The sequence below is a fragment of the Apibacter sp. ESL0404 genome, assembly GCF_019469245.1.
GTDB lineage: Bacteria > Bacteroidota > Bacteroidia > Flavobacteriales > Weeksellaceae > Apibacter.
In genome coordinates this window covers 1,903,154-2,133,839 of sequence record NZ_CP048267.1, presented here as the reverse complement: position 1 = coordinate 2,133,839, position 230,686 = coordinate 1,903,154, and the positions used below count along the sequence as shown (strand labels likewise).

General features: G+C 31.2%; 206 protein-coding genes, 11 tRNA genes, 3 rRNA genes, 2 pseudogenes and 1 riboswitch (2 of these 223 cut by a window edge). Of the genes and pseudogenes, 124 read left to right on the top strand and 98 right to left on the bottom strand.

What is annotated here, in order from left to right:
* From GYM72_RS09190 to GYM72_RS09180, 3 genes are all read left to right on the top strand, one after another.
* Positions 1-864, top strand: the 3' portion of a protein-coding gene (locus tag GYM72_RS09190) for an LTA synthase family protein (protein WP_220264187.1). Its footprint begins 375 nt before the window's first position; 864 of the gene's 1,239 nt are visible here — the last part of the coding sequence; its start codon lies off the left edge, out of view; it ends in the stop codon at positions 862-864.
* Between the two features lie 238 nt (positions 865-1,102).
* Positions 1,103-1,675 carry a 5'-nucleotidase gene (locus GYM72_RS09185; protein ID WP_220264186.1) on the top strand — a complete coding sequence of 191 codons (573 nt, stop codon included), beginning with the start codon at positions 1,103-1,105 and terminating at the stop codon, positions 1,673-1,675.
* Positions 1,676-1,686: 11 nt separating this feature from the next.
* The gene (locus GYM72_RS09180) at positions 1,687-2,619 is read left to right on the top strand and encodes a bifunctional UDP-sugar hydrolase/5'-nucleotidase (RefSeq protein WP_220264185.1); all 933 of its coding nucleotides are present in this window, start codon (positions 1,687-1,689) and stop codon (positions 2,617-2,619) included.
* Here the strand turns inward: GYM72_RS09180 and GYM72_RS09175 are convergent.
* Both GYM72_RS09175 and GYM72_RS09170 read right to left on the bottom strand, forming a co-directional pair.
* Entirely contained in the window at positions 2,607-3,266 is a 660-nt protein-coding gene (locus GYM72_RS09175) for a YggS family pyridoxal phosphate-dependent enzyme (RefSeq protein WP_220264184.1), read from the bottom strand. The genes GYM72_RS09180 and GYM72_RS09175 overlap by 13 nt on opposite strands.
* A 150-nt stretch (positions 3,267-3,416) precedes the next feature.
* Positions 3,417-5,903 carry a glycoside hydrolase family 3 protein gene (locus GYM72_RS09170; RefSeq protein WP_220264183.1) on the bottom strand — a complete coding sequence of 829 codons (2,487 nt, stop codon included), beginning with the start codon at positions 5,901-5,903 and terminating at the stop codon, positions 3,417-3,419.
* A 261-nt stretch (positions 5,904-6,164) separates the two neighbouring features.
* Here GYM72_RS09170 and GYM72_RS09165 point away from each other — a divergent pair, with 261 nt between their 5' ends.
* Complete coding sequence (locus tag GYM72_RS09165) at positions 6,165-6,464, top strand: DUF3817 domain-containing protein (protein ID WP_160542867.1); 300 nt, start codon at positions 6,165-6,167, stop codon at positions 6,462-6,464.
* A 158-nt stretch (positions 6,465-6,622) separates the two neighbouring features.
* On the opposite strand, the gene GYM72_RS09160 is transcribed toward GYM72_RS09165, so the two are convergent.
* A complete protein-coding gene (locus GYM72_RS09160) occupies positions 6,623-7,366 on the bottom strand; it encodes a YebC/PmpR family DNA-binding transcriptional regulator (RefSeq protein WP_220264182.1) in 744 nt (247 codons plus the stop codon).
* A 192-nt stretch (positions 7,367-7,558) separates the two neighbouring features.
* Positions 7,559-8,347, bottom strand: coding sequence for an NAD(+) synthase (nadE, locus tag GYM72_RS09155; protein ID WP_220264181.1), 789 nt, complete (start codon positions 8,345-8,347; stop codon positions 7,559-7,561).
* Between the two features lie 54 nt (positions 8,348-8,401).
* On the opposite strand from nadE, the gene GYM72_RS09150 reads away from it, so the two are divergent.
* From GYM72_RS09150 to hemB, 3 genes are all read left to right on the top strand, one after another.
* Positions 8,402-9,418, top strand: coding sequence for a gliding motility protein GldB (locus GYM72_RS09150; protein WP_220264180.1), 1,017 nt, complete (start codon positions 8,402-8,404; stop codon positions 9,416-9,418).
* 42 nt (positions 9,419-9,460) lie between these two features.
* Positions 9,461-9,787, top strand: a complete 327-nt coding sequence (gene gldC, locus GYM72_RS09145) for a gliding motility protein GldC (protein WP_160542863.1) — start codon at positions 9,461-9,463, stop codon at positions 9,785-9,787.
* A gap of 104 nt (positions 9,788-9,891) precedes the next feature.
* Positions 9,892-10,869 carry a porphobilinogen synthase gene (gene hemB / locus GYM72_RS09140; protein ID WP_160542862.1) on the top strand — a complete coding sequence of 326 codons (978 nt, stop codon included), beginning with the start codon at positions 9,892-9,894 and terminating at the stop codon, positions 10,867-10,869.
* 168 nt (positions 10,870-11,037) lie between these two features.
* Here hemB and GYM72_RS09135 read toward each other — a convergent pair whose 3' ends face one another.
* From GYM72_RS09135 to recJ, 7 genes are all read right to left on the bottom strand, one after another.
* Positions 11,038-13,212 carry a SurA N-terminal domain-containing protein gene (locus GYM72_RS09135; protein WP_220264179.1) on the bottom strand — a complete coding sequence of 725 codons (2,175 nt, stop codon included), beginning with the start codon at positions 13,210-13,212 and terminating at the stop codon, positions 11,038-11,040.
* A gap of 153 nt (positions 13,213-13,365) precedes the next feature.
* Complete coding sequence (locus GYM72_RS09130) at positions 13,366-13,623, bottom strand: hypothetical protein (protein WP_220264178.1); 258 nt, start codon at positions 13,621-13,623, stop codon at positions 13,366-13,368.
* Positions 13,604-13,918 carry a co-chaperone YbbN gene (locus tag GYM72_RS09125; protein WP_105296559.1) on the bottom strand — a complete coding sequence of 105 codons (315 nt, stop codon included), beginning with the start codon at positions 13,916-13,918 and terminating at the stop codon, positions 13,604-13,606. Before GYM72_RS09125 ends, GYM72_RS09130 begins: the two co-directional genes overlap by 20 nt.
* A 23-nt stretch (positions 13,919-13,941) precedes the next feature.
* On the bottom strand, positions 13,942-14,580 hold the full coding sequence (locus GYM72_RS09120; protein WP_220264177.1) for a peroxiredoxin: 639 nt from the start codon (positions 14,578-14,580) through the stop codon (positions 13,942-13,944).
* Positions 14,581-14,952: 372 nt separating this feature from the next.
* Entirely contained in the window at positions 14,953-15,582 is a 630-nt protein-coding gene (locus GYM72_RS09115; protein WP_220264176.1) for a 7-carboxy-7-deazaguanine synthase QueE, read from the bottom strand.
* A 51-nt stretch (positions 15,583-15,633) separates the two neighbouring features.
* Positions 15,634-16,209 carry a nicotinate (nicotinamide) nucleotide adenylyltransferase gene (nadD, locus tag GYM72_RS09110; protein WP_220264175.1) on the bottom strand — a complete coding sequence of 192 codons (576 nt, stop codon included), beginning with the start codon at positions 16,207-16,209 and terminating at the stop codon, positions 15,634-15,636.
* A 9-nt stretch (positions 16,210-16,218) separates the two neighbouring features.
* Positions 16,219-17,931 (bottom strand): single-stranded-DNA-specific exonuclease RecJ, encoded by a 1,713-nt coding sequence (recJ, locus tag GYM72_RS09105; protein ID WP_220264174.1) that lies wholly within the window; start codon positions 17,929-17,931, stop codon positions 16,219-16,221.
* Positions 17,932-18,052: 121 nt separating this feature from the next.
* Here recJ and GYM72_RS09100 point away from each other — a divergent pair, with 121 nt between their 5' ends.
* From GYM72_RS09100 to GYM72_RS09085, 4 genes are all read left to right on the top strand, one after another.
* Positions 18,053-18,544: a hypothetical protein gene (locus tag GYM72_RS09100; RefSeq protein ID WP_160566366.1), complete on the top strand. Its 492-nt coding sequence runs from the start codon at positions 18,053-18,055 to the stop codon at positions 18,542-18,544.
* A gap of 121 nt (positions 18,545-18,665) precedes the next feature.
* A complete protein-coding gene (pyrF, locus tag GYM72_RS09095; RefSeq protein ID WP_220264173.1) occupies positions 18,666-20,024 on the top strand; it encodes an orotidine-5'-phosphate decarboxylase in 1,359 nt (452 codons plus the stop codon).
* Positions 20,025-20,041: 17 nt separating this feature from the next.
* Complete coding sequence (gene ruvC / locus GYM72_RS09090) at positions 20,042-20,608, top strand: crossover junction endodeoxyribonuclease RuvC (RefSeq protein WP_160542990.1); 567 nt, start codon at positions 20,042-20,044, stop codon at positions 20,606-20,608.
* Between the two features lie 12 nt (positions 20,609-20,620).
* Positions 20,621-21,454, top strand: a complete 834-nt coding sequence (locus GYM72_RS09085) for a hypothetical protein (protein WP_220264172.1) — start codon at positions 20,621-20,623, stop codon at positions 21,452-21,454.
* Here GYM72_RS09085 and GYM72_RS09080 read toward each other — a convergent pair.
* Positions 21,451-21,834 (bottom strand): DUF4293 family protein, encoded by a 384-nt coding sequence (locus tag GYM72_RS09080; RefSeq protein WP_220264171.1) that lies wholly within the window; start codon positions 21,832-21,834, stop codon positions 21,451-21,453. The genes GYM72_RS09085 and GYM72_RS09080 overlap by 4 nt on opposite strands.
* 195 nt (positions 21,835-22,029) lie before the next feature.
* On the opposite strand from GYM72_RS09080, the gene rho reads away from it, so the two are divergent.
* Complete coding sequence (gene rho / locus GYM72_RS09075; RefSeq protein ID WP_220264170.1) at positions 22,030-23,703, top strand: transcription termination factor Rho; 1,674 nt, start codon at positions 22,030-22,032, stop codon at positions 23,701-23,703.
* 145 nt (positions 23,704-23,848) lie between these two features.
* Here the strand turns inward: rho and GYM72_RS09070 are convergent, their stop codons facing one another.
* From GYM72_RS09070 to GYM72_RS09060, 3 genes are all read right to left on the bottom strand, one after another.
* Positions 23,849-24,421, bottom strand: coding sequence for a DUF2892 domain-containing protein (locus tag GYM72_RS09070; protein WP_160566377.1), 573 nt, complete (start codon positions 24,419-24,421; stop codon positions 23,849-23,851).
* Positions 24,422-24,552: 131 nt separating this feature from the next.
* Positions 24,553-25,443, bottom strand: a complete 891-nt coding sequence (gene era / locus GYM72_RS09065; RefSeq protein ID WP_220264169.1) for a GTPase Era — start codon at positions 25,441-25,443, stop codon at positions 24,553-24,555.
* 29 nt (positions 25,444-25,472) lie between these two features.
* Positions 25,473-26,396, bottom strand: coding sequence for an N-acetylmuramoyl-L-alanine amidase (locus tag GYM72_RS09060; protein WP_220264168.1), 924 nt, complete (start codon positions 26,394-26,396; stop codon positions 25,473-25,475).
* Between the two features lie 135 nt (positions 26,397-26,531).
* On the opposite strand from GYM72_RS09060, the gene GYM72_RS09055 reads away from it, so the two are divergent.
* The 8 genes from GYM72_RS09055 to GYM72_RS09020 all read left to right on the top strand — a co-directional run bounded on the left by GYM72_RS09055 (position 26,532) and on the right by GYM72_RS09020 (position 29,643).
* Positions 26,532-26,616: transfer RNA gene (locus tag GYM72_RS09055), tRNA-Ser, on the top strand.
* A 21-nt stretch (positions 26,617-26,637) separates the two neighbouring features.
* Positions 26,638-26,710 (top strand) — tRNA-Pro (locus GYM72_RS09050).
* An 18-nt stretch (positions 26,711-26,728) separates the two neighbouring features.
* Positions 26,729-26,802, top strand: a tRNA-Arg gene (locus GYM72_RS09045).
* A gap of 139 nt (positions 26,803-26,941) precedes the next feature.
* Positions 26,942-27,145 carry a hypothetical protein gene (locus tag GYM72_RS09040; RefSeq protein WP_220264167.1) on the top strand — a complete coding sequence of 68 codons (204 nt, stop codon included), beginning with the start codon at positions 26,942-26,944 and terminating at the stop codon, positions 27,143-27,145.
* A 318-nt stretch (positions 27,146-27,463) separates the two neighbouring features.
* A complete protein-coding gene (locus GYM72_RS09035; RefSeq protein WP_220264166.1) occupies positions 27,464-27,850 on the top strand; it encodes a hypothetical protein in 387 nt (128 codons plus the stop codon).
* Between the two features lie 133 nt (positions 27,851-27,983).
* Positions 27,984-28,187, top strand: a complete 204-nt coding sequence (locus GYM72_RS09030; protein WP_369682265.1) for an excisionase family DNA-binding protein — start codon at positions 27,984-27,986, stop codon at positions 28,185-28,187.
* Positions 28,188-28,275: 88 nt separating this feature from the next.
* A complete protein-coding gene (locus tag GYM72_RS09025; protein WP_220264164.1) occupies positions 28,276-29,100 on the top strand; it encodes a hypothetical protein in 825 nt (274 codons plus the stop codon).
* A gap of 6 nt (positions 29,101-29,106) precedes the next feature.
* The gene (locus GYM72_RS09020) at positions 29,107-29,643 is read left to right on the top strand and encodes a hypothetical protein (protein ID WP_220264163.1); all 537 of its coding nucleotides are present in this window, start codon (positions 29,107-29,109) and stop codon (positions 29,641-29,643) included.
* Between the two features lie 155 nt (positions 29,644-29,798).
* Here GYM72_RS09020 and GYM72_RS09015 read toward each other — a convergent pair whose 3' ends face one another.
* Together GYM72_RS09015 and GYM72_RS09010 are read right to left on the bottom strand one after the other, a co-directional pair.
* Positions 29,799-30,137 carry a hypothetical protein gene (locus GYM72_RS09015; protein WP_220264162.1) on the bottom strand — a complete coding sequence of 113 codons (339 nt, stop codon included), beginning with the start codon at positions 30,135-30,137 and terminating at the stop codon, positions 29,799-29,801.
* A 66-nt stretch (positions 30,138-30,203) separates the two neighbouring features.
* Positions 30,204-30,893 (bottom strand): hypothetical protein, encoded by a 690-nt coding sequence (locus tag GYM72_RS09010; protein WP_220264161.1) that lies wholly within the window; start codon positions 30,891-30,893, stop codon positions 30,204-30,206.
* A gap of 95 nt (positions 30,894-30,988) precedes the next feature.
* Between GYM72_RS09010 and GYM72_RS09005 the strand changes: the two genes are divergently transcribed.
* On the top strand, positions 30,989-31,222 hold the full coding sequence (locus tag GYM72_RS09005; protein WP_220264160.1) for a helix-turn-helix domain-containing protein: 234 nt from the start codon (positions 30,989-30,991) through the stop codon (positions 31,220-31,222).
* Between the two features lie 471 nt (positions 31,223-31,693).
* Here the strand turns inward: GYM72_RS09005 and GYM72_RS09000 are convergent, their stop codons facing one another.
* The 7 genes from GYM72_RS09000 to GYM72_RS08970 all read right to left on the bottom strand — a co-directional run bounded on the left by GYM72_RS09000 (position 31,694) and on the right by GYM72_RS08970 (position 37,682).
* Positions 31,694-32,131: a JAB domain-containing protein gene (locus tag GYM72_RS09000; protein ID WP_220264159.1), complete on the bottom strand. Its 438-nt coding sequence runs from the start codon at positions 32,129-32,131 to the stop codon at positions 31,694-31,696.
* Positions 32,132-32,217: 86 nt separating this feature from the next.
* Positions 32,218-32,628 carry a hypothetical protein gene (locus GYM72_RS08995; protein WP_220264158.1) on the bottom strand — a complete coding sequence of 137 codons (411 nt, stop codon included), beginning with the start codon at positions 32,626-32,628 and terminating at the stop codon, positions 32,218-32,220.
* A gap of 323 nt (positions 32,629-32,951) precedes the next feature.
* Complete coding sequence (locus GYM72_RS08990) at positions 32,952-33,608, bottom strand: hypothetical protein (protein WP_220264157.1); 657 nt, start codon at positions 33,606-33,608, stop codon at positions 32,952-32,954.
* Positions 33,609-33,840: 232 nt separating this feature from the next.
* Positions 33,841-34,437, bottom strand: a complete 597-nt coding sequence (locus GYM72_RS08985; RefSeq protein WP_220264156.1) for a hypothetical protein — start codon at positions 34,435-34,437, stop codon at positions 33,841-33,843.
* On the bottom strand, positions 34,434-36,071 hold the full coding sequence (locus tag GYM72_RS08980) for a hypothetical protein (RefSeq protein ID WP_220264155.1): 1,638 nt from the start codon (positions 36,069-36,071) through the stop codon (positions 34,434-34,436). Before GYM72_RS08980 ends, GYM72_RS08985 begins: the two co-directional genes overlap by 4 nt.
* A 4-nt stretch (positions 36,072-36,075) precedes the next feature.
* Positions 36,076-36,573 (bottom strand): DUF4280 domain-containing protein, encoded by a 498-nt coding sequence (locus GYM72_RS08975; RefSeq protein ID WP_220264154.1) that lies wholly within the window; start codon positions 36,571-36,573, stop codon positions 36,076-36,078.
* A 17-nt stretch (positions 36,574-36,590) separates the two neighbouring features.
* Positions 36,591-37,682, bottom strand: a complete 1,092-nt coding sequence (locus tag GYM72_RS08970; protein ID WP_220264153.1) for a LysM domain-containing protein — start codon at positions 37,680-37,682, stop codon at positions 36,591-36,593.
* A 313-nt stretch (positions 37,683-37,995) separates the two neighbouring features.
* Between GYM72_RS08970 and GYM72_RS08965 the strand changes: the two genes are divergently transcribed.
* Positions 37,996-41,091: an N-6 DNA methylase gene (locus GYM72_RS08965; RefSeq protein WP_220264152.1), complete on the top strand. Its 3,096-nt coding sequence runs from the start codon at positions 37,996-37,998 to the stop codon at positions 41,089-41,091.
* Positions 41,092-41,095: 4 nt separating this feature from the next.
* Entirely contained in the window at positions 41,096-41,725 is a 630-nt protein-coding gene (locus GYM72_RS08960; RefSeq protein WP_220264151.1) for a hypothetical protein, read from the top strand.
* A gap of 19 nt (positions 41,726-41,744) precedes the next feature.
* Here GYM72_RS08960 and GYM72_RS08955 read toward each other — a convergent pair.
* From GYM72_RS08955 to GYM72_RS08945, 3 genes and pseudogenes are all read right to left on the bottom strand, one after another.
* A pseudogene (locus GYM72_RS08955) lies at positions 41,745-42,713 on the bottom strand (DUF3871 family protein).
* Between the two features lie 124 nt (positions 42,714-42,837).
* Positions 42,838-43,715 (bottom strand): annotated as a pseudogene (locus GYM72_RS09995) (ATP-binding protein).
* A gap of 199 nt (positions 43,716-43,914) precedes the next feature.
* A complete protein-coding gene (locus GYM72_RS08945) occupies positions 43,915-44,610 on the bottom strand; it encodes a phage integrase SAM-like domain-containing protein (RefSeq protein WP_255571606.1) in 696 nt (231 codons plus the stop codon).
* Positions 44,611-45,016: 406 nt separating this feature from the next.
* Here GYM72_RS08945 and GYM72_RS08940 point away from each other — a divergent pair, with 406 nt between their 5' ends.
* Positions 45,017-45,784: a DUF5131 family protein gene (locus tag GYM72_RS08940; RefSeq protein ID WP_220264149.1), complete on the top strand. Its 768-nt coding sequence runs from the start codon at positions 45,017-45,019 to the stop codon at positions 45,782-45,784.
* A gap of 429 nt (positions 45,785-46,213) precedes the next feature.
* Complete coding sequence (locus GYM72_RS08935; RefSeq protein ID WP_220264148.1) at positions 46,214-46,912, top strand: OmpA family protein; 699 nt, start codon at positions 46,214-46,216, stop codon at positions 46,910-46,912.
* A 27-nt stretch (positions 46,913-46,939) separates the two neighbouring features.
* On the opposite strand, the gene GYM72_RS08930 is transcribed toward GYM72_RS08935, so the two are convergent.
* Positions 46,940-49,111: a helix-turn-helix domain-containing protein gene (locus GYM72_RS08930; protein ID WP_220264147.1), complete on the bottom strand. Its 2,172-nt coding sequence runs from the start codon at positions 49,109-49,111 to the stop codon at positions 46,940-46,942.
* Between the two features lie 302 nt (positions 49,112-49,413).
* Here GYM72_RS08930 and GYM72_RS08925 point away from each other — a divergent pair, with 302 nt between their 5' ends.
* The 11 genes from GYM72_RS08925 (at position 49,414) to hemL (ending at position 63,392) form a co-directional block, all read left to right on the top strand.
* A complete protein-coding gene (locus GYM72_RS08925) occupies positions 49,414-50,745 on the top strand; it encodes a hydroxymethylglutaryl-CoA reductase, degradative (RefSeq protein ID WP_220264146.1) in 1,332 nt (443 codons plus the stop codon).
* Positions 50,746-51,283: 538 nt separating this feature from the next.
* Positions 51,284-52,805, top strand: a 16S ribosomal RNA gene (locus GYM72_RS08920).
* Between the two features lie 203 nt (positions 52,806-53,008).
* Positions 53,009-53,082, top strand: a tRNA-Ile gene (locus GYM72_RS08915).
* Between the two features lie 13 nt (positions 53,083-53,095).
* Positions 53,096-53,169, top strand: a tRNA-Ala gene (locus tag GYM72_RS08910).
* 118 nt (positions 53,170-53,287) lie between these two features.
* Positions 53,288-56,110, top strand: a 23S ribosomal RNA gene (locus GYM72_RS08905).
* A gap of 71 nt (positions 56,111-56,181) precedes the next feature.
* Positions 56,182-56,289, top strand: a 5S ribosomal RNA gene (gene rrf / locus GYM72_RS08900).
* The 16S, 23S and 5S rRNA genes sit together here with 2 tRNA genes alongside, the layout of an rRNA operon.
* A gap of 750 nt (positions 56,290-57,039) precedes the next feature.
* On the top strand, positions 57,040-58,542 hold the full coding sequence (locus tag GYM72_RS08895; RefSeq protein ID WP_220264145.1) for a peptide MFS transporter: 1,503 nt from the start codon (positions 57,040-57,042) through the stop codon (positions 58,540-58,542).
* A 33-nt stretch (positions 58,543-58,575) separates the two neighbouring features.
* Positions 58,576-59,964 (top strand): peptide MFS transporter, encoded by a 1,389-nt coding sequence (locus tag GYM72_RS08890; protein ID WP_220264144.1) that lies wholly within the window; start codon positions 58,576-58,578, stop codon positions 59,962-59,964.
* 139 nt (positions 59,965-60,103) lie between these two features.
* On the top strand, positions 60,104-61,009 hold the full coding sequence (locus GYM72_RS08885) for a 1-aminocyclopropane-1-carboxylate deaminase/D-cysteine desulfhydrase (RefSeq protein WP_220264143.1): 906 nt from the start codon (positions 60,104-60,106) through the stop codon (positions 61,007-61,009).
* The gene (locus GYM72_RS08880; RefSeq protein WP_220264142.1) at positions 61,006-62,091 is read left to right on the top strand and encodes a glucosaminidase domain-containing protein; all 1,086 of its coding nucleotides are present in this window, start codon (positions 61,006-61,008) and stop codon (positions 62,089-62,091) included. The genes GYM72_RS08885 and GYM72_RS08880 overlap by 4 nt, the downstream gene beginning before the upstream one ends.
* 14 nt (positions 62,092-62,105) lie before the next feature.
* The gene (gene hemL, locus GYM72_RS08875) at positions 62,106-63,392 is read left to right on the top strand and encodes a glutamate-1-semialdehyde 2,1-aminomutase (RefSeq protein ID WP_220264141.1); all 1,287 of its coding nucleotides are present in this window, start codon (positions 62,106-62,108) and stop codon (positions 63,390-63,392) included.
* 61 nt (positions 63,393-63,453) lie between these two features.
* On the opposite strand, the gene GYM72_RS08870 is transcribed toward hemL, so the two are convergent.
* Positions 63,454-63,771 (bottom strand): DUF4286 family protein, encoded by a 318-nt coding sequence (locus GYM72_RS08870; protein WP_220264140.1) that lies wholly within the window; start codon positions 63,769-63,771, stop codon positions 63,454-63,456.
* Positions 63,772-63,783: 12 nt separating this feature from the next.
* On the bottom strand, positions 63,784-65,211 hold the full coding sequence (locus GYM72_RS08865; RefSeq protein ID WP_220264139.1) for a TonB-dependent receptor: 1,428 nt from the start codon (positions 65,209-65,211) through the stop codon (positions 63,784-63,786).
* Between the two features lie 34 nt (positions 65,212-65,245).
* Here GYM72_RS08865 and GYM72_RS08860 point away from each other — a divergent pair, with 34 nt between their 5' ends.
* Both GYM72_RS08860 and pta read left to right on the top strand, forming a co-directional pair.
* Positions 65,246-66,019 (top strand): MBL fold metallo-hydrolase, encoded by a 774-nt coding sequence (locus tag GYM72_RS08860; RefSeq protein ID WP_220264138.1) that lies wholly within the window; start codon positions 65,246-65,248, stop codon positions 66,017-66,019.
* Between the two features lie 141 nt (positions 66,020-66,160).
* A complete protein-coding gene (pta, locus tag GYM72_RS08855) occupies positions 66,161-68,254 on the top strand; it encodes a phosphate acetyltransferase (protein ID WP_105296874.1) in 2,094 nt (697 codons plus the stop codon).
* A 59-nt stretch (positions 68,255-68,313) separates the two neighbouring features.
* Here the strand turns inward: pta and GYM72_RS08850 are convergent, their stop codons facing one another.
* Together GYM72_RS08850 and GYM72_RS08845 are read right to left on the bottom strand one after the other, a co-directional pair.
* Positions 68,314-69,174, bottom strand: a complete 861-nt coding sequence (locus GYM72_RS08850; RefSeq protein ID WP_220264137.1) for an MBL fold metallo-hydrolase — start codon at positions 69,172-69,174, stop codon at positions 68,314-68,316.
* 40 nt (positions 69,175-69,214) lie between these two features.
* The gene (locus tag GYM72_RS08845) at positions 69,215-69,715 is read right to left on the bottom strand and encodes a DUF456 domain-containing protein (RefSeq protein ID WP_220264136.1); all 501 of its coding nucleotides are present in this window, start codon (positions 69,713-69,715) and stop codon (positions 69,215-69,217) included.
* A gap of 95 nt (positions 69,716-69,810) precedes the next feature.
* Here GYM72_RS08845 and GYM72_RS08840 point away from each other — a divergent pair, with 95 nt between their 5' ends.
* A complete protein-coding gene (locus tag GYM72_RS08840) occupies positions 69,811-71,022 on the top strand; it encodes a mechanosensitive ion channel family protein (protein ID WP_220264135.1) in 1,212 nt (403 codons plus the stop codon).
* On the opposite strand, the gene GYM72_RS08835 is transcribed toward GYM72_RS08840, so the two are convergent.
* Together GYM72_RS08835 and GYM72_RS08830 are read right to left on the bottom strand one after the other, a co-directional pair.
* Positions 71,019-71,627, bottom strand: a complete 609-nt coding sequence (locus tag GYM72_RS08835) for a TetR/AcrR family transcriptional regulator (protein WP_105296870.1) — start codon at positions 71,625-71,627, stop codon at positions 71,019-71,021. The two genes, GYM72_RS08840 and GYM72_RS08835, sit on opposite strands and share 4 nt — an antisense overlap.
* Before the next feature lie 188 nt (positions 71,628-71,815).
* The gene (locus GYM72_RS08830; protein ID WP_220264134.1) at positions 71,816-74,278 is read right to left on the bottom strand and encodes a TonB-dependent receptor; all 2,463 of its coding nucleotides are present in this window, start codon (positions 74,276-74,278) and stop codon (positions 71,816-71,818) included.
* A gap of 161 nt (positions 74,279-74,439) precedes the next feature.
* Between GYM72_RS08830 and GYM72_RS08825 the strand changes: the two genes are divergently transcribed.
* Positions 74,440-76,434, top strand: a complete 1,995-nt coding sequence (locus GYM72_RS08825; protein WP_220264133.1) for a ComEC/Rec2 family competence protein — start codon at positions 74,440-74,442, stop codon at positions 76,432-76,434.
* Here the strand turns inward: GYM72_RS08825 and GYM72_RS08820 are convergent.
* The 12 genes from GYM72_RS08820 to metN form a co-directional block, all read right to left on the bottom strand.
* On the bottom strand, positions 76,421-76,918 hold the full coding sequence (locus tag GYM72_RS08820) for a DUF255 domain-containing protein (protein ID WP_220264132.1): 498 nt from the start codon (positions 76,916-76,918) through the stop codon (positions 76,421-76,423). The genes GYM72_RS08825 and GYM72_RS08820 overlap by 14 nt on opposite strands.
* A gap of 89 nt (positions 76,919-77,007) precedes the next feature.
* Positions 77,008-79,146 carry a TonB-dependent receptor gene (locus tag GYM72_RS08815; RefSeq protein ID WP_220264131.1) on the bottom strand — a complete coding sequence of 713 codons (2,139 nt, stop codon included), beginning with the start codon at positions 79,144-79,146 and terminating at the stop codon, positions 77,008-77,010.
* Between the two features lie 58 nt (positions 79,147-79,204).
* Positions 79,205-79,299: riboswitch (TPP riboswitch) on the bottom strand.
* An 11-nt stretch (positions 79,300-79,310) separates the two neighbouring features.
* On the bottom strand, positions 79,311-80,021 hold the full coding sequence (locus GYM72_RS08810) for a C40 family peptidase (protein ID WP_220264130.1): 711 nt from the start codon (positions 80,019-80,021) through the stop codon (positions 79,311-79,313).
* A 216-nt stretch (positions 80,022-80,237) separates the two neighbouring features.
* Positions 80,238-80,621 carry a DUF3276 family protein gene (locus GYM72_RS08805; protein ID WP_105296864.1) on the bottom strand — a complete coding sequence of 128 codons (384 nt, stop codon included), beginning with the start codon at positions 80,619-80,621 and terminating at the stop codon, positions 80,238-80,240.
* Between the two features lie 120 nt (positions 80,622-80,741).
* The gene (locus GYM72_RS08800) at positions 80,742-82,499 is read right to left on the bottom strand and encodes an ABC transporter ATP-binding protein (RefSeq protein WP_160541633.1); all 1,758 of its coding nucleotides are present in this window, start codon (positions 82,497-82,499) and stop codon (positions 80,742-80,744) included.
* Positions 82,500-82,606: 107 nt separating this feature from the next.
* Complete coding sequence (locus GYM72_RS08795; protein ID WP_160541634.1) at positions 82,607-83,614, bottom strand: aspartate-semialdehyde dehydrogenase; 1,008 nt, start codon at positions 83,612-83,614, stop codon at positions 82,607-82,609.
* Between the two features lie 36 nt (positions 83,615-83,650).
* Positions 83,651-84,043, bottom strand: a complete 393-nt coding sequence (locus GYM72_RS08790; RefSeq protein WP_160568785.1) for a hypothetical protein — start codon at positions 84,041-84,043, stop codon at positions 83,651-83,653.
* A gap of 152 nt (positions 84,044-84,195) precedes the next feature.
* Entirely contained in the window at positions 84,196-85,440 is a 1,245-nt protein-coding gene (locus GYM72_RS08785) for a type IX secretion system plug protein domain-containing protein (RefSeq protein ID WP_220264129.1), read from the bottom strand.
* A 26-nt stretch (positions 85,441-85,466) separates the two neighbouring features.
* On the bottom strand, positions 85,467-86,126 hold the full coding sequence (mtgA, locus tag GYM72_RS08780; RefSeq protein WP_220264128.1) for a monofunctional biosynthetic peptidoglycan transglycosylase: 660 nt from the start codon (positions 86,124-86,126) through the stop codon (positions 85,467-85,469).
* Positions 86,127-86,155: 29 nt separating this feature from the next.
* Positions 86,156-86,959, bottom strand: coding sequence for a methionine ABC transporter substrate-binding lipoprotein MetQ (metQ, locus tag GYM72_RS08775; RefSeq protein WP_220264127.1), 804 nt, complete (start codon positions 86,957-86,959; stop codon positions 86,156-86,158).
* Between the two features lie 31 nt (positions 86,960-86,990).
* Positions 86,991-87,644 (bottom strand): methionine ABC transporter permease MetI, encoded by a 654-nt coding sequence (metI, locus tag GYM72_RS08770; protein ID WP_220264126.1) that lies wholly within the window; start codon positions 87,642-87,644, stop codon positions 86,991-86,993.
* Positions 87,637-88,668: a methionine ABC transporter ATP-binding protein MetN gene (gene metN, locus GYM72_RS08765; RefSeq protein WP_105296856.1), complete on the bottom strand. Its 1,032-nt coding sequence runs from the start codon at positions 88,666-88,668 to the stop codon at positions 87,637-87,639. The genes metI and metN overlap by 8 nt, the downstream gene beginning before the upstream one ends.
* A 263-nt stretch (positions 88,669-88,931) precedes the next feature.
* Between metN and GYM72_RS08760 the strand changes: the two genes are divergently transcribed.
* The 4 genes from GYM72_RS08760 to GYM72_RS08745 all read left to right on the top strand — a co-directional run bounded on the left by GYM72_RS08760 (position 88,932) and on the right by GYM72_RS08745 (position 93,499).
* Positions 88,932-89,429 carry a MarR family winged helix-turn-helix transcriptional regulator gene (locus GYM72_RS08760; protein WP_220264125.1) on the top strand — a complete coding sequence of 166 codons (498 nt, stop codon included), beginning with the start codon at positions 88,932-88,934 and terminating at the stop codon, positions 89,427-89,429.
* A gap of 20 nt (positions 89,430-89,449) precedes the next feature.
* On the top strand, positions 89,450-90,085 hold the full coding sequence (locus GYM72_RS08755) for an NAD(P)H-dependent oxidoreductase (protein WP_220264124.1): 636 nt from the start codon (positions 89,450-89,452) through the stop codon (positions 90,083-90,085).
* A gap of 446 nt (positions 90,086-90,531) precedes the next feature.
* A complete protein-coding gene (locus tag GYM72_RS08750) occupies positions 90,532-92,343 on the top strand; it encodes an AAA family ATPase (protein ID WP_220264123.1) in 1,812 nt (603 codons plus the stop codon).
* On the top strand, positions 92,336-93,499 hold the full coding sequence (locus tag GYM72_RS08745) for an HNH endonuclease (RefSeq protein WP_220264122.1): 1,164 nt from the start codon (positions 92,336-92,338) through the stop codon (positions 93,497-93,499). The genes GYM72_RS08750 and GYM72_RS08745 overlap by 8 nt, the downstream gene beginning before the upstream one ends.
* A gap of 168 nt (positions 93,500-93,667) precedes the next feature.
* Here GYM72_RS08745 and GYM72_RS08740 read toward each other — a convergent pair.
* Positions 93,668-93,751 (bottom strand) — tRNA-Leu (locus tag GYM72_RS08740).
* 97 nt (positions 93,752-93,848) lie between these two features.
* On the opposite strand from GYM72_RS08740, the gene aroQ reads away from it, so the two are divergent.
* The 4 genes from aroQ to GYM72_RS08720 are packed head-to-tail and all read left to right on the top strand — an operon-like array spanning position 93,849 to position 96,529.
* The gene (aroQ, locus tag GYM72_RS08735) at positions 93,849-94,277 is read left to right on the top strand and encodes a type II 3-dehydroquinate dehydratase (protein ID WP_105296851.1); all 429 of its coding nucleotides are present in this window, start codon (positions 93,849-93,851) and stop codon (positions 94,275-94,277) included.
* Positions 94,278-94,313: 36 nt separating this feature from the next.
* On the top strand, positions 94,314-95,330 hold the full coding sequence (locus GYM72_RS08730) for an AI-2E family transporter (protein ID WP_166007568.1): 1,017 nt from the start codon (positions 94,314-94,316) through the stop codon (positions 95,328-95,330).
* 42 nt (positions 95,331-95,372) lie between these two features.
* A complete protein-coding gene (msrB, locus tag GYM72_RS08725; protein ID WP_166004804.1) occupies positions 95,373-95,873 on the top strand; it encodes a peptide-methionine (R)-S-oxide reductase MsrB in 501 nt (166 codons plus the stop codon).
* Positions 95,874-95,905: 32 nt separating this feature from the next.
* Positions 95,906-96,529, top strand: a complete 624-nt coding sequence (locus GYM72_RS08720; RefSeq protein WP_160564722.1) for an L-threonylcarbamoyladenylate synthase — start codon at positions 95,906-95,908, stop codon at positions 96,527-96,529.
* A 157-nt stretch (positions 96,530-96,686) separates the two neighbouring features.
* Here GYM72_RS08720 and GYM72_RS08715 read toward each other — a convergent pair whose 3' ends face one another.
* The gene (locus tag GYM72_RS08715; protein ID WP_220264121.1) at positions 96,687-99,602 is read right to left on the bottom strand and encodes a pitrilysin family protein; all 2,916 of its coding nucleotides are present in this window, start codon (positions 99,600-99,602) and stop codon (positions 96,687-96,689) included.
* A gap of 43 nt (positions 99,603-99,645) precedes the next feature.
* On the bottom strand, positions 99,646-100,833 hold the full coding sequence (gene nhaA, locus GYM72_RS08710) for a Na+/H+ antiporter NhaA (protein WP_220264120.1): 1,188 nt from the start codon (positions 100,831-100,833) through the stop codon (positions 99,646-99,648).
* Positions 100,834-101,107: 274 nt separating this feature from the next.
* On the opposite strand from nhaA, the gene GYM72_RS08705 reads away from it, so the two are divergent.
* The 6 genes from GYM72_RS08705 (at position 101,108) to GYM72_RS08680 (ending at position 103,916) form a co-directional block, all read left to right on the top strand.
* Positions 101,108-101,869: a class I SAM-dependent methyltransferase gene (locus GYM72_RS08705; protein ID WP_220264119.1), complete on the top strand. Its 762-nt coding sequence runs from the start codon at positions 101,108-101,110 to the stop codon at positions 101,867-101,869.
* Between the two features lie 101 nt (positions 101,870-101,970).
* Positions 101,971-103,194: a folylpolyglutamate synthase/dihydrofolate synthase family protein gene (locus GYM72_RS08700; RefSeq protein WP_220264118.1), complete on the top strand. Its 1,224-nt coding sequence runs from the start codon at positions 101,971-101,973 to the stop codon at positions 103,192-103,194.
* Positions 103,195-103,290: 96 nt separating this feature from the next.
* Positions 103,291-103,365: transfer RNA gene (locus GYM72_RS08695), tRNA-Val, on the top strand.
* 49 nt (positions 103,366-103,414) lie between these two features.
* A tRNA-Gln gene (locus tag GYM72_RS08690) sits at positions 103,415-103,485 on the top strand.
* 89 nt (positions 103,486-103,574) lie between these two features.
* Positions 103,575-103,829 (top strand): 30S ribosomal protein S20, encoded by a 255-nt coding sequence (gene rpsT / locus GYM72_RS08685; RefSeq protein WP_105296844.1) that lies wholly within the window; start codon positions 103,575-103,577, stop codon positions 103,827-103,829.
* Between the two features lie 15 nt (positions 103,830-103,844).
* Positions 103,845-103,916 (top strand) — tRNA-Glu (locus GYM72_RS08680).
* Between the two features lie 267 nt (positions 103,917-104,183).
* Here the strand turns inward: GYM72_RS08680 and GYM72_RS08675 are convergent.
* Together GYM72_RS08675 and GYM72_RS08670 are read right to left on the bottom strand one after the other, a co-directional pair.
* A complete protein-coding gene (locus tag GYM72_RS08675) occupies positions 104,184-104,537 on the bottom strand; it encodes a DUF1493 family protein (protein ID WP_220264117.1) in 354 nt (117 codons plus the stop codon).
* Between the two features lie 728 nt (positions 104,538-105,265).
* Positions 105,266-105,871, bottom strand: coding sequence for a 2,3-diphosphoglycerate-dependent phosphoglycerate mutase (locus GYM72_RS08670; protein WP_220264116.1), 606 nt, complete (start codon positions 105,869-105,871; stop codon positions 105,266-105,268).
* Positions 105,872-106,039: 168 nt separating this feature from the next.
* On the opposite strand from GYM72_RS08670, the gene GYM72_RS08665 reads away from it, so the two are divergent.
* From GYM72_RS08665 to sucC, 4 genes are all read left to right on the top strand, one after another.
* Positions 106,040-108,007 (top strand): S9 family peptidase, encoded by a 1,968-nt coding sequence (locus GYM72_RS08665; RefSeq protein ID WP_255571494.1) that lies wholly within the window; start codon positions 106,040-106,042, stop codon positions 108,005-108,007.
* A 325-nt stretch (positions 108,008-108,332) separates the two neighbouring features.
* Positions 108,333-110,513 carry a thiol protease/hemagglutinin PrtT gene (locus GYM72_RS08660; protein ID WP_220264115.1) on the top strand — a complete coding sequence of 727 codons (2,181 nt, stop codon included), beginning with the start codon at positions 108,333-108,335 and terminating at the stop codon, positions 110,511-110,513.
* A 207-nt stretch (positions 110,514-110,720) separates the two neighbouring features.
* On the top strand, positions 110,721-112,889 hold the full coding sequence (locus GYM72_RS08655) for a thiol protease/hemagglutinin PrtT (protein ID WP_220264114.1): 2,169 nt from the start codon (positions 110,721-110,723) through the stop codon (positions 112,887-112,889).
* Positions 112,890-113,146: 257 nt separating this feature from the next.
* Entirely contained in the window at positions 113,147-114,340 is a 1,194-nt protein-coding gene (sucC, locus tag GYM72_RS08650; RefSeq protein ID WP_220264113.1) for an ADP-forming succinate--CoA ligase subunit beta, read from the top strand.
* Positions 114,341-114,391: 51 nt separating this feature from the next.
* On the opposite strand, the gene GYM72_RS08645 is transcribed toward sucC, so the two are convergent.
* Positions 114,392-115,351, bottom strand: coding sequence for an MBL fold metallo-hydrolase (locus GYM72_RS08645; RefSeq protein ID WP_220264112.1), 960 nt, complete (start codon positions 115,349-115,351; stop codon positions 114,392-114,394).
* A gap of 24 nt (positions 115,352-115,375) precedes the next feature.
* A complete protein-coding gene (locus GYM72_RS08640; RefSeq protein WP_160564702.1) occupies positions 115,376-115,894 on the bottom strand; it encodes a mechanosensitive ion channel family protein in 519 nt (172 codons plus the stop codon).
* A gap of 434 nt (positions 115,895-116,328) precedes the next feature.
* Between GYM72_RS08640 and prfB the strand changes: the two genes are divergently transcribed.
* Together prfB and GYM72_RS08630 are read left to right on the top strand one after the other, a co-directional pair.
* A complete protein-coding gene (gene prfB / locus GYM72_RS08635) occupies positions 116,329-117,447 on the top strand; it encodes a peptide chain release factor 2 (protein ID WP_220264111.1) in 1,119 nt (372 codons plus the stop codon).
* 62 nt (positions 117,448-117,509) lie between these two features.
* On the top strand, positions 117,510-118,421 hold the full coding sequence (locus GYM72_RS08630) for an SPFH domain-containing protein (protein ID WP_220264110.1): 912 nt from the start codon (positions 117,510-117,512) through the stop codon (positions 118,419-118,421).
* 91 nt (positions 118,422-118,512) lie between these two features.
* Here GYM72_RS08630 and GYM72_RS08625 read toward each other — a convergent pair whose 3' ends face one another.
* The 3 genes from GYM72_RS08625 to GYM72_RS08615 form a co-directional block, all read right to left on the bottom strand.
* Positions 118,513-118,872: a hypothetical protein gene (locus GYM72_RS08625; protein ID WP_220264109.1), complete on the bottom strand. Its 360-nt coding sequence runs from the start codon at positions 118,870-118,872 to the stop codon at positions 118,513-118,515.
* A gap of 43 nt (positions 118,873-118,915) precedes the next feature.
* Positions 118,916-119,077 (bottom strand): hypothetical protein, encoded by a 162-nt coding sequence (locus tag GYM72_RS08620; protein WP_220264108.1) that lies wholly within the window; start codon positions 119,075-119,077, stop codon positions 118,916-118,918.
* Positions 119,078-119,290: 213 nt separating this feature from the next.
* Entirely contained in the window at positions 119,291-119,536 is a 246-nt protein-coding gene (locus GYM72_RS08615; protein ID WP_220264107.1) for a hypothetical protein, read from the bottom strand.
* A gap of 164 nt (positions 119,537-119,700) precedes the next feature.
* On the opposite strand from GYM72_RS08615, the gene GYM72_RS08610 reads away from it, so the two are divergent.
* Complete coding sequence (locus GYM72_RS08610) at positions 119,701-120,828, top strand: hypothetical protein (protein ID WP_220264106.1); 1,128 nt, start codon at positions 119,701-119,703, stop codon at positions 120,826-120,828.
* The gene (locus tag GYM72_RS08605; RefSeq protein WP_160541661.1) at positions 120,818-121,384 is read left to right on the top strand and encodes a hypothetical protein; all 567 of its coding nucleotides are present in this window, start codon (positions 120,818-120,820) and stop codon (positions 121,382-121,384) included. Before GYM72_RS08610 ends, GYM72_RS08605 begins: the two co-directional genes overlap by 11 nt.
* Here GYM72_RS08605 and GYM72_RS08600 read toward each other — a convergent pair.
* From GYM72_RS08600 to GYM72_RS08590, 3 genes are read right to left on the bottom strand one after another with little or no spacing between them, the layout of a single operon-like run.
* Positions 121,351-121,920 carry a 5-formyltetrahydrofolate cyclo-ligase gene (locus tag GYM72_RS08600; protein ID WP_220264105.1) on the bottom strand — a complete coding sequence of 190 codons (570 nt, stop codon included), beginning with the start codon at positions 121,918-121,920 and terminating at the stop codon, positions 121,351-121,353. The two genes, GYM72_RS08605 and GYM72_RS08600, sit on opposite strands and share 34 nt — an antisense overlap.
* Positions 121,921-121,923: 3 nt before the next feature.
* Positions 121,924-122,154, bottom strand: a complete 231-nt coding sequence (locus GYM72_RS08595; protein ID WP_220264104.1) for a ferredoxin — start codon at positions 122,152-122,154, stop codon at positions 121,924-121,926.
* Between the two features lie 24 nt (positions 122,155-122,178).
* A complete protein-coding gene (locus GYM72_RS08590; RefSeq protein WP_220264103.1) occupies positions 122,179-123,420 on the bottom strand; it encodes a U32 family peptidase in 1,242 nt (413 codons plus the stop codon).
* A gap of 184 nt (positions 123,421-123,604) precedes the next feature.
* Here GYM72_RS08590 and yidD point away from each other — a divergent pair, with 184 nt between their 5' ends.
* The 3 genes from yidD to GYM72_RS08575 are packed head-to-tail and all read left to right on the top strand — an operon-like array spanning position 123,605 to position 125,741.
* Positions 123,605-123,844, top strand: coding sequence for a membrane protein insertion efficiency factor YidD (gene yidD, locus GYM72_RS08585; protein WP_160541664.1), 240 nt, complete (start codon positions 123,605-123,607; stop codon positions 123,842-123,844).
* A 6-nt stretch (positions 123,845-123,850) separates the two neighbouring features.
* Positions 123,851-124,705 (top strand): prolipoprotein diacylglyceryl transferase, encoded by an 855-nt coding sequence (gene lgt, locus GYM72_RS08580; RefSeq protein ID WP_220264102.1) that lies wholly within the window; start codon positions 123,851-123,853, stop codon positions 124,703-124,705.
* A gap of 1 nt (position 124,706) precedes the next feature.
* Entirely contained in the window at positions 124,707-125,741 is a 1,035-nt protein-coding gene (locus GYM72_RS08575; protein WP_220264101.1) for a glutaminyl-peptide cyclotransferase, read from the top strand.
* Positions 125,742-125,840: 99 nt separating this feature from the next.
* Here GYM72_RS08575 and lipA read toward each other — a convergent pair whose 3' ends face one another.
* Entirely contained in the window at positions 125,841-126,698 is an 858-nt protein-coding gene (gene lipA, locus GYM72_RS08570; RefSeq protein WP_220264100.1) for a lipoyl synthase, read from the bottom strand.
* Between the two features lie 200 nt (positions 126,699-126,898).
* On the opposite strand from lipA, the gene GYM72_RS08565 reads away from it, so the two are divergent.
* The 8 genes from GYM72_RS08565 (at position 126,899) to GYM72_RS08530 (ending at position 135,049) form a co-directional block, all read left to right on the top strand.
* A complete protein-coding gene (locus tag GYM72_RS08565; protein ID WP_220264099.1) occupies positions 126,899-127,903 on the top strand; it encodes a MoxR family ATPase in 1,005 nt (334 codons plus the stop codon).
* Between the two features lie 20 nt (positions 127,904-127,923).
* Positions 127,924-128,790, top strand: a complete 867-nt coding sequence (locus GYM72_RS08560) for a DUF58 domain-containing protein (protein WP_220264098.1) — start codon at positions 127,924-127,926, stop codon at positions 128,788-128,790.
* Between the two features lie 2 nt (positions 128,791-128,792).
* The gene (locus tag GYM72_RS08555) at positions 128,793-129,707 is read left to right on the top strand and encodes a BatD family protein (RefSeq protein WP_220264097.1); all 915 of its coding nucleotides are present in this window, start codon (positions 128,793-128,795) and stop codon (positions 129,705-129,707) included.
* Positions 129,697-130,698 carry a VWA domain-containing protein gene (locus GYM72_RS08550; RefSeq protein ID WP_160556906.1) on the top strand — a complete coding sequence of 334 codons (1,002 nt, stop codon included), beginning with the start codon at positions 129,697-129,699 and terminating at the stop codon, positions 130,696-130,698. The genes GYM72_RS08555 and GYM72_RS08550 overlap by 11 nt, the downstream gene beginning before the upstream one ends.
* A 9-nt stretch (positions 130,699-130,707) precedes the next feature.
* Complete coding sequence (locus GYM72_RS08545; protein WP_220233591.1) at positions 130,708-131,721, top strand: VWA domain-containing protein; 1,014 nt, start codon at positions 130,708-130,710, stop codon at positions 131,719-131,721.
* A gap of 130 nt (positions 131,722-131,851) precedes the next feature.
* On the top strand, positions 131,852-132,568 hold the full coding sequence (locus tag GYM72_RS08540) for a tetratricopeptide repeat protein (RefSeq protein WP_220264096.1): 717 nt from the start codon (positions 131,852-131,854) through the stop codon (positions 132,566-132,568).
* Positions 132,568-134,394, top strand: a complete 1,827-nt coding sequence (locus GYM72_RS08535; protein ID WP_220264095.1) for a BatD family protein — start codon at positions 132,568-132,570, stop codon at positions 134,392-134,394. The genes GYM72_RS08540 and GYM72_RS08535 overlap by 1 nt, the downstream gene beginning before the upstream one ends.
* Positions 134,395-134,455: 61 nt before the next feature.
* Entirely contained in the window at positions 134,456-135,049 is a 594-nt protein-coding gene (locus GYM72_RS08530; RefSeq protein ID WP_105296814.1) for a MarC family protein, read from the top strand.
* 236 nt (positions 135,050-135,285) lie between these two features.
* Here the strand turns inward: GYM72_RS08530 and rnpA are convergent, their stop codons facing one another.
* A complete protein-coding gene (rnpA, locus tag GYM72_RS08525) occupies positions 135,286-135,657 on the bottom strand; it encodes a ribonuclease P protein component (RefSeq protein WP_166004719.1) in 372 nt (123 codons plus the stop codon).
* Between the two features lie 156 nt (positions 135,658-135,813).
* Between rnpA and GYM72_RS08520 the strand changes: the two genes are divergently transcribed.
* From GYM72_RS08520 to GYM72_RS08510, 3 genes are all read left to right on the top strand, one after another.
* Positions 135,814-136,227 carry a BrxA/BrxB family bacilliredoxin gene (locus tag GYM72_RS08520; RefSeq protein WP_160541676.1) on the top strand — a complete coding sequence of 138 codons (414 nt, stop codon included), beginning with the start codon at positions 135,814-135,816 and terminating at the stop codon, positions 136,225-136,227.
* Between the two features lies 1 nt (position 136,228).
* A complete protein-coding gene (locus tag GYM72_RS08515; protein WP_160556911.1) occupies positions 136,229-136,555 on the top strand; it encodes a DUF59 domain-containing protein in 327 nt (108 codons plus the stop codon).
* A gap of 266 nt (positions 136,556-136,821) precedes the next feature.
* Positions 136,822-137,523: a 16S rRNA (uracil(1498)-N(3))-methyltransferase gene (locus tag GYM72_RS08510; RefSeq protein ID WP_220264094.1), complete on the top strand. Its 702-nt coding sequence runs from the start codon at positions 136,822-136,824 to the stop codon at positions 137,521-137,523.
* 87 nt (positions 137,524-137,610) lie between these two features.
* Here GYM72_RS08510 and GYM72_RS08505 read toward each other — a convergent pair whose 3' ends face one another.
* Both GYM72_RS08505 and proS read right to left on the bottom strand, forming a co-directional pair.
* Positions 137,611-138,858, bottom strand: a complete 1,248-nt coding sequence (locus GYM72_RS08505; RefSeq protein ID WP_255571493.1) for a 3-deoxy-D-manno-octulosonic acid transferase — start codon at positions 138,856-138,858, stop codon at positions 137,611-137,613.
* Positions 138,859-139,026: 168 nt separating this feature from the next.
* Positions 139,027-140,499: a proline--tRNA ligase gene (gene proS, locus GYM72_RS08500; RefSeq protein WP_370626042.1), complete on the bottom strand. Its 1,473-nt coding sequence runs from the start codon at positions 140,497-140,499 to the stop codon at positions 139,027-139,029.
* 177 nt (positions 140,500-140,676) lie between these two features.
* On the opposite strand from proS, the gene GYM72_RS08495 reads away from it, so the two are divergent.
* The gene (locus tag GYM72_RS08495; RefSeq protein WP_166004712.1) at positions 140,677-142,047 is read left to right on the top strand and encodes a hypothetical protein; all 1,371 of its coding nucleotides are present in this window, start codon (positions 140,677-140,679) and stop codon (positions 142,045-142,047) included.
* 23 nt (positions 142,048-142,070) lie between these two features.
* Positions 142,071-143,507, top strand: a complete 1,437-nt coding sequence (locus GYM72_RS08490; protein ID WP_220264093.1) for an OmpP1/FadL family transporter — start codon at positions 142,071-142,073, stop codon at positions 143,505-143,507.
* Positions 143,508-143,552: 45 nt separating this feature from the next.
* Here the strand turns inward: GYM72_RS08490 and mscL are convergent, their stop codons facing one another.
* Positions 143,553-143,945 (bottom strand): large-conductance mechanosensitive channel protein MscL, encoded by a 393-nt coding sequence (gene mscL / locus GYM72_RS08485; RefSeq protein WP_160541680.1) that lies wholly within the window; start codon positions 143,943-143,945, stop codon positions 143,553-143,555.
* Between the two features lie 70 nt (positions 143,946-144,015).
* Positions 144,016-146,112, bottom strand: a complete 2,097-nt coding sequence (locus tag GYM72_RS08480) for a type IA DNA topoisomerase (RefSeq protein ID WP_220264092.1) — start codon at positions 146,110-146,112, stop codon at positions 144,016-144,018.
* A gap of 309 nt (positions 146,113-146,421) precedes the next feature.
* Between GYM72_RS08480 and GYM72_RS08475 the strand changes: the two genes are divergently transcribed.
* The 4 genes from GYM72_RS08475 (at position 146,422) to GYM72_RS08460 (ending at position 150,500) form a co-directional block, all read left to right on the top strand.
* Positions 146,422-147,405 carry an ABC transporter ATP-binding protein gene (locus GYM72_RS08475; protein ID WP_220264091.1) on the top strand — a complete coding sequence of 328 codons (984 nt, stop codon included), beginning with the start codon at positions 146,422-146,424 and terminating at the stop codon, positions 147,403-147,405.
* Positions 147,406-147,657: 252 nt separating this feature from the next.
* Entirely contained in the window at positions 147,658-148,311 is a 654-nt protein-coding gene (locus GYM72_RS08470; RefSeq protein WP_160541683.1) for a uroporphyrinogen-III synthase, read from the top strand.
* Complete coding sequence (gene hemE / locus GYM72_RS08465) at positions 148,304-149,329, top strand: uroporphyrinogen decarboxylase (RefSeq protein ID WP_220264090.1); 1,026 nt, start codon at positions 148,304-148,306, stop codon at positions 149,327-149,329. The genes GYM72_RS08470 and hemE overlap by 8 nt, the downstream gene beginning before the upstream one ends.
* Positions 149,330-149,633: 304 nt before the next feature.
* Positions 149,634-150,500, top strand: a complete 867-nt coding sequence (locus GYM72_RS08460) for a hypothetical protein (RefSeq protein ID WP_160556917.1) — start codon at positions 149,634-149,636, stop codon at positions 150,498-150,500.
* A 182-nt stretch (positions 150,501-150,682) separates the two neighbouring features.
* Here the strand turns inward: GYM72_RS08460 and GYM72_RS08455 are convergent, their stop codons facing one another.
* The 9 genes from GYM72_RS08455 to GYM72_RS08415 all read right to left on the bottom strand — a co-directional run bounded on the left by GYM72_RS08455 (position 150,683) and on the right by GYM72_RS08415 (position 162,638).
* Entirely contained in the window at positions 150,683-151,462 is a 780-nt protein-coding gene (locus GYM72_RS08455) for a type III pantothenate kinase (RefSeq protein ID WP_160541686.1), read from the bottom strand.
* A 9-nt stretch (positions 151,463-151,471) separates the two neighbouring features.
* Positions 151,472-153,316, bottom strand: coding sequence for a M1 family metallopeptidase (locus tag GYM72_RS08450; protein ID WP_220264089.1), 1,845 nt, complete (start codon positions 153,314-153,316; stop codon positions 151,472-151,474).
* 400 nt (positions 153,317-153,716) lie between these two features.
* Entirely contained in the window at positions 153,717-154,052 is a 336-nt protein-coding gene (locus tag GYM72_RS08445; RefSeq protein ID WP_220264088.1) for a cupin domain-containing protein, read from the bottom strand.
* Positions 154,053-154,138: 86 nt separating this feature from the next.
* Complete coding sequence (locus GYM72_RS08440; protein WP_220264087.1) at positions 154,139-154,708, bottom strand: Crp/Fnr family transcriptional regulator; 570 nt, start codon at positions 154,706-154,708, stop codon at positions 154,139-154,141.
* Positions 154,709-155,075: 367 nt separating this feature from the next.
* Positions 155,076-157,523 (bottom strand): TonB-dependent receptor domain-containing protein, encoded by a 2,448-nt coding sequence (locus tag GYM72_RS08435; RefSeq protein WP_220264086.1) that lies wholly within the window; start codon positions 157,521-157,523, stop codon positions 155,076-155,078.
* Between the two features lie 83 nt (positions 157,524-157,606).
* Positions 157,607-158,284 (bottom strand): LysE family translocator, encoded by a 678-nt coding sequence (locus tag GYM72_RS08430; RefSeq protein ID WP_105296795.1) that lies wholly within the window; start codon positions 158,282-158,284, stop codon positions 157,607-157,609.
* Positions 158,285-158,509: 225 nt separating this feature from the next.
* Complete coding sequence (locus GYM72_RS08425) at positions 158,510-160,915, bottom strand: penicillin-binding protein 1A (protein WP_220264085.1); 2,406 nt, start codon at positions 160,913-160,915, stop codon at positions 158,510-158,512.
* Positions 160,916-160,936: 21 nt separating this feature from the next.
* Positions 160,937-161,389: a gliding motility lipoprotein GldH gene (locus GYM72_RS08420; protein WP_220264084.1), complete on the bottom strand. Its 453-nt coding sequence runs from the start codon at positions 161,387-161,389 to the stop codon at positions 160,937-160,939.
* A gap of 19 nt (positions 161,390-161,408) precedes the next feature.
* Positions 161,409-162,638, bottom strand: a complete 1,230-nt coding sequence (locus GYM72_RS08415; RefSeq protein ID WP_220264083.1) for a regulatory iron-sulfur-containing complex subunit RicT — start codon at positions 162,636-162,638, stop codon at positions 161,409-161,411.
* A 168-nt stretch (positions 162,639-162,806) separates the two neighbouring features.
* Between GYM72_RS08415 and GYM72_RS08410 the strand changes: the two genes are divergently transcribed.
* Entirely contained in the window at positions 162,807-163,421 is a 615-nt protein-coding gene (locus GYM72_RS08410) for a SprT-like domain-containing protein (protein WP_220264082.1), read from the top strand.
* Complete coding sequence (locus GYM72_RS08405; RefSeq protein WP_220264081.1) at positions 163,418-164,515, top strand: mannose-1-phosphate guanylyltransferase; 1,098 nt, start codon at positions 163,418-163,420, stop codon at positions 164,513-164,515. Before GYM72_RS08410 ends, GYM72_RS08405 begins: the two co-directional genes overlap by 4 nt.
* A 14-nt stretch (positions 164,516-164,529) precedes the next feature.
* Here GYM72_RS08405 and GYM72_RS08400 read toward each other — a convergent pair whose 3' ends face one another.
* From GYM72_RS08400 to GYM72_RS08360, 9 genes are all read right to left on the bottom strand, one after another.
* Positions 164,530-165,306 carry an ABC transporter ATP-binding protein gene (locus GYM72_RS08400; RefSeq protein WP_105296789.1) on the bottom strand — a complete coding sequence of 259 codons (777 nt, stop codon included), beginning with the start codon at positions 165,304-165,306 and terminating at the stop codon, positions 164,530-164,532.
* Positions 165,307-165,309: 3 nt separating this feature from the next.
* Positions 165,310-166,056, bottom strand: coding sequence for an ABC transporter permease (locus tag GYM72_RS08395; RefSeq protein WP_166004694.1), 747 nt, complete (start codon positions 166,054-166,056; stop codon positions 165,310-165,312).
* A 65-nt stretch (positions 166,057-166,121) separates the two neighbouring features.
* A complete protein-coding gene (locus tag GYM72_RS08390) occupies positions 166,122-166,853 on the bottom strand; it encodes a sulfite exporter TauE/SafE family protein (protein WP_160541696.1) in 732 nt (243 codons plus the stop codon).
* On the bottom strand, positions 166,844-167,305 hold the full coding sequence (locus tag GYM72_RS08385) for a FixH family protein (protein WP_220264080.1): 462 nt from the start codon (positions 167,303-167,305) through the stop codon (positions 166,844-166,846). Before GYM72_RS08385 ends, GYM72_RS08390 begins: the two co-directional genes overlap by 10 nt.
* Before the next feature lie 2 nt (positions 167,306-167,307).
* Entirely contained in the window at positions 167,308-168,768 is a 1,461-nt protein-coding gene (gene ccoG / locus GYM72_RS08380) for a cytochrome c oxidase accessory protein CcoG (RefSeq protein ID WP_220264079.1), read from the bottom strand.
* A 158-nt stretch (positions 168,769-168,926) separates the two neighbouring features.
* The gene (locus GYM72_RS08375; RefSeq protein WP_220264078.1) at positions 168,927-169,931 is read right to left on the bottom strand and encodes a cbb3-type cytochrome c oxidase N-terminal domain-containing protein; all 1,005 of its coding nucleotides are present in this window, start codon (positions 169,929-169,931) and stop codon (positions 168,927-168,929) included.
* A 209-nt stretch (positions 169,932-170,140) separates the two neighbouring features.
* Complete coding sequence (gene ccoN, locus GYM72_RS08370) at positions 170,141-172,372, bottom strand: cytochrome-c oxidase, cbb3-type subunit I (RefSeq protein ID WP_220264077.1); 2,232 nt, start codon at positions 172,370-172,372, stop codon at positions 170,141-170,143.
* Between the two features lie 21 nt (positions 172,373-172,393).
* Positions 172,394-172,576, bottom strand: a complete 183-nt coding sequence (gene ccoS / locus GYM72_RS08365; RefSeq protein WP_105296782.1) for a cbb3-type cytochrome oxidase assembly protein CcoS — start codon at positions 172,574-172,576, stop codon at positions 172,394-172,396.
* Positions 172,577-172,719: 143 nt separating this feature from the next.
* Entirely contained in the window at positions 172,720-175,104 is a 2,385-nt protein-coding gene (locus GYM72_RS08360) for a heavy metal translocating P-type ATPase metal-binding domain-containing protein (RefSeq protein WP_220264076.1), read from the bottom strand.
* A gap of 85 nt (positions 175,105-175,189) precedes the next feature.
* On the opposite strand from GYM72_RS08360, the gene GYM72_RS08355 reads away from it, so the two are divergent.
* A complete protein-coding gene (locus GYM72_RS08355) occupies positions 175,190-175,903 on the top strand; it encodes a Crp/Fnr family transcriptional regulator (protein WP_255448154.1) in 714 nt (237 codons plus the stop codon).
* Positions 175,904-175,921: 18 nt separating this feature from the next.
* Here the strand turns inward: GYM72_RS08355 and GYM72_RS08350 are convergent, their stop codons facing one another.
* The 3 genes from GYM72_RS08350 to GYM72_RS08340 all read right to left on the bottom strand — a co-directional run bounded on the left by GYM72_RS08350 (position 175,922) and on the right by GYM72_RS08340 (position 178,889).
* Positions 175,922-177,805: an ABC-F family ATP-binding cassette domain-containing protein gene (locus GYM72_RS08350; RefSeq protein WP_220264075.1), complete on the bottom strand. Its 1,884-nt coding sequence runs from the start codon at positions 177,803-177,805 to the stop codon at positions 175,922-175,924.
* Between the two features lie 64 nt (positions 177,806-177,869).
* Positions 177,870-178,133: a hypothetical protein gene (locus GYM72_RS08345; RefSeq protein ID WP_146105549.1), complete on the bottom strand. Its 264-nt coding sequence runs from the start codon at positions 178,131-178,133 to the stop codon at positions 177,870-177,872.
* A gap of 683 nt (positions 178,134-178,816) precedes the next feature.
* Positions 178,817-178,889, bottom strand: a tRNA-Phe gene (locus tag GYM72_RS08340).
* A 170-nt stretch (positions 178,890-179,059) separates the two neighbouring features.
* Here GYM72_RS08340 and GYM72_RS08335 point away from each other — a divergent pair.
* From GYM72_RS08335 to GYM72_RS08325, 3 genes are all read left to right on the top strand, one after another.
* Positions 179,060-180,331, top strand: coding sequence for an OmpP1/FadL family transporter (locus tag GYM72_RS08335; protein ID WP_220264074.1), 1,272 nt, complete (start codon positions 179,060-179,062; stop codon positions 180,329-180,331).
* Positions 180,332-180,364: 33 nt separating this feature from the next.
* Positions 180,365-180,943 (top strand): LPS export ABC transporter periplasmic protein LptC, encoded by a 579-nt coding sequence (gene lptC, locus GYM72_RS08330; RefSeq protein ID WP_220264073.1) that lies wholly within the window; start codon positions 180,365-180,367, stop codon positions 180,941-180,943.
* A gap of 116 nt (positions 180,944-181,059) precedes the next feature.
* Complete coding sequence (locus tag GYM72_RS08325; protein WP_220264072.1) at positions 181,060-182,109, top strand: hypothetical protein; 1,050 nt, start codon at positions 181,060-181,062, stop codon at positions 182,107-182,109.
* A 39-nt stretch (positions 182,110-182,148) separates the two neighbouring features.
* Here the strand turns inward: GYM72_RS08325 and GYM72_RS08320 are convergent, their stop codons facing one another.
* Positions 182,149-182,808 (bottom strand): uracil-DNA glycosylase, encoded by a 660-nt coding sequence (locus tag GYM72_RS08320; RefSeq protein WP_160556937.1) that lies wholly within the window; start codon positions 182,806-182,808, stop codon positions 182,149-182,151.
* Between the two features lie 49 nt (positions 182,809-182,857).
* On the bottom strand, positions 182,858-184,738 hold the full coding sequence (locus tag GYM72_RS08315; RefSeq protein ID WP_220264071.1) for an ATP-dependent DNA helicase RecQ: 1,881 nt from the start codon (positions 184,736-184,738) through the stop codon (positions 182,858-182,860).
* A gap of 224 nt (positions 184,739-184,962) precedes the next feature.
* On the opposite strand from GYM72_RS08315, the gene GYM72_RS08310 reads away from it, so the two are divergent.
* From GYM72_RS08310 to GYM72_RS08295, 4 genes are all read left to right on the top strand, one after another.
* Complete coding sequence (locus GYM72_RS08310) at positions 184,963-186,075, top strand: efflux RND transporter periplasmic adaptor subunit (protein ID WP_220264070.1); 1,113 nt, start codon at positions 184,963-184,965, stop codon at positions 186,073-186,075.
* Positions 186,076-186,337: 262 nt separating this feature from the next.
* Entirely contained in the window at positions 186,338-188,272 is a 1,935-nt protein-coding gene (gene dnaG / locus GYM72_RS08305; protein WP_220264069.1) for a DNA primase, read from the top strand.
* A 68-nt stretch (positions 188,273-188,340) separates the two neighbouring features.
* On the top strand, positions 188,341-188,982 hold the full coding sequence (locus GYM72_RS08300; RefSeq protein ID WP_105296771.1) for a DUF47 domain-containing protein: 642 nt from the start codon (positions 188,341-188,343) through the stop codon (positions 188,980-188,982).
* A 9-nt stretch (positions 188,983-188,991) separates the two neighbouring features.
* Positions 188,992-190,056 carry an inorganic phosphate transporter gene (locus GYM72_RS08295; protein ID WP_160556941.1) on the top strand — a complete coding sequence of 355 codons (1,065 nt, stop codon included), beginning with the start codon at positions 188,992-188,994 and terminating at the stop codon, positions 190,054-190,056.
* A gap of 11 nt (positions 190,057-190,067) precedes the next feature.
* Here the strand turns inward: GYM72_RS08295 and GYM72_RS08290 are convergent, their stop codons facing one another.
* Both GYM72_RS08290 and GYM72_RS08285 read right to left on the bottom strand, forming a co-directional pair.
* A complete protein-coding gene (locus GYM72_RS08290; protein ID WP_160541712.1) occupies positions 190,068-190,499 on the bottom strand; it encodes a nucleoside deaminase in 432 nt (143 codons plus the stop codon).
* 21 nt (positions 190,500-190,520) lie between these two features.
* Complete coding sequence (locus GYM72_RS08285) at positions 190,521-191,426, bottom strand: ion transporter (protein ID WP_255571491.1); 906 nt, start codon at positions 191,424-191,426, stop codon at positions 190,521-190,523.
* 228 nt (positions 191,427-191,654) lie between these two features.
* On the opposite strand from GYM72_RS08285, the gene GYM72_RS08280 reads away from it, so the two are divergent.
* From GYM72_RS08280 to GYM72_RS08255, 6 genes are all read left to right on the top strand, one after another.
* The gene (locus GYM72_RS08280) at positions 191,655-192,131 is read left to right on the top strand and encodes an Lrp/AsnC family transcriptional regulator (protein ID WP_105296768.1); all 477 of its coding nucleotides are present in this window, start codon (positions 191,655-191,657) and stop codon (positions 192,129-192,131) included.
* 5 nt (positions 192,132-192,136) lie between these two features.
* Positions 192,137-192,832, top strand: coding sequence for an NUDIX hydrolase (locus GYM72_RS08275; RefSeq protein WP_160541713.1), 696 nt, complete (start codon positions 192,137-192,139; stop codon positions 192,830-192,832).
* Between the two features lie 114 nt (positions 192,833-192,946).
* Positions 192,947-193,348: a hypothetical protein gene (locus GYM72_RS08270; protein WP_160568918.1), complete on the top strand. Its 402-nt coding sequence runs from the start codon at positions 192,947-192,949 to the stop codon at positions 193,346-193,348.
* A gap of 91 nt (positions 193,349-193,439) precedes the next feature.
* On the top strand, positions 193,440-193,631 hold the full coding sequence (locus tag GYM72_RS08265) for a hypothetical protein (protein WP_220264068.1): 192 nt from the start codon (positions 193,440-193,442) through the stop codon (positions 193,629-193,631).
* A 276-nt stretch (positions 193,632-193,907) separates the two neighbouring features.
* Entirely contained in the window at positions 193,908-194,588 is a 681-nt protein-coding gene (trmD, locus tag GYM72_RS08260) for a tRNA (guanosine(37)-N1)-methyltransferase TrmD (RefSeq protein WP_220264067.1), read from the top strand.
* 21 nt (positions 194,589-194,609) lie between these two features.
* A complete protein-coding gene (locus GYM72_RS08255) occupies positions 194,610-195,119 on the top strand; it encodes a DUF2480 family protein (protein ID WP_220264066.1) in 510 nt (169 codons plus the stop codon).
* A 159-nt stretch (positions 195,120-195,278) separates the two neighbouring features.
* On the opposite strand, the gene GYM72_RS08250 is transcribed toward GYM72_RS08255, so the two are convergent.
* The 6 genes from GYM72_RS08250 to thrA form a co-directional block, all read right to left on the bottom strand.
* Entirely contained in the window at positions 195,279-196,133 is an 855-nt protein-coding gene (locus tag GYM72_RS08250; RefSeq protein ID WP_220264065.1) for a prephenate dehydrogenase, read from the bottom strand.
* A gap of 79 nt (positions 196,134-196,212) precedes the next feature.
* Complete coding sequence (frr, locus tag GYM72_RS08245; protein WP_160541719.1) at positions 196,213-196,767, bottom strand: ribosome recycling factor; 555 nt, start codon at positions 196,765-196,767, stop codon at positions 196,213-196,215.
* 43 nt (positions 196,768-196,810) lie between these two features.
* A complete protein-coding gene (pyrH, locus tag GYM72_RS08240; RefSeq protein ID WP_105296761.1) occupies positions 196,811-197,518 on the bottom strand; it encodes a UMP kinase in 708 nt (235 codons plus the stop codon).
* A 250-nt stretch (positions 197,519-197,768) separates the two neighbouring features.
* On the bottom strand, positions 197,769-199,064 hold the full coding sequence (thrC, locus tag GYM72_RS08235) for a threonine synthase (protein WP_220264064.1): 1,296 nt from the start codon (positions 199,062-199,064) through the stop codon (positions 197,769-197,771).
* 24 nt (positions 199,065-199,088) lie between these two features.
* Positions 199,089-200,030, bottom strand: a complete 942-nt coding sequence (locus GYM72_RS08230) for a homoserine kinase (protein WP_220264063.1) — start codon at positions 200,028-200,030, stop codon at positions 199,089-199,091.
* Between the two features lie 262 nt (positions 200,031-200,292).
* Positions 200,293-202,740: a bifunctional aspartate kinase/homoserine dehydrogenase I gene (gene thrA / locus GYM72_RS08225; RefSeq protein WP_220264062.1), complete on the bottom strand. Its 2,448-nt coding sequence runs from the start codon at positions 202,738-202,740 to the stop codon at positions 200,293-200,295.
* A gap of 324 nt (positions 202,741-203,064) precedes the next feature.
* On the opposite strand from thrA, the gene GYM72_RS08220 reads away from it, so the two are divergent.
* From GYM72_RS08220 to GYM72_RS08205, 4 genes are all read left to right on the top strand, one after another.
* Entirely contained in the window at positions 203,065-203,394 is a 330-nt protein-coding gene (locus GYM72_RS08220) for a multidrug efflux SMR transporter (protein WP_160541723.1), read from the top strand.
* 406 nt (positions 203,395-203,800) lie between these two features.
* Complete coding sequence (locus GYM72_RS08215) at positions 203,801-204,013, top strand: hypothetical protein (protein ID WP_160568931.1); 213 nt, start codon at positions 203,801-203,803, stop codon at positions 204,011-204,013.
* A gap of 126 nt (positions 204,014-204,139) precedes the next feature.
* Positions 204,140-204,880, top strand: a complete 741-nt coding sequence (locus tag GYM72_RS08210; protein ID WP_220264061.1) for a type II CAAX prenyl endopeptidase Rce1 family protein — start codon at positions 204,140-204,142, stop codon at positions 204,878-204,880.
* 235 nt (positions 204,881-205,115) lie between these two features.
* Positions 205,116-205,346, top strand: coding sequence for a lantibiotic dehydratase family protein (locus tag GYM72_RS08205; protein ID WP_220264060.1), 231 nt, complete (start codon positions 205,116-205,118; stop codon positions 205,344-205,346).
* A 254-nt stretch (positions 205,347-205,600) separates the two neighbouring features.
* Here GYM72_RS08205 and GYM72_RS08200 read toward each other — a convergent pair.
* A tRNA-Leu gene (locus GYM72_RS08200) sits at positions 205,601-205,682 on the bottom strand.
* A gap of 410 nt (positions 205,683-206,092) precedes the next feature.
* On the opposite strand from GYM72_RS08200, the gene nuoE reads away from it, so the two are divergent.
* The 19 genes from nuoE (at position 206,093) to rplT (ending at position 224,630) form a co-directional block, all read left to right on the top strand.
* Positions 206,093-206,623 carry an NADH-quinone oxidoreductase subunit NuoE gene (nuoE, locus tag GYM72_RS08195; protein WP_220264059.1) on the top strand — a complete coding sequence of 177 codons (531 nt, stop codon included), beginning with the start codon at positions 206,093-206,095 and terminating at the stop codon, positions 206,621-206,623.
* A gap of 31 nt (positions 206,624-206,654) precedes the next feature.
* Complete coding sequence (gene nuoF, locus GYM72_RS08190; protein WP_220264058.1) at positions 206,655-207,986, top strand: NADH-quinone oxidoreductase subunit NuoF; 1,332 nt, start codon at positions 206,655-206,657, stop codon at positions 207,984-207,986.
* A gap of 13 nt (positions 207,987-207,999) precedes the next feature.
* Positions 208,000-208,803: a hypothetical protein gene (locus tag GYM72_RS08185; RefSeq protein WP_160550006.1), complete on the top strand. Its 804-nt coding sequence runs from the start codon at positions 208,000-208,002 to the stop codon at positions 208,801-208,803.
* A gap of 24 nt (positions 208,804-208,827) precedes the next feature.
* Positions 208,828-209,820, top strand: a complete 993-nt coding sequence (locus GYM72_RS08180; protein ID WP_160564608.1) for a 2Fe-2S iron-sulfur cluster-binding protein — start codon at positions 208,828-208,830, stop codon at positions 209,818-209,820.
* Between the two features lie 10 nt (positions 209,821-209,830).
* Positions 209,831-210,880, top strand: coding sequence for an NADH-quinone oxidoreductase subunit NuoH (gene nuoH / locus GYM72_RS08175; protein ID WP_160541730.1), 1,050 nt, complete (start codon positions 209,831-209,833; stop codon positions 210,878-210,880).
* Positions 210,881-210,959: 79 nt separating this feature from the next.
* Positions 210,960-211,457, top strand: a complete 498-nt coding sequence (locus GYM72_RS08170) for an NADH-quinone oxidoreductase subunit I (RefSeq protein WP_105296887.1) — start codon at positions 210,960-210,962, stop codon at positions 211,455-211,457.
* 5 nt (positions 211,458-211,462) lie between these two features.
* Positions 211,463-211,957, top strand: a complete 495-nt coding sequence (locus GYM72_RS08165) for an NADH-quinone oxidoreductase subunit J (RefSeq protein WP_105296750.1) — start codon at positions 211,463-211,465, stop codon at positions 211,955-211,957.
* 32 nt (positions 211,958-211,989) lie between these two features.
* A complete protein-coding gene (nuoK, locus tag GYM72_RS08160; RefSeq protein WP_105296749.1) occupies positions 211,990-212,313 on the top strand; it encodes an NADH-quinone oxidoreductase subunit NuoK in 324 nt (107 codons plus the stop codon).
* A gap of 3 nt (positions 212,314-212,316) precedes the next feature.
* Positions 212,317-214,209, top strand: coding sequence for an NADH-quinone oxidoreductase subunit L (gene nuoL / locus GYM72_RS08155; RefSeq protein ID WP_220264057.1), 1,893 nt, complete (start codon positions 212,317-212,319; stop codon positions 214,207-214,209).
* A 27-nt stretch (positions 214,210-214,236) separates the two neighbouring features.
* Entirely contained in the window at positions 214,237-215,709 is a 1,473-nt protein-coding gene (locus GYM72_RS08150; RefSeq protein ID WP_220264056.1) for a NuoM family protein, read from the top strand.
* A gap of 415 nt (positions 215,710-216,124) precedes the next feature.
* Positions 216,125-217,150, top strand: coding sequence for a Holliday junction branch migration DNA helicase RuvB (gene ruvB, locus GYM72_RS08145; RefSeq protein ID WP_160541733.1), 1,026 nt, complete (start codon positions 216,125-216,127; stop codon positions 217,148-217,150).
* Position 217,151: 1 nt separating this feature from the next.
* Positions 217,152-217,484, top strand: coding sequence for a multidrug efflux SMR transporter (locus tag GYM72_RS08140; protein ID WP_105296745.1), 333 nt, complete (start codon positions 217,152-217,154; stop codon positions 217,482-217,484).
* A gap of 21 nt (positions 217,485-217,505) precedes the next feature.
* Positions 217,506-218,840, top strand: coding sequence for a dihydroorotase (locus GYM72_RS08135; protein WP_220264055.1), 1,335 nt, complete (start codon positions 217,506-217,508; stop codon positions 218,838-218,840).
* Positions 218,841-218,887: 47 nt separating this feature from the next.
* On the top strand, positions 218,888-219,370 hold the full coding sequence (gene ybaK, locus GYM72_RS08130; RefSeq protein ID WP_220264054.1) for a Cys-tRNA(Pro) deacylase: 483 nt from the start codon (positions 218,888-218,890) through the stop codon (positions 219,368-219,370).
* A 185-nt stretch (positions 219,371-219,555) separates the two neighbouring features.
* Positions 219,556-221,478: a threonine--tRNA ligase gene (gene thrS / locus GYM72_RS08125; protein WP_220264053.1), complete on the top strand. Its 1,923-nt coding sequence runs from the start codon at positions 219,556-219,558 to the stop codon at positions 221,476-221,478.
* A gap of 48 nt (positions 221,479-221,526) precedes the next feature.
* Positions 221,527-222,045, top strand: a complete 519-nt coding sequence (infC, locus tag GYM72_RS08120; protein ID WP_255410571.1) for a translation initiation factor IF-3 — start codon at positions 221,527-221,529, stop codon at positions 222,043-222,045.
* Between the two features lie 44 nt (positions 222,046-222,089).
* Positions 222,090-223,898, top strand: a complete 1,809-nt coding sequence (locus GYM72_RS08115; protein ID WP_220264048.1) for a hypothetical protein — start codon at positions 222,090-222,092, stop codon at positions 223,896-223,898.
* A 64-nt stretch (positions 223,899-223,962) separates the two neighbouring features.
* Positions 223,963-224,160 carry a 50S ribosomal protein L35 gene (gene rpmI / locus GYM72_RS08110; protein WP_105296740.1) on the top strand — a complete coding sequence of 66 codons (198 nt, stop codon included), beginning with the start codon at positions 223,963-223,965 and terminating at the stop codon, positions 224,158-224,160.
* Positions 224,161-224,282: 122 nt separating this feature from the next.
* Positions 224,283-224,630 carry a 50S ribosomal protein L20 gene (gene rplT, locus GYM72_RS08105; RefSeq protein WP_220264047.1) on the top strand — a complete coding sequence of 116 codons (348 nt, stop codon included), beginning with the start codon at positions 224,283-224,285 and terminating at the stop codon, positions 224,628-224,630.
* 124 nt (positions 224,631-224,754) lie between these two features.
* Here the strand turns inward: rplT and dnaB are convergent, their stop codons facing one another.
* Complete coding sequence (gene dnaB / locus GYM72_RS08100; RefSeq protein ID WP_160541738.1) at positions 224,755-226,311, bottom strand: replicative DNA helicase; 1,557 nt, start codon at positions 226,309-226,311, stop codon at positions 224,755-224,757.
* Between the two features lie 320 nt (positions 226,312-226,631).
* Here dnaB and GYM72_RS08095 point away from each other — a divergent pair, with 320 nt between their 5' ends.
* From GYM72_RS08095 to GYM72_RS08085, 3 genes are all read left to right on the top strand, one after another.
* Positions 226,632-227,762: a DNA polymerase III subunit delta' gene (locus GYM72_RS08095; protein ID WP_220264044.1), complete on the top strand. Its 1,131-nt coding sequence runs from the start codon at positions 226,632-226,634 to the stop codon at positions 227,760-227,762.
* A 259-nt stretch (positions 227,763-228,021) separates the two neighbouring features.
* Complete coding sequence (locus GYM72_RS08090) at positions 228,022-229,344, top strand: c-type cytochrome (RefSeq protein ID WP_166004643.1); 1,323 nt, start codon at positions 228,022-228,024, stop codon at positions 229,342-229,344.
* Positions 229,345-229,370: 26 nt separating this feature from the next.
* A protein-coding gene (locus GYM72_RS08085; RefSeq protein WP_220264043.1) for a TAT-variant-translocated molybdopterin oxidoreductase crosses the window boundary here: on the top strand, positions 229,371-230,686 show its beginning. 1,876 nt of this gene lie beyond the right edge of the window; only the first 1,316 of its 3,192 coding nucleotides appear in the window; its start codon is at positions 229,371-229,373; the stop codon falls past the right edge of the window.

Sequence of the window (230,686 nt, the reverse complement as noted above, 5' to 3'; positions counted from 1 at the left end):
GTTAGTTTTACTGGATGGACTATAGCCGCTATGGTTTCATCAAATTCAGGTCTCCCTTTAAAAATTCCATTGAAGGGCAATGATATATCTACATATGAATCTTTTTTGCCAGGAGTAATTACCTTAGGAGATATACTTGAAAAGAATGGATATACTCAATTATTAATTCAAGGATCAGATTCGAATTATTCAGGCATGAAAAAATTTTTTCAATTTCATGGAAATTTTAAAATAGTAGACTATATCTATTTTAAAGAAAAACAAATGATTCCGAAAGATTATTTTGTATGGTGGGGAATAGAAGATTCAAAATTATTTGAGTTCTCAAAACATGAAATAAATCGATTATCTCAGAAAAAAAAGCCATTTAGTGTTATTATTAACACCCTAAACACCCATTTTTCAAATGGGTATTTAGAGTCAGAAGCTAAGATTTTATATAAAGAACAATATGCCAATGTAATATCTTATTCAAGCAAACAAATATATGATTTTATAAAGTGGATTCAAGCACAGCCCTTTTATGAAAATACCACTATAGTCTTGTTAGGAGACCACTTGTCTATGGATGAAAAATTTTTTAATAAAATTAAATGTCCAAGATACCCCTATAATTGTATTATTAATTCGAGAAAAAAACCTATTCAATCTAAGAATAGAAAATTTACAACCTATGATTGGTTTCCAACAATTATTGAAAGTATAGGAGGAGAAATAAAAGCTAAAGGTCTAGGGTTTGGAAGATCACTTTATAATGATCAGAAAACTCTAATAGAAATAATGGGGAAAGATAGCTTAGAAGCAGAATTAAATAAAAATTCAAATTTATATGAATCCTTTTGGTCTAAAAATAATTTCTATTAAAAAATTGTGCATCTAATGGATTTTATATAATTTTAAATCAATAGATTATAATATTATGAAATTAATTTGTAAGGTGATTTTTTTAAATTTCCTTTTATTGTTATTGATACATTGTAAAACAAATAAGGTAAAAGAAGTATACCAAATACATCTTAATAAAAAGATTACTGATTCAATTAAATCGGATTCACAAATTATAAATTTCATTTATCCATATAAAAAACAATTAGATTCAATAATGAATCAACCCATTAGTTATGCCAATGTAGACTTCACCAAAGCAGGATACTCCAGCAACGAAGGAAATCTATTAGCAGACTTAGTGTTGGAATATGCTAAAAAGTATGCTAAAACAAACAATAAACCTAAACCCGATTTTTGTTTGTTAAACAGCGGTGGAATCAGAACCATAATCCCTAAAGGAGTAGTTACTGTTGAAAACATATTTGAAGTATCGCCCTTTGAAAATGAAATGGTTCTTTTACAATTGGATGAATTTCAAATGAAAGAAATGTTTGATTATTTAAGAATTGAAAAAAAAGGACATCCATTGGCAGGAATAAAATTAGTATATAAGAAAGATAAATTGATTTCTGCACAAATTGAAGGTAAAGATTTTGATCCGACAAAAAAATATTGGGTAGTTACCATAGATTATCTAATGAATGGCGGAGATAGAATGAATTTTTTTATGAAATCTGATGCCCAAGAAATCACTCATTTAAAATTACGAGACATTCTACTAGAGCAGGTAAAAAATTACAAAGTATTGCCGGACATTAAAGATCAAAGATTAGTATTTGAAGATTAAAAAAAATTCAAATGAAAAGAAGAGATTTTATCAAAACAGCTACTTTAGCCGGAGGAGCTTTAAGTTTTCCCTCCCTATCATTTGCTTCCCGTATATTACATTCAGACAAAAAAATAACCATAGTACACACCAATGATCAACACAGTAGAATAGACCCTTTTCCGGCGACTTATACCAAAAATCCCAATCAAGGAGGTTTTGCCAGAAGAGCAACTTTAATAGATGCTATACGAAAACAGGAATCACATGTATTATTATTAGATTCGGGTGATGTTTTTCAAGGAACTCCTTATTTCAATTTTTTTGGAGGTGAATTGGAGTTTAAATTAATGTCAACCATGGGATATGAAGCTTCAACTATGGGAAATCATGAATTTGATAATGGATTAGAGGGATTTAAAAAACAACTGCCACACGCTAAATTTGACTTTCTTTGTTCAAACTATGATTTTAGCAATACGCTGTTGGAAGGATTAACCAAAGATTATAAAATCATAAAAAAAGGAGGCATTAAAATAGGATTATTTGGATTAGGCGTTGAATTAGCCGGATTGGTAGAAAAAAAGAATTATTTAGAAACTAAATATCTGGATCCTATAGAAATTGCACAAGATCGAGCAAGAATGCTAAAAAAAGAAAAAAGGTGCGATTTAGTAATTTGCCTTTCCCACATAGGATATAAATATCCTAATTTTCCCGATAAAATTTGCGATGTAAAATTGTGTCAGCAAACAACGAATATAGATTTAATACTTGGAGGCCATACTCATACCTTTTTTAAAGAACCGGAAAAATATCTAAACAAAGAAGGCAAAGTAGTATTGCTCAATCAAGTGGGATGGGCCGGTTTATTATTAGGCAGAATTGATTTTCTCTTTACCCAAGATAATACGTTAAAAGAAATAGCTTATCAAACAATTCCCGTAAAAAATTACACCGTATAATTTCGCTTTCCAAATAATTTAGATCCAATTCTAACCATATTACTTCCGCACTTTATGGCAATTAGATAATCATCCGACATGCCCATGGATAAAATCGATAGATTATATTCATTTTGATGAGTTATATAAAAATCATGAAGAGAAGAAAATTCTTTTTCAATTTGAGCTGTGTTATCAGTAAATGAAGCCATACCCATAAGACCAAGAATAGTAACATGTGGAAACATTCCATCCTTTTTAAGCTTAAGTATTTCAAGAGCCGACTCGAAAGTTAATCCATATTTAGATTCTTCTTGAGCTATTTTTATTTGTAATAAAACAGAAATCGGGCGATTGTTTTTTACCGCCTCTTTTTCAATAGTATCAAGCAATTCCAAACGATCCACAGAATGTATCAGATGAACAAAAGGAGCAATATATTTTACTTTATTCTTTTGTAAATGCCCAATTTGATGCCAGCGAATATTTTTAGGCAATTGATTATATTTTTCAACCAATTCTTGAACTTTATTCTCACCGAAATCGATTTGTCCACACTGATACATTTCTTCAATTTCCTTTGCAGGATGAGTTTTTGAAACGGCTATTAATTGAACATTAGAGGGTAAAGTTTCTAAAGTTGTTTGTAATGAATCTTTTATAGACATGGGTTGAAAATGTATTTTTACAAAGGTTAAAAGTACTAATAAATTTTTTGATAAAATAATGGGAGAAATATAGTATATAAAAAAGAGCGGAAAATATTTTATTTTCCGCTCTGTTAAATTAATATGACTTTAAAAATAATGGATTTTGATTTATCTATTTGATTTTAAATCTTGAAAATTAAGATCATTATTTAACACATTGTTTACTTTTTCAACAATTAACTTATTTGGTAATGTAAAATTAGATACTTGCTTAGTGTTAGTAAGAGACGAGTTAAACTCAATTTTATAGATTCCTGCATCGGCAATCCATGCAGAAGCCAGAGGATTAAAAGAAGCTAAGTCTTTGGGTTGAAGTTCAAAAAATACCACTTGAGTTTCTCCCGGTTTCAATACTCTGGTTTTAGCAAATCCCTTTAATTCTTTTGATGGTTTATCTATATTCCCTTTAGGAGTTGAAAGATACAATTGAACAACTTCTTTACCTTCAACACTTCCGGTATTTTTAACTTTAAGAGAGATCAAAAGTTTTTGATTAAATTCAGCGGAACTCAATACAGGTTCAGAATAGTCGAACTTTGTATAAGAAAGGCCATACCCAAATTCATAAGATGGAATAACATTAAAGGTGTTAAAATATCTGTATCCCACATATATGCCTTCCTTATAGGATACGTCAGTTGGTTTTTCTGCCGGAACTCCGTCAAAATTAGAAGAAGAAGAAACATCTGTATATTTAACAGGTAGGGTTTGAGTTAATTTTCCGGATGGATTCACAGCTCCTGAAAGTACATCGGTTATAGCATAGCCACCTTCCTGACCGGGAAGACTTGCCCAAACTATAGCATCTACTTTATCTTTCCAACTGGAAGTTTCAATAGCACTTCCTGAATTTATAATCACAACCACTTTTTTATTTTGTTGATGAAATGCTTTTGATACTTCAGAAATTAAATTTTGTTCTTTTTCGGAAAGATCAAAATCATCAGGAATTTTTCTGTCTCCGGATTCACCCGCTTCTCTTCCAATAGTAATGATTGCAATATCATTTTCTTTAGCACTGTTTTGGATCGCTTTTTCCTTAATGGTCGGCTGAGTTAAAGTTGGTAAGATAGCGAGTAATTTTTTCTTTAATTCCTCAGTTTTAGCTAATTCCTCCTTAACAAATTGAGAATAGGTTTGATTTAAATTTTTATCAATCACATAACCGTTATCTTCCAATCCTTTAGGTAAAGAAATTACATACGCTTTATTTACATTTCCACTTCCTGTTCCTCCTGCTATAATATTATATGAACCACTTCCAAATAAGGCTATTTTACTTCCTTTATTTAAAGGTAAAGCCCCTTGCTCATTTTTTAATAAAACCATACCTTCTGAAGCTGCTTTTCTGCTTAAAAGTGCATGGGATTTCAAATCCGGATTATTAGTTGGTACATAACCGGCTACCCGTGGAGATTTATAGATCATTTCCAATACATTTCTCAAGCAATTATTTACATCTTCTATAGAAAGACGTTTAGTTTCAATGTATTTTTTAAGGGTTTCAAATTGTACTTGTGTACCCGGCATTAATAAATCATTTCCTGCATGTAATTGCTTTGCAAATATATCTTCATCATAAGAATCTTTACTTATTCCATCATGGCTGGTATCACTTATAGCTGATACATCGGCATATCCGCCAAACCAGTCTGTAATTACTGCTCCTTTGAAGCCCCATTCGTGACGTAAAATGGTAGTTAATAAGTCATAACTTGCCGAAGTGTAAGTCCCGTTAATTTTATTGTAAGAAGACATAATGGTTGCTGGATTAGATTCTTTAACAGCAATTTCAAATCCGCGTAGGTAAATTTCTCGTAACGCTCTTTGAGATAGATGAACATCTAAGTCCATTCGATTGTTTTCACTATTGTTTGCGGCAAAATGTTTTAAAGAAACACCCACACCGTTTTTTTGAATTCCTTGTGTGATCGCTGAAGCGAATTTACCTGCTATTAAAGGATCTTCTGAGAAATACTCGAAATTACGCCCACACAAAGGGTTGCGAATGATGTTTAACGCCGGAGCCAATTGAATATCCGAGCCATATTTTAAGGCTTCATCTCCAATAGCATTTCCTACTTCTTTAGCTAATTCTGTATCCCAAGTGGTCGAAATAAGGGCCCCTACAGGAAAACCTGTGGCATAATAAGTTCTTGTTTCTCCTTTTCTTTTATAAGAAATGCGGACACCTGCAGGACCATCGGTAAATATTACTGCAGGAACGCCCCATTTGTCAATGGGTGTAGTTGAACCTGCTGACCCGGGAATAAGGTAGCTTGGTATTGTGACTCCTTTAGGGTCTATAGCTTCAAACCCTTTCAACATTTCAAATCCAACCATTCCCGTACCCAAGAGTAAATGTATTTTATCATCAACAGATAAACGAGAAATTAAATCATTAATTCTTTCATAATCCGACAGTCGAGTATCTTCATAAGGTTGTAGTTTTCCATCTTTGTTCCAATCAGAAAATCTTTGATTATTAACAACGATTTGAGGATAGGTTTGCGCCTTACTAAGGTTAAATGCGCAAAAACCGGCTAATGCATATAATACAAATCTTTTTTTCATCATATTATTTTTTTTTCTCATAAGGTACAAATTATTTATTATATATTAACATAGACATGATATAAATTAGGTGTTAAGTGTCTTGCTATTGCTATATAATATTCAATAATTGATATACAATAAGATATATATTCTGATTTTATATAATAAAAAAAGATGAAATTGATCTAAAGATGTATTCACATACAGTGGTATCTAAATAAAAAGATAATACGAACCATTTATGTAAATGCGAAAATTATCTTGATAATTGATTATTTTTGTACAAGTAAAGGTAAGCAAATGAATAAAAAAAAGGTAGAAAAATATTTTAATTTAGCTTGTTATGCAGAATGCATAAGTTGTTTCTTACTTTTTTTAGTAGCCATGCCCTTAAAATATTTTTTTCATTATACCTTATTTATGATTCCGACGGGTATGATACACGGTTTATTTTTTACCGCATATATTATATTGGCAATTTTAGTTAGAAAGCATTATAAATGGGATGATGAAGATTTTGTATTTGTATTAATGTCAGCCTTTTTCCCGTTCGCAACGCTATGGGTCGAAAAAAAATTAGCTAAGATCAATCGAACATAAATTAACCAATTTTAGATTTCCGGTTGTAGAAATCAACTAATAATTTAAAATTGTTTAAATTATTATCAATGATTTAACAGGAATACAATAGATATAAAAAAATAAAAAGCTTCTTATAAGCATAAGAAACTTTCTATTTTTTATATATGTAAAAAATTCTAATTTACAGCTTTTTGCAATTCTTCAGTAATTTCCATATTATGAAATACTTGTTGAACATCATCATCGTCTTCAAATTTTTCAAGCATTTTCAAAATAGTTTGTGACTGTTCTAACGGAAGAGCTTTTGTATTGTTTGGCAACCTTTGTAATTCCGCACTCTTAGGCTCTATACCCAATTCTTCAAATTTGTGGTTTATAGAACCAAAATCTTCAAAAGAAGAGGTTATAATCACTTCATTTTCATCTTCTTCAATTTCTTCGGCTCCTGCGTCAATCATTTCTAATTCAAAACTGTCCCAATCCATAGTAAGATTTGACTTATCTAAGGTAAAAATCCCCTTTCGATCAAAAATAAATGTAAGTTCTCCATTTTTTCCCAGATTTCCTTCAAATTTGTTAAATATAGCACGAACATTGGCTACAGTCCGGGTAGGATTATTAGTAGTACATTCTAAAAAAATGGCAATTCCTCCCGGTCCATATCCTTCATAGGTTATTTCATCGTATTGTTCTGCATCTGCCCCTGAAGCCTTTTTAATCGCTCTTTCTACATTGTCTTTTGGCATGTTTACACCTTTAGCATTAAGTAAACAACGACGAAGTGCCGGGTTAGATTCAGGGTTAGGACCACCGGCTTTAACAGCTATTGCAATTTCTTTACCAATACGGCTGAACTGTTTTGCCATTTTGTCCCATCTGGCTAATTTTGAAGCTTTTCTATATTCAAATGCGCGTCCCATAATCAAGTTTAATTTCTAAAACAAAAATAATAATTGAATGAGTTTTAGAAAAATAAAATATTAATTTTTAAATCTTTTTTACATGTTTAACTATTTGATGGTTTGTTCTCTTTTTACAACTAATGCATAGATAAAACTAAGAACAATCAATAGTATAGTAAACTTGTAGTAAAATAGTATCCTTTACAAAGGTTAATCAAGTAATTCTTTAGGAATTTGACAAACTGGAATAGGATTAATTTTATGTTGAGCAAGTCTGTTTAATCGATCATAAATTTCGAAAACTTCACGTTCTCTTCCTGTAAAATCAGAAGCCTTATGATTTTCATGAACATTCATTGCCCACTCCAATTCCGGATAGGAAGCTCCAATTTGGTCTTCATCAGATCGGTCATCAGTCCAAAGACCATCGGTAGGTTTCGCCTTCTGTATAGACTCGGAAACATGTAATTCTTTGGCTATTTCAAATACCTGGCTTTTTAAAAGGTCGGCAATAGGGCTTATATCAACTCCACCATCTCCATATTTAGTAAAAAAGCCGATACCAAAATCCTCTATTTTATTACCTGTTCCACAAACCAAGAAATTGTTGAGTCCTGCATAATAATATAAGGCAGTCATACGAAGACGAGACCGAGTATTGGCTAAAGATAAATTGTTTTTTTCATGAGATTCATCCGCTTCTAAATCAGATTTTAAAGCCTCAAAAGTGTTGGTGAGATTTATAGTTTTTCCGGTAACATTTGTATAGTGTTCAGTGAGATATTTTATATGTTCTCTGGCTCGCGTAACTTGATCTTCCGGTTGATGAATAGGCATTTCTAAAACTAAAACGGGTTTACCGGTTTGTGCAGCTAATGTAGAAACTACAGCGGAATCTATTCCTCCGGATACTCCTACAACAAATCCTTTTGCCCCACTATTTTTGAGATAATCGTTTAACCAATTAACAATATAGGAAATTACTCTGGTTGTTTTCATAATATTGTATCTTTGCGCGTAATATTATATATTTAAAAATCAAGTGTAAAGATAATGAAGATTATTAAATATCTTACAGTATTGTTACTAGTAATAAGCTGCACTCATAAAAGCAGTAAAGATGATTTGAATAAGAGGTGGAAAGTAGAGGTTAGCGAGATACAAGAACCTATTGAAATTCATGATATAGCAAAAGATTTTTACAATTTAGATATTTCAATACCGGATTTTAGAAAAAAATATCCTTTTTATTTAAGTCAAAATACCCCGGATTCCCGATTTGAAAAAGATCGAAGGGATAGTACAGAACTCAATATTTATTCTGAAATAAAGAAAAAAGTTTCTAACGATAGAATTAAAACAGAATTAGAGAACCTATTTAAGCATATCAAGTATTATTATCCGGAATTTAAATCTCCCGAAGTATATTTATATTCATCATTTACCTCAGATTATTTGAATCCGATTACTTATATTCCACAAAATAATTTTTTACTTATTGCTACAGATTGCTTTTTAGGCTTTGGTAATAAATACTATAATATGATGAATATAGATAAATATATCCAGAGAACAATGAGCATGGAATATTTTTCATCAAAAACGGCAAAAGAAATAATTAAAGGAATGGCAATAGTTCCGCGAGAGACGAACAGCCAATCTTTTGTTTCACAAATGATTTATCAAGGTAAAATTTTGGTTTTGGAAGATGCCTTTCTGCCTGAAGTAAAAGATTGTTATAAAATAGGATATACCCAAGACCAGATAAATTGGGCGAAAACTAACGAATATGAAATATGGAATTTCTTTATTGAAAGTAATTATGTGTTTAGTGATGATATTTCTTTATCTGATCGGTTTTTATCGTTAGCGCCTTTTTCTAAATTTTATACGGAGGTAGACTCTCAAAGTCCGGGAAGAATAGGTTGTTGGACCGGATGGCAAATTTGTAGAAAGTACTTACTTGAAAATCCTCAAGTAAGCCTACAAGACTTTATTAAAAATCCTAACCACGAGCAAATATTTGCCAAGTCCAAATATAAGCCCCATCCTGAGATAGATTCACACTAATATTTAAAGATACAAAACAACGTAATATTTTAATAGGAGCTAATGAAAGAAACTGAAATAAATTTTAATGTACAATTAGATGAAAACCATATACCCGAAAAAATTGTATGGGCAGCCCCAGACGGAGGAGTAATTGGAGCAGAAAGTAAAGCCATTTTATTATCCGTTTGGGATGATAAAGTTAAAGAAGCTTTAAGGATTGATTTGTGGACCAAAGAAATGCCTGTTGATGATATGAAGCGGTTCTTTCATCAAGTATTGCATTCTTTAGGAGATTCTTATCAGAGAGCCACAGATGAGGAAGAAATAGCAGAAGAAATAAGAAAATTTGCAGAATATTTTGCAGATAGGAGTGGTATAAAAATGTAATATTATTTTTAAACTGAATAAGATTTTATTTATCTTATTGGTTTTTACCAAATTCTTTTAAATTATACCTTTTAAGGTCAACTATTAACACGAAATAACAAAAAATGATACTATATAATAGAAATAGAAGATTAAGATCAACTCAAGCCGTAAGAGATTTAGTAAGAGAAACGATTTTAACTACCGATGATTTTATCATGCCGATATTTATTGCAGAAGGAGAAAATATAAAAGAAGAAATTTCTTCTATGCCGGGAATATATCGACAATCATTGGATTTAACAATTAAAGAGGTTAAAGAATTATGGTCTTTAGGAGTTAAAGCGGTGAATATTTATGTAAAAATCAATGAAAATTTAAAAGATAATACAGGCAAAGAAGCATGGAATAAAAACGGCTTAATGCAAAAATCAATCAAAGCTATTAAAGATGCTGTACCCGAAATGGTAATTATGCCGGACGTCGCTCTTGATCCTTATTCAATTTACGGACATGACGGAATTGTTGAAAACGGTAAAATTGTAAATGATGCAACCGTGGATGCTTTGGTAAAAATGAGTTTAAGCCATGCAGAAGCAGGAGCAGATTTTATTGCTCCAAGCGATATGATGGATGGAAGAGTTGCAGCAATTAGAGAAGCATTAGAAGAAAATGGATTTGATGAAGTAGGTATTATGAGTTATGCAGCGAAATATGCCAGTTCGTATTACGGTCCTTTTAGAGATGCTCTGGACAGTGCTCCCGGATTTGGAGATAAAAAAACCTACCAAATGGATTACGGTAACAGTAAAGAAGCCATCAATGAAGCATTGAAAGATATTGAAGAAGGCGCAGATATTGTTATGGTAAAGCCGGGTCTTCCTTATTTAGATATAGTCTCTAAATTAAATGAAATAGTAGATGTGCCTATTTCGGTATTTCAGGTTAGTGGTGAATATGCCATGATTAAAGCGGCTGCAAAAAATGGATGGTTAGATAATGATAAAATTATTATTGAAAGCTTAACATGTATAAAAAGAGCAGGTGCCGGTCTTATTTCTACCTATTTTGCTAAAGAAGCTGCTAAACTATTGAATCGATAAATTGTAAGTAATAAATATTTTATAAGAAGCCTCTTTTATTTCGATAAGAGAGGTTTTTTATTTACAATAATAAAATAATTAATTCGAAAATTGTTAGAGGAAGTATCACTAAAAACAAAAAAGCATACTTAGTTATAAGTATGCTTTTTTTAATATTTATTGTCTAAATTATTTTTGTTGTTGATTTAACAAGATACCTCTATAATCGGTAATATCTGACTCTTGAACTAATGATCTTAAAAGTAAAGAAGGCATTTGTTGAGCATATTGACTCATTAAAGAGGTTTTAAGCTGTTTTTTGTCTCCAACTTGTCCTTTAGTAATCGATTTAGTTACAATTACATAAACTCCGCTTTTTCCTTCAATTGCTTTTGAGGTAATTCCTTGTTTTAACCCAAATGCAGCACCACCCACCTTAGGCTCAAATTCTCCGTTCACTGATGGATTATCAAAACTTATTGAAGCATTGCTTTTTGTAGTTTTAAATTCAGTTGCTAAGTTGTCAAGTGATTTGTTTCCTGAATTTACTTTTTCAGCAATTACCTTACCCAGCTTTTCATTCCTTACCTCAGTTTCAATTTCATCTCTAACTAAAGAAGGATCTGCTAACCCTTTACTAAATAAAGATGAAACTCTGGCTACAATATAACTTTGGTCACCCGTAGTGAATACTTCAGTATCACCAAGTTTTCTTTTAGAATCAAAAGCCCAAGCAATAATATCAGAATCTTTATCTGTGTGTAATCCGTTCAACATAGAACCAAAACGTACTATACCTCGTTGCTGTTGTGGTTTATAGTTAGATTTTTTAGCGAAATCAATAAATTCTCTTGATGACTTTCCTTGAATGGATTGTATGAAATTGGTTGATTGTTTACGGGCAGTCTCGATAGTTTCCTCAGAAGGTTTAATTTCTTTCGCAAGATCTGCTAGTTTATAAACAATTTCATCCGGTTTCCTTTGAGATATCATTAATACCAAATATCCCTGAGGAGTTTCAATAACTTCTGCTTTATTTGTAGGAGAAGTTTCTAAAAAACGTTGTAATTTTTTATAAGGAGCAGGAAAATCTTGAGCAGTTGTTAACTTCATTTCACCATTATTCGAGGAAGCCGTCGGATCGTCTGAATATTGAGAAGCTAATTTTGCAAAATCACTAGGATTAGCATTTAATTTTGCCGCAAGTTCATCCGCTTGTTTTTTTGCCTGATCCTTGTTTCTGGCAGTTTTAGGCTGTATTTGCTGAGCTCCGGTGTAACTTATTAATATATTTTTAGCAGTTACAGAATCCGTATTTTTTTTAGCTATTAATTTAGATAATACATAGTAACCATTATCTTTATAAGCATTAGAAATTTGTCCGATAGAAGCATTTTTTACCCAATTTTGTATGTTTTGAGGTAATTGCTTTTCGCTTCTGTATTGAGAGATAAAAGGTTTATCTGCAATTTGTGCGGTATTTAATTCGCTGATATATAGTGAATCATTTTTAACGGAACCAAATGCTTGAATGGTATCCCCTTCAATAATGGATTGAGACAATAAGGCATTTAAAGAGTGTAATGTGTGATTTTCATCGGAAGGAGTAGGTTTTGCAGAGAAATATACAAAATCTAGCGTTCTGTTTTCATCAATTTTAAATAAAGATTTATGTTTTTCAATATAAGCTTTTAAATCTTCATCTGTGACTTTAACAGGGTTTGATTTCTGATATGTATTATAATCGATTTTAACGTATTCAATATCTGCAATATTGGATTGATTTTGTGCTAAAAGTTCAATTTCCTTGTTATTGGTTAACATTCCGGAACCATAAGTCCCTAAATATTGTTTACCCATTGCTTGATAACCAAAATTCTTTTTTAAAGTCATCATAGTTTGGAAATATTCTCTGTATTGCGGAGAGGCATTTTGGCTTTCTTCCATTTTTTGAAATTCATCCTGAATCAATTTGGTATTAATATTTCCACTTTTATCTTTGAATTGAGGATTGTTAAATAAAGGAGAGGATTTGGCCATATTCCAAATCATTTTATCAGTTAAAATTAATCCTGAGGCATTAAATTTTTGCTCAATTAATTTTTGTTCAATTAACGAATTCCAAACTTGTCCTTCAAGTAAATTTTCCGGATATTGCCCTTGGTACTGAGAAGAAAGAAGACTAAGTTGACTATAATATTCCTGGCGTGAGATCGCTTCTTTGTTTACTTTTCCCAAAACATTGGGATCTTTCTTGCCAATTCTGCTCCAATCAATTCCACCTAATAAAAATAATAATAATGCTACAGCAACAAAACCTATTAATAACCCGTTTCTTTTTCTTATTTGTCCAAGAATAGCCATTTATTCGTAATTTAATTTATTTTAATTTACGAAATTACGGTTTCGACATGAAATATGAAAATAATATTTACCTTAATAGTCATTTTTAAAAATAAAAAAACCTCACAAGAAAAATCTTGCAAGGCTTTTAAAAATTAAATTTAAAAGTATAGACTATTTATCAATTGATCCGAGGACACGTTTCATAAATGCATTTAAAGCATTTTTTTCATCCATACCCTCTCTCATTAGCTTATTAACTTCAATAGCTCCGTACATATTAGAAAGCACTTCTCCTAAAACATCTAATTCTTCATCTTTAAAACCCGGAGCTTCCGTTAAGTTCTCTAAGGTTTCAATCGTTTCATTGATATAATCTTCATCATTATTTTCAATGAATTGAGTTAAATGTTTAATTATGGGTAACTTCATTTACTAATTCTTGTAAAGGTTCTATTTTATTTGTTTGTATTTGATTAACCAGCTTTCCGTCTTTAAAAGAAGCAAAAGTCGGCAAGTTGGTCACATTTGCTAATTTTCTGGATTCAGGAAATTTTTCTGCATCGACAATTAAAAAAGGAATGGTGCTGTTTTCTTCGCCAATTTTTTTAAATTTCGGCTTCATAATTTTACAGTTTCCACACCATGAAGCAGCATACTGAACGAGAACAATCGGAGATTCTTTGATAATTTCGCTTAAATTATCTTCTTGTAATTCTTGTACCATTTTTTTGTTTTTTTAAATTATGATTAATGAGAAGATAAATATTCCGATACTCCTTTACGATTGGCATTCATCGCATCTTTTCCTTCTTCCCAGTTAGCAGGACATACTTCACCGAATTTTTGAACATGAGTATAGGCATCTATAAGGCGTAAATATTCTTGAACATTTCTTCCTAATGGCATGTCATTAATACTTTCATGGAAAACTTTTCCCTCTTCATCGATTAAAAAAGTTGCTCTGTATGCAACATTGGATCCTTTTAATACCACAGTTTCATAATCTTCATCATATTCGGAAGATTCAATATCTAAAATTCCTAAAATATTAGAAAGATTACGTGTTGTATCTGCTAAGATTGGATAAGTAACTCCTTCTATACCGCCATTGTCTTTAGGGGTATTTAACCAGGCAAAGTGTACTTCGTTAGTATCACATGAAGCTCCTAAAACTATAGTATTTCTTTTTTCAAATTCAGGTAGTGCTTGTTGAAAAGCATGAAGTTCCGTGGGACAAACGAAAGTAAAATCTTTAGGATACCAAAATAATAAAACCTTTTTATTTTTTTTAGTTGCCTCCTCAAAAATATTGATCTTTAAATCATCCCCCATGTGATCCATGGCATCTATTGAAATGTTTGGAAATTTTTTACCTACTATTGACATAATTTTATTGTTTTGTTTATCAAAATATTATTTCATTTTTTACATTTCAAAATTAGTCAATAAAACAAAGTCCCTACGTTGTGTAAGCATAATTCTTTTTTATTGAAGAATAAAAAAAAACTATATACATAAAAAAATTTCACGATAACTTCCCGAATTTTTTATTAAGATAGTAAAAAAAAATAATTTATCCTATTAAATGATATAAACTCAAAAGGATGAATTATTAAAAGATATTGAAATCTGATAGTAATCGTTTATAAAGGCATGATTCTGCTAATTCAAATAAAGATTAAAGGCATTAAAATCTAAAAAATGAAGTGCAGAAGGGTTTTTTAATGATATAGGATTAGACTTTATCAATTGCTGTTATTAAGGAATGTTTAAATATTTATGAGTTTGTAAAGAAACTTGCCATTTAGGGTTTTTCATCACATAATCAATGATTTTTGGAGTAACTTTATTCCTATTACTCCATTCAGGTTGTAAATATAAAATGGCATTATCATTTACTTTAGAAGCCTGTTCTTCCGCAAAAATAAAGTCATGATTATTATAAACAATTACTTTTAATTCATTTGCTTTTGCGTACACACTTTCGAGAGGAAGGGCTGTTTTTTTAGGAGACAGACAGATCCAATCAATATGTCCCGATAGAGGATAAGCTCCCGAAGTTTCGATATGTATTCGGCAGCCCAAATTTTTTAGTCTGGACGTTAAGGGCTCTAAATTCCACATTAAAGGTTCCCCTCCGGTTAAAACAATGGTTTTCGATTGGGAAGCAGCTGTTTCGGCAATTTTATCTACAAAACTAACCGGATGAATAGAAGGATTCCAACTTTCTTTTACATCACACCAATGACATCCTACATCACAACCGCCTATTCTTATAAAATATGCAGCCGTACCGGTATATCTACCTTCTCCTTGAATGGTGTAAAAATGCTCCATAATAGGTAATGATAGACCGGATTCTAAATCCATAGTTATACTATCTTCCATTTATTTATAATTTTTTAGCAAAAAACAACTTGCAAAATTACAAAAAAGTAATTATTTATAAAGATTGCTTCCATCAATATAATTGAAGACTTCCGGAGGAAGCATGGGACGAACATTTTTATGTTCTTTAATCATGGAGCGTATTAAGGTAGAAGAAATTTCAATGATGGGAGCGGAAATTTTATGAATACGAGGATGGTCCATAGTTTGTTCCTTCTGAATACTGTTAATTCGAGGATAAACAAATAAGGAATGATATTTTAAAATTTGTTCATAATTTTTCCATTTATGAAATGAATTCAAATTATCTTCTCCCATTAGTAAAACAAAATCATAGGATGGATATTTTTCTTTTAGTACAACCAACGTATCAATGGTATAGGAAGGTTTGGGTAAAGCAAATTCAACTGAAGAAGATCTGAAATGAGGGTATTTTTCAATGGCAAGGTTTACCATTTCCAATCTGTGATGATCTTTTAACAGAGTAGATTTATTTTTGAAAGGGTTTTGCGGAGTTACAACAAACCAGATTTGAGTAAGGCCTGAATTTTCAATGATATAATTAGCAATGATTAAATGTCCTATATGAATAGGATTAAATGATCCGAAAAATAAACCAACTTTCATTCAACAAAGTTACAAATCCTCATAAAATTTAACATCTTTAATTTGAAGTTGATAAAAAGTTTTGCCTTGCCAATAATTTTCATATAAAGTGAAAACCATATCAAAAGGATATTTTTCAAATTTAGGCAAAAGATGACCCATTTTAAAGGCGATAGCTTCAAATGAATTTTTAATGGAATCTTGGAAAACAATAATTTTTAAATGGGAACGATCTTTACCCATAAGCGTATAATCGCCTCCAAAATAAACATTTCTGGCTAAAAATACCGGGCGCAAATTAGCCGGACCAAATGGAGCAAAATAACTGATAAGTTTGAAAAAACGTTTATTTATTACGGATAGAGATATTTCTTCGTCTATTTCAATAGTAGGCGTCCTTTGGCTTTCCTTAATCGTTTCTTTAACAACAGATTCAAATTTTTCTTTAAAGGGTAAAAAATTCTCTTTTTTTATCGAGAGCCCTGCAGCATACATATGACCTCCAAATTGTTCCAAATACTCAGAGGTTTTTTCCAAAGTTTTATAAATATCAAAACCGGTAACACTTCGAGCAGAAGCAACCAGGTCTTTATTTTTTCCTTCTGTAAAGACTAAAGTAGGCCTGTAATATTCTTCAATTAATCGGGAAGCTACAATTCCAATGACCCCTTTGTGCCATTTGCGATTAAAAACAATGGTGGAATAAGTGCTGGTTTGACCTGTTTTTATAATTTCTTGAATGGCTTCGGAAGTGATATAGGCATCAAGCTCTCGACGTTCGTTATTAAGCTCATTAATTTGAGTATAGATCTTTCGAGCTTCAATGTCATTAGTTGTAATAAGTAGCTTTACAGCATTGCTTGCATGGCTGATTCTTCCTGCAGCATTTATTTTAGGAGCTATTCCAAATACAATATTATTAATTGAAAAAGCTTCACGAGTTTCTTTGGGTAAAAAAACCTTTAAACCTACTCTGGGTTTTTCCAACAATTGTTTCAAACCAAATGCAGCTAAAATTCGATTTTCACCGGTTATCGGTACAATATCGGCAGCGATACTGATAGCTACTAAGTCTAAGTAGGGAAATATATCTTCCTGTGGAATTTGTTTTTGGGAGGACAAAGCTTGTATAAGTTTAAAGCCAACTCCACATCCACTTAAAAATTTATAGGGATACTTGCAATCTGATCTTTGCGGATCTAAAATAGCAACCGCTTCCGGAAGAACTTCATCCGGAAAATGATGATCGCATACGATAAAATCAATGTTTTTATCTTTTGCATAAGAAATCTTATCTTTTTCTTTAATTCCGCAATCTAATGCAATTATTAAGGAAAAACCATTAGCAGCGGCAAAATCGATGCCCTGATAAGAGATGCCATACCCTTCTTCATATCTATCCGGTATATAATAATCGATATGTTTATAAAAAGAATTAAGAAATAGATACATCATTGCCACAGAAGTAGTACCATCCACATCGTAATCTCCATAAATAAGTATTTTTTCATTAGTATTTATGGCTTTTTCGATTCTTTCTACAGCAATGTTCATGTCTTTTAGAAGAAAAGGGTCATGAAGTTGATCAAGCGAAGGTTTAAAAAAAGTTTTAGTTTCATCAAATGTAGAAACACCTCGTTTTAAAAGAAGGCTGGTAATTTCCACAGGGAATCCCAGTTCTTCAGCTAGTTTTTGGGCTTTATTTGGATCAGGTTGAGGTAAAATTAACCAACGATTTCGCATAGTTTACAAATGTATATAATTTTAGTAAATATGAGTACTTTGATTTTATCTTTTATAATTATAGAAGATTGGCTAAAAAAAGATTGAATGTTTTTATATATTTGATTAAAAATAAAATATAATGGAAAAATTAAGAATTTTATTCTTTTATGTATGGCTGTTTAGCTTATACTCTTGTAATCCGGGACCCGGAAAATTTAATGACAATTTAATGGAAAATTTAAATAGAGCAGACAGGGAATATACCACCTTTTATGCTTTGGTTGAACAGCACCCTGATACCGGTGACTTTGTTTCCGTCACCAAAAAAGGAAAAGTTGCTTCTGAAGAATTAGAAAAATTGATCAACAAAATTAACGGCTATGAAGTACCCAAAGATGGGGAAGATTTAAAAAACTTATGTGAAGAGTATATCCATAATATGATTACGTCGATAAAAGGATTTACTTCAAAAGAAAAATTAACAAAAGATCAATTTGAAAAAGCTCTGGAAGACATGGATGTAAATGAAGTTAAATTAAATGAAATTGACGGTAAAATTGTAGAAGCCCAAAAATCATTTGCCAACAAAAGAGGGTTTGAGCTAAAAGATTCATCATCAAATAAAAGATAAATATGGATAAATTTTATTATTGTTACCAAAGTGTTAAATAGTTAAGGAATTTAATTTCTCTTAGTTTTTTACAAACACTTAAATTTATTAATTTATTACCTTTGCTTAAATCAAAAGAAAGATGATTAACAAAGAAAAATTTTTACTCAAATCTTATGAACTGGGAATAATAAAATTTGGTGAATTCACTTTAAAAAGTGGGATTCTTTCTCCTTTTTACGTTGATTTACGACCATTAGCCTCCAGTCCGGAATTACTAAGCGAATTGTCACAACTTTTATTGGCTATGCTAAAAGATTGTAGGCACGAACTTATTTGCGGTGTTCCCTATGCGGCTTTACCTATGGCTACGGCGATGTCTTTAGAATCTAAAGTGCCATTAATTATAAAAAGAAAAGAGAGTAAAAATTACGGGACGAAAAAAATGTTGGAAGGGATCTTTAAAGAAGGACAACGTTGCGTACTCGTGGAAGATGTAATAACAAGTGGGAAAAGTTTGCTTGAAACGATAGAAGAGGTAGAAAAAGAAGGACTAAAAGTAAAAGATATTGTTGTAGTGTTAGATAGGCAACAAGGGGGTAAAGAATTATTGGAAAGCAAAGGATATCATGTTCACACTTTATTCAGTATTGAAAATGTAATTGATATTCTGTACAATCATGAATTTTTAAATCAATCACAAGTTGTTAAAATTAAAGACTTTCTTAAAGAAAAACCAACGGTACAATTAAGTGCTCCTCGATTAACCTATGAGGAAAAATTAAAATTACAGAATCATTCGGTTTCTAAGAAGCTGATCGAAATTGCATTATCAAAAAAAACCAATTTAATAGCTTCCTTAGATACCCATAAATCTGCAGAAATTTTAAAATTAGCCCATCAAATAGGGGATTCCATTGTGGCTGTTAAATTACATTCAGACATAATTTCAGACTTTACTGAAAATTTTATACACGAATTGAAAGAGATTGCTGCAGCTAAAAACTTTTTATTATTCGAGGACAGAAAATTCGGAGATATAGGTAATACACAACATATGCAGTTTACCGGAGGAATTTATAAAATTTCAGAATGGGCAGATTTAATAACCTCTCATGTTATAGCCGGAGAAGAAAGCTTACAAGTATTTGGTGAAAAAACCGGAGTAGTGACTATTGCAGAAATGTCGTCAAAAGGAACTTTAACAGATGAAAATTATAAGTCGAAAGCTATCGAAATTTCAAGTAAAGTATCCAATGTAATAGGATGTGTTGCCCAATCCAAACTACCTTCTGCTTTATTGTTATTCACTCCGGGGGTGAATTTAACTGAATCAGGAGATTCCAAAGGTCAGCAATTCAATACCCCTGAAAAAGTATTCTCCGACTATCATACAGATTTTATTATTGTCGGCAGAGGCATTTACGGAGCTAAGAATCCGGAAGAAGCTGCCAAGAAATATAAAGAAGAAGGCTGGAAAGCATATTTAAAGAATTGTTAAGATTACATTATTAAAAAATTTTGACGGAAAGAATTATAATAGGAATCGATCCCGGAACGAATGTTATGGGATTTGGGATTATTAGTGTAGTGGGTAATAAAATGAAGCTTTTGTGCATTGATGAGCTAATTCTTAAAAAGGTTGAATCCCATGCATTAAAGCTTAAAAAAATATTTGATAAAACCTTGTCGCTGATTGATACCTATCATCCGGATGAATTGGCAATTGAAGAACCCTTTTACGCTAAAAATGTTCAGTCTATGTTAAAATTAGGCAGAGCGCAAGGTGTGGCTATGGCTGCCGGCTTACTAAGAGAAATTCCTATTACAGAATATTTTCCTAAAAAAGTTAAAATGTCAATAACAGGAAACGGTAATGCATCCAAAGAACAAGTTGCAGGAATGTTAAAAACTTTATTGAATTTAAAAGATTTTCCTACTCAATATTTGGATGCTTCCGATGGACTGGCTCTGGCAGTATGCCACTTTTTAAACAGTAGAACTCCCTCATCGGCAAATACTTCAAAATCATATTCGGGGTGGGATTCCTTTGTAAAAAATAATCCAAAAAGAGTGGGCAGTTGATAAGGCCGTGAAATGAAAAAATCGATTGAAAGGTTTTTAATTAAAACTCAATTGTGGGTTTCTTTCATGATTTCTTTATTATGTCTATTTTTTGGAAGTTTAAACCACTCCGTAAATTACAACAGAATTGCAATAATTTTTTTTTCTGCCTTAGCTGCTTATAATTTTATTTGCTTTCAAAATACTTGGTCGCGAAATATCTTAAAAAAACTTTCTTTTCATATTTCAATCATCAGTTTAATACTTGTGGCTTTTATAATATGTAAGGAAAAAGATTTACTACAATTTTTTCATATTGCATTTATTGGAAGTATTGTAATCATGTATAATTCGGACTTTATAAAGATTCCATTTAGAAACATTCCTTTATTAAAAATTTTTATTATATCATTTGCATGGGCCTATGCGATTCTATATATAGGAAATACGGGTAATCGTAATACTCTCTCAGAATTTTTAATTCTGTATTTTTTTATCATAGGTATAACCCTGCCTTTTGATATTTGCGACATGAAAAAAGATGTTATTTGTACAATACCCAACTATTTAGGAATACGAAAAAGCAAAGGTATTGCTTGTATATGTTTATTTCTATCTGCACTAGTTTTTGCTTTGACTTTTTATAAGCAAAGCGATTTAATCTATGTGACAGCATGGGAAGTGGTGTGTATAATCAGTATGGGTATGGTAGTATTTATGGGAAAAACACATCAATTTTTTTACACCCGTTTTTGGATGGAAGCTTGTTCTGCCTTACCCATAATTATTATATGGTTGCAAAAAATAAGAGTCGTTTTATTTTATAAAACGACTCTTGCACTCATTAAAAGTTGTTATGAGTTTTAACGGAATCTATCTACAGATTTTATGAGCTTTTCATCCTTATTGATGTACTTATTTGCCATGGCAAGCAGAATAATCAGCAGGACCGGGACGAGTAGCTCAACACCTTTCTCAGGAAGTGTAGTGCTTCCTCCAGATGAATTTAGCAAATCATAAACCATAAAACCGATCAACAATACGTTTATAATTATATTTATATAATTAATTTTTTTTTGAACATTTCTGCTTTTAAAGCAGAATAGGGAAATAAAAGCTAACAATCCGATGAGGAACAAAAGGAACATATCTGTTAAATCATTAGGAATGAAATCGGTTATATAACCGACAGCAAATCCTAGTATACCGGCTAATGATAGATAAATACTTTGAATTCTTTGGATCAAAATTTCGCTTTTTTGAACAGCAAATGTATAAAAAATTAGCGTTTTAATAAAATATTTTGTAATATTGCTGAATAATCTACTAAAGATTAGTGCATTATTTTTCATAAAGTTACCACTTTATTCTTTTATAAAATAATCAAAATCAATATTTTACGTAATTTTCGAGTAATTTTAAAATCATACTAAACATAACTTATGTTTGAGGAACAAAAGCTTAAAGCAATGAAAGTGGCTGATTTGCAGTCTATTGCTAATGAATTAAAAATTAAAAGTTCAGGATTAAAAAAATCAGAATTAATTGAATTAATTTTAGCTCATCAAAACAAACAAACACACCACAATGAGTCGGGAAAATCAACCGATGAAGAGCCTATAGTAACGGAAAAAAGACAAAGAAAAAGAATACCTGCTAAACAACAGCAGAGAGATACTTTATTTTCTAAAGAAGAAGTGGTTGAAAATAAAAGTTCCCAAGATGATGACTCACTAATAGATGATGACGTTCAAAAAGAAGTTTCGGAAAATGATGAAGATTTTAAAATTGATATCCCGGTTTACAGAAAGCCGCAAGTTATATTAAGAAAAAGTGCAGATAGCACTCATTTTCAAAAAACTACAGTTTCTAAGGATGATAAAAAGCTTTTTGATGAAGAGCCTAAAACCAATTATCAAAGCCCGAAGAAAAACAATACTAAGGAATATGCTAACAGGCCGCATACCAATGGTAATAAATATCGTTCCTCCGATTATGAATTTGAGGGTATTATAAAAACAGAAGGAGTTTTAGAGATCACTCAGGACGGATATGGTTTTTTACGTTCTTCTGATTTTAATTACCTCTCATCTCCCGATGATGTATATGTTTCTCCTTCCCAAATTAAGCTTTTCGGACTTAAGACCGGAGATACTGTTACCGGAGAAGTTCGTCCACCGAAAGAAGGTGAAAAATTTTTCCCTTTAGTTAAGATTATCGAAATAAACGGGAGAGATCCTTTATTTGTTAGAGATCGAGTATCATTCGAGCATTTAACTCCCTTATTTCCTGAAGAAAAATTTAAATTAGCAGGTAAAGGAGCTACTTTGTCAACTCGTGTGGTAGATTTATTCTCACCTATTGGAAAAGGACAAAGAGGGATGATCGTTGCTCAACCTAAAACAGGTAAAACAATTTTACTGAAAGATATTGCCAATGTAATTTCCATAAATCATCCGGAAGTTTACATGATTGTATTATTGATTGACGAGCGTCCGGAAGAGGTAACCGACATGCAAAGAAGCGTCAAAGGAGAAGTAATTGCTTCAACTTTTGATGAATCAGCCGAAAAACATGTAAAAGTTGCCAATATTGTTCTGTCTAAAGCACAAAGAATGGTGGAATGTGGACACGATGTAGTAATATTGTTAGATTCCATTACCCGTTTGGCACGTGCTTATAATACGGTTTCACCGGCATCCGGTAAAGTACTTTCCGGAGGGGTGGATGCCAATGCACTTCATAAACCTAAACGTTTCTTTGGAGCAGCAAGAAATATTGAAGGAGGAGGTTCTCTTACCATTATTGCAACGGCATTAATAGATACCGGATCTAAAATGGATGAGGTAATTTTTGAAGAATTTAAAGGTACCGGTAATATGGAGCTTCAACTGGATAGAAAAATTGCTAATAAACGTATTTATCCGGCTATTGATTTGGTTTCGTCTTCTACCCGTCGTGACGATTTATTATTAGATCCGGTTTCTCAACAAAGAATGTGGATATTAAGGAATCATTTAGCAGATATGAACCCATTGGAAGCTATGGAGTTCTTAAAAATGAGATTAGACCGATCTCTTTCCAATGAAGAATTCTTATTAACGATGAATCAATAAAAATAGCTAATAAAAAATATAAAATATAGAAGATAAAAAGGCTGTTAATTTAACAGCCTTTTTTATTAATAAAAATCTAAAACTAGGATAGTTATATTTGAAATTTGAAAAAGTTTTTTATATAACAAATATAAGCTAAAATTAATTATTTCATAAATTTAGAACGACTTCTCATTTGAGGGTTGATCATATTGCTTCTCGAAACATTTACTCTTTTCATTTGTTCTTTCATCATTTTAATTTGATCTCCCAGCATGTTGGAAGTATCTAATTTTTTAGCTTCACTTAAAAAACGTTCTGCCTCATTTTTATTGCCTCTCATCATAGCTCCTGCCGCCAAATTTAGTGTAGCCAATGCGCGATCGTGTTTAAAGCTTAAACCGTAATCCAAAGCTGTTTTCATATACGATTCGGCCTTAGCAGCATTGCCTTGAGCCTCAGTAATCCCCATAAGATAGTTATAATATCCGTATTGTTTTCTTACTAATTGACTTTTCACATTAGTAATTTTGTCCAACCAGGAACGAGCACCTACAAGATCTTGTTTTCTCAGTTTCCAAAAAGCCAATAAAATATATTCGTTTCTGAAAAATAATAAAATAGGCACGGCAGAAAGAATAACCAATAGAATTCCTAATCCTATTTGACGATTAAACATCAGATAAATGCCCAATCCGATTATGAGGGCTGCAATAACAAGTTTTATATATTTATTCATGGTAAAGTCTTCAAATTTCGACAAAGGTAACAATAAGTGTTGAAAAAATAAGGATTAATAAGAAGGTGAAAAGTACTTTTAATGAAAATAGCACAAAAAAATAAGTTAACCTATCAACCAGTTATTTAATCTTATTTATTTGTATATCCGAAATTTTTTAAATCCCGATCATTGGATCTCCAATCTTTTTTTACTTTGACATAAAGGTTGAGGAAAATCTTTTTATTAAAAAATTTTTCTAAGTCTAGCCGAGCTTCCGTCCCTACCTTTTGAATTTTTTGTCCTTTATGACCGATAAGAATGCCTTTTTGTGTATTTCTTTCTACATAAATAGTCGATTCAATACGGATAATATGATCTTCTTCTTTAAAGCTTTCGGTAACGACTTCTACAGAATAAGGAATCTCTTTTTGATAATTGAGCAATATTTTTTCCCGAACGGTCTCATTCACAAAAAAACGTTCCGATAAGGTGGTAAATTGTTCTTTATCATAATAAGGAGGCATTTCCGGCAATAAGCTTTTAATTTTTGGAAGAATTAATTCGGTATTGAGAGAATGTAAGGCAGATATAGGAAGAATTTCTGCATTTGGTAATTGGTTATGCCAAAATGCAACGCTTTCTGAAATAGTTGAAGCATCTTTAGCTTTATCAACTTTATTTAGTAATACAATAACAGGTATTTTTGCCGAATTTAATTTTTTAACTAAAAATTCAGAAGGATTTTTTTCTTCGCCAAATTCTGTGATAAATAAAATCAAATCAGCATCTTCAAAAGACTCTTTTACAAAATCATTCATTTTTTCCTGCAACTCATAAGCAGGATTTTGTATGATTCCGGGGGTGTCGGAAAATATAATTTGTGTATTTTCATCGTTCCAAATTCCATATACTCGATGACGGGTAGTTTGTACTTTTGGAGTTACAATAGATAGCTTTTCTCCTATTAATTGATTTATCAAAGTGGATTTTCCTACATTGGGTTTACCTACAATGCTGACAAATCCTGATTGGTGTGACATGAAATTAATTTTTTGATAAAATTATAAAGTTATTTAGTATTGGAACGATATTTTTTATTCAAGGCTTGTAAAATAGCCCAAGTTTCAGCATCTACATTGCCATCAGCCTTTTCAGGTCTGAAATGCCATTGAAATGCACGGATAGTTAGAAATGTATTTTTGTCCCATTCTCCGGTTAAATCTATTTTATAACCGTATTTTTTAAGTGCTTTCTGAAATTCCAATGGAGAACTGTAAGGGTAGGTATCCGGAATATATTGTGTCAAATAATACTCTTTGTCATACTCCTCATACCAAGCTCCAATTCCATACTGAGTATATAACTCTTTCCAAGGAAACATAGGCCCGGGATCTTGTTTTCTTAACGGGGCTATGTCACTGTGCCCCACAACATTCACAGGGTCAATCTCGTAACGATTAATAATGTTCTTGGATAAAGTCGCAACTTTCTTAATCTGATATTTTGGAAAATAAGTAAATACCAAAGAATCTTTTATTTTGGTATATCCTTTATTTACGATTTCAATACCTACGGAAGTATCATTTAAATTTTCTGTACCGTTCCATGAGCTCACTCCCGCATGCCAGGCTCTTTTGTCCTCACTAACTAAGATATCAATGGTATCGTTCGGCTGGTCTGTGATTAAATAATGAGCGCTGACTTGCCCTTTTTTAGCCAATATCTTAACAGAGGTTGGATAATCTGAAACTGTATAGTGTAAGACTAAAAATTTAATTCTTTCATTAAATGCGACGGAAGGGAAATTTTTTTGAGAAATAACATATTCCGGAAGGTTGGCTTGGGTAATAATATGATATTTAGGATTAGCATGGGTTATATATACAGTATCTCTAATAACCTTGCTATCAACGATAATCTTTTTTTGTGATCCACAGCTTACTAAGAAGAAGAGTGTACAGCACAAAATGTTGAATTTTATTATTTGTATCATTTATTTTATTATATAATAACAAAGTTAAAAAACAGTAAAATAATTATAAGTCAAAAATTTTAAAAAAATACTTGCATATGTAAAATCTTACATTTACTTTTGCACTCCAAATTAGTTGGAATTCAGACTAAATTTGGAGAGTTGCCGGAGTGGTTAACGGAGCAGTTTGCTAAACTGTCGACAGGAAACTGTCGCGTGGGTTCGAATCCCACACTCTCCGCATTAACACACAAGGTATATTCGGGGTGTAGCGCAGGTGGTAGCGCATCTGGTTTGGGACCAGAGGGTCGCAGGTTCGAGTCCTGTCACCCCGACTTGATAAATCAGAAAGGGGTCGCGTAGCTCAGCTGGATAGAGCATCTGCCTTCTAAGCAGACGGTCAAAGGTTCGAATCCTTTCGCGATCACAATATAACTATAAAGACTTTCAATTTTTTGAAAGTCTTTTTTATTTTCTACAAAGTAAAGCATAGGTACAACAATTTTATAAAAACTATTTTTCTTTTCTATACTTTCCTATTCTGTCTTTTTCTTAACTTTGGGTATATGGAAAGTACCATAGAACAACCAGTAGTGTTTTTTGAATCTTTTATTTTAAATGGAGGATTAGAACTTTTCAAAGAAAACTATATTCAGGATATTTTATCTAATTCAGGATATTATTTTACAGGGATAGACAATAGTGTGGGGGTAATCACTTTTTTAGATGTAGATAAAAAGGGAAATACTATTGAGCAATCTTACAGTTAAAGCAGAGAATTAGAAACTATTTTACATAAAGAGTTTATTCAGTCTAAACTTCTTATTAATAGAGCAGCTGTACAATTTAATTTTGCTTTAGAGCCAGATAAAGAATCAAATTACTTTCTATTAATTCAGAAGTCTATCCAATATATTTTAGATAGAGGAAAAAAACAAATAGAAAAATTTACTGTTATATTAAAACCACTTAAGGGTATTATAGATTATTGTAATAATAAATATTTAAAAGGGAATAAGTTAATTATTAATATTCCTCATTTAGAATTCTCAACAAATAATAGACAAGCAGTCCCTAATACTAATACTATGTTTGATATTTTAGGTTATTTACAAGGAGAAAATGATAAGAAGGAGAAAATAATGTCTAATGGACAGTATGACTTAATAATTACCCATGTACAATCCTATATTAAAACTAATCAGATACCCGAAATTCCTGTAAAAATAGAACCTCTTAATATTTCTAAAAATTTACTATGTTTTACTTTTTACGTTCTTCATCAAAAAATATGTCCTACTTTTCCTAAAAATGAATTTGTATGTTTTCTAAAGAATCTATTTAAAGAATTTGAAGCAGGAAAAATAGATACTCTCTTCAAAAAATTTGCTTCTACAGATAAAGTTACTATTTATGGAGTAAAATTTATTCCTGAAATCATTAAAAAAGAAGTGAGAAATAAAAGAGAGAAATAAGTATCACTACTTTTTTTTATTATCACCCCTAATCCTCCCTTAATCACCCTTTTTCTACTTTCATAACTCCCTGGAAATTTGTCCCAGAAAGAATAGGGCTAATCTATTCTCTTAAAAAATTAAATTTATTTTAATGATGGAAGAAAAAATATTCCGGGAAATTAAAGAACTGAAAGACCAAATAGAGTCTTTAAGTCTCTCCACAAAAGAGATTTTAACTTTGGAGGAGGCAGTTATCTACTTGCAAGTAAGCAAGTCTTATCTCTACAAACTTACATTTAAGAAGGAGATCCCTTTTTATAAGCCTTCGGGAAAACTGATTTATTTCAAAAGGTAGGATTTAGTGAATTGGATTCTGAACAATAAGCAGATGTATAATCAAGAAGTAGAAAATGACATATTTAATTCTTTAAAAAGAGGTAGGAATGGAAAATAAAGTGGAGGATGTTCAATTTTGGATTGAGATAGAAGATGAAAAGGGAAACATAACTATTATTATTGAAAAATCAAAATTTATTGAATTTTTAGAAAAACGAAACTATAGAAAATTGGTTCAAAACAAAGATTTTCAATTGATTAAAATTACTGAAAGTTCAATTATAGCAATTGTAAAAGAGCACACCATAAGGGAGGAGGTAAAGAAACATTTGTATGAAATAGATAAACAGATTGTCTGGGAAGAGTTTTTACGGTCAGATTATTTATCAAAAAAATTTATTGAAGGTATAGACAGTATAACAATCGATTTTGATTATGGAACACGAGATATAGCTGTTTTCTTTTATAATAATGGTGTATTGAATGTAACAGCTAATAATATCCATATAATTCCCTATGCAGATTATAAAGGATATGTATGGGAAGATCAAATATTGAAAAGAGATTTTATTTCCCAAGGATTTGAGGATTGTGAATTTAAACAATTTTGCTGGAATGTTGCGGGTCAAAAAGAAGATAGAATTATACCATTAGAGACTATAATATGGTATTTATTGCATACTGATAAAGACCCTGCCTTTACTAAAGCTATTATTTTGATAGATGAGATTATTGATTTGGAAAATAATAAATCAGAAGGAGGAACAGGAAAAAGTTTAATTGCTGGATCTATAGGGGAAATTATACCCACTCTGAGAAAGAATGAAAAACTGTTAAAAACAAATGATAGATTTTTTTTCTCGGATGTAGACCCTCAAGATAAGTTAGTTGTGTTTGATGATGTGATGAGGGATTTTGATTTTGAATCTTAATATTCTATGATTACAGGGGATATGCCTATTGAAAAGAAATATAAAAATCCTGTAGTAATTGATTTTAAAGATGTTCCTAAGGTAATGATTACTTCAAATTATGTAGTGAGTGGTACTGGAGGTAATTCAGAAGCCAGAAGAAAGGTAGTGTTTGAAGTAAATTCTTATTATAGGAGAAATCCTTCAATTATAGAAGAATTTGGGCATAGGTTTTTTGATGATTGGGATAGAGAAGAATGGTTGAAATTTGATAATTATATGATGTTCTGTGTACAACAATTTTTAACTTATAATCTTATTGAAGCTCCTTCAATAAATGAGAGTAAAAACAGATTAATAAAGGAAACCGATACCGATTTTGTATATTTTATGGATACTATTTTGGAAAACTCGAAGGACTATGAAGGAGAGTCTAAAGACACTATGTTAAGATTCAACAAAAGTATTATTCTTCAAAAATTCAAGGATGAGAACCTCGAAAAGGAAGAATTGATTTCTCCTAACAAATCTAAAAAATGGATTGATATTTATGCCGAGAATTAGAACATTACAACAGAACATCAAAAAAGTGACGGAAAAGCCTATGTTATTTTTCATAATGTTGTGAATATAAAATAATTATAAAGTAGATTACGTGATTTATTAAATAAGTGCCAAAGTGCCATTTTTTTTGGAAACTAATTTTAGCGGCTCAGATTTTAGAGCCGCTTTTTATTTACAATAGGCAATAGAGAATGATAAATCTGATAATTAATTTTAGATTCTGACTTATAGAAGTATTGATTGATTTTAATATAATCAGATAAGAATATCTTATCTATTTTTAATATATCTGATTCTTTAAACTCCAAAATTACAGCAATTAAAATATCCCAATAGAATATAAGTTCTATACCAATAGGTTTAACATCAAAAACTACTATTTTATTAGTATAAATATAACTATCATACCCTCTTATCCTGTCATTAATTGGCTCTAAATCAAATTCCCAGTTTTCATATTCCATTCCTAACTGAAAAGGTGTATCTGTTTTCATATTATTAATTTTTGGGTATAAAAAAACCACCTACTTTTAGGTGGTTATAATTAAATGTTTATTGTTTTAAAAGGAAACAAACCAACCCGCCCATAAATAACCTATTATATCTCTAGATTTCACTTTATAAAATTTATTATTATATTTTTCTAATATAATTACTGAATTATTTATTGTCTGTCCTATTATTTTTTCTCCTTCTCCCATTGAAGGTTTATCATTTATTGGGCTGAAGGAATAAACTTTTTGAATCCCTGTAAAATTTTTTGAATAAGAAGGATATTCTTTATATTTAACTTCTTTAGGTTTATATCCTTCAGAATTTACTTTTGTTTCTTTTTTGGATATTTCACTGTTTACATTGATATATTTTTCATTCTCAATTTGTTGTTGTTTAAGAGCTAATATCTTTAGTATTAAATCATAATTTGGTTGATAAATAAAATCATCTAAAAATTTAGGCTCTGTTGTTTCATATCTTTTTCTATCATGATTACTTTGCTTATTTTGAGATTCTGACTTCTGTTTGGCTAAACCATCAGTAAATCCTCTTTTATGACCATCTTGATAATTATCTAAACTTTCCTCAATTTTTGGAATTGGTGGTATGGGAGATATAGGTTTTATACAACCAATTCCTTTGTCATAACAATAACCTTCACCATAACCAATATTATAACCTCTTGAAAAATCTGATTGTGCATTTACAGATAAAACACAAAAAATCGCTATTAATACTATAATTAATTTTTTCATAACTAAATATTTTTAGATTATTATTTAATATTGCCATATATGGCATTAATTTTTACAAAGATAAAGATTTACTTGACTTGTCAAATATGTCAAGTATGGAAAAACTGGAATTACTTAAAACTGTAGGTAGAAAAATTAAAGAAATAAGGGAATCCAAAGGATTAACCCAAGTAGATTTAGTAGGAAAAATAGAAGGCGAAATCGATACTACTAATATTTCCAGAATAGAGTCAGGAAGAACTAATCCTACTATTTTCACTTTATATAGAATAGCTATTGCTTTGGAAGTTTCATTAAAAGAATTATTGGATATAGAAGAATTGAACTAAAAGAGCTATTAATTATAATCTGTAATTTTTTAAAGTTTTTGATTTAGTTATAAATTAGGATGTGAACTCTTTTCCTGTTCATATGTAATTATTAAAATATTTTTATCTATAAAAGACAATATTTTATTCTATAATTATTTATTACCAGTACTGGCGTAGAATATATTATTTCTCCACTTTTTTATTGTTTCTATCCAAAGAGATGTTAAAAACTTATTCTTTAATTCCATTACTCAGATTTTCCAATTTCTATTATATAAAAAAGGAAAAATTGAGCAGGACTTTTTAAATAATAGTATCCGAATTCTACTTTGTTATATTATATATATCACAGTAAAATTTGTATAATAGTATATTTTCCAACCTTACTGGTAATAAATAATAGGTAGGAAAATCCTTTTTTACTTATATATAGTATTTGAAAATTACAATTTTTCTTAATAATGACTCTACAGTAGATTTCTGATTCTTTTACAAGAAAAATCCCTTATCTGCAAAGCTGAAATAAGTTTCTTTGGTTATTACCAAATGGTCTACAAAAATTAAATCTAATAGCTTACAAGCCTGTTGTATTCTTTCTGTCAAATCCCAATCACTTTTAGAAGGATTTGGATTAGAACTCAGATGATTATGTATAACCACAATAGCAGAAGCATTCGCTTTTAGAGCTACACTCAATATAATTCTTATATCTACTAAACAGGCAGAAATTCCTCCTTTAGCTAAACTGTAATATCCTAATACTATATTGTTTCTATTCAAATACAGTACTTTTACTTCTTCCTGTAATTCAATATTTTTGTTGTTCCATATAGATATAGCTAATTCATAAAGTTGGTTACTGTTTTCTATTTTTATTTTCTCCGGGTTCTTATTAGTATAAGATACTTTGATTTCTGATACTTTCATATTCAATTACAAATAAAAAAACACAATCATTTCCTGTTCAGTATTCTATGATACTGTCAAATACAAAAAATGGATGTATTAAATTGTTAAACAAGTACTTCTTCATTTAGGGAAAAAGCATTATTTTTTGCTACTTCTCTCTGAGAATAAGAAGAATTTCTCTGTTGGATTATAGACTTATTTTGCGGTACTGGTGAATTGCTTTCAGGAACATAGGTATATCGATGAGTAAGGAATAAAACTTCTCCAGTATCTTTTACCGTATATTCATAAGGAGTACACTCCTGTTTTTCTATCATTCCTGGTATTTCTGAACCAATTAAGGATTGACAAGTTAATTCATCAAAAGTGCAGGACAAATAAGCCTTTTTAATGGTTGCATAATAATTTCCTGTTTTCTGGCTTAAGAGCATTTCTATTCCACCAGAAATTGCCAATACAAAGAAGGAAGTCCAATCTTCTTTGTTTCTTTCTTTAAAATTGATAATTGTTACCATTGATTTTGAGTTTTTGAGTTAAAAATTACTGCCAGAAATAAAGTATTCCTACTGAAAAATTACAGTTATCACCTTGAATTTAATTTACAGACTGGGAAAATTTGTTGATTATTAAACTGGTAGTGGGGAGTTTGTCCCTGAAAATTAGCGGGGGTCTTTCATACAGGGGGAGTCTTGAATTCACGAACCTTTTAAAAATTTTAAAGTCAGAAAAATTTTTAGGAAAAATTTATTTTAGAGTAAATTTTTAGATTATTTTAAAAATATGTCAACAATTATTTTGAATATGTTGGTAGGTATATATTGGTAAGATGAAAAAAGATTTACTTTATGATCCTTTCTAATATGTTACAAGCTAATTTACTTAATGGAGATTTTTGATCTTCTACAGGTTTTTCTTCAATTTTTCTTTTATGTAAAATGTATTGAAATGCCTGATGCCACCTAATTGAATCTTTATATCTATCTATTCTATCTCTATGATTTTGTCTCATATATATTAATATCAAGCCAACAATCATAAAAAATAAAACCAAAATACCATAGATAATACTGAGCATAAAATTTAAATTTTCAAGCTTTCGGCTTTCATCTTCTTTAGGAATTAAACCCTGTATAATAAACATTAGTAAAGGAAATATAATTGATACAACAAGCGAAGTACTTCCTATTAAATTGGAATAGTTGATTTTAGGTTTATCTTTAATCTCATATTCAATAACAGAAAGGAAGTATTGTATTTTCTCAGCAGGTGTATTTTTAAATTTCTCGTATAGCTCATCAAACCAATATTGTTTTAATATTGCATTATCCCAATCTATGCCTGAAATAGCTGTTAGATTTATTTTTAAAAATATGTTGGGTTTATACTTTGCAATTTTTCTCTTATTTTTAATATATTTTATTCTGCTGTTGTTATGTATATAGTTATATATGAAAAAATATAGTGAAAATATAAAGGTAGTTACCATTGTCAACATATAATTTTCAAACTCTAAGTATATGACTAAGAGTATAATTATTATAAAAATTATTAATACTGGTAATAAAAATAAAAGGGTATTTTTATTATCATTGTTTAACTTTTTCTCGCCTATAATTATTTTAAGAATTGAATTTTTAATTCTAAATTCTTGTAGTTCTTTAAACATACTAAATTACCCTATACTTTCAAAACTATTGTTTTATATTAATCAATGAAGTCTTTGACTGTTACAAAACTTCTACCTCAAACCATTCTCCATATTCATGGTATATCAGCTTCATTTTCTCCTGATTATTTTTATTGGATAAAATATAAGAATAGGTTTCCTTTTCTTTTTTAGCGTCATCTTCCTTTACATAATCCAGAAAATTCTGTACTGTATTTACTGTTAAAGTCCCAAAATCTGTAGTTAAATAGGTTTGATTATCCGTTTTTTTTGTAGTGAATTGAAATGGTGTATTTTCTAAAAAATTAACTTTTATTGATTTATTTTTAAAACTCTCTTTTTCTCTAAAAAAACTAAATCTTTGCAATCTTGTATCTAAAAAATTAAATATATTCCCTTCAAATTCCACCCTATTTTTATCTGTTAAAATCCATATCCATCTCTTTATATTTTCCTCAAAATGAAATAAATATTTTGTATTTTTCTCATTATCCTCAAAGTTATCAATTACATAAAATCTATCTGAATCATTACTTTCTTTTAAAAATTCAATTTTAGGGGTAGTATTTCTCTCATTTTTAACATCTATTGTATGATTATTTTTACAATTTATGAAGAGTAAAAAACAAGCTAAAATTATATAAAAATACTTTCTCATAAGGTAATATAATTAGTGTCCTGATAAATAATTTCACTTTCAAAAGGGTGGCAACCATAGTAATGCTGTAACCAGAAAAAAGCATTTAAATTTGGAGTATCTCCCTTAATATGTTTTTTAAAATAATTCTTGCCAAAATCTTTAATTCTTTTTATGGATTCCACAGGACTTGGCCAGTCTATATCACACTGGTTTATAAAATCCTGTAAACTTCCTCCATTAATATCTCCCCAGTCTGCTCCATACCAATCTCCAATGTACATCTTGGTTTTCACTTTATAGGTGTTGGGAAACTGTTCTTCTATTTCCAGGTCTACCTTTATGGTCTGAGTTCCTCCCATTAATCCATAATAATCATAACTATAAATATCAGATATAATACTGAAATTAGGTCTAAATTCTGAAAAATTTAATTCATTTAAGAAAATATTTCTTATTTCATCTCCATCCTTAGTTTCTATGGATTTTTCTTTCAGCATATATTTAATTACTTCCAGATAACTTTTAAAATATTCCTGAAAATAAGGGTACGAATGTAATTTTTGAGACAGCTTGCTGTTTTCATCAAAACTGAGCTTAGACAATCTGTCTGTATAAAAATTATCTACCACCTTGTTTTCTATATCATCATCATCAGAAAGTACCTGGCGTGTTCCTGCTGCATATTCATAAAACCATTTTATCCATTTCTTCCCATATCCTTTCAATATTTCTACATTCTGCCTTCCTGTGGCATTCAGATTGGCTTTCAGTTCTTCTTCTGTTACTTTGGTATTTATAGCTGAAAAATCCAGATTTCCTTTTTCATCCTGTTTTTGCAGTTTTCCCCATTTTTTAGTGCCTTTGTAATAAAAAACATATTTCTTTTTTCCTGGAAAATTCTTTTTGTCAGGAACAGAAACAGTAGTAGCAGTCTTGTTTTTAGGGATTTCTATCTTGGGAGTAAGAAATACTACTTTATCTTCCAGATGCAGGTAATTGGCATGATAATTTCGGTAACCGGAATCCAAAATATATTCCTTCTTTCCTTTGAGTTTTACCATAGCATAATAACTCCCTGTTTTCCTTTTTCCATACCAAAAGGAAGAATCCAAAATAGGTAAGGTTATTTCTCCATTAATTACCTGTGTATTATATTCTTTTACATGATTATAACTTTTATCATCTACATATTCCCGTATTTCCACAGTTACCTCTTCTCCATTCAATTCCCAGGTTACCATATGAAGGGTGAGTATATTCCCATAAGCTGCTGCGTCAGGCTTATTCTTGATGTTCTCTTCCTCAGCATTTTTCCTCCAGGAAGATTCCCGGATCAGTTTCTCTGACTGCGAAGCAATGAGTACTCCCTGTATGGTTACAGTACTTCTGACAGTAAGATATACCGTGGTTTTTCCTGCAAACTGGGAAGAGGTGGTTACTTTTACGTGAGCACCTTTTTTATATACATTCTGATATACAGGTTTGTTTTTCTGGTCAAACAAGCTCCAATAGATTCCTTCCTTACCCTGAGTAATAAAGTCATACGAGATTCCTGCTTTAAGAAATAAAACAGAAATTGAGAATTTGGTGTCTCCACTTACTTTCTTATAGGCACTTTTAGGCTCTGAACTTTTTTTATAGAGTAAAATCATAGTTTTATTCTAAGGTTATAAAAGTTTTAAGTTTTTGCTGATATTCCTCTGTTTCTTCCATATCCTGAATATCTATGAGAGGATTTAACTGGTTCTGGATTTTCCTGTCGGCATTTTTAAAGTTCTGAAAAGAGGGTTCTTCTTTTTGTCCATGATGGGTAATAGATATGCAAGGAGTTCCAGCTATAGCACAAACAGCTTTGCTGTCTTCCAGTAATACTTTTCTCTGATTGCTTAATGTAACCTTTTCATAAAACCCTATCCATTCTATAATGTTTACTTTACAGGGTGGAGGGGGACTTCCTAATTTAGTACAGCTTCCAAAGGAATTATTCCGTAAAGTAGAAGAACCAATTTCTTTAGTAGTAGCAATAGCTTTTTCTTTCCCTTCCGCATCATTGGCAAAATCATGAGCATGGGTTTTCACTAATAAAGTATCTGGTGTATTTCCAAACAGGCATGTACAGGTTGCCCCTTGCACTATAATATATTTTTCTGCCATCTTCTCTTTATTTTTAATTAGTCGAATAGAAATGATTTCCTGTTTGTATCCGGTTCAGAACTGGGACTTACTTCTGTTTTAGGTTCATGTATCTGAAAAGCCCTGATTTGCACTTTCTGTTCTTTTTCTAATAGTAGACTACATTCCAGAAATAAAGAATCTATTTTATAATGATTATAATCCAATACATACCAGGAGTTATATATACCTTCCAAAGAATTAGTTAAAGTTTCTTCTGAAAAGGAAGGATAATGATGTTCTTTCTCCAAATCAGTAGGGGTTCTTGTATCAGAAACAGCTCCTGTAAAAGAGAGCTTAATCTTCTGCTTTTCCTGCTGGTGTTCTATTCTGATTTCAACAGAATATTTTATAAAAGGTATGGAAGGAATTAGTGGGAAATATTTTTCTGAAACAGGATTTCCCTCTACTTTATAGTCCTGGTAAATTCCATTAAAGAAGGAATGTAAGAACCAGTCTTTTTTTACCTGCTCTACTAAATCTGTTTCCTTAGAGATAACAGATTCATTGAGCTGTATGAATTTTTCCAATTCTTTTCCTGCAAAATAGTCTCTGATTTCTTTTTTTAAAAGTTTCAATCTGCTTTTGATTTCAGAATAGTTATTAATCCCTAAAATCTTACCAGTACCATCCAATAATAATTCTAAGGGATAGAGTACAGAATTTAGCTTTTCTGCCAAAACTTCTGCCATTAAACCGGGTTCTTTATGATTGATTAAAAAATCTTCTTTAGTCAGTAAAACCAGGTTTCTTTTCAGCCATTGTATATAGGTGGTATAACTTAAAGAATTTTCTTTACTGCCTTCATAAGAAGTAACTGATACATGATAGGTAGTTTTTTGTAAGGAAGGATTCAAAATAAGGGAAAGGGAATTCTCTTTGTTTAACTCTGTTAAATTCTGGCTGGTAATTTCTGAAGCAGGGAGATAAAGGATTTCTTTAAGATGGGAAGGTAGTTTATTTGCAATAAGGTCATTTAGTTCACAATGGGTATTATGAAAATTCCTAAGCTCATAAGGAGTACTATCCAATCTCTTAGATATATTTTCTAATGTATCTCCTTTTTGGATTTTATAGGTTTTATGATTCATATTTATCCCTTATCTGATTCTGACAAAGATAGGATAAAATAAAATCCCAGCAAGAAAAAGATAAAAATATTGCCAAATATGGCATGTGTGTTATGGAATACAAGATATTATATACATATTCCCAAACCAAATATTTTGAAAATTTTATGTATTTTGAAAATTGTTTAAAAGAGGAAGAAATATCTTTCTTTAAGAGAGATTTGCTCATTCATTAACTTTTTAAAAATTTTAAAAGTATTTTTTTAAGAAATTATTTTACAACTGGGATTTTAGTTTTTTATTAAGTAGCTTTGTACTTTGGAAAGTATTTCTTATGAAGTTAAATCAATTATTAGAGAAACTAAATCTATCAGATAAAGATGGGCTATTTTTCTATGATGATTTACAAAATAAAAAAGCTGATTTTCTTTCAATTAGGTTAAAAGAAGTATTTTCTGAAAGTGTTAAGCCTGATGCTTTTTTCTGCGTAAACAATGAACCGTTAATTTTATTTTTTGAAAAAAAGAGAGATTTAAAGAGGTTAGAAAAGCAAATATGGAATCTTAATCAATCTCCTGCAATATTTATAAAAGAGGGAAATCAGTGGTTGATAAAGAACGGGTTCAAATTTTTAAAGTCTACTGAGAGATTAGAGGCTTTAACCCCCAATAAAAAAATTTCTGATTTTGAATATTTTGAGTTAATTACAGGGAAAAGTTGGGAGAAATACAAAAAGGATTTTGAACAGAAAAACAGAGTAGATTCTTATCTGCTTAAAAATATTGAAGATGCGAGGGGTGTACTAATAAAAACTGGTAGACTACATCCTAAAATAGCAAATTCTTTAATAGGTAGAGTTATTTTCATTAGATATTTGATTGATAGGAAAGTTGTGTTAAATAAATATGGAATTACTCAAAAAGAAGATTTTTACAAGATACTCTCTAAACAGGAAGAAACATATAAATTCTTTCAGCAAGTAAAAGACGATTTTAATGGAAATCTTTTTCCATTAGAATATGAAATAGATCAGCAAAAAATATTTGAAAAAGATAAAGTTGATGAGAATCACTTATCCATAATTATTAGTTTATTAAAAGGAGATAAAATACATAGTGATAGTAATATAGAAGCTTCTCTATTTGATATTTACGATTTTTCAATAATTCCCATTGAGTTTGTAAGTAATGTGTATGAAAAGTTTATTGGACTTGATAAACAGGCAGATAGTGGTGCATATTACACACCTTTATTTTTAGTGGATTATATTCAAAAAGAAACTGTATCTAAATATTTTAAAGAAAATCCAACAGAATACAATTGTAGAGTTTTAGACCCTGCTTGTGGTTCAGGAATATTTTTAGTTGAAACATTAAGACAAATCATTTATCAATATCACAAATTAAACCCTGTAAATGTAGAAGACGAAATAGAGTATAACAAATATAAAGAGAAGTTAAAATCATTACTAAAAAACAATATTTTTGGTATAGATAAAGATGAAAATGCAATTACAGTTGCTATATTTTCTCTTTATATAACTTTACTTGATAACCTAAAGCCTAAAAGTATAGTTGGTTTTAAATTTCCAGAATTAGAGGGTTCTAATTTCTTTAATAAAGATTTTTTTGACATAGATGATGAATTTAATACTATTCTAAGGAATCAACATTTTCAGTTTATTTTGGGAAATCCCCCTTGGAAAACTAAAGGACATCCTAAAGATAAACAACTATTTGAAAGATATATTGAAAATAGAAAAGTAACAGAAAATTCAACATTAGAAATAGTACATAGAGAAATTGCAGAGGCATTTTTAGTTAGAGTTTCCGATTTTAATTTTGATGAAACAGCTTTTATAGTTGTAAGTAAGATATTATACAAACTTGAAAAAAACGGAATATTTAGGAAGTATTTTTTAAATAAATTTCTTATCAGACAAATAGTAGAGTTATCTTCTGTAAGGTATCAGATATTTAATAAATCCAATGATATTGCTGTAGCACCAGCAACTATTCTATTTTATAGAAAAGAAGAAGAAGTAGAAAAATTGAGAGAAAACGTCATCAAACACATATCTCTTAAACCTAACATCTTTTTTGAGATTTTTAAACTAATGATTATTGAGAAATATGATGTTAAAGAAATATCTCAAAAGTTTTTTATAGAGGAGGATTGGATTTGGAAAGTTCTGGTATATGGAAACATTTTAGATTATTATTTCATTAAAAGATTAAAAAGTAATTACCCAACAATAGGCAAAATAATTTCTGATGAATCAAAATTCATTTTTGGGCAAGGATTAAAGTTTAAAGATGCTGACATAAAAATAGACACTACAAAATATTCAGACTATAAATTTATAGGTTCTTTAAAAAAGAAGTTGAATAAAAAAGGTGAATTGGTTGATGAACAAACTAATTATAGCAATTATCTAAAACCTTACTACATAGTTAATGAAAGTTTTGTAGATTGGGATTGCAGAGAGGTCGGCTATTTTCCAGAAAATAAAAAGATTTTTGAAGCTCCAAGCCTTTTAATTACAGGTGGTACAAGTAAGGATTTTAAAGCTGTAAGTTCTGTGTTGTACAACAATTCATTATTTAAAAGTTCTTTAACAGCAATAAAAGCATTAGATAATGAATATTTAAACTATTTAAAAACTTTTTCAGCTATTTTAAATTCTTCTTTTTTTAGTTACTACATTATTGCTACTGGTTCATCAACTGGAATTGAAAGAGAGGAAACTCACGATGAAGAAAAATGGAATGTTCCCTATCATGAAAATCAAAACTTAATAAATCTTTATGAATCTGTAGAGGCTCTTTCAAAAGACTATTATAGTGTAAATATGAAAAATGATTTTCTGAAAAATCAGTTAGATAACATGATAAAAAGTCTGAATTCAGAAGTAATTGAATTATTTGAGTTGTCCTATCAAGAGAAAAGTCTAATAGATTATACGAATACCATTATAATTCCTCTTTTGAAAGGAATAAAAGAAGAAAAAAATAAAGTTATTGATAGGGTTAGTTATGGAGATGAGATATTAGAAGAATATTCAAAAGTTTTCGTAGACCATTTTGGTAAACGATTTAATTATGATAGGCATTATTTTGAAGTAGAAATTTTGTGGTCAAAATATGTTATTATGACAAAATTTAAAATAATTCCTGAATATTCTAAAGAAAAAAAATGCATTTATTGGTCTGAAATTGAAGATAAACAACTTTTTGCAAACATTACAAAATTAGGAATTGAAGGATTAAGTGATAATTTATTTTTACAAAAAGATATTAAAGGGGTTGAAAAAGATTACTTTTATGTAGCAAAACCAAATCAATATAAATCTTGGCATCCTGCTTTGGCTTATTTAGACCTTTCTGAATTTATAGAAACCTTTCATAATTTTAATTCTAATCAGCTTTAAAAATATGAATATTCCTCAAGATAATATTTTTGTAAAAAAATATCAAGATAGAGACTTAAAGTATATTTTATCTTGTATATATGATTGTTATTTGGAAATATTACAATCAAATATAATTATCAACAATGATGAGAATGACATAAGAAATTTATTTATTTCTGATGAATATCTTGATAATCATTACATAAAAGAGAAATTAGGAATTGGACAATATAAATTTGATAAGGAAATACAGACAATAGATGGTAGGGTGGATATTCGTGTTTTAGATATGATTAAGACGATGAAAGGAGAGTATAAACCTTATTATTTGATTGAATGCAAAAGGATAGATGGTCTGAATTCTCATTATCAAACCAGTCTGAACAATAAATATGTAAATGATGGTATAAATAGGTTTATTACTGAAAAATATCCAACACATTTGGAAGCAAATGGTATGCTTGGTTTTGTGGTTAATAAGATTGATATTAAAGAAAATACAAGAAGAATAACTATTCTAAAAGATTATCAATTTATAGATAATTTTGACTTATCTTATATATCTGAACATACAACAATTACCAGTAATAAGAAAATTATATTATATCACTTGATGTTAGATTTCTCAAGTAAAATAAACTCCAGTCTTTAATTAAAGACTGGAGTTCTTCTCAACTCAAAAACCAATGATACTTAGAATTACCATTGATTGCCTTAACAATACCTTTGTTAAACTCAAAAGCATTTAAATTCCTTTCTAAAAAAGTATCAATATAACTGCTCTTATTAGCCTGGGTAAACAGATTGTAAACTGACCACAAAGATATATCACCAGTACCTTGTTTCCTACTGAAACTTTCATCACTATAATAATCTTTGGCTATGGTGTTAAATTGCCCATCATTAAAAGTTAATTCAGGGATTTCTGCTTTAAGTTTTTTAGGTAAATGCTGGTATAACCTTGCTCTACCTACCAAAGTAGCAAACTGATGTTCAGTAATGGAATATTGGATAAAATCTTTCATCTGTTTTAAATGGTTTTTTGCCTGATAATTTCGGATAACTTCCAAAATTTTGGTTTGCAGTTCCTGATAAGAGCTTACCCTCATTTCTGAAACAAAGCCATCAGAAGAAACACACATATTATAACAGACCAGATTCTAGAATCCAATAAAAAACTTAAATTTTTCAAAACTCTTTTTATTATACAGATTTTCCTGATTATAGGCTCTTACTCCTTCTATGGTTAAAGAAAGTTCATTTCCATTAATAACATCAGAAATACCAGTTATCCTGATAATAAAAGCCATTCTTTCATAATAGATGGTTTTCTCAAGGTCTAAAAGGTCTTTAACATTCTTATGTATAGCATCAGGAGTTCTTCCTTTAATCTGGTGAGATACCCGTATTTCTGGAGTCTCCATACTTTGATATAGGAAAGCTTTACTTGCACACTCTTGTGCTATTTCAATAAATTCCTGATGAGCTATGGTTTTTTCATTATCTTTTGAGAATACAGGAATAATGCAGTCATTTTTCAAATGATAGAGGTTTACCTCTTCTGTATTAGCTTCTATAAAAGGTTTGGATTGATGATTTTTAGATATAGAAGAAGCTACTGGTAGTACATCATTTCGCATAGTACCAGTAGCTTGATATATACTACTTTTATTATTTTCTATTTTTGAATCAAACAGAGAAGGAGAATTCTCTGAAGTTTTATTTACTGGTCTAAGGTCAAAAGCTTCTTCTGGTGAAACTGGTTTAGTTATTTTGAGAATGTCCATTAGTTGAAAAGTTTTGAGGGTTGGTTAATAGGGATAACAGTTTTTTCTTTTCCATAAATACATGGTTTAAATTATTATGATATTCCGGGTATTCTTTATACAGTACAGATAAATCTGAAAGGCTGGTGCAGGATTCTATTTTTTGGTATAGTTTATTTTCTGATAACTTAGTATGAGAAGAAGATGCTACTGGTAAAGAGCCTTGATTACACCATTCCAGAATTCGTTTTCCTGTGTAGGTATTAATAACAAATTCAGGTTTACCCATAAATAAGCCTGTCCTGTCCTTAGAGGAAACTGCAAAATGTTTTATATCCACATCAAAGACTAAGGTAAATTCATAATCCAATCCATCCCTTTGTACTGCTTTTAATCCTACTTTTACCATCTTTCTGGTTTAATACATAATCCTGCTAGGTTCTCATAGTAGCTATTACATGAGCATTGCATTGTAAAATCTTATTAGTAAAGGCTTTTTGTCTGGGAGTTACTTTAGCCCAATTGTTAAAAGAGTTACCTGTTAGTCTGGAATGAAAGTCCAATAATTCATCCCAAGCATGGGAAATAGAATCAATGATAATAACTTCCATTGTTGCCTTTTCACAAACTTCAATAGCTTCTATATATTTTTCTGGTGTAAAGGGTGGGGTTAAAGAAAGTACATTGTAAGAGCCTAAATGTGCATATAAATCAGCACTTCCATTCTCTGTATCTATAATGGCTACTTTGGAAAAGTCTCCATTGGTTAATCCTTGTGCAAGAAGCAGGCTTGAAATAAGTCTTTCCTGAACCTGAACTTCCTTGTAAAGCCATTTTAATCTTAGCTTTTTTTCTTTCTGAGGGTCTGAGTTGTATAGTTTTTAATATTTAAGGGTTAATTTTATTGTGAATTGTTTTATTTTAAAATGAATAAAAACAGGAATCCCTGAATATTTATGTATTCAGGGATTTATTAATTGAGTGTATTGGATTATATTTTAGATAAAAAATAGCACTTTGGCACTTTTATAAAAGTTTTTCCATAGCTCCATCAATAATATCATTTTCCAGTTCTTTAAGATAAGCTTGGGTAATAGCTAAATTTTGATGTCCTAAAGCTTCTGAAATTACATCTGTAGAGACTCCTTTTTTTTAAATAGGTTGCGAAGCTGTGTCTGGCAATGTAAGAAGTTATAATTTCAGTAATTTCACAAGCTTCTGCTATTAGTTTTAAATCCTTATTGTATTTCTTTAAAGTTTTATCTTTTCTATATTCTATTTGTACAGGAGTTAATCCTTCTTTCAATAGAATAGGAAATACATATTTTGTTTTCCTGTTTTGAGCTTTGTAATAATCTAATATATTTCTTACTGGGGGTAATATTTTGATTGTAAAATTACCTTTTGTCTTTCTCCGGATATATACAATTCTATCTTCCTTTACATTATTCCATTGTAAATTCATCATATCATAAAAATTCATTCCTCGTGTATAATAACTAAATAATAAATAATTTTTAGTATCTACTAAATTGGGATATTTGGTAATATCCATTTCCGTTATTTTCTTAATGTTATCCAGAGATAAAGCACGTTTATAACTACATCCTTTTAGCTTAGAAATTTTGTAATTATCAAAAGGATAATTTTCTTTTTTTGCATATCCTTTAGATATTGCATCATTATATAAAGCTTTTATAGTTCTCATTTTTGCAGATATACCACTGTCGGTACCTCCATTAGAACGCAAAAAAACTTCATACTTTTCAATAAAAAAAGGAAAAAATATTTATTGATTAATTTTTGGTTCTAATCATTCATATGGCATTGAAAAATTTTTAAAGGTCGCATGGAAGATTAATCCTAATACTGGAGATGCTAATTTTAATATAGACGAAGAAAAAATAATAGATGGACAATTTTCAATGTTTGAGGAAGATAATACAATAAAAAAATTAGGATTATTAGAAAAAGAAATAAAAAAAGAAATTTTTGATAATAAAGAAAAATCATTACATAAAATATATTTAAAACTTTAGAATTTGGCTGTCGGACTAAACATTGTAATGAAATATTAAAAAAACTAGTAAAAGACAATAAAATTGAACCGGTTAAGACTGTTAGTGATGGCATACATAAATTAGTAAAAAAACCGATAGAAATCAAAACAAAATAAAATGAAACAGTCAAAAATAGAATGGACAGATGCCACTTGGAATCCTTCAACGGGATGTAATAAAATAACAGCAGGTTGTAAATTCTGCTACGCTGAGGTAATGGTAAAAAGGTTACAAGCTATGGGAACACCAGGTTATGAAGATGGTTTTAAATTTACATTAATGCCTGAAAGGCTGGAAGTACCCAAAAATATAAAAAAGCCTACTAAATTTTTTATAAATTCTATAAGAGATTTATTTCATGAAAAAATAACCATAGAATTTTTGGATAAAGTTTTTAAAGTAATTGATGAAACGCCTCAACATCAATATCAGATTCTAACTAAAAGAGAAAAGAGATTAGAGGAATATTTTAAGGATAAAAAAGTACCTGATAATGTTTGGCTTGGAGTTACAATTGAATACGCTAAGACTAAACATAGAATAGATGTTCTAAGAAAAATTGATGCAAAAATTAGATTTTTATCAATAGAACCATTGATTGGGGCGATGGGAGATTTAGATTTGACTGGAATTCATTGGGTTATTGTTGGAGGAGAAAGTGGGGTAAAAGCTAGACCCATGAAGCCTATATGGGCTATTGATATTCAGAATCAATGTGATAATAAAAATGTTGCTTTCTTTTTTAAACAATGGGGTACTTGGGGGGAAGATGGAATAAGAAGAAGTAAAAAAGCTAATGGTAGAATTTTACTAGGAAAAGAGTGGAATGAAGAGCCTGAATATGAAATTAAAGATTTAGATATACTAAAAAATAAATTAATATAATATTTATCAGAATTTCTGATATTCAAGATTAAAACTTTTTAGGTAAAATAATTTTTTTAATGAAATTAGAGTAATTTATGGTTAATCACTGGAAACTAGAATGTATTCCCCATAAATATTAGACTTACGAAATATATTATCCCTATTATTAGGGATCTTTTCAAACAAGTAATGTAATTTACGACAAATTTAGTTTTTAAAATTTAAAAATTTATCTATACTTTATCGTATTTTTTATAAATGTATTTGAAAGTAACAAATTACTTAAATTTAAGCTAAATTAAATAGTATATGTAGCCTAAAAATATTTAAGAATAACTTGAAAAAAAAATATTCATTTCTTAGATTATCTTAATTAAAATATTAATGTAAATTTACCTTCTTAATAAATAATACTGTGAGTTAATTTTTTTACATTAAATTATTAATATGAATAAAAAATTATATAAACCCCTTGTAAAATTTTTAGGAGCTTTAACAATTGTTTGTACTATAACAAGTTGTGAATGTGCCAGAGATAAAAAAGAAGAACTTGAAAAACAACAGGCAGAAAAAGAAAAATTAGAAAAAGAACAATCGGTTGAAGTAGATAAAATTGGTACAGTCATTCAAGGTACTTTAGATCCTGCAACAGGAAATTTTATATATGAAACCGGGGATATATTTACCATAAAACTTCCGAACGGAGAAGAAATTTTCGAAGTAGGAAACAATTCAACCGAGGCTAAATTGTTTAATTTTCTAAAAGATTCAACTCTAAATGTAAATGAAGATAAAACCAAAGGCTGGATTACATTAGATCGAGTATATTTTGATACAGGTAAAACCACTTTAACTACAGAATCAGGAAAACAAATAAAAAATTTAGCACAAATTTTAAAAGCATTTCCTAAAGCTAAAGTTAAAATTGGAGGATATACCGATACTACCGGATCAGAAGAAACTAATAAAAAAGTTTCAGAAGATAGAGCAAAAACCGTTCAAGAAGAATTAATCAAATCAGGAGTACAAACAGAAAGAATATCATCTGAAGGATATGGATCACAGCATCCGGTTTGTGAAGCTAATGATACACCTGAATGTAAAGCACAAAACAGAAGAGTAGAAATACGCGTACTTGAAAAATAAAATTCAGTTACTCACAGTATTGTTTATTTATATCCCCAAGTCACTTCGTACAAATTTAATTTCGTCGTAAGAAACCTCATCTCCCAATGATTCCTTAATAAGTTTTAATTCTTTAGTATTTAACTCAGCTAATTTTTTTTCAATCAAAACATACTTTTCCTCAGAGATAAAATCATATACAGATACTTTATTTTTAGAAATCAATTTAGCCACATGATTGCTAATTGTAGAAACCGTCAAATTTCTAACTTTGGCTACTTCTGTAAGATTTTTTCCTTCTTGCAAAAGCTGTAAAGTTAATTCAACAGTGTCTTCTTTTTTATTGGCTTTTGAAAAAGTTTCGGAATCAGAAGTAAAAACATATTCTTTATATGTAATCCGTTGATCAATAAGATTCGTGGAAAGTATATATTTTATTTTCACTTTACTATCATTTTCAAATTCACAAATGAATTTTAGATATTGAGAAATTCTTGATTTATTTTTATAATCAAGATAATGAGTTTGCAAAGGTTTCCAAACTTTAAGAAAAAGCTCATCTGCAAAATATTCCACAGCATCTTTAGCCCTCATTTCAATAGTTTGCCATATTTCCTCTTTATTGATAATTGTTGATGAATTAAAACGAGAAAGAATATTTCGTTGAAATTTTTGATTGATTAACAAAAGAGAATGTAAGCATTCATCAATAGAAGTAATTAAATCCAAAACCTGTTGTTTTTCAGGAATAGATTTTTCAATAGTCAATTTTCGCCAATCCTGAATCCTATGAGTTAAAGAAAGAACCGATAAAGATTTAAAAAGAGTTTCAAGTCCAAAATTATATTTCTCTTCATTAAGAGTATTTTCTAACTCATGCACATTCCACATTTGATTTTGAAATTCATTTATCTTAGAATCTTGAATAATATTATGATTTTTTATAATAGATTTTAAAATAATTCCTTCTAAAGTTCGGCACCTGCTTAAGGCAACATAAACCTGGCCGGAAGCAAAAGATTTTCCTGCATCAACAATTACTTTATCAAAAGTTAGCCCTTGACTTTTATGGATAGTTACAGCCCAAGCAAGTCGAATGGGAAATTGAGAAAATGATCCCAAAACTTCTTCCGTAATCTTGCCCGTTTCAGGATCAACACTATATTTTATATTTTTCCAAACTTCATGTTCCAATAAAAAGGATTCTTTTTGATTTTCAAATCGAACATAAATTTCAAAATCCTCAATTTTTTCAATAATACCGATTTTTCCGTTAAAATACCTTCTGTTGCCGGAGCTGTCATTTCGAATGAACATGATTTGAGTGCCCTCTTTTAATACCAATTCCATATCAGTAGGATAAGAGGTTTCAGGAAATACACCATCTACAATAGCCTCAAAAAACTTAATAGGTTTATTGAGTTTTCTTAATTCATTCTCATTAATGGAAGTAGCAATAGAATTATGAGTTGTCAAAGTTATATAACCGGGTTCCTTCGGAATAAAATCAGGATCATATCTTTCATGAAGTAATTCAAAATCAATAGTATCAAAATCCTGGTATCGAATAGCATTCAATAAATTTATAAAAACAGGATCATCTTGCCTGTATACTTTTTTGAATTCAATACATACCGGAGGATTATTTTGCAAAACTAATGCATCAAAGAAAAAAAGGCTTTTATAATAATTCTTTAAAAGATTCCATTGTTCCTCTTTTATTACAGGAGGCAATTGATACATGTCTCCAATCATAAGTATTTGTACACCTCCAAAAGGAGCTGCATTTTTTCTTGTGTATTGCAAAGACCAGTTAATAGCATCAAGAATATCCGCACGCAACATGGAAACTTCATCGATAATTAATAATTCAACCTCCGAAAATAATTTTCTCTTATCTTTATTATACCTAAAATGTTGATGAAGTTCTAATTTAGTGATAGCAATATTCCGATCAATCCATCCGTCATTAACAGGAATAAAACTTGTAAGAGGAAACCCGAATAAAGAATGTATAGTAACCCCTCCCGCATTAATAGCTGCAACTCCCGTGGGAGCTACGATAATAGTGTTTTTTCTAGTAGAATTTTTCAATTCCTTTAAAAAAGTGGTTTTACCCGTACCCGCCTTTCCGGTTATAAAAATGTTTTTGTTAGTATAGTTGGCTAAATCAAAAGCTAATTTCTGTTCAATATTGACTGCAGTGGATGGGTTTTCCATTTACTTTTAGGTTTTAATACAAATATATACTAAAAGTTTAAAAAAATAAATATAAAAAAGTAAACAAAATAGAGGATTTTAATTCTAAAATTAAAAAATAATTTAAAAAGAGTAAAATGTATAAAAAAATATTCAAAAAAATATAATTTAATTACTTATACTATATATAAAAGATTGTACCTCTAAAGAATGTTACTAAACTATAGTATTAAAAAAACAAAATGTCATGAACAATAAATGTAAATAATTACGATATATAATTATATATTTTACTTTTGTTAAAGACTTAATCAAGTAATAAGATGAAAAGTAAAATTATTGAAGGGTTTTCAAAACTAAACAAAGAACAAAAAATTAACTGGCTAAATCAACAATACGGAGGAGGTTCAGGAGATTTAAAAAATATATTAGAACAGTATTGGAATCATAACGCTGATTTGCAAAAACTACATGACGAATTTACAGAAAACACTATAAGCAATTTTTATCTTCCCTATGGTATAGCTCCCAATTTTTTAATAAATGATGAAATATATGCGTTGCCCATGGCTATAGAAGAAAGCTCAGTAGTAGCGGCTGCCTCCAAATCGGCTAAATTTTGGTTAGATAAAGGAGGTTTTAAAACGAAACTTTTAGGAAACACTAAATTAGGACATATACACTTCATATATAAAGGAGAAGGAAGTAAATTATTACAATGGTTTAACACCCATTTAAAAGAAGAACTTATTAAACATTCGAAGGATCTCACTAAGAATATGCAGATGAGAGGAGGAGGAATTGTGAATATAGAGTTAATAGATAAATCCAAAGAGCTTGAAAACTACTATCAGATAAAAGGTTCTTTTAATACACAAGATAGTATGGGAGCAAACTTTATAAATTCATGCCTTGAACAATTTTCAAAAACATTTAAAACAGAATTTCAAAAATCCAATATATTTAATGAAGAAGAAAAGAACAACCTGCAGATAATTATGTCTATACTTTCCAATTATACCCCCGATTGTATGGCGAGAGCAGAAGTGAGCTGTAAAATAAAAGACTTAAAGGACGACAGCGGAATGCCTCCGGAGGAATTTGCCTGGAAGTTTAAACAAGCAGTTGAAATAGCAGAAGTAGAACCTTATAGAGCAGCTACTCACAATAAAGGAATTATGAATGGAGTTGATTCTGTAGTAATAGCCACAGGAAATGATTTTAGAGCAGTTGAGGCATGTGCACATACCTATGCCTCACATAAAGGGAAATACACCAGTTTAACTCATTGTGAAATTAAAAACGATCAATTTCGTTTTTGGCTTGATCTGCCTATATCCTTAGGAATAGTTGGAGGCTTAACGAAACTTCATCCATTAGTAATAGCATCCTTACAAATATTAAATAATCCCTCAGCAGAAAAACTTATGCAAATTGTAGCAGTTGCTGGACTGGCTCAAAATTTTGCTGCAATACGATCATTAATTACAACAGGAATTCAAAAAGGACATATGAAAATGCATCTTACCAATATAATAAATCAATTAGGAGCAACGGAAAAAGAAAAGAAGGAGATACTCAATATATTTAAAGAAAAAACAATATCACATCATTTAGTGGCTGCAGAACTGGAAAAACTCCGTAAAGAACAATAATGTTAAATAAAAGATACATTAAAAAGTATTAATAGTAAAGTGTACTATCAACCTATATATATAAAATAAGTAACAGAATAAAAACATTAGAGAATACGAATATAAAAACTAGCAATATAAATATAGAGAATACAACCTATAAAGATGATAAAATAGAAAAGAATAAGAACGAGCCCATAAGGTCCAATACAAATGATGAGGAGAGAAGCGGGAGTAAATAAAAAAAAATTAAAAATTTTTTTGGAGGTTAAATAGGTGGTATTCAGGACATTAATGATTATTTAGCAAAAAAGATTAAAAAAAGATTAAAAAAAAACTTGCGGGGAAAGAAAAAGTAGCTATCTTTGCACCCGCAAGTCAGGAACAACGAAAGAGAAAAACAGAAGAAGAGGGACCTGAGAAGCGCAAAAGATCGTTGAAATAAAAAGTTTTTTAAACAAAGCTTACGAAAGATAAAAAGTAGCAAAACACAACCTGGAAGAAAAGAGATTCTTTTGAGTTAGGGAAAAGCCTTGAAATTGATAATAACAAAGAAATTACAATGGAGAGTTTGATCCTGGCTCAGGATGAACGCTAGCGGGAGGCCTAACACATGCAAGCCGAGGGGTATTTTGGAGCTTGCTTCAAGAGAGACCGGCGTACGGGTGCGTAACGCGTATGCAACTTACCTGTATCACCGGGATAGCCCGGGGAAACCCGGATTAATACCGGATAACATATCAGTCAGCATTGGCAGATATTAAAAGATTAATCGGATACAGATAGGCATGCGTAGGATTAGTTAGTTGGTAAGGTAACGGCTTACCAAGACGATGATCCTTAGGGGGCCTGAGAGGGTGAACCCCCACACTGGAACTGAGACACGGACCAGACTCCTACGGGAGGCAGCAGTGAGGAATATTGGACAATGGGTGAGAGCCTGATCCAGCCATCCCGCGTGAAGGACGACAGCCCTATGGGTTTTAAACTTCTTTTGTATGGGAATAAACCACATTACGTGTAATGTTCTGAAGGTACCATACGAATAAGCATCGGCTAACTCCGTGCCAGCAGCCGCGGTAATACGGAGGATGCGAGCGTTATCCGGATTTATTGGGTTTAAAGGGTCCGTAGGCGGGTTGATAAGTCAGCGGTGAAAACCTGCAGCTTAACTGTAGAACTGCCGTTGATACTGTTAATCTTGAATAGTATTGAAGTAGCTGGAATGTGTAGTGTAGCGGTGAAATGCATAGATATTACACAGAACCCCGATTGCGAAGGCAGGTTACTAAATACCGATTGACGCTGATGGACGAAAGCGTGGGGAGCGAACAGGATTAGATACCCTGGTAGTCCACGCCGTAAACGATGGATACTCGTTGTTGGGGATTAACTTCTCAGTGACTAAGCGAAAGTAATAAGTATCCCACCTGGGGAGTACGACCGCAAGGTTGAAACTCAAAGGAATTGACGGGGGCCCGCACAAGCGGTGGAGCATGTGGTTTAATTCGATGATACGCGAGGAACCTTACCAGGGCTTAAATGGGAATTGACGTACTTAGAAATAAGTATTTCTACGGACAATTTTCAAGGTGCTGCATGGTTGTCGTCAGCTCGTGCCGTGAGGTGTCAGGTTAAGTCCTATAACGAGCGCAACCCTTATCATTAGTTGCCAGCGATTAAAGTCGGGAACTCTAATGAGACTGCCGGTGCAAACCGCGAGGAAGGTGGGGATGACGTCAAATCATCACGGCCCTTACGCCCTGGGCCACACACGTGCTACAATGGCCGGTACAGAGGGCAGCTACTGGGCAACCAGATGCGAATCTCAAAAGCCGGTCTCAGTTCGGATTGGAGTCTGCAACTCGACTCTATGAAGCTGGAATCGCTAGTAATCGCAGATCAGCCATGCTGCGGTGAATACGTTCCCGGGCCTTGTACACACCGCCCGTCAAGCCATGGAAGCTGGGGGTACCTGAAGTCGGTGACCGTAAAAGGAGCTGCCTAGGGTAAAACTAGTGACTGGGGCTAAGTCGTAACAAGGTAGCCGTACCGGAAGGTGCGGCTGGAACATCTCTTTTTTAGAGCAAAAAGTCAAAACAAGGAATAAAAACCCCAAAAGAAGCTGACAACTTCCAGGTGTTTCCTACTTAAACAAATAAAAGAGTAAGTAAAAAGTTGAAAAAAACACAAGATATATAACACCCCTGAAAAGCCCCTGTAAGGAAAAGGTAAGACATAAGAAGAAGAGTAAAAGGAGCAACGAGGAAAATAAAAATCAATCAGTCTCATAGCTCAGCCGGTTAGAGCGCTACACTGATAATGTAGAGGTCGGCAGTTCGAGTCTGCCTGAGACTACAAAGGGAAACAAGGGGAATTAGCTCAGCTGGCTAGAGCGCCTGCCTTGCACGCAGGAGGTCAAGGGTTCGACTCCCTTATTCTCCACAAGGTTCTAAAAACGAAAGAAGTAGTAAAAAAGAACCGGTGTTATATACGGATCATTGACATTATTGGGATTTTATATAAAAAAATAAACCGAGCGGCCAATACAATTGGCTAAGGAAAAGAAATCGTTAAGGGCGTATGGCGGATGCCTAGGCTTCAAGAGGCGAAGAAAGACGTGGTAAGCTGCGAAAAGCTGCGGGGATTGGCACACACGAATAGATCCGCAGATGTCTGAATGGGGCAACCCACTATACAAGAGTATAGTATTCCCGCAAGGGAAGGCAAACCTTCCGAACTGAAACATCTAAGTAGGAAGAGGAAAAGAAATCAACCGAGATTCCGAGAGTAGTGGCGAGCGAAATCGGAAGAGCCCAAAAGTATGTAATTAGATAGCAGAATGTTTTGGAAAGAACAACCAAAGAAGGTGAAAGTCCTGTAAGTGAAATCTGGATATGTATGAAAAAGAGTAGGGCGGGACACGTGAAATCCTGTCTGAACATGGGGGGACCATCCTCCAAGGCTAAATACTCCTTGAAGACCGATAGCGAACAAGTACCGTGAGGGAAAGGTGAAAAGTATTTCGAAAAGAAAGATGAAAGAGACCCTGAAACCATACGCCTACAAGCGGTCGGAGCATCATAAGATGTGACGGCGTGCCTTTTGCATAATGAGCCTACGAGTTAATTTCACTAGCGAGGTTAAGTAGTTCAGCTACGGAGCCGCAGCGAAAGCGAGTCTGAATAGGGCGTTGAGTTAGTGGGATTAGACGCGAAACCTTGTGATCTATCCATGGGCAGGTTGAAGCTTTGGTAACACAAAGTGGAGGACCGAACCGGTTGACGTTGAAAAGTCTTCGGATGACCTGTGGATAGGGGTGAAAGGCTAATCAAACTGGGAGATAGCTCGTACTCCCCGAAATGCATTTAGGTGCAGCGTTAAGAAAGAGTATACTAGAGGTAGAGCTACTGATTGGATGCGGGGGTTTCACCGCCTACCAAATCCTGACAAACTCCGAATGCTATTATATGTTTCTTAGCAGTGAGGGCATGGGTGCTAAGGTCCATGTCCGAGAGGGAAAGAACCCAGAGCAACAGCTAAGGTCCCGAAATGTATACTAAGTTGAACAAACGAGGTCAGACTGCCCAGACAGCTAGGATGTTGGCTTGGAAGCAGCCATTCATTTAAAGAGTGCGTAACAGCTCACTAGTCGAGCGGTTTGGCATGGATAATACTCGGGCATAAGTATACTACCGAAGCTATGCGAAATGAAAATTTCGGTAGGGGAGCATTCTATATGCGCAGAATCAGTAAGGTGACTTATTGTGGAGCGTATAGAAAAGAAAATGTAGGCATAAGTAACGATAATGAAGGTGAGAAACCTTCACGCCGAAAATCCAAGGTTTCCTCAGCTATGCTAATCAGCTGAGGGTAAGTCGGGACCTAAGGTGAATCCGAGAGGAGCAATCGATGGGAAATCGGTTAATATTCCGATACCGGCTGTAAATTCGATGGAGTGACAGAGTAATGACACTACCGCGTACTGACGGAATAGTACGTTAAAGCATGTAGGTAAATCAGCAATAGTAAAATGCGTTGCAGATGCCGAAAGTGAAAGTACCAGGAAGCTACGGTGGAATGGATAGTGTAGGTAAGAGCTCTCAAGAAAAACTTCTAAGGCAAGTTTACAGCGCCCGTACCAAAACCGACACAGGTGGATGAGGAGAGTATCCTAAGGCGCTCGAGTGAATCATGGTTAAGGAACTAGGCAAAATAGACCTGTAACTTCGGGAGAAAGGTCGCTCCCCGTAAAAAGGGAGCCGCAGTGAAAAGGCCCAGGCGACTGTTTATCAAAAACACAGGACTCTGCAAAATCGCAAGATGACGTATAGGGTCTGACACCTGCCCGGTGCTGGAAGGTTAAGGAAGGAGGTTAGCGCAAGCGAAGCCTTTGACTGAAGCCCCAGTAAACGGCGGCCGTAACTATAACGGTCCTAAGGTAGCGAAATTCCTTGTCGGGTAAGTTCCGACCTGCACGAATGGTGTAACGATCTGGGCACTGTCTCAACCATGAGCTCGGTGAAATTGTAGTATCGGTGAAGATGCCGATTACCCGCAATGGGACGAAAAGACCCTGTGAACCTTTACTATAGCTTCGTATTGACTTCGGGTAAATGATGTGTAGGATAGGTGGGAAACTAAGAATCGGCTTCGCCAGGAGTCGAGGAGTTGACGTTGAAATACCACCCTTTATTTATCTGGAGCCTAACTTCTGAACAGAAGGACATTGCGTGGTGGGTAGTTTGACTGGGGTGGTCGCCTCCAAAAGAGTAACGGAGGCTTTCAAAGGTACCCTCAGCACGCTTGGCAACCGTGCGCAGAGTGTAATGGCATAAGGGTGCTTGACTGCAAGACCGACAAGTCGAGCAGGTGCGAAAGCAGGACATAGTGATCCGGTGGTTCCGTATGGAAGGGCCATCGCTCATAGGATAAAAGGTACTCCGGGGATAACAGGCTAGTCTCCCCCAAGAGCTCACATCGACGGGGAGGTTCGGCACCTCGATGTCGGCTCGTCACATCCTGGGGCTGGAGAAGGTCCCAAGGGTTGGGCTGTTCGCCCATTAAAGTGGCACGCGAGCTGGGTTCAGAACGTCGTGAGACAGTTCGGTCTCTATCTATTGCGGGCGTAGAATTTTGCGTGGAGTTGACTCTAGTACGAGAGGACCGAGTTGAACAAACCTCTGGTGTATCAGTTGTGCCGCCAGGTTCACCGCTGAGTAGCTAAGTTTGGAAGAGATAAGCACTGAAAGCATATAAGTGCGAAACTCGCCACAAGATAAGAATTCGATATAGGGTCGTGGGAGAATACCACGTTGATAGGCTACAGGTGTAAAGGCAGTGATGTCATAGCCGAGTAGTACTAATTACCCGGAGATTTCGTCCAAGAAAAAAATAAAAGTTAATAGAATTGGCCGTAAGAGTTTACAAAATTATATAAAATCCCATTAAGATATTTAGGGTGGTTATAGCGGTAGGGCTCACCTGTTCCCATTTCGAACACAGAAGTTAAGCCTACTTGCGCTGATGGTACTGCAAACGCGGGAGAGTAGGTAGCCGCCGGTTTTTTAAAAAAGAAAGCTTTGTATAGGTAATATACAAGGCTTTTTTTGTTTTGTTTTGGAGTGGTTTATTTGGTAGGTGGAATTTTTAACTTATAAACTTTTAATTTAGCTAAACTCATAAGTTAACTCTCATAATTTTATATCAGATCTTTACTGTCTATGATGATATTTACTATACATATTCATCGACATTATTAAAAACAATCTCAATCCCGATAGGACCTTCTTATTTAAAAATAATAAATCTAAATAGTTTTTGAAATCATATAGTTTAGAAAAAGAGGTTTTATTGATTTTATTTCTTTTATAACTCTTTTTTGATAGGTTTTTTAGCTAAGAGAATTCAAATTTCATGATATAATAACTACTAAAAAGTAATTATAAGATGAATTAAAAAATTAATAATAAATTAAACTATTTAGAAAATTATTTTGCATGATAGTTTGTAGTAAATATTTATACCAATTAGTTTAAAAAATAAATAATAAAATACGTCTTTATATTTATTGTTAGTAATTATAGCTTAAAATTATTTCATTATTAAGTAAAAAAAATTTAAGATAATAAAATAAATATGCTTTATTTTTTATTCATAAATTATATTATTTTTGAGATTATTGCTTTTACTTCTATTTGATTTTAGGAATTTTTAGTATTTTTGATAGTAAAAAATCAATTAAAAAAATTAAATAATTGATTTTTAAGCATTTATGAATTTAAAACGATTAATACTACTAACAGTGATAATAATATGAATGACAATATCCAAAAAAATAAAGAACTTACTCTAGAAGAAATTCATAATTTTCGCGGAAAATATCCAAAACAGCTAATATATCTATTTTTGATTGAAATGTGGGAACGTTTCTGCTTCTATGGTATGAGAGGAGTTCTTACTATTTTTATGGTGGGGCAATTAGGAGTTACTGATAAAGATTCTAACCTTAAATATGGAGCTATACAAGCATTTATTTACGCTTTTACTTTTATTGGGGGGATTTTGGCAGATAAAATATTAGGATTTAAAAAATCTCTTTTCATTGGAGGTTTAACCATGGTTTTAGGTAATTTAATTATCGCTTATTCTCCACATGATTTTTTTTATTTTGGAATAACATTATCAATAATTGGAACCGGATTTTTTAAGCCTAACATTTCTACTATGGTTGGAGATTTATACAGTGAAAAAGATCCACGAAGAGATGCAGGATTTGGGTTGTTTTATTCGGGTATAAATTTAGGAGCCTTGTTTGGTGGTGTTTTATGTGTTTATTTAGGAAAATATCATTCCTGGAATTTATGCTTTTTAGCCGCAGCGATAGTAATGCTAATAGGTATTTTAATCTTCTTAGCAACCAAAAAATATTTAGGTCCTATTGGAGACTCACCATTGATACATATGAAATCTTCAACCAGGAGAACACGTGAGATGTTTGTGTACTTAGGAGTATTATTATGCATACCTATTATTTATGCCATGATACATAATACTCGATATACCGATTATTTTATGTATACCATTGGTCCGTTGGCAATAGCTTTGTTTATTATAGAACTTATTAAAATAAAAAGCGCACAAATAAGAAAAAAACTTGTTGCAGCGATGATTTTAATTATTTTTTCAATACTTTTTTTTGCATTTTTTGAACAAAGTGGAGGAGCTCTGGCTATTTTTGCCGAAGGAAACCTAAGTCATAAATTACTGTTTTTTAATATTGACCCCAATATTGTAAATAATAGCTCCAATGCTTTATTTGTAATAATCTTAAGTCCTTTGTTTGGATTATTATGGCTATGGTTGGCAAAAATAAAATTAGAGCCCAATACGGTAATAAAATTTGGATTGGGATTTTTATTTCTTTCCGGCTCTTTTTATATTTTATACAGTACAAGATATTTTGCCGATTCCAACGGAATGACATCTTTAAATATCTTTACAATAGCCTATTTGGTTATGACGTTCGCAGAACTTTGTTTATCTCCGGTAGGCTTATCTATAGTTACCAAATTATCTCCCAAAAATTTATCAGGAATGATGATGGGAATGTGGTTCTTAGCCAGTTCTTATGCACAATATGTAGCAGGTCTTTTAGGGGCAGAAATGTCTTCTCCGGATGAAAATGCATCTTTAGTAACTAAATTATATTCATATACTACAGGATTCGGACAATTGGCCAATTATGCATTAATTACCGGTATTGCTTTAATTCTATTTTCTCCTTTGATAAGGAAATTAATGCAAGAAGTTAAATAATAATAATAAGTAAAACTAAGTATAAATTATATTATGACAGAAACTCAAGTTAAAAAAGGGCATCCTAAAGGGTTATACCTACTGTTTTTAACAGAAATGTGGGAACGATTTTCGTATTATGGGATGAGAGGAATTTTAATACTATATCTTACAAAATCTTATTTAGAAGGAGGTTTAGGTATAGATGCTCAAACAGCCAGCTTAATATATGGTTTCTTTACGGGGTTTGTTTATTTTACTCCATTAATTGGAGGTTGGTTGGCGGATAAATATTTAGGACAAAGGCATTCCATTACAATAGGGGGAATTATAATGATGTGTGGGCAACTGGCATTATTTTCATTAAATACCCAAAGTGGACTGTATGTGGGGTTATTCCTTCTAATTATAGGAAATGGATTTTTTAAACCCAATATATCAACTTTGGTAGGTGGTTTATATGCAGATGGCGATCCTAAAAGAGACTCAGCATTCTCTATTTTTTATATGGGCATAAATTTAGGAGCATTGATTGCTCCCATTATTGTAGGAATATTGACCGATGATATTTTCTCTACAAGAGATGCCGCAGGAAAAATAATATCATATGGGTACAAATATGGTTTCCTCGCAGCTGCAGTCGGAATGTTTTTTGGGCAAATTACCTATAATACGTTGGCGAAAAAATATTTAGGAGATTTAGGGTTAAAACCTCAAGGAAAAGTCACCAAAAACGATACAAACAATGAGGTTGATCCAAACGTTCCACTAACTAAAAATGAAAAACAAAGAGTTGCTGTTATATTTATTTATTTCTTTTTTGCTATTTTCTTTTTTGCAGGATTTGAGCAAGCCGGTTCATCTTTATCATTGTATACAGATAAATTTATCGACAGAAATGTAAATTTGCCTTTTATTGGAGAATACAATATACCCACTTCATTATTCCAATCGGTAAATCCATTTTTTATAGTAGTTTTAGCTCCAATCTTTGCATATTTTTGGAATACTAAATTAGGGCAGAAACTAACGACTCCGTTAAAAATGGGATTAGGAATGATAATTTTAGGGGTTGGATTTTTCTTTATGTTAGGAGCAGTTGCAGAACGAGGGGGCGATATAGCCGATGTTACCATTAAAGCGAGTATATGGTGGTTAATTTTAACGTATCTTGTTCATACTATAGGGGAATTATGTTTATCGCCTGTCGGGCTTTCCGTAGTAACAAAATTGGCACCTCCTAAATTAGCATCTCTATTAATGGGAGTATGGCTAATGGCATCCTTTATTGCAAATATAGTAGGAGGCTTTTTAGCTTCTACAGTCGAAACCTTAGGAGCAGGTAAAATATTTTTATATATTTCATTATTTGTAATCATTTGTGGAGTATTAATGATCGCATTAAATAAAGTACTAGTAAAAATGATGCATGGAGTAAGATAAGATTAAAATTATTAAAAAGTTATATCACTAAAGCATATTCTTTATTTAAATTAGTATAAATGAATATGCTTTAGTTGTTTATGGAATGTTTATTAAATCATTAGATATATTCATATAAAAACAAATTCATGAAAATAAAATGAATGTACCTATACAAACTTTTCAATTTCCGGGCTTACAAACAGATCAAGTTCTTCATATAAAGAGAGAAGATCTGATTCATCCCGTCATTTCAGGAAATAAATTTTGGAAATTAAAATATAATATTCAAAAAGCTAAAGAATTAGGAAAGAAAATATTGGTAACTTTTGGCGGAGCAATGTCTAACCATATTGTAGCCTGTGCGGCAGCAGCTAATGAGAATGGTTTCCAATCTATAGGTATAATTCGAGGAGAAGAAATTGTTGATAAATGGAAAGATAATTTAACATTAACAGAAGCTTCCGCTTATGGCATGGAATTTATTTTTGTACCTAGGCATGAATATAGATTAAAAGAACAGTCGAGTTATATACAAAATATACTTAATACCATTCCTAATCATTATTTAGTACCTGAGGGCGGAACAAATTCATTGGCTGTAAAAGGAGCAGCAGAAATACTATCAGAAAAAACCTCTTCTTATGACATAATTACTTCTGCAATGGGTACCGGAGGAACTGTTTCGGGATTATCTGTAGGAGCACTTCCTCACCAACAAGTAATCGGATTTCCGGTATTAAAAAACGCTCATTTTTTAGTTAAAGAATTATTAAAACATACTAACAAAGAAAATTTTATAGTAAATTTGGAGTACCACTTTGGAGGATACGCTAAAATTACGAATGAATTAATCGATTTTATTAACGAATTTTATTATCTCAATCATATTCCCCTTGATCCCATATATACAGGAAAAATGATGTTCGGATTAAGAGACATGATAAAAAAGGGGCAAATCCATAAGGACAAAAAAATTTTAGCAATACACACAGGAGGTTTACAAGGGATTAAAGAAATGAATAAGTACTTAAAGAAGAAAAATAAACCTATAATTGTAACATGAAAAAATTTGGAATATTTCTAATAGCGATAGTTTTAGGAAATTTCATTCTGGCTCAAGAATCTGTAAAAAAAGATGAATTATACATTCAAACCTATGCTAAAATTGCAGTAGAAGAAATGGAAATGTATCAAATTCCTGCAAGTATTACCTTAGCACAAGGAATTTTAGAAACAGGTAACGGGCAGAGTATTTTAGCACAGGTAGGAAATAATCATTTTGGAATTAAATGTAAAAATGATTGGACCGGAGGGAGAATGTATCATGATGATGATGCCAGAGGAGAATGTTTTAGAAAATATACCTCCGCAAAAGAATCTTACAGAGACCATTCTTTGTTTTTAGCAGAAAGACCCTATTATAAAAAACTGTTTCAATTAGATAGAAAAGATTATAAAGCATGGGCACATGGTTTAAGAAAAGCAGGGTATGCTACTAATCCTAAGTACGCATATATGTTAATCAATTTAATTGAAAGATATAAATTATACCAGTTTGATTCTTTAACCTCTGATAATGTAGATAAAAAGTTAGCAGAGTTATATCCGGATACATATAAATCCAATAATAGTATTGAAAAGGTAGATGAATCATCAATTTTGTTGGCAGATGCTAATACAAAAACAGTAAAAATTGATATTCCCAAAAAAACAACTCCGGTTAAAGTAACGGCTAAAAAAGTAGAAAATGTAAAGAAAATAGCAGCCGTTAAGACCAATAATTTTGAATTCCCTAGCTCTAGAATTAGAATTCATCCCAATGGGAAAGTAAGATATATAATATTAAGGAAAGGAGATACGTTGGAAGATATTTCAAAAGCCTATCACATCTCATTAAATCAATTAAAATCTTATAATGATTTACTCTTTCAAGATAGTTTAGTAATTAACCAAAAAATCTTTTTAGATCCAAAAAAGAAAAAAGGAATCAACAAAGAACATATTGTAAAGGAAGGAGAGAAGATGTACGATATAGCCCAAGAAAATGGTATTTCCTTAATTGAATTATACAAAAGAAATTTAATGTTTCCGGGAGATGAGCCTAAACAAGGAGATAGAATTTTACTAAAAGGGAGAAAAAGTTAAAATAGGGTTGTTAGATGTTATTTAAAAGAAGTAAGGCTTTATTTCAAGAGGCACAACAATATATACCCGGAGGGGTAAATTCGCCCGTTAGAGCATTTAAATCTGTCGGAGGAGTTCCGGTTTTTATGAAATCGGCAAAAGGTGCATATCTTACAGATGAAGACGGAAATACATATATAGATTATATAAACTCATGGGGCCCCATGATTCTAGGTCATAATCATCCCCAAGTAGTAGAAGCAGTAAAAGAGCAAATGCAAAATGGGTTTTCATTTGGGACTCCTACGGAATTAGAAACAGAAATTGCTAAATTGATTACCTCTTCTGTTCCTTCTATTGATAAAATAAGAATGGTTAATTCAGGTACAGAAGCCTGTATGTCTGCGATTCGATTAGCAAGAGGTTTTACATCAAGAAATAAATTTATTAAGTTTGAAGGGTGCTATCATGGACATTCCGACTCCTTTCTTATAAAAGCCGGAAGTGGTGCTGTTACATTTGGAAATCCTAATAGTCCGGGGGTAACGGAAGGAACGGCAAAGGATACTTTGTTGGCTAAATATAACGATATCGAATCTGTAAAATCTGTTTTCGAAAAGAATAAGGGCGAGATTGCAGCAGTTATACTTGAACCTATAGCAGGTAATATGGGATGTATACCTCCTAAAGGAGATTTTCTTGTTAAGTTAAAGCAACTATGTGAAGAAAATCAGTCATTACTGATTTTTGACGAAGTCATGACAGGTTTTCGAGCAAAGATGGGGGGAGCTCAAGAGTTTTTTAACATTCAGGCAGATATAGTAACTTATGGTAAAATTATTGGAGGTGGAATGCCCGTCGGAGCATTTGCCGCTCGAAAGGAAATAATGGATTGTTTATCTCCGGTTGGTAAGGTTTATCAAGCGGGAACTTTATCCGGAAATCCAATTGCCATGAGGGCCGGATATACAACCTTATCTATACTAAAAGATGATTTAGATATTTTCCATAGAATTACACAAACTACAGAAATCCTATCCGATGAATTAAGAACTATTTTTAAAAACGCCGGTATACCCGTATGTATTAATCAATGTTCATCGATGATGACCGTATTTTTTGGTATATCAGAAGTTTCAAACTTTGATGATGCAACAAAAGCTGATCATGAAATGTTTAACAAATATTTTCATTATCTACTTAACCACGGAATATATTTGCCGCCCTCAGGTTATGAAACATGGTTTATTTCTGATTGTATTAAAGAAATTGAAATTGAAAAAACATTAGATTATACAAAAAAATTTATATCCTCTCTTTGATTGGAAAATAATAAATTACTTAGTATAGTATATTTTCTTTTTATGTAGAAGAAATGGCAAACTAAAATTCGAAACTTTCAAGTAGCTCTAATTCAGTTTTAAAAGGCAAGACTCGGGTTCCAAACTTATGAAATAATAATTGAGAAAATCGATCGGAATGGTTTTTATAAAAGTCTTCTAAATCTTTTTTGTTATCGGCATAATATTGGAGGGAATAGGTACATCCTGATTCATCCGGATGAGAAATAACTTTTGAAAATATAACCTTAGTGAATATTTGAATTTCATACATTTCAGGAATTAAAGTATTTTTAACCCAATCGATCCATTCCTTTTCTAAAGGATATTCAACGTGAAAACTTTCTGAATATATAATCATTTCATTAAAATATTAATTAATAGCATAATCCACTGAGTACCCGAACATACCCTTTTCTTTAATCATATCGGCAACTTCATTGGGCATATTAATTTCCCAACCGTTTTTACCGGAAGCAATCTGAGTAAGAATTTGCTTTCCATAAATTCTGAGATAGGATTCATTATAATCTTTAATATCTACAATCCTCTTATTTTTTTTGAAATATTTGTATAAATCTTTAAGGCTTTCATTAACCTTTAAATTTTCAGAATTGAGAAACTCTCCTGTTTCTTGATCAACATAAGGATAAAGATAAATTCGCATATGCTGTTTAAACAGCTTTCCAAAAGCTTCCATAATACCACCGCTTAAGTGGTTATAATATCCTTCTTTAAAAATGTCCAATAAATTATTAACACCCATTGAAATACCGATTCGTTCCGTAGTAAATCTGCTGAAATAATCTACTAAACGATAATATTCGGAAAAATTAGAAATTAAAACAGTATATCCTAATTTTCCTAAAACATCCGCCCGATCTAGAAAATCTTGTTCATTGATCTCTCCGGAAGCAAGCAGGTTGGATAAAGTAATCTCAAATAGTAACTTAGTATTTTCTTTAGTAACCTTTTTTTCATTCATAAACATTTTCAAACCTTGATTACACATATCAATGTTTACATGGGTAACCGGACGGAAACTTCCTCTTAATGCGAAAATATTTTTATTATATAATTCATCCGCGGGAAGAACATTTTTTCCGTTTGGCTCAAAAACAGCTGCATCTGCCATTCCGTTTTTAACTAATTGTAAGCTCATTAAACGATTGTCCACAGCAGCATAATCCGGTCCGCTGAAATTAATCATATCAATTTCAATCTGATCAGTACTTAGTTCATCATAAAGAGATGAAATTATTTTTTTGGGATTATCGCTGTAAAAAAAAGAACCATAAATTAAATTTACTCCTAAAATACCTAAGGTTTCCTGTTGTAATTTAGTGTCGTTTTCATGGAAACGAACATGTAAAATAATTTCATTATACGGTTCTAATTCATGTAATTGAAATCGGATTCCAACCCAACCATGTCCTTTAAAAGTTTTATTAAAATTGATGGTAGTAACCGTGTTGGCATATGAAAAAAATTTTCTGCCTGAACAATTGCTTCTATCGATTCGTTTCTCAATTAATTCAATTTCATGGTCAAGCATTTTATGCAATCGTGCTTGAGAAACATATCTATTATCCGGTTCTTTTCCATAAATAGAATCACTTACTTCTTTATCATAGGCAGAAATTGCTTTGGCAATAGTTTTAGAAGCTGCGCCCGCTCTAAAAAAATAGCGTACGGTTTCCTGACCTGCTCCTATTTCAGAAAAAGTCCCATAAATATCTTTATTTAAATTAATCTGAAGAGCTTTTTGCCTAGGGGTTAGTACTTGTTTATGAGAGAGCATATTTTCAACTTTTGTTCGTAAATTTACAAAAATTATGGTACTACAAAAAAGTAATATAACATTCTTAGGGACAGGAACTTCTCAAGGAATTCCGGTTATAGGTTCAAATGATCCGGTATGTAAGTCTCAAGATGAAAAAGATAAAAGATTACGAACTTCTGCATTGGTTCAATATAAAGGTTTGGATTTATTAATTGACTGCGGTCCTGATTTCAGACAGCAAATGTTGCGAGAAAATAAATCCAATGTAGATGCCGTATTAATAACGCATGAACACACAGATCATATTGGAGGATTAGATGATTTGCGTCCCATCAATTTTTTAAAAGGACAAGATATTCCTATTTTTGGAAAGGAAAGGGTATTAGAAGATATAAAAAGAAGATTTTCTTATGCTTTTGCAGAAGTAAAATATCCGGGTGTTCCCGGTTTTGAATTACATTCAGTGAATGGTGATATCTCTTTTCAAAATGTTTCTATTCAACCCATACATATTTTACACGGTAAGTTGCCCATTTTAGGATATAAAATAGGGGGATTATCATATATCACTGATGCTTCCTCTATTTCTGAAGAAGAAATAGAAAAAATTAAATTTTCAGAAGTATTAGTTATCAATGCTTTAAGAAAGGAAGCTCATGTTTCCCATTTTACTTTGTTTGAGGCATTGGAAATCATTGAGAAAGTTAAACCTAAAAAGGCTTATTTAACACACATCAGCTATCAACTAGGGTTTCATGAAGAGGTAGAAAAAACATTGCCTAATCATGTTTTTTTAGCTTATGACGGATTGAAAGTTGAATTTTAATAAGAATGCATATTTTTTTACTAAAAATCATATTTTATAATAAATAAAAGGCATTATTTAGATATATTTTAATTTATAAATTTAATTAAATGTATATTCCTCAATTTTGTACTTTTGCAATACTTACAATTATAATATTAAATGAACAATAGATCAGTATATGTAGCGGCTACATGTCCTTATAGCGGAAAATCTTTGATTAGCTTGGGGATATTGCAAATGGTAATGAGAAGAACACCGAATATTGGTTATTTTCGTCCTATTATTGATGATTTAGATGATGGGATAAAAGACAACCATATTGAAACTATGATTTCTTATTTTAATCTTAATCAGAGTTATGAAGATGCATACGCTTTTACTAAAAGTGAAATTATTGATCTTCAAAATAGTGGCAGATTAAATGAGGCATACGATAGTATTATTCAAAAGTATAAAGCATTAGAAGATAGATTTGACTTTGTACTAATCGATGGTACTGATATATCAGCAGGTAGTACTTCGTTAGAATATGATTTGAATGTTATCATTGCTAAATCATTAAATATTCCGGTCGTTCTTGTTGTAAAAGATTCATTTAAAAATTCGCACGATTTAGCTAAAAATATAAGTCTGGAATTAAACAATTTTTTAAAGAAGGATAATAAAGTTATTGCGGTAATTGTTAATAAATGTGATAAAGATATAGAAGAAGTTATTACTAAAAGTAAGAAACGCATTGGTGATTCCGTTTTATTATCTATAATTCCTAACGATAAACCTTTAAGTTTTCCTACACTAAAAGAAGTGGCTGATGTTTTAGGAGCTAAAGTACTTCATGGAAGTGAAAATTTAAATCGATCCATCACTAAGTTTATGATTGGAGGAATGTTACTATCTCAATTCATTAACTATGTTGAAGAAGATTGCGTTGTAATACTTCCCGGTGATCGATCCGATTTAATCGTTGGAACTTTACTTTCCAACTTATCTAATTTTAAAAGAATTTCAGGAATAATACTAACTGCCGGAATAGGTCCTGATGCTTCCATCATGAAAATGATTGACGGATCGAGTGTAAACATGCCTATTATGCTTGTTGATATGGGAACATTTGAAGCAGCAACAGCTATTGACAATATAAAATCAACAATTTATCCTGAAAACACGGCAAAAATTAAACGTAATATTGACCTGTTTGAACAATATGTGGATGTGCCGGAGCTTGATAAGAGAATTTCTTCATTTAAAATTGAAGGAATTACCCCTAGAATGTTCCAGTATAATTTATTGAAAGAAGCAAAAGCAGCCCACAAACATATAGTTTTACCGGAAGGAGGGGATGAGAGAATTTTACGCGCCGCTTCCATGTTAGCGGATGATGAAATTGTAAAAATCACAATTTTAGGTAAACCGGATGAAATTATACAAAAAGTTAACCAACTGGGACTAAGTTGGAATACGGATCTGATTTCTGTTTTAGATAATACAGAAAACGATAAGTTAAATGATTATGTTGATACCTTATATGAACTTAGAAAAGATAAGGGTATGGAACATGCTCAGGCTAAAGATTTAATGTTGGATGCCTCCTATTTTGGGACAATGATGGTGTATAAAGGAGATGCAGATGGAATGGTTTCGGGAGCTCAAAATACTACAGCTCACACGATACGCCCTGCATTACAATTTGTTAAAACTAAACCGGGAATTAAAACCGTTTCTTCCGTATTTTTCATGCTCTTGCAAGATAGGGTACTAGTTTACGGTGATTGTGCTATTGTTCCTAATCCTACTTACGAACAGTTGGCAGATATAGCAATTTCTGCTGCAGGAACTGCAAAAGAATTTGGAATTGAGCCGAAAATAGCCATGCTTTCTTATTCATCCGGATATTCAGGAGCGGGAGTAGATGTGGATAAAGTTAGAAAAGCAACAGAGCTGGTAAAATCTTTGCGTCCTGACTTATTAATTGAAGGACCGATTCAATATGATGCGGCGGTGGTTCCAAGTGTAGGTAGCAGTAAAATGCCGGGGTCTTTAGTTGCAGGTAAGGCAAATGTATTGATATTCCCGGATTTAAATACCGGTAATAATACATATAAAGCGGTGCAAAGGGAATCCGGAGGACTAGCGCTGGGGCCTGTACTTCAAGGATTGAGAAAACCTATCAATGACTTAAGTAGAGGCGCAAAAATAGAAGATATTTACAATACTGTTGTAATTACGGCTATCCAAGCAGCCAACGACAATTAAAAAAATAGTATTTAAAGAAGTAAAAAAACTCTATCATTGATTACGATTGATAGAGTTTTTTATTTTCCAAAAATATCCAGAAAGCTAAACGTTTGATCAAGCCTGATTCCTTTTTCTGTTTTTTTAACTGTACACAGTTCATGAACGGCATCATGTTCAAAAAAGAAAAAATAATTTTGAGATTCGGCAAGATTTAAAATTTGTTCCTTTTCGGGTATAGTGAGTAGGGGGCGAGTATCATATCCCGCAATATAAGGAATTGGGATATGTCCGGTAGTAGGTAATAAATCAGCAGCATAAATTATTGTTTTTCCCTCATAAATTATTACGGGTAACATTTGCTTATCTGTATGTCCATTAACAAAATATATATCAAAGCCTAAGGGTGAATCTTTCAAAAAATTATCTTTAGGAATGGATATAAATTGTAATTGACCACTTTCTTTAATGGGAAGAATGTTTTCTTTTAAAAAAGAAGCTTTTTCTCTTAAATTAGGTTGGACGGCCCAATTCCAATGATCTTCATTACTCCAATAAATAGCATTTTTGAATGTTGGTTTATAACCTGATTTGCTTTTATTCCATTTAATAGCTCCCCCGCAATGATCTAAATGTAAATGAGTAAGAAAAACATCAGTAATATCATCACAGGTAAAGCCATATCGAGCTAAGGATTTTTCTAAAGAAAAATCGCCCCATAAATAATATCCAAAAAATTTTTTATTTTGTTTGTTTCCAATACCCGTATCAATTAATATTAGTCTTTTGCCATCTTCAATAAGAAGACATCTCATAGCTAAATCGACCAAATTATTAGAATCTGCAGGATGTGTTTTTTGCCAGATAGATTTAGGTACAATGCCGAACATAGCGCCTCCATCGAGTTTAAAATTTCCGGTTTCAATCGGATATAATTTCATAAAGTATTGTATTTGATACTTTAAATATAAAGTTTATTTATCAATTAACGCTAAAATAAGTAAAGGTAAGATGGATAATAAAAATGGTCATCATGATTCCGCATATAATTATATTAACGCCCATACAAAGAAAATAACTCAGCAAAGCACCCAAAGAGGCTTTTAAGGCCCCTCTTTTATTCATAAAATCATAAATCAACTCTCCAACAAAAGCTCCTAAAAAAGGTCCGTACAGAAAACCATAGGGTACGATAAAACCTATCAATGTTCCAATAGTAGCTCCGATAGCGCCGTATTTGGAACCACCGAATTTTTTAACAGTAAGAATAGGCATAAAATAGTTAATGACCATTCCTAATATGGTTAAAATCGCACAAAAAGAAATCCACCACCAACTTAGATTTTCACCAAGAGGGCATAACTTATAAACTAATAAACCTATAAATGCTATAGGTGTTCCCGGTAATGCAGGTAAAACAGAGCCTATAATTCCAATAAGTAAGAGAATAAATATTAAAATTATCCAAATTAAATCAGGCATAAAATATGATACATTAAAAGTAACTATAAAGATACTTAATAATTTATAAACTTTTCTCTTTATCTCTAATAAATTGATATAAACTTAGCGGATTAATGAATGAGGCAACTACATTAAGGCAAAAAAACCAAAATACGATAATCGATCAGTTGGATCGCTATATTTCGAATCATTTTCCCGATGAAGTGGTTTTAATCACTCAAATAGTAAGTAAAGTTTTAATAATACTCGTTATTTTTTTGATTTTAGATTTTTTACAGCGTAAAGTATTATTAAAAATTGTATTGAAAATTGTTCCGAATACAAAAAATATTTGGATGAATACCTTTATTAAAAAAAATGTATTTACCAGTTTCTTTCGTCTCTTGCCTTTGGGGATATGCTATTTATTAGTGCCTATTATTTTTTACCCTCATCCTCAGAGTTTCCATATTTTAGATTTAGCATTCAGTATATTTTTAATAACGTTTATTGCTAAATTTCTAATTAGTGTTATCAATTCTTATGCTCAAGTAAAAAATAGAGACAGAAGCTATGTTACCGTTGGATTAAATACGTTTTTGGAACTTCTTAAAATGTTAATAATAGTATTATCCAGCTTTATAATTATCTCAATTGTATTTGATTTAACAAGCTCTAATATTTTTACCTTTATAGGGGCTACCATGGCTGTTATAATTCTGGTATTCAAAGATCCTATATTAGGTTTTGTGGCAGGAATTAATATTTCTAACTCCAAACAATTAAAATCGGGCGACTACATTTCTATCTCCAAATATAATTTAGAAGGAAGCATAGTGGACATTAATTTAATTACCACTAAAATTTTAAATAAAGACAAAACCGTGTCTACCATACCCACTTATGATTTAATATCCACAGAAGTTAGAAACTATGACCCCATGAAAACTTCACATACTCGAAGAATAAAAAGGTCAATTGTTTTCAATAGCCAATCCATTGAGTTTTTAGGAAAAAAAGAGTTTGAAGAGCTGAAAAATAGTAGCCTTCTCAAAGAATATTTTACCACTATTACATTGGATGAAGGCGTAAGTCATACAAATATGGGAATATTTAGAAAGTATGTACAAGCTTATCTTAAAAAAAACTTGCGCATATCTCAAAAAGATACAATTTTGATACGGCTGTTAGATCCGACGATTTATGGAATTCCTTTAGAGGTTTATTGTTTTACCAATACTTCGGATTTGAATGAATATGAAGAAGTTCAAGCAGAGGTCTTTGAGCATATCATTTCCATTTCATCTTTTTTTGGACTTAAAACTGTTTCGGTAATTCCTTCTTAATTTTTAGAAATATATTTCTCAAGTTCTTTACAACCTTTTTTGGTTGCAATTGAACGTATTAATAACTCTATAAAATATTTTTTCACAACGTTATCATTTACGTTAACTTCTGAAAGTTTATCATCAATGGCTATAATCTTTTCAATCAGGTAAAAATATTCAACCGTTAATTTTTTATTGATTTTAGATCTGTATAATCCATCCTCAATGCCTAAAATAATATTTGTTTTAATTAACGTTTTTAAGGAATTGTTTTGTAAAGAAATCATTTCGGTATATATATCCGGGTAGAAATTTTTTAGTTGAAATAAGGTTTGGTTTTCTTTAAAAAAAATAAAATGGCTGCTGTCTTCAAGAATAATAAATTTTTGTTGAATGATATTCGGGCAATTTTTAATTTTATTTTCAAGTTCTTGAATAGCAGCGGTAATGCATTTACTGAATGTATTTTTTATTAAATCTTCTTTGCTGGAAAAATGTTCATAGATAGTTTTTTTGGACATGCATAAATCTTTACTAATCATGTCCATGGTGACCACTTTAACTCCTATTTGAGTAAACAGCTCAATTGATTTATTAATAATTTGATCTTTAATTACATCCATAATGTTAATGCTATTCAAACAAAAATAATAAAAATAGAGTAAAATAATTACTATTTTACTCTACTATTTATTGTAATTATCAAGTAATTACCAAAATATTTTAGAATTTAATCACGTATGAATTAGATCCAAATAATCAAACATAACATCTTAAGAGTATGTAGGATTATTTATCGTTAACTTATCAACTAAAAATTGTAGGTAACACCGAAATTCCAAGTTCTTCCGTTGCCGAAATAGACCTGATTTGCGGTATCGATTCCTTTAAATTTCACGTTTTCTGCTCCTTTATCACCGGATTTTATATTGGTTTTAGAATAGGTCATAAATACATCATTTAACGCATTGTTGACATTGGCTCTAAAACGTAATGAGGCTTTGTCGAAATATATAGTATATGAAGCTCCCATATCTAACGTAAAATAATCGGGTAGCTCAATTAAATCGATTTTTGTATTTGGAGCCGCCCGGGTTACATCAAAATCCGAATATAATTTTTCATATCTGTTTAAATCAGCATCAAAAGTGAAATTTTTAAACGCTTTATACACTAAACCAACACCATAACTGAATTGGGGAGCGTTTGAAGTTTTTACATCATCCAATAAAATATCCTTTTCACTTAAGATATTGGACAAATTATTGGAATCGTACGTTGTAGAATGCGCATTACCATTATATTTCCAATTGCCTAAAGATAAATGCCCTTTAAAATGTAATTTTCTGATAGGCTTAGCAAGAAATTCAACTTCAATTCCCTGATGGAGTTCATCGATGCCTGATCGATTTTCTATTTGATTGATGCTTTCGTTTGAAATAGTTTCAACTCTGTTATTCCAACTGGTTCTGTATAAATTTATACTTAAATCCAAAAAGTTATAGTGAAGTTCATATCCGATTTCAAAACCAATGATTTCTTCATTATCAGCCAGCGGATTCACATCATTTTTCCAATTTAAAAATAAATTATTCTGAAAAGGCTGTCTGGAATAATATCCGGCATTACCGAAAATATTGTGATTTTCATTAATTTTAAAATTTACTCCTCCTTTGATATTGTAACCGGTATTATTTAGTGTTTTAGATTTTTGATGGTTGGGAGTGTAATTAAATCGATCTTTTCTTGAATTATATTGTTCGGAAATTACCCCTTGTATAAAGGCGCTCATAAATGGATTAACATATTCAAATTGTCCGAATGCTCCAATATATTGAATGGTTTCATCGTAATCAAAACTCAACCTTTGCCCCCTACTTACATTTCTAAATAAGGAACTCCAAGGATTAATATTATAGTTTTTAGTTGCAGTATGGGTACCGTTTACATTGGTTGAGATATTGTCGGTTATTCCGGATAATCCTAAAAAGTTATTGGCTTGCTGAAAATGAGTACCCGTATAAGCTCTCCCATCAATTCCGACATTAAACTCAAAATGTTTTTTAAATTTATGATTAAAGTTGGATACCAGTCCGTACCATTGATGATTGTTTACCGAAGATCGTATGATGAAATTATCACTCCCTGTTCCTATTCCATCGGTATTATGTGTAGAATTGTAATCGAAAATTGCATCCCAACTGATGGTTCCATTTTCCTGATTTCTGCTTCCGGGTATGGTGTTGGGACTTTGAGGAGTCGAAATGTTTTGAGTTTCAATGTATTTAGAGCCATATCCTCCGGTTCCTCCACCTCTTCCTAAAGAGCCGTAGAACACAGTAGACAAAGTACTTTTTTCATTGATTTTCCAGTCCCAATTTAAATTGGCTACTGATTTATGGTAGTAATTGGTTCGTAATAAAAGTTCTTTTCCGTGTAACCACCCTTGATTTACATTATATCGGTAACCATACCTTTTAAAATCAGATATTTTTGTATAATAATTTTGATCATGATTTTGAGGTGCTCCAAAAATTATAAAATTGAAATTATGTTTTTCATTGGGTTGAAAGCCAATTGATAAAAAGTAATTTTGACCATAACCTTTAGTTCCTCTGTTGTACCCGTCGCCTCTCCACGTTGAGGTTGAAAAAGATACTCCCCATTTTCCCTGTAAACCGCTGTTGTATTCATAGGTAGTTCTCCAAAAACCGTCATTTCCCGTTAAAAATCGAGCCGTTGAACCGGCTTTTTTGTCGGTGGCTTTAGTTACAATATTTATGGTACCGCCAACGGAAGATATAGCAAGTTTAGAAGACCCAAGACCTCTTTGTACTTGGATGGTGTTGGCAATGTCTATTAATCCGGTCCAATTGGTCCAATACACACTTCCGCTTTCCATACCATTAACAGGCTGACCATTTATCAAAACAGCAGTATTGGATTGATTAAATCCTCTTGTAATCATTTTTGAATCCCCATATCCGGTGGCATCATTAACATAAATGGAAGGTGCATTTTTCATAAGTGCAGGAAATTCCTGATTTCCTCCTTTGTCCCTGATTTCTTGTTTTTTAATAATAGAGACAGCAATAGGGGTTTCTCTTTCTTTTACAACATCAATAACTCCTTTTCCAATGACTACAACATCGTCAATTTCTTTTTCTGAAATTTGAGTTGAATCCGGAGATATGTTTTGTGCAAAACCAATAGCCGTAGGAGCCATAATGCTTAAAAAGCAAAATAGATCTAATGCTTTATACTTTAGATTCATAAATATTAATTTAATTAGTTTGTTTTTGTATTCTTTTACAGTAGTAAATATAATAGTATTAAATAAAATACTAAAATCTATATTGAAAAAAAATGCAACAAAATGCAGAATTTTATATACTTTCAACTTTAAATTTTTTATTTTTAGCTAAATAAACTTCTATGAATTTTTCAAAAAATCCTTATGTATATTATTTTTTGGCTTTGATAATGGGGATTTTTTTATGTGATCTCATTTTCATTCCGATTCCTTATATATTAATTTTATTGGGGTTACTTATAGTGCTCTTAGGGTTTATTGTAAATAAAGCTGATTACAAAGGCATATTTTCAATTTTAACTTTAGTAAGCTGGAGTTTACTTGGAATGGTTGTGGTTGAATTAAATAACAGTTTATTAGATGATCACTATATAAATTATAAGGAATATGGAAAAGCTCAAGTGCTAACAGTTGTATTAAAAGAGCATAACAATTCAACTAAAAATTTCCGAAAATATACTGCAGAGGTTACAAGTATTATATATAAAAACAAACAGTTTCAAACCAAAGGATCAATTATGCTCTTTGTTGATAAACAAAAATATAATTCGGTTTTAACTCTAGGCAATGAATATATTTTGAAGCTTACAATTACTGATCCGACAGGAGCTTTGAATCCCCATCAATTTGATTATTCGAATTATCTAAAAAGAAATTATATTTTGCAGACGGGCAGAGTAGATGAAATTATTTCAGAATCGCCGCATGCATCACTAATTTATTCGATTAAAAATTTTAATCAGTATTTAGTTAAAAAAATTGAAAGTTCAACATTAGGAGAAGATTCAAAAGAATTTTTAAAAGCATATTTATTGGGTGATCGGTCGGAAATGAAAAAAGAATCTATTGATGTTTATTCCAAATCCGGAATTATGCATTTAATAGCTATATCAGGAATGCATATTGCTCTGCTATTTGGTATTATTTTCAACCTATTAACCCTAATGATGAAAAGTGGAAACAGAAAAACCATCATTATCATTTCATTACTGTTTGTATGGTTTTTTGGCTGTTTGGTCGGACTTACCTCTTCTGTTTTCCGATCATGTTTAATGATAACGATTTATTATTGTTTTGAATTGTTGAAACGTACCGGTTCTATCTATCACAGTATGGCCTTATCTGCTTTTATTATTCTTTTATGCGATCCGAATGAAATATATTCCATGGGTTTTCAATTAAGTTATATAGCCGTATTTTTTATTGTCTGGTTGTCCCCTATCTTGATTTATCATATGAAAAGTAAGAATAAAAAAATTGATAAATGGATCGTAAATCCATTAGCGGTTACTTTAGCTGCACAGGTAGGAACGCTTCCTTTTGTATTATTTTATTTTCATCAATTTTCATTGTTATCGATTCCTATCAATATTTTGATAATACCTTATACATTTATAATTACTTATTCATCAATAGTAGAGTTATTTTTGGTTTTCTTACCGTGGGAGTATCAGGAATATTTTTCATTTATTTATGATTTTTTAGTTAAGCTTTTGGTAGATTCTACCTATTATGTATCATCGGTTGAACCACTAATGCTAAAAAATATTCCATTGTGTTTATGGGAATTGTTTTTGATCTCATTTTCTCTGATTTTTTTAAAAAATTATCTTTCAGGATTAAAATTGAACCATCTAATTCCGCCTTTATTGTGCATAGTTCTCTTTCAGTTGAGTATTTTATATAATGATTATCATTTATCCGGAAAGAAAAATTTTATAGTATTCAATCATAAAAATTCTTTACTGGGATTCAGGGATGGCAAGAAATTGCTAGTCGTAGGAGATTCAACTGAAAATTGGGAACTAGTAAAGCGATATATTATAGATCCTTACAGCATAGGAGAAAGAATCAATGAGATACAAATAAGACCTTATAAGGAAGATAAAATTTATAAATGGGAAGGTAAAAAAATTCAAATATTAAATAAATCTTCAAAAAATTGTAAGGATTCCGTTGATTATCTGATTGTAAATAATCCATTAATTGAATGTGAAATAGTTTCAGACGGTACAATTATAATTACAGGAAACAATAATAAGCATAGGCGTTACAACAATAAATCTTCAAAATGTTGGTATACGTCAAGGCAAGGAGCTTTTATTAGTTGTCTTTGACTAAATTTTGGTCTAATTGAGATTTTACATTTTTTATAGTATTCAAAAACTCTTCGGGCTGCATAAATCCTGAAATTACTGAAACTGTTTCTCCTCTTTCATTTATTAATACCATGGAAGGATATCTTAAATTTCCCCCTAATGCATAATAAGCCCAAGATTGTATTCCGGCTTGTCCGTTTGTAATGTAATCGAACGTATTTCCTTTAAAAGTTATGGATTCTTTAGATTCTGCATTAAATTTAACCGGGATAAAATTCTCATTAATATAAGAGGCTACTTCTAGATTTTGGAATGTATACTTATCTAAAAATTTACAAGGACCGCACCAGTCAGTAAAAATATCTACAAACAACAACCTATTATCTCCATGCACTTGAAGGCTGTCACCTTCTGATAAATTTCTCCACTGGATTAATTTTTTATCTTGAGCAGATAAGTTTATAATCGATAAGGCAAAAAATAAAATAAACAGATTTTTCATATTAAATCTTTAATACAAAAATATATATTTAAATAGAATCAGTCAACTAAAATAAACTTTTTATCCGAGGTTTTCACAAAAGCATATAGTTAGAATTTAAAGCTGATGCCTGTTAAAAAATTAAATCCGGCTTGAGGATAATAAAAAGGAGTATTATCATAATAATATCCGTTGTTTTCATATTTAGTATTGAAAATATTATTTAAGGCAAGTTTCAAATTAAAAGATTTCATTGAAAAAAGTGATGGAGAAAATTCAAATACCATGTCAGAAATAAAATAACCGTCCAATTTTCCATTTTTAGGCTCTTCATTGGTCAGATATTGACTGCTAACGTATTGGTTCATCCATTTGCAATTTAAATTTTTTATAGGCTTCCATTCTGCTATAACATTTCCAATATAAGCGGGAGAGAAAGCAATCGTGGTATTTCCTAGTTTTTTTATATCTGAATCAGTTTCCTTTTTAAAATTTATATTTTTATTAATGCTTAAGGTTGAATTAGCAGAAAGTGAAAATTGAGTTGAAAATTGATAGGCTGCCGAAAGTTCAAATCCGGTTCGATAACTTTTACCGCTGTTTTCTCGTATAAAACTTCCTACATCATTTATTTTACCGCTTAATACTAATTGGTTAATATAATACATTCCGTACCAGTTTGCAGAATATGAAAATTCACGGAAATTTTGTTGAATTCCTAACTCCACATTATGAAGAAGTTCTGCTTTTACATTTTTGTTTTCCAATATGTCGTTTCGGCTGGGTTCTCGTTGAGCTAATCCATAGGTTACATAGATAGAACCTTTATCAATTTTATACGATGTTCCGATTTTGGGATTAATAAAATTATAGTTTTTATCAAATTTTATAGGTCCACCATTCTTATAAACACTTTCTCCACCCGGGAGGTCATGACCTTTATATTGTATGGATCGATATTGAATATCTCCAAATAATTCCAAGTTGGGTGTAAGAGTTACTATTGCTTTAAAAAAGCCTGAAAACTCGTCTTTATTGGCTTTATTTCTGTAATATTCATGATCTTTCAGACCATTTGAAAAATATTGAGCCCAAATAACATTTCCGTAATGATATCCTTTATAGGTATTTGCACCCATTCCAATTTCAAGATTCCAATTATTAATCGTTCCGGTTACACGATTTAATATTCCGTAAAAATTATTATCCAGCCATTGTCTTCGAATCAAATCTGAACGCGAAATGGTTTCATTGCCTATTATAAGATCCTTTAATTTATAATTGGATAATTTGGAATCTTGTTTATACTCTTCATAATATCCTTTACCACGAGTATAAAAAAGCGTGGAATTTAATACCCAAGAATTAGTAAACCTTTGTTTAAAATATAAATGATAATGATCTTGATTATAATTATCGGTTTCATTACTATAATATCGGATAATATTTCCATCTTGATCATAAATGGCTCCGCATGAATTAAATGTTCTTCTTTTCTTCATCATTTCTTCATTAACACCATTCCAAGCTTGATAGGTTTTTTCTTGTCCGCCAAATGTCATTAACCCGATAGATGTCTTATTTTTTTCGTACAGACCATGGACATAATAAGAGAAAAGATCAGAAAACGCACGGTCTATATATCCATCAGACTTTATAAAAGATACTTTGGCATCTAAAGTAAGTGCGTCATTAAAAAAATTGCCCGTACCAAGTCCAAAAGTGTGCTTATGGGTTTTAAACGAACCCACAGATTGATCTGATTGGAAATAAGGAGTTTTAGACGGTGTTTGAGTTTTTGCATTAATACTAGCACCGAAAGATCCCGTTCCTTCCGTTGACGTACCTACTCCCCGTTGTATGGTAAGGTTAGATAATGAAGAGGCAATATCAGGCATATTTACCCAAAAAGGACCTTGAGATTCTGCATTGTTGATAGGGACTCCATTTAAAGTAACATTTATTCGTGTCTGGTCACTGCCTCTTATTCTTAAACCGGTATAACCCACTCCCGCTCCGGCATCTGAAGTGGAAACTACCGAAAGATTATTTTTTAACAAGTAGGGGATATCTTGACCTAAATTTTTGCCTTCCAGTTGTTTTGAGGTAATACGTTCTTTAGTAATGGGAGCATTGCCTGAAACAATAATTTCTTTCAATTCAATTAAAGAATCTTTCTTAATCTGTCCTTGTAGGCTTAAACTAAAAAGAGCGACAACTAATAAATAAAACCAATCCCTTTTTTTCATAATAAATAAATTTCAGGGATATGTTACAGGACTAAAAAAAATAAGATTTCAAAAATTTGAAATCTTTATCTAAGATTTCCCTTGACAACATTACTTGTCCAGGTTCTTAGGGTATAATCTCAGCCGTTATATACAGCACCCCTTCGTAGTGTTAAAATTAATTTTTATACAGAAGCTTTAGCTAGGCTAGTATCATTTTGAGCTTCTTCATGTATTTTTTTAATATCTATATCAGAATCTAAAATTCTTTTACCTGTTCTAAATTTCGCGTTCCAATAAGCAGTATCCAGAGAAGAAATAGTAACCCCTTTGGATGAAGACGCGTGAATAAAAAATATTTCCCCGGTTGGGCTTACGCTTTCAACAATACCTACATGAGAAATTCTGCTTTTAGGAGTATGAGCAAAGAAAATAAGGTCTCCTTTTTTTAGATTATGTTTAGAAACGAAAGTTCCTCTATGAGATTGTTCAATTGATGTACGAGGCAAAGAAATGTTTAATGCAGCAAACACATGCTGAACAAAAGAAGAGCAATCTATACCTCTTCTTGTTGTTCCTCCGTATTTATAAGGAGTTCCTAAATAAGTTCTGGCTTCACTTAGTAAATTATAAGCTCTAGTTGAAAATCTGCTTTCGGCATAGATATTGCTGTTTTCTAGTAAAGCAGCATCTTTTCTTAATGTTGTAGAATAATTTTCATCACTAACCGATGCCGTACTGTAAAGTTTAACAGTTTTAGGATGATAAACCAGCATTTCGTTAGTGGTAGGATATTTATAGGTATCGTTATTACTTGCTACGTAATTAGATACACACGAGGTAGCAGAAGTTGAAATTACTATAATTACAGAGAGTATTTTTATTAAAGACTTCATATATTCAAAGATGATACAACTAATTTATGTTGATCAAAAATAAGAATCATATAGATATTTATACGATCAATTTAACTTTTTTTATATATATTTAACACAATGTTTAGAATATGTTAAATAAAAGTTAATGAAATAGGTGCAATAAAAAACAGATATTTTCAAGATAAATATCTGCTTTTTTATATGGTATAAATTTAGATTTTTAAAAAATGCTATCTAAATGTCATCGAATTCAACGTTAGTATAATTTGAAATATTTGCTGAATTTGCATTGTCTTTATTTTCTTCGGATTGAAGATGAAAATCGTCTCTATGTCTTTCGGAAATAACTTTTTCTCCGGTTTCTTTAATAATGAAAGCGGTAGTTTCTTCAAAGATGTCTTTGAAATTTTTAAAATCTTCTTTATATAAATAGATTTTAAATTTCTTGAAACCTAAAGCGCCTTCTTCGGAAATATTTTTTTTGCTCTCAGTAATTGTTAGATAATAATCACCTGCTTTAGTTTCTCTTACATCGAAAAAATAAGTTCTTTTTCCTGCTCTTAATACTTTAGAGAAAATTTCGTTTTCTTTCTTCTCTACATTTTCAAAATCATTCATCATATATGTGTTTTGTTTTTTATTGCCTTAAATTATATCTTTTAAGGGATAATAAAATTTAATTTTTTTTGTTTAAACAGAGCAAAAATATAAAAAATACTCTTAATATTACAATTGTTTTTATGATAGTTTTTGCGTAATTTGTTTTTTATATAATTCAGAATAAAAACCTTGATTTAAAATAAGATCTGCATGAGTTCCTATCTCATTTATTTGTCCTTGATCCAGCACAATGATTTTATCTGAATGTTTAGCGGATGAAACACGGTGAGTAATAATTACTGTTGTTTTAATATCAATGTCATTTTCAATATTAGATAATATTTTTTCTTCTGTTTCAGTATCGACAGCGGATAAACTGTCATCAAATAAAAATATGGTAGGATCTTTAATCAATGCTCTTGAAATCGATATACGCTGTTTTTGACCTCCCGATAGGGTTACCCCTCGTTCACCTACTTCCGTTTGATATTTATCTTTAAATTCGATAATATTGGAATGAATTTCTGCTTTTTTAGCATATTTTTCAACTTGTTCCAATGTCGCATTTTCAACCCCGTAAGAAATGTTATTGAAAATGGTATCCGAAAAAAGAAAACTTTCCTGAGGTACGTACCCGATTTTATCTCGAATTACATTTAAATTATGTTGGGACAAAGGTTCATCATCAATGTAAATTGCTCCTGAATCCGGCTCAATAAGACGTTCCAATAACAGAGCAATAGTTGTTTTTCCCGATCCGGTCTTTCCCATAAACACAATCGTTTCTCCGGGTTGTATTTCAAAAGATACACGGTTAAGAGCTTGTATTCCTGTATTCGGATAGGTGTAAGAAACATTTTCAAATCTGATTTTACCTTTTATAGGATATACATTAAAGTTGGTATTTTTAACCTCCTCTTTAACGTTCAAGAAATCATTAATTCTTTCCATGGAGGCTTCAGCTCTTCGGACCATAGATATAACCCACCCTAAAGCTGTAAATGGCCAAATTAAAACATTAAGGTAAAGAAAAAAATCTGTAATAGTTCCGACGTTTATTTTACCATCTATATATCTTTGGCCTCCAATATAGAGTATAAATAAGTTGCTTAATCCGATGATTAAAACCATTAAAGGAGAAAAAATGGCCTCTGTGGTTGAAAGCGAAAGCGATTCATTTCTATATTGATTGGATTGATTTATATATTTTGATATGATATAGTCTTCTTTAGTGAACGATTTGATAACTCTTATCCCGGAAAAAGAGTCTTGTACAAAAGAGGAAAGTTCCGATTGTTTGCCTTGTACAATTTTAGTTTTTTTATTAATAATAGTACTTTGGTTGTATATAAAATAAGAAAGGAAGGGTAAGGGAAGGATTGCATAAAAGGTCATCACCGGATCAGAAGCCAGCATATACCCGAGAATCAGTATAAGCATTATAAATAAGTTAGCACTATACATAATTCCGGGGCCTAAATATTGACGGACATTTACCACATCTTCGCTGATGCGATTCATGAGGTCTCCAATTTTAGATTTTTTATAAAAACTGAAAGAAAGTGTTTGATAATGTTTATATATATTATTTTTAAGTTCAAATTCGATTCTTCTGGAAGCAACGATTATGGTTTGCCTCATATAAAACTTCATGATTCCGGAAGTGATTGGAGCCAGTACGATAATTCCTCCATAAAGAAGAAGCTGCTTCATTAATTGCTTTTTATCTAGCGAATCTGAATGGGTAAGAGATTGAGCAATAATGTTAATGGCCTTTCCAATAAATTTTACAGGATAAATAGTTAAAAAATTGGAAAGTATTATAAATACAACTCCATACAGAAGGAGTTTTTTGTGTTTTAAAAAATATGGATTTAAAGTTTTTAAGGCACTCATAAAAGCAAAGTTACAAAACTTGTAGTTTTTATTTCGTATAAACTAAAAAAGTGTATCTGATTGGATTCAATCGGATACACTTTGTCATCTATGGTATAGATTGCGATTTATCTTTTTTTATGTTTAATCAAATATTCTGCAATTTGAACAGCATTTAAAGCAGCACCTTTACGTATTTGATCACTTACACTCCAGAAAGCAATACCTTTAGGATTGGTAAGGTCTTTTCTGATTCTTCCTACAAAAACTTCATCTCTTCCTGATAAAAATAAAGGCATAGGATATTTTTTTTCTGAAGGATTATCTTCAACAATTATCCCATTGAAATTTTCAAAAGCGTTTCTAACTTGTTCAACGGTTAATTCGTCCTCAGTTTCCACCCATATGCTTTCAGAATGTGCCCGCATAACAGGGACACGAACGCAGGTTGCAGATACCTGTATATCGGAATGCATAATTTTACGAGTTTCATTATACATTTTCATTTCTTCTTTAGTATATCCGTTTTCAGTAAATACATCAATATGAGGAATTAAATTAAAAGCCAATTGATGAGCAAATTTTTCAACTAAGACCTCCTCTCCGGCAGTTGATTGTTTTGCTTGTTCAATCAATTCTTTCATTGCAGAAGCACCTGCTCCGGATGCTGATTGATATGAAGAAACATGCACCCTTTTTATATGTGATAATTGTTCAATTGGTTTTAAAGATACCACCATTTGAATAGTTGTACAATTGGGATTTGCAATAATATTTTTTGGAGTATTCAATGCATCTTCCGCATTTACTTCCGGTACTACTAAGGGTACATCATCATCCATTCTAAACGCAGATGAATTATCAATCATGATCGCACCATATTTAGTGATGGTTTCCGCAAAATTCAACGAAGTACCTCCACCTGCAGAAACTAAAGCAATATCTACCCCTTTAAAATCGTCATTATGTTGAAGTTCCTTGACTGTATATTCCTTGTCCTTGAATTTATAAACTTGTCCTGCACTTCTCTTAGATCCGAAAAGTACTAATTCAGTTAAAGGGAAATTTCTTTGGTCTAAAACTTTGAGAAGCTCTTGCCCAACAGCTCCGCTTACTCCAACAATTGCAATTTTCATAAATATATACTTTAATGATTTTTAATTATTTATCTTTTAGGGTAATAAACTGTTCCAAAATGCTCTAGGTATCATTCCAAGTACTAAAGCAAGTGAGACGACAGACATAAGAAGTGTCCAAACTGAAATTTTAGGTGCTTTTTTAATTTTTGCATTTACAATTGTAATTAATACTCCAACCAAAACCATAGAGAAAGGATGTTCTATATAATTTCTTCGTATTGCAGCAATTCCCATAATATCTTTCATACTGGCATTTTGAAAGATAGGAGAGCTGAAAAATAATAGTATTCCAAGGAGTATCTGTGTATGTGTGAATATCAAAGTTATAAGAGAAATTCTTTTCACCTGACCACTGACAGGTCTTTCCTGTAAATAATAAATAAACGATACAACAGTAAGTAATAAAACAAAAACGAGGGTAATCATACCTACATAATGGTGTATGTTTTTAAAAAGGATATACATAAATTTGATTCTATTTCATTTTAATATGTAACAAAAATAGTAAACCTATAGAAATATAAGGGTATTTTAATCATTTTTATTCAAATTTTAAATACCGTATAACTAGATAAAAATTATAATCTGTTGGCTCTAATTTCTCCGTAGCCTATAAGTGCGTCATAAGTACCACCAAAAGGAGTATAATATAACAAACCTTGATATAGGTTTTCTGTTTGCCAAAATGAACCGGGAATTTCTGAAATGCTAAAATGGTTGTTTTTTTTGTCAACGGTTGCAATAGTGTAATTATAATACCCTTGTTTTAATAGCATTGTTTTTACGTATAAACCTTGATTTTCATCGTAAATCATCCGATTAGAATCGGAAAGTTCATAATTATTGAATAATCCTACAACATACAAATCTTTATTTTCTAAAGGCTGTTTAAGTTCCAAAGAAAATGTTACCGGAGTATAATCGCCTTCTGTTCGTGCATCCCTTTCCTGGTTAAGATCAAATCTCCTGAAATAATAAGCACCGTTGACATCAGGATTATAGGCATAGTCAAGCGGATACGGAGCAATGGAATATAAATAGGTAAGATAAAGCGGGTTATTTTCTTCCGATTTAAATACTCCGTAACCCGGGATGGAAATATTTTTGGTATCGAATGTATAAAATTCATTACCTCCTTCAAAAGCATTGGTAAGTTGTCCGAACGTGAAAGAATTACCGTTTACAAACTGTGGTTCTATATTATAGATCGCAGTTTGCCAATTGTTATTTTGAAGTAAACATAAAGAAAGTTGTCGGGTGGAGATTGAATTAATTCCCGAGACGACAGCTTGTGCTTTTACTCGCTGCGTTATGTTCGGGTTTTTAGATGTAGAATACCTCTCATATCCGACATTAATATGAGCAAAATCGTCGTAAAACGCAATTCTCTTACTGAATAAAGGTTTGTGATTATCAGTAAAAACAGTTAGGAGATAATTTCCGGATACCTTAGGTTGCATGTCTTTATTTGGGAATTCTAAAGTATAATGAGTGTAATTTTGTCTCGTATTAAAGGAAGGTTGATAATCGTATATTTGAGGTAAGGTATATCCGTCGATATATTCTGATTCAAAAAGATGGTCTTCATTCCAATTTCTGTCGTAATGCTTAATAGTATAGTAAATTTTTTGGTAGCCTCTATCTAACAGGTCAAAAGAAAGCACAAACATACCTTTGTTCATGGAGATAAAAGGAGTTTCATCATTCGTATCGGGATTGAATAATTGTATACCATTGACGGATGAGCTGTACACTTTTTCTAAAGCCTGCTGAGAAAAACAGAGCTGAGAAAGTAAGCAGAAGAAGAGAATCTTTTTAAGCATTTTTAGTTTTTTTTAAGTTATGCATACTACAGAAAATTTACAGAGCCTTGTAAATTAGACATTTGTCGCATGATCCATAGTTTTCTTTTTTGAATGAACTTTCCATTAATTTTTTTTCCATATTCTCGGGGATTGGGTAAAAGAGCAGCTAAAGTTGCAGCCTCGCTTTTTGTGAGCTGAGAAGCCGATTTGTGAAAATAATGTTGAGAAGCGGCTTCTATCCCATAAATTCCATCGCCGAATTCTATTACATTTAAATAGACTTCCAATATTCTTTTTTTGCCCCAAATCCACTCAATGAGGCAAGTGAAATATACTTCCAGGCCCTTTCTAACATAATTTCTACCCTCCCATAAAAAAACATTTTTTGCAGTTTGTTGTGAAATGGTGCTTCCTCCTCTTTTGGGAGATCCTTGTTTTTCAATTATTTTTTGAATCTCTTTAAAATCAAATCCGCCGTGTTTAAAATAATTTTGATCTTCACTGGAAATTACCGCAAGTTTTATGGAATTATTCATACGTTCTATCGGAATCCATTTTTTTTCAATGCTTGAGCCATTCACAAAAAATCTTTTTAACATAAGTTCTGTGTATGGAACAGGCAACCATTTGTATACAAAAACCATTACAATAGAAAGTACCCATAAACCAATAAAAATCCATTTAATCCATCTAAAAATCTTCATTAAAATTTGATTGATTAAAAACGGATGAATTACCAGCCTTTAACAGCTCCTCCCTTAAATTCTCGATCGGTAGTTTCTGCAACTTCATCCGATTGATAAGCTTTAACAAATGTTTTTACATTTTCAGCATCTTTATTATCTTCTCTTGAAACGATTACATTCATATAAGGGGAATCTTTGTCTTCAACAAAAAGACCATCTTTTAATGTAAAACCGTCTTTAGCTGCAAATGTATTATTGATAATGGCAACAGCTACTTTATCATCATTTAGAATTTCAGTTAAAATAGCAGGATCCATATCGACTATCTTTAAATTTTTAGGATTTTCAATTATATCAGAAGCGCTTGAAATAAGGCTTTTAGGATCTTTTAATTTGATTAAACCTTCTTTTTGAAGAAGCAATAATGCTCTTCCTCTGTTGGTGGCATCATTTGGAATTCCTATAGTACTGCCGGGTTGTAATTGATCAAGCGATTTTATTTTTTTAGAATATCCGGCCAATGGATAAATAAAAGTATTTCCTACTATGGCAAGTTTATATCCTCTTTGTTTGATGATATTATCCAAAAATGGTTTATGTTGAATAATATTAATATCAATATCCCCATCATTAAGTGCCGTATTCGGTAAAATATAATCATTGAATTCTACCAATTCAACATCTAAGCCGTATTTTTCTTTAGCAACCTTTTGAGCGGTTTGGGCAACCACAAACTCCGGCCCCGATTCAACTCCAACCTTAATATAATTAGGATTATTTGCCCGGTCATTCTTGCAAGAACTTAGAAAAAAAACAGAAGCAAGTAAGGTAAATACTATTAGTTTTCTCATTATCATATTATTTTAGACTTTTTTTAAATTTTTAACGATGATCCACTTTTTTTGAAAGATAATCTCCGACAAATTGGATTGCAAAAACAAGTAAAACTAATAATAATAAAACAAAATTCATAATTTCCATATTCTTATTTACGTATCCTTCTTGATATCCAATTTTCCCCAATCCTCCGGCTCCAACAGTTCCTCCCATAGCCGAATAACCGACTAAGGTAATTAATGAAATGGTAGCGCAATTAATTAATGAAGGCAAAGCTTCCGGTAACAATACTTTTTTAATAATTTGAAAAGGAGTTGCTCCCATAGCTTTGGAAGCTTCAACTAAACCGTTCGGTACTTCCAGCAGGCTGTTTTCAACCATTCTGGCGATAAACGGGGCAATTCCCAAACTTAGAGGAACTAATGCTGCAGGAACTCCTATGGAAGTTCCTACAATCATCCGCGTAAAAGGAATCATCCAAACAATTAAAATAATAAAAGGAATGGCGCGGAATATATTTACTAGGGTGGAAACCGTTTGATTGAAAACAAGGTTTTCTTTAAATTGACCTTTTCGGGTGATAAATAGAAGGATTCCGACAGGCAATCCTATCAAATAACCGAAAAAGCCGGAGACAAAAGTCATGACTATGGTTTCCCAAGTTCCTTTTGCTAAGAGATCAATAATTGAATTAGACATATCCTAATAAAGTTACTTTAATGTTTTTACTTTTTAAATACTCAATGGCAGCCATTTCTTTAGAAATCGTACCGATAATTTCCGTTAGCATGACCCCGAATTTAACTCCCCCCGCATAATCCATTTGAGCACTTATAATATTGTTATTAATATCAAATAATCTGGAAATTTCGGATAATACCGGTTCATCGACCGTATTACCAGATATCTGTAGTTTTAGTAAGGGATGTTTTCCTTCTTCCGGCATATGGGTAATGCGTTTTTGATAATCTACCGGTATTTCTAAATGTAAGGATGAAGATATAAAACGCTGAGCTAATTCCGTTTTAGGATTTGAAAAAATTTCAGAAACACTTCCTTGCTCAATTAGTTTTCCACCGTTCATGACAGCTATATCATCACAAATTTGTTTAACCACATCCATTTCATGAGTAATCAATAAAATAGTGATTCCCAACTCTTTATTTAAATCTTTGAGTAGAGATAAAATGGAGCGAGTAGTGGAGGGGTCTAAGGCACTGGTTGCTTCATCGGATAATAAAACTTTAGGGTTGTTGGCCAACGTTCTGGCAATAGCAACTCTCTGTTTTTGTCCTCCGGAAAGGTTCGCCGGATAACTGTCTAATTTATCCGTAAGTCCTACCAGTTCAACCAATTCATAAACTCTATTTTTTATTTTAGTCTTGGGAGTATGATTTAATTCCAAGGGAAAAGCAATGTTATCAAATACAGTTCGGGAGGAAAGCAGATTGAAATGCTGAAAAATCATTCCTATATTTCTACGGGCAGAGGTTAATTTGGAAGGAGATAACTCCATCAAATTTTGACCATCAATCCAAACCTCTCCTGAATTAGGCCTTTCCAGTAAATTAACACATCTTATCAATGTGCTTTTTCCTGCACCGGATTCACCAATTACACCAACTATTTTTCCTTCGGAAACCGAAAGAGAAATATTGGAAAGGGCTATGTTTTTTTTGCCTTTATGTTCGAATGTTTTAGTAATATTTTTTAACTCAATCATTTAATTGATTAAATTTTTAAAGTCTTTTTACGATTAGGATTTGTGCAAAGGTACAAATAGTATATAGAAACTCATATTAATTTACAACATTTACTGCTTGGAGAACATTTTAAATCATGCGAACCATTATAAGTTTATAATAAATTAGTTTATTTGGAGGTGTAAATTTTATAAAAATGAAATAGTATATAATTAAACCAAGTAAGAACTCTTGAAAATAAATTTATTAATAAAATAAACTAAAAAACTTGCATATTAATTGTATGCAATTTAATTTTACTCAATCTAAAAACGATATGGAAAGTTTACAATTAAAAGATCAATTATGTTTTCCCATCTATGCGTTGTCCCGACTGATTACAACGCTTTATAGACCACATTTAGAAAAATTAGGGGTAACCTATCCTCAGTATTTAGTGATGTTAGTTTTATGGGAAAATGAAGAAATATGCGTGAGAGATATAGGCGAAATGTTGTGGTTAGATAGCGGAACCTTAACTCCTCTGCTTAAAAGGATGGAGGAAAACGGACTTATAAAGAGATGTCGGTCTACTAGAGATGAAAGGCATATGTTGATTCATCTTTCAGATCAAGGAAGGAAAATGAAAGATGAAGCATGGATAATTCCTCATACCCTTAAGGCAGAATTGGAAATGGAGGAAAATGAATTATCAGAACTTCAGAAAGAATTTTATAAGTTATTATCTATTGTTACGACAAAATGTAAGAATAAATGCAAGAATAAATCAGAATCAAAATAATATTATTTAAAATTAATTATATGGAATTAATAGACTCACTTAAATGGAGGTATGCAACAAAAAAATTCGATGCCTCAAAAAAAGTTGAACAATCGTTGGTAGATCAAATCATTGAAGCAGCTTGGCTAGCTCCCACTTCTTCCGGATTACAACCGTTTAAGGTTATTGAAATTACTAATCAGAAATTAAAGCAAAAGATGGTTTCCCTGTCTAAGGACCAAAAACAAGTGGAAGATTGTTCACATATTTTAGTTTTTGCTGCTTGGGATAATTATACAGAAGAAAGAATCGATACCATTTACGGACACATAACAAGAGAACGCAATCAGCCTTCTGATGCTTATCAGAGTTATACGGATCGTATTAAAGGAGTATATCTGAATTCAGCCGCTGAAAGTAATTTTGAACATGCAGCACGTCAAGCGTACATAGCTTTTGGATTATCGATTGCTGCTGCTGCAGAATTAAAAGTTGATACTACTCCGATGGAGGGATTCGATAATCAGGCTATAGATGAACTTTTACAATTACGCGAACTGGGTTTAAGAAGTGTTGTCATGCTTCCTTTGGGTTACCGAGATGAAGAGAATGATTGGTTAGTTAATTATCCAAAAGTTAGACACCCTAAAAAAGATTTTTTAATTAAAATAGTTTAGAGAAGAACCTATTTTACACAAAATTTTAATCATTAAAACAATAAGAGGCTTTATTATTAAAGTTCTCTTATTTTTTTTTGCATGAGTTTGAAAATCAAAAAATTGCAATTAAGCAATTAAAAAGTAATAAAATAGCCATCGGAAACTAATTAGGGGTAAGAGGGTATGCCCGGAGGATAAGTTATACCTATTGTTTCCGAGGTATACCTTCTGTGTTAATTAAGTATAGAATTTATAGGAACTTTACGGATACACAATTTACAATATATGTATATAATCCCTAAAAATACTCGGAACTTTAAGTAAAACTGTTTATAGATCTAAAAGAGTTTTAAGGTATTTAGAATGTAAAATATATGGTAGACAAATAAAAAAATAAAGATTAAAAAAATTTATTTCAATCAAGACAAATTTTTAACTTTATTATCTGAAAAAACTAATATATTATGATTTCTAAAATACATATCCCTAAAGGGACCTTGCCTTATATTTTCGGCTCAGATCATGAGGCATTAACACTAAATCTGGTTAACGAGGCGATGGATACAGATTTAAATTATATTGAAAATAAAAATTCATCCGGTTCAAAAAGAGAGTCTAAGTACATTTCAAATTTTTGGGGAGAAAATATTCAATCAGTTTCCGCTATTGTAGGAAATAACGGTGCGGGTAAATCCACTTTGCTAAAAGCCATAAGAGATGGTAATTGCCAATTTATAGGAACTGATGGGGAAGAAATACCCCATAATTCTAAATTAATATTCTATTATAATTCAATTCTTGGATATGATGATACTCCGAATTTCAGATCAAAAACTAAAAATGTTCTAACACTTTCAAAGTTTTCGATATTAAAAAAAGATAGAGAGTATGCTGACCCGGAATTTTCAATGTTCTTGAAAATTCATAATAATGCAATGTTAGAAAGAATTTTAAATTTAATTAAAAACAAAAAAGTATATACTAAATTATTAGAACTGGGACTGCCTACGATAAATAATATAAAAATAAAAATAAATCATTCCAATAAAGATTATTATAATATACCGGATACATTTAAGCCTTTTTTTCAATATTTTAAAGACGATAGAGAAAGAAAACAAAAAGAACGAGAAAAAATATTAGAGAGAAAAGATTATTCAAATAATGAAGATAAAGAAAATTTAAAAGTAAAAATTATAAAGGCTATAATAAAGAGAATACATTTAATTTTTGAGGAAACGGGTAACATATACATACGTGAAGGTTTTATAAGAGGAGGTAAAACCGTGGAATATTTAAAAACTAAAAAAATTTATGGTCTTAAAGATGCTTTTTTTTGGTATTTAGATAATGCCTATATCAAAGTTAATAATATAGAATTTCAATTACCTGTACAAGAAATAAAAAAATTAATTGATATTTTGTTATCAACAATTGAAAAATCAAATAAATTTGATTTTCTTAGCGATTATCGCGGTTATCTCAATTACGATTTCATTGCTAATAATTTAGATACATTAGAAATTATAGATGCTTATCAGGATTTTACAAAAGAATTTAAAAAACATTTTAAAGTTACTGATGAGCCTTTATTTAATTTTTCTACAGATAGAGAGTTAAGCAGTGGTGAAAAATTGATGTATGAACAATTTTCAATTTTCAATGAACAAGTTTCTCGTATTGAAAATGCATTAGATGTAGAGAACAATACAGATGAATATTTAATTTTACTGGATGAAGCAGATGTATGCTTTCACCCTTTGTGGAAGAAGAAATACATTAACATGCTTTTAGAGGTTCTCCCATTAATTTTTGTTAATAAAAAGCTTCAAATCATTTTTACCACCCATGACCCTCTAACTCTTTCAGATATACCTCATCAAAATATCCTTTTTTTGGGAAAAGGTAAAAAATATACAAAAGTATTAACAAACAAAAGAAAAACTTTTGGCGCTAATATTTCAAATTTATTGGCAGATTCCTTTTTTTTAGAAGATGGATTAGTGGGAGATTTTGCTAAAAAGAAAATTGAAGAAGTGATCCATGTTTTGAATAAGATGATTGAAAATAAAAACAATAATCAACACATTGACATTTCAGACGAAGAACAACTGAGGATTAGAAATTTAATCAGTATGGTTGACGAACATATAATCCAAAGTAAGCTCATTAAAATGTATAATGAGGCTTTTGGGCCTTCCATAGATAATGAAATACAAGAATTGGAAGAAAGATTAAATTATCTTAAAAATCTTAAAAACAAAACTCATGATTAGTATACGAGAATGTATTTCAGAATCTGATCTGTTAACTGCCAGAGAACAACACATTTCATTTATTTCTGAAGAAGTTAAAAAAAGAGTTGATTTTTATAAAAATTTATTTGAAACGATACAATTAACCCATCAAGGAAAAATAGAAGACGATGATATTGAGAATAATATAAAAAAAATTAAGTTGCATCATTCACAATATGATTCTTTTATTAAAGTAATCTTTAAAGACAATAAAAGTGTTGATAAAAAATATAAAAAATTAAAAAATAAATCTTTATTCCGTGAGGAACTTAAAGATTTCAAAAAGGTTTTAAAGATACTTAATGATTTACATACTAATTGTCGTTGTATTTTAGGTTTGGATTTAAGTTCAAATGAAGAAGACATCGTTCTATATAAAAAATATGAAGAAAATTATAGGAATTATAAAATTTTGCTAAATAAGATTTTTGATTATGAAAACTGGTTTCAGAAAATTACACCGGAAAAAGAATGGGGACCTTATCAATTGACAAAAAAATTAGGAATACAAGTATGTTGCTATTGCAATCGCCAATATACGTTTACTTTATCTAAAGGAGTAAAAAAAATAACCAGGCCCGAACTTGATCATTTCTTGCCCAAAAGTAAACATCCTTTATTAGCACTAAATTTTTTTAATTTGATTCCTTCATGTAGTGTTTGCAATAGAGACTGTAAAGGAACTGTTGATTTTTCTTATGAAAAATATTTGTCACCCTATGAATCCAATCCTAAGCACCAATTAATAAAATATGATTACAAACCGGAAACCTATTTAGGTGCTATTGGCAAAACTGATGAAATAAAGGTTTTCACTAAGATAAATGAGGAAAATGAAGATCAACGTTTACAAGAAAAAGTAAAGGGAAATATCAAAGTTTTTGAATATAATAAAATAGCAAATGAACACAGAGATATTGTACAAGAGATTATAAAGAAAAGATTTTTATTTAATGATAAATATATAGAAACCTTACAGCAAGCATTTCCCGATATTCATCTGACCTTAGAAGAGGCCTATCAATTAGCTTACGGTAATTTTTATGATGAAAAAGAATTTACTAAAAGACCCTTAGCAAAATTAACCAAAGATATTGCTGTTGCGACGGGTGTCATAAAAAATAAAATTAGCTAATTTTTACAAAAATTCGATAAAAATCAGAGAGATCGAAAAGATAGTAAAAACCAGGCGGTAAAGCTAGGGGTTGCTAAAAAGGTTTAGGTAAAAGTTAAAGAAATCAAATAGGTATATTATATAAAAAAATCACAACTGTTTATAAATAAACAAGTTGCGATTTACATGTACCCAGGGCGGGAATCGAACCCGCACGATATTGCTACCACTGGATTTTGAGTCCAGCGCGTCTACCAATTCCGCCACCTGGGCATGTTTTTCAGGTGTGCAAATATACTTAAATATTCTTTTTCGCCAAAATTTATGTTTTTATTTCATTCATTCTTCCTTATATTCGTAAAAAAAGATTATGAAAATATTAATTATAAATGGTCCTAATTTAAACCTGCTTGGACAAAGAGAAACAGATATTTACGGTCATTATTCTTTTGAAGATTATTTTAAACATTTGCAAAAAAAATTTATTGATGTGGAATTAGAATACTATCAAACCAACCATGAGGGCTCGATTATTGATAAGATTCATGAAAAAGGTTTTAAATGTGAAGGTATTGTAATTAATCCGGGAGCATATACCCATTATTCCTATGCAATACACGATGCTATAAAATCAGTAACCGCACCGGCTATTGAAGTTCATATTTCCGATATTGAAAAAAGAGAAGAATTTAGAAAAATTTCAGTCATTAAAGATGCTTGTGTACATCAGATTAAAGGCAAAGGATTACCCGGTTATGAAGAAGCTATTGAATATTTAATAAAAATGAAACAACCTTAACTAGCGAGTATAAATAATAAGTAATTGATAGTATAAATGAATGAAAAAATAAGTGGAAAAGTAATACATCAGATATTGTTTTTGATTATAATAATATCTCTTTTTATCCTTATTATAAGTCAGTTGGCTATATTTCTTCCCAGCTTTTTAGGGGCAATTACATTATATGCCTTATCCAAAGATTTTTTCTTATATCTGACAGAAAAAAAGGGATTGAAAAAATGGATATCAATTAGTATAGTTTTTCTTCTTGCCTTATTGATCATTTCGATTCCGGTTTATTTTATTATTGAATTGACCTATTCTCAGGTACATACGGCTATAACTTATTTTGATAAAATAAATAATTCCCTGGTCAGTATTGTAAATGATTTACAAACAAAATACGGACTAAATATACTTAGCAAAGACAATATCATTCAAGCGACCACCTGGGTAGGCAGGGTCGTGCCTAAAATATTAAATTCAACAGTAAATTCTGTAGTTGTTTTTTTCTTTTCCTTTGTTTTATTCTATTTTATGATTATGAACATCAGGAAAATTGAAAGCACCTTTTTAAAATGGTCTCCTTTAAAAAAACAAAATACCGAAAGACTAGGACAAAGGTTGAAAAAAATGATTCAATCCAATGCCATCGGCATCCCATTAGTTGCTGTTGTTCAAGGAATGGTAGGAGCTGTCGGCTATGCCATTGTAGGATTGGATAATTTATGGTTTTGGTTTGCGGTTACAACTTTTACATCCATGTTGCCTATCGTAGGTTCAGCATTGGCCTATGTTCCGGTTGCCATTTTATTGTTCACTTCCGGAGAAACCTGGCAATCTGTATTTATTTTATTGTACGGCATTATAATTATTGGAACATCGGACAATATCGTGAGATTTACATTACTTAAAAAACTGGACGATGTGCATCCGTTAATTACCATCTTTGGGGTAATATTAGGAATGAATATTTTTGGATTTATCGGATTAATTTTCGGTCCTATATTACTATCCAGCTTTTTCCTGCTTTTAGATGTTTACAATAACGAATTTAGCGATAATCCATAAGAAAATGTAGTTCTACTATTGGAATGAATTTTGTTTTTTACCATGAATAAATTCAATAAACTGTTTCAGTCGGCAGGTAGTATAGGTTTGGGATTACTCATACTATCTTGCATTTCTAAAGACAGATTAGAAGTAACAAAAAAAGAAACAAAAATGAAGGTAACAAAATCAGAAGAAGAGTGGAAAAAGCAGCTTTCTCCCGAAGAATATTACATTTTGAGAGAAAAAGGAACAGAGGCTCCTTACAGTGGAAAATTCAATATGCATTTTGAAAAAGGAGTGTATACTTGCAAAGCTTGTGGTGCGGTTCTGTTTGATAGTGATTCTAAATTTGATTCGCATTGCGGATGGCCCAGCTTTGATCATGAAATAGCCAAAGGCCGAATTATCGAAAAATTAGATACTTCTCATGGAATGACACGAATGGAAATCCTTTGTGCTAATTGCGGGAGTCATTTAGGACATGTGTTCAATGATGGCCCTACAAAAACCGGATTGAGATATTGTGTTAATTCTGCTTCACTGGATTTTGTAAAAGAATAATACATTATTTACCAATTGTAAGAAATAACATTATGGCCAAAATCCTAAGAATTTATCCGGAAAATCCTTCAGAAAAAGCAATTAATGAAATAGTTGAGGTATTAAAAAAGGGAGGAATTATTGTTTATCCTACCGATACGGTTTATGGATTGGGTTGTGATATTTTTAATCACAAAGCCATGGAAAAGCTTTCCAGAATTAAAAATGTTAAACTGGAAAAAACAAACTTTTCCTTTGTTTGTAATGATTTAAGAAATTTATCTCAGTACACTAAGCCCATTGAAACGAATCTATTTAAACTTCTGAAAAGAACTTTGCCGGGGCCTTTTACTTATATTCTAGCGGCTTCCAATACGCTGCCCTCTTATTATAAGAATAAAAAAACAGTAGGAATTAGAATTCCCGATCATAATATTCCTAGAATTATCGTTGAAAAATTAGGCAATCCCATAGCATCCACTTCAACACATGATGATGACGAGATTTTAGAATATATTACAGATCCCGAATTAATAGCCGAGAAATATGATAAATTAGTAGATATAGTTATTGATAGCGGTGCGGGAGGTTATACTCCTTCCACGGTTGTAGATTTAACTTCCGGGAGTCCGGAAATACTCCGTCAGGGAAAAGGAGATTTAGATCTGTATATTTAATCTCTATTTACATTTACTATTTCTAATCGAAAAAATCAGTTTACATAAAAGTAAAAAAGAACCGAATATAATTATTCGGTTCTTTTCTTATAAAAATTTGAAAATTTTCTTTTTTAATAAGATATTAATTTAAACAATTCATGTAGAATAAGATGTATTAATAATTAAATAATTCATCAATAGACAATTCATGAACTGTTCCTAATTTTTTAACCGAATTCCAATTAAGATTTTCCTTTTTTCCAATTAAAGATACATTATAGGTTTTTCCCTTGATTTCACGATTAAAAAAATCTTTAAGATCCTTAAGTTGCAATGTTTGTATTTGAGAATACATATCTTTTCTTAAATCATAATCAATTCCTCTTTTTTTGGCGGCAAGATAGGACCAATAAATTGCAGATTTAGTAATACGGTCTGAAGCAATTTGTTTCAAAGCACTTTTTTTAGCATTGTCAAATTGTTTAGCAATTTCAGGCATATTGTTCATTAAATCTTTCATTGCATCAACTGCTTGTGGTAATTTATTGGCTTGAGTTCCAATATAGGAAGAAACATAATCGTATTTATCCTTATCAGAAGCGATGGTATAACTGGCATAAGCAGAATAAGCTAATGATTTACTTTCACGAATTTCTTGAAAAACAATGGAAGACAAACCTCTGCCAAAATACTCACCAAATACTTTTGCATAAGGCATTTTAGCTACATCAAATTTATTTCCTCTTGATTGGAAAAGTATTTCGGCCTGTACCATGTCGTAAGGAGCAAAAAACAAGCTGCCGTCAGATGCAAGTTCCTTATAAGTTATAGGAGAATTATACTCTTTTCCGCTTCCGAAATTATGATATTTTTGAACGGCTTTTTTAATAACAGATTCATTCGGTCCATAGTAAAATATTTCATGTTTGTAATCGAATAAACTTTTACATATCTTAACTAAGTCCGCAGGTTTTTTGTTTAATAAATCCGCTTCAGAAATAGTATTTCTTAACCTGTTATTTTCTCCATAACGGGCATACAAAGCTAAAGCATTCAGTATTGCCTGTTTATTTAATTTAGAATTTTTTCTGGCTTTAAGTATAGTTTGTACATATTTTTGATATGTTTCTGAATCAGGATTAGCATTTTGCAAAAAATGTTCAAATAATTCTATACCTTTTGGAATATTTTTTTCTAAACCTTGCAGGTTTAGGAATATTTGTTCATTTTGAACCTGAATAGAATAACTGATTCCTATTTTATAGAACTCTTTTTCAAGATTGGATTTTGTATACTTATCAGTGCCCAGAAGGGAAAGATAATTTAAGGCCAGATCCAATTCTTCATTGTTATCTGATCCAAAGTCAAATATATAATATAAATTTCCTAATTCGTTATTTGAATTTTTAATATAAGAAAGAGGAATATTTTTTACATGATCAAAAGTTATTAATTTTTTATAGTCTATAAATTGAGGTTGAATTTCTTTTTCGGGAAGTTGCGAGAATTTTTTATAAAAATCTGATTGTTCCGTACGATTTAAAGTTATAGGAGTTATTCCCGGATTTTCAACGCGGACCAGTTTATCATTGGTTCCTTTTTCTTTATAAACCACAACATAATTATCCTTATAAAATTCATTGGCAAATTTTACAATACTCTCTTTATTCATTTTATCCAACTCATTAAATTCATCTAAAATTTGTTGCCAAGATAAATTTTGGATAAAAGCATTATACATTTGAGTTGCTACCCCGTTAGCTGTATCCCAGCTGCTGATGCGTTGCGTTTTTAAATCGTTGACAATAGCTTTAATCAACCAATCATCAAAATTTCCTTTTTTTATGATTTCTAACTGATCTAGTAAAAGTTTTTGTACTTGTTCCAAAGATTGTCCTTCTCTTGGAGCTCCATATAAGGAATGAAGACCATAGTCTTTAAAAATAGATATATACGATCCTGCCCCTTGAGCTAATTGTTTTTGATTGATATTTATATCGATTAACCCCGCACCGGAATTATTCAAAATCATATTAACCATTTTAACGTAAAGAGCCTCTTTGCTTCCGGCTCCACTACACCTAAAAGCTAATTGGATTCTTTCTGAAGATGGACTTTTTACTACTCTTTTAACAACAGAGGTCAAAGGCTGTTCAATGGGTTTTTTCAAAACGGGCAATTCTTTATATTTGAAACTGCCGAAATAGGTATCTACTAATTGTATGGTTTCATCAAAATTTAAGTCGCCCACCAATACAATTGCCATATTATTTGGAACATAATAAGTCTCATAATATTCATGAATTGCTTTCATGGATGGATTTTTCAAATGCTCGGATGTTCCTATAGTGGTTTGTTGTCCATAAGGATGGGTAGGAAATAGAGCATCCATCAATTCATAATTAACTAAACGCATATCGTTGTCTTGGGCACGATTAAATTCTTCATAAACAGCTTCCAATTCTGTGTGAAAGAGACGTAAAACTAATTCGGAAAATCGTTCTTTTTCAACAAATAACCATCTTTCTAATTCGTTGGATGGAATGTTGTTTTTATAAACCGTTTCATCTAGCCAAGTATGCGCATTGGTTCCGGTTGCGCCCAATTCTGAAATTAATTTGTCGTATTCGTTAGCAATGGCGTATTTAGATGCTTCTTGGGATACTTCATCTATTTTTTTATAAATTTCCTTTTTCTTTTTTGGATTTTTTTCAGCTTTATGTTGTTCGTATAAATCTGAAATACGGTTTAATAATACAGATTCTTTGTCCCAATCAGAAGTTCCGAGTTTACTGGTTCCCTTAAACATCATATGCTCTAAATAATGAGCAAGGCCGGTATTCTCGGACGGATCATTAGCAGATCCGGTACGTACCGGAATGTATGTTTGAATTCTTGGTTCATCATTATTTCGGGATAAATATACTTTTAAACCATTTTTCAGCGTATAAATTCTTGAATTGGAGGGATCGTTCGTTACCGTTTCATAAGTATACCCCTTTGAATCTGTTACTGTTTTAGTTTTATAGATTTGTGCGTTCGTGGTCATTATAAAAAATGTTAATACAAGTAATAAAAATATTTTTTTCATATTATTATTAGGTTTAAAGGTGTGAAAATACAAAAGATTTTTGTTAGATTTTATTTTTTCGGAATATAAAATATAAGTATATATATCCAATTAAAGCAGAACATAGGGAGGAAAATAGAATCATAATTTTAGCATGAGTTATATAGTCGGCATGTATAGCCGGATTAAAAGCCAGTAAGGTAATAAAAATAGACATAGTAAATCCAATTCCACCTAAAAAACCGATTCCTATCATTTGCTTCCAATCTGTTTCCGAAGGAAGCCTGCAAAATCTCAAAGCACAAGCCAGATAAGTAAATAAAATAATTCCTAAAGGTTTTCCAACGATTAAGCCAAAAAATATTCCAAGAGTGTACGATTGAGAGAAAAGCTCTTGAATATTTAATTGAATAGATAAGGCTGTGTTGGCAAGTGCAAAAAGAGGAAGTATTATAAAATTGACAGGTAATTGGAGTATAGATAGTAATTTCATGGCTTGGCCATGGGGATTACCACCTTCAAAGGGTATGGCAAATGCCAGTAGTATACCCGCAAGAGTTGCATGTACACCGGAATTAAGTAAGCAATACCAAATTCCTATACCGCCTATTATATATAAATATAAATGATTGATCTTTAGTTTTTTAAAAAGTAATAGTATCGTCCATATGAATAAGGCAAAAAATAAAAAGATCCAAGAAAGTTTTTTAGTGTAAAAAAAGGCTATAACTAAAATAGCCCCTAAATCGTCAATTACAGCTAAGGCAGTGAGAAAAACACGGAGAGACAAGGGAATTTTTTTTCCTAATAAACTCAATACCCCCAACGCAAATGCTATATCGGTTGCCATAGGAATTCCGGCGCCTGAAATGGTATCTTTTCCGAAATTTAAATATGCATATATTCCCGCAGGAATAATCATTCCGCCTATAGCTCCCAAAACAGGTAAAAGGGCTTGCGAACGATTGGAAAGTTTTCCAATATGTATTTCACGGATAAGTTCCAATCCCACCATTAAAAAAAATATACTCATTAACCCATCATTTATTAGCTCAGATACAGTTAATGGATTCCCCTGTGAGCTAAAAAGATATTCATTTCCTAATTTGAAAGATACCGATGTTTCCCAAAAATTATGATAGAAAGTGTGAAAAGTTGAATTTGACAATATTATGGAAAGGATTGTACACAAGATAAGAAGTATCCCGACGGACTTTTCATTATTCATAAAATCTTTAATCGTTTTTCGCATTATACTCATTTATTGTTAATTACTGTATTGAATTATTAAGATTTGAATTATCGAGGATAATATATATATAGCTAAAATATAATTTTTAAATTTATGTTGACTTATAAACTTAACGGTATATTATTAATTATTTAATTATAAAATTGAAAAAAAGATAAAACGAACCTTTTCATCTGTAATAACACTCTATATGTCCAAAATAGTTAGCAATCTAATGGTATAAGTATTTTAACTACATTTGCATCATATCAGTATAATAAAAAGTAAAATATAAATGCAATCAGTTTTAAGAACATTATTCGGTTATTTAGCCAGACCACAATTATATCCGGAATTAGTAAGAAAAATTTATAAAAATATTTTCGACAGAGGAAGTGCTTTAAAAGGAAAAAAAGAATCCGAAATATGGTGTGCAGAAAGAGCAGTCAGTCAGCATGATGCAATTTACCAGATTACAAAAAATGAATACTCTTTATATAAAGAATTTGCAGGACCAATGGAGGAGTCAAAAAAAATTGAGGCGGCTTGTCCGGTTAAAATGGGCGGAGCCGGAGCACTAGATCTTATCTACGCATTATGTGAATATACTCAGGCTAAAAATGTTATAGAAACCGGAGTAGCTTACGGATGGAGTTCTCTGGCGGCTTTATTGTCTTTACAAAAAAGAGGTGGAAATTTGTATAGTTCAGATATGCCTTATTTGGACAGGAATAATGATAAATTTGTTGGATGTGTAGTTCCTGATAATCTTAGAAACTATTGGAAATTATTTAGACAAGCAGATAAAGAATCTTTGCCTAAAATATTCAAAGAACAACAGACTTTTGAGATAGCTCATTATGATAGCGATAAAAGTTATAAAGGTAGAATGTGGGCCTATCCTTTACTATGGGAAAGAATAGAAAAAAACGGCTTTTTTATCAGTGATGATATCGGAGATAATTCTGCTTTTATGGATTGGGTAAATCAAAAGCATTTACAAACCATAATTGTTGAATTTGAAGGAAAATATGTGGGAATTGTAAAAAAAGTATAGAAAAATAATTTCTTTATTAAAAAAAATGGTTATTTAAAATTTTACGGATTACTTCAAGTGTATTTTAATTTTTAATAATATAAATCGTATTATTTTTAGTCATGCAGACATATGAAGAAATTTTAGAGTGGTTGTATACCCAAGTTTCAAATTATCAAAATGTGGGGAATTCTGCATATAAGCCCGGATTTGAAAATATATTAAAACTGAGTGAGATTTTAGGAAATCCTCACAGAAAATTTAAATCCATACATATTGCGGGAACTAATGGAAAAGGAAGTGTTTCTAATATGACCGCTTCCATTTTAAAAGAAGCCGGGTATAAAGTGGGATTATTTACTTCTCCTCACCTTAAAAATTTCACTGAACGGATTAGGGTTGACGGAAAAGAATGTCCCACAGAGTTTGTATATAATTTTTTAATTACTATTAGAGATCATTTTACTAAGGATTTTAATCCTTCCTTCTTTGAATTAACAACCGCTATGGCTTTTAGCTATTTTGCTAAAGAAAAAGTTGATATAGCTGTAATAGAGGTTGGAATAGGCGGAAGGTTGGATTCAACAAATATCATTACTCCTGAAGTATGTGCAATAACCAGTATATCGATGGATCATGTGGATTTATTGGGAGATACCCTTGAAAAAATAGCCACAGAAAAAGCAGGGATTATTAAACCAGGAATTCCTATAGTTATTGGAGAAGATAAGGAAGAGGTAAAAAAATTACTAATACATATTGCTCAAGAGCGTAATGCCGAATATATAGATGCGACAAAAAATAAGGTAAACTATCCATCAGATTTAAAAGGTATATATCAAGAAAAAAATAAAAAAACGGTAGTAAGTATCATCGATGTTTTAAATGATAAAGGATTTACAATATCTGTTGATCAGGTTAAAAAGGGCCTTTTGCATGTAAAAGATTCAATGAACTTTAGAGGAAGATGGGAGATTTTGCAAAGTGAGAATCCAATAATTATCTGCGATACGGCCCATAATGAGGATGGCTTTAAACAATTGGCCGAACAATTTAAACGGGTAACCTATAAAAAACTGAGAATTGTAATCGGCTTTGTAAAAGGTAAAGATTTAGATAAAATATTTCCACTATTGCCGATTGATGCCCTCTATTATTTTGTAAAACCGGCTATTCAAAGAGGGCTACATCCCAATGAATATTCCGAAAAAATAGATTTATACTTCAAAAATTATCAAAAATTCGATAGTGTAGCAGAAGGATTTGATGCCGCTAAAACCCAATCTGACAAAGAAGATTTGATTTTTATAGGAGGTAGTAATTTTGTGGTAGCAGAAATTTTTTAAAAAAATATTTGCAAGTATAAAAAATGAGCGTATATTTGCAATCCAATTACGGAACAAAGTAATAAAGAAAAGCTCTTAAATATCTTTGTTTTAAAGGGGCGATTAGCTCAGCTGGTTCAGAGCACCTGCCTTACAAGCAGGGGGTCGCAGGTTCGAATCCTGCATCGCCCACAACAAGAAAAACCTTGATTTTTTTCAGTTAAGGTTTTTTTGTTGGTACAGACCCATGGTGTAACGGTAGCACACCGGTTTTTGGTACCGTTTGTCGGGGTTCGAATCCCTGTGGGTCTACAACAAATTAAATGAAAAAGTATATTTGTAGGATTGTAAAAAATAATTACATTTGCACCGCAAATAGATAATGAAAAGAAAGAATTAAAATGGCAAATCATAAGTCAGCAATAAAAAGAATAAGACAGAATCACGTAAGAAGATTGCGTAATAAGTATTATCATAAATCAGCTCGTACAGCTATTAAAGAATTAAGAGCTGAAACAGATAAAACTGTAGCGGTAGGTAAATTACCGGCTGTTTTTTCTCAGATTGATAAGTTAGCAAAAAGAAACATTATTCATAAGAATAAAGCGTCTAACTTGAAATCTAAATTAAACAAGCACGTTAACGCATTAGCGTAAATAAAAATAATAGTAGGCCCGTTCGTCTATCGGTTAGGACTTCAGATTTTCATTCTGGCAAGAGGGGTTCGACTCCCCTACGGGCTACTAATCTAAGGCTTAAATTACTTTTAGTAATTTAAGCCTTTTTTATGTAAATTAATTGTCATTTCAGAAAGTAAGAAAAAATTATGAATAAATTAATTGTAATATTTTATAATGTTTATTTACTATTCGATTTAATGACTTCTTATAATTCTCCAATGCTCAAATCTATTTAATATAGAGACCTTTTGTTATTTAAAAAGTTTAGAATAACATTAAATGAAGCTAAATATCATTTTTTAATATTATATAGTTATTGGTAAAATTGTATTATAATAGCACTCCCCTTTCAATAGCTAATTCTAATTCTTTTATACTAAGATCCTTTAATTCTTTTTCATAAATTAATCGTTGATAAAGAAATATATTTACGGTTTTATTAAATATACTTTTTAATATATCTAAAGCAGAATAAGTTTCAGGATAAAACCTTTCGTTAAATTTAAATTCATTGCTAATCTTTATATTAAATTCTTTCGTAAAATATGTAAGAAAATCATTTGCATCATGTCCAATTAATCCAAAATCTTCATATAATTTCATTTCAGGTTTAAATTGTATTTTATTCTCCCATTGGGATAATAAAACTTTCTCTAAAAATAATTGTAATTTATGATCAACCATGTTTATTAAATTTATGATAACTCTAATTTTGACTACATCATTAATAAAATGATTATTTTTATTCAAAGACACAGAATGTCATTTGAAATTCGTAACTAGTTGTTTACATGTCTAATCCAATCACTAACATAGTCAATTCATATCAATCACTAAAAAGTACACGGATCAATGCAGTACTTATAAATTTTCAACTATGATAAGGAGGTGAATTAGATGGTTATAAGATAGGACTTTCGTTTTTTACTAAGTAATTGTTGGAGACACCTAATTAGACAATATTAGGTTATTCAAAAGTATGTAATCTATTGTAGTATGATAAAGTTTTTATATTTTGTAAATGTATAAAAAGATATAGTAAATTGCAAATATATATTGAATAAAAATACATGTACATTAATACTATGTATAAAAACATAAATATTGGTATATAAAATTGTTTTATGAATATATAAAAACTTGCCTTTTTTTATTAAAAATATGTATATAAAAGCTTTTAATTTGAATAGTTTGTTGATGAAATTTTCATTAAAAATTAAAACTTATAAGGAATAAAAGAATAAAATAAAAGTCCTGATTTCAATTGAAATCAGGACCATATGTTTAGTTAAATATTTGAGAAAAGCTATTCGAAGAGAATAACTTACTATGAAAAGAACTTTTTTTAATATTTTTATTTTAAGCTAGCTTAAAAAATATAATTTTGTTAATTTCATAAGAAGTTACACATATTAGAGATTTTTAACCTTTAAAACATGTAAATTGGAATCTAATTCATAGAGTCTGGGTACTCCTGTAGCTAATTCAAATTTTATAATTTCGTCAGGAGTCATTTTTTCTAAATACATAACTAATGCACGTAAACTATTTCCATGTGCAGCTATGATTATATTTTTACCATCCTTAATTTTTGGAACTATCTCACTTTCAAAATAAGGAATTACTCTATCTGCAGTATCTTTAAGGCTCTCTCCTTTAGGCGGAGCTACATCGTAACTTCTTCGCCAAATATGAACTTGCTCATCTCCGAATTTCTTAGCTGTCTCAGCTTTATTTAAACCCTGTAGATCTCCATACATTCTTTCATTTAATGCCTTATCAAATTTCGTGGGTACATTTTTTATTCCGGCTTCATTTAACGCGATTTGTAATGTTTCTTGAGCTCTTTTCAAAGCAGATGAATACGCATAATCAAAATGTAAACCTTTAAGCTGATCGCCGGCTTTTTTAGCCTCTTCTTTTCCTTTGTCGGATAATTCTACATCAACCCAACCGGTAAATTTATTTTCCAGATTCCAAACACTCTGACCGTGTCTCAGTAATACTAAAATTGCCATGATTACAAAATATTTATATTAACTATATTATCTTGAAATAATTGTGCCAATATAAAAATAATGACTATTAATTTACTTATAAATCTGATTAAAGTTTAGAAGTAATGAAATAATTGTTTAAGAAAATGTTAATTTTGAAATTATTTCAAAAAACGGAAAGAGTTAGTAATGAGAAAAAGTAGTTTACTTGTATCAATTCTAATTGGGATTTTTACTATGGCACAAAAACAAAATTTGACTCCTGAATTACTTTGGAGTTTAGGTAGGGTATCTATAGACGCTGTAAATGATACCGGAGACATTATTTATGGAGTACAATATTATAATGTTGATGAAAATAGCAGTACCAGAGATTTATATCATCTAAATTTAGATGGGCAAATTATCAGACTTACTGAAAGTAAAGACAAGGAAAAAGCATTATCTTTTCATTCACAAAATGAATTTATATATTCGGTGGGAGATGATATCTATTCTTATAATCTAAAAACTAAGAAAACAGAAAAAATAAATAAAGAAAACGAAATTCTTTCCGGTTTACTTTATGCTAATAATTCCAACTATTTTGCTATATCTAAACCGGTGAAATTAGAAAAAGTTTTAGGCACAGATATATATCCAATAATGGAAAAATCAGATGTGAAAGTGTATGATCATTTAATGTATAGACATTGGGATACCTGGAAAGACGGAAAATTTAAACATATATTCATTGGTAGTACAAACGGAAGTTTGGTGGATATCAATAAGGATGAAAAATATAATTCCGAAGATTATTCATTTTCTCCTGATTGTAAATATTTAGTTTACCAATCCAAAAAACTTTTCGGAACTCAAGATGCAATTTCAACCAATACGGATATATACCTTTATGATATATTTTCACAACAAACGCAAAATTTAACTGTTGAAAATAAAGGATACGATACTAACCCTAAGTTTAGTCCAAAAGGTGGAATGTTGGCGTGGTTATCAATGCAAACAGACGGATATGAGGCAGATAAGAATGATCTGAAAATTTATGATTTGGCTACTAAAAAAACAATAAATTTAACTTCAACTTGGGATAATACGGTAATAGACTATGTTTGGGCTAAAAATGGAAAGAAAATTTATTTTTTGGCCGGTATCAACGCTACTAAACAATTTTTTGAGTTAGATATCAAAACAAAAAAAATCAGACAAATTACAAACGGTCAGCATGATTATGTTAGTATACGTAACACCGGAGATTATTTGGTTGGAGAGCGTCAAGACATGAATCACGCGTCTGAAATTTATAAAGTAAATATTAAAACCGGAGTTGAAACTAAGTTAACTTCAGTAAATGATGACCTCTATCAAAAGATAAAAAGTTGTAGAGTTGAAGAAAGGTGGATTAATACAACCGACGGAAAAAAAATGTTGGTTTGGGTAATATTTCCTCCCGATTTTGATAAAAATAAAAAATACCCTACTTTATTATACTGTCAAGGAGGGCCTCAAAGTACGGTATCTCAATTTTACAGTTTCCGTTGGAACTTTCAGATTATGGCATCCAATGGTTATATTGTTGTAGCCCCCAATCGAAGAGGATTGCCTTCTTTCGGCGTGAAATGGAACGAAGAGATATCAGGTGACTGGGGTGGACAACCTATGAGGGATTATTTATCTGCTATTGATGAAGTTTCAAAAGAACCCTATGTGGACAAAAATCGTTTAGGTGCTGTAGGAGCCAGTTATGGCGGTTATTCGGTTTATTATTTAGCAGGTATTCATAAGAAAAGATTTAAAACTTTTATTTCACATTGTGGGGTATTTGACTTAGAATCCATGTATGGATCAACCGAAGAAATATTCTTTCCCAATTATGATATAGGAGGATCTTATTGGGAAAATCCTCAGCCCAAAGCTTACAAAGAATTTAATCCTATTAAATTAGTTTCTAATTGGGATACTCCTATATTGATTATTCATGGGGGTAGGGATTATCGAGTTCCTTATACTCAAGGGCTTGAAGCTTTTCAAGCAGCGCAATTGAAGGGTATAAAAAGTCGACTTTTGTATTTTCCGGAAGAAAGCCATTGGGTTCAACAACCCCAAAATGGGATAATCTGGCAAAAAGAATTTTTTAAATGGTTAAAAGAGACACTTTGAGATAGTAAGCATAAGCAGAAAGGATAAATAATTTTATAATTTTACTTAATGTAAATAGCAATAAATTACTATTAAAAATTATTTTTTTAAAAGGTTGAAGTTTTATCTTCAACCTTTTATTTTATGCAAAAAGAGTAAAATTTTCATATACATAAAATTTTAAAAAAAGGTCAAATGAATATGTGTGTAATAAAGTGATATATAATATATGTAATTTATCTAAAAAAAATATATTTTAATTTAAATATTTTTTTTAATAATATAGATAATTTGTAAATATTAATGTAATTTTATTGTCAAATTTTAATATATTAAAAATATTATCATGAGAAAACATATATTTATTATTCTTTTTGTTTTGACATATATTCAATTATGGTCAAAACAAGTAGGTCCTGCAGAGGCTTTACAAGTTGCAGAAAAATTTATAAAAAAAAACATTAATTCCATTCAACATAGAGAAATAAGTGGCCAATTAAGATTAGTTTATACTGCAGAGAGTGAGGTAAATAAATTAAAGAAAAATCATTCACAAAAGTACTATTATGTTTACAACATTGGAACAAAGCAAGGTTTTATAATTATTTCAGCAGATGATATAAATTATCCAATCATAGGATATTCCAACTCAGGGTATTATGATGTTGCTAATCTTCCTGATAATTTTCAATCTTGGATGAAAGCCGTAGAATTAGGCATGCAACAAGCTTTTGATAATTTAACCAGACCTACCAAAGAAATTGAAAAAGAATGGGAATTATATAGAAGTTCAAAAAAAAGCATCCAAACCAGAATTACCGCACTAGAACCGCTTATTAAAACAAAATGGAATCAAAGAACACCTTTTAATAGTCAAATTCCTTATGAAGTTCTTACCGGTTGTGTAGCAACGGCTACCGCACAGATTATGAAATTTCATCAACACCCTAAAAAAGGAACTGGTATCATTCCGGCTTATCAGACCAAAGACCCCAGTAACAATGTAACCTATAATATACCGCAGATAGATTTAAAGCAATACGAGTATGATTGGGCAAATATGTTAAATGAATATTATAATTCACCTAGTCCGAATTATACCAATGAACAAGCAAAGGCTGTAGGGCTCTTAATGTATCATATAGGAGCAAGTGCCCAAATGAAATATGGAGTAAAAGAAAGCGGGACTTCTAGCCGGAATGCTTTAAAGGCGTTGTATACTTATTATAATTATGACAAAAGTATAGATTATATAATTCGAGGCAAATATTTTACTAATTTAAATGAAATACCTATCAGTGATGAAGAATGGAATACTATCATAATAAAAGAATTAAATGAAGGTAGGCCTATCTATTATTCAGGAAGCACGGAAAATAGAACGGGACATGCATTTGTTTGTGATGGGTACGATTCCAACGGTCTCTTGCATTTTAATTTTGGATGGGGAGGATATCAAGACGGATATTACAATTCAAATGCCCCATTAGAATATAAATATGGCCAAAGTATTGGTATAAATATAAAACCCAATGAAGGAGGAGAAAAAGTCAATAGATATTTTGTAAATAAGCTTACGATTTCAACTGATAAAGTATATAAAGATGAATGTTTTACTGAAAAACATGATTTATACAACATATGTGTAGAAGATACCATTATATTAAAAAATCAATACATGGCTTTATATGATCTTAACAATAAAATGGTAACGCTACTTAATGAAAGTACAAATCCGTATAATTTTAAAAATAATTATTATACGCTAAACAGTACTATTAAAGCAGGGAAGTATCGTTTGAAAGTATTGGAAAAGAAAGGAGATGCGTATATACCAATTAAAACGTCTCAAAATGTAGATGATACAAGTATAATTGAATTGCTGGATGGTGTTAAATCGCATAACCTTAATTTATTAAATAATAAAGTTCTTACGGCCAACATAAGAAAAGCTAAACCTAAAGATTACCTACAAGTAGAATTTTCATTTGGGAATAATCGATGTAGACCTTTTAATGGAACGATAGCTTTAGCTTTGACTAATGAGGAGGATAAATTGATCTATATTCTTGGAAAAGATTTAATAAATAATTTAAGAGAGGGTTATTACTATGGATCATATATAATTTCAGATTATATACCAGATGATGCTGCTAGTGGGGAGTATCGAATCAGAATTTTTGCACGTGAAAATGAAGGGCAAGAGTGGCAATTGTTGGAAGGAGCAACTGTTAATTATCTTCCTCTGACCATAGAAAATGGTAAACTGGGAATAGAAGAGCTGAAAAATGAAGCGAATGAAATTGTAATCTATCCTAATCCCGTTAAAAATATTTTGTACATCAAATCTGATTTAGAACATCAAATTAAATCCATTTCAATTTATGATTTATCAGGTAAAGAAGTATTGCAAGGTAATATAGATCCTTCTAACGGGGTAAATGTGAGTTCATTAATTTCGGGAGCTTACATAATAAAAATCCAAACGTCTAAAGAAATAATGAAATATAAATTTATTAAAAAATAATTTTACTTAAAATTTTAATAAAATTTAAGTGGGTGAAGAATTTTCTTCACCCTTTTTTGTATAAAAATCTAATTAAAAAAAAGAATACTTATTAATAATCATTAACCTTTTTTATTATTAAAATATTATAAAATAAATATTTTATTTTTTTTAAAGAGGTAATTAATAATTTATTTATTATATTTGAATATAATTAAAAAATACATTATGAAAAAACTAATATCTTTTTTACTACTATTTGCATTAGGTAATTTACTGCTATGGTCTAAACAAATTGATCAAATAGAAGCAAAACATGTTGCTGAAAATTTTTTAAGTAATAATGTATATGTAAGTCAAAAGATCTCTAGATTAAAAATTAATTTAGTATATACAAGTTTAAATAATGATGTAAAAAATAAGAAAGGTTTAACAGACAAGTATTATTACGTGTATAATATAGGAAATAATCAAGGCTTTATAATTATTTCAGCAGACGACATTAATTATCCCATCATCGGGTATTCAAAAACCGGATCTTATGATGTAAACCATCTTCCGGAAAATTTTAAATCTTGGATGAAATCTATAGAAATGGGTATGCAACAAGCGTTTAATAAATCAACAGAAGCATCAAAAGAAATAAAGTTGGAATGGGAGGAATATAGAAGTGGTAAAAAAACTTTTAAAGTCAATAAATCTATAGAATTACAACCTCTAATTAAAACCAATTGGAATCAAGATGCGCCTTTTAATAACTTAATTCCTTATAAAGTTTATACCGGTTGTGTAGCAACAGCTACAGCTCAGATCATGAAATTTCACCAACACCCTAAATCAGGTATAGGTAAAATTCCTGCGTATCAAACCACAGATTCTTATAATAAACAGGTATATAATATTCCTGAAATTGACCTTTCAAAATATACTTACCAATGGGCAAATATGCTAAATAATTATAACAGTTCATATACTAGCCAACAAGCTAATGCTGTTGCACTTTTAATGTATCATGTAGGAGCTAGTGCCAAAATGCAGTATGGAGTAAATGAAAGTGGAGCATATACTGAAGATGCATTAAAAGCTTTATACACCTTTTTTGATTATGACCAAAGTATAGATTATATTGTAAGAGGTAAATACTACTCTAATGTAAATGAGATAATTATAAGTGATGAAGAATGGAATAAGATTATAACTCAAGAATTAAATAATAATAGACCTATTATTTACTCCGGACAAAGTGGAAATGGTGGACATTCATTTGTTTGTGACGGATACGACTCAAACGGATTATTACATTTTAATTTTGGATGGGGAGGATATCAAAACGGATATTATAATTCAAATGCGCCCTTAGAATATAAATATCAGCAATCGATAGGAATTAATATAAAACCTAATGAAGGTGGAAGTAAAGTTGCCAGATATTTTGTAAACGATTTTACAATTTCAAAAAATAAAGTTTATAAAGAAGAATGTTTTACTGAATTACACAAAATATATAATATAGGAATTGAAAAAACAATAAATAATCTAAATTTCTATATGGCTCTATGTGATTTAAATGGGAATATTGTATCAATATTAAATGAAGGTACTCATCCACTTAATTTTAATTATAATTATTATTCAATAGATAGTAATATACCATCTGGAAAATATCAACTAAAAGTTGTTGAGAAAAAAGGAGATAAATATAGTGCTATAAGAACAGCAACGAATGTAAATAATACCAGCATAATTGAAGTTTTAAATGGCGTAAAATCACATAATCTTTCTATGTTAGATAAAACTCCTTTTTATGTGGATAAAAATCAAGTAAATCCTGGTAATACCATTTATACCAAATTTTCTTTCGGAAATAGTGGATGTAAAGATTTTATAGGAAAAATTGCAATTACTTTAACTAATGAAAATGATGAGATAAAATATATTCTTTCTCAACAAACTATAAACTTAGGAGCGAGATATTACTATCCTTCCTATTCATTATATCTATCTATTCCTAATAATGTTTCAAATGGAAATTACCGAATTAGAATTTTTGCCCGCGAAAACGAAAATCAACAATGGCAAACTTTGGATGGAGCTAAAGTAAATTATCTTCCTATTACTGTAACAAATGTTAAAAGTCGTTCATTAGAAGAAAATGCAAATAATGGCGACGAAATTAGTATCTATCCAAATCCGGTTGAGGATGTATTACACATAAAATTTAATACAGATCTAATCGTAAAATCCGTTACCATATATAATTTTACAGGTAAAGAAGTAATCAATAGAACTATTCAATCATCCAATGAAATCAATGTGAGTCATTTGAAATCAGGATCATATGTTCTAAAAATGAATACCTCTAACGGAATAAAAAAATATAGATTTATTAAAAAATAATTCATAAAATTTAATATATAAATAAGCGTTTCCCAATAATCTAAAGGAAACGCTTTTCTATTTTAAAATAGCTATATATAATTTTGATGAAAAATTCAGATAGCCAAAACATCAATTTTAATTTTTCTTACTAATTGAATTCTATTTATACCCCTGCATTACTAAATAATAAATATCTCATCTAAAAAATCTGTATATTTGTCCTTATAGCATTTAAATAATTGAAGTAGATTAATATAAATCTAAAGTAATAAGCCATGAATTTACATGAATATCAAGGAAAAGAAATACTTTCATCATTTGGAGTAAGAGTTCAAAGAGGAATAGTTGCTACTACACCGGAGAAAGCCGTAGAAGCAGCTAAAGAAATGAATGATCAAACAGGTACTAAATGGTGGGTGGTAAAAGCTCAGATTCATGCAGGAGGAAGGGGAAAAGGAGGAGGAGTTAAATTGGCAAAATCTTTGGATGATGTTAAAGAAATCGCTTCTGAAATCATAGGGATGAATCTAATCACTCCCCAAACACCTAAAAATGGTAAGAAAGTTCATCAGGTATTTATTGCGGAGGATATGTATTATCCCGGAGAGAATACAATTGAAGAATTTTATATGTCAGTTTTATTAGACAGAGTGAAAGGAAAAAATGTAATTATATATTCTACAGAAGGAGGAATGGACATTGAAACGGTAGCAGAAAAAACTCCATCACTTATATTTAATGAAGAAATTGACCCATCGGTTGGTTTACAAAATTTTCAAGCAAGAAAAATTGCTTTTAATCTCGGATTATCCGGAGAGGCATTTAAAAATATGGTAACCTTTGTGACTGCATTGTATAAAGCTTATATAAAAAGCGATGCCACCTTATTCGAGATAAACCCTGTTTTAAAAACATCAGATAATCAAATTGCGGCAGTAGATGCAAAAGTTACTATTGATAACAACGCTCTTTTCAGGCATCCCGAATATGTGAAACTAAGAGATATAAGAGAAGAAGATCCGACTGAAGTACTAGCAGGAGAGGCAGGATTAAATTTTGTAAAACTAGAAGGCAATGTAGGATGTATGGTAAACGGTGCCGGATTAGCTATGGCAACGATGGATATTATTAAACTTTCAGGAGGAGACCCGGCAAATTTTTTAGATGTTGGGGGAACTGCTGACGCTGAAAGAGTAGAAAAAGCATTTAGAATAATTTTAGCTGATGATAGAGTACAAGCGATACTCGTAAATATATTTGGAGGTATTGTTCGTTGCGATCGAGTAGCGCAAGGCATTTTAGATGCCTATAAAAATATGAGCGATTTTATAAAAGTACCAATCATAGTACGATTACAGGGAACTAATGCAGATATAGCTAAAAAAATGATTGATGAAAGTGGATTAAAAGTTATATCTGCTATTACCTTAGAAGATGCGGCAAATGAGGTTACAAAAGCTTTAGCATAATCTTAAAAATAAATAGTAAAAAGGCTATCCATTGATAGCCTTTCTTTATTATTATTGTAAAGGAGTCAAAAAGGGATAAGTTAACCATTGAAAGCTATTGGAATTTGTTTTTTTGACATAGCCAATACCCGGATAAGGAAGATGATAACCAAAAACAAGCGTTTTATCCCTGCTTAAAGTATCAAGAACGGAAATACGTGTTTTAACTGCCAAATCAAAATTCCAGTCAAAAGATGTTCCCCATTCAGGATGTGGGAATAATAATGCTCCATAATGAATTAAATCAGCAATATGGACCATTGATTCATTGTTGGAGTGAATGGTTGAAATAATATGTCCCGGAGTGTGTCCCGGAGCTAATGAAAATGTAATGCAATTTAAAATAGTTTCCTTATCCTTGATAAAATTAATTTTCGATTTTATCGATTTTAATTTAGTACTGATTGCTTTAATACTTTCTTTTAATTCAGCTTCATTTCCTGATCGTTTAGACTTTGAAAAATCCTGTTTTTTACCTGTCCAGAAATCATATTCTTTTTTAGTTAAATAAATAGTGGCATTCGGAAAAACCGGTTTATTATCGGCAACCAATCCTCCAATATGATCTAAATGAGCATGAGTAATAACAAGATCTGTAATTTGATCCGGTTTAATACCGACCACAGATAGGGCAGTAAGCAATTTTCCGCCATTACCATTAATTTCTCCCGTTCCGGTGTCAAATAAAATTAAATGGTTATCCTTTTTTAATAATAAAACATTTAAGGGCAATTCTAATTTATCTGTTGGTAAATAATTGTCTGAAAGTATTTTATTAACCTCATCGGCTTTTGCTACAGGCGCCATTTCGGGTTGTACAGAAGGATTGTAAAAATAGCCATCGGTAAGTAATACTCCTTGAATATCACCGATTTTCAAATTTTGGAATCCGGAATTATTAAAATTTTGAGCAGATGTTACCCCGCTAATAAAAAGGGTAAATACAATTAATTGATTTAAAAAGTTTTTCATATTTAAAGGTTTTTAAAGATTTCATTAGGATGCGTTTAAAGTTAATATGGCTTTTTGTAAAATTAAGTTATTCGGAAAAGTTACCGGTAATCCATCATCGGTACGTAACACAACATAGAAAGCCTTAATATCTTCAACAGTTGCGGTGATTGGATTATCTTTGTCAATAATCTTTATAATGTCTCCTATCCTAAATGGAACAGTGAAATAGATGATAAAACCCGCAGTTACATTGCTTAATAATGACCATTGGGCAAAAAAAGCGACACCTACAATTGCAAAAAAAGAGGCAAATGTAGCAAATATCCATTCCGGAGTAACTCCCCAAATGGTTATAAGAAGAACAAAGCCCAAAATATTAATTAATATACTTGAATATTTAATCACTACTCGTGTTCGTAATTCTTTAATATGGGTATGATTACCATATTTTAAAATTATTTTATTTATAATTAGTTTTAAAAAATATATCCCCATAATAACAATTATAGTTGCTATTAATTGAAGGTGATAATCTTTAAAAAATTTACTTAATAATTCCATTTTATATTATATCATTTAATTTGTTCGTAAATCTTCTTTGTAAATTAGTTTTATTCTATTGGAATGGTATTTTTTCTCAAAATAGAAAGATCATTACTACTTTTTTTAGAAAAAAATGTTTAGCTTACTTCATATATACACATAATTTTTAAGACTCATTTAAAAAAAGAAAGACATATTCTCTTAAATATATATATGGATAAAATGTCTTATTTACAATACATTTTTTATTATTAATGTTATGTTCGGCATTAAGGTATATAATTATTATGAACTCGTTAAAACGAAAGCAAATTTACAAACAAAATTCATCAATTTTTATTTAAAATAGAACTATTTTATCAGATTATAAAAAAATTTAATTTCGGGATACGTTGAATTATATAATACGGTATTTTAATTATAAAATTTTACATTGTATTTTTGTACTACTTATGATTACTCAAGAAAACCTAAAAGAATTACAGACAAGGATAAACGATTTGTATGAATACTTGGAAATAGAAAAAAAGCAAGTAGAAATACAAAATGAAGAAGAAAAATCTGCAGATCCTTCATTTTGGGAAGATCCAAAAGAAGCAGAAAAAATATTAAAACAATTAAGAGCCAAAAAAAAATGGGTTGAAGAGTACCGGGAAATTCACGCACAATATGAAGACTTAGTGGTTTTATACGATTTTTTTAAATCAGGAGATGTTTCCGAAGATGAAATAAATTCTCATTACCAAGCAGTAGTAACTTTGCTAGAAAATATAGAGTTTAAAAATATGTTATCATCTGAAGGTGACGATTTAAACGCTGTGATACAAATAACAGCAGGAGCAGGTGGTACCGAAAGCTGTGATTGGGCAAGTATGCTCATGCGTATGTATATTATGTGGGCTGAAAAACATAATTTTAAAGTGAAGGAGCTTAATTATCAAGCCGGAGATGTAGCAGGTGTAAAAACAGTAACATTAGAGATTGAAGGAGACTATGCCTTTGGTTATTTAAAAGGAGAAAACGGAGTGCATCGATTGGTTCGAATTTCACCGTTCGATTCTAATGCAAAAAGACATACGTCTTTTGCTTCTGTGTATGTATATCCTTTAGTAGATGAATCTATCGAGATCCAGATTAATCAAGCATCGCTTTCATGGGATACGTTTCGTTCCAGTGGAGCCGGAGGACAAAATGTTAATAAAGTGGAAACAGGAGTTAGACTACGCTATAAATATAAAGATGAAGACACAGCAGAAGAAAAAGAAATCATCATTGAAAATACAGAAAGTAGATCCCAACTACAAAATAAGGAAAAAGCATTGCAATTATTAAAATCACGCTTATTTGAAATTGAACTTGAAAAAAGAAATGCGAAACGCGACGAAATAGAGGCGGGTAAAATGAAGATAGAATGGGGAAGTCAGATAAGAAATTATGTAATGCAGCCCTATCGATTGATTAAAGATGTTCGAACAGGTACTGAAACTTCAGACGTTGACTCAGTTATGAATGGTAATATAGATGATTTTATAAAGTCATATTTAATGTTGATGGGACAGAGACCTCAATAAGATACGATAAAATAAAATTATTTATATTTGCTTTTAACAAAACTAAAAATGTTTAATAAATTATGGGTATTATACTACTATTTGTTCTGTTTATATTATTCTTTTTAGGTGCGCCTATATTTGTTGTAAAGCAACAAACATCAGTAATTATTGAAAGATTCGGAAAATTTAATTCCTCACGAAATGCAGGAATTAATTTTAAAGTCCCTTTCATAGATAAGATTGCAGGAAAAGTGAATTTAAAAATCCAGCAATTAGATGTTATGATTGAAACTAAAACAAAAGATAATGTATTTGTCCATCTTAAAGTTTCAGTTCAATATCAAGTAGTTCAGACAGCTGTGTATGATGCATTTTATAAATTACAAAATCCATACGAACAAATCACTTCTTATGTTTTTGATGTAGTTCGGGCTGAAGTTCCTAAATTACGTTTAGATGATGTATTTGAAAGAAAAGATGACATAGCAATTGCTGTTAAAAGTGAATTGCAAGAAGCGATGCAGAGCTATGGACACAGCATTGTGAAAGCCTTAGTTACAGATATTGATCCCGATGAGCAGGTTAAACAAGCAATGAATCGAATAAATTCAGCTGAAAGAGAAAAGGTTGCCGCAGAATATGAAGCAGAAGCAGAGCGTATAAAAATTGTAGCTAAAGCCAAAGCGGAAGCAGAAAGTAAACAATTACAAGGAAAAGGTATTGCCGATCAAAGGAGAGAAATCGCACGGGGTTTAGAGGAATCTGTTAAAGTATTAAACGGAGTAAATATAAACTCACAAGAAGCCTCTTCTTTAATTGTTGTTACTCAACATTACGATACATTAAGCTCCATAGGAGCCAGTTCCCGATCTAATTTAATATTGCTACCCAATAATCCGAGTGCAGCAAGTGATATGTTAACTAATACAATCACTTCTTTTGTAGCTTCACAAAAAGTTAGCGATCAATTAAATGATAAACAATCCGAGTAATAAAATTAATTAAAGAATATAATAATAAAAAAAGAGGCATTGATTTCCAATGCCTTTTTTTATGAAAATATATTAGATATTTATCCTAAAATTATTTTTTAGTGGCCTCCTTAATATCATTTTTAGAATCCTCAGCAGCATTTTTTACGCCTTCTTTAGCGTTATTAGCTGTTTCTTTGATATTATGGTTTTGATCGTTTGCTTCGTCCTTAACTTTATCTACAGTCTTGTCTAAGCTTTCTTTAGCTTCATGAGCTGTTTCTTTTATATGAGCGGTAGCAGAATCGGTGAAATTTCCAATTTTTTCACCTAAAGTCGCTGTATCTTTTGCAAGAGAATCAGCAGTAGAACTAGACGTATCTACATGATTAACTTGTTTTTTTTCACAAGCAATAAAAGAAATAGAAGTAATAGTAGCAATAGTTAAGATGTTTAAAATTGTTTTTTTCATAACGATAAATTTTTAAATGATTTTTTGAAATTTAATTTATTTTTTAGTTGCTTTCATCTAATGCTGAGCTGGGAGCAATTTCTTGCTGTGGTTGAGCATTCATGCCCGGGATAGCTGGATTATTATTGTTCTTAAGGTTAGCAGAACTGTCTATAGGAGGTGCCGGCGCAATTTCTTGCTGAGGCTGAGCATTTAGACCTTGCACGGAATTAATTTCATTGGTTTTATTTTTATGATTATTTTCACATGCAATGAAGGAGCTAGTTATACTAAGTAACGTGATGGCAGTAAATTTTAAAAAATTTTTATTCATCACTTGAGGTTTTTTGTTAAGTTTTAAAAAAGTAAAAATTTACTTTCGGAAAAAAGGCTACAAAAAAGTTGTAACCTTTTGTGAATTTTGTTTAATTTAAACAAATTATTTTGCTTCTTCAGCTTTAGGAGCAGCAGCTTCTTCAGCTTTAGGAGCTTCAGCTTTAACTGTATCTGTTGCAGGAGCTTGAGGAGCTTCTTCAACCGCAGTAGAATCAACTGCTGGAGCAGCAGTTGCTGTAGAATCAGCTGTAGCAGCAGCATCACTACTAGCTTGTTTTTTATCACATGCGATGAAAGAAGTTGTTGCAATAACAGTTACAGCTGCAATGTTTAAAATTAGTTTTTTCATTTTTTAGTTTTTTTAATTATATATAATTTAAATTAGAGAAACAAAGATAGGAGAGTTAAACTTTGTTGCAAGATTCAAATGCTTGTAATATTTTTGTAAAAACTGTTTTTTGAATTATACAAAAAATATACACTGATTATCAGTGTGTTAAAATTATTTTACAAATGAAGGGTCAGGAAAAAATACTTTTTGAGCAATTAAAAAAGGAGGTTACCCAAACCTTTTTAGAAGATTTTCCTACCTTAAATCCTGACATTTCAAAATGGAAAGGATTAGACATTATATATTTTCAAGAACATTTAAGACAAAAAGTTAGAGGAAACGTTAGCGAAAAATGGTTTTATACCTATTTTAAATCTTCATTTGAAAAATTACCCAGAATTGATATGCTCAATTTGTTAACTCAATATTGTGGATATAAGAGGGGATGGACAGAATTTCAGGAAAAATATCAATCTAAAATATCTCAAAGCAATCTAAATTCACATGTGTCGAATGAGCCATTGATAAACAAAACTGTTGGAGATGATAAAAAAAATTCATTAGAAAATGTAGAGGTAAAAACTAATGGTTATGATGATGAAGCTAAACAAACGGAATCTTTAGGCATAAACGTATCTAAAAGTAAAAATCACTCGTTTGGCATTAAAAAATTAATATATACACTGTTAGGATTAATCACTTTGTTAACAGTAGTTTTTTCAATAGATAAATATTACGAATATAGAAATACCTTCAAATTTTGTTTTTATGATGCCGATAGAAGCTCTTTAATAAAATCCAAATTAGAAATAATTATCCAAAAAAATGGAGTATCTCCTGAATATTATACCGTTTCTAATGGTTGTTTTACCTATCGATCATCAACAGATACTCTCAAAATGACTATAAGTTCACCTATGTATAAAAGGGAATCTTTTGTAGTCGGACTTAAAGAAATAAGAGATAAGGGAGAAGAGAATTATAGAAACTTCAAATTGAGGCCTGATGATTATGCTATCATGTTATATTATTATTCAACTGGTGTAAATGATGTAGATGAAAATAAAAAATCGCAATTAATAAAACAAAGAAAAGAAGAGTTAAATAAATTAATTGCTGATGATGCACTTATTTATCAGGTTTACGATAACGAATTATTTGGTGTTGAAGTGCTGGATAAAAAAAAATACATTGACTTTATGACTACACCTACTACCTCACTCAAAAATTATATTCTAATTAACAGCCAGATTAATAAGAACAAAAAAATAGATTTAATAAAATTCAAAATACAAAAAAATGAAAAATAAGCATATAATTCAAATTATTATAGTTTTTCTGATAATAGGTTTTGTAGCTTGTAAGAAGGAAAAATATTACGAAGGAGAAAAAGATCCCATTAAAATAAAAGAATATAACAATAAAAATTATTATGCTTCTGAAAAAATGGATTCATTGGCAGTAATATCACATATAACAGAACAAAAGTTACAAGAAGTTTATGATTTAGCCATTTTAGCAACCGAAAATAAATCAAACAAAGATATTGATACTCTTATAGTTTCACAATTAAAAGGATATTTTCCTAAAAAAGACACGGTGTATGTGAGTAAAATTGTGAATAATTTGGATTCTTTAAAGGTAAAATATGTTACAATTGAACTTGAAAAGAAAAAATCAGATACCACTACTATTCTTAATGATTCAATAGGAGTAGTACATTATAAGGTTCATTATTATAATAATAAGAAAAAATATTTCTCTACTCAGAGATCCCAAGCAAATTATATTTTAAAAAAGAATCCGGAAAAATTTAAATCGGAATTTAAATTTTACTTTACCTCAATTGGAAAAACCGAACAATAATTGGGAGTTATAATATAATCCAAAGGTATATCCGATCTTGAAATATCGTTAATTGCATCCAAGGGTTCAAAAAAAGAAAGTCCAACTTTAGTAGAGGAAAGGTGATTTTTAAGGAAGTTGTCATAGTATCCTTTACCATATCCTACACGATTTCCTAAAATATCATAAGCCAGTAAAGGAGTAAAAATGCAATCTATATTCTTAATCAATATAGGATTTTGATCTATCGGTTCAGGGATTCCCCACAGATTTTTTTCAAGTTTAGTTTCAGGAGTAAGTTCAAAATGTAATAAAGAATTATGATGTACTTTGGAGCAATAAACCTTTTTTTGATTAGCCCACAAATAATTTAGTATAAAAGAAGTATCAATTTCCTTTTTGTCAGAAATAGTTAAGAAAATATGGTAAGAATTGTAGTCGGACAAAATAGATTTTTTCCACTGTAAAAAAATTTGCTCAGATTTAGATACTACCTGCTTTTTCGTAAGCAAAGATCTTAACATTAAAAAATTCTTACGAGCCTCTTTTTTTAACATGAATCATATTTTTTTTACAGAAATAATTTTAACAGGACAGGCTTTAGCCGCTTTATCTGCAGCCTCAAAACAATTGTTATCAGGATTTTTTAAAGTGAAAAAACCCTTTTTTTCAATAGACCTAAGTAAAACAGATTTTCCATCTTTTTTAGACATGCGAAAATTTTCAGGATTAAACTCCGAACAATAATTGCATCCTATGCATTTATCTCTTTGCAATGTAATGATTACCATATTTTAATTAAAAAATTCGAAAATCTACGCTTTAACAACTTTATATAATTTATCGGACGGACGTATTTTAAAACCAATAGGTAAAGTAAGTATATCTCCCTTTTTAGCTTCCTGAGCGGGTATATCATCAACCATCATTGAAGAAACTTCAGCTTCTTGTGAACCTGTAGTAGGTCCCTGAATTAATATTTTATCACCAACATTTAAACTATAAGCCTCAATCTCAAATTCACCGATTTTTGTTTTAGGGTAAAAATGTCGACCTTTTCCAATATAAACCTTTTTTTGTGTAGCATTAGATCCCGGATTATCAGACCATTCCCCTAATTTTTGCCCAAGATAATAACCGCTCCAAAATCCTCGGTTATAAACAGTTTCTAACTTTTTCATCCATTCGGCTACTGCTTCTTTAGTAAAAGATCCGGAAGCAATGGAATCAATCGCTTCACGATAGCATTTAGTTACAGTAGCCACGTATTCCGGTGCTCTTCCTCTACCTTCTATTTTCAATACTTTTACCCCGGAGTCAATAACTTGATCAAGAAAATTAATAGTACATAAATCTTTAGGGGACATCATATATTCATTATCGATTTCAATCTCAAAACCGGATTCTTGATCGATAACGGTGTATTTTTTTCTGCAATTTTGTTTACAAGCTCCCCGATTAGCAGAAGAATTATGAGAATGTAGACTCAAATAACATTTTCCCGATACAGCCATGCATAAAGCGCCATGTCCAAAAATTTCAATTTCAATTAATTTTCCACCAGGTCCTTTAATTTGTTCTTTATTAATTTGCGAAGTGATCTTTTTAACTTGACTTAAGCTCAATTCTCTGCTTAAAACCATAGTATCGGCAAATAAAGAATAAAATTTTACCGTTTCAATGTTGGTAATGTTTATTTGAGTTGAAATATGAACCTCCATTCCAATTTGTCTTGCATAAGCAATAACCGCTTGATCCATGGCAATAACTGCTGATATAGAAGCAGATTTTGCTCGATCCAAGACAGTTTTTATTATGGATAAATCGTGATCATAAATAATTGTATTCAAGGTCAAGTAGGTTCGTACCCCTTTTTGAGAACACCTTTTGGAAATTTCTTCCAAATCGTCTAAAGTAAAATTAACAGATGAACGCGCACGCATATTTAATTGCTCGACTCCAAAATAAATTGAATCTGCACCATTATCCAAAGCTGCTTGTAATGATTCAAAATTACCTGCCGGACACATCAATTCTATCTTTCCACTTTCTGTCATTACTGAATTAAAATTTTACGCAAAAATAATAAATATAACCTATATAAAAAGAAGCCTTTATTTAGGTTGGTAAACCATGATTAAAACCTTTCAATATTTCCCGGTTAATTTTAGCCTGTTAAATATTTATTAACGCATAATATCATCTTAGAGAAAACCGTATCTTTGTAAAGAAATTGATATAATGATAAGGAAAATAGCAATATTCCCATTAGTTGTATTAATACGCTTTTATCAGATCGCTATATCTCCTTGGATGGGAAATAATTGCAGGTTTACTCCCACCTGTTCCGCATATATGTTGGAAGCATTAAAAATTCATGGACTGTTTTATGGATTTTGGTTGGGAAGTAAACGTATTTTTCGTTGTCATCCTTGGGGAGGAGAGGGGTATGATCCGGTGCCACATAAAAAACATAATTAAAACTAGATGAATCAACTTTTATATATTACCTGGGATCCGAGTTTAGGTATACATATAGGCAGCTTTATCTTAAGATACTACAGCTTGATGTATGTGATTGCTTTTGGCTTAGGTTTTTATCTCATGGAATTTATTTTTAAAAAAGATAAGAAAGATAAAAAATTATTAGATCCCTTGTTCATCTATATGTTTCTGGCCGTAATAATTGGAGCTAGATTGGGGCATGTACTCTTTTATCAAAAACAATTATTTATACAAGATCCATTAGCAGTTTTCTTACCCATACGAACTAAACCTCATTTTGAATTTACAGGCTATTCAGGATTAGCCAGTCATGGAGCTGCTATAGGAATTCTAATTTCTTTATATCTATTTACAAGAAAATATTTAAAACGAACTTTTTATTGGATATTAGACAGAATAGTTATTCCGGTTTCCATAGGAGGAATGTTTATACGTTTTGGAAATTTTTTTAATTCGGAAATTATTGGAAAACCTTCTTCACTTCCATGGGCAGTACTTTTTATTCAACAGGATACCGAGGAGTACGGAAGTATTGTTCCACGACATCCCTCTCAATTATACGAAGCCTTTGGCTATTTACTTTTGTTTATATCCCTTATGTTTATCTATTTAAAAACCGATAAAAAGAAATATTCGGGTTGGATATTTGGATATTTTTTAATTGTACTTTTCGGTATCAGGTTTATCGTAGAATTTTTTAAGGAACCGCAGGGAGAAGAATATATTAATTGGCTGGGATTAAATACCGGACAATGGTTAAGTGTCCCCTTTATTATTGCAGGAATTTGCATACTAGTTACCGCAAAAAATAGGATTTATACATCAAAAGCAATATAAAATGAAAAATCTAATAACAAAACTAATACTATGTTTGCTGATTGTTATAAGTATAGTGGGTTGTAAAGATCCTAAGAATATTAGTATTAGTACCAATTTCGATAAATTAGATGATAAACCCTTACACATAGGAGATAAATTACCTTTAGAATTTAATACCCAAGATGGAATTATTGATTCGTATAGTATTAAATTGAATGATCAAACATACGATAAAAAAAATCTTACTTTAGATGAGTCCAATGCTAAGTTGGGAACAAATTATATAGTGCTCACAATCAATTATAACGGAAAATATAAAAAAGAAATTGATGCAACTTTTACCGTGTTTCCAAACGAAAAAGAAAAGGATCTACATTATAAATTGATCCAAGAATTTCCACACAATCCTGAATTATTTACACAAGGATTTACCTATAAAGACGGATGGATTACGGAAAGTTCAGGACTCTATGGAAAATCATTATTAGTTAAATATAAATTAGGTTCAACTTCTTACTCTCAAAGTGTTAAAATAGACCCTAAATTTTTCGCAGAAGGTTTTGCCTTGCTAAACGAGAAATTATATTTACTTACTTGGAGAGAGAAAAAAGGATTCATTTATAAAGCATCAGATTTTAAACTTTTAAAAGAATTCAACTATCCGGGGACTTTATATGAAGGTTGGGGAGCAACAACCATAGGAGATGAAATGGTTGTTTCTGACGGGTCTTCAGAATTAAAATTTTATGATAAAGATTTTAATTTAAAAAAGAGTATTTCAGTGATTGGTTATGAAAATATTTATTCTAGGATTAATGAATTGGAATACGCTAACGGATTTATTTATGCCAATGTTTTTGATGAACCGATCATTTTAAAAATAGATCCTAGTACAGGAATTGTGGTTGCTAAAGCAGATTTTTCGGATTTAGTTAAAATGAACCAAACCAATGAGGAAGCTGTTTTGAATGGGATTGCCTATGTTGATGGAGATACTTTCTTAATTACTGGAAAATTATGGTCTAAAATTTATAAAGTTGAATTTACGAAGTAAGTGAAATGATTTTTCTAGTGAATCGTGATTATAGCTGAAATATAATTTTAGAAAAAAAACATCATTTCATTCTCCACTTACACTATCTTAAGAGATCGTTTAATTAACATGTTTTTCAGCATGATAAGATGAGCGAACTAGCGGGCTGCTTTCAATATGTCTGAAATTTCCTAAACTTTTAGCGTAATCCTCATAATCTTTAAACTGTTCCAACGAAATAAATTCTTTTACAGGAAGATGCTTTTTACTAGGTTGTAAATATTGACCGATTGTGATTACATCAACTCGGGCGTCATGTATTTCTCTAATAGATTCATAAACTTCAGAAGGCTTTTCTCCAAGACCTAGCATAATTCCTGTTTTTGTTCTTCGTTGCCCTTGTTCTTTCATATATCGGAGAACTTCCAAACTTCGATCATATTTTGCTTGTATACGTACTTCACGAGTTAATCGTCTGACCGTTTCCATATTATGGGATATGACTTCAGGGGCAGCTTCCAAAATTCTATTTATATGCCTGTGAATTCCTTGGAAATCAGGTATTAAAGTTTCCATGGTTGTGCCGGGACTAATTCTGCGTACTGCTTTTATAGTTTCCGCCCAAATAATAGATCCCATATCTTTAAGATCATCACGATCAACGGAAGTTAATACCGCATGTTTAATTTTCATTAATTTAATAGAACGCGCAACTTTTTCGGGTTCCTCCCAATCAATTTCAGAGGGGCGCCCTGTTTTAACACCACAAAACCCACAACTTCTGGTACAGATATTACCCAAAATCATAAATGTAGCCGTGCCTTCACCCCAACATTCTCCCATGTTTGGACAGCTTCCACTTTGGCAAATCGTATTAAGCTTATATTTATCTACAATTCCCCTAAGTTCTTTATAATTCTTACCGGAAGGCAACTTAACCCGAATCCATTTAGGTTTTGTTATTGTTGACGAGTCCATAAAACAAATTTATATCGTACAAAGTTAATAACTTTATTACGGATAATTATTTAAGCTATAAATATAAAAAAAATATAATTATATAATTATACTGCTATAAATACATAAAATTAGGAGTTTTAATATAAATTTTAACGATTTATTAGCAGCACAATTAGAATAAAATAGTGAACTTTGCAGCTAGCTAATTTTTAGAAAGCATGGAGTATACATCGACTTCCGAAGATATAAAAATTATTATTGAAAAAGTACGGGAAAAAAGCAAAGATTTTAGCTTACTAAGTAAAGAAATAAATCAGGTGATCGTTGGTCAAAAATACATGATTAACCGCCTGTTAATTGGTTTATTAAGTAACGGTCATGTTTTATTGGAAGGTGTTCCCGGATTAGCAAAGACATTGGCAATAAAAACACTTGCAGAGGCTCTTGATGGAGAATTTTCTCGAATTCAATTTACGCCTGATTTATTACCTGCGGATGTTTTAGGAACCTTAATTTATAATATGAAAGAAAACGATTTTTCTATTAAAAAGGGGCCTATCTTTGCTAACTTTATTTTGGCAGATGAAATTAATCGTTCTCCGGCTAAGGTTCAATCAGCTCTGTTGGAAGCCATGCAAGAAAAACAGGTAACCATTGGAGATGAAACATTTAAATTGAAAGAACCGTTCTTGGTTTTGGCAACACAAAACCCTATCGATCAAGAAGGTACTTATCTACTCCCTGAAGCTCAAGTCGATAGATTTATGTTAAAATGTGTTGTTTCTTATCCTGATTTTGAACAAGAAAGAACAATCCTTAGACAAAATATTTCAGGAGAAAAACATGAGGTTAAGAAAATTATCACTTTAGAAAAAATATTTGAGGCGAGGGAGTTGGTGAAAGAAATTTACATGGATGAAAAGATTGAAAGTTATATCCTAAATGTGATATTTGCTACCCGTTATCCTGAAAAATATAATATGCCAAATCTTAAACCTTACATACTTTTCGGCTCTTCCCCTAGAGGTAGCATAAGTATGGCATTGGCGGCAAAAGCAAATGCTTTTCTAAACCAAAGAGGATTTGTAGTACCGGAAGATGTTAAATCCGTTGCCAAAGATGTCCTTCGTCATCGCGTCGGAATAACCTATGAGGCAGAAGCAGAAAATATAACTTCCGAGGATATTATTGATCAAATTCTCAGTTCAGTAAAAGCTCCGTAGTATTATAAAAAACAAAAAAATTGACGACAGAAGAACTTCTAAAAAAGGTAAGGCTTATTGAGCTAAAGTCTAAAAGAAGAATTAATTCAATATTCTTAGGAGAATATCACAGTTCTTTTAAGGGCATAGGAATGACATTTTCAGAAGTTCGTCAATACCAATTTGGTGATGATGTCAGAAAAATTGATTGGAATAAAACAGCCCGTTTTAATGAACCTTTTGTAAAAATATTTGAAGAGGAAAGAGAAATGGTATCTATGATTTTAATAGATATTAGCGCCTCGATGAATTTTGGAACCCAAAAACAATTAAAAAAAGAATTGGTTGCTGAAATAGGAGCAACTCTTGCTCTTTCTGCCATTAAAAATAATGATAAGGTAGGGTTGGTTTTATTTTCGGATAAAATTGATTATTTTATTGCTCCCAAAAAAGGAAATGCTCATATTGTAAGAATCATAAAAACGATTTTAGAAGCAGAGCCTAAACATACTAAAACAGATTTATCGGTAGTTTTTGATTTTATTATAAAAACTATAAAAAGAAAATCTACCATTTTTCTTATATCTGATTTTGATGTCACCTATTTTGAAAGAAATTTACGGATATTGACTAAAAAGCATGATATTACAGGGATTCGAGTTTACGATCGTTGGGAGAAAATATTTCCCGATATGGGCTTAATTTATCTTGAAGATTTAGAGACAGGAAAATTGCAATGGGTAGATACTTCTTCAAAAACTGTTCGAGATAAATATTCAGCATATTATCAGCGATTAACTACTACAACAGAAAATGCATTTATTAAAAATGGTGCCGGTTTTGTAAATATTCCTTCCGAAGGTGATTATATAAAAATATTGTTTAATTATTTTAGAGGACATCATTAATTGTGAAGTTTAAAATTTTCATAGTATATTTTTTTATAGCAGCAATACTTATTCATGCACAAATCCCTGTTTCCAAAATTTCTACAGATTATATAAAATTTGGAGAACCTATTGTTTTAAAAATAACAGTTAAAACCGGTCAAAAGGATACCATAATTTTTCCAACGATTACAGATACACTCAGTGAAAAATTTGAAGTTTTAAGACAAAAAAAAGATACGTTAAGTAAAAACAATTCTATTTTTATAAATGACAGTATAATTTTTTCAGCTTATGAAGAAGGAACTTTTTCGGTTCCGCCTCAAAGAATTTTAGTCAATTCAAAAGAATATTTTACTCCTTCCTATAAAGTCACGGTAGCTCCTGTTGTTACGGATAGCGTAAAAACTCCTTTATTCGATATTAAAAGTATTGTACAGATTCCTAAAAATGTATGGGATTATATACAGCCTTATCTAGGGTATGTACTAATATTACTTGTAATCCTAGTTTGTGTAATCATCTATTTTATAAGAAGAAAAAAGAAAAAATCGGAAACCTATAAAAGCGAACCGGATGTATTAGCCATTAAAAGATTGAAAAAGCTCAAGAAATCTAATTATATAGCTAAAGATTTATATAAAAAATATTATTCAGAATTAACATCCATAATAAAAGAATATATGGAAGCTCGTTGGAATTTTCCGGCAACCAAACTTTTATCTGATGATTTGTTGGAGTATTTAAAAAAAGAAAAATGGATAGATGAAAATGAAATTGAAAATCTGAGCGGTATTTTCAAAACTTCAGACTTGGCAAAGTTTGCGAAATATAAACCAACTCCGGAAGAAGCGAAATTACATATGGAAAAGGCAATTAAATTCATAAATCTTACTAAAACAGATTCACCTAAAATAAAGCTGCAAGATGAATCATAATATACTGTTTGGTTATCCTTGGATGTTACTTCTTTTACTGGTAATACCCATTTTTATATATTTAAAATTTAGAACGAAAGCTAAGACAAAGGCCGTATCGATACCGAATGTCTCTGCTTTTAAATCTGAAAAAAATTATAAAACATATTTAAGGCCTTTATTATTTTGGATACGTTTGCTTATCCTAGCGCTCTTAATATTTGCCATGGCAAGACCTAAAGTTATAGGCACCTCGCAAGTTTACCAGAGCGATAAGGGAATAGATATCATGCTGACTGTAGATGTTTCTTTAAGTATGTTAGCAAAGGATTTGAATCCGGATAGATTATCAGCACTTAAAAAAGTCGCGCAGAAATTTGCATTAGAAAGATATGTTGACCGAATCGGGTTAATTGCTTATTCCGGGGAAGCACTTACTATGGTTCCTCTTACGGTAGACAGAAAAATTCTTATTCAACAAATTGAAAATCTAAGGACGCAGACATTGGAAGGAGGAACGGCTATAGGGGTGGGCTTAGCTACAGCTGTCAATCATCTTAAAAAAAGTAAGGCAAAAAGTAAAGTAGTTATCTTAATGACAGACGGAGTAAATAATGACGGATATGTAGAGCCAATTGTTGCAGCAGATATTGCAGCTGCTGAAGGAATTAAAGTCTATACCATAGGTATCGGTACTAATGGCTACGCACTTTTTCCTACTCAAATAGACCGCTTTACCGGAAAAATTTATTTTGAAAAACAAAAAGTGGAAATTGATGAAGATTTATTAAAGAAAATAGCCCAAAAAACAGGCGGAGCCTATTTTAGAGCTACTGACTCGGAAAGTCTTCAAAATATTTACAATAGAATAAATAAATTAGAAAAATCAGATATAAATGATTTAAAATATTATAATTATAAAGAGAAATATAGAATATTTCTATTTCCTGCATTAATACTTTTGTTACTAGAATTATTCTTAAGAGGCTTTGTAGTTAGAAGTATAAATTAAAAAGATATTATGAATTGGCAGTTTGAGAAAATATCATATTTTTATTTATTGTTATTCATACCCTTTCTATTATGGAGATTACTATATCTCATAAAATGGAAAAAGTCCAAAATAAATCAATTTGCTGAACCAAGTTTTCAAAAAATGATTTTTGGAAAGGTAAATTATTCAAAATTTATTTTAAGTAATATAGGAATAATTATAGCCTATATCCTGATGATTTTAGGATTAGCTAACTTTTTAGGAGGAACAGAAAAAAAAGAAGTAAAGAGTGAAGGAATTGATTTGGTTTTCGTAATAGATGTTTCCAAATCCATGAATGCAGAAGATATAGCTCCTTCAAGATTGGAAAAAGCCAAAAAAATTGTTTGTGATTTTTTATCTAAACTAGGGGGGGATAGAGTAGGAATAGTCGCATTTGCAGGAAATTCCTATCCCATTATGCCTTTATCTAGTGATTATAGCGTTGCTCAGCTCTACTTAAATGGTATTGATACCAATCTTATTACAACCCAGGGAACAAATATAGCAGATGCCGTTTTAAAAGCTTCCACTCTTTTATCTCAAACATCCAATACATCCAAAGTAATTTTTATAATATCTGATGGAGAAGCCCATGAAGGAGACGTTAAACGGGCAATAAATACGGCAAAGAAAAATAAAATTTCCATATTTTCCGTAGGGGTAGGTACAACTCAAGGAGCTCCCATACCATTATTTTATGAAGGTAAATATTCAGAATACAAAAAAGATGATAATGGGGATATTGTATTAACGAAATTGCAAGAAAGTACATTAAAACAATTGGCAGCAGGAACCGGAGGTAAATATTTCTATGGCGGTCATAATACAAAAGATGTTGTTACTAAGCTATTTAAATCCATGTCCACCTTAGACAAAACAAACCAATCCGTAAGTATTAATTACGACACAAAACAGTATTTTCATTATTTTATAGGAGCCGCATTTTTAGTTATTTTTATTGTTTCTTTAACAAATTATAGGAGAGATTTTATGATTTAATCTTAGTATCTTTGTTAAAATGTATTTAAAAAATAAATATTTAGTTATAATTTTTATTTCACTAATAAATATTTTTCAAGCTCAGACGAAAGCATCAAGAAAGCATTTATTAGAGGGTAATAATAAATATTTGGCTGAATCTTATAAAGATGCAGCAGCTAATTATTTAAATTCGATACAAGACGGAGAAGATTCATATAGATCTAATTACAATTTAGGAAATGCCATGTATAAACTAAAAAAATATGATGACGCATTGATTCAATATGAAAAATCACTCCAATTGGCAGCAAATCAGTCGGAAAAAGCCAATGCTTTATTCAATATGGGAAACAGCTATTTTCAAAAAGGAGAATATGAAAGAGCAGCCGAAGCGTTTAAAAATACTTTGAAATTAAATCCGAAAGATGATAAGGCGAGGTATAATTATACGATGTCAAAACAAAAAGTAAAAGAAGCTCAACAAAAACAAGAAGAGCAAAATTCCAAAGATCAAGATAAGAACCAAGGAGATAAAAAAGATAAAAAGGATAATTCTCAGCAAAATGGAAAAGATCAGCAGAATTCATCCAATGCTAAAGAAGATAAAACAGATAATTTAACCAATAAAAAAGATAAAGACAATTCTTTAAATAATAAAGAAACACAGCCCAATAAAAATGAAAAAAATTCAATAAACAATCAGAAATCACAAGCAGATACAAATAATGCTAATCTGTCAGATGCCTCTAATCAACATTATGAAAATATTTTAGGAGCAATGGAAGAACAAGAAAAAAGAGCGCATCAAAAGATTATTAATAAAAGAGCTAATTCAAATCAAGGACAAAGTAGCAAAGATTGGTGATGAAGAAATATGTAATACTCTTTTTACTTATCTTTTTAAGCGGAATTTGGGCAAAAGCTCAGGTTTCTTTTCAACTCATACCCCAAAAAAATGAGGTAGGAGTCAATGAGCCTGTACGCCTACAATTTTTACTTTCCATTAAAAATGAAGAAATTAAAAATATGGGGCGTTTAAAATTACCTTCTTTTTCTAATACGCAGGTAATTGGCAGGCAGGTAATTCAGAACCAAGGCTTTGATGATGAAGGGAACAGTGTTTTCGAATATGGAATTGAAATTATATTAAGAGCTGTTAAAAAGGGTAATATCCGTATAGATGCCGCACAAATAACTGTTAATAATAGGAAATATGAGACCAAGCCCACCGTAATAACTGTGTCAGGAAATCCTAGTGGAAGTGAAGATGACACAGCTTTTAATTCAAAATTGGGTGAAGTATTTCTTAAATTTAAAGTATCAGAAAAGAATCCGTATCAAAATGAAGGGGTAGTTGCTAATTTAAAATTTTATACTCGAAGGATTGAATTACTCAATAGTATGACCAATCTGGTTTCTCCGGATTGGCAGGGAATATTTGTACAACCGGTAAAAGAAAGAAGCAATACCTACGAACAGGAAATAATTAATGGTGAATCCTATTTTTCAAGAGTTATAGGGACTTATGTTATGTTTCCAACTCAATCGGGAACCCTTGTCATAAATCCGTTTACCTTAACATTAACAATTCCGGATGGATTTTTTGATGAACACGATTTAAATATAAAATCTGCACCGGTTACATTACAAGTTAAAAGACTTCCTGATAATGCTCCAAAAGATTTTCATGGGCTGGTTGGTCAATTTACTATGAGAGCTTCAGCAAACAAAAAAGATTTACAAGCAGAAGAAGCAGTAACTGTAAATGTAGAAATAAATGGTAAGGGAAATCTTACGCTTCTTAAATCTCCAAGACTTCTATTATCTGATGATATAGAACAATATACCCCTAAAAGTAAATTTGATTCAGAGGCAACCGTACAAGGCATAAAAGGAAAATTAAATACGTCTACCATATTAGTTCCTCAAAAAGAGGGTACTTATAATATAAATGTAGAATCAATTAGCTATTTTGATCCCATAGATGAGAAATATAAAAGTTTAATAGTACAGCCAATTCCTATTAAAGTATTAGCTAATACTTTAGCAAAAAATGATGAAAAAACCGGTACGGTCATCAAAAAGGACACGAGTGATGTCGACCAATATGATCCCAAATCTGCTATTAAAAATAAGGTCACTGAAGTGTTGAAAAGAGACCATAACAGCTTAGGAAAAATATTGATAATTATATTATTTACAGGAGTTATATCAATTATAGTTATTCTGGTAATTTGTATATTAATAATAAAAAGAAATAAAAAAAATAAGCTAAAAAAACAAGAAGAAGAACAATCGTTTGATTCATTAAATAAAGAAAAAAAATTTACATCACGTAATTTACCTTATACAAGCTCTAACATTACTAATGATTTTAAAAATGAATTATCACAATTAAATCATTTAGCACAAGAAGGAACAGATAAAAAAGAATTTTACATTCTTTTAGAAAAGACTTTGATAGAAGCAGCAAAACAATATTTAAATTTAGAAAAAGATAGTTTTGTTTCAACTTCAGACTTAGAAGATGAATTAGCTCAGAGATTAGGAGATGAAATTTCAGAAGAATGGAAGAATATGGTTATTCAATCTCAAATTGAACGATATTCAAGCGTAACAGAACAAGAATCCCTAGAATCTGTATATACAAAAGCTAAAGACTTAATTAAGAAATTAAATATAAAAAAATAGAGCGCCTAAAAACTTTTTAGGAAATTTAATTAACAAAATTCTTTAAAAATATAATTTTACTATGCCTTTACATTTTTCTATCCAGGAAATAGCAAGTTGTTTTATGGTTTTATTTGCCATTATAGATATTTTTGGCAGTGTTCCCGTAATAGTAAGCATAAAAAGTAAAGTCGGTTATCTTCAGGCTAAAAAAACAACATTGGTTGCTTGTGCAATCATGATATCCTTTTTGTTCGTTGGTGATAAATTACTAAAACTTATAGGAATTGATGTATATTCATTTGCTGTAGCAGGTGCTTTAGTTTTATTTGTTATTGCACTGGAAATGATTTTGGGAATTGAAATTAATAAAATCGATGAGCCGCATTCTGCTTCCATAATTCCTTTGGCATTTCCTTTAATAGCAGGAGCAGGAGCTTTAACCGCCGTATTGGCTTTAAAAGCCGAATATCATACGGAAAATATAATCATAGCCATACTTCTTAATATGGTAGTCGTATATTTAGTATTAAGATATTCGGGTAAATTAGAACAAATTTTAGGACAAGGAGTAATTTCAATTATGAAAAAAGTTTTCGGTATTATCTTATTAGCTATTTCCATTAAGTTATTTACTGCAAACATAACCTCTTTGTTAGAAAAAGTATCTCCTTAAAAAATAAGATCTCATTTTGTATATTTGTAAAAATATAAAGATGAAATATTTTTTAAATCTTACTCTTTTAGCTTTTGTCCTCTTAATAATTTTTAATGCAACGCGAATTAATTATAGTTATGGGATAACTACCGATCCAAACGATAAATATTTTTATTCAATTTTATTTGCTATTGTAGGCATTTTAATAGTATTCATAATAAAAGGACTAAAAAAATTATCCCAAACCAAATAAATTAATCAGAAGATTTAATTTTTTCAAGCAATTTTAAATAACAACTCTCCAATTCTTTATAGGCAGGTATTTTTTTGTCTTTACCATTATAGACAATCATTAGTAAATGAGATGTTGTAAAAGTGTTGTTTAGCTCATTTTTATGCAAGCGGAAACATTCACGCAAAAGTCTTTTTACCCGATTTCTATCCACTGCATGTTTAAAAATTTTTTTAGAAACGGACACTCCAACCTTATGGGTTACCAAAAATTCAGGAGAAGGACAATAAACCATAGCTAAAGGATATTTTTTATTCCACGTCCCTTTTTCAAACAAATATTTTATAAGCTTATATCCTTTTAAATGTTCTTCTTTCGTATACTTTTGGTTCATATAATATGCATTTCATCACAATACCATTTCCAAAGATGATATTATTGAGACTTTTGATTACATAAAATTTCAAGAAATATTTTGTCAAAGATAGGGCATTTGTAATAATCATAAACATTAATTAATTTTGTATAACAATAAAAACTAATATAAAATATGTATCCAGAAGAAATGGTTGCGCCAATGAAAGCGCAATTAACAAATAAAGGTTTTGAAGATTTAAACACATCAGAAAAAGTAGAAGAAGCATTAAAAAGACCCGGTACAACCCTATTAATAATTAATTCTGTTTGTGGATGTGCTGCCGGAGGAGCTCGTCCCGGAGTAATATTATCTGTAGAAGGCGAAGGAAAAAAACCGGATCATTTAACAACTTCATTTGCAGGATTTGATGTGGATGCAGTTAAAACCGCTAGAGAACATCTTGCCCCTTTTCCACCTTCATCTCCGTCCATAGCACTTTTTAAAGATGGAGAATTGGTTCATTTTTTAGAAAGACATCATATTGAAGGTCATTCTCCGGAAATAATTGCTGAAAATTTAAAACAAGCATACGCTGAATTTTGCTAACATGTCTTTAAACGAAGAACAAATACAATCCCTTTCCGAAAAAATCGTAGAAAAATTAAAAACGGTTTACGATCCTGAAATTCCCGTGGATGTTTATGAACTAGGATTAATTTATGATATACAGATTAGTACAGATGGAGACGTGGAAATATTGATGACCTTGACAACCCCTAATTGTCCCGTGGCAGAAACATTACCCATGGAAGTAGAAGAAAAAATCGGTGCTATAGATGAAGTAAAAGAAGTAAATGTAAAAATTACTTTCGAACCAACTTGGGATAAAGATATGATGAGCGAAGAAGCTAAATTTAATTTAGGACTTTTATAGCATTATAAGACAAAAGCTAAGTAACTAAACTTTAGTAAGTAAATGATAGTAAAGGACAGATTTAATTATATTAATCTGTCCTTTTTTCCTAAATTTAAAAAAGTAGTGGAATTGAATAAATTTAAGTGATAATAGAAAAGTGAAATTTGAGATTATGTTGAAATTGAAGCAAATGGTTTAAAAATTTATACAACTTTAATTCAATAAATACTATCATCTCAATTCACCGGTAAATAATTACATTTGTTAAATATAAGATTGATCTCATGAGATTATTTATAGGAGAGATATATCCGAATGAAGTACAACTAAGGGAAGAAGAAGAACACCATATAGTAAGAGTGTTGCGAATGAAAGAAGGAGATATGGTCTATGTGACTAATGGAAAAGGAGCATTAATAAAAGGACAATTACAAATAACAGGAAAGAAAGTTAAGGTTCAAATAATTGAAACTCTTCCCCATTCAAATAGAGGACAAAATGGATTACATATTGCTATTGCTCCAACTAAAAATATAGACAGATTTGAGTTTTTTGTAGAAAAAGCAGTTGAATTAGGAATATCTAAAATTACCCCACTTTTATGTACTAATTCAGAAAGAAAGATTTTAAATACGGAAAAAATCAAGAAACAAATTGAAACCGCCTGTAAACAATCTTTGAGAATAAATTTTCCTGAACTCCATCCATTGACACCTTTGAAGGATTTTATACAATCTTCGAATACAAAATTATACCTTACCCATTGTTATAAAGAATATGAGAAGATCTCTTTAAACGAAACGTTAAACAGAGAAAAAGAAATAACCTTAATGGTTGGACCGGAAGGAGATTTTTCTAAAAAAGAAGTAGAAGAACTTTATTCTTTAGGCTCTATAGGGGTTAGTTTAGGAGAGAATCGTTTGAGGACAGAAACTGCCGGAATTTACATTGCCTCCAGTTATTATTTTTTTCACAACCAACCATAAACAGAATCATTAAAAATTATATGATCAATTTTTTATTGATTATAATTTTAATTAAAATGTTATGACCTATAAAATTAAGTTTTAAGTTCATTGTTGTAAATGAACCAAATAATCAACAATAACTTGAACCGAATCAGGTTTACTAAAAACATATTCGCGAGCCCTTTCACCCATTCTATACCTTTTATTTGTATCTGTAAGTAATTCAACGAGTTCTTCATTAAATTCATTTTGATTGTGAATTACTTTTGCTCCTCCACACTGGATTAATTCTACGGCTTCGATAAATTTATCATAAATGGGTCCGAATAAAACTGGAGAAGCAAAAACGGCCGGCTCCAATACGTTGTGTACCCCTTCTTTACCAAATGCACCTCCCACATAAGAAATATCGGCATAGGAATAAACTTTCGTCAATATACCAACCGTATCTAAAATTAGGACTTGATAGTCTGCAGGATGGGTGTGACTTAATTCTGAAAATAATACCGTTTTAGGTAATAACTCCGCTTTTAATTTCTGAAAATATTCATGATTCATATTATGTGGAGCTATAAGTATCTTACAATTCATAAAGAAAGAAGAATTAATAAAGTTTTTTAACAGCGTATCATCTTCTTTCCATGTACTTCCTGCAACAATTAAGGTGTTGGTTCCTTTAAACAAAGACAACCAGCTTAAGTGGTTATTCTGTTTACTTAACATTTTAACTCTGTCAAAACGTGTATCCCCTGAAACCGTTACTTGTTGAATGCCGATGGATTTCAATAATTTTTTTGAATTTTCATCCTGTACAAAAAAATGAGTTACTTTCTTTAAAATCGATACAAACCATTTTCCGTTAGGCTTAAAATATATCTGGTCTTGACGAAAAATACTTGAGATAAATAAAGTAGGTATTTTTTTTGCCGCAAGAGCTTGCAATATATGATACCAAAAATCATATTTTACAAAAATAGCATAGTTTGGATGTAAGAGTTCAATTAACTGATTGGCATTTGATGGAGTATCTAAGGGAATGTAAAATATAAGATCGGCTATGCAATTATTTTTAACCACTTCATATCCGGAAGGAGAAAAAAAACTAAGAGCAAATTTATGTTTTGAAAATTTTTTCTTTAAAGCAGTTAACACAGGAAGTCCTTGTTCATATTCACCAAGAGATGATGCATGCATCCAAATCACTTGATCCGTTGGTGAAATTTTATTTTGTATTTCCGTGAAGACATGAGCCCTTCCTTGTACCCAAAGTCTTGCTTTAGGATGAAATAAAGAAGCAATCTTCATTCCTGCTCCCATGAGTTTAATGCCGAAAGAATATAAAAATGAATTCAAAATTTATCTGTTACTGTTATTTAAAAATTTAACTTTTTTCAAGACACTAGTTTAAAAAGAATTGCCTTAATTCAATTAAGGCAATTTTTATTCATATTTGAGTTGAAAAATAAATTAATATTTGAAAATAGTACAAATATCTGTTCAATAAAAAGTACTATAGATTAGTTAGTAAGCTCTTGCAAATAAGACTCTTCTTTTGGAAGGATTCCCTGAATATATACATACTCCCTCTTCCTCTTTATCATCTAAAGGGATGCAACGAATGGTTGCTTTCGTTTCAGCTTTTATTTTTTCTTCCACTTCTAACGAACCATCCCAATGAGCAGAAATAAATCCGCCTTTTTCGTCCAATACTTTTTTAAATTCTTCGTAAGAATTTACTTCGGTAATTAAAGAATCTCTGTGTGATTTTGCTTTATTGAAAATATTTTGTTGAATTTCTTTCAATAAATCTTGAATATGTTCAGCTAAACCATCTACAGAATGTTGATGCTTTTCTAAAGTATCTCTTCGAGCTATTTCAACTTGTTTATTTTCAAGATCCTTAGGGCCAATGGTAACCCGAACCGGTACGCCTTTTAACTCATATTCATTAAATTTCCAACCCGGTTTATATTCAGTTCTATCATCAAATTTAACACTAATTCCCAACTTTTTAAGTTGAGAGATAAGTATATCTGCTAATTCAGAAATTGCATTTAATTGTTCTTCATTTCTATGAATAGGTACAATAACTACTTGGATTGGAGCTATATTGGGAGGAAGTACTAATCCATGGTCATCGGAATGAGACATGATTAAAGCTCCGATTAGACGTGTAGATACTCCCCAAGAGGTAGCCCAAACATATTCTTGTTTACCCTCTTTTGATTGATATTTCACATCAAATGCTTTGGCAAAATTCTGACCTAAAAAATGAGAAGTTCCGGCTTGTAACGCTTTACCATCTTGCATCATAGCTTCAATACAATAAGTTTCTTCAGCACCTGCAAATCTTTCCGCAGGAGATTTTACCCCTTGAATTACAGGAATACCCATAAAGTTTTCAACAAAATCGGTATAAACATTTAACATTTTTTCAGCTTCTTCAATAGCCTCTTCTTTGGATACATGGGCGGTATGTCCTTCTTGCCATAAAAATTCAGCAGTTCTTAAAAACAATCGAGTTCTCATTTCCCAACGAACTACATTAGCCCATTGATTAATTAAAATAGGTAAATCCCTATGAGATTTAATCCAGTTTTTATAAGTATTCCAAATTATGGTTTCAGAAGTTGGCCGAACAATCAATTCTTCCTCCAATTTGGCATCCGGGTCAACAATCACTCCCTTTCCGTCAGGAGAATTTTTTAATCGATAATGAGTAACCACAGCACATTCTTTGGCAAAACCTTCCACATGATCCGATTCTTTAGACAGATAAGATTTAGGAATAAACAAAGGAAAATAGGCATTTTCATGTCCGGTATCTTTAAACATCTGATCCAATTGACGTTGCATTTTTTCCCAAATAGCATATCCATAAGGTTTTATAACCATACATCCTCTAACCCCGGAATTTTCAGCCATATCGGCTTTTATTACCAGTTCGTTATACCATTTACTGTAATCTTCTTCTCTTGATGTAAGTGTTGCCATAATGCTTTTCTACTGTTTTTAAACTTTTCTGTAATTATAACTGTCATAATTCTTAAGATACTTTGTCACATTACTATTGCAGCAAAATAGGTATTTCTTAATTGGTACGACTTTTGCGAATTTAAAATGATTCAAGAACAAAATTATAATAAATATATAAACTACTAAAAAAATATCATGAAGAATATCAGTTGTAATTTAGGACGAGTTTTCATGAAAGTTGGTACTCTCTTATGGGTGTCGGTTTTTTTAACATCATGTTATGTCGGCCAATCTTCATATGCCGGTGAGGATAGTGTATATTATTCAAATAAGACTCGAAAAAATAATAAACAAAAGTCTTATGATTACGTATATGATGAGGGTACAAGCTCATCCAATTCATATTCAGACAGTCAAGTAAGAATAGGTAAAAAATATATTGATCCAACTTCTAATGCCAGTGATTTATTATACGATGATGATTATAACAAAAGTGATGCTTCTTCCAATACTGTCAATCGCTACAGTGATGATATCAATCAATCCTATTCCAATAATTATAACAGAGACGGTTGGGGAGATGATGGCGGAACTGTAGTTAATAATTATTATTACGGAGGTTACAGTCCTTATTATTCCTATTATTGGGGCGCCCCATATTGGGGATGGAGAAGTTATTGGAGCCCCTATTATGGATGGAATTGGGGCGTTTCAGTAGGCTGGGGCTGGGGATGGTCCGGTTGGGGATGGGATTATCCTTCATATTGGGGTCCATCTTGGGGTTGGAATTATCCGGGTTATTGGAGACCTCATCACCATTATTGGGATAATGGTTGGTGTTGTTCAAGATATTATGCCAATTACGGATCAAGGTCTTCCTATTTGAATAGTTCAAGAGGAAACTCATACATTTCAAGATCTTACGGAACGTCTCGTTCTAGACAAATACAAGACATTCAAAGACAAAATAGTAGAAATACCATCATTTCGGGAAGCCGAAGCAATGGGATAAGTAATTCAAGAATCAATAGAGGTTCTACATCCACTATTTCAAGAAACAATGAAAGTGGAAGAAACGGTTCAATTATAGGCGGTTCAAGAGCTAATGCCGCAGTTGTTACTCCCGAAAATTCAAGAAACAATTCCGGGGCTGTAATTGGAGGCTCAAGAAATAATACGATAACTAATTCAGAAGGATCAAGATCCACAGGCGTAATTAGAGGCTCCAGAAATAGTGTAGGTACATTGGAAGGATCAAGAAATCAAGTGGGGATTGGAAATTCCGGAACCGGAAGAGAATCATCCAATTCAGGTACAATAAGAGGATCTAGAAACAGTACAGGAATTATGGGAGGATCCAGAAATTACGAATCAGGTTCTTCTAGAATATCTTCACCAAACTATCAAACCCCAAGTTCAAGCAGTCGCGAAAGTTCTCGCGGATCTATAATTGGAGGAGGTAATCGAGGCTTTGGAGGTGGTTCCATAAGTAGTGGCAGCCGTGGCGGCTTTGGAGGAGGCTCCCTAGGTGGTGGTCGCGGTGGCGTTATAGGTGGTAGAAGATAATATATAATAATAAAACTCAAATTATGAAAAAGAAGTTATTATACGGTTTTATCCTTTCATCCATGGTTTTGATAGGTAAATCACAAACCAATAGATTTTATCCCAATGATGTATCCGATGCTTTTACTATTTTTGGTGATAATTCCAATAATACAACAGGTACTGCCAGATATATCGGTATGGGGGGATCTATGGGAGCTTTAGGAGGTGATCTTAGTGCCGTAGAAACAAACCCTGCCGGTTTAGGTATTTTTAGAAATTCCGTAGCCAATATTTCAATGAGTATTTTGTCCAACAAAAATAAAGCTACTATGGGCAACGGAGTAAATTCCAATACCGATACCAATTTTAATGTTCCCGGTGCCGGAGTTGCATTGGCTTTAGGTGATGAAGCAGATGTATTTAAAGTAAACGTTGGAGTAAACTTTTCTTATCAAAGAGTAGATAACGACGTAAATTTTTCCAGAAATACCAAATTAAATTATTTATATCCTAATAAAGATAATGTAGATCAACTTTATGAAATGGTCAATTATGATCAGTATACCAATGGATATAAATCAAAAATGAAATTTAGTTTGGCAACCAATTACATGGATAGATTATATTTCGGTATTGGATTAGATTGGCATTATTTAAATATTGATCGCAATTCTGAATATGGTCATAGAAACACAGTAGATGGGGAATATATGAAATTCAATGAACAATTAACGCCTTATAGTCAAGAAGCCAACGGTTTCGGATTAAATGTGGGGGTAATCGGTAAAATTACACCTGAGATTCGTTTAGGGGCTGCCTATCATTCTCCTATTTGGTGGTCTGATATGGATGATTACCGATGGATATATGGATACGATGATAAAGGACAATTCGTAGAAGATTATGTTTATTATGATCATTATAAAAATGTATCTCCCGGAAAATTGGTATTAAGTGGCGCTTTTGCTTCCAATATCGTGGATGATGATAATTCCTTAGCCTTTAATTTTGATTTTATTAATTACTTTAATAAAGACATGGAATTTAAAGGAGATGTTGACTATAGGTTAAATAATAATTTTGTTAATGACTACGTAAGAAATTCCCAAGAATACCGCGCAGGTATTGAGTACAGGTTTAGAGAACTTAAATTACGCGCCGGTTACGCTTATGCTTCTTCTCCTGTAAAAAGTAATTCTATATCAGGAATATGGGATACAAACAGTGATCCTGTATTTGTGAAAAATTACTTGGCAGGTGAAAAAAATAAATTGTCTTTTGGAGCCGGATATGATATTGGTCAATTTTTTGTGGACCTAGGATATCAATATATTAAAACAGATTATCGCACGACCCTTTCCGGTGACTTTTATACGGTAGGTGGATCCAATCTTGCAATAAGTTTAGATAAACCGTATTTAGGAAAAGTTAATAATATCCAAAATAATTTTGTATTAACTTTGGGTATGAGGTTTTAAAAATATATTCACAATAAAAAATCCTAACTTCTGTTAGGATTTTTTTTATTTATTTTTGAGTAAATCTCTGATTTCAGTTAATAATTCTTCTTGAGAAGGCGGTTTAGGTGTGTTATCTTGTTCTTTTTTCTCTTCGTCTTTCTTATTAAGCCTATTGATCACTTTTATCATCATAAATAAACAAAAAGCAATAATTAAAAATGATAGACAAGTGGATAAAAAGTTACCATATTTAATAGCTGTTCCCGGAATGGTTAATTTAGCCAAATCGGTCAAATCAGCCATCTTTAATGCAGGAGTGAGAACAAGAGGGGTGATAATATCTTCAACTAAAGATGTGATAATCTGGTTAAATGCGCCCCCGATAATTACACCGACAGCCATGTCAACCACATTTCCCCTTAGGGCAAATTCTTTAAATTCTTTTATTAAACTCATAAATAATAATTTTAATTATAATTGCAAAAATAAATTAAATTTCAAATTAACATAATATATGCTGATTTAGTTAGGTTTCAAATACTATTCCGAAATTTTCATTAAATAATAAAATACCGTCCCTTTTCTCCTGAGATTCGGGAACTGTAAATCCTTTTATTTTTGTTGTCTTACCTTTACCTATTAGATCGGATATTTGTTTTAAAGTTAATTTTTTGCCGAATATTTCAAAAGGTATAGTAAAACTACAATTTTTAAAATCGGAACAGCCGTAAGCAGATTTTCCTTTGATCAATTTATGAGTTTTACATTTTGGACAGAATAAATCTTCAACAGGTCGTAGGGTTCTGGTTTTCTTTTTAGATTTTTCGTTTATTTCAGTATTTTTTTTCTCTTGTATGGATATTCGTCTGTATTGACTGTTTTTAACTTCTTGGGTCAGGTCGGTTACCATTTCGATAAGTTCCTTTTTAAATAGATCGGAAGAATATTCCCCTTTTTCAATGAGTCTGAGTTTTTTTTCCCAGTGACCTGTAAGCTCCACGCTTTTTAAAATTTCGCTTTGTATCGTGTCGATCAGATCCATTCCCGTTGAGGTGGCATAAATATTTTTTCTTTTTTTCTCGATATACTTTCTGTGTAGTAAAGTTTCAATAATATTTGCTCTAGTAGAAGGACGTCCAATACCATTATCCTTCATTACTTCCCTCATTTCTTCATCATCTACTTGTTTACCGGCGGTTTCCATACTTCTTAATAAAGTAGCCTCGGTGAAATATTTAGGAGGTGTAGTTTTTCCTTGATGAATGAATGGATCGTGAGGACCGCTTTCTCCAACTTCAAAAACCGGAATTAAATTTTCCTCTTTTTCATTTTTTTTATCTTTTTCATAGATGATTCTCCATCCCGGTTCCAAAATTTGTTTACCGCTTGCTTTAAAGGGTACTTCACCAACTTTTGAAGTTACCAAAGTATTGGAAATTTTACATTCAGGATAAAATACAGCAATAAATCTTCGGGCAACAAGATCATAAATCTTTTTTTCATCAGTCGAGATACCTTCGGGTAAAATATCGGTAGGTATAATAGCATGATGATCCGTAACTTTAGTGTCATCGAAAACAGCTTTCGATTTTGGTATCGGATTTTCTAAAAGAGGAGCAATAAGATTTTCATAATATTTCATGCTTGAAAGAATTCCGTAGATCTTAGGATATAAGTCTTCCGAAAGATAAGTGGTATCAACCCGAGGATAGGTAACGAATTTCTTTTCATAGAGGCTTTGAATGTATTTTAAAGTATTATCAGCAGAATAACCGTACTTTTTGTTTGCCTCAACTTGTAGAGAAGTCAAATCAAATAAACGAGGATTCTTTTCTTTTCCCTCTTTCTTCTCGAAAGAAACTATTTCAAAAGGATATTTCTGTAAATATTCTAATCCTTTTTTAGCTCGGTCTTCGCTCTTCAATCGGTCGATATCAGCAATGAATTCCACATTCTTATATATGGTTTTTAATTCCCAGTATTCCTCAACAACAAAAGAATCAATTTCTTTTTGCCGTTGTACTATCATTGCCAACGTTGGCGTTTGAACTCTACCTATTGATAATAAGGTTTTATTTATGGCAAATTTTTTAGTAAAAAGTCGGGTAGCATTTATTCCCAAAAGCCAATCGCCGATTGCGCGGGCACTTCCGGCAGCATATAAATTTTCATATTGGGAAGATTCTTTAAGGTTTTCAAATCCCTCTTTTATAGACTGTTCTGTCAGAGATGATATCCATAATCGTTTTACGGGAACTTTACATTTTGCTTTAAGCAATACCCACCGTTGGATCAATTCACCTTCCTGTCCGGCATCCCCGCAATTGATTACCTCTTCACATTCAGCAACCAGGCTTTCTATTACTTTGAATTGTTTTTCCACCCCTTTGTTGGAAATAAGCTTAATCCCAAAATTAGACGGAATGATAGGAAGGTCTTCCAAATACCAATACTTCCAGTTCGGGTTATAATCATGAGGCTCTTTTAAGGTACACAAATGACCAAAAGTCCAGGTAACTTGATAACCGTTTCCCTGGTAAAATCCGTCTTTTCTCTCTTTTGCCCCTACAATTTGAGCAATATCTTTAGCGACGCTTGGTTTTTCAGCTATACATACAATCATTACTGATGGAAGGATTTTTCCTGCAAAATTGCAATTTTTTAAGTATACTAAGTAATTGATCTTTTAAAAAAGGTCGGATTAGCATTTGAATAATTTATGATTTGAAAACAATATTTGATATTAATTATAAAAATTATATTCAAAATTTTGTCCAAAGAACAGTTGAAACCGCATTAAATTTATAGTAAAATAAATAAAAGTTTAAAAGATGTTTTTAGCATTAATAGTTTAAATTTGTGAAATTATGCTTAATCCAGTAAGCATTTGTAGCATTGAATCATAATCAGAGAATTTTACAAATAAGTCTATATGTTAGAAGTTAAGAATCTATGTTTTTCATACATTAAAGATAAAAAAATTATTGAATCTCTTTCTTTCACTTTAAAGCAAGGAAATATGCTGGCACTAGTAGGAGAAAGTGGAAGCGGTAAAAGTACCATTTTAAAGTTAGTTTATGGTTTGTTGGAATGGGAGAGTGGAGAAGTTATATATAGAGGAAAAAAATTAGCAGGATTTAAAGGAAATTTAGTTCCCGGAGAACCTGAATTTAAATATTTGGAACAAGATTTCGGGCTTATGCCCTATGCAACCGTTGGCGAAAATGTGGGTAAATTTCTCTCTAATATAGATTTGAAAGAAAAGCAAAACAGAATTATGTTTTTGCTCGATTTAGTGGGCATGGCGGATTATGTAGATGAAAAACCTATCTCACTAAGCGGAGGACAGAAACAAAGAGTGGCATTGGCGAAAGCCTTAGCTCAAACTCCTTCAGTATTGTTATTAGACGAACCATTTTCTCAAGTCGATACTTTTAAGAAAAATATACTAAAAAGAGCTGTTTTTGATTTTGCTAAAGAAAATAATATTTCCATTATTTTAGCCACCCATGAAATAGAAGACGCTTTGGCATATGCAGATGAAATGATGATTGTTAAAGAAGGTAAAATTATACGACAAGGCAATCCTCATGATATATATCGAAATCCCGAAAATACCTATGTTGCCAATTTATTTGGTGAAAATAGCATTTTAAAAAGATCAGATTTTCCGAACCTGTTTGAAGATTTAGTAGAAGATGAAATTCTAATTTATCCACATCAATTTATAATTTCTCAATCGGGTATTCCTGTAAAAGTAATAAGAAGCTATTTTATGGGCAGTCATTATCTCGTGGAAAGTATTTCAAAATTTAAAAGATTTTGGTTTATTAGTGATGAATCATTACCGATTGGCAAAGGGTGTTTTTTACAATTTTATGAATATCAGAAATTATTGGATAATAAATTTAATTAACTAATAGTTTAAAATCTCATTATAGATTTACCAGATAATCGTTATTGCTTAGCCACTTAGTATAGTAGGTTGAATTTCCTATTAATTATACTTTAAAAATAATGATTCTAAAAGCAATATTGTTTTAAATACTCAGTAATAAGGATAAAAAAATAATAAAATGTATGAATTTTGTTGCAAAACGATGATATTTTTAGTTGTTGATTTTTTAAGTGCATTTAATAACAGTATATTTGTATAAATCAATTTAATATGAAAAGAATATTATTTACTTCTTCTTTCTCAATTCCGGATGATTATGAGCAGGAATATGAAATTGATTATATTCCTTTTATATATGTAGAAATCTATCCTTATTATGAATTTATTAAGCAAATTCCTTTAGATGTTGATTCGTTTATTGTAACCAGTAAAAATTCTGCAAAAGCGATCAAGGATATAGAACTGGAAGGTAAATTTTTTGTAGTAGGAAAAAGTACCGCAAAAGAATTATACGGACAGAACAGAGATATTGCATTTATAACCAATTATGCTGAAGATTTGTTGGAAAGAATGCTGGAAACAGATATAAAAAAATATGTTTTTTTTAAAGGAAATTTGTCGCTCACTATTTTACCGGACGCTTTACGTAAAAATGGAGTGGAAGTTGTTGGAATAGAATGTTATAAAACCCTTTTAACTCCTCATAAAATAGATAAGCAATATGATGCTATTGTTTTTACAAGTCCTTCTGCAGTAAGATCCTTTAGTTCCATGAATGAGATTCCGCAGGAAACTATTATATTTACAAGCGGTAAAACCACCGCTGAAACGGTTAGTACACTGGGAGAATACAAAATATATTATCCGGAAGATACAACAAAAGAATCCTTACTTGAACTAATAAAAAAGAAAATAAATGATTAAAAATACTTTATTTCTGGATGCTTTAAAAGGTAAACATGTCGAACGTCCACCGGTATGGATGATGCGTCAAGCTGGTAGATTTTTACCTGAATTTAGAGCTTTACGAGATAAGTATGATTTTTTTACCCGTTGTCAAACTCCTGAATTGGCAGCAGAAATAACTCTAATGCCTGTAAAAAGGTTTCCTATAGATGCGGCTATTTTATTTTCAGACATTTTAGTAGTTCCTCAAGCCATGGGATTGAATTTTGAAATGAAGGAATCCGTAGGCCCCTATTTGGAAAATCCTATCACTTCTGAATCTGATATTGATAGATTGCAAAATCCTCCGATTGAAGAAAGTTTAGGATATGTATTGGAAGCTATAACCCTTACTAAAAAACTTCTAGATAATCAAATTCCCTTAATCGGTTTTTCAGGAAGCCCATGGACGATTTTATGCTATGCAGTCGAAGGAAAAGGTTCTAAAACATTTGATAAAGCTAAATCGTTTTGCTTTAAAAATCCAAAACGGGCTCATGTATTACTGCAAAAAATTACAGATTATACCATCCGGTATTTATTAAAAAAAGTTGAATATGGTGTAGATGCCGTACAAATTTTTGATAGTTGGGGAGGCTTGCTATCTCCTAAAGATTATGATGAATTTTCATGGAACTATATAAATCAGATTATTGAATCTTTAGCGCCCAAAGTTCCGGTTATAGTGTTTGGAAAAGGCTGTTGGTATGCACTACAAACCATGTCCCGATCTAAGGCTTCTGCTTTAGGAGTAGATTGGACTATTACGCCTCAAAAAGCTAGAGAATTTACGGGCGGCGTAATTACATTACAAGGAAATTTTGATCCGGCTAAATTGCTGTCTTCTCCTGAAAAAATATATTCTGAAGCACAACAAATGATCCGTGATTTTGGTGTTCAACGATATATAGCCAATTTAGGTCATGGAATTTTACCAAATGTCCCTTTAGAAAATGCTGAGGTATTTATTAAGGCTATTGTGGAATTTAAAGAATAGCAATAAATCGATGAAATCTGTATGTTACTTAAATAATAATTAGTTTTTACATAACTTCATAGTTATATCTTTTAGAAAAAATATACCATCATCGAATAAAGATCAGCGGGATTGCATATATCCTAAAACGAAACGTTTTTTTACTTCAAATTGTATAGTTGGCAAATTGTAAATAATTCATACATAGCATTATATGGGCATGATATTTGTAAATTATTTAAATGCCTCTACATCTAAATTATCTGTCTGAGTAGATTTAAAGTTCTCAATTTTTACCCAAAATAACATTTTTAAATTTAATTTTATGAAGAAAATTTTATCAATTTTCGCTTTCGTTGTGCATGCAATTATTCTTTTTGGACAAGTAGGTATAGGTACAGAAACTCCGGACAGCTCTTCCATTTTAGACATAAAATCTTCTAATAAAGGTTTTTTACCTCCTCGAGTAAATATTACTTCTATAAAAGATACCGTTACAATTAAAAAACCTGCAAACGGTTTAATTATTTATGATCCGGATGGATTTACAGAAACAATTAATAACCAAGTTTATACTAGAGAAGCCGGAGTTTATATGTTTAATGGACATGAATGGCAACGCCTTTATTCCAGTAATAACAACAATAGTATTTCGCCTTCAGATGGTAAAAATTTAGTAGGTGTAAAAATAAGCATTAATCAATCGGGGTATGTTCCACTTTCAGGTACTCAATCGTACGGATTATTACTTCAAAATAATTCAGTCGCAGTAAATCCTCAATTTGTAAATGGTACTTGGCCCTCACCATCAAGTTCGCCGATAGATATTCTCAGTCCTAAAAATGGAGATTCAGGAACACTACTTTTTGAAAACAAACTGGCTGATCAAGCCAATTTTTTCCGTATTAATTTTGAATATCAAATTTTAAACAGACAACCGATTACTAATGGTATATTTTATGTCTCAATTGTATCCAATGCTACCGGAGAAACGGTTTATTCAGATGCAATTATTGTTCCCGCAGGAACTAATGTCGGCAGCAGTGTAAAATTTCAAATAGCTTTTCCTACACTTTCCGATTCAAATTCAATTAGTCAAGGATATAAGATTATGTTTCGAGCCGATACAGCTTTACCTATATTACCAAATAATCTTGGAGTTAAAATTATTGATATTTTAAGAATTAATTAATAAAAATAGTAGTTGTAAAAAAGGGGATAACTTCTAATTTTATTTATGTAAATATTTTTATAAAATGATAATACAACTATTTTATGTATAATGTGTGTATTTTTAGATTTATGATATATCACAAAGTTTAAAAAAGAAAAAGGTATGCATTATTAACTATAATTATACATAAAAATTGGTAACTAAAATTTAGAATTTTTATTTTCTAAGGTTTGTTTTAAGTATAGTTCCCGTAAGCCTTTTATGGTATGGAAACGATCATAAATATGAATTTTAGTTGTTAAGGGAGCAAATAGATGGCCGAGTCCTCCGGTAGCTATTACAAAAGTGTCTTCCCCTAATTCTTTATTAATCCGATCAATTAAACCTTCAACCATACTTAAAAAACCAAACACCATTCCACTTTGCATAGATTCTTCCGTGGTTTTACCAAGTACGCTTTTAGGAGTGCGCATTTCAATATCTGAAAGTTGTGCAGTTGCTCCAATTAGAGAATTTAAAGAAGTGATGACACCGGCGGCAATAATTACCCCTTTTATATCTCCGGTTTTATCGACACAAGTTAAAGTTAATGCAGTCCCGAAATCTACGATAATTTTTGTCCCCTTATATTTTTTATAGGCATAATATGCATTGGCATAAAGATCGGTACCCATTTGCGGGGTACTAGACGTTAGCTCTGTAGGGGTATTTCTGGTTACTTGAACCGTTTTTATATTATGAAGACGGGTTAGCGATTTTCTTACAGGATATGTTAAATGGGGTACAACGGAGCCTACTGCTATTTCGGTAATATCATTGGGATTAATCCCATAGTTTTGATAAGTCATTTTAAATTGAGAAAATAGCTCATCTTCACTTTTATAAGGTTTAGTATTCATTACCCATGAATTAATACACTCTTCTTCTTGAAATATTCCAAAACGTATATTGCTATTTCCGATGTTTACTACTAAAAGCATATGTATATTTTATTTAGGATAAATATTGTTTTCTCTATTGATGTCTGCCATTCGATAAGTGGCGTCTATTTCAATAGATTTAATTTTTTCAGGTGATACATTCAGACTAAATTCATATTCCTTTTGTGTCCATTTCCAATAAGGTAGATTTTTTTGATTAACATCAGATTCTTGTTTCTTATAATTATGCATCATATTTAAAGGAATATTATATATTTGTTTTGAACCATCTGAATATGTTACATTAACATCTATCGGCATCGGAAAATTACCCAGATTTTCAAGTGTTACCTTAGTGGTTTTTCCTTCTTTTTCTACGCTTTTGATAGCATAATCAATAGTTCGAGTGGTATAAGTCATATAGTTCCAATACCATTTTAAATCCATGCCTGATATTTTTTGAGCAATATGTATAAAATCCCTGTCGGTAGGATGTTTAAATTTCCATGTTTCAAAGTAATTTTTCATTATTTTGAAAAAAGTTTGTCTACCAACAATATATTCTAATTGCACTAAAAACAACTCGCCTTTAATATAGGCAGCAACACTATAGCCATTATTAGTTAAAAAATGATCGGAAAAAATACCCATTACTTCTTCCTGTCTAGTTTTTATAAATTCTGTGTAAAATTCAACACTATTATAATGAGGGTTTGAATAATTTTTTACATGGTCAGGAAATATTTTAGCCATCATTAAATGTTCTGCATACGAAGTAAACCCTTCATCCATCCAAGCTCTCATACTTTCATTGGAAGCAAGTATATGCTGAAACCAAGAATGAGAGGCTTCATGAAACATCAAATCGGCAAGTCCTTCCAAAGATTTTGCATTTCCCATGATCATAGTACACATCCCATATTCCATGCCACCGTCTCCTCCTTGAATAAAAGAATAGGTTGGATAGGGATAGGCACCAAAGTTTTCTTTCATAAGAGAAAAGTATTTCTTGATATAAGGTTTAGATTCTTCCCAATAATTGGTTTGCTCAGACTTCTGATAAATCAAATAAACCAAAGGTCCGTTTTTTATGGAGATTGAATCAACTGTATAATCAGGATCGGCAGCCCAGGCAAAATCATGAATATTTTCTGCTTTAAAATGCCATAATGTTTTATTTTTTTTAACCACCGGTTGAGCATCTGCAAGATATCCTTTAACGTCTTTGGGGTTTTGGAGAACTCCACCGGCTCCAATAATATAATTTTTATCAATTGCTATCGTTACATCAAAATTTCCAAAAACTCCTTGAAATTCTCTTGCGATATAATCAAAGGTATGCCAACCTTCATAATCGTATTCTACTACTTTCGGGTACCATTGGGTCATAGTTAAATCAATGCCTTCGGAATTATTTCTTCCGGCTCTTCGAATAACCGGAGGAATCTGTGAGGTCCATTCCATTTCAAAATGAGTGGTGGTATGGGGTAATATGGGTTTTGCCAATTGTACTTTTAAAATAGTTTCTTCAACAGTAAACGTAATCGGTATACCTTCTTGTTTTAAGGATTTAATTTTTTGATACCCTATTTCATTAGATTTCAACGATGAGATACGTGATTTCCCTTCACCGGTAATCATTCGTTTGTCAGCAGTTTTATTTAGTTCCTGTAATTTCTGATCCATCATTGAATTTGGTTGAAATGCATTCCAATATAAGTGGAAATAGAAAACAGAAAGTGTGTCTTGGGAATTGTTTGTATAAGTAATTTGTTGATGGCCCTTATATTGGTAATTTTTAACATCAACATCAATATTCATTTTATAATCTGCCTGTTGTTGATAGTATTTATTTATTTGTGAATTAGATAGTAATCCTAAGGTTAGGAAACAAATAAAAAATATTTTTTTCATTAAAATTGATTTAACGCAATTTAAAGATTAATTTTATTAAATAAGTAATAAATTACATTTCAATAATTTTTTAACTTTTGCTGGAATATCTTATCATTTGCGCAGATATTTAAGTTAATGAAATGTTTTATAGTAAGAAAATTATATTCTTAAAAGGATTGTTACTAGTAACGATAAAATAATAAGATATAGTATAAATATTTAAAAATCCCCAAATCATATAATTTAAGGAAAATATAAAGTATTGATTTAATGCAACTAATTAGAGAGTAATAATTTTTACAAATGTTGAATTTTAAAACTTAATAATTATCATGATAGGAAAGAAGTGATTTTTATGTGTTTTTTTTCTTGTATTTATGATAATTTATACATGTTTATTAAACATTGTCTACTATTTTTATAATATAGTTATTAGATCTTCATTATCTTCCAGTAAATAATATGCTAAAAAAATAAGATTTTCTGAATCAGAAGCATTGTCAAAATGTTTAATGGGTTGATTTTTAGGTTCGTAAAACACATTTCCGGATTTAATGATTTCCGGTTCATGTCCTTCAATTTGGAATAACAAGGTTCCGGATAATACACATCCGATAACCGGACATGGATGAAGGTGATAATCTGCTTTTCCTTTTGGAGGGATGATGACTTCCTTCATTTCAATTCTTGAAACGGTTTGGTTCTTTAATACAACAGTCTTTAGATCTTTTCTTGTAACATTACTTTTTAACATGATTATATATTTAAATAAAAAACACTAAGTAATTATGTGCTTATTAAATTAATTTGATCCAAAGGTAGTTGTATATAATTATTTTTTCATTGACTTATGTTAAGAGATTTCAAACGGCTTAATGATTCGGGTTCAATTCCTATATAAGAAGCAATATGATATTGTGGTACCAATTGTTCCACATTTGGATATGTTTGTAGCAATAATTTATATCTTTCATAAGCAGTATTCATTAAAAGAGAAATATCTTTTTGGCATTTTTTAACGAATAAAATATCTGAAATGTATTTTGCAACTTTAAACCATGCTTTTGATTCATTGAGAAGCAAATCATAATTAGTTTTAGAAAGACATAAAATAGTTGAATTTTCCAATGCTTGTATACTGCCAATGCTTGGCTCCCTTGTTAAGAAACTTCTGTATGAAGTTACTATTGATTCATAAAAATAGAAGTCAATATTAAATTCTTTTCCATCTTTATCTAAATAAGATCTTAGAACTCCTGTTTTCACAAAACCAATAAAAGAACAAATTTCTCCTTCTTCTATAAGAAAATCTTTTTTAAACAATGTTTTTACTTCCAGCAATTCCGATAATCTGGTATAATATTGAGTTGCTAATTCTAATTTAGTACAAATTAAATCCTTTAAAAACATATGTTGTATTTTTATGTAAATATACCTAAGTAATAAGTAATTTTAGTGCAAAAGGAATTTATTAAGTAACTTTCGAATATCAGTCATTTCATTGTACAGTTTAGATATTAGAATATGTGTTTAAGTGATATTGCAACTTTACATAGTTTTATAATGAATTTTTAAGTAGGAAACAGATTTATACTATATAAGTATCGGCGATTTCATAGAGTAATTAAATAAAAGTTCAGAACTTTTTAGTTTATAAATAATCATTACTGAAAACGCATATAATGCATTACAAAAGTTAAAGGGCTACTAATAGTTTTTATGAAGTTATGAAATCACCTATGCATTTTTTGTAATCTAAATACTTAAAAAATAAGGATTACATGTTTATATAGTCAAAATCGGAATTAGTATCAGTATTATTTTGTTGGCGATTCTTTTTATTATTACTCCTTTTATCATTACTATTATTGAATCTATAAGTAAAAGATAGGGTAAATTGTCTTGGACGCCATTGCATTTCCGAATATCTGTAAAAATCGTCTCCGTATGTTTTAAATTTCCTTTTTTTAGAATCAAAAACATCCTGAATATTGAAAAGGAATGTCCCTTGACCTTTTAATATATCTTTGCTGATTCCTAAATCCATTCCGTACATTTCTTTACTTTTATTTTGTCCATTTTTAAAAGGTGCCATATAATTTCCTTGTAATTGAAAATTAAAATTTTCCGGGAGTTTTACTGTCATACTCATACGAGTTCTCCATGTAAACCCTTTTTTATCTAAATTCTCGGTAACTAAGGTGGTACTTCCGGTTATAGTGTTAATTTTTTCATACGAATAATTCCCATAGCTTTCGTATTGAAATAAATTTACATCTCCAAAAATTTTCCACCATTTATAAGGATTTACAGAATAAGACAATTCTCCACCGTATCTATTTTCATGTCCTAAATTGGTAGGCATGGTATTTAAATTTCCGAGAGGGTCTGATGTAGTTATGAATTGTAAAGGATCTTGTGTTCGTTGATAATACAAAGAAGGAGTAATTCCCCAATTACTTTGTTGAAGGTTGTATCCCAATTCAAAAGAATTGATGTAAGACGGGTCTAAGTCCGGATTTCCTTGACGAGTATTCCTGTCATCAGAAATGTTTTTATAGGGGATAAGCATTCTGCTGTCCGGACGAAATATCCTTCGGCTATAACTGATTTGCAATTGGCTTTTTTCCGTTAGATCATAATTTAGGTGAAGAGTAGGAAATAAGTCCGTATAATTTTTAGTAATGGTTGAATTAGCTTGACGAGAAACAACCTTGATAATTGACGTTTCTTCTCTTAATCCTGCTAAAAATGAAAATCCCCCCCATTTATTTCCATATTGTAAATAAGAAGATAAAATGTTTTCTTGATAAACCGTATTGTCTGTTTGATCAGGATTCACTACCCACGAATTATTTTTAAATTCATTTAAAGAAAAATCTGATTTAATTTTAGAATAATCAGCTCTCATTCCGGCTTCTAATTGAGAACCTTCTTTAAAAGGCAATACATAATCAGATTTCAACATTATTTTGGTTTGCGTATTATCATTGGTATTTAAACCGGGAATTCGGTCATAGATTTTAGAATCGGAATCTTTTAGATTATAAGAGTAGAATCCGTCAACGGTTAGTATATTTCCTTTTTTAAAAAAATTATGCGTAAAATTTAGGTTTCCGTCGATTCCGTAATTATTTCTGTTTTCTCGTTCTTTTCTTTCTGTAAGGCTTTGTATAAGTGAGGGATATAATGTGGTATTATAGTGGGTGGTACTTAAATAATTGCTGGTATTATAATTATATCCTATAGAGGTAGATAATGAGTTTTGTTCGTCAAAAGTAAAATTAAATCCCGTACTTGCATTTAGAGAAGTTCTTTCTCTATTCCTTTTAGAATCTTGTAGGGAATTTTCATCCATAAGGTGGTTCATATCATAACCAATGTAATTTTTTTTCTCTTTACCTTTATTTTTACCATACCTAAAACCGATATTGGTAAACCAGTTCCATTTTTTTTTGCCATATCCTAAATTAATGGATGTACCGTACGATTGTGGAGATCCTCCGGACATTTGAATACTTCCGGTAACACCTTTTTTTCTATTTTTTTTGGTAATTATATTTATAATACCGGCAGTTCCTGAAGATTCATAACGAGCAGAAGCATTGGTAACTACTTCGATTTTTTCGACCATATCAGCCGGTATGGATTTTAAAGCTTCGGCAGTATCATTAATTCCCAACATGGCAGAAGGTTTACCGTCAACTAAAATTTTAACATTGTCATTACCTCGTAAACTAACTGTTCCATCTACATCTACAGTCACCGATGGAACATTTTGCATAACATCTGAAAGAGTTCCTGACTTGGCAGTTAAATCTTGAGAAACGTCATATATTTTTTTATCCAACTCAACTTTATATAATGGCTTTCTTCCTTCTACAACAATTCCCTCCAATTCTTTAGCCGTTTGTTCAATCTTTATATTTCCTAAGGAAGTTGATTGAAGAAGCGATTTTTGATCGACATATGAATCAAATCCCGCCTGATCTATCACCAATTCATATTCTCCCGGTGTTACTTTAACAGAAAATTTACCTTTTTCGTCAGCCAATCCTCCAAATACTTTAGAAGTATCTTCTAAATTGGTTAAAGTAATGCTGCTGTAAGGTACAGGACGGTTATTATCTGTAATTATGGTTCCTGTTATAACAATGTTTTGTGAAAATATAAAGGTATATAGTACTAAACAAAATGTTGATAGTATGGATTTACTTGAGGTCATTTATTAATTTTATTTTCAGTATAGACAAAGCTAAAACTGAAAGGTTACATCGTAAAGTAAATAAGAAGAGTTATTTTTTAGTGTTACTTTTTCTTTCGGAAGTTATTATTTTCGATTAATTCAAAAGGATTTTCTGTTTTAGTTTTTATAAAGCTTTTACCAAAGATAATAATACCAAATACGATAAGGGCAATACCTACAATTTTTTTTATTTTGTAGGCAAGTTGATCGGTCAGCTGGTGCTTAAACTTGGAAGCTAAAAATATTTTTAACATATCAACAGACACCATAGTAATTAATAAAATGGTTATGTATAAGTAAAAATCGGAAGGTTTTGAATATTGTGCGGATATTAATACTACTGTTGTCAGCCAAAATACGATAACACCAATATTAACCAAATTAAGTAAAAAACCATTCATATAGGTTTTAAAATAATTGGTAGTCGCAATATTAGCATCTGTTTTAATATGCAAATTACCTTTTGAAAGAATATTGTATAATCCGTAAATAAAAATTACAAAACCGGCAATCATGTATACCGATGGATGTGTGTCTATAAACTTTAGTAAACCTTTACTACCTGTATGCGAAACATAAATACAAAGTATATCTGCAGAAATTACACCCGCTTCGAGAGCTATGGAAGGTTTTATACCTTTAGTAAGACTGGTTTCAATCAGAAGAAAAAATACGGGACCTATTAAAACAAGACTGAGAATAAGCCCAAGTAAAATTGCAGATGTGATCAGAGAAATCATTAAATTATTATAATAATTTGCAAGGTACGTAATTTTGTGTTAACATAATGTGACAGATATTAGTTAGATGAGATTATTTTATGGATTGTTTATCATGTTTATTTGAGTGTAATCTCTAATTTTTATCTCAATTACGAAAAAAATAAAAAAAATGCTCTTTATAATAATAAAGTTTATCTACTTATTTTTAATGTAAAATAAAGAGTGAATTAACTTTTTTATTATTTATTTATCAAAATTCACCGTATCTTTTTTTCTGTTATCTCGATTTATATTTTCCGTTTTATTATAACCATGGTTTTCGTTCGATGAATTATAATACCCTCCGTTCTCATCTGAAGAATAACTTCCGTCGTAAGCACCGTATGAAGCCAAATCATCACAACTAAAATTGTCATTCATAGTTTCCGGTCTGGCAAATTTATCTTTTTGGGTTATTTCCAATTTAGGATCAGCATATATTTTTTGCATAAAATAGGCCCAAATAGGTAAAGCCATACTTGCTCCTTGACCAATGGAAGTTGATTCAAAATGCGCATATCTGTCTTCCCATCCAACCCATATGCCGGTAGCTAATTTAGGAGCAATTCCTATAAACCATCCGTCGGCATTTTTATTGGTCGTTCCTGTTTTACCTGCAATTTCAGCATCAATACCCATACTCCTGACTCTTCGACCTGTACCTTGGTCAATAACCCCTTTCATTAATTCAATCATAGTGTAAGCGTATATTTCATTCATAACTTCTCTTACCTGTGGTTGATATTCTTTAATTACTTTATTGTTGCTGTCTTCAATACGCCAAACCATCTCAGGTTTAGTGTAATTTCCAAAATTTGCAAAAGTGCTATAGGCTCCAACCATTTCATAAATGGTTAAGTCTGCAGATCCTAAGGCAATAGTATTGTTTCTGGGAATAGGACTTTCAACTCCTAAATCTCTGGCCATTTTTATAACTGCATCATATCCGGTAGCATCAATTAACCTTGCTGTTACCGCATTTTTGGAATAGGCAAGAGCTGTTTTTAAAGGCATAGAAGCGCCGTTTCCGGCAACTGTCCATTTACCTTTGGTATAAGTTGCATTTGAAACTTGTGTACAAGGGGTGTAATTTAGGTTTTTAATGGCTGTGGCATATACAAAAGGTTTGAACGTGGATCCAACCTGTCTACGTGCTTGTTTAACATGGTCGTATTGAAAATGTTTCCAATTGATACCTCCGACCCATGCCTTTATATTTCCCGAATGAGGCTCCATTGCCATTAGTCCGGCTTGAATAATATGTTTATGATATCTTATAGAATCCCAGGGAGATAATAAAGTATCTTTATCGCCTTTCCAAGTGAAGATTTGTAAGTTGATTGGTTTTTTGAATTCCGTTACAATTTCCTCATCAGATAATCCCTTATTTTTCAGGTTTTTATACCTTCCGGTTCTTTTCATGGCATCTGTCATGAGTTTGTTGTATAAAAAATCAATTTTAGGATCTCCCGGATAAGTGTAAAAAGGAGCATATTTCCTTTGTTTTTGCTCTCTGAAAAAAGATTTTTGTAGATTTTTTAAATGCTTTTCAATTGCTTCTTCAGCATATTTTTGCATTCTAGAATCTAGAGTTACATATATTTTTAGTCCGTCTTTATAAAGATTATATTTTTTTCCTGTTTGGTTTTCATAATCATTTAAAACAGCATTAACTTCTTTTTTTAATGCATGTTTAAAATAAGCGGAATATCCTTCGCCAATTTCTTTTACCGGTCTGTAGTTAAGCTCAATAGGAGTTTCTTTAATTGAATTGAATTCTGCTTCAGTAATGTAACCTTGGTCCTTCATCAAGCCTAAGACAACATTTCTTCTTTTTTTAGCATTTTCAGGATTAATTTTAGGATTGTTTACTACTGGATTTTCTAACATAGCTACCAATGTGGCACTTTGTGATAGATCCAAATCTTTAACATTTTTGTTAAAATATACCTTGGATGCGGTTGCAATACCATTAGCATTAAATAAAAAATCGAATTTATTTAAATAAAGAGTTAAGATTTCATCTTTAGTATATAATTTTTCGAGTTGAACCGCGATTATAATTTCCTTTATTTTTTGGAAAGCTCGTTGAAATTTATTTTGCGATACCCCTTTGTAAGAAAAGTTACCCTCGTCATCATCTTTTTGCGTAAAAAGAAGTTTAGCTAACTGTTGGGTTATAGTACTACCACCCCCTCTTTTTCCACCATAAAAAACAGCCCTGAATAAAGCTTTTTTATCAACCCCTGAATGGTAAGGAAAACGTTCATCTTCTTTAGACATTAAAGCATAAATAAGGTATGGAGGTAAATCTTGATATTCTACCGGGATTCTTTTTTCTTTTTCAAACTTTTGAATTACAACACCATCTGCAGATATAATTTCAGAGGCAACAAATATATCCGGATTTTCCAAATCTCTAACATTGGGCATTTCTCCAAAGAAGCCATAAATCGTTAATAAGAAAAGTAAAGCAAATGATAAAATTCCGGCAAAAAATAATCCCCAAAACCATATAAAAAATTTTCTTATAAATTTTTTAGTGGAATTAGATTTATTTATTTTATTTATAGTATTGGTCTTATTCTTATTTTTATTTGTTAATGCCATAATATATATTCTATGGTAAGTTTATTCAATAGTTACTCCAAAGTCTACAATACCTTTTAAAGTGTCTTTCCTCATTCCTTGAACAACGGAAAGAGTATAGTCCCCGTTTTTAGTAAATGAGAAATCTTTTTTGTATTGAAAATAAATTTCTTTAATGGATCCCATGCCCGAACCAAGCCATTTTCCTGTTTTATCAGCTAATATATAATTTAACGTATCGGTACTAATAACTTTTTTTCCTTCTTTTAATTTAATAAATAAATAGAGATTACTAAACTGATAATCCTCATTATTCCTTACTATAAAGTTTATATTTTTTTTGTCGGAAGCATTTTTAACGGTAAAATTAAAATTTAAAGTATCTTTTTTACTCCAAGAATTATTGATGCTTTTCATTTGTGAGTATTCATAATTATGATTACAATTTATGAAAAGAAGCATTGAGCAAAGAGATATAAAAAGAAATTTTTTCATTTAAAATTGTTCTAAAAAATTATTTAGGTTTTTTAGGAGTTCTTTTTTTGGGTTGATTAGAATTTGATTGAACGTTAGTATTAGTTTTAGCTTTTGGTTTAGGCTTTTCAGTTGTATTTTTTGAATTGGTTCGCTGTTGATTTTTATTTTTGGATTTCCGTTTAGTATTTGATTTCGATTTTTTTTCAAATCGATTCAAATTATTTTCTTCAATTAAATCAACTTTTAAATCTTCTTTTTCCTGAAGTTCATCTAATGGTTTAATAGTTACACCTTTTTTATTAAGTTCAACTAATTTTTTAACCTCATAAATATTTACAGGATACCAAGAAATAGAATTATCTGTATAAATAAACCACATTTGATTTCTAAATACATCCACTTTAATGCAATATGCTTTACCCTTTTCAGTTTCTAATACAGTTTGGCTGGAAGGAAAATCAGCTAAGGCATCCACATAGGTGTCTAATTCAAAATTAAGACAACATTTCAATTTACCACATTGTCCGGCTAATTTTTGCGGATTGATGGATAATTGTTGATATCTTGCCGCCGCAGTGTTAACAGATCTGAAATCTGTCAGCCAAGTAGAGCAACATAACTCTCGCCCACAGGATCCAATTCCTCCCACTTTGGCACTTTCCTGCCTGTAACCAATTTGCCGCATATCAATTTTTGAGCGAAAGGACATAGCATATTCCTTTATCAACTGTCTAAAATCTACTCTGCCTTCTGCCGTATAATATAAGGTAACTTTTGACCCATCCCCTTGGAATTCTACATTACAAATTTTCATTTGAAGTCCCAAACTCCTGGCAATTTGTCTCGCATCAAGCATAACCGAGTGCTCTTTGTTTTTATAGTTTTGCCAAATTTCAATATCTTTTTGAGATGCTTTCCTATAAACTTTAAACAGTTCATCAATTTTAGCCTTTTTTTTTCTCATTTGGATTTTGACTAATTCTCCGGTTAAAGATACAATCCCTACATCATGTCCTGAATTAGCTTCCACAGCAACTATGTCGCCAATTGATAGGGGTAAATGAGAATCATTTAGGTAAAAATCTTTTCTATCGTCTTTAAATCGTACTTCAATATATTGGGGTTGATTTTTTTGAGTAGGGGGGTGTATGTCGGATAACCAATTGAATACAGAAAGTTTACTGTTGCAATTTCCAGTTCCACAAGCTCCATTATTTTTACATCCTTTAGGTAGTTCTCCCGAACTACAAGAACTGCATGTTTCCATATTTTGATATTAATCTAATTCACAAAGATAGATATTTTTAAAGTTATAAGTCTTAAAAATATTTTTTACAATTACCTTTCTTGAGAAAGGTATCTAGTCGTTATATTCCATTATTTAATATAAAAGGCTTACTTTTGAAGAAAATTTACAGAAATATTTAAAAATATAGTGGAAACATCTAAAAAAGTAGATTATTCAAAATTAAATCCTCATATCCCTAAGGAAGCAATAGCTTATATTGAAAAATGGTTGGAACCATATTGGTTTCATTTGGTTATAAAAAAACCACGATCAACTAAATTAGGAGATTATAGAGTTCCACAAGAAGGTAATCCTCATATAATAACAGTAAATTCGGGTATGTTAAAATCATTATGTTTTTTAACTTTAACCCATGAAATAGCGCATTTAAGAGCTTTTGATTTGTATTCTAGAAGAATTCAACCTCATGGTAAAGAGTGGAAAAAAACATTTTCTGAAATGATTTCTGAAAGTATTAATGTATATGAAGAAGAATTAAAAGTGATATTGAAAGTTTTTATGCTGAATCCCAAAGCAAGTTTTTATGCAGATAAAAAATTATCTGAATATTTTATAAGAAAGCAAGATCCGAATGCGTTGTTATTGAAAGATTTACATGTAAATGCTTTATTTAAAATTAATAATAAATTTTTTTATAAATTAAAGAAATCAAAAACTCGCTATATTTGCATTGAAAAAAATACAGGTAAAAGATATTTGATTGCGGAGAATGCTCCGGTTACTGAAATAAATGTTTTATGACAAAGAATAAGAATTATTATTGTGTAATTATGGCCGGGGGTATAGGTAGTCGTTTTTGGCCAATAAGTACCACAAAATTCCCAAAGCAGTTTCATGATATTTTAGGTACAGGGAAAACGTTAATTCAGCAAACATTTGAAAGATTAAGTAAGATTATCTCAAAAGAAAATATTTTTGTTATCACCAACCAAGAATACGTTGATCTTACATTGAGTCAATTACCCGATATTTCAAAAAACCAAATTATTGGTGAACCCAAAATGATGAATACAGCTGCCTGTAACATTTATATGGCAGAAAAAATCCATAAATTAAATCCGGATGCAAGTATTATCGTTGCTCCTTCAGATCACTTAATTATCAATGAAAATCAATTTGTTACTAATGTATTAAACGCTTTAAAACATGCTAGTCATGATAATATATTGGTAACTTTAGGGATTGCTCCTACAAGACCTGACACCGGATACGGATATATTGAGTACGTTAAAGAAGGCAAAGAGGGACTTTACCAAGTGAAATCCTTTAAAGAAAAACCGAATCTTGAAACGGCTAAAGAGTTCTTAAAAAGTAAGAATTTTTTATGGAATTCAGGCATTTTTATCTGGTCAAGCCGAAGTATTCTAAGTTCTTATCAAAAATATCTTCCGGATATGTATCGATCTTTTGAATCTATAATCCCTGAATATAATATAGATAAAGAACCGGAGGCTGTAGAAAAAATTTATTCTAAAATTGAAAAAATTTCAATTGATTATGGCATTTTAGAGAAATCTGATAATGTTTGGGTAATTCCTTCTACTTTTGGATGGAGTGATTTAGGAACATGGAGTGCATTATATGAGAACTTTAATAAAAATGAAGAAGGGAATGCAGTACACGGTAACAATATTTATACATACGATACCAGTAATACCATTATAAAAACAGACCTCTCGAATAAAATATATATTATTGATGGACTAACGGATTTTATAATTGTGGATACTTCAGAAGCACTATTAGTATGTCCCCGAAATAATGACCAAAAAATTAAGGATTATTTAGAAAATATTAAAAAATTGGAAGAAAGTAAGAAATCTTCAAAAGAATAATATTTCTTCGTTTCTTACTTTTTATTATTTTGATGATATAGCATGGCTTCACGAGCCATTTTAAATATTTTTGAAGAGAATACGAAATCTAATAAAGCTTGGTTATCAGAAGTTACGATAGAGTTTTTATCTCCTTCCCATTCTTTAACTCCGTTTTTTAGGTAAACTATATTTTCACCTATTTCAAGAACAGAATTCATATCGTGAGTATTTATAATAGTAGTTGTATCGTATTCACGGGTTATTTCATGAATAAGTTTATCTATTATTTGAGAAGTCTGAGGGTCTAAACCTGAATTTGGCTCATCGCAAAATAAATATTTTGGATTATTAACAATAGCACGTGCAATAGCTACTCTTTTTTGCATTCCTCCGGAAATTTCAGATGGAAATTTCTTACGCGCATTTGTTAGATTTACTCGTTCTAATACTTGATCTACCCGTTCCCTCATATCTTTTTCAGATATATTTGCAAACATTTCAAGAGGAAACTTTACATTTTGTTCAACCGTCATGGAATCAAACAGGGCACTCCCTTGAAACACGGTTCCTATTTCGCTTCGTAAATTTTGCCTTTCAGATACAGATAATTTGGATGCATCTGTATTTTCGTATAGAATTTGTCCGGAAGTAGGTTCAAATAAGCCAAGAAGACATTTAAGAAAAACAGTTTTTCCGGAACCACTTTGTCCGATAATTAAATTTGTTTTTCCTTTTTTAAAAGTAGTAGTAATCCCTTTAAGGACTTCTACTCCATCAAATGATTTAGTAACGTTTATTGCTGAAATCATTGTTTAATCTAGTAAAAGTTGAGTTAACATTAAATTTGTGATGATGATAAGGACTGTTGTCCATACAACAGCTGAAGTACTATTACGCCCAACTTCCAATGAACCACCTTTTACGGTATAACCATAATAAGAAGGTACTGTTGCTATGATAAAGGCAAATACGATAGTTTTTATAAAACAATAGTAAATAAAGAAATCAGGTGAGGCCATTTGAAGTCCTTGAACATAATCTACCGGGGCCCAGCTTCCTGAAAAACTTCCCGCAAAATAACCTCCCAGAATGCCCATCAAAAGGCTAATCATGATTAAGATTACATTAAAAAATAAAGAAGCAACCACTTTAGGAAGAATTAGATACGATGGGCTGTTTACACCCATGATTTCCAAAGCATCAATCTGTTCGGTTACTCTCATAGTACCGATGCTCGATGCAATAAAAGAACCCACTTTTCCGGCTAATACAACACTAATTATTGTAGGGCAAAATTCCAGTATAAGAACCACTTTGGTTGCATATCCCACATAATAATCAGGAATAGGGAAAGAGGATGTCTTGAAATTATTATACATTTGAATGGCAACGACAGCACCCACAAAAAAAGAGGTGAAAGCAACCAAACCCACGGAATTAACTCCTAAATCATTTATTTCTCTAAGTAAGTTTTTTCTGAAAATTTTTCTTTTTTGGGGTTTTTTAAAAACCCTTGCCATTAAGAAAGAATATGCTCCAATATTCGAAATCATCCCCATAATGGTGCGAAGTTACTATTTTTTTATTTTTAAAAAAAGAAAGATTATTTTTAAAGGAAACCGTTTTAATGGCAACAACTTTTCGCATGTGATCTTTGTTCCAATTTTAAAGCTTTATCTGAGGGAGACAATAGATGAATACCTAACCCCAACCCTCTTAATATGAATAAAATGCCTATTAAAACTATAAAATAAGGAAATATTTTTAGAATCTTAAATCTAACTTTAGCTCCAATAAATTTACCGGTTAATGTTGTTATGAACATGAAAGGAAATGTCCCTAATCCAAAAACGGCCATAAATAGCATACCTTGAATAATTCCACCAGCAGCAATCGAAGAAGTTAAAGCCACATAAACAGCACCACAAGGAAGAAATCCATTAAGTACTCCGGTAAGAAATCGGGAAGTATTGTCTTTCCTTTGAAGAAATCTACCTAAAAATAGTTTAATTTTAATCATGAACTTATTTATCGGTCTGAAATTATCTCCAATTTCAGTGGTTTTTCCCGGTAATAGTACCATGAGAATTAATAGAATACCGGCAAAGATAGATATGTATTTTTGATATCCGGCTATATTAAAGCTTTTACCCACAATTCCTAAAATGCCTCCTAATAAAGAATAAGTGGTTATTCTTCCCAATTGATATAAAATATTCTGAGTATAGAATTTAAATTTATTAGTTGCATCCAACCCGATGGAAAAAGCGATCGGGCCGCACATGCCTATGCAATGAAATCCCCCCAATAATCCTAAACTAAGTGCTGTATATAAGTAAACGATATCTAATTCCATGTTAACGGTATTTCCATCTGATAGTTAGTTTTTTCTTTTTCCCAATATAATTTTAATGTATAATTTCCTTTTACTAAAACTTTAGCCGGAATTAAAATGGTATTAGAAGGAGATAAATCAAGTTCTTTCTTGTTAATATCTAAAGCTTGAGAATTGGCTCTGAAAAGTTTAAATTTTCCGGTGGTATTAGTATAATTAAATTCTTTTGGAAAGATTATTTTAATGCCGGATTCAGGTAATATTTCAATTTTAGGTTTTTCTTGTAATAAAGCAGCATGGTTGGTAGCATCAATCTCTTTTTGATAATTTATTTCTTCTTCATAATAATTATCTGTTACCAGGTCAAAAGTATTCTTTGAAAATTCTATGGTGAATATCAATGTACAAATAAATATAATAAAGCAGGCAAGTGCTAATATAACCCCGTGCCCCCAAGTAAATTTAAATTTCATAATTAAAATCGGATTTTAGACGGACCAATAAAATTAGTTTTATACTCATCTACTTTTTTACCATTTTCGTCAAAGATACCAATAATTACTTCTTCTTTGGTTTTAATTAAATCAGACTGAGGAATTTTAATTGTGGCTGTACCTTTGAGAGTTTGTTTTGGTTGGATGATAAATTGTGTACCATATCTTACTAAAGTTATCCTAGCATGATTGGGTTTGATTATTTTTACGTTTAGTTTTTTCTTTTCTGTAGTTTTATTAGTAAAAATAAATTGATATTCATCAACAATAAATTGTTCTTCAATAGTAAACTGAGTACCTACAATCTTTAAAAATTTGGTTTCCACACTTGATCTAATGAACAATAATGATATACAAACCGATGTCAAAACCAATAAAGCTATAGTGTAGGCAATTAGTCTCGGAGTAAATTTGAAATCCGTTCTTTTTTCAATCATATTTTCCGAAGCGTACCTAATTAGACCTGTTGGCATTTTCATTCGGGTCATTACCATATCACAAGCATCAATACAAGCAGTACAGTTCACGCACTCCAATTGACTTCCGTTTCTTATATCAATACCCGTTGGACAAACTTCAACACATTGTTTACAATCTATACAATCCCCTTTTCCTAAAGCTTTTCTGTCTTCATTTTTCCTCCAACTTGCTCTCCCGGCAGTACCTTCTCCTCTCACGAAATCATAAGCAATATTTATCGTGTCTTTATCAATTAGTACCCCTTGAAGTCTGCCATATGGACAAACAAAAGTACAGGCTTGTTCTCTGAACCAAGCAAATACAAAATAAAATAAAGTGGTAAATATGATATATACTATACATACGGTGACATTTTTTGAAATACCTTCTTTAAAAATTTTTTGTATCTCATCGGTGCCTAAAACGTAGGAAAATAATACAGCACATATTAGTAAAGAAACAATTAAAAAGATGGACCATTTTAAAATTCTCTTTTTGATTTTTTGTCCGTTCCATTCTTGTTTGTCGAGGCGAATTTGCATATTTCTGTCTCCATCGATAAGAAATTCAATTTTCCTGAATACATGTTCCATAAATATAGTTTGCGGACAAATCCAACCGCAAAAAATTCTACCATATGTCACGGTAAATACAATGATAAAAACCGTAGTTGTCACTAAACCTATACCAAAAAGATAGAAATCGGATGGGGAAAAATAAGCTCCGAATATGTAGAATTGCCTGTTTAATATATCAAATAGGAATATTGGATTTCCATTGATTTTAACAAAAGGAAATATAAACAAAATGATGAGAAGGAAAGCACTGACTATATCTCTGTATTTTGTGAATTTGCCGTGTGGCTTTCGGACATAAACCCATTTTCTTTCTCCTGATACGTCTGCAGTAGCAAGGTTCTCTCTGAATTCTTCCTTTTGTTGTTCAAGGTCAGGAATTTTTTTATCCTCCGTTTCCTGAGACATGGTGTTTTGTTTATTTAGTTAATTATTAAGTTTGATATCTATAATTATACTTTATTTCTTTAAATTATACATTTATAAAAAAGAGTAAAATTATATTTAAAAACAAAAGTCTGTTAATCTTCAATTGAAACTAAACAGACTTTTATATAATTTTTATTTTACTTCTCTGAGTTTGATGAGTTTTGCGTAGTTACAGCCGGGGGAGTTGTATCATTTGGTGCTGTAGCTGTACCGGATCCCCCTTTATATGCTTTGGACCAAGGGGCTAAATTACCTTGAGGTTCTTTGGCGGTTTTATCAATTGAACGGCCTTCAGAATCTTTAGGAGAATTTTTATTAAGTTGGTACAAGTAACTTGCCACTTTAACAATATCATTCCCTTTTATTTCTCCGGTCGCTCCGAACGCTCTCATGGTAGGATTATTTTTACTACCGTTCCATACTGTATAAAAAATGTTTTTAAATTCAGAGTCTTCTTTTGCGTTATTGTATTCTTCTTGAATATTAATCCAATAATCATCCGTTTGGTTAGGACCGGAAAGACCTTTAGCTCCCTCGCCATGACAAGTTTTACAAATTTGTTCATAAATTACCTTTCCATCTGCTACTGCATCCGGATTAAATTGAGCAGTTTCTATAGTGGCTTGAGGAGCTATCTTTTCATATTCGGCAATTTCAGCCATCTGAGTTTTATATTCTTCTTCATATTCAACATCCGGATGCGCAAAACTTGTAAATGCATAGGAAAAAAGATATACAACACCGTAAGTGATAGTTACGGCAAATAAACCTATATACCATCTAGGCAATTGATTATCCAATTCTTTTATATTGTCATACCCATGATCTATTAATTTAATCTCACCGGTTTCTTCTGCTTTGCTTTGTTTGAATGCGTCTCTCCAAAGTCGAGTTAAATAAGGGGTTTTTAAAAGTTCTAAATAGTCATTTTTTTCACTGTCAGAAAGTAACTTAAATTTTTCAGCATCTATTAAAGCATTTAAAGAATTGTTAATAAGTAATAACACAAAAGAAATGGCAATAGTGGCTAAAAATATAGGATTTGTGATGAAATCAAAGTTTTGCAAGAACATGTAAAATGCACCAGTAATTAAAAATACCGATAAGATAGCATTTATGACAAAGGGTGTTCTAGGTTTCATATGATCATTTAGTATTTATATTATTAGTTCTTTTTTCATTATCTTCTAAGGGTAGATTGCTCATATCGTTATAGTAATTTTTTGGTTTGTTCATTACCATAAAAGTTACTCCAAGAAAAAATAAGACAAAAAGCAGAAGAGCTAAGCTTTGATAAATTATGGCATTATCTACTCCTGCAATTATTTTATTATAAAATTTGAGCATTTTTCTAATTATTTGCCGTTTCTACCTGTGTTTTTTTGATATCAACACCAAGTCTTTGTAAATAAGCAATTATAGCTACAATTTCCCTTTTTTCCAATGGAACAAAGTTAGCACCCTCAGCCTTTGCAGAGGCATCAAAACCGGCCTTATAGTCGGGTCTGTCTGTAAATATACTGGCTGCAATTTCTTTTGCTTGAGCCTCCATATTAGATCTATAATTGTCAATATCCTTTTGTTCGTAGGGAACATTGAACCAATTTTTCATTAATTCTAACTTTTCTTTAGTTTTGGAGACATTTAATTCGTTATAAATTAACCACGGATATCTAGGCATAATGGATCCGGGAGAAGTTTCTCTAGGGTCGAATAAGTGTGTAAAATGCCATGAATCCGGATTTTTTCCTCCTTCTCTGTGTAAATCAGGTCCGGTTCTTTTAGATCCCCAAAGGAAAGGTCTATCGTATACATACTCTCCTGCTTTAGAATATTCTCCGTATCGAACTACTTCATCTCTAAAAGGACGTATCATTTGAGAATGACAGGCATTACAACCTTCACGGATGTATAAGTCTCTTCCTTCCAATTCTAAAGGAGTATAGGGTTTTACACTTGTTATTTGAGGTATATTGGATTTAACGAATATGGTTGGTAAAATTTCCACGGCTCCACCAACTGCCAAAGCAATTATTGCTAAAACAGAGAAAAATAGAGGCATTCTTTCTAACCAGGAATGCGTTTTTTCGTTCGGGCCTTTTGCCGGAGAAACATGTAAAGCAGGAGCTTCTGCCTCTTCGTTAGCTATAAATGTACCTTTTCTAACAGTTGCAATAATGTTTATAACTAATAATATAGCTCCTGAAAGATAAAGTACCCCTCCAATAAATCTAAATATAAAGAAATATCTTAGCGATGTAACGGTTTCAAGGAAATTCTTTGTAACAAGAGTTCCATCCGGATTAAATTGTTTCCACATTAAGCCTTGAGTAAAACCACTCATGTACATAGGGATAACATATAAGATGATTCCCATAGTTCCTAACCAAAAATGCCAGTTGGCTAATTTTACAGAATATAGATTAGTTTTAAATATTCTTGGAATGATATAATAAATAACTCCAAAAATGATGAAACCGTTCCATCCTAAAGCTCCTAAATGTACGTGTCCTATAACCCAATCGGTAAAATGTCCGATTTTGTTTAATGTTTTAGTAGCTAATAAAGGACCTTCAAAAGTAGCCATACCGTAGCAAGTAACTGCCACAACAAACATTTTAAGAATAGGATCTTCTCGTACTTTGTCCCATGCACCTCGTAAAGTTAATAACCCGTTAAGCATACCTCCCCAAGAAGGTGCTATTAACATGATGGAAAATGCGGTTCCCAGCATTTGTGCCCATGCAGGTAAAGAGGTATATAATAGGTGGTGAGGACCGGCCCACATGTAGACAAATATTAAGGACCAAAAGTGTATAATAGATAATTTGTAAGAAAAAACCGGTCTATTAGCAGCTTTAGGTAAATAATAATACATTAATCCTAAGATAGGAGTAGTCAAGAAGAATGCTACCGCATTGTGGCCGAACCACCATTGTACCATGGCATCTTGAACTCCTGAATATATAGAATAACTTTTTGCTCGTAAAATATTTGAATCTAATGGGATTGCCAAGTTATTAAATACCCACAACAGGGTAATTCCACCCCAAGTAGCTATAAAAAACCAAATGGCAACATACATATGACTGATTCTTCTTTTAGCAATGGTAATAAACATGTTCAATCCGAATAATATCCAGATAATGGCTACCATAATATCAATCGGCCATTCATGCTCTGCATATTCTTTGGATGTATTGATTCCCATTAAGAAGGTAATTACTACAGAAACGATAATTAATTGCCATCCCCAAAAATGAATCCAACTTAACAGATCATTGGTTCGAGATTTTAATAATCGCTGGGTAGCATAATAAAACCCTGTAAAAAATCCATTACCTACAAACGCATAAATAACGGCACTGGTGTGAAGCATTCTCAATCTTCCATATCCCAAAAAGCCTTGAGATCTGGCTAAATCGGCCCCTTCAGTTCCAAAGAAAAATTCAGGTAATGTCGGTATGAATAATAATGAGGCTACAGTAAGTCCGACTATAAAACCAACAATACCCCAAAGTATAGTGGCATAGGCAAACGCTTTTGTAATTTTATTATCATATGAAAATTTTTGTGTTTCCATTGGTGTTATGTAGTTACTTTATTATTTTTCTTTCTTATCGTTTTTGGATTCTTTTGAATTGCCATCATTGGAATCAAATAAAATTCTTACCGCAGGTGATTCATCATCATCAAATTGTCCTTTCTTGATTCCATAGATAAAAAGGATCAAAAATATAACAGCTAATGAAACACTGCATAATATCATTAAATATAATATTTCCATACTGACTGAACAAAAATACATTTTATTTGATATGAATGATAATGATTTGTAACATATTTTTACATTGCATCTTTAATTTAGAATATTTCTAAATTGAGGTATAAATCGAGTTAATTAATGGATTTTCAAATAAAAAAATTACCTTATCTTTTTTTAAATGTTTCATATCCAATAACTTTACTTACCACGGTGGTGAAAAGTACTACTGAAATGGAACTTACAGGCATAAGTATGGCTGCTACTAAGGGGGAAAGCCTGTTAGAAACAGCAAAACTTAATCCGATTATATTATAGCAAAAACTAATAATGAAACAAATGGAAACTATAACTAAGGCTTTTTTTGATAATTTTAAATATTTAGGTAGATAAGCAAAATTGTTTCCGTCTAATATGGCATCTGACGAAGGAGTGAAACTGTTTATATCATCTGATATGGCAATACCCACATTAGATTGTTTTAAGGCTCCTGCATCATTGAGTCCGTCGCCAAGCATTAAAACTTTATGCCCTTGATCTTGTAAATTTTTAATATAATCGAGCTTATCTTGAGGAGACTGATTAAATTTAATAACCGTGTCTGTGGAAAATATTTTTTCTAAATTATGCTTTTCGGAATTATTATCTCCACTTAATAATGATATTTTATAATGGTTAAGTGATCTGATAATTTCTTTTAAATCTTTTCTGTATTGGTTTTTAATTTTATATAACCCTTTGTATACGCCATTGATGGAAATATAAACTGAAGTTTCAGAATTAATATTTTTTTTATTTCCTACAAAGTCGCATGAGCCTATTTTGTATTCTGTACCCTTAATGAACCCTTTTATTCCTTTACCTATTATTTCTTCGTAGTCCTTAATAGGTATATGATCAATGGGCATGGAAATAGATTCATAAAGTGATCTGCTTAAAGGATGATTGGAATTTTGAAGTATAGCTTTTAAGTTTTTTAACTCTTCAATAGTAAGTTTTTCTCCTTCATAACTAATTTTGTTGACTTTATTAATCGTCAAAGTACCGGTTTTATCAAAAACTATATGGTCTATTTTTGCCAGTTTTTCAACTGTGAGGGCATCTTTTACGTAAAATTTTTCTTTACCAAAAATTCTCATGATATTTCCAATGGTAAAAGGTGCGGAAAGAGCTAATGCACAGGGACAGGCAACAATCAATATAGCCGTTATTACTTGATACATTTGCGAAGTGTTTTTTTCAATGAAATACCAGTATAATCCGCTTACAATTGTGATGATCAGTATGACCATCACAAAATATTTACTTATATTATTGGTGATTGAATCAATAGTTGAAGTATCTTTTTTAAATGCTTCATTATTCCATAGTCGGGTAAGATAGCTTTGATTAACTTCTTTAATGATCTCGAGTTCTATAGTAGTGCCGGATTGTTTTCCACCGGCAAATATTTTTTCTCCTGTTTTCTTTTCTATTAGTTTGGATTCTCCGGTAATAAAGCTGTTATCAATAAACGCTTCTCCATGAATGAGAATAGAATCGGCAGGAATTATTTCTTGATTGCGTATTAGTATTCTGTCACCAATTTTTAAATTTGAGATCAGAACATTTTCATGAGTTTTATTGGAAGTAATTTTAGTTACGGCTATGGGATAAAAGGATTTGTAATCTCTGTCAAAAGCTAAAGTTTTATAAGTTCTTTGCTGAAAATACTTACCTAAAAGCATAAAAAATAAAAGTCCGCTTAGAGAATCGAAATAACCGTTGCTCATTCCCGTATACGCTTCAAAGCAACTACGGAAAAATAAGGCAAATATACCGATAACAATGGGCAAATCAATATTTAATATTCCGTGTTTTAGAGATCCCCATGCGGATTTATAATAATCTGAAGCGCAATAAAAAACTACGGGTAATGAGAAAAGAAACATAAGAATTCTGAAAAAATAACTGTATTGTTGAAGCCAAGGGTCTTTTTCAGTTTCGAGAAATTCCGGAAAGGCAAAAAGCATAATGTTTCCGAAAGCAAATCCGGCTATCCCTATTTTTACAAGTAGGGTGTGATCTACTTTTTCAGTTTTTTTTTCAGTAGTTTCAAAATTAATCATAGGCTTATAGCCTAAATCTGTTAGAAAATTAGCTAATTCACTTAATTTATAGAATTCATTTTTGTAAGCAATTTGTACTGTTTTAGAAGAAAAATTAACAGTAGAATATGTAATATTTGTATTGATATTTTTTAAACTTTCCAATAACCAAATACAAGCACTGCAATGAATAACGGGTATTTTAAAAGTTATAAGAGTTAATCCCCCTTCCGAATAATCAATAATTTTATCAAAGATTTGAGGGGTGTCTAAAAATTCAAAATAATTTTGCCCCTTTTCAGGTTTTATTCCGGCTTTGGAGTTTAAATTATAGTAATTTTCCAATTTATTTTGATTTAAAATTTCGTATACAGATTTACATCCGTTACAGCAAAATAATTTATTATCAAAATCAATCGGAGTGTCCTCAATGATCTGTCCGCAATGATAACAATGCTCACTCATATATTTGTACTATCACTAAACCTGCAAAGTTATATCCTTTTATTTAAAATTAAAGTATTATTTTTGTCCGTAAATTATTAAAAATATGAGTAATATCATGCCTAAAAATTCAGTAGATTTAATAATATCAGAATTAAAAAATAAGGATGTTTTAAGCCAATTTACAAAAGAAGAACATAGCATATTGGATAAAGAAATGAAGGAAATTCGTTTTGAAAGAGGTCAAGAAATTATACATGAAGGTTATAAACCTACCGGAATATTTGGAGTTATAAGCGGTACGGGTAAAATTAACAGAAAAGGATATAATGGTAAAGATCAAATACTGCGTTTAGTAAAAAAAGGAGAAATTGTAGGATACCGTTCTTTATTAGGGGGAGAAAGTTTTAGTGCTTCTTGTACCGTTCTAGAAGATATTACTGCAGTATATATCCCTGAAATTATTTTTCATCGACTGTTAGAAATAAGTTCCAGAGTTTCTTTTGATGTATTAAAAAAAATATCCCAAGACTTAGGAGAAGCAGGAAAAACCATCACTTGGTTAGCTCAAAATACGGTGAGAGAAAGATTGGCTGCCGTTTTACTTCTTTTAGAGAAAAAACTTGATGTGGATCATGAAGGCTTCATTAAAATTACTCTTACTCGTGAAGAAATGGCAAATTTAATCGGTACAGCAACAGAAAGTGCGATACGATTAATTTCTGAATTTAAAAATGATGAGCTTATAGAAGTGGAGGGAAGAAGAATAAAAATTCTTAATCATCAAAAATTGTCCCGACTAGGGCATGTTATGTCATAAAAATTATAAATTTTAAATTTAAGCGTTGAGCTCGCTGAGTTCCAGCCATCTAGATTCTTTGTAATCTAAACTTTGAATAAGATTTTCCAGCTTATTGCTAATTTCTTGTATTTCATCAAAACTTAAACTCGAAGAGGATAATTGTTCAGTTAATTTATTTTTTTCTTCTTCTAATTGAGGAATTTCTTTTTCTAGCATTTCTAATTCTCTTTTTTCCTTGAAAGAAAGTTTAGGAGATTTGTTCCCGTTAGTTGGATTACTATTTTTTATTTCCTTTTTAGAAACGTCTTTGATGATTTCATTTTCTTTTTCCTTTGATTTTAAATAATAATCTGTATAATTACCTATAAACCAGGAAATTTTACCGTTGCCTTCAAAAATCATCAATTCATCAACCACTTTGTCCATAAAGTATCGGTCATGGCTTACGATCAAAACACAGCCTTGATATTCATTTAAAAAATTTTCAAGAACAGTTAAGGTTGGTAAATCTAAGTCATTTGTAGGCTCATCAAGTATTAAAAAATTGGGATTGCTAAATAAAATAGATAGCAATTGTAATCTCTTTTTCTCTCCGCCGCTTAATTTAGATATATAAGTATATTGAGATTCCGGCGTAAAAAGAAACATTTCTAAGAATTGTCCGGCAGAAATTTGTTTTCCATTGGATAGAGGGAAATAATCTGCTATTTCTTTTACAAAATCAATAACTCGTTGATCTTCTTTGTATGCGAGTCCTTCCTGTTTAAAATGCCCTATTTGTAAAGTTTCGCCCCATTCGATAGTTCCGGAATCAAACTCTTCCTTTCTTTCAAGTATCTTCAAAAAAGTTGTTTTACCTACTCCATTTTTACCGATGATCCCGATTTTTGATCCTCTGGCAAAAGTATGGGAAAAGTTGTCCAAGATTGTTTTATTTCCAAAATGTTTGGAAACATGTTCTAATTCAATGATTTTTTTTCCCAGACGAGTCATTTGCATGTCCAATTGAACTTGAGCATCAGAAATACTTTTTTTAGCAAGTTCTTCCGTTTTATAAAAACTTTCAATTCTGCTTTTTGACTTGGATGTTCTAGCCTGAGGTTGCCTGCGCATCCATTCCAGCTCTTTTCGATATAAATTTTTAGCTTTATCGGTTTGAGCTATTTGATTTTCAATTCTTAGAGATTTGTTGGTTACATAGGTCTCATAATCGCCATTATGCGAATATAAGGTTCCGTCTTCCATTTCTAAGATCCGAGTGCAAATAGCATCTAAAAAATATCGATCATGAGTAACTAAAATAAGGGTTTTGTTTTCTTTGTTAAGAAAAAATTCCAACCATTCAACCATTTCAATATCTAAATGATTAGTTGGTTCATCCAGAATTAATAATACAGTGTCTTTTTCAAAGCTTATATCGATCAAGAATTTGGCAAGAGAAATTCTTTTTTGTTGTCCACCCGATAAATTTTTTATCTTTTGATCAAGGAAATCAATTTTTAATTTATTAATAATTTCTTGAATTACAGGTTCGACTTTCCATCCGTCCCATTGATCCATTTTTTCTATTAATCCTAATAATTCAGGATTGGAAGGATCATTCTGAACCATGGTGTCGTATTGATGAACGATATCCAATACAGGGTTAGAATGGGTAAATATATAATCTTCAGCGGTTAAATCATTATTAAATATTTCAGATTGTTCAAACATAACTACTTTTATGTCTTTATTGAGCGTAACCGATCCGGAATCGGCAGATTCTAATCCGGACAGGATTTTTAATAAAGTACTTTTTCCACTACCGTTTTTAGCAACTAAAGCAATTTGATCTCCTTCATTTATATGAAAAGAGACATTGGAAAATAAAGTTCTTATGCCAAAAGACTTACTGATGTTTTCAACTGAAAGATAATTCATAGGGTATATATAGAAAAGCAAAAATACACTTTCTAAATTATTTTATAAAAAGTCAATTTGGGTATTAGTTTGATGATTTATATAATATCATATGACAAACCAGCAAAATAGTTAAAAAAACATTAAGTATAACTCCTACAGAAGCATCAATATTTTTAAAATCTTTAATACGGGCATAGATACTAAGCAGGAGACAGAATAATTCAACACCGACCATAGTATAGTTTAGCCAGGAAGGTACAAAACAATATAAATTGCCAAGCAAGAAAGCTATTAGATTTAAAATTACTATTCCTGCTAAAAACACAAAAATACTGACGTTATTCATAATTTATTAAAATTAAATTTAAAAAATGCTAATTATATCAAAATGTTCTCTTTAATTTCTAAATGATATATTTAAGTAAAAGAAATTAATAGTGTTACATTTTTAATAATCTAATTTTATTCCAAGATTTAAACAATCAAACAAAAAATATTAAATATTCAATGTTTAAGAAATAGAGGTAATATGTGATTGTGCAAATTAGTGTAAGCATATTACTAGGTAAATAAGAGACAAAAGAGGCTTTTTATATCAAGATTTTTAACTACAAAAATTTATTGATTTTAAAAAATGTTAACTTAGTATATACAGAGTTTTGTTTGGAATAAAACAGCCCCCATATCACATTAAATAAATTTGTCGGTTGTTTATTGGATAAAAAAATGCCTATAGAGCAATAAAAAAAGAAAAAATATTCATGAACCACTGCCTTGACTTTATTCAACCATAGTTTCTGAGAGTATATGTTTTGCAGCAGGAAAAAAGAAAATATTCTGATTTTTTACATGGGATTATATAATATTATAAAGGAAAAAATGCTAAAGTATTAGGAACTTCAACAGTAAAAAATATTTCATTTTAAGAAATCAAATGATTTTTTTAAAGAAATTCTTAAGGAAAATATCTCTTTAAAAAACAAAAAATCCACAATCTTTTCTTATTGAATTGATTATGGATTTTTGAAGTGGTACCTCTTGGAATCGAACCAAGGACACAAGGATTTTCAGTCCTTTGCTCTACCAACTGAGCTAAGGTACCCTCGTTTGGGATTGCAAATATAGGGCATATTTTTAAATCACAAAATATTTTTAAAAAAAAATTGATTTTTTTTTTCGGCTATAAAATTTGACTAAGAATTTTTACTTATAATTATTTTTATAATCGGTACATTATTAACATATTTGTACTTTGTATATAAAACACACTGAATGAAAATTAAATTTTTCTCCATATTATCATCATTTATCATATTTCTGAATGCAGCTTATGCCCAGCAAACTTCTACCTCTCCTTATTCTTCATTTGGCTTAGGAGAAAGTAAAACCAATTCCGATATAGTAATTTCTTCTATGGGAGGATTGGGAACTTCATATATTTCAGATTTTACCAATGAAGCCAATTTTGTAAATCCGGCAGCGAATAGAAACTTGCGATATACCAGTTATAACATCGTGATCAATACCGATTATACCAATGCTAAAACTTCTAACGTAAGCAGTGATCGATCCACTACTTATTTAGCTAATTTATCATTAGCCTTTCCAATCGGAGCAAAGTCCAGAGTAGGAGTAAATTTACAACCTTACACCAACATAGGATATGATATAAATACAGATAATTCAGATGTTGTAAATCAAAAATCTTTATTTAAGGGAAGGGGAGGACTTAACGCTTTCAGTGGTATGTATTCATATAATATATCCAATGAGTTTTCCTTAGGAGCTAAAATTGGGTATGTTTGGGGCGATTTGAAAAAAGATCAAGAAACATCTTTACAGAATGCTAATTTGATTTCCGGTATATTTAATAAGCAAGAATATGGTTTTTTCGATTATACTTTAGGAGTAGCCTATCGAAGAAAATTAACTAATAATCATTTACTTAAAATTGGAGCAACTTATAATATAGGGCATACTATAGATGCTGATGTAAATTATTTGTATTCAACCTATTATTATAACAATAATAATGAAAAAGTTTCAATGGATACCTTAAACTATGTTAAGGGAACACATGATGCAAAATTACCTTCATCATACTCAATAGGAGTGGCCTATGGAAAAGAGCATAAATGGTCATTAGGAGCAGATTTTAAATTTACAGATCAATTTAAACTAAAGATACCGGAAGATAATTTTGATTACAAAAATAAGTATCGCGTAGCTGTAGGAGGCTGGTATTTGCCTAATATAAACGGTTTCAGATCTTATTTTGAAAAAATTATTTATCGATATGGGCTGTATTATGAAAATACAGGGCTTAATGTGAACAATAAAACCATTGACCAATATGGGGTAACCGCCGGTCTAGGCCTGCCTTTGGGTAAATCCGGTAAACATGATCCTTCCATGCTAAATTTAGGAATTGAACTAGGACAAAGAGGTTCAAAATCAAACGGTCTAATCAAAGAGAATTTCGTAAATTTTAAAGTTGGATTTAATTTTGATGATCTTTGGTTTAGAAAGAGACAGTACGATTAAAATTTATAACTATCATTTTTTATCCATGGAAAGATGGTGACTATAAAAAAAATAAAAATCTATTTATATCTTATTTTTTTTGCGATTATTTCCATTTCATGTTCCGATGAAAAAGGGGATAATTTAGGAGAAAAGAAAACTAACTTTGCTTCCAGGAGAATCTATAATGCTAATATAACTTTAACAGATTCAGTGTATGCAATTATTAGATTAAGGACTCCACTTATGGAAGAATATGAATTTGTAGAGACACCGTATACAGTTTTTCCTAAAGGCTTAGATATGGATTTCTACCAAAAAGGTAAAGAGCCCGGGCATTTGAAAGCAGATTATGCCAAGATAATTGAAAATTCAGGATGGTATGAAGCAAGGAAAAATGTAGTTATTATTAATTCAGATAAAGACACATTAAAAACCAATCAAATTTTTTGGAATAAGAAAGAAAGAAAAATTTTTTCAAACGATACCGTTAAAATCTACAGGGCAGACGGGGTAACTACGAATATTTCTGTTCATGGAATTGAATCTTCAGAAGACTTTAAGAATTTTAAACTGAAAAAAAACACAGGTACTTTGCCCTATGCAAATGATTTAAAAACAGATAGCAAATAAATTTTATTTTGAATAAAAATAATATAAATGTTATTTACAAATAAAATATGAAATTATTAAATAAAGATGTATATTAGTAGCTTCAAAATTTATATTTTTAATAAAAATAGCGAACAATGAAAAAAAAGTATACTGTTTTTCTTTTAATACTTACGCTTTCTGTTTATGCTCAAGAAGGAAAAGTAAAAGAAACTTCTGAAAAAGGAGTTTATTTTGAACAGAATGGGGAAATGATTTTAGTTTATAGGGGATCAAAGGAAGGTAAAGCTAATAGTAGCTATACATTCACTTATGGAAAAGATGGAACATTAGAAGTAAAAGGAAAAGCATCTGCTCCTACATTTAAATCACCCAATGATGTGGTAATAGTTCAAGATGCTGCGGGAAATCGATATTGGAAATTGATTGATGGAACTATTGTAAAAACAGAATTAGCGGGAGAAGTATCAAAATCTGCGGCAGCTAAGGAAGTTTCTGTAATCAGAAAAGAAGAAAATAATGCAGTAGTAAATGAAGTTCCGGTTGAAACAGTAATTAAAGAAGTTCCTATAGAAGTTGTTGAAGAAAAAGTAATTGAAACGCCGGAAACAGTAAATGCTTTACCGGAAAAAGAAATAGAAATAGAAATTGAAGAGGCAGACATAGCTGAAGAAAAACCTGAAGAGGAAACACTAATACCGAAAGCTCAATTTATAAATGAAAAAGATTCAGATGATGTATCTGAGAATGAACAAGCAGAATCTATCGCTATTCCTACTCCATCTGCAACAGAAGAGGTGGAAACAGTACCTAGTTCTTCTAGCATAGTTATAGATGAAAATGAATCAAAAAATATAGAAGAAATTTCAACCCCAACTCCGCAAATTGAAGAAGCAGAAACAGTAGAAATCGAATCTATTCCTAGTCAAGAAGCTAATTCAGAAGTTTCAGTACCATCAGAAGAAAAAATTATTTTAGAAGAAGATGCCCCGGAAGAAGATAAAACTATAATTTCTACTATAGGAGATGATGGAATTGAAGAAATTCAAGTGATAGATGGAGAAGTAGGAGATGTGTCTAATATGTTTGAAAAAAATTATGAAGACATGTCTAGAAAGGAAAAGAAATTATATAAAAAGAATGAAAAAAAATTAATGAAGCAATTAGAAAAAGAACTTAAAAATTAATAGATATAAAATTTAATATAAAAAATGAACCTATTCGGTCTACCACTGAATAGGTTCAATTTTTTTTGAGGTTAAATATTCATTAGTAAGACTAAAAGGTCTTGAACCGAAAAAGCCTCTATGTGCGGATAAAGGAGAGGGGTGTACCGATTTAATTATAAAATGTTTTCGAGTATCTATTAAATTAATTTTCTGTTGTGCATAGCTTCCCCATAAAATAAATACAACATGTTCTTTTTCTTCAGATATTTTATGAATTACAGAATCCGTAAACGTTTCCCATCCTTTTTTTTGGTGAGAACCCGCTTGATGCGCTCGTACCGTTAAAGTAGCATTGAGCAAAAAAACACCCTGTTTTGCCCACGGAGTTAAATCCCCCGACTTTAATTCAATTCCGGTATCATTTTTTAATTCAATAATAATATTCCTTAAAGAAGGCGGATATACTATTCCATTGGGAACGGAAAAACATAATCCCATAGCTTGTCCTTCTCCATGATATGGATCTTGACCCAGTAAAACCACTTTTACTTGATCAAAGGGAGTCAATTCAAAAGCCTTAAAAATATTTTTACCTTTTGGATAGCAAGTATGTTCTTTATATTCTTGCTTAACAAAATTTATTAAAGATGAAAAATAAGGCTTTTCAAATTCAGGCTTTAATAAATTTTTCCATGATTCTTCAATATTTATATTCATTCAGTAAAGGTAAAAATAAATATAAAAATAGTTGGAAATAAGACAAATATTAAGCCGAATAGGTGTTGAAATTTAATGCTTTAATTTTATTTTCTGAAATTAGATCTTGTAAGCATTCATGAATTTTTTCAAAAGAAACATTCCTAAATTCGGCATAAATTTCCTCTCTGCTTCTAGGCTGTTCTTTTATATAAGATAAAATATCTTTCAGATACGATTTTTCTTCAAATTTGGGTTTACAACATACATCACACTTACCGCATATTTGATTGGTTTTTTCACCAAAATATCCAAGGATTAATTTCATCCGGCAATATTTTGAATTTTTGATAAAAAATTCCAACTCTTTATATTTAACTAATTTATTTTGTTGTATAAGTTGAAATTCATTCCAAAAGCTTCCTAAAAGTTTTTGATCGTTTCGTGGTTCTAAAAAGTAAATTTTTTGCTTATTACCATCAACGTAAGAAATATCACCTGATTGGTTATATTTAATGAATTTAGAGTGTAATACAGAAAGAGGAATTAAAAGGCTGTCGGCTAATTTTTTTTCATCAAATTTTATTTGATAAGAAAAAACACCTGTTATTTTTCTGGCAATTTTTTCAAATAAAAAGGAATCATTGCCGTAAAAATTAGTGTCAAGTCTTTCTATAGGAAAGTTAATTTTAAGCAGACTATCTGAAGGCTCATATTTCCATTGAAGAACTGAGCTATTATGAAGAAATTCTAAAATAGGTATAATCTTACTTTTATTAATTTTTGTACGTTGTTGAAATAATTTCAAGTCGAAATCAAAAATTGTATCGGGTAACTCATTAGGAACAATACAAAACATTGAATATAAATAACGGATAACTTTTTCATATTCAGATTTTGAAGATATAGTTTGTATGAGTGATGAGTATATGTCAGAAAGTTCCGCTTCATTCCATAATAAAAATGTATGTGATAAAAGTCCGTCCCTTCCTGCACGACCAACTTCCTGATAATAATTTTCTAATGAATAAGGAGGAGAAAGATGAATGATCACACGAACGTCTTTCTTATCTATACCCATTCCAAAAGCATTAGTTGAAATTAGAATTTGGTTGGTACTTTCCGTCCAATTTTTTTGTCTTTGCATTTTCTCACTAGGAGATAATCCTGCATGAAAAAATTCAACCTCAAATCCCTTTCTTTTTAAAGTTTCAGACAAAGTTTTAGTTTCATTTCGAGTTCTACAATAAATAATTCCCGAACCCTTATATCTATGTAAAATTCTTTCAATTTCCCCAAATTTGTCTCCGGCATTTAAAACTTGTAAAGAAAGATTTTCTCTATTAAATGATCTTTTAAATACCTGAACATTATGTAAATCGAGTTTTTTTATTATTTCAATTAAGACCTTTTCAGTTGCGGTTGCAGTAAGTGCCATGCAAGGAATTTGAATCCCGATATATTCTCTAAACTTTATAATTTGTTGATACGATGGACGAAAATCATTACCCCATTCAGAAATACAATGGGCTTCATCAACTGCGATAAACGAAATTTCAATATCTTTAATGATCTCTAGAAAAGTTTTATTTAACAATCGTTCCGGAGATACATATAATAATTTCAATTCATTATTTCTCAATTTATTAAATACGGAAAGTTGTTGATCTGCTGTTTGATCCGAAGAAATATACTCGGCCGGAATTAATTTCCTTTTTAATGAATACACTTGATCCTTTATAAGAGCCAATAATGGAGAAATAACAATACAAGTGCCTTGAACCAAAAGAGCGGGGACTTGATAGCAAATAGATTTTCCTGCTCCTGTAGGTAAAAGAGCAATAGTATCTTTACTTTCCAATATAGTAAGTATGATCTCTTTTTGAAGAGGTCTGAATTCTTTATATCCCCAGTAAGATTCAAGAATTTTATTTGGTAATGAAAAGTCCATTTAGACTAGAATTTTTATTGGCAAGTAACAAATATATAAAAGAAAAATTTATCCTAATTTGAATTGACTCAATTGTTTGGTGTTGATTTTATGTAAGATAAATTAAAAAAGAATTATATATTTACAGGCAAGATAAACAAGTAATAAAAAAAATACTTAAAAAAAGTGATTTTAACGTAACAAAATTTGTTAAGATAATACAAATTATAGTGAAATAAGTTGTCATGAATAATAAGGTTCTTAAAATAGTTTTATCTGTTGCTTTTATTGCACTTTTATTGTATTGTATATGGTACGTAATTATAACCAATACACGATCTAATGATAAGTTTGAGACAGAGTCTCCGGTTACTATGACTATTCAGCAAAAAGCTGTGGCAACCGGTAAAATTAATCCAAAAGAAAAGATAGAAATCAAACCTAATATTTCCGGGATTATCAAGGAGATTTATATTAAAGAAGGAGATGAAGTAAAAGTAGGACAATTATTGGCTACGATTAAAGTGGTTCCGGTCGTTTCTACAGTAAATACTGCTATGCAGAATATAAATTCAGCAGAAATTAAGTTAAATAATCAAAAAAGAATTTTTGATCGTCAAAAATTATTATATGAGCAAGGAGTAATTTCTAAGCAGGATTATGAAAGTGCTGAAACGGAATATAAAATAGCAAAACAAAATTTAATTCAAGCACAGAAAGATTATGATATTGCTAAAACAGGTATTACTTCAGGATTAGAAGATTTAGCGAGTATTCAAGTTCGTTCTACTGCAAATGGACAGGCACTGGAAGTACCCGTAGAAGTAGGGGATCAGGTGATTGAAGCCAATACATTTAATGCAGGAACAACTATTGCAAGCATTGCCGATGTCAGCAAAATGATATTTGAGGGTAAAGTGGACGAGTCAGATGCAGGGAAAATGCATGAGGGAATGAAATTAAAAATAATAATCGGAGCGCTTCAAGACAAAGATATAAATGGTATTTTAACCTTTATTTCTCCTCAAGGTAAAGAAGAAAACGGGGCTGTTAAATATGAAATTAAAGCAGATATAATTATTCCGGAAGGGGTTTCCATTCGCGCCGGATATAGTGCCAATGCAGAAGTAATATTAAGTGAGAGAAAAAATATTTTAGCAATGAGAGAAGCTTTAATGCAATATGATGGAGAGAGACCTTTCGTTGAAGTACAACAGCCTGATGGAAAATTCAAAAAAGTTTATGTAAAACTAGGATTATCAGACGGTATATTTGTTGAAGTTAAAGGTATTTCACTGAAAGATCAAATTAAAATATGGAATTCTTCAGACGAAGATAAATCATCAAGAAAAAAGTAATTTTGAAAAAATAGTTTAAACAAGCACCTGATGTAAATCAGGTGTTTTTTTATTTTATAAAATCTAATTCAATCTTTATATGATAGTATAAAATCATCAAAACATAAGATTTCTAAAGATATTGCGCAGGGTAATGTTTTTATTATACCATTAAAAATTCTATTTTATTCTTGAGTACTGATATATGTATAATTAAATTTAAAAAGAACCATGTGAAGATTTTTTCAAAAATGGAAATTTAAATTAACGTATTTTTGTACTTATGATTTCTAAAGAGACCATAGATAAGATTTTCTCTACGGCAAGAGTGGAAGAAGTAATATCGGATTTTATAAATCTGAAAAAATCAGGGAGTAATTACAAAGGCTTAAGTCCTTTTGTAGATGAAAAAACGCCGTCATTTATGGTTTCCCCATCCAAACAGATTTGGAAAGATTTTTCATCCGGTAAAGGCGGTAATGTGGTTACCTTTATAATGGAACAAGAACATTATACCTATCCGGAGGCCTTACGCTATCTGGCAAAAAAGTATAATATTGAAATTGAAGAAGACAGTAAAGAACTGTCTGACAGTCAAAAAGAATTACAATTAAATAAAGAAAGCCTATATCAATTATCAGAGGTTGCTAATGAATATTTTCAAAACCAACTTTGGAAAACTGAAGAAGGTAATACCATAGGAATATCTTATTTTAGAGAAAGAAGTATACGGGATGACATTATTAAACAATTCCAATTAGGGTATTCACCGAAAGAGTGGGATTCATTTACACATTTTGCATATGAGAAAGGGTATAAAAAAGAAATATTAGAGCAATCCGGTTTAAGCATTTTTAAAGAAGGATCAGATAAAGGATTCGATCGATTTAGAGAGCGAGTATTATTTCCCATTCATAGTTTTTCGGGAAGAGTATTGGGATTTGGAGGTCGGATATTACAAAATAATGCAAAAACGGCTAAATATGTTAATTCCCCTGAAAGTGAAATCTATCATAAAAGTCAAGTTTTATATGGTTTATTTCATGCGAAATCTTTTATCATTAAAGAAGATAATTGTTATTTGGTGGAAGGATATATGGATGTAATATCCCTTTATCAAAATGGTATTAAAAATGTAGTAGCCTCTTCAGGAACTTCATTAACTGTTGAGCAAATTAGATTAATAAAAAGGTTAACCAACAACATTACTGTTTTATATGATGGGGATCAAGCAGGAATTAAAGCTTCATTCAGAAGCATAGATATGATCCTTGAGCAAGAAATGAATGTTAAAGTATTGCTGTTTCCGGATGGAGAAGATCCGGATAGCTTTGCAAGAAAACATTCTGCCGATGAAATAGAAGCATTTTTTAAAGAAAACAGTAAAGATTTTATTCAATTCAAAACAGATGTTTTATTAAAAGAAACGAACGGCGATCCCATAAAAAAGGCCGGATTAATTAGAGATATAGTTGGGAGTATAGCCTTAATAAAAAATCTTATTCAAAAAGAGATTTATGTAAAAGAATGTTCAAGAATATTGGATATCTCGGAGCAAGTTCTGTTTAGTGAATTGGCTCAATTAACACAACAAAATATACATTCTAGAGATCGGAATACAAGAAAACAAGTTGCTTTACAACCTGTAACTACATCTCAACAAGAAGAAATTGATTTTACCTATAAAATTGAAGAAGATATTTTAGAATTAATGCTATCCTATGGAGACCATGAAATTTTAATAAACTATGTGGAAGAAGAAGAACCCTATAAAACTACTGTAATAGAAGAAATTGTTCACCGCTTAAAAGAAGATGATTTACAATTTACCGTAGATTTTTACAATAGAATTTATTTGGAAATCATGGAAGGTATTGAAAACAATCAATTGAGAACCGGAGAATATTTTGTTAAATCTAAAGAAGTCGACATCACCGAATTTGCCGTTGGAAAATTATTAAAAAAATACTCAATAAGCAATAATTGGGAACTCAAAGAAATATATGTTCCAACATTGGAGCAAAATCTTGCAAAAAACACAAAAGATGTAATACTTAAATACAAAGCGATAAGAATAGCGGAAATGAATAAAAATTTAGCTAAAGAATTAAGTTCGGGGAATATATCAGAAGAAAGAAGATTAGAAATTTTTAATCAGATTATAACTTTAGATAAGCTTCTAAAACAAATACATAAGCTGGAAAATCGGGTAATTTAAAAAAAGATATTTAGGTTAATTTAAAATTCGATATATTTGCTTACATAAAGTAAACTAAAAAGCAAACTATGGGTATTAGTGCATTTTTTAGATTATTTCAACCAAAAGATAAGGTTTTCTATACTTTATTCGAACAAGTTGTTGATAATCTGGCTGCCATGTCCAAGGATATGGTAGAAGGAATGAAATCACAAGAAACTATAACAGAAGCATTTTATAAAAAAATGGAAGATTATGAACATGCTAATGATAAGTTGTCTCACCATATTTTTATAGAATTAGGTAAAAATTTCATTACCCCTTTTGATCGAGAAGATATACATCAGTTAACTTCTGCACTTGATGATATTGCTGATATCTTGTTCGCATCCTGTAAATACATATTACTGTACAAATCTCCGTATATTCCGGCATATTTTACTTTTGCAAATCTGATACATGACTGTGTATTAGAGCTGCAAAAAGCAATCTATAATCTAAGAAACTTTAAGAAACCCAAAGAGGTATTGGCTTCATGTGTAGAAATCAATAGAATTGAAAATGTTGCCGATGACTTTTTTAGTAAAGAAATTGGAGATTTATTTGAAAGCAAAAGAGATGTATTAGATATTATAAAACTGAAAAATGTATTAGAATATTTAGAAGATGTCACAGACAAATGTGAAGATTCAGCAAATATTATAGAATCTATTTTAGTTAAATATTCATAACCTTTTTTCATGACTCTACTTATAACCATCGTCATATTAGCATTAATATTTGATTATATTAATGGTTTTCACGATTCGGCAAATTCAATAGCCACGATTGTATCGACAAAAGTATTAACGCCATTCCAGGCAGTTTTGTGGGCAGCATTTTTTAATTTTGTTGCCTATTTTGTTTCATTATATATCGTAGGTGAATTTAAAATAGGAAATACGATAGCTAAGTCTGTTCATGAGAATTTTATTACTCTCGAAGTTATCTTTTCAGGACTGGTAGCTGCAATCATATGGAATTTATTTACTTGGTGGGCGGGTATTCCTTCTTCTTCATCCCATACATTAATAGGAGGATTTATAGGAGCGGCTGTTGCTCATGTTGGCGGTTTCAGTAAAGCAGGAGAAACAGTAGTCAATTATCCCGTAGTTATCCCAATTATTTTATTTATTTTCATAGCACCGATAATTGGAATGATCGTCTCATCCATCATTACACTCATAATAATGAATATTTGTAGAAATGCCAATCCTTACAAAGCAGATAAATGGTTTAAAAAATTACAATTAGTGTCTTCTGCAGCTTTTAGTATAGGTCATGGAGGTAATGATGCTCAAAAAGTAATGGGAATTATTGGTGCAGCCTTTATCTTCTATGAAGTGAATATTGCCCATTCTGCAGAATATGTTAATCTAACGACAGCCGAAAGATTTCAGCATTTTACAACCGATTATTGGTGGGTGCCTATAAGCAGTTTTATAGCAATTGCTTTAGGAACTATGTCAGGAGGATGGAAAATTATTAAAACAATGGGAACTCGTATTACGAAAGTAACTCCATTAGAGGGGGTAACAGCAGAGATATCCGGTGCAATTACTTTATTCCTTAGTGAACATTGGGGGATTCCGGTAAGTACAACCCATACTATAACAGGTTCAATAATTGGAGTAGGATTGGTTAAAAGGGTATCTGCCGTACGCTGGGGAATTACCATTAAATTATTGTGGGCATGGGTTCTAACTATTCCGGTAAGTGCAGTATTAGCAATGATCGTTTATTCTATAGTTAAACTCTTTATGTAATACTAATAATCCTATCTTTTAGACGAAAAAAAATTTTTTAACAATAAAGAACATTCATCTTTTAAAACTCCCGATACGTATTCCGTTTGAGGATGAAGAGATAAGCCTTTAGACTGAAAGCCTCTTTTTTCATCTGATGCCCCTACAACAACTCTGCTTATTTGAGACCAATATAAAGCTCCGGCGCACATAGTACAAGGCTCTAAGGTAACATACAAAGTACAATTAGTAAGATATTTTGCACCCAGTAAATTACTGGCAGCGGTAATAGCTTGCATTTCGGCATGAGCCGTAACATCAACTAATAGTTCAGTTAAATTATACGATTTAGCTAAAATTTTGTTATTACTTACTATAATGGCACCCACCGGGACTTCATCCTTATACATAGCTTCTTTAGCTTGTTGTAAGGCTATTTTCATATAGTATTCATCGGTAAACATGATCAATTATAAAATTTTTAATCAGCTGTTTAAATCATTATTGTTAGTAGAAGAATTTAAAATATGACCGCAATGTTTACAGTATATAGCATCCGCTTCATTATTTATGGTATTACAAAAATTACACTTTTTACTGTTTAATTGATTTTTTTTATGTCTGGTATATTCAGCAGATAACAAACCTGCCGGAACGGAAATAATAGAATATCCTAAAATCATAATTCCCGATGCAATAATTTTCCCTAAGACCGTTACAGGAGCTACGTCTCCATAACCAACAGTTGTCAAAGTAACTACGGCCCAATACATCGATTGAGGAATACTGGAAAAACTTTCTCGATTTCTTCCTCCTTCAATTACATACATTAAAGATCCTAAGATTAACGTAGTAATTATAATGAAATATAAGAATACAAAAATTTTACGTTTACTTCGTCGTAAGGAAATTAAAAGAGAATTACTTTCATCAATATAAGTTCCCATTTTAAAAATCCTGAAGATTCGCAAAAGCCTTAGTATACGTATGATGGCTAAATAATGCGATTGAACGAAAAAAATACTTAAATAGGTTGGAATGATGGATAACAAATCAATAATTCCATAAAAGCTGGTCGAATATTTTTTTGCCTTTTTGGTACTGGATATTCTTAAAATATATTCTACGGTAAAAGAAATAGTAACCCACCAATCCAGTATATAAAGCCAAAATCCGATTTTTGAACTAATGCCCGGTACACTTTCCAACATAATAATTAGAGTGCTTAAAGTGATGAAAAAGAGAAGAATGATGTCAAATATTTTACCTTTTACCGTATCAGATTCAAAAATAATGTCGTGAAGTTCAGCCTTCCAAATGGCAGTGCCTTTTTTACATTCCGGTGTCTTACCTATAAAAAATAATTTTATTTCTTTTACAATTTTTTTCACAACTAAATTATTAATAGTAAAAAAATTATCTTATTATTAATTAATATGATAACAAAGATAAAAATAAAATTAATTATACTTAAAATGAATACCCTGAATTGTTCATTTAGTAGCGAATTTGTTTATATTTTAAAGAATTTATATAAAAACATGTATAGGTTGAAGATTAATTTTATATATTTGTAAAATAAAGATAAATTAAATTAACAAACAATAAAGTTTTTTACCATGAAAGAGAAATTTTATATAGATGAAACTGATAAGAAAATTTTACAATTTTTATCTATTAATACCAGAATGCCTTTTACCGAGATTGCAAAAAAAATGGATGTATCCGCCGGGACAATACACGTAAGAGTTAAAAAGATGGAAGATGTAGGAGTTATAAAAGGAACATGTTTAAATATTGATTATAATATTTTAGGTTATAGTTTTATAGCTTATGTTGGGATTTTATTAACCAAATCAAGCAAAACTCAAAGTGTATTAGAAAAATTAGCAGCAATACCAAACGTAACAACCGCTAATGTAATTTCAGGTAAATACAATATTTATTGTAAAATCAGCGCAAAAGATGCTGAAGATGCAAAAAATGTTATTTATAAAATAGATGATATTGATGACGTATTAAGAACAGAAAGTATGATTTCTTTAGAAGAAAGCATCAATGATCAAAACCGATTAATGGATGCTTTGTTTAAATAAAAATAATGCTTCCTGAAGAAAAAGAAATTTATTTTAAAGTAGCAATTTCTGTATCTTTGGTTTTATTTGGGTTTGATGGGGAAATGCTGCGTATTTTATTAAGTAATGATACAAAAAATGGACCTTTTCAAGGAGCTCCGCGACTTCCCTCAGTTTATGTGAAAGCCCATGAGGGCATTGATTCAAATGTAGAAAAATTATTATTCTTACATACACAAAAAGACCACATATTTGTTGAACAACTAAAAGCTTTTGCAAAAGTTTTTAGAAATCCACTAGGAAGGGTAGTAAACATTGCTTACTACGCAACGGTAAAATTAGATGAAGAACTATTGCAATACACTAAAGAAAGAGGTGAAGAATGGGTTGAATACTCAAAAATCCCGGACTTAGCATTTGATCATAATGAAATCATTGATTATGCAAAAGAACGATTGAAACGCAGAGTTAAAAGAAGACCCATAGGTTTTTATCTATTACCGGAACATTTTACCATTTCGCAATTACAAAAGTTGTATGAAACCGCATTAAACCGAGAAATGGATAAAAGGAATTTTAGAAAAAAAATTGTTAATTCTCAATTGATTTTAGAAACAGGTTTAACGGATAATTCCTCGTCAAGAAAATCAGCAAAATTGTATAAATTTGATGAAGAAAAATATCAGAAACTTAGCTTAAAAGGATACGATTTTTTATTTTAAAATTATCAAAAATACTTCATAAATTAGATGAACAGGAGGAATATTATTCCTCCTGTATTTTTTATATACCATCATAAATGTTGTATATTTACTTAAGTTACTAAATAATACTATATGAGTAGTGATGAAGAAATTTTCGGAAAGCGCCCAAAAGAATATTTTGAAGTAAAAGAAAAAAAATCAATACCTTTTATTCTTTCATGTATTTACATGGGCTTTATGGGCTTTATACCTATCTTTCTCGGTATTCTTGGCTTTATGAAAATTTATTTTCCCGGTGCTCCCGCTTGGTTTTTTATTCTAAATATTATTTTAGGAATAGTAATGATTATCGGATCGATCAGTACCTATTATTTTAAAAAATGGGGAGTTTTTCTTTTCGGTTTGACCTTATTTGTAGATATTTTATTTCATTTATCGTTAGGATTTGAAGAGCTTGATGCAATTAACGGCTTATATTTATTTATAGGTTTTGCTTTAGTTCCCATAATACCTCGATGGAAATTTTTTAACTAAATGATAAGATCATACAAAATATCGAAAAATTAAAATATCCCATAGGTACTTTTAAAATTCCTGAAAACATATCTAAAGAAGATATAACTTTATGGATTACTCAATTAAAATCTTTTCCGGAAAGATTAAAACAAGCAGTACTTCCACTATAAGACACGCAGTTAGATACGCCTTACAGATCGGGTGGGTGGACTATAAGACAGCTAATGAGCAAGTAATCGCTTTATTTACATGGCATGGAAATTATCATTTAGCCCATATAACAAATTCAATTGATTTATAGCTATATAGTTCTAATACTCAGTAATCATTTAAATTAGTTATAATTGTAATATATAATTTTTTTCTGTATATATACGAAAATCTTAAATGATCCAAAGGTCATAACCGGCTGAAATTAAACTATGCAGATATTCGAATAAATAAAAAAGCCATAAAATACTGAGAATTTTTTTAATAGCTAAATTAAAATAATAAAGACTTAGTTAACATCGCCGGTTGATATAATTAATCATTAAACGTTACTTTTGTATTTCAATCATTGCCAAATAAAAAATGTATGAGAATAGATATTATAAGTGCGGTGCCCAAATTACTAAAAAGTCCTTTAGAAGAATCAATTATGAAAAGGGCGCAAGACAAAGGATTAGTACAACTATATTTCCATGATTTAAGAGAATATGGACAGGGAAATTATAGGCAGATTGATGATACACAATATGGAGGAGGTGCAGGAATGGTTTTAATGATTGAACCGATTGATAAATGTATTTCCCAACTATTATCCCAAAGATCATACGACGAAATTATCTATATGACTCCTGATGGCGATACTTTAAATCAGAAAACCTGCAATACACTTTCACTAAAAGAAAATATAATTATACTTTGTGGGCATTATAAAGGTGTAGATCAAAGAGTACGTGATTTATATATTACCCGTGAAATATCTATTGGTGATTATGTACTAAGCGGAGGAGAATTAGGAGCTTGTGTACTGGTTGATGCCATAGTCAGGCTGATACCCGGGGTTTTAAGTGATGAGACATCTGCCTTATACGATTCATTTCAAGATAATTTACTTGCACCTCCGGTTTATACCCGTCCGGAAGAATATAAAAATTTGAAAGTTCCGGATATACTCTTGAGTGGTAATTTTGCAAAGATAGATGAATGGAGACAGGAAATGTCTTACAAACATACACAAGAGAGAAGACCCGATTTACTAAATGAAAATTAATACCACTATTAATTAAAAATTATGGATGAAATAATTAATAAAGTCGAAAAAAGCGGACTCATTACTCTAGATTTAGAAGATTTTTATCCTAAAGAACCCAGGATGCTATTTGATTTAAAAGACTATTTATATGAAGGTTTAGTTTTAAGAGAAAAAGAGTTTCGTGAAAATCTTTCAAAATTGGATTGGAAAATGTATGAAAATGCTTATGTAGCAGTAACTTGTACATCTGATGCAATTGTGCCTTCCTGGTCATATCTATTAATTGCTAATTATTTAACAGGTGTGGCAAAGTTAATATCATTCGGCACTTTAGAGGATTTGGAAAGAGACATATTTACAGAAATTATAGATAAAATGGACGTGGATAATTATAATGATAAAAAAATTATTATTAAAGGCTGCTCACGCAAACCCGTTCCACAAAATGCTTATTTACAACTTATACAAAAACTTAAGCCTATAGCTTCTTCCTTAATGTTTGGAGAAGCTTGTAGTACAGTTCCTATTTTCAAAAAGAAAAAATTATAATTTAAAATTTCAAAAAATTACTGACTGGAATAAAAAATTGTTAATAATTTTTAGTTATTTAACTGTTTCATTCATTAGTATTTGGCTGTGAAATTATTAACTTATAAAAAGTTTTTTGAAAAAATAAAATTTAAAAAACTGAAGCTAATAATTCAACGATTATTTTTTCTCTAACTTATTTTTTATTCGGTTAGCTTCTTTAATGAATTCATATAAATGTTCAGATTCTCCATTTTCCAGATAAGATTTAAATTCAGTCAACTTTTCCAAATAAGTAGTAAGAATAGGTAAAATATATTTGGAATTTTGTTCAAAAATAGGAAGCCACATATTAACGGAACTTTTAGCCAGTCGAACAGTAGAAGCAAACCCACCGGATGCTAAATTGAATATGGCAGCATCATCTTTTTCTTTTTCAAGAACGGAAACGGCCAAAGCATAGGAAATAGCATGAGAAAGATGTGAAACATACCCCACATGTTCATCATGAGATTCCGCATCCATAAGAATAAGCCGCGATCCCAAATGATAATAAACTTGAGAAACCAGATGAACTGCTTTTTGATGTGATTCATTGGAGTTGCATAGGATAGCAGCCCGATCTTTAAATAACCCATGAAAGGCAGCAGATGGACCACTATATTCCGTTCCTGCCATGGGATGAGAAGGGACAAATGATTTTCTGTTTGGATGATTTTTAACCTTTTCAATCAAAGAAGATTTAGTACTTCCCACATCCATAAGTACCGAATCGTCAGGGAGAATATCCAATAGATGAGGTAGAAGTTTAATGCTTACATCGACCGGAGTGGATAGAATGGTTAATTCGGAAGAACGTATTGCCTCGTCCATCGGCATAATTTCATCGACAATGGATAATTCCAAGGCTTCTTTTTCATGAAGTTTAGACTTATCGGTCCCTATAACTTTTGAAGCAAATCCGCTTTTTTTAAGATCCAGAGCTATAGAACCTCCAATCAAACCTAATCCGATGACACTTATAGTTTTTGACATATAAAGATTCAAAGATAAAAAAAATCGGTTCTTAAAAAAAGAAACCGATTGGGTATTTTAAAAGTATGTTAAGAACGGCTTATACTGTCATGATCTCTTTCTCTTTAACGGAAAGATGTTCTTCTGCTAATTTAACATATTTATCAGTCAACGATTGTATTTGCTCTTCACCATTTTTCTTTTCATCTTCTGAAGCACTCTCTATCTTTTTTATATCGGCATTTGCTTCTTGTCTGGCTTTTCGAATGCCAACCTTAGAATTTTCGCATTCTGCTTTTGCTTGTTTTACTAAGTCTTTTCTTCTTTCTTCTGTTAACGGAGGAATGTTAATAATAATATTTTCCCCGTTATTATTTGGAGTAAAGCCTAAATTGGATTGAAAAATAGCTTTTTCAATAGCGCCCAAAGTAGATTTTTCCCAAGGCTGTATACTTAAAGTCATTCCATCGGGAACGGAAATATTGGCAACTTGAGATAAAGGAGTAGGAGTTCCATAATATTCCACTAAAATGTTTTGAAGCATGAGTGGGTTAGCCCGCCCTGCTCGTATTTTATTAAAAGCTGACTCTAAATGTTTTAGAGAGGATTCCATGCTTTCCTTAGTCGTATCTATAATTAAATTTATTTCTTCCATAATTTTCAGATAAGTTGCCTTGCAAATATAAACTATTAATTAATTAAATAGAAACTAAAGTTCCTACTTCTTTACCTTCAATAATTTTTCTTAAATTCCCTTCTTTGTTCATATCAAATACAATGATAGGAAGCGCATTTTCTTGACTCAACGTAAAAGCAGTCATATCCATAATTTTAAGTCCTTTTTTATAAACTTCATCAAAAGAAATACTGTTGAATTTTACTGCATTTTTATTTTTTTCCGGGTCTGTATCATAAATACCGTCCACTCGAGTCCCTTTTAAGATAACTTCTGCGTTAATTTCGATAGCTTTTAATGTAGCGGCTGTATCAGTGGTAAAATAAGGGTTTCCGGTTCCTGCACCAAAAATTACAACTCTTCCTTTTTCCAAATGTCTGTCGGCTCTTCTCTTAATAAAAGGTTCAGCAATTTGATCCATTTTTATGGAAGTTTGCAAACGGGTATGTACTCCCATTGCCTCCAAAGAACTTTGTAAAGCCATTCCATTAATAACCGTGGCAAGCATTCCCATATAGTCGCCTTGAACCCTGTCAATACCGGTAGCAACTCCCGCAACTCCTCTGAATATGTTTCCGCCTCCTATAACAATTGCTATTTCTACTCCCATTTCAGAAATTTCTTTTATCTGTTTAGAGTAACTTTGAAGAATTTCAGAGCTTATTCCATATTGTTGATTTCCCATTAAAGCTTCTCCACTTAACTTTAAAAGTATTCTTTTATATTTCATGATTAACTAGGGTATATTTATTATTTTTTGACAATGAATTCGAAAAGGATAGTAATGCTATATACTTAAATAGAAGAGTTAAAAAAAAGTAAATAGTTACAGAAAGTACTATAAATAGTAATAAAATCATTTATGTTAAATTTCTGTATGCAAATATAATAAGGAATTTTTTAAAAAATGTAACTGCTTTTTATTTTTCCCTTAATGTGCTGTTCTCACTTCCATTTAAGAATTAAACATATTTTACGATTTATGAATTCATTAAAAATGTTTTCAAATCGGAAAAATTATTTTCAAGAGGCGTAGCCGAACTTATTTTATGATCCAACTCTTTTACTTGTTCAGGTATAATAATTTTATTTTTTAAGTTTTCAGGATATACATCCATAAATTTACAAGGATGAGCAGTAGATAAAAATATGGTGAAATCTTGTGGATGATTATACTTCTTTGCAGCTAAATAAGCAACTGCAGTATGAGGACAAGCGATATAGTTGTATTTTTCATATAATTCGTTAATACCGTTCATCGTTTCTGAATCAGTAAATGAATAAGCAGATATAAGATTACGCAAGGAATCTAAGCTTTCATTAAATAAATCGGTAATTCGTACCCAATTACTAGGATTTCCTACATCCATGGCATTAGATAAAGTTTGTATGGATGGTTTAGGCTCATAAGAACCCTTTTGTAAATATACGGGAACAGTATCATTTACATTAGTAGCTGCAACAAAATGTTTTACAGGGAGACCTGATTTATAGGCTAGTAACCCGGCACCAATATTACCAAAATTTCCACTGGGAACTACAAAAACTATATCTTTCTTATTCTTTTTGACTGCTTGAGCATAAGCATAAAGGTAATAGAAAGTTTGCGGCAATAACCTTGAAATGTTAATGGAATTAGCCGAAGTTAATCGTAATTTTGAATTAAGTTCAGCATCATTAAAAGCCATTTTAACTAAAGCCTGACAGTCATCAAAAGTTCCATTTACCTCCAAGGCTCTAATGTTTTGACCGTTTGTAGTCAATTGTTTTCTTTGTATTTCACTGATTTTACCTTTCGGGTATAATATAGTTACCCGAGTACCTTCAACCCCTAAAAAACCTAAAGCGACAGCACCTCCTGTATCTCCTGAAGTAGCCACCAGAATATCCAACGTTTTATCGTTTTTATCGGATAAATAAGCCATAAGTCGACTCATAAAACGAGCTCCAAAGTCTTTAAATGCTAACGAGGGACCGTGAAATAATTCCAATACAGCCAAATTTTCTTCTAATGATACCAATGGGGCATCAAAACTAATCGTTTCCTTTATAATTTTTTCCAAGTCTTTTTTAGGGATATCTTCTCCAATAAAAGAATAGGCAATTTCTAAAGCCATTTCCAGAAAAGAATAATCCGTAATATTCTGAATAAAACATTCCGATAATTTTGGGATATGCCAAGGCATATACAATCCTTTATCAGAAGGAAAGCTGGTAAATACGGCTTCTTTAAAAGAAACGGAAAGATTTTTATTATTTGTGCTATATAGTTTCATGATAGAGTAGATTATATGGCTGAATTATGAAAGTACAGTTGCTCCTTTACAATTTATAGGAGAGGAATAACCATTGCTTTCTATTTCGTGATTTTTAAGATGTTCTTTAAGCTTTGCAGTAATTGTTTTTGCTGTTTCAATTCCTTTGGTAAAAGCAACTACTGAAGGTCCGGAACCTGAAATACCGAAACCTAAGGCCCCGCATTCCATAGCAATTCTTCTCATGGCTTCAAATTCGGGTATAAGAATGGAACGGGTAGGTTCAATTAATTGGTCTTGTAAACTTCTGGACAACAAGTCGTAATCATCTGTAAATAAGCCCGTTATCAATCCGGCAATATTTCCCCATTGGGAAACGGCGTCTTTTAGTTCAACTTTATTCTTTAAAATTTGTCTGGCTGCGCGAGTCTGAACCTCTACATGAGGAAAAATAATGGAACAACAAAGTTCCGTAGGCACGGGAAGGTTAATTACTTCCAATGGTTGATAGCTTCTAATTAAAGTTATCCCGCCCATTAATGAAGGGGTAACATTATCGGCATGGCCATGCCCGCAAGCCAGTTCTTCACCCTTTAAGGCAAAAGGCAACAATTCTTTTTTAGATAATGGTTCTCCTAAAAGGTGGTTAATAGCAAACAGACCCGCTATTGTACTTGCAGCACTAGAGCCCAGACCGCTACCGATAGGCATTTTTTTATGAAGTTCTATTTCAATTCCGTAATTTTTTTTACCTAAAAAATCGAGAATCATTTTTACACATGCACTCACCGTATTCTTATCCGGATGGGTAGGTAAAAGTCCTTGATCTCCGGTTATCTTAGTAATTCTTATTCCGGGTTCATCCACGCGTTTTAAAAAAACTTCATCTCCCGGCTCATTCAACGCTAATCCTAAAATATCATATCCACAAATAAAATTAGCTGAAGTCGCCGGAGCAAATACATGCACACTATCTTTTTCTTTCATCGAAATTTGAAAACGTTCAATTTTTAGTGAGACAAATGTAAGCTAATTATATTTGATTTCAAAAGACTAACTTTTTTAAACTATAGGTGTATCAGGTTTATAATTCTATAAGATTTAATACTTTTCTTAAATATTACGATGCGATTAAATTGTACTTTTTTTTTAAAAATTTTATATGTCTTATTTTACAATAAGCCTATACCTAAATTAAAAAAATAGTTTTCAACCTAAAATCTAATAGATATCTAGATTTTATAAAACATTAATTAGCTCCTACATTAATAAGATCAGCAAAAACCCCCGCTGCGGTAACTTCAGCACCTGCTCCCGGACCTTTTATTACCAATGGATTAAATTTGTATCGCTCTGTTGTAAATGAGATAATATTATCACTTCCCGTTAAATTGTAAAAAGGATGATAAGCATCCACGAATTCCAAATTTACGGAAGCCTTTCCATCTTCCAACTTTCCGATATATCGTAAGACTTTATTTTCATTTTCAGCCTTTTCTTTCAGCTCGTTGAAATAAGAATCAGATTTTTTTAATTCTTCATAAAAGTCATCAATCGAGGGAGCTTTGAAACAGCTTTCAGGAAGGATAGCTCCTAACTCAACATCTTTTTCTTCAATTTGATATCCGGCATCACGCGCGAGAATCATCATTTTACGCATAAAATCTTTCCCGCTCAAATCTTCTCGAGGATCCGGCTCCGTATAGCCTAATTCATGGGCTTTTTTAACAACCTCATAAAAGGACGTATTGCCTCTAAAATTGTTGAATATATAAGAAATAGTACCGCTTAAAATAGCTTCAATTTTGATGATTCTGTCCCCGCTGGTCATTAGATCTTTTAAAGTTCGTATGATAGGCAATCCGGCTCCTACATTCGTTTCATAAAAGAAATCGACGCCTCTTCTTCTGGCAGTATCTTTTAAATCTTTATAATCTTTATATGAAGAGGAATTAGCTATTTTATTACAGGTAACTACCGAAACGTTAGATTCGAAAAGTTCTTTATAATACGTTCCGGTTATTGGACTTGCAGTATTATCCACAAAAATACAGTTGGAAAGATTTAACAACTTTATTTTTTGGATGAATTCATCCAAATTAGAGGTTTCTCCCTTATTTATTTTTTCTTGCCATTGGGTTAGATCAATGCCTTCTTCATCAATAATCATTTTTCTGGAATTAGCTATTCCGTTTATCTTTACTTCAATACCATTGTTTTCACGTAAAAAATCACTTTGAGCATCGATTTGTCGCAGCAAGGTTGCCCCGATATTTCCTGTACCTACACTAAATACATGAAGTGTTTTGGTTAGTTGAGTGAAAAAAGCATCATGAACAGCATTCAGAGCTTTCGATATATTTTTCCGTTTTATTATTACCGAAATATTGTATTCGGATGATCCTTGTGCAATAGCATGTATGTTAATTCCATTACGACCTAAAGCCTGAAAAAGCTTGCCCGAAATCCCAGGGGTTTGTTTCATGTTTTCACCAACTATGGCTAATACACATAAATTTTCTTCAATGATTGGCGGATTTAATTTATTGGTTTCCAGTTCCAACTCAAATTCACTGTTGAAAAGCTGTTTTGCTTTATGAACATCCTTGGGCTCAATGGCAAATGTAATGCTGTGTTCGGAAGACGATTGGGTAATAAGGATTACATTAATATGTTCGCGTGCTAATAAAGAAAAAAGTTTGCCGCTGAAGCCAATCTTGCCAATCATTCCGCTTCCTGTAATATTGATCAGGCTGATTTCATCTATGGAAGAAATACCCCGAATCGGGTATGCATTTTTATGAGTATGTTCTTCAATCCTTGTTCCTTTAAAAGAAGGATTAAAGGTGTTTTTCAATACAATAGGTATTTTTTTTCGAAAAGCCGGAATCATGGCAGGAGGATAGATAACTTTCGCTCCAAAATAAGATAATTCCATAGCTTCCGTATAGGAAAGTTCAGATAATGAAAAAGCCTTTTTTACGACACGAGGATCTGCGGTTAGCATACCGTCTACATCAGACCAAAGCTCAATTTCTTCTGCATCTAAGGCGGCAGCTATTATGGCCGCCGTATAATCACTGCCTCCTCTTCCTAATGTTGTAATTCGATTGTTTTCATTGGAGGCTATAAAACCTGTAAAAAACAGGATTTGATGTGAATGCTCTTTGTAAAATTCTTGCAATAAATGTTCAGTAACGGGAGTATGTACTCGGGCATTTCCAAAATTGTTGTCTGTTTTTATAAGGTTTGAAGTATCTACATATATACTCTCTGAAAAATATTGTTTGGCTATTTGACTCAATAAAAAAGTGGAGCATTTTTCTCCATAACTTAAAATAAGATCTTTGCTTTGAAAACTGAGTTCCCTCAAGCTATAGACTCCTTGCAAAAGATCTTCGATCTCGTTTATAAAAATCTTAATCTGAGTAAATGCTGGATTTTGATTTTTAACCGTAATCATTTCTTTAATAACCGTAAAATGTCTTTGTTCAATTTCAATAAGACCTTTTTTAAAATCCTTTCCCTCAGAGGCAATTTGTGCTAGTTCCGTTAAAATATTGGTAACTCCGCTCATGGCAGATGATACTACTATAAATTTTTCGCCTGAAGCATATTTGTTCTGCAGAATATTAAGTACATTTTGTATACTTTGACCGGAACCGACAGATGATCCTCCAAATTTTACTATTTTCATACGATTACTATCAATTGGTTACAATTTTAGTGAAATTTTATAGGATTAAAAAATATTACTTGAAAATGCATTTAAATATTTTTTATAGAATAAAAGTATATTCAGATAAGTTGTTAAAACTTTGAATTAAAATATGCATAATTTAAGATCAGTTATTTTATATAATTTTTAATAAAAAATTAATTTTGATTTAACAGAAGTATTACAGCTCAAGATTGTTAATTATATATAAATACATTATATATAAAGATATAAACCATATTAAATAAAAAATAAGTTTTTATTTATTTTTGTGTGGAAAATAAAAGCTTATTAGAGAAAAATATGAATTGGATCTTGTTAATTATCGGCGGTTTGTTTGAAGTCGGATTTACCTTTAGTTTAGGGCAAGCAAAAAATTCTCAAGGAAATGCCGTATACTATTGGTATATCAGTTTTTTAATTTGTATGATTTCGAGCATGTTATTGTTGATTAAGGCTTCTCAAACCCTTCCGTTAGGTACAGCTTATGCAGTATGGACCGGTGTAGGAGCAGTGGGCACAGTATTGTTAGGAATATTTGTTTTTAAAGAACCGGCAACCTTTTGGAGAATATTTTTTATAATTACTCTGGTTAGCTCCATAGTAGGCCTTAAATTTGTATCTAATCACTAAAAGCAATTGATTAATTGTTTATAATAATTTACAAAAGAATTTATTTAAAATTTTTATACATAATTAAAAACGATTTAATCTACTAAATTTTATAAAACAAAAAAAGCAATTAACTTTAAATTAGTTAATTGCTATTTATTTTGATGCATATGAAGGGAGTTGAATCCTATAATTAATTATAATTTGATTATTATTAAATATATTTATATAAAATGTATAAATCTAAATAGGTGTAAAATAATCTAATTAAATACTTTATAATCTTGCAAATATCATGCATATTCTTGCTTTTATATTAGCGTAATTTTAAATCATAAAACCTTGGCTAATAGTTAATTTCTCTATCGAAGCAAATCTAAAAAAGAAACAGGAGTAATTACACTTCATTTAATTCATAAGAACGAAAATGAAATTGACCTATTTTATTAATACAGGTTATATTTCACATAGGAAATTTTGGTTTAAAAGTGATGGTAAACAACATGATTTGCCTTATGATAAACTTGCAGAAGCAAAAAAAGAGAAAGAGAATTTAGGTAAATTAGAAAACCATATTATTGAAATATTCAATCTAGATAATAATGATGGTATTGAAATAAGTAAAGATTGGATAAAGTAAAAAATAGATATTTTCTTTAAGAGAAAACCAGAGAATTAAAATGAAATTAGCCAATATGATATATCAGAGAAGTATTATAAATTAGGAAAATTAGTATATTTATATGAAAATTAAAACCTGTTATAAATGAAGAAAGTTCTTGCATTTATAAGTATATGTTATCTTATATCAGGTATAATAGGGGTAATTATCTGGAATATTCCGAAGTCACAAAGTACTGTCAATCCCATTCAGTTACTATTCACATTATTATTAATGATTACTCCTGCTTTAGTAGCATTTAAAGTAGAAAAAAGGAAATTTTTGGTAACATCAGAAAAATTTCAATTAAATTTTAAAAATATTAACTGGAAACAAACTTTTAAATATCTGCTGATAACCAATTTGTTACTTCCGGTTTTAGTGATGTTTTATGGGTATTTATTTGGGAATGTATTAGAAATTGAACCCTTTGGAAAACTAATTACAAGTTATCGACAATTAAGTCCAGAAATTTTACAAAAAATACCATCTATATTAAAAATCGACTATTTATTATTCCTATTGGTTCCACTAATGTTCATCGCAAGTTTAATGTCCTCAATATCTATAAATGGTTTCATTGCTTTGGGGGAGGAAATTGGTTGGAGAGGCTTTTTAGAGAAAAATTTAAATTTTTCTTTTTTTAAAAAAAATATAATAATCGGGATCATTTGGGGAGCATGGCACACACCCATAATAATATCTGGACATAATTATCCTAACCACCCTTATTGGGGGATTCTTATGATGGTTTTATTATGTATTGCTATGTCATTCTACTTTTCTTTTGCCTTAAAAAAGAACACAAAGCCTATTTGTCATTGGCGCTTTACACGGAGGGATTAATGCTATTGAACAAACGTTAGCTTTTATACAGATTGATTATAATGATTTATTTGGCCCTATTGGATTATTAATGTTTTTCTCAGTATTAACAGTATTTTTAATAGATTTTACTTTAAGTAAAAAAACAAATGAACCATTACATTTTATTTCATAAATTTATAATAAGAACATCCCTTTTAAATTTTTTTTAAAAATAATAAATGAAAATCCTGTAAATTGTTGAATAAAAAAGATTATGGAAGCTATCTTTTTAGCAACCATAGAGCTTTATAAGATCATTGTTGAAGAACAGTTTATAAATAAATTTTCTCAAAACAGTATTTATACATTATTAAAATACCTGTCAAGAATGATTACAAGTTGTACTCCTATTAAAATATCTGCCGGAGTTAGTTTAGGTATATTTTCAAATGATAAGAATCGAAACATACTAAATAGGTTGAAACTATTTAAAAATCATGTTTAATTGAACATGAACGAACAATTTACAATTATTTAGGAAATAAATAAACAGCCTCTAAACAGGCAATTGTTCAAATATGATCTTTTTACATCCATAAGCGAATATTCTTATAAAAAGACGTTAAAATATTTTGAATATGTTTACAAAGATGGTATTAGAAATCATTCTTAGTGTTATATAATCGTGCAATAGTCTTGCAAATTCTATAAAATAAAAAAGCAATTAACCTTTATTCAGTTAATTGCTTTTTATTTTTGTACGGATGAAGGGAATCGAACCCCCACGCCTCACGGCACTAGATCCTAAGTCTAGCGTGTCTACCAGTTCCACCACATCCGCTTACTGGTTTTGGACTGCAAATATACATTTATTTTATAAAACGGAAAATAATATTTTAATTATTTTTTGAGATTTTAATTAATACATTGATTCAATATAATTTAAAAATCATACTATTTTATTAAGGACTATTCATTTAAACATATTAATAATGTATGTGAATAAATTTCAATAGACTAAGATAATGCGTTGTAAAACAAATCTTATAGGAAAAAAGGAGTGTATAAAAAGTAAATTTAACCCGAAATAAGATGAGCAAAGGTTCTTATAAACAGTTTAATCTCTATAAAACAGTTATTTTGTGTTATTTATAATGATTCCAGATTGTTAAATATAGATTAAAAACAGTTACTTAAACTTTTCAAGTAAAATTCATTATTGTATATTTGCAACCTAACATTAAAATAAAAATGACTAAAAACGGTGTAAGCCCTGATAAAGAGATAGTTTTTAGCAGCGAATCCTTAAATAAAGTACATGAAATAATTGCAAGATATCCGGAAGGTAAGCAAAAATCTGCTTTAATTCCTGTGTTGCATTTGGCTCAAAAAGAATTTGGAGGATGGCTAGATGTCCCTGTTATGGATTATGTGGCTTCTTTATTAAATATTTCACCAATAGAAGTATATGAAGTAGCTACTTTTTATACAATGTTTAATATGCAGCCTGTCGGAAAATATGTGTTGGAAGTGTGTAGAACCGGTCCATGCATGTTAAATGGAAGCGATCAAATCATTGAACATATTAAAGAAAAATTGCAGATAAAAGAAGGAGAAACAACCGCAGATGGTATGTTTACTCTAAAACCGGCAGAATGCTTAGGCGCTTGCGGGTATGCCCCTATGATGCAAATTGGTAAATTTTATCATGAACATCTGACAAAAGAAAAAGTAGATGAAATCATTGACCTTTGCAGGGCTGGAAATATTGCAATTGGTTAAACAATAAGTTAGAAGCATATATTATAATATAATGAGTAAAAAATTATTGCTTAAAAATATTGATGTAGAAGGAATAAAAACTTTTGAAGTTTTTAGAAAGCATGGAGGCTACACTGCAGCGGAAAAAGCCCTTAAAATGACTCCGGATGAAATTTTGGAAGAAGTTAAGACCAGCGGACTTAGAGGTCGTGGAGGTGCCGGGTTTCCTACGGGGTTGAAATGGAGCTTTTTGGCTAAGCCGGAAGGAGTGCCGCGCTATTTAGTGGTTAATGCAGATGAATCAGAGCCGGGAACTTTTAAAGACCGATATTTAATGGAATATATACCTCATCAATTAATAGAAGGTATACTTATTTCATCTTTTTGTTTAGGAGCCAACGTTTCCTATATATATATACGAGGAGAATATTCTTGGATTCCAGAGATCCTAGAACACGCAATACAAGAAGCAAAAGCCAATGGCTTTTTAGGTAAAAATATAAAGAATACAGGATATGATCTGGAAATTTATGTTCAACGCGGTGCAGGAGCTTATGTATGCGGAGAAGAAACCGCATTGTTGGAATCTTTAGAAGGAAAACGAGGTAACCCTAGATTGAAACCACCTTTTCCGGCTGTTAAGGGGTTATATCAATGCCCTACCGTGGTTAATAACGTAGAAACCATTGCAACTGTACCGGCTATTATTTCCATAAGCGGAGCAGAATATGCTAAAATGGGAGTAGGAAGATCTACGGGAACTAAATTAATTTCCGCTTGTGGAAACCTGAATAAACCGGGAGTATACGAAGTTGACTTCAATTTAAGTATAGAAGAATTTATTTTCAGCGAAGAATATTGCGGAGGAATACCTAAAGGTAAAAAATTGAAAGCCTGTATACCGGGTGGATCATCAGTTCCTATTTTACCCGCTAAATTATTGCTAAAGACAGCTAACGGCGAAACCCGCTTGATGAATTACGAAAGTATGGCAGATGGAGGGTTTGTTACTGGAACAGCCTTAGGTTCAGGTGGATTTATAGTTTTAGATGAAGACCAGTGTATAGTAAGACATACGATGACTCTGGCGCGTTTTTATAATCATGAAAGTTGTGGACAATGTACACCTTGTCGCGAAGGGACCGGGTGGATGTACAGAATACTAAAAAAAATAGAAGAAGGACGGGGAACATACGACGATATCGATTTGCTATGGAATATACAAAGTAAGATAGACGGTAATACGATATGTCCTTTAGGAGATGCAGCGTCCTGGCCGGTTGCAGCAGCTATTAGACATTTTAGAGATGAGTTCCAATGGCATATAAATAATCCAGAATGTTTAACAAAAAATTATGGTATAGCTGAATATGCAACTATTTAACAAAAGTAATTTATTGTTTTTATTAGCAATATTTACAATTGGTGCAGTAGATGCCCAAGAACAAGAAAAGAACAAAAGAAAAGCTCACAGAAAAGGTGAAGTATACGCCTACTGGGGTTGGAACCGAGCCTATTATGGAAGGTCATCCGTCCATTTCACAGGTAATGATTATAATTTTACCCTACATGGAGTAAAAGGCGACGATAAGCCGATTGGCTGGAATTTTCACGATTTTTTAGATCCAACCAGAGTAACGATACCTCAAGTAAATTATAGAATCGGTTATTTCTTCAAGGATAACTGGGCGGTTTCTTTAGGTATGGATCATATGAAATATGTAGTTAGACCGGGGCAATGGGTTAAATCAACAGGAACAATTAACACTCCCGGATATGAGGATGCAATCGTTGACGGAGAATACATTTATTTAACTGATGATTTTTTACATTTAGAACATACAGACGGTCTAAATTACTTGAATGCAGAAATAGAATATTATCATAATTTCATAAGCTCCGGCTTTTTTAAATTTAATAGTATAGCAGGAGGAGGTTTAGGATTGCTAATCCCAAAAACCAATGCAACTATAATGAATAATGAAAGACATGATAAATTTCATTTAGCAGGGTGGGGGTTAGATGCAAAAGTAGGAGCAGAATTGCTGTTCTGGGATCTTTTTTTCCTTAGAACGGAATTAAAAGAAGGAGTTATATCCATGCCGGATATTAGAACAACATCCAGCAGTTCGGATAAAGCTTCTCAAAATATTTTGTATCTCCAATGGAATTACACATTCGGATTCAGTTGGCATTTTTAATGCACCAAGATATATTAAAATCTAATGAACGAAGAACCAAATAAAATAAAAGTAACAATAGATGGAATTACTGTAGAAGTAAATCCAGGGATTCCAATTGTAGAAGCAGCACGACAAATAGGAGGAGCCTCTGTTCCGCCTACTATGTGCTATTATAGTAAATTGGAAGGAAGTGGGGGACGTTGCCGCACTTGTTTGGTGGAAGTGACTAAAGGATCAGAAAAAGATCCACGTCCTATGCCTAAGTTAGTACCGGCTTGTCGTACCAATGTAATGGATGGTATGGAAGTTAAAGTTATTACTTCTGAAAGAGTAATACAAGCCGTACAAGGAGTTACAGAATTTTTATTAATTAACCATCCTTTAGATTGTCCTATATGCGACCAGGCAGGAGAATGTAAACTTCAGGATTTGGCCTATGAGCATGGGTTGGATAAAACCCGTTCTGAATTCCCAAGAAGAACTTTTCAATCCGATGATTTAGGACCGTACATAAAATTAAACATGAACCGATGTATTCTTTGTGCAAGATGTGTATTAGTTGCCAATCAACTTACCGACCAAAGAAATCAAGGGATACTATTCAGAGGGGATCATGCGGAAATAAGTACATACATAAGCAAAGCTATTGAAAATGATTTTTCAGGAAACATGATCGATGTTTGTCCGGTGGGAGCTTTAACAGATAGAACCGCTCGATTTAAAAGTAGAGTTTGGTTTACTGAACCGGTAAATGCAACTTGTACTTGTGAAAAATGCAGCGGCAAAGCAGTATTATGGATGAAAGGAGATACCATTATACGGGTAACAGCGCGAAAAGATGCATACAATGAAGTAGAAGAATTTATATGCAATGATTGTCGATTTGAAAGAAAAGACCTGAATTATTGGAATATAGAAGGTCCTGCCCATATCAGCGATCATTCTGTAATTTCGGTAAATCATTACGAATTACCATTACCTAAAAATGATCCGCATTATAAAATCGAAAAATTTAAAGCTAAAACATTAGAATAATATATATAATATGTGGTTTACAGTAGTATTGGTAGTTATTTTATTTGCGTTGTGTTTAGGAGCTGCAGCTTATGAAACCTTAATGGAGCGAAAAGTAGCAGCTTTTTTACAAGATAGAATAGGACCCAATAGAGCAGGAATATTCGGTTTAATGCAACCTTTATGCGACGGAGGAAAACTTTTTTTCAAAGAAGATTTTGTTCCAAAAAATGCAGAAAAATGGTTGTTTATCATATCACCGGGAATTTTAATGCTAATAGCATTAAGCACAGGAGCAGTGATTCCTTGGGGAAAATCTTTATTTATAGCAGGAGAATCTCATTTAGTTCAAGTAGCAAACATTGATGTAGGAGTTCTGTATATAATGGGTATCGTATCCATCGGAGTATACGGAATCATGCTGGGAGGTTGGGCTTCCAATAATAAGTATTCATTGTTAGGGGCTATAAGAGCTTCTTCACAAATGATCTCTTACGAGTTGGCTATGGGATTATCCCTTCTTTCCATCATTATGATGACAGGAACATTGGATTTAAGAGCCATGGTAGAGCAACAAGCTTCCAACTTATACGGATTATCATTTTTAAATGGTATGGCTTGGAATGTATTTTATCAACCCTTAGCATTCGTATTGTTCGTTACCTGTTCGTTTGCAGAACTAAACAGAGCCCCTTTTGATTTGGCAGAGTGTGAATCCGAGTTGATCGGAGGTTATCATACAGAATACGGATCCATGAAATTCGGTACATTCCTTTTTGCAGAATATATAAACATGTTTATTAGTTCAGCTTTAATAAGCACTCTATTTTTTGGAGGTTACAGCTTTCCGTTTATGAATGAATTGGCCAAAAATGGAACACTTGGAGAAAATGCAATAGGAATTATAAGTATAGTAGCATTTTTAATAAAAATAGTCTTTTGTATATTCTGTTTTATGTGGGTAAGGTGGACATTACCTAGATTCAGATACGACCAATTAATGCGTTTAGGTTGGAGAGTCATGATACCTTTGTCCATTCTCAATTTATTAATAACTGCTACTATTGTAGTATTTGGCTAAAATAAAGAAAAAAGTAAAGAAAGAAATTAAATTTATGCAGAGGCTTACCAATAAATCTAAGATAATTTCAAATAAAGAAATGACCTTAAAAGAAAAGATATATCTTCCTGCAGTATTAGGAGGTATGAAAATCACTTTTAGTCATTTTTTCAAAAAACCGGTTACCACTTCATATCCAGAAAAGAAAAGAGAGTTTAGTCCTGTATACAGAGGCAGACATGTACTCAAAAGAGACGATGAAGGAAGAGAGCGTTGTACAGCTTGTGGATTATGTGCATTAGCCTGTCCGGCTGAAGCCATTACAATGGTTGCCGCTGAAAGAAAGCGAGGAGAGGAGCACTTATATAGAGAGGAAAAATATGCAGAAAACTATGAAATAAACATGTTACGATGCATATTTTGCGGAATGTGTGAAGAAGCATGTCCTAAAGAAGCCATATTTCTTACTGACCGTTTAGTAATGCCGGAACATTTACGCAAAGAATTTATATACAAGAAAGATAAGCTTGTAGAAAGCATGGACAATAGAATAGACGTTTCACAAAGGCAAATAAAAAAATATACGGTAGAAAAATAAAGAATATGGAAGCAATTTTGTTTTATTTAATATCTGCTAGTGCAATTGTGAGCGCATTATTTGTTGTATTCAGTAAAAACCCTATGTACAGCATCATTTCATTGATCATAACCTTTTTTTCCATATCAGGTTTATATATAATGTTAAATGCTCAATTTTTAAGTGTAGTTCAAATTATAGTTTACTCCGGAGCCATTATGGTTTTATTCCTCTATGTGCTCATGATGCTGAATTTGAAAGAAAAAGACGAGCCATTAAAAGGAAGTGCTTTTCGAATTTTGGCAACCATATGCGGAGGATTAGTATTCATTGGATTTATTGGAGCATTAAGAGGATATCAACAAATAGATTTTCCTACGAATCCCGACAGTCAAATTGGATTAACTAAAAATTTAGGACACTTATTATTTAGTCAATACGTATTACCCTTCGAATTAGCTGGGATTCTATTTTTAGGTGCATTAGTGGGTGCAGTTATGATAGGAAAAAGAGATTTATAAAAAAATATTTATTTTCTTGAAACAAAAAAGAAATGGTTAACAGTTTATTACAAAGTATACCGGTAGATTATTTTATATACTTATCTGCATTACTATTTTGTATAGGAGTAACAGGAGTATTAGTAAGAAGAAATGCAATCATAATTTTAGGATGTGTGGAGCTGATGTTGAATTCAGTGAATCTTTTATTGGCAGCATTTTCAGCCTACAAAGGAGATGCAGACGGTCAAATATTAGTATTTTTTATTATGGTTGTGGCAGCAGCCGAAGTTGCAGTAGGATTAGCCATCATAACCATGATGTATAGAAATACACGATCTGTAGATGTTAGCTTATTTAATAGATTAAAAGGATAAGAAATGGAGAATATAATATATTTAATACCAATTTTACCACTTATTGGATTTATTATTTGTGGAATTTTTGGAAGTAAAATGCCTAAAACGGCAGTAGGAACAATTGCTAATCTTGCTGTTTGGATACCTTTTTTTCTATCCGTATATTTGTTTTACACGTTTACAGAACCCGTTAAAGCATCCCTGTTTAATTGGTTTGCAGTTGACACTTTAAAAGTTAACTTTTCCTTTCAAATAGATCAATTATCCTTAGTGATGATGATGATTGTTACAGGAATCGGATCTTTAATTCATCTGTATTCCATTGGATATATGCATGAAGATAAAGGCTTTTATAAATTCTTTTCTTATTTAAATCTCTTTATATTTTCCATGCTCTTGTTAGTAATGGGAAGTAATTTCTTAATCCTATTTATAGGATGGGAAGGAGTAGGATTTTGTTCCTATTTACTTATTGGCTTCTGGTATACCAATAAAGAATATGGATATGCTGCCAGAAAAGCATTTGTAATGAATAGAATAGGAGACTTAGGGCTCTTAATAGGAATATTTATGTTATTTTATTACTTTGGAAGTGTAGAATACTCCGACATAGCAGCCAAAGCCCATTTATTTAAATTAAATGACCCTATATTAATTACAGCTACTGTATTTCTATTCATAGGAGCTATGGGTAAATCTGCTCAAATACCACTTTATACATGGTTACCTGATGCGATGGCAGGGCCTACACCGGTATCAGCATTAATTCACGCCGCTACCATGGTAACAGCAGGTATTTATATGATTATCAGATCCAATGCCATTTATAGTTTAGTGCCGATTACTCTAGACTTTATAATGTATATTGGTTTAGCTACTTCAATACTCGCAGCATTCATCGGATTAAGACAGAACGATATAAAGAAAGTGTTGGCTTATTCAACAGTTTCACAACTTGGACTTATGTTTACCGCTTTAGGAGCAGAAGCTTACACTACTGCTTTATTCCATGTAATCACTCACGCATTCTTTAAAGCATTATTATTTTTAGGAGCGGGTAGTGTTATTCATGCGATGAGTGGAGAACAAGATATGAGATACATGGGAGGATTAAGAAAAAAAATCCCGGTAACTTATTGGACATTCCTAATTGGAACATTAGCTATTTGCGGAATACCTCCTTTAGCAGGGATGTTCTCTAAAGACGAAATTTTAGTAGCACTTTGGACTAAAAACAAAATTATTTGGGGACTTACCTTATTTTCAGCAGCTTTAACCTGTATATATATGTTTCGCTTACTATTCCTTACATTCTTTGGAGATTTCAAAGGTACCGAGGAGCAAAAGAAACATTTGCATGAAAGTCCGGCTATAATGACCATTCCTTTATTGGTTTTAGCTCTATTAACCGTTGTAGGCGGAGGAATAAACTTACCTCATTATTTAGGAGAAGGAATTTCTCAAAAATTAGCGCATTGGTTGCATCCTATTTATGTAGGTTTACCTATACATCAAGAACCTTCTTTAGGTACTGAAATGATGTTACTGGGAATAACTTTAGCTGTAATAGCTATGGTAGCCCTTGTTACCTACAACAAATATGTTACCCGAAAAGTACGGGCAACTATTGTAGAAAATATGACCGGATGGGAAAAATTTTCAGCACATGCTGCTTATATCAATGAATTTTATAATGAAGTCATTGTAAATCCGGTTTTAAACTTAGGAAAATTTCTGAAAAATATAGTTGATAAATATATAGTAAACGGAATAGTAGAAGGAACAGCAAAAACAGTTAAGGGATGCGGAAGTGTCCTTAGACTAATACAAAACGGAAATGTAGAATTTTATGTATTTGCAATGTCCTTGGGAATATTCATATTATTATTAGTTGCAGAATTTTTAAGTCATTAATTAAAATACAAAAAGTAAAAAGATATAATGTTAACTTTAGCAGTACTACTTTTACCAATCATAGGATCAGGCTTATTATTTGCCTTAAAAGGGAATATTTCAAAATATATAGCATTTATAATTGCAATATCCGAATTGGTATTAACCGCTATTATATGGTGTAACTTCAAAGCAGATTCAGGAATTCAGTTTGAAATTGGAAAAGAGTTGTATTTTTCACCGATTAAATCTACGTTACATTTTGGAGTTGATGGATTAACTGTCCTAATGCTTCTATTAACCAATGTATTAACGCCAATTATACTCTATTCATCATGGAACGATGAACGCCCTTCCGGCTTTTATGCATTAATTTTATTAATGCAATTTGGATTAGTGGGTATTTTCTCTTCCTTAGATGGTTTAATGTTTTATATATTTTGGGAAGTAACTTTAATTCCTATTTGGTTTATATGTGGAATTTTTGGAACAGGTGAAAACAGATTGAAAATAAACTATAAATTTTTTATTTATACTTTTTTTGGATCTTTATTTATGCTTGTTGCACTAATATATGTTTACTTGCAAGCGGGATCATTTGACTTAAATGCCTTATATGCAGTTAAAATTCCTGCACAAGCACAAACATTCATTTTTTGGATGTTTTTCTTAGCATTTGCAATCAAATTACCCATATTTCCTTTCCACACTTGGCAAGCAGATACCTACACAATGGCTCCTACCCAAGGCTCCATGTTATTATCCGGTATCATGCTTAAAATGGGAGTATTTGGAATCATCAGATATTTATTACCTCTTTCACCTGAAGCTGTAGGAGGAACTTCCGGTTCCATAGCCTTAATTTTATCAATTATTGGAATTGTATATGCATCTTTAATTGCTATCGTTCAAAAAGATATTAAGCGACTTATTGCTTTTTCTTCAATGGCACACGTGGGACTTATTGCTGCCGGTATATTTGCAAGTGCAATCGTATCCATGCATTGCGGTATTGATAGTACCGGTATTGAAGGAGCCTCAATTCAAATGTTGGCACACGGAGTTAATGTAGTCGGTTTATTTTATGTAGCGGATGTATTAATTAAAAAATTCGGTACAAGAGATTTAAGTAAAATGGGAGGATTAGCATCTAAAGCTCCATTTTTAGCTGTTTTATTTATGATAATCTCTGTTGGAACTATGGCTGTTCCATTGACCAATGCATTTATAGGTGAATTCCTTTTATTGAAAAGTATTTTTACATTAAGCATTTGGGGAGCAATTATAGCCGGATTAACCTTAATCTTATGTGCCGTCTATATTACCAAAATGTACGGAATGTCAATGTTTGGTAAAGGAAATCAAGAATTTTTAGAAGGTCAGAAAGATGTTAATTTACAAACTAAATTAGGATTGATCGTAATAGCGGCTTTAATTATAGTTTGTGGAATTTATCCTCAACCCCTATTATCATTATCTTCAGAAACGGCTCAACACATAGTATCTCTTTTAGTTAAATAAGTTACTTGATCAATAAGTAACAATTTTGCTAATAGTTGTAATTTTCGGGTTAGTTTAAAAAATTTAACATTTTGAAATTTGGCAGATACTCATATGGTATCAACTCATTTCAATTGACAATTTTACTAGGTAAATGAGTGGTAAATGTGAAAAATTTGGAAAAAGTCTATTTCAAGAAATAAATCATTTATTATGCCTATCAATTGTTGTTGAAATTAATTTTCCTTTTATTATTTACAAAATTATTTAGCTGATTAAAGCTTAAAATATTTTTTTATTTCCAATTTCCAATCTAAAATTAGAGATTAGCAAACTATCATCTTTAAGAAAAGGAAGAAAATAATTCAAAAATTGTAAATAATAATTTTAAAGTTGTTTACTTTTTATATTTCTCCAGAAGTTTTAAATTTACAAAATGTCAGATTTATTAGATCCGGATAAGAATAAATATTCAAAAGAAGATATCGCTCAAGAAGAGCAGGTGCGTCCTAAAAGTTTTTACGAATTTGTAGGTCAATCTCATATTATGGATAATCTGGAGATTTTTGTAAAGGCTGCCAAGTTAAGACGCGAATCTTTGGATCATGTATTACTACACGGTCCTCCGGGGCTAGGTAAAACTACCTTAGCTAATATCATTGCAAATGAATTAAATGTTGGAATAAAAATCACTTCAGGGCCTGTATTAGATAAGCCCGGTGATCTGGCAGGTTTATTGACCGGATTGGAAGAAAATGATGTACTGTTCATTGATGAAATCCATAGGCTTTCTCCCATAGTTGAAGAATACTTGTATTCAGCCATGGAAGATTATAAAATAGACATAATGATTGAAAGCGGGCCCAATGCTCGATCAGTTCAAATCAATTTAAATCCTTTTACCTTAATTGGAGCAACGACCCGCTCGGGATTGTTAACAGCTCCGCTTAGGGCACGTTTTGGAATTAACTTTAGATTTGAATACTATCACACAGAATTATTAAGCAGTATTGTGGAAAGAAGTTCGCGCATAATGAATATGCCGATAGATACGCAGGCTGCTATAGAAATAGCTTCCCGTAGCAGAGGAACTCCGCGTATTGCCAATGCGTTGCTACGAAGAATCAGAGATTTTGCGCAAATTAAAGGTAATGGAAAGATAGATCTTACCATTTCTGAAATTGGTTTAGAAGCGTTAAAAGTAGACAAACACGGTCTAGATGAAATGGATAACAAGATTTTAAGTACCATTATTGATAAATTTAAAGGAGGACCAGTAGGATTAACAACTATAGCAACAGCAGTAGGAGAAAATCCGGGAACTTTAGAAGAAGTATATGAACCTTTTTTAATTCAAGAAGGCTATCTTATGCGTACACCCAGAGGTAGAGAAGCAACTGAAAAAGCCTATAAACATTTAGGCAAAATAAAAATGCTGGGCAATCAATCAGAACTATTTTAATATGAAATCCTATATCTATTTATTCATAGCTATATGCTTAGAGACGGCTGGGACCTCTTTACTTCCGATGACTAAAGAATTTACCAAATGGAAACCAACAGTCCTTTTTTTTGCTCTCTTTTTTGCAGCTTTATATAGCCTTACTAAAGCCATTAGAGTCATACCAATCGGGATAGCCTATGCTATTTGGTCAGGAATAGGAATTGTATTAATAAGTCTTTCAGGCTACTTTTTATACAAACAAAAATTAGATATTCCGGCTATTATTGGAATCGTATTTATCATCATAGGTGTACTTATTATAAACCTATTTTCCAAAACAGCAGGACATTAACTACAAATAAATAAAAAACAAATGATACTTATTGAAAACGCTACAATTATAAATGAAGGACAATCGTTTATAGGATCAGTTTTACTGGAAAAAGATATCATTTCCGAAATATACAGAGGCGAAGTTCCTGCGGAAATTAGCGCTCGATCAACGAAAATAAATGCAGAAGGTTTATGGCTTATTCCCGGAGTTATCGATGATCAAGTACATTTCAGAGAACCGGGATTAACCCATAAAGGAGATATTCATAGTGAAAGCCGTGCTGCTCTTGCTGGTGGAGTAACTTCATATATGGAAATGCCTAATACCAATCCACAGACCACAACAATTGAAGCTTTGGAAAATAAGTTTGTCCTTGCTTCACAAAAATCCTATGCGAACTATTCTTTTTACCTGGGAGCGACCAATGATAATAGAGAAGAATTAATGAAAGTTAATCCCAAGAAGGTTTGCGGAATAAAAATATTTATGGGTTCATCCACAGGGAATATGCTGGTTGATAATAAAAAAGCCCTGGAGACTATTTTTTCTGAGGTTGATATGCTGATTGCAGTTCATTGCGAAAAAGAAGAAATTATAAGGAAAAATATCGAAAAATATAAAGCTATTTATGGCGAATATATACCGATTCCTTGTCATCCTTTAATTAGAAGCGTAGAAGCTTGCTATCAATCCTCATTCGAGGCAATTGAATTAGCCCATAAATATGGAACACGTCTTCATGTTTTACATATATCCACAGAAAAAGAATTGAGTTTATTTGAAAATAAACCATTAGAAGAAAAGAAAGTTACCGGAGAAGCTTGTGTACACCATTTGTGGTTTACTGATGAAGATTATGAAAAATTAGGATCCAAAATAAAATGGAATCCCGCAGTAAAAACAAAAAAAGACCGAGATTCTATACTTAAAGCAGTTGTAGAAGATCGATTAGACGTTGTTGCAACTGATCATGCTCCGCACTTATTGAGTGAAAAAGAAGGCGGATGCTTGCAAGCTGCCTCAGGAGGTCCTTTAGTACAACATTCTTTAGTAATGATGTTAGAATTAGTTAAACAAGGGAAAATTACCAAAGAAAAAGTTATTACTAAAATGTGTCATGCCCCGGCTCAACTGTATCAGATTAAAAAAAGAGGCTATATACGTAAAGGTTATTATGCAGATTTAGTTTTGATTAATCCAGAAAAGCCATATAAAGTATCACAAGAGAACATTCTTTACAAATGTCGATGGTCACCGTTAGAAAATATAACTTTTAGTTCATCCGTTGAAAAAACTTTTTTGAACGGAAAATTGGCTTACAGTGAAGGAGAAGTAAAAGAAGTAAGAGGAATGGCATTAGAATTTGAAAGATAAATTGTATAAAAAATTAAGTCAAGAATTAAAGTCTGGGAAATATTTGCATGAGTAAGCAGAAAATACATAAAACGAATGCGGCGAGATTACTAGATTTACACAAAATTACATATGATCTTATTCCCTATGAAGTAGATGAAAAAGACTTAAGCGCCATACATGTAGCAGAGACTTTAGGGGAAAATATAAATCAGGTATTTAAAACCTTGGTATTGGAAGGGGATAAAAACGGTTATTTTGTTTGTGTTATTCCCGGAAATGAAGAAATTAATTTAAAGCAGATAGCATCACTATCCGGCAATAAAAAATGCGACTTAATTCCGATGAAAAATCTAATAGCATTAACGGGCTATATCAGAGGAGCATGCTCACCCATAGGCATGAAAAAATTATTTCCAACCTATATAGAAGAATCCTGCTTGAATTTCGATTCCATTTACATTAGTGCCGGACAAAGAGGATTACAAATTCAATTAAATCCACAAGATTTGATTAAACTCCTTCAAGCAAAAATTTTTAAAAACAGTTGAATAAAATCAATAAATATTTTCTGTGTTCATAAAAACAAATAAGGTTTTAATATTAAGATAATAATTTCGCAAAGAGATAATTGCAATCCAAGAATAAATAAAAAATTATTTTCGATATATTTAAAAAACGCAATAATTTCATTTATAAAACTTTCGTAAATTTGTATCCTAAAAATTTTAGAAGAATGATAAAAATTACTCTTCCTGATGGAAGTGTGAAAGAATTTGAAAATTCCGTAACACCGTTGGACATTGCCAAATCCATATCTGAAGGTTTGGCTAGAAATACAATTTCTGCAATAGTAAATGGTAAACAAGTTGAAATTACCGATCCTATTACGGAGGATGCAACGGTACAATTATTAACATGGAATGATGATTTAGGAAAGAAAGCGTTTTGGCATTCTTCTGCCCACTTATTGGCACAGGCGATTATGGAGTATTATCCAAATGCTAAATTAACTATTGGTCCTGCCATTGAAAATGGATTTTATTACGATGTTGATTTTGGAGATGAAGTTTTTTCAGAAAAAGATTTTGAAAAAATTGAAAAGAAAATGTTGGAAAATGCCAAAAAAGACTCAACGTTCTCCATCCGTTCTGTTTCTAAAAATGATGCATTAGAAGCCTATAAAGATAATCCGTTTAAAACTGAATTAATTGAAAATTTAGAAGATGGATCGATCACTTTTGTAACACACGATAATTTTACCGATTTATGTAGAGGTGGACATATTCCTTCTACCGGAATAATTAAAGCCGTAAAAGTATTAAATGCAGCAGGGGCTTATTGGAGAGGCGATGAAAAAAATAAACAGTTGGTTCGTGTCTATGGAATTTCTTTTCCAAAACAAAAAGAATTAACTGAATACTTAGAAAGAATAGAAGAAGCAAAAAAGCGTGATCATAGAAAATTAGGAAAAGAGCTTCAATTATTTACTTTTTCCGAAAAAGTAGGAGCAGGATTACCTTTATGGTTACCAAAAGGTGCAAAACTAAGACAAAAACTTATTGACTTTTTAGGAGCGGCACAGCGAAAAGCAGGATATGAAATTGTAGCAACCCCTCATATCGGGCATAAAGATTTGTATGTTACCAGCGGACATTATGAAAAATACGGAGCAGATAGCTTCCAACCTATAAAAACACCTAATGCGGGTGAAGAATTTTTATTAAAACCGATGAATTGTCCACATCACTGTGAAATTTATCGATCTTCCCCTTGGTCGTATAAAGATTTACCGAAACGATTCGCAGAATTTGGAACCGTTTATAGATATGAGCAAAGTGGAGAATTGCATGGACTTACCCGAGTTAGAGGATTCACTCAGGATGACGCCCATATCTTTTGTACTCCGGATCAATTGATCGGAGAGTTTGAAAATGTAATAGATCTCGTATTATATACATTTAAATCCTTAGGATTTAACGAATTTACTGCCCAAGTTTCATTGCGCGATAAAGAAAATAAAGGAAAATATATTGGAAGTGATGAAAATTGGGAGAAAGCTGAAAATGCGATTAAACAAGCAGCCGAAAAGAAAGGATTGCCAACGGTTGTTGAATATGGCGAAGCAGCTTTTTATGGGCCAAAGCTCGATTTTATGGTTAAAGATGCCTTAGGTAGAAACTGGCAATTAGGTACTATTCAAGTAGACTATAATTTGCCGGAAAGGTTTGATCTTTATTACATAGGAGCAGATAATGAAAAACATCGTCCTGTAATGATACATAGAGCGCCTTTCGGTTCTTTGGAACGCTTTGTAGCCATTCTGTTAGAACACACTGCTGGAGATTTACCTTTATGGTTAAGTCCTGAACCGTTTATTATACTTCCTATTAGTGAAAAGTATGTAGATTATGCAAAAAAAGTTTTGGATTTAATGGAAAATTCGGATATTTGCGGACGAATAGACGATCGTAACGAAAAGACAGGTAAAAAGATACGAGATGCAGAGATCAATAAAATTCCTTACATGTTTGTAGTAGGAGAGAAGGAAGCTTCCTCCGACACTGTGTCGATTCGTAAACGTGGAGAAGGAGATTTAGGTACTTTTTCTTTAGAAGAAGTAGTAACGATGATGAAAAAAGCAACAAATAATCAATAAAATTTAAATACCATAGCACTTAACAGAAATAATTCAAGAGGGAAGTATATCCCAAAGAAGCAAGAGCCAGAACACAAAATTAACGGAAAAATTGATGTTCCGGAAGTTCGTTTAGTAGGAGATAATGTTACTCAAGGAATCTATCCTATAAAAGAAGCATTAGCTATTGCCGAAGATTTAGAGTTGGATTTGGTAATGATCACAGAAAGTGCAAATCCACCTGTTTGTAGAGTTGTTGATTATAAAAAATTCCTGTACGAACAGAAAAAGAAGCAAAAAGAACTCAAATCTAAGCAAACCAAAGTAGTGGTTAAAGAAATTCGTTTTGGGCCACAAACCGACGAACATGATTTTGAATTTAAAAAGAAACATGCTCAAAAATTTTTGGAAGAAGGTTCTAAACTAAAAGCTTACGTTTTCTTTAAAGGGCGTTCCATTGTTTTTAAAGACCAAGGACAAATTTTATTATTAAGATTAGCGCAAGAATTAGAAGAATGGGGTAAAGTAGAGCAAATGCCAAAGCTCGAAGGGAAAAGAATGATTATGATGATGTCTCCCAAAAAATAGGATAAGAAATGAATAACTTTTAATTTAAAAATTAAATCGTTTATGTGAAAAGATTTTTATTTTTATTATTAATATCTCTATTCATTTTACATTGTTACTATTATTACCCGTATCTGTCAGATGATAGTTTGATTTCCTTACGATACACTGATCGTTTTTTACAAGGTAAAGGATTAACATGGAATGATAATGAAAGACCTGTTGAAGGATATTCTAATTTATCATGGATACTATTAATATCTATTTTCGGTAAATTAGGATTTAACTTAATTTTATCCCTAAGGTTAGCAGGTCTTATCTGTAGTATTAGTGTGCTTTATATCATTTATTTATATTATAAAGATAAAGATTTTAATGCTCTTTTTGTAGGTTTATCATTTCTTATTTGTACCTCTGCATTCGCTACTTGGACAATAGCCGGTTTAGAACAGCCTCTATACACTTTGTCTATTTGCTTAATGATTTATTCTGTCTTTAAAATTATTGATTTATATAATTTTAGAAAATATAATTGGTTACTTTCTATTTCCTTAGCTGTTTTAGTTATATCAAGACCCGATGGGGTTTTATTTTCAGTTATAACTTCTTTTTTTTTCTTTTTTTTCTTACTATATCAAAAAAGACCGTATAAATTTATAATTGCTTTTCTGATAAAAATCCTCTCCTTACCTATAATTTTTTACGTTATTCAATTACTATTTAGGTTAAATTATTATGGAGAATGGTTACCAAATACCGCTTTTGTTAAAGCTAAAGTTACCTTATATACTATTTTGTTAGGATTTATATATTCAGCTAGAGCTCTTAAAAATACTTTGCCTTTTTCAATAATAGGTATACTATTTATTATATATTTTTCAATTGTTAAAAAGAACAGTAAATTTATCTACCTTTTAGCTGTGATGGGTAGTTGGGTAGTATATGTAACCTTGGTTGGAGGTGATATATTCCCGGCATTCAGGCACTTTGTTCTTGTTTATGTAATTTTAACTTATGCTTTAATAGAAGGATTTATAAAATGTAATTTTAAATTTTTTAAAACAAAATATTTTTCAGCAATATTTACTTTTATATGTATCCCTTGCTATTTATATCTGCAAATTAATTATTCTAGCAATAAAATTGTTAAACATGAAAAATGGGAATGGGATGGTTTACTATTAGGAGAATTTTTGAAAAGAGGTTTTTATAAACAACAGCCGTTGTTAGGAGTTACAGCCGCCGGATGTATACCCTATTCATCTAATTTGCCTTGTTTGGATATGTTAGGTTTAAATGATTATTATATCGCTAGACACCCACCCAAAGATTATGCTAAAGGAGGGTATATTGGTCATGAATTAGGGGATGTAAATTATATTTTGAAACGTAATTCTGATATACTAATATTTACAGTAGGACAATCAACTCCAAGCTTTAGAATAGGAGAAGAACTTAAAAAAAATAATGAATTTTTAAGAAAATATAAGCCTGTTCTTTTCTCCATCAATGATTCTTATAATCCCACATTATTCATGAATAAATATGGGAATAAATTGGGAATACGTGAATATGATAAATTTATAACAATACCGGGATATCTTTTGGGAGATTCAAAGAATAATGTAGTAGTATTAGATAAACAAGATAATAAGTTTAAAACTAAAATATTATTTAACAAGACTGCTACAATAACTTTAAATTCTAAAAATAAAAAGTGGAGAATTTATTCTATCAATAATCAAAAGCCCGATCTTAATAATGTAAAAATTGCACTAATAAATAATATTAAAAATGATAGTATCACTATTCACCTTACCTCATTAGTTAAAGAAATTGATATTGATGAAATTAAATTAGCATACGATAAATGATTTGTTTATTTTTTGAAAAATATCTAATTTTGTACAATTGATAACGAGGTAAATAAATAAGAAAATGCCAAAATTAAAAACAAAATCAGGTGCTAAAAAGCGTTTTTCAATTACCGGATCAGGTAAAATTAAAAGAAAACATGCATTTAAAAGTCACATTTTAACTAAAAAAAGCACAAAACGTAAACGTAATCTGACGTATTCTACTTTAGTAGATATCGCAGACGAAAAAAGCGTTAAAAGACAATTATTAATTAAGTAAGAGAGAATATCTTTTGAAAGATATTCCGGTTTTTTAAAAATCATTTAAAAGTTTAACCCTGAATTGGGTAAAAGAAGAGAAGATAAAAAATGCTTCCACCCACTTCAAAAAAACAAAAAAGTATGCCAAGATCAGTCAATTCAGTAGCGTCAAGAGCGCGCAGAAAAAGAGTCCTAAAATTAGCTAAAGGCTATTACGGGAGAAGAAAAAATGTTTGGACAGTAGCGAAAAATGCTGTTGAAAAAGGTTTGCAATATGCCTATGTAGGTAGAAAGCAAAAGAAAAGAAATTTCAGAGCTTTGTGGATACAGAGAATTAACGCAGGTGCCAGACAATACGGTCTTTCTTATTCTAAATTTATAGGTTTACTAAAAGAAAAAAATATAGATTTAAATAGAAAGGTTCTTGCAGATTTAGCTATGAACCATCCAGAAGCTTTCAAAGCGGTTGTGGATACTGTAAAAAAATAAATTTAATAATATTTTCGTTATCATAATAAAAACACTCACTATATAGTGAGTGTTTTTTATTTTAATTATACTTGATTTAAATGCTAAAAATACACAGAAGATTCACAAGATGTTGCCAAAGTTTTTAAAAAGGCATATCAGAATCCTGGTCATCAATAGTATCATCAATTCCAAAGGAATCGCTAGGATTAATAGATGGAATATTTATGGAGCTGTCAAATGAAGTTTCATCATTGATTTTACTTTCAAAAGTGGTAGAACTTATACTTTCCTGTACGGAAAAATAATCTTCATCTATATCCGAAAATTTAGCCTGAGAACTCGTAAAACGCAATCGAACATCTTCCAGAGCACCGTTTCTATGCTTTGCAATAATAAATTCTGCTTGACCTGTACAAGGTGTTCCATCTTCCCAAGTATCTAATTTGTAATATTCCGGTCGATATATAAAGGTTACAATATCGGCATCCTGTTCAATAGCCCCCGATTCCCTCAAGTCCGAAAGTAAAGGTTTTTTACTTCCTCCGCGAGTTTCCACAGAACGGGATAACTGCGAAAGTGCTATAACAGGTATTTCAAGCTCTTTAGCAATAGCTTTTAATGAACGAGAAATCGTAGCAATCTCTTGCTCCCTATTTCCTATACCTTTTCCTCCTGCCGACATTAATTGGAGGTAATCGATCATAATCATTTTTACTCCATGCTGAGAAACAAGTCTACGAGCTTTAGCTCTCAAATCGAAAACAGAAATCCCGGGAGAATCATCTATAAATATCGGCGCATTTTCCAATTTATTAACTCGGGAATAAAGTTGTTGCCACTCTAATTCGGATAAATTGGCTTTTCTCAACTTTTCAGATTCAATTCCGGTTTCACTGGATATCATACGCATCATCAACTGTTCTGCGGACATTTCTAATGAAAATACACCGATCGGAGTTTCTGCCCCTATGGCAATATTTCTGGCCATGGAAAGAATAAAAGCCGTTTTACCCATACCGGGTCTTGCTGCAATAATTATAAGATCCGAAGGTTGCCAACCGGCAGTAATTTTATCCACATGCTTAAATCCTGAAGGAATACCGCTCATCCCTTGTTTAGATTCTAAAGATTTAATCTTTTTTAAAGCATTGGAAACTAAATTTTTCGCTTCATTGAAAGTTCGTTTCAAAGTACCGTTGGTAATTTCATATAACTGACTTTCAGAATAATCCAACAAATCGAAAACATCTGAAGTTTCATCATACGATTTTTCAATCATATTAGATGATATTTCGATGAGTTTCCTAAGTATATATTTTTCAAGAATAATTCTTGAATGGTATTCAATGTGAGCCGAAGAAGATATTTTGTTGGAAAGTTGAATCAAATAAAAATCGCCTCCTGCAGCCTCCAAATTACCTTGAGATCGTAATTTATTGGATATAGTAAGAATATCAATAGGGTCTGTTTGCTTAAAAAGATCTTCAATGGCTTCATATATTAGTTGGTGCTCTTTTTTATAAAATACTTCGGGAGATAAAATATCTATAATTTCATCTAACCCTTTTTTATCGATCATCATGGCACCTAGTACAGCTTCTTCTAAATCAATAGCTTGAGGGGGAAGCTTTCCTTTTTCTAAGTTAATGATTTTGTTGGATTTAGGAATTTTATTGTATTTAGATTCTAGTTGTTCCATATCAGTTTCAAAAATATGCAAAATTATAAGGTAGACCTATCTTTTTTCTAAACAATTTTTTAGAAGTCAGATGTAACGTTTAATAAACTATTGCAATAATTATTCATATATGTAAATTCATCTAAACAACTTATGAACAATTTTGAGATATGCTGTCTTTTATTCATTTTAGTAAATAATGTAAACGATTTCCGGCTATCGATTGTCAGTCTATATAAAACTAAATTTATTAAGCCTATGATAAAAAAGTAAACCTACCAAGTGATTCAATTATTATATAAAAGTAAGTGAATTAGAAAAGTTGATCTATCTTTGTTTACATGAAATGGGATGAAATAATAGGTCAGCAAAACTTAAAAAAGCTATTGCAAAATTCAATCAAGGAAGATAGAATTAGCCATGCGCAACTGTATATAGGAAAACCGGGTTACGGAGTTTTACCGCTTGCACTTGCCTATGCTTCAGAAGTTATTTGCAAACAATCTGAAAAATGTTTATTACAGATCAATCGATTACAACATCCCGATTTGCATTTATCTTTTCCAACCATTAATAATACAACAGAAAAAAAAGAAGCCATAAGTTCCGACTACATTAAACAGTTTAGAGAGTTTATTATCGAAGATCCTTATAGGGATATAAACCAGTGGTATGCATATATTAATGAAGATAAAAAACAAGGGATCATCTCTGTTAAAGAAATAGAAAATATAATTGATAACCTAAACTTAAAAAGTTTTGAAGGAGGATATAAAGTTCAAATAATTTGGATGGTAGAAACTATGAGAGTAGAAGCTGCCAATAAATTACTTAAAATATTGGAAGAACCGCCTGCTAAAACTTTGTTTATACTCATTGCTGAAGATGATAAAAAAATTCTTCCAACCATATTGTCTCGTTGCCAAAAAATAACTGTTAATTCTTTGGAAAACAATGAAATATCTGATCATTTACAAAATAGGTTTTCCTTAGACAAAGAAACGGCCGATATTTTAGCAAAAAGAGCTGAAGGCGATTGGGATGTAGCTTGTAAGCTAATAAAAAACAATACCTTACAAGAAGAATTCGAGAAATATTTTATTCGATGGAACCGTGCAGCGGTCATGGCTCCTAAAAAACCACAATTTTTAAGAGAAATAGTAGATTGGTCTTTAGAAATATCTGCTTGGGGTAGAGAAAAACAAAAGAATTTCTTACAATTTTGTGCCGAAACTTTTAGACAAGCCTTACTTCAAAATTACGAATCATCAAGCTTAGTAAATAATCCATTAACATATGAAAACTTTAAATGGGATAATTTTAGTCATTTTGTTCACGGGAAAAATATAGAAGATATTTTAGAAGAAATTAATAACGCATTTTTTCATATTGAAAGAAATGGAAGTGCTAAAATCATTTTTTTAGATATGGGTATTAAATTAACACGATTTTTGGCTAGAAAAAATGAGTAATTTTTGCCATATAAGATAAAAAAAGTTGTTTTTTCATCTGGTTTTTAGAAAGGTTATTTGCGTGTATTTCAATTTAATAAGCTGTTTAACAGCTAGATAAAAACGATCGTTATTTAGAATAATTACAAATTAACAAAAACTAAAAGATATGTTAAAAAAAACATTTGGCAATATAGAGCATATTTTTATTTTTGCATAAGTCGCTTTTAATGGGACAATTATATTATAAATAAGTTTCATTCAATTGAAATCAATTATTATGAATAAAATTATAGCAGTCTGTATGCTGACTCTCTTTACAAGTGTTTCTGTTTTAGCGCAGAAAGTAAATGGAGATGTAAAGAATGGAGAGAAATTATTCAAAGACAATTGTACCGCTTGTCACGCGTTAGACCGAAAACTTACAGGACCTGCCCTAAAAGGAATTGTAACAAAATTAACTGAAGAAGGCGCTGATGTAGAATGGATCCAAAAATGGATCATGAATAATGAAGCCTTAAGAAAAAGTGGAGATAAGCGTGCGAATAAAATCTTCGAAGAGAACAATCAAATTGCTATGGATGTTTTCGAAGGCAGATTATCAGTACAAAATATCGATGATATTTTAGCCTATCTTGAAAATCCACCGGCTCCACCGGAAGAAGCTGCTCCCGCCGTAGTTGAAAAGAAAACATCAAATGATCTTAATTATATTTTACTTTCCTTTGCCTCAATAGGGGTAATATTGATTTTTACCTTACTGAAAATCAATAAGCTAGTAAAACTAAAAACCTCCAGCGCTGAATTATCAGAACTTGAATCTACAAGAATTAGAACTTTTTCACAATTTTATGTACAATATAAAGGAGTCTTGTATGGATTGGTAACTTTACTATTGGCTTTATCTTTTTACGGAGTATGGGCTTGGTTGATGGGAATAGGAGTCGATAAAGGTTATGAACCGGATCAACCTATTTATTTTTCACATAAAATTCATGCAGGAGAAAATAAAATCAATTGTCAATTATGTCATTCCGGAGCAAAATATGGGAAAGTTTCCGAAATTCCTTCTCTAAGTGTATGTATGAATTGTCATAGAAATATCAGCGAATATACCGGCAAATATATCGAACCGGGCAAATCTAAAGAATTCTATACTGCTGAAATTAAGAAAATTTATGACCATATTGGTTGGGATGAAGAAAACCAAAAATACACAGGTAAACAAAAACCTGTGAAATGGGAAAGAATTCATAATATGCCGGATTTCGTATATTTTAATCACTCACAACACGTAGTGGCAGGAGAAAAAACAATAATAGCCGATTTCAATAAAAAGAACCCGAATCATCAAATTGACGTGGTATGTAAAGCCTGTCATGGTTCCATAGATACCATGAATGTTGTAAGAATGGCGAATGATTTCACAATGGGATGGTGTGTAGATTGCCACCGTACTACAGAAGTCGATATGACCAATGGATATAATGCAGCTTACTTCAATAAACTTCATGAAAAATTGAAGAAAGAATATGGAGAAGATAAATCTAAAATAACGGTAGATGCCATAGGAGGTTTAGAATGCGGTAAATGTCATTATTAATTAATTAAAATCATCAGAAGATCATTATGGCTTCAAAAGATAAAATAAAATTTAGGAGTTTAGAAGAATTACAAGATCCTTCACTACCAGAGAAATTAGCAGCAAATGAATTTGTAGAAGAGCTTCCTATCGATGAATTTTTAGGAGATGATCAAGCAATGTATTCTACAAAAACTTCTCGAAGAGATTTCTTAAAATTCTTAGGTTTTGGAACAGCAGCTGTAACTTTAGCAGCCTGTGAAGCTCCAATTATTAAATCGGTACCATACGTGGTTAAACCCGAAGGTATCATTCCGGGAGTACCCAGTTATTACGCCTCAACTCTTTACAATGGATTTGACATTGCCAGTGTTTTAGTTAAAACAAGGGAAGGAAGACCCATTAAAATTGAAAGTAATAAAAATGCTGCCTTTTTTGGTGAAAGCACAGCCAGAAGTCAAGCATCTGTTCTTTCATTATATGACAATAACAGAGCTAAAACACCTAAACTGAATGGATCTGAAACCGATTGGAAATCATTAGATAATTATGTAAATAAAGAATTACAGGCAGCTAAGGTTTCGGGTAAAAAGATTGTAATTTTAACCCCATCTTTACCTTCTCCCTCCACTAAAAAAATCATTGAAGATTTTACAACCCTATTCCCAAGCACAGAACATGTCGTTTACGATGCGATTTCTTATTCACCGGCTTTAGATGCAGCTGAAGAAGTTTATGGAGTAAGAGCTTTACCATTATATGATCTAACTAAAGCCGAATTATTGGTTTCTTTTGGTGCTGATTTTTTGAATGATTGGAATGGAGGACATTTTGAGGCAGATTATGCCAAAGCCAAAACCCCGGGGAAAACTATGCTTAAGCATATTCAAATTGAATCCAATTTAAGTTTATCAGGGGCTAGTTCCGATGAAAGAATGCCGTTAAAACCTTCGGAAGTTCAAAAATTATTGGGTGAAGTGTATAAAGCATTGGATGGAACTTCTTCCAATCCTACTGCTCAAAAAATAGCTAAAGAACTCACAATAAAAGGTTCAAAAGCGGTTGTATTTGCGGAAGGCGATAAATCAGCCTATGTGATAGCCAATCTGATAAATCAAAAATTAAATTCATTAGCAGTTAGAAAAGATAAAGTATTATTGACTAAAGAATCCAATGATGCTCGTTTTTTGGAATTACTATCTTGGTTGTCAACCGGACAAGTAGGAGTATTACTTAACTTTAATACTAATCCGATTTATTCATATTCAGAGGGAGAAAAACTGAAAGATTTATTTAAAAAGGTAAATTGTTCTGTATCTCTTTCAGAATATGAAAATGAAACAGCTTCTATATGTAAAGCCAT

Excerpts from the sequence above, each read along its gene's own strand:
- GYM72_RS09185 (WP_220264186.1), top strand. The coding sequence starts at position 1,103 with ATGAATCAACCCATTAGTTATGCCAATGTAGACTTCACCAAAGCAGGA.
- GYM72_RS09180 (WP_220264185.1), top strand. The coding sequence starts at position 1,687 with ATGAAAAGAAGAGATTTTATCAAAACAGCTACTTTAGCCGGAGGAGCT.
- GYM72_RS09175 (WP_220264184.1), bottom strand. The coding sequence starts at position 3,266 with ATGTCTATAAAAGATTCATTACAAACAACTTTAGAAACTTTACCCTCT.
- GYM72_RS09170 (WP_220264183.1), bottom strand. The coding sequence starts at position 5,903 with ATGAGAAAAAAAAATAATATGATGAAAAAAAGATTTGTATTATATGCA.
- GYM72_RS09165 (WP_160542867.1), top strand. The coding sequence starts at position 6,165 with ATGAATAAAAAAAAGGTAGAAAAATATTTTAATTTAGCTTGTTATGCA.
- GYM72_RS09160 (WP_220264182.1), bottom strand. The coding sequence starts at position 7,366 with ATGGGACGCGCATTTGAATATAGAAAAGCTTCAAAATTAGCCAGATGG.
- nadE (WP_220264181.1), bottom strand. The coding sequence starts at position 8,347 with ATGAAAACAACCAGAGTAATTTCCTATATTGTTAATTGGTTAAACGAT.
- GYM72_RS09150 (WP_220264180.1), top strand. The coding sequence starts at position 8,402 with ATGAAGATTATTAAATATCTTACAGTATTGTTACTAGTAATAAGCTGC.
- gldC (WP_160542863.1), top strand. The coding sequence starts at position 9,461 with ATGAAAGAAACTGAAATAAATTTTAATGTACAATTAGATGAAAACCAT.
- hemB (WP_160542862.1), top strand. The coding sequence starts at position 9,892 with ATGATACTATATAATAGAAATAGAAGATTAAGATCAACTCAAGCCGTA.
- GYM72_RS09135 (WP_220264179.1), bottom strand. The coding sequence starts at position 13,212 with ATGGCTATTCTTGGACAAATAAGAAAAAGAAACGGGTTATTAATAGGT.
- GYM72_RS09130 (WP_220264178.1), bottom strand. The coding sequence starts at position 13,623 with ATGAAGTTACCCATAATTAAACATTTAACTCAATTCATTGAAAATAAT.
- GYM72_RS09125 (WP_105296559.1), bottom strand. The coding sequence starts at position 13,918 with ATGGTACAAGAATTACAAGAAGATAATTTAAGCGAAATTATCAAAGAA.
- GYM72_RS09120 (WP_220264177.1), bottom strand. The coding sequence starts at position 14,580 with ATGTCAATAGTAGGTAAAAAATTTCCAAACATTTCAATAGATGCCATG.
- GYM72_RS09115 (WP_220264176.1), bottom strand. The coding sequence starts at position 15,582 with ATGGAAGATAGTATAACTATGGATTTAGAATCCGGTCTATCATTACCT.
- nadD (WP_220264175.1), bottom strand. The coding sequence starts at position 16,209 with ATGAAAGTTGGTTTATTTTTCGGATCATTTAATCCTATTCATATAGGA.
- recJ (WP_220264174.1), bottom strand. The coding sequence starts at position 17,931 with ATGCGAAATCGTTGGTTAATTTTACCTCAACCTGATCCAAATAAAGCC.
- GYM72_RS09100 (WP_160566366.1), top strand. The coding sequence starts at position 18,053 with ATGGAAAAATTAAGAATTTTATTCTTTTATGTATGGCTGTTTAGCTTA.
- pyrF (WP_220264173.1), top strand. The coding sequence starts at position 18,666 with ATGATTAACAAAGAAAAATTTTTACTCAAATCTTATGAACTGGGAATA.
- GYM72_RS09085 (WP_220264172.1), top strand. The coding sequence starts at position 20,621 with ATGAAAAAATCGATTGAAAGGTTTTTAATTAAAACTCAATTGTGGGTT.
- rho (WP_220264170.1), top strand. The coding sequence starts at position 22,030 with ATGTTTGAGGAACAAAAGCTTAAAGCAATGAAAGTGGCTGATTTGCAG.
- GYM72_RS09070 (WP_160566377.1), bottom strand. The coding sequence starts at position 24,421 with ATGAATAAATATATAAAACTTGTTATTGCAGCCCTCATAATCGGATTG.
- era (WP_220264169.1), bottom strand. The coding sequence starts at position 25,443 with ATGTCACACCAATCAGGATTTGTCAGCATTGTAGGTAAACCCAATGTA.
- GYM72_RS09060 (WP_220264168.1), bottom strand. The coding sequence starts at position 26,396 with ATGATACAAATAATAAAATTCAACATTTTGTGCTGTACACTCTTCTTC.
- GYM72_RS09040 (WP_220264167.1), top strand. The coding sequence starts at position 26,942 with ATGGAAAGTACCATAGAACAACCAGTAGTGTTTTTTGAATCTTTTATT.
- GYM72_RS09035 (WP_220264166.1), top strand. The coding sequence starts at position 27,464 with ATGTTTGATATTTTAGGTTATTTACAAGGAGAAAATGATAAGAAGGAG.
- GYM72_RS09030 (WP_369682265.1), top strand. The coding sequence starts at position 27,984 with ATGATGGAAGAAAAAATATTCCGGGAAATTAAAGAACTGAAAGACCAA.
- GYM72_RS09025 (WP_220264164.1), top strand. The coding sequence starts at position 28,276 with ATGGAAAATAAAGTGGAGGATGTTCAATTTTGGATTGAGATAGAAGAT.
- GYM72_RS09020 (WP_220264163.1), top strand. The coding sequence starts at position 29,107 with ATGATTACAGGGGATATGCCTATTGAAAAGAAATATAAAAATCCTGTA.
- GYM72_RS09015 (WP_220264162.1), bottom strand. The coding sequence starts at position 30,137 with ATGAAAACAGATACACCTTTTCAGTTAGGAATGGAATATGAAAACTGG.
- GYM72_RS09010 (WP_220264161.1), bottom strand. The coding sequence starts at position 30,893 with ATGAAAAAATTAATTATAGTATTAATAGCGATTTTTTGTGTTTTATCT.
- GYM72_RS09005 (WP_220264160.1), top strand. The coding sequence starts at position 30,989 with ATGGAAAAACTGGAATTACTTAAAACTGTAGGTAGAAAAATTAAAGAA.
- GYM72_RS09000 (WP_220264159.1), bottom strand. The coding sequence starts at position 32,131 with ATGAAAGTATCAGAAATCAAAGTATCTTATACTAATAAGAACCCGGAG.
- GYM72_RS08995 (WP_220264158.1), bottom strand. The coding sequence starts at position 32,628 with ATGGTAACAATTATCAATTTTAAAGAAAGAAACAAAGAAGATTGGACT.
- GYM72_RS08990 (WP_220264157.1), bottom strand. The coding sequence starts at position 33,608 with ATGTTGACAATGGTAACTACCTTTATATTTTCACTATATTTTTTCATA.
- GYM72_RS08985 (WP_220264156.1), bottom strand. The coding sequence starts at position 34,437 with ATGAGAAAGTATTTTTATATAATTTTAGCTTGTTTTTTACTCTTCATA.
- GYM72_RS08980 (WP_220264155.1), bottom strand. The coding sequence starts at position 36,071 with ATGATTTTACTCTATAAAAAAAGTTCAGAGCCTAAAAGTGCCTATAAG.
- GYM72_RS08975 (WP_220264154.1), bottom strand. The coding sequence starts at position 36,573 with ATGGCAGAAAAATATATTATAGTGCAAGGGGCAACCTGTACATGCCTG.
- GYM72_RS08970 (WP_220264153.1), bottom strand. The coding sequence starts at position 37,682 with ATGAATCATAAAACCTATAAAATCCAAAAAGGAGATACATTAGAAAAT.
- GYM72_RS08965 (WP_220264152.1), top strand. The coding sequence starts at position 37,996 with ATGAAGTTAAATCAATTATTAGAGAAACTAAATCTATCAGATAAAGAT.
- GYM72_RS08960 (WP_220264151.1), top strand. The coding sequence starts at position 41,096 with ATGAATATTCCTCAAGATAATATTTTTGTAAAAAAATATCAAGATAGA.
- GYM72_RS08940 (WP_220264149.1), top strand. The coding sequence starts at position 45,017 with ATGAAACAGTCAAAAATAGAATGGACAGATGCCACTTGGAATCCTTCA.
- GYM72_RS08935 (WP_220264148.1), top strand. The coding sequence starts at position 46,214 with ATGAATAAAAAATTATATAAACCCCTTGTAAAATTTTTAGGAGCTTTA.
- GYM72_RS08930 (WP_220264147.1), bottom strand. The coding sequence starts at position 49,111 with ATGGAAAACCCATCCACTGCAGTCAATATTGAACAGAAATTAGCTTTT.
- GYM72_RS08925 (WP_220264146.1), top strand. The coding sequence starts at position 49,414 with ATGAAAAGTAAAATTATTGAAGGGTTTTCAAAACTAAACAAAGAACAA.
- GYM72_RS08895 (WP_220264145.1), top strand. The coding sequence starts at position 57,040 with ATGAATGACAATATCCAAAAAAATAAAGAACTTACTCTAGAAGAAATT.
- GYM72_RS08890 (WP_220264144.1), top strand. The coding sequence starts at position 58,576 with ATGACAGAAACTCAAGTTAAAAAAGGGCATCCTAAAGGGTTATACCTA.
- GYM72_RS08885 (WP_220264143.1), top strand. The coding sequence starts at position 60,104 with ATGAATGTACCTATACAAACTTTTCAATTTCCGGGCTTACAAACAGAT.
- GYM72_RS08880 (WP_220264142.1), top strand. The coding sequence starts at position 61,006 with ATGAAAAAATTTGGAATATTTCTAATAGCGATAGTTTTAGGAAATTTC.
- hemL (WP_220264141.1), top strand. The coding sequence starts at position 62,106 with ATGTTATTTAAAAGAAGTAAGGCTTTATTTCAAGAGGCACAACAATAT.
- GYM72_RS08870 (WP_220264140.1), bottom strand. The coding sequence starts at position 63,771 with ATGATTATATATTCAGAAAGTTTTCACGTTGAATATCCTTTAGAAAAG.
- GYM72_RS08865 (WP_220264139.1), bottom strand. The coding sequence starts at position 65,211 with ATGCTCTCTCATAAACAAGTACTAACCCCTAGGCAAAAAGCTCTTCAG.
- GYM72_RS08860 (WP_220264138.1), top strand. The coding sequence starts at position 65,246 with ATGGTACTACAAAAAAGTAATATAACATTCTTAGGGACAGGAACTTCT.
- pta (WP_105296874.1), top strand. The coding sequence starts at position 66,161 with ATGAACAATAGATCAGTATATGTAGCGGCTACATGTCCTTATAGCGGA.
- GYM72_RS08850 (WP_220264137.1), bottom strand. The coding sequence starts at position 69,174 with ATGAAATTATATCCGATTGAAACCGGAAATTTTAAACTCGATGGAGGC.
- GYM72_RS08845 (WP_220264136.1), bottom strand. The coding sequence starts at position 69,715 with ATGCCTGATTTAATTTGGATAATTTTAATATTTATTCTCTTACTTATT.
- GYM72_RS08840 (WP_220264135.1), top strand. The coding sequence starts at position 69,811 with ATGAATGAGGCAACTACATTAAGGCAAAAAAACCAAAATACGATAATC.
- GYM72_RS08835 (WP_105296870.1), bottom strand. The coding sequence starts at position 71,627 with ATGGATGTAATTAAAGATCAAATTATTAATAAATCAATTGAGCTGTTT.
- GYM72_RS08830 (WP_220264134.1), bottom strand. The coding sequence starts at position 74,278 with ATGAATCTAAAGTATAAAGCATTAGATCTATTTTGCTTTTTAAGCATT.
- GYM72_RS08825 (WP_220264133.1), top strand. The coding sequence starts at position 74,440 with ATGAATTTTTCAAAAAATCCTTATGTATATTATTTTTTGGCTTTGATA.
- GYM72_RS08820 (WP_220264132.1), bottom strand. The coding sequence starts at position 76,918 with ATGAAAAATCTGTTTATTTTATTTTTTGCCTTATCGATTATAAACTTA.
- GYM72_RS08815 (WP_220264131.1), bottom strand. The coding sequence starts at position 79,146 with ATGAAAAAAAGGGATTGGTTTTATTTATTAGTTGTCGCTCTTTTTAGT.
- GYM72_RS08810 (WP_220264130.1), bottom strand. The coding sequence starts at position 80,021 with ATGAAGTCTTTAATAAAAATACTCTCTGTAATTATAGTAATTTCAACT.
- GYM72_RS08805 (WP_105296864.1), bottom strand. The coding sequence starts at position 80,621 with ATGAATGATTTTGAAAATGTAGAGAAGAAAGAAAACGAAATTTTCTCT.
- GYM72_RS08800 (WP_160541633.1), bottom strand. The coding sequence starts at position 82,499 with ATGAGTGCCTTAAAAACTTTAAATCCATATTTTTTAAAACACAAAAAA.
- GYM72_RS08795 (WP_160541634.1), bottom strand. The coding sequence starts at position 83,614 with ATGAAAATTGCAATTGTTGGAGTAAGCGGAGCTGTTGGGCAAGAGCTT.
- GYM72_RS08790 (WP_160568785.1), bottom strand. The coding sequence starts at position 84,043 with ATGATTACCCTCGTTTTTGTTTTATTACTTACTGTTGTATCGTTTATT.
- GYM72_RS08785 (WP_220264129.1), bottom strand. The coding sequence starts at position 85,440 with ATGCTTAAAAAGATTCTCTTCTTCTGCTTACTTTCTCAGCTCTGTTTT.
- mtgA (WP_220264128.1), bottom strand. The coding sequence starts at position 86,126 with ATGAAGATTTTTAGATGGATTAAATGGATTTTTATTGGTTTATGGGTA.
- metQ (WP_220264127.1), bottom strand. The coding sequence starts at position 86,959 with ATGAGAAAACTAATAGTATTTACCTTACTTGCTTCTGTTTTTTTTCTA.
- metI (WP_220264126.1), bottom strand. The coding sequence starts at position 87,644 with ATGTCTAATTCAATTATTGATCTCTTAGCAAAAGGAACTTGGGAAACC.
- metN (WP_105296856.1), bottom strand. The coding sequence starts at position 88,668 with ATGATTGAGTTAAAAAATATTACTAAAACATTCGAACATAAAGGCAAA.
- GYM72_RS08760 (WP_220264125.1), top strand. The coding sequence starts at position 88,932 with ATGCAATTTAATTTTACTCAATCTAAAAACGATATGGAAAGTTTACAA.
- GYM72_RS08755 (WP_220264124.1), top strand. The coding sequence starts at position 89,450 with ATGGAATTAATAGACTCACTTAAATGGAGGTATGCAACAAAAAAATTC.
- GYM72_RS08750 (WP_220264123.1), top strand. The coding sequence starts at position 90,532 with ATGATTTCTAAAATACATATCCCTAAAGGGACCTTGCCTTATATTTTC.
- GYM72_RS08745 (WP_220264122.1), top strand. The coding sequence starts at position 92,336 with ATGATTAGTATACGAGAATGTATTTCAGAATCTGATCTGTTAACTGCC.
- aroQ (WP_105296851.1), top strand. The coding sequence starts at position 93,849 with ATGAAAATATTAATTATAAATGGTCCTAATTTAAACCTGCTTGGACAA.
- GYM72_RS08730 (WP_166007568.1), top strand. The coding sequence starts at position 94,314 with ATGAATGAAAAAATAAGTGGAAAAGTAATACATCAGATATTGTTTTTG.
- msrB (WP_166004804.1), top strand. The coding sequence starts at position 95,373 with ATGAATAAATTCAATAAACTGTTTCAGTCGGCAGGTAGTATAGGTTTG.
- GYM72_RS08720 (WP_160564722.1), top strand. The coding sequence starts at position 95,906 with ATGGCCAAAATCCTAAGAATTTATCCGGAAAATCCTTCAGAAAAAGCA.
- GYM72_RS08715 (WP_220264121.1), bottom strand. The coding sequence starts at position 99,602 with ATGAAAAAAATATTTTTATTACTTGTATTAACATTTTTTATAATGACC.
- nhaA (WP_220264120.1), bottom strand. The coding sequence starts at position 100,833 with ATGCGAAAAACGATTAAAGATTTTATGAATAATGAAAAGTCCGTCGGG.
- GYM72_RS08705 (WP_220264119.1), top strand. The coding sequence starts at position 101,108 with ATGCAATCAGTTTTAAGAACATTATTCGGTTATTTAGCCAGACCACAA.
- GYM72_RS08700 (WP_220264118.1), top strand. The coding sequence starts at position 101,971 with ATGCAGACATATGAAGAAATTTTAGAGTGGTTGTATACCCAAGTTTCA.
- rpsT (WP_105296844.1), top strand. The coding sequence starts at position 103,575 with ATGGCAAATCATAAGTCAGCAATAAAAAGAATAAGACAGAATCACGTA.
- GYM72_RS08675 (WP_220264117.1), bottom strand. The coding sequence starts at position 104,537 with ATGGTTGATCATAAATTACAATTATTTTTAGAGAAAGTTTTATTATCC.
- GYM72_RS08670 (WP_220264116.1), bottom strand. The coding sequence starts at position 105,871 with ATGGCAATTTTAGTATTACTGAGACACGGTCAGAGTGTTTGGAATCTG.
- GYM72_RS08665 (WP_255571494.1), top strand. The coding sequence starts at position 106,040 with ATGAGAAAAAGTAGTTTACTTGTATCAATTCTAATTGGGATTTTTACT.
- GYM72_RS08660 (WP_220264115.1), top strand. The coding sequence starts at position 108,333 with ATGAGAAAACATATATTTATTATTCTTTTTGTTTTGACATATATTCAA.
- GYM72_RS08655 (WP_220264114.1), top strand. The coding sequence starts at position 110,721 with ATGAAAAAACTAATATCTTTTTTACTACTATTTGCATTAGGTAATTTA.
- sucC (WP_220264113.1), top strand. The coding sequence starts at position 113,147 with ATGAATTTACATGAATATCAAGGAAAAGAAATACTTTCATCATTTGGA.
- GYM72_RS08645 (WP_220264112.1), bottom strand. The coding sequence starts at position 115,351 with ATGAAAAACTTTTTAAATCAATTAATTGTATTTACCCTTTTTATTAGC.
- GYM72_RS08640 (WP_160564702.1), bottom strand. The coding sequence starts at position 115,894 with ATGGAATTATTAAGTAAATTTTTTAAAGATTATCACCTTCAATTAATA.
- prfB (WP_220264111.1), top strand. The coding sequence starts at position 116,329 with ATGATTACTCAAGAAAACCTAAAAGAATTACAGACAAGGATAAACGAT.
- GYM72_RS08630 (WP_220264110.1), top strand. The coding sequence starts at position 117,510 with ATGGGTATTATACTACTATTTGTTCTGTTTATATTATTCTTTTTAGGT.
- GYM72_RS08625 (WP_220264109.1), bottom strand. The coding sequence starts at position 118,872 with ATGAAAAAAACAATTTTAAACATCTTAACTATTGCTACTATTACTTCT.
- GYM72_RS08615 (WP_220264107.1), bottom strand. The coding sequence starts at position 119,536 with ATGAAAAAACTAATTTTAAACATTGCAGCTGTAACTGTTATTGCAACA.
- GYM72_RS08610 (WP_220264106.1), top strand. The coding sequence starts at position 119,701 with ATGAAGGGTCAGGAAAAAATACTTTTTGAGCAATTAAAAAAGGAGGTT.
- GYM72_RS08605 (WP_160541661.1), top strand. The coding sequence starts at position 120,818 with ATGAAAAATAAGCATATAATTCAAATTATTATAGTTTTTCTGATAATA.
- GYM72_RS08600 (WP_220264105.1), bottom strand. The coding sequence starts at position 121,920 with ATGTTAAAAAAAGAGGCTCGTAAGAATTTTTTAATGTTAAGATCTTTG.
- GYM72_RS08595 (WP_220264104.1), bottom strand. The coding sequence starts at position 122,154 with ATGGTAATCATTACATTGCAAAGAGATAAATGCATAGGATGCAATTAT.
- GYM72_RS08590 (WP_220264103.1), bottom strand. The coding sequence starts at position 123,420 with ATGACAGAAAGTGGAAAGATAGAATTGATGTGTCCGGCAGGTAATTTT.
- yidD (WP_160541664.1), top strand. The coding sequence starts at position 123,605 with ATGATAAGGAAAATAGCAATATTCCCATTAGTTGTATTAATACGCTTT.
- lgt (WP_220264102.1), top strand. The coding sequence starts at position 123,851 with ATGAATCAACTTTTATATATTACCTGGGATCCGAGTTTAGGTATACAT.
- GYM72_RS08575 (WP_220264101.1), top strand. The coding sequence starts at position 124,707 with ATGAAAAATCTAATAACAAAACTAATACTATGTTTGCTGATTGTTATA.
- lipA (WP_220264100.1), bottom strand. The coding sequence starts at position 126,698 with ATGGACTCGTCAACAATAACAAAACCTAAATGGATTCGGGTTAAGTTG.
- GYM72_RS08565 (WP_220264099.1), top strand. The coding sequence starts at position 126,899 with ATGGAGTATACATCGACTTCCGAAGATATAAAAATTATTATTGAAAAA.
- GYM72_RS08550 (WP_160556906.1), top strand. The coding sequence starts at position 129,697 with ATGAATCATAATATACTGTTTGGTTATCCTTGGATGTTACTTCTTTTA.
- GYM72_RS08545 (WP_220233591.1), top strand. The coding sequence starts at position 130,708 with ATGAATTGGCAGTTTGAGAAAATATCATATTTTTATTTATTGTTATTC.
- GYM72_RS08535 (WP_220264095.1), top strand. The coding sequence starts at position 132,568 with ATGAAGAAATATGTAATACTCTTTTTACTTATCTTTTTAAGCGGAATT.
- GYM72_RS08530 (WP_105296814.1), top strand. The coding sequence starts at position 134,456 with ATGCCTTTACATTTTTCTATCCAGGAAATAGCAAGTTGTTTTATGGTT.
- rnpA (WP_166004719.1), bottom strand. The coding sequence starts at position 135,657 with ATGAACCAAAAGTATACGAAAGAAGAACATTTAAAAGGATATAAGCTT.
- GYM72_RS08520 (WP_160541676.1), top strand. The coding sequence starts at position 135,814 with ATGTATCCAGAAGAAATGGTTGCGCCAATGAAAGCGCAATTAACAAAT.
- GYM72_RS08515 (WP_160556911.1), top strand. The coding sequence starts at position 136,229 with ATGTCTTTAAACGAAGAACAAATACAATCCCTTTCCGAAAAAATCGTA.
- GYM72_RS08510 (WP_220264094.1), top strand. The coding sequence starts at position 136,822 with ATGAGATTATTTATAGGAGAGATATATCCGAATGAAGTACAACTAAGG.
- proS (WP_370626042.1), bottom strand. The coding sequence starts at position 140,499 with ATGGCAACACTTACATCAAGAGAAGAAGATTACAGTAAATGGTATAAC.
- GYM72_RS08495 (WP_166004712.1), top strand. The coding sequence starts at position 140,677 with ATGAAGAATATCAGTTGTAATTTAGGACGAGTTTTCATGAAAGTTGGT.
- GYM72_RS08490 (WP_220264093.1), top strand. The coding sequence starts at position 142,071 with ATGAAAAAGAAGTTATTATACGGTTTTATCCTTTCATCCATGGTTTTG.
- mscL (WP_160541680.1), bottom strand. The coding sequence starts at position 143,945 with ATGAGTTTAATAAAAGAATTTAAAGAATTTGCCCTAAGGGGAAATGTG.
- GYM72_RS08480 (WP_220264092.1), bottom strand. The coding sequence starts at position 146,112 with ATGATTGTATGTATAGCTGAAAAACCAAGCGTCGCTAAAGATATTGCT.
- GYM72_RS08475 (WP_220264091.1), top strand. The coding sequence starts at position 146,422 with ATGTTAGAAGTTAAGAATCTATGTTTTTCATACATTAAAGATAAAAAA.
- GYM72_RS08470 (WP_160541683.1), top strand. The coding sequence starts at position 147,658 with ATGAAAAGAATATTATTTACTTCTTCTTTCTCAATTCCGGATGATTAT.
- hemE (WP_220264090.1), top strand. The coding sequence starts at position 148,304 with ATGATTAAAAATACTTTATTTCTGGATGCTTTAAAAGGTAAACATGTC.
- GYM72_RS08460 (WP_160556917.1), top strand. The coding sequence starts at position 149,634 with ATGAAGAAAATTTTATCAATTTTCGCTTTCGTTGTGCATGCAATTATT.
- GYM72_RS08455 (WP_160541686.1), bottom strand. The coding sequence starts at position 151,462 with ATGCTTTTAGTAGTAAACATCGGAAATAGCAATATACGTTTTGGAATA.
- GYM72_RS08450 (WP_220264089.1), bottom strand. The coding sequence starts at position 153,316 with ATGAAAAAAATATTTTTTATTTGTTTCCTAACCTTAGGATTACTATCT.
- GYM72_RS08445 (WP_220264088.1), bottom strand. The coding sequence starts at position 154,052 with ATGTTAAAAAGTAATGTTACAAGAAAAGATCTAAAGACTGTTGTATTA.
- GYM72_RS08440 (WP_220264087.1), bottom strand. The coding sequence starts at position 154,708 with ATGTTTTTAAAGGATTTAATTTGTACTAAATTAGAATTAGCAACTCAA.
- GYM72_RS08435 (WP_220264086.1), bottom strand. The coding sequence starts at position 157,523 with ATGACCTCAAGTAAATCCATACTATCAACATTTTGTTTAGTACTATAT.
- GYM72_RS08430 (WP_105296795.1), bottom strand. The coding sequence starts at position 158,284 with ATGATTTCTCTGATCACATCTGCAATTTTACTTGGGCTTATTCTCAGT.
- GYM72_RS08425 (WP_220264085.1), bottom strand. The coding sequence starts at position 160,915 with ATGGCATTAACAAATAAAAATAAGAATAAGACCAATACTATAAATAAA.
- GYM72_RS08420 (WP_220264084.1), bottom strand. The coding sequence starts at position 161,389 with ATGAAAAAATTTCTTTTTATATCTCTTTGCTCAATGCTTCTTTTCATA.
- GYM72_RS08415 (WP_220264083.1), bottom strand. The coding sequence starts at position 162,638 with ATGGAAACATGCAGTTCTTGTAGTTCGGGAGAACTACCTAAAGGATGT.
- GYM72_RS08405 (WP_220264081.1), top strand. The coding sequence starts at position 163,418 with ATGACAAAGAATAAGAATTATTATTGTGTAATTATGGCCGGGGGTATA.
- GYM72_RS08400 (WP_105296789.1), bottom strand. The coding sequence starts at position 165,306 with ATGATTTCAGCAATAAACGTTACTAAATCATTTGATGGAGTAGAAGTC.
- GYM72_RS08395 (WP_166004694.1), bottom strand. The coding sequence starts at position 166,056 with ATGGGGATGATTTCGAATATTGGAGCATATTCTTTCTTAATGGCAAGG.
- GYM72_RS08390 (WP_160541696.1), bottom strand. The coding sequence starts at position 166,853 with ATGGAATTAGATATCGTTTACTTATATACAGCACTTAGTTTAGGATTA.
- GYM72_RS08385 (WP_220264080.1), bottom strand. The coding sequence starts at position 167,305 with ATGAAATTTAAATTTACTTGGGGGCACGGGGTTATATTAGCACTTGCC.
- ccoG (WP_220264079.1), bottom strand. The coding sequence starts at position 168,768 with ATGTCTCAGGAAACGGAGGATAAAAAAATTCCTGACCTTGAACAACAA.
- GYM72_RS08375 (WP_220264078.1), bottom strand. The coding sequence starts at position 169,931 with ATGAAACCTAGAACACCCTTTGTCATAAATGCTATCTTATCGGTATTT.
- ccoN (WP_220264077.1), bottom strand. The coding sequence starts at position 172,372 with ATGGAAACACAAAAATTTTCATATGATAATAAAATTACAAAAGCGTTT.
- ccoS (WP_105296782.1), bottom strand. The coding sequence starts at position 172,576 with ATGGAAATATTATATTTAATGATATTATGCAGTGTTTCATTAGCTGTT.
- GYM72_RS08360 (WP_220264076.1), bottom strand. The coding sequence starts at position 175,104 with ATGAGTGAGCATTGTTATCATTGCGGACAGATCATTGAGGACACTCCG.
- GYM72_RS08355 (WP_255448154.1), top strand. The coding sequence starts at position 175,190 with ATGAGTAATATCATGCCTAAAAATTCAGTAGATTTAATAATATCAGAA.
- GYM72_RS08350 (WP_220264075.1), bottom strand. The coding sequence starts at position 177,805 with ATGAATTATCTTTCAGTTGAAAACATCAGTAAGTCTTTTGGCATAAGA.
- GYM72_RS08345 (WP_146105549.1), bottom strand. The coding sequence starts at position 178,133 with ATGAATAACGTCAGTATTTTTGTGTTTTTAGCAGGAATAGTAATTTTA.
- GYM72_RS08335 (WP_220264074.1), top strand. The coding sequence starts at position 179,060 with ATGAAAATTAAATTTTTCTCCATATTATCATCATTTATCATATTTCTG.
- lptC (WP_220264073.1), top strand. The coding sequence starts at position 180,365 with ATGGTGACTATAAAAAAAATAAAAATCTATTTATATCTTATTTTTTTT.
- GYM72_RS08325 (WP_220264072.1), top strand. The coding sequence starts at position 181,060 with ATGAAAAAAAAGTATACTGTTTTTCTTTTAATACTTACGCTTTCTGTT.
- GYM72_RS08320 (WP_160556937.1), bottom strand. The coding sequence starts at position 182,808 with ATGAATATAAATATTGAAGAATCATGGAAAAATTTATTAAAGCCTGAA.
- GYM72_RS08315 (WP_220264071.1), bottom strand. The coding sequence starts at position 184,738 with ATGGACTTTTCATTACCAAATAAAATTCTTGAATCTTACTGGGGATAT.
- GYM72_RS08310 (WP_220264070.1), top strand. The coding sequence starts at position 184,963 with ATGAATAATAAGGTTCTTAAAATAGTTTTATCTGTTGCTTTTATTGCA.
- dnaG (WP_220264069.1), top strand. The coding sequence starts at position 186,338 with ATGATTTCTAAAGAGACCATAGATAAGATTTTCTCTACGGCAAGAGTG.
- GYM72_RS08300 (WP_105296771.1), top strand. The coding sequence starts at position 188,341 with ATGGGTATTAGTGCATTTTTTAGATTATTTCAACCAAAAGATAAGGTT.
- GYM72_RS08295 (WP_160556941.1), top strand. The coding sequence starts at position 188,992 with ATGACTCTACTTATAACCATCGTCATATTAGCATTAATATTTGATTAT.
- GYM72_RS08290 (WP_160541712.1), bottom strand. The coding sequence starts at position 190,499 with ATGTTTACCGATGAATACTATATGAAAATAGCCTTACAACAAGCTAAA.
- GYM72_RS08280 (WP_105296768.1), top strand. The coding sequence starts at position 191,655 with ATGAAAGAGAAATTTTATATAGATGAAACTGATAAGAAAATTTTACAA.
- GYM72_RS08275 (WP_160541713.1), top strand. The coding sequence starts at position 192,137 with ATGCTTCCTGAAGAAAAAGAAATTTATTTTAAAGTAGCAATTTCTGTA.
- GYM72_RS08270 (WP_160568918.1), top strand. The coding sequence starts at position 192,947 with ATGAGTAGTGATGAAGAAATTTTCGGAAAGCGCCCAAAAGAATATTTT.
- GYM72_RS08265 (WP_220264068.1), top strand. The coding sequence starts at position 193,440 with ATGGATTACTCAATTAAAATCTTTTCCGGAAAGATTAAAACAAGCAGT.
- trmD (WP_220264067.1), top strand. The coding sequence starts at position 193,908 with ATGAGAATAGATATTATAAGTGCGGTGCCCAAATTACTAAAAAGTCCT.
- GYM72_RS08255 (WP_220264066.1), top strand. The coding sequence starts at position 194,610 with ATGGATGAAATAATTAATAAAGTCGAAAAAAGCGGACTCATTACTCTA.
- GYM72_RS08250 (WP_220264065.1), bottom strand. The coding sequence starts at position 196,133 with ATGTCAAAAACTATAAGTGTCATCGGATTAGGTTTGATTGGAGGTTCT.
- frr (WP_160541719.1), bottom strand. The coding sequence starts at position 196,767 with ATGGAAGAAATAAATTTAATTATAGATACGACTAAGGAAAGCATGGAA.
- pyrH (WP_105296761.1), bottom strand. The coding sequence starts at position 197,518 with ATGAAATATAAAAGAATACTTTTAAAGTTAAGTGGAGAAGCTTTAATG.
- thrC (WP_220264064.1), bottom strand. The coding sequence starts at position 199,064 with ATGAAACTATATAGCACAAATAATAAAAATCTTTCCGTTTCTTTTAAA.
- GYM72_RS08230 (WP_220264063.1), bottom strand. The coding sequence starts at position 200,030 with ATGAAAGAAAAAGATAGTGTGCATGTATTTGCTCCGGCGACTTCAGCT.
- thrA (WP_220264062.1), bottom strand. The coding sequence starts at position 202,740 with ATGAAAATAGTAAAATTTGGAGGATCATCTGTCGGTTCCGGTCAAAGT.
- GYM72_RS08220 (WP_160541723.1), top strand. The coding sequence starts at position 203,065 with ATGAATTGGATCTTGTTAATTATCGGCGGTTTGTTTGAAGTCGGATTT.
- GYM72_RS08215 (WP_160568931.1), top strand. The coding sequence starts at position 203,801 with ATGAAATTGACCTATTTTATTAATACAGGTTATATTTCACATAGGAAA.
- GYM72_RS08210 (WP_220264061.1), top strand. The coding sequence starts at position 204,140 with ATGAAGAAAGTTCTTGCATTTATAAGTATATGTTATCTTATATCAGGT.
- GYM72_RS08205 (WP_220264060.1), top strand. The coding sequence starts at position 205,116 with ATGGAAGCTATCTTTTTAGCAACCATAGAGCTTTATAAGATCATTGTT.
- nuoE (WP_220264059.1), top strand. The coding sequence starts at position 206,093 with ATGACTAAAAACGGTGTAAGCCCTGATAAAGAGATAGTTTTTAGCAGC.
- nuoF (WP_220264058.1), top strand. The coding sequence starts at position 206,655 with ATGAGTAAAAAATTATTGCTTAAAAATATTGATGTAGAAGGAATAAAA.
- GYM72_RS08180 (WP_160564608.1), top strand. The coding sequence starts at position 208,828 with ATGAACGAAGAACCAAATAAAATAAAAGTAACAATAGATGGAATTACT.
- nuoH (WP_160541730.1), top strand. The coding sequence starts at position 209,831 with ATGTGGTTTACAGTAGTATTGGTAGTTATTTTATTTGCGTTGTGTTTA.
- GYM72_RS08170 (WP_105296887.1), top strand. The coding sequence starts at position 210,960 with ATGACCTTAAAAGAAAAGATATATCTTCCTGCAGTATTAGGAGGTATG.
- GYM72_RS08165 (WP_105296750.1), top strand. The coding sequence starts at position 211,463 with ATGGAAGCAATTTTGTTTTATTTAATATCTGCTAGTGCAATTGTGAGC.
- nuoK (WP_105296749.1), top strand. The coding sequence starts at position 211,990 with ATGGTTAACAGTTTATTACAAAGTATACCGGTAGATTATTTTATATAC.
- nuoL (WP_220264057.1), top strand. The coding sequence starts at position 212,317 with ATGGAGAATATAATATATTTAATACCAATTTTACCACTTATTGGATTT.
- GYM72_RS08150 (WP_220264056.1), top strand. The coding sequence starts at position 214,237 with ATGTTAACTTTAGCAGTACTACTTTTACCAATCATAGGATCAGGCTTA.
- ruvB (WP_160541733.1), top strand. The coding sequence starts at position 216,125 with ATGTCAGATTTATTAGATCCGGATAAGAATAAATATTCAAAAGAAGAT.
- GYM72_RS08140 (WP_105296745.1), top strand. The coding sequence starts at position 217,152 with ATGAAATCCTATATCTATTTATTCATAGCTATATGCTTAGAGACGGCT.
- GYM72_RS08135 (WP_220264055.1), top strand. The coding sequence starts at position 217,506 with ATGATACTTATTGAAAACGCTACAATTATAAATGAAGGACAATCGTTT.
- ybaK (WP_220264054.1), top strand. The coding sequence starts at position 218,888 with ATGAGTAAGCAGAAAATACATAAAACGAATGCGGCGAGATTACTAGAT.
- thrS (WP_220264053.1), top strand. The coding sequence starts at position 219,556 with ATGATAAAAATTACTCTTCCTGATGGAAGTGTGAAAGAATTTGAAAAT.
- rpmI (WP_105296740.1), top strand. The coding sequence starts at position 223,963 with ATGCCAAAATTAAAAACAAAATCAGGTGCTAAAAAGCGTTTTTCAATT.
- rplT (WP_220264047.1), top strand. The coding sequence starts at position 224,283 with ATGCCAAGATCAGTCAATTCAGTAGCGTCAAGAGCGCGCAGAAAAAGA.
- dnaB (WP_160541738.1), bottom strand. The coding sequence starts at position 226,311 with ATGGAACAACTAGAATCTAAATACAATAAAATTCCTAAATCCAACAAA.
- GYM72_RS08095 (WP_220264044.1), top strand. The coding sequence starts at position 226,632 with ATGAAATGGGATGAAATAATAGGTCAGCAAAACTTAAAAAAGCTATTG.
- GYM72_RS08090 (WP_166004643.1), top strand. The coding sequence starts at position 228,022 with ATGAATAAAATTATAGCAGTCTGTATGCTGACTCTCTTTACAAGTGTT.